The 228,666-nt window shown below is 66.8% G+C and carries 201 protein-coding genes, 1 tRNA gene, 3 pseudogenes and 1 riboswitch (1 of these 206 only partly in view); of the genes and pseudogenes, 102 read left to right on the top strand and 103 right to left on the bottom strand.

From position 1 onward, the window contains the following. The 4 genes from AC6CH2_RS19170 to AC6CH2_RS19185 all read left to right on the top strand — a co-directional run. Positions 1-486, top strand: a 486-nt coding sequence (locus AC6CH2_RS19170) for a hypothetical protein (RefSeq protein WP_498270591.1), incomplete at its 5' end; no start/stop codon positions are given. Positions 487-647: 161 nt separating this feature from the next. After that, complete coding sequence (locus tag AC6CH2_RS19175) at positions 648-1,130, top strand: GNAT family N-acetyltransferase (RefSeq protein ID WP_498270592.1); 483 nt, start codon at positions 648-650, stop codon at positions 1,128-1,130. A gap of 173 nt (positions 1,131-1,303) precedes the next feature. Beyond that, positions 1,304-2,194 carry a hypothetical protein gene (locus AC6CH2_RS19180; RefSeq protein ID WP_498270593.1) on the top strand — a complete coding sequence of 297 codons (891 nt, stop codon included), beginning with the start codon at positions 1,304-1,306 and terminating at the stop codon, positions 2,192-2,194. A 16-nt stretch (positions 2,195-2,210) separates the two neighbouring features. Beyond that, the gene (locus tag AC6CH2_RS19185; protein ID WP_498270594.1) at positions 2,211-2,684 is read left to right on the top strand and encodes a hypothetical protein; all 474 of its coding nucleotides are present in this window, start codon (positions 2,211-2,213) and stop codon (positions 2,682-2,684) included. Between the two features lie 30 nt (positions 2,685-2,714). Here AC6CH2_RS19185 and AC6CH2_RS19190 read toward each other — a convergent pair whose 3' ends face one another. Together AC6CH2_RS19190 and AC6CH2_RS19195 are read right to left on the bottom strand one after the other, a co-directional pair. Next, the gene (locus tag AC6CH2_RS19190) at positions 2,715-3,233 is read right to left on the bottom strand and encodes a DUF2938 domain-containing protein (protein WP_498270595.1); all 519 of its coding nucleotides are present in this window, start codon (positions 3,231-3,233) and stop codon (positions 2,715-2,717) included. Next, a complete protein-coding gene (locus AC6CH2_RS19195) occupies positions 3,226-4,095 on the bottom strand; it encodes a class I SAM-dependent methyltransferase (RefSeq protein ID WP_498270596.1) in 870 nt (289 codons plus the stop codon). The genes AC6CH2_RS19190 and AC6CH2_RS19195 overlap by 8 nt, the downstream gene beginning before the upstream one ends. Before the next feature lie 72 nt (positions 4,096-4,167). Here AC6CH2_RS19195 and AC6CH2_RS19200 point away from each other — a divergent pair, with 72 nt between their 5' ends. After that, positions 4,168-4,596: a helix-turn-helix domain-containing protein gene (locus AC6CH2_RS19200; protein WP_498270597.1), complete on the top strand. Its 429-nt coding sequence runs from the start codon at positions 4,168-4,170 to the stop codon at positions 4,594-4,596. 163 nt (positions 4,597-4,759) lie between these two features. Next, on the top strand, positions 4,760-5,713 hold the full coding sequence (locus AC6CH2_RS19205; protein WP_498270598.1) for a GAF domain-containing protein: 954 nt from the start codon (positions 4,760-4,762) through the stop codon (positions 5,711-5,713). A gap of 30 nt (positions 5,714-5,743) precedes the next feature. Here AC6CH2_RS19205 and AC6CH2_RS19210 read toward each other — a convergent pair whose 3' ends face one another. From AC6CH2_RS19210 to AC6CH2_RS19230, 5 genes are all read right to left on the bottom strand, one after another. Further along, entirely contained in the window at positions 5,744-6,397 is a 654-nt protein-coding gene (locus tag AC6CH2_RS19210) for a ferric reductase-like transmembrane domain-containing protein (protein WP_498270599.1), read from the bottom strand. Next, positions 6,394-7,194, bottom strand: a complete 801-nt coding sequence (locus AC6CH2_RS19215) for an HvfC family RiPP maturation protein (RefSeq protein ID WP_498270600.1) — start codon at positions 7,192-7,194, stop codon at positions 6,394-6,396. The genes AC6CH2_RS19210 and AC6CH2_RS19215 overlap by 4 nt, the downstream gene beginning before the upstream one ends. Then, a complete protein-coding gene (locus AC6CH2_RS19220; protein WP_498270601.1) occupies positions 7,187-8,044 on the bottom strand; it encodes an HvfB family MNIO-type RiPP peptide maturase in 858 nt (285 codons plus the stop codon). The genes AC6CH2_RS19215 and AC6CH2_RS19220 overlap by 8 nt, the downstream gene beginning before the upstream one ends. Positions 8,045-8,115: 71 nt before the next feature. Next, on the bottom strand, positions 8,116-8,571 hold the full coding sequence (locus AC6CH2_RS19225) for an HvfA family oxazolone/thioamide-modified RiPP metallophore (RefSeq protein ID WP_498270602.1): 456 nt from the start codon (positions 8,569-8,571) through the stop codon (positions 8,116-8,118). Between the two features lie 83 nt (positions 8,572-8,654). Further along, positions 8,655-9,317: an HvfX family Cu-binding RiPP maturation protein gene (locus AC6CH2_RS19230; protein ID WP_498270603.1), complete on the bottom strand. Its 663-nt coding sequence runs from the start codon at positions 9,315-9,317 to the stop codon at positions 8,655-8,657. A 339-nt stretch (positions 9,318-9,656) separates the two neighbouring features. Between AC6CH2_RS19230 and AC6CH2_RS19235 the strand changes: the two genes are divergently transcribed. The 5 genes from AC6CH2_RS19235 to AC6CH2_RS19255 are packed head-to-tail and all read left to right on the top strand — an operon-like array spanning position 9,657 to position 13,804. Continuing rightward, a complete protein-coding gene (locus AC6CH2_RS19235; RefSeq protein ID WP_498270604.1) occupies positions 9,657-10,451 on the top strand; it encodes an alpha/beta fold hydrolase in 795 nt (264 codons plus the stop codon). 1 nt (position 10,452) lies between these two features. Then, positions 10,453-11,145 (top strand): cytochrome c biogenesis CcdA family protein, encoded by a 693-nt coding sequence (locus AC6CH2_RS19240; RefSeq protein WP_498270605.1) that lies wholly within the window; start codon positions 10,453-10,455, stop codon positions 11,143-11,145. Between the two features lie 2 nt (positions 11,146-11,147). Then, on the top strand, positions 11,148-11,732 hold the full coding sequence (locus AC6CH2_RS19245; protein WP_498270606.1) for a thioredoxin family protein: 585 nt from the start codon (positions 11,148-11,150) through the stop codon (positions 11,730-11,732). A gap of 15 nt (positions 11,733-11,747) precedes the next feature. Beyond that, a complete protein-coding gene (locus tag AC6CH2_RS19250) occupies positions 11,748-12,488 on the top strand; it encodes a response regulator (RefSeq protein ID WP_498270607.1) in 741 nt (246 codons plus the stop codon). Further along, entirely contained in the window at positions 12,485-13,804 is a 1,320-nt protein-coding gene (locus AC6CH2_RS19255; protein WP_498270608.1) for an ATP-binding protein, read from the top strand. The genes AC6CH2_RS19250 and AC6CH2_RS19255 overlap by 4 nt, the downstream gene beginning before the upstream one ends. Positions 13,805-13,868: 64 nt before the next feature. Here the strand turns inward: AC6CH2_RS19255 and AC6CH2_RS19260 are convergent, their stop codons facing one another. Both AC6CH2_RS19260 and AC6CH2_RS19265 read right to left on the bottom strand, forming a co-directional pair. Further along, positions 13,869-14,144 carry a hypothetical protein gene (locus AC6CH2_RS19260; RefSeq protein WP_498270609.1) on the bottom strand — a complete coding sequence of 92 codons (276 nt, stop codon included), beginning with the start codon at positions 14,142-14,144 and terminating at the stop codon, positions 13,869-13,871. Positions 14,145-14,312: 168 nt separating this feature from the next. After that, positions 14,313-15,317, bottom strand: coding sequence for a M23 family metallopeptidase (locus AC6CH2_RS19265; protein WP_498270610.1), 1,005 nt, complete (start codon positions 15,315-15,317; stop codon positions 14,313-14,315). 352 nt (positions 15,318-15,669) lie between these two features. On the opposite strand from AC6CH2_RS19265, the gene AC6CH2_RS19270 reads away from it, so the two are divergent. From AC6CH2_RS19270 to AC6CH2_RS19280, 3 genes are all read left to right on the top strand, one after another. Continuing rightward, positions 15,670-16,290, top strand: coding sequence for a TonB family protein (locus AC6CH2_RS19270; RefSeq protein WP_498270611.1), 621 nt, complete (start codon positions 15,670-15,672; stop codon positions 16,288-16,290). 123 nt (positions 16,291-16,413) lie between these two features. Then, positions 16,414-16,881 carry a hypothetical protein gene (locus AC6CH2_RS19275; RefSeq protein WP_498270612.1) on the top strand — a complete coding sequence of 156 codons (468 nt, stop codon included), beginning with the start codon at positions 16,414-16,416 and terminating at the stop codon, positions 16,879-16,881. A 99-nt stretch (positions 16,882-16,980) separates the two neighbouring features. Further along, on the top strand, positions 16,981-17,652 hold the full coding sequence (locus AC6CH2_RS19280) for an energy transducer TonB (protein ID WP_498270613.1): 672 nt from the start codon (positions 16,981-16,983) through the stop codon (positions 17,650-17,652). 177 nt (positions 17,653-17,829) lie between these two features. On the opposite strand, the gene AC6CH2_RS19285 is transcribed toward AC6CH2_RS19280, so the two are convergent. Then, complete coding sequence (locus AC6CH2_RS19285) at positions 17,830-18,312, bottom strand: Cdi1I family immunity protein (protein WP_498270614.1); 483 nt, start codon at positions 18,310-18,312, stop codon at positions 17,830-17,832. 493 nt (positions 18,313-18,805) lie between these two features. Next, entirely contained in the window at positions 18,806-19,168 is a 363-nt protein-coding gene (locus AC6CH2_RS19290; protein WP_498270615.1) for a hypothetical protein, read from the bottom strand. Positions 19,169-19,920: 752 nt separating this feature from the next. On the opposite strand from AC6CH2_RS19290, the gene AC6CH2_RS19295 reads away from it, so the two are divergent. Beyond that, on the top strand, positions 19,921-20,829 hold the full coding sequence (locus AC6CH2_RS19295; RefSeq protein WP_498270616.1) for a sterol desaturase family protein: 909 nt from the start codon (positions 19,921-19,923) through the stop codon (positions 20,827-20,829). Here AC6CH2_RS19295 and AC6CH2_RS19300 read toward each other — a convergent pair. Next, complete coding sequence (locus AC6CH2_RS19300; protein ID WP_498270617.1) at positions 20,817-21,518, bottom strand: helix-turn-helix transcriptional regulator; 702 nt, start codon at positions 21,516-21,518, stop codon at positions 20,817-20,819. The two genes, AC6CH2_RS19295 and AC6CH2_RS19300, sit on opposite strands and share 13 nt — an antisense overlap. A 9-nt stretch (positions 21,519-21,527) precedes the next feature. Continuing rightward, entirely contained in the window at positions 21,528-21,974 is a 447-nt protein-coding gene (locus tag AC6CH2_RS19305; RefSeq protein ID WP_498270618.1) for a DUF6194 family protein, read from the bottom strand. Positions 21,975-22,151: 177 nt separating this feature from the next. Between AC6CH2_RS19305 and AC6CH2_RS19310 the strand changes: the two genes are divergently transcribed. Then, positions 22,152-22,457 carry a cupin domain-containing protein gene (locus AC6CH2_RS19310; RefSeq protein WP_498270619.1) on the top strand — a complete coding sequence of 102 codons (306 nt, stop codon included), beginning with the start codon at positions 22,152-22,154 and terminating at the stop codon, positions 22,455-22,457. Between the two features lie 10 nt (positions 22,458-22,467). On the opposite strand, the gene gcvA is transcribed toward AC6CH2_RS19310, so the two are convergent. Further along, on the bottom strand, positions 22,468-23,412 hold the full coding sequence (gene gcvA, locus AC6CH2_RS19315) for a transcriptional regulator GcvA (protein WP_498270620.1): 945 nt from the start codon (positions 23,410-23,412) through the stop codon (positions 22,468-22,470). 167 nt (positions 23,413-23,579) lie between these two features. On the opposite strand from gcvA, the gene AC6CH2_RS19320 reads away from it, so the two are divergent. The 4 genes from AC6CH2_RS19320 (at position 23,580) to AC6CH2_RS19335 (ending at position 26,698) form a co-directional block, all read left to right on the top strand. Continuing rightward, entirely contained in the window at positions 23,580-24,371 is a 792-nt protein-coding gene (locus tag AC6CH2_RS19320; protein ID WP_498270621.1) for an MBL fold metallo-hydrolase, read from the top strand. Further along, positions 24,368-25,234: an MBL fold metallo-hydrolase gene (locus AC6CH2_RS19325; protein WP_498270622.1), complete on the top strand. Its 867-nt coding sequence runs from the start codon at positions 24,368-24,370 to the stop codon at positions 25,232-25,234. The genes AC6CH2_RS19320 and AC6CH2_RS19325 overlap by 4 nt, the downstream gene beginning before the upstream one ends. Positions 25,235-25,295: 61 nt before the next feature. Further along, positions 25,296-25,835, top strand: a complete 540-nt coding sequence (locus AC6CH2_RS19330) for a hypothetical protein (protein WP_498270623.1) — start codon at positions 25,296-25,298, stop codon at positions 25,833-25,835. A 188-nt stretch (positions 25,836-26,023) separates the two neighbouring features. Continuing rightward, the gene (locus tag AC6CH2_RS19335) at positions 26,024-26,698 is read left to right on the top strand and encodes an SRPBCC family protein (RefSeq protein ID WP_498270624.1); all 675 of its coding nucleotides are present in this window, start codon (positions 26,024-26,026) and stop codon (positions 26,696-26,698) included. A 126-nt stretch (positions 26,699-26,824) separates the two neighbouring features. Here AC6CH2_RS19335 and AC6CH2_RS19340 read toward each other — a convergent pair whose 3' ends face one another. The 7 genes from AC6CH2_RS19340 to AC6CH2_RS19370 form a co-directional block, all read right to left on the bottom strand. After that, complete coding sequence (locus AC6CH2_RS19340) at positions 26,825-27,055, bottom strand: DUF6289 family protein (RefSeq protein WP_498270625.1); 231 nt, start codon at positions 27,053-27,055, stop codon at positions 26,825-26,827. 128 nt (positions 27,056-27,183) lie between these two features. Further along, positions 27,184-27,477, bottom strand: a complete 294-nt coding sequence (locus AC6CH2_RS19345) for a hypothetical protein (protein WP_498270626.1) — start codon at positions 27,475-27,477, stop codon at positions 27,184-27,186. A gap of 460 nt (positions 27,478-27,937) precedes the next feature. Then, positions 27,938-29,011, bottom strand: coding sequence for a terpene synthase family protein (locus AC6CH2_RS19350; protein ID WP_498270627.1), 1,074 nt, complete (start codon positions 29,009-29,011; stop codon positions 27,938-27,940). Positions 29,012-29,110: 99 nt separating this feature from the next. Continuing rightward, a complete protein-coding gene (locus AC6CH2_RS19355; RefSeq protein WP_498270628.1) occupies positions 29,111-30,049 on the bottom strand; it encodes an SAM-dependent methyltransferase in 939 nt (312 codons plus the stop codon). A 319-nt stretch (positions 30,050-30,368) separates the two neighbouring features. Further along, positions 30,369-31,139 carry a class I SAM-dependent methyltransferase gene (locus AC6CH2_RS19360; protein WP_498270629.1) on the bottom strand — a complete coding sequence of 257 codons (771 nt, stop codon included), beginning with the start codon at positions 31,137-31,139 and terminating at the stop codon, positions 30,369-30,371. An 81-nt stretch (positions 31,140-31,220) separates the two neighbouring features. Next, positions 31,221-32,018: a hypothetical protein gene (locus AC6CH2_RS19365; protein ID WP_498270630.1), complete on the bottom strand. Its 798-nt coding sequence runs from the start codon at positions 32,016-32,018 to the stop codon at positions 31,221-31,223. A gap of 25 nt (positions 32,019-32,043) precedes the next feature. Continuing rightward, the gene (locus AC6CH2_RS19370; RefSeq protein WP_498270631.1) at positions 32,044-34,164 is read right to left on the bottom strand and encodes a right-handed parallel beta-helix repeat-containing protein; all 2,121 of its coding nucleotides are present in this window, start codon (positions 34,162-34,164) and stop codon (positions 32,044-32,046) included. 657 nt (positions 34,165-34,821) lie between these two features. Between AC6CH2_RS19370 and AC6CH2_RS19375 the strand changes: the two genes are divergently transcribed. Beyond that, the gene (locus AC6CH2_RS19375) at positions 34,822-35,226 is read left to right on the top strand and encodes an Hsp20/alpha crystallin family protein (RefSeq protein ID WP_498270792.1); all 405 of its coding nucleotides are present in this window, start codon (positions 34,822-34,824) and stop codon (positions 35,224-35,226) included. Continuing rightward, complete coding sequence (locus AC6CH2_RS19380) at positions 35,223-35,546, top strand: hypothetical protein (protein WP_498270632.1); 324 nt, start codon at positions 35,223-35,225, stop codon at positions 35,544-35,546. The genes AC6CH2_RS19375 and AC6CH2_RS19380 overlap by 4 nt, the downstream gene beginning before the upstream one ends. A 164-nt stretch (positions 35,547-35,710) precedes the next feature. On the opposite strand, the gene AC6CH2_RS19385 is transcribed toward AC6CH2_RS19380, so the two are convergent. Beyond that, complete coding sequence (locus AC6CH2_RS19385; protein WP_498270633.1) at positions 35,711-37,903, bottom strand: prealbumin-like fold domain-containing protein; 2,193 nt, start codon at positions 37,901-37,903, stop codon at positions 35,711-35,713. 374 nt (positions 37,904-38,277) lie between these two features. Here AC6CH2_RS19385 and AC6CH2_RS19390 point away from each other — a divergent pair, with 374 nt between their 5' ends. The 3 genes from AC6CH2_RS19390 to AC6CH2_RS19400 all read left to right on the top strand — a co-directional run bounded on the left by AC6CH2_RS19390 (position 38,278) and on the right by AC6CH2_RS19400 (position 39,558). Continuing rightward, positions 38,278-38,532, top strand: a complete 255-nt coding sequence (locus AC6CH2_RS19390; RefSeq protein WP_498270634.1) for a hypothetical protein — start codon at positions 38,278-38,280, stop codon at positions 38,530-38,532. 67 nt (positions 38,533-38,599) lie between these two features. Further along, on the top strand, positions 38,600-39,043 hold the full coding sequence (locus AC6CH2_RS19395; RefSeq protein ID WP_498270635.1) for a hypothetical protein: 444 nt from the start codon (positions 38,600-38,602) through the stop codon (positions 39,041-39,043). Positions 39,044-39,336: 293 nt separating this feature from the next. Next, positions 39,337-39,558: a hypothetical protein gene (locus tag AC6CH2_RS19400; protein ID WP_498270636.1), complete on the top strand. Its 222-nt coding sequence runs from the start codon at positions 39,337-39,339 to the stop codon at positions 39,556-39,558. A gap of 711 nt (positions 39,559-40,269) precedes the next feature. On the opposite strand, the gene ligD is transcribed toward AC6CH2_RS19400, so the two are convergent. Beyond that, on the bottom strand, positions 40,270-42,810 hold the full coding sequence (gene ligD / locus AC6CH2_RS19405) for a DNA ligase D (RefSeq protein ID WP_498270637.1): 2,541 nt from the start codon (positions 42,808-42,810) through the stop codon (positions 40,270-40,272). A gap of 174 nt (positions 42,811-42,984) precedes the next feature. Beyond that, on the bottom strand, positions 42,985-43,212 hold the full coding sequence (locus AC6CH2_RS19410) for a hypothetical protein (RefSeq protein WP_498270638.1): 228 nt from the start codon (positions 43,210-43,212) through the stop codon (positions 42,985-42,987). 366 nt (positions 43,213-43,578) lie between these two features. On the opposite strand from AC6CH2_RS19410, the gene AC6CH2_RS19415 reads away from it, so the two are divergent. Both AC6CH2_RS19415 and AC6CH2_RS19420 read left to right on the top strand, forming a co-directional pair. Next, complete coding sequence (locus AC6CH2_RS19415) at positions 43,579-43,827, top strand: hypothetical protein (RefSeq protein WP_498270639.1); 249 nt, start codon at positions 43,579-43,581, stop codon at positions 43,825-43,827. Between the two features lie 178 nt (positions 43,828-44,005). Then, positions 44,006-45,385: an amidohydrolase family protein gene (locus AC6CH2_RS19420; protein WP_498270640.1), complete on the top strand. Its 1,380-nt coding sequence runs from the start codon at positions 44,006-44,008 to the stop codon at positions 45,383-45,385. A 322-nt stretch (positions 45,386-45,707) separates the two neighbouring features. Here AC6CH2_RS19420 and AC6CH2_RS19425 read toward each other — a convergent pair whose 3' ends face one another. Next, complete coding sequence (locus AC6CH2_RS19425) at positions 45,708-46,160, bottom strand: PA2169 family four-helix-bundle protein (protein WP_498270641.1); 453 nt, start codon at positions 46,158-46,160, stop codon at positions 45,708-45,710. Positions 46,161-47,022: 862 nt separating this feature from the next. Here AC6CH2_RS19425 and AC6CH2_RS19430 point away from each other — a divergent pair. Then, positions 47,023-48,822, top strand: a complete 1,800-nt coding sequence (locus AC6CH2_RS19430; RefSeq protein WP_498270642.1) for a S8 family serine peptidase — start codon at positions 47,023-47,025, stop codon at positions 48,820-48,822. Positions 48,823-49,162: 340 nt separating this feature from the next. Next, positions 49,163-51,019, top strand: coding sequence for a hypothetical protein (locus tag AC6CH2_RS19435; protein ID WP_498270643.1), 1,857 nt, complete (start codon positions 49,163-49,165; stop codon positions 51,017-51,019). Positions 51,020-51,160: 141 nt separating this feature from the next. Here the strand turns inward: AC6CH2_RS19435 and AC6CH2_RS19440 are convergent, their stop codons facing one another. Together AC6CH2_RS19440 and nhaA are read right to left on the bottom strand one after the other, a co-directional pair. After that, positions 51,161-51,583 (bottom strand): copper uptake system-associated protein, encoded by a 423-nt coding sequence (locus AC6CH2_RS19440; RefSeq protein ID WP_498270644.1) that lies wholly within the window; start codon positions 51,581-51,583, stop codon positions 51,161-51,163. Between the two features lie 167 nt (positions 51,584-51,750). Beyond that, positions 51,751-52,977 (bottom strand): Na+/H+ antiporter NhaA, encoded by a 1,227-nt coding sequence (gene nhaA / locus AC6CH2_RS19445; protein WP_498270645.1) that lies wholly within the window; start codon positions 52,975-52,977, stop codon positions 51,751-51,753. 570 nt (positions 52,978-53,547) lie between these two features. Here nhaA and AC6CH2_RS19450 point away from each other — a divergent pair. Continuing rightward, positions 53,548-54,420 carry an ion transporter gene (locus tag AC6CH2_RS19450; RefSeq protein ID WP_498270646.1) on the top strand — a complete coding sequence of 291 codons (873 nt, stop codon included), beginning with the start codon at positions 53,548-53,550 and terminating at the stop codon, positions 54,418-54,420. A 199-nt stretch (positions 54,421-54,619) separates the two neighbouring features. After that, positions 54,620-56,098, top strand: a complete 1,479-nt coding sequence (locus AC6CH2_RS19455) for a SulP family inorganic anion transporter (RefSeq protein WP_498270647.1) — start codon at positions 54,620-54,622, stop codon at positions 56,096-56,098. A gap of 172 nt (positions 56,099-56,270) precedes the next feature. Here the strand turns inward: AC6CH2_RS19455 and ggpS are convergent, their stop codons facing one another. Together ggpS and AC6CH2_RS19465 are read right to left on the bottom strand one after the other, a co-directional pair. After that, positions 56,271-58,646, bottom strand: coding sequence for a glucosylglycerol-phosphate synthase (gene ggpS / locus AC6CH2_RS19460; RefSeq protein ID WP_498270648.1), 2,376 nt, complete (start codon positions 58,644-58,646; stop codon positions 56,271-56,273). A 307-nt stretch (positions 58,647-58,953) separates the two neighbouring features. Continuing rightward, positions 58,954-60,825 carry a sodium:solute symporter family protein gene (locus AC6CH2_RS19465; protein WP_498270649.1) on the bottom strand — a complete coding sequence of 624 codons (1,872 nt, stop codon included), beginning with the start codon at positions 60,823-60,825 and terminating at the stop codon, positions 58,954-58,956. 435 nt (positions 60,826-61,260) lie between these two features. Between AC6CH2_RS19465 and AC6CH2_RS19470 the strand changes: the two are divergent. Further along, positions 61,261-61,353: pseudogene (locus tag AC6CH2_RS19470) on the top strand (endonuclease); the annotation flags it as partial. A 124-nt stretch (positions 61,354-61,477) separates the two neighbouring features. Here AC6CH2_RS19470 and AC6CH2_RS19475 read toward each other — a convergent pair. After that, positions 61,478-63,796, bottom strand: a complete 2,319-nt coding sequence (locus tag AC6CH2_RS19475; protein WP_498270650.1) for a S8 family serine peptidase — start codon at positions 63,794-63,796, stop codon at positions 61,478-61,480. A gap of 396 nt (positions 63,797-64,192) precedes the next feature. Between AC6CH2_RS19475 and AC6CH2_RS19480 the strand changes: the two genes are divergently transcribed. After that, positions 64,193-67,156: a winged helix-turn-helix domain-containing protein gene (locus tag AC6CH2_RS19480; RefSeq protein ID WP_498270651.1), complete on the top strand. Its 2,964-nt coding sequence runs from the start codon at positions 64,193-64,195 to the stop codon at positions 67,154-67,156. A gap of 44 nt (positions 67,157-67,200) precedes the next feature. On the opposite strand, the gene AC6CH2_RS19485 is transcribed toward AC6CH2_RS19480, so the two are convergent. Next, a complete protein-coding gene (locus AC6CH2_RS19485; RefSeq protein ID WP_498270652.1) occupies positions 67,201-67,734 on the bottom strand; it encodes a DUF3060 domain-containing protein in 534 nt (177 codons plus the stop codon). 760 nt (positions 67,735-68,494) lie between these two features. Here AC6CH2_RS19485 and AC6CH2_RS19490 point away from each other — a divergent pair. From AC6CH2_RS19490 to AC6CH2_RS19500, 3 genes are all read left to right on the top strand, one after another. After that, the gene (locus tag AC6CH2_RS19490) at positions 68,495-70,294 is read left to right on the top strand and encodes an Ig-like domain-containing protein (protein WP_498270653.1); all 1,800 of its coding nucleotides are present in this window, start codon (positions 68,495-68,497) and stop codon (positions 70,292-70,294) included. 404 nt (positions 70,295-70,698) lie between these two features. Next, positions 70,699-71,436 (top strand): DNA-formamidopyrimidine glycosylase family protein, encoded by a 738-nt coding sequence (locus AC6CH2_RS19495; protein ID WP_498270654.1) that lies wholly within the window; start codon positions 70,699-70,701, stop codon positions 71,434-71,436. Positions 71,437-71,955: 519 nt separating this feature from the next. Next, the gene (locus tag AC6CH2_RS19500) at positions 71,956-72,732 is read left to right on the top strand and encodes a hypothetical protein (RefSeq protein WP_498270655.1); all 777 of its coding nucleotides are present in this window, start codon (positions 71,956-71,958) and stop codon (positions 72,730-72,732) included. 778 nt (positions 72,733-73,510) lie between these two features. Here AC6CH2_RS19500 and AC6CH2_RS19505 read toward each other — a convergent pair. Next, entirely contained in the window at positions 73,511-74,170 is a 660-nt protein-coding gene (locus AC6CH2_RS19505) for a hypothetical protein (RefSeq protein ID WP_498270656.1), read from the bottom strand. A gap of 1,258 nt (positions 74,171-75,428) precedes the next feature. On the opposite strand from AC6CH2_RS19505, the gene AC6CH2_RS19510 reads away from it, so the two are divergent. After that, a complete protein-coding gene (locus AC6CH2_RS19510; RefSeq protein WP_498270657.1) occupies positions 75,429-75,710 on the top strand; it encodes a hypothetical protein in 282 nt (93 codons plus the stop codon). Between the two features lie 209 nt (positions 75,711-75,919). On the opposite strand, the gene AC6CH2_RS19515 is transcribed toward AC6CH2_RS19510, so the two are convergent. The 3 genes from AC6CH2_RS19515 to AC6CH2_RS19525 form a co-directional block, all read right to left on the bottom strand. Next, positions 75,920-76,300 (bottom strand): hypothetical protein, encoded by a 381-nt coding sequence (locus AC6CH2_RS19515; protein ID WP_498270658.1) that lies wholly within the window; start codon positions 76,298-76,300, stop codon positions 75,920-75,922. A 65-nt stretch (positions 76,301-76,365) separates the two neighbouring features. Continuing rightward, entirely contained in the window at positions 76,366-77,976 is a 1,611-nt protein-coding gene (locus AC6CH2_RS19520; protein ID WP_498270659.1) for a hypothetical protein, read from the bottom strand. A gap of 809 nt (positions 77,977-78,785) precedes the next feature. Beyond that, the gene (locus AC6CH2_RS19525) at positions 78,786-79,235 is read right to left on the bottom strand and encodes a hypothetical protein (protein ID WP_498270660.1); all 450 of its coding nucleotides are present in this window, start codon (positions 79,233-79,235) and stop codon (positions 78,786-78,788) included. Positions 79,236-79,407: 172 nt separating this feature from the next. Between AC6CH2_RS19525 and AC6CH2_RS19530 the strand changes: the two genes are divergently transcribed. The 3 genes from AC6CH2_RS19530 to AC6CH2_RS19540 all read left to right on the top strand — a co-directional run bounded on the left by AC6CH2_RS19530 (position 79,408) and on the right by AC6CH2_RS19540 (position 81,557). Continuing rightward, positions 79,408-79,953 carry a GNAT family N-acetyltransferase gene (locus AC6CH2_RS19530; RefSeq protein ID WP_498270661.1) on the top strand — a complete coding sequence of 182 codons (546 nt, stop codon included), beginning with the start codon at positions 79,408-79,410 and terminating at the stop codon, positions 79,951-79,953. Positions 79,954-80,114: 161 nt separating this feature from the next. Continuing rightward, positions 80,115-80,441, top strand: coding sequence for a hypothetical protein (locus AC6CH2_RS19535; RefSeq protein WP_498270662.1), 327 nt, complete (start codon positions 80,115-80,117; stop codon positions 80,439-80,441). Positions 80,442-81,098: 657 nt separating this feature from the next. Next, on the top strand, positions 81,099-81,557 hold the full coding sequence (locus tag AC6CH2_RS19540; protein WP_498270663.1) for an RcnB family protein: 459 nt from the start codon (positions 81,099-81,101) through the stop codon (positions 81,555-81,557). 199 nt (positions 81,558-81,756) lie between these two features. Here the strand turns inward: AC6CH2_RS19540 and AC6CH2_RS19545 are convergent, their stop codons facing one another. Further along, the gene (locus AC6CH2_RS19545) at positions 81,757-82,311 is read right to left on the bottom strand and encodes a hypothetical protein (protein ID WP_498270664.1); all 555 of its coding nucleotides are present in this window, start codon (positions 82,309-82,311) and stop codon (positions 81,757-81,759) included. 560 nt (positions 82,312-82,871) lie between these two features. Here AC6CH2_RS19545 and AC6CH2_RS19550 point away from each other — a divergent pair. The 4 genes from AC6CH2_RS19550 to AC6CH2_RS19565 all read left to right on the top strand — a co-directional run bounded on the left by AC6CH2_RS19550 (position 82,872) and on the right by AC6CH2_RS19565 (position 85,466). Next, on the top strand, positions 82,872-83,675 hold the full coding sequence (locus AC6CH2_RS19550; RefSeq protein ID WP_498270665.1) for an RHS repeat domain-containing protein: 804 nt from the start codon (positions 82,872-82,874) through the stop codon (positions 83,673-83,675). A 131-nt stretch (positions 83,676-83,806) separates the two neighbouring features. After that, a complete protein-coding gene (locus AC6CH2_RS19555; protein ID WP_498270666.1) occupies positions 83,807-84,169 on the top strand; it encodes a hypothetical protein in 363 nt (120 codons plus the stop codon). A 159-nt stretch (positions 84,170-84,328) separates the two neighbouring features. After that, positions 84,329-84,454, top strand: coding sequence for a hypothetical protein (locus AC6CH2_RS19560; RefSeq protein WP_498270667.1), 126 nt, complete (start codon positions 84,329-84,331; stop codon positions 84,452-84,454). Positions 84,455-85,070: 616 nt separating this feature from the next. Further along, on the top strand, positions 85,071-85,466 hold the full coding sequence (locus AC6CH2_RS19565) for a hypothetical protein (RefSeq protein ID WP_498270668.1): 396 nt from the start codon (positions 85,071-85,073) through the stop codon (positions 85,464-85,466). Between the two features lie 1,588 nt (positions 85,467-87,054). Here AC6CH2_RS19565 and AC6CH2_RS19570 read toward each other — a convergent pair. Then, positions 87,055-88,143, bottom strand: a complete 1,089-nt coding sequence (locus AC6CH2_RS19570; RefSeq protein WP_498270669.1) for a serine hydrolase domain-containing protein — start codon at positions 88,141-88,143, stop codon at positions 87,055-87,057. Between the two features lie 499 nt (positions 88,144-88,642). Here AC6CH2_RS19570 and AC6CH2_RS19575 point away from each other — a divergent pair, with 499 nt between their 5' ends. Next, on the top strand, positions 88,643-88,879 hold the full coding sequence (locus AC6CH2_RS19575) for a hypothetical protein (RefSeq protein ID WP_498270670.1): 237 nt from the start codon (positions 88,643-88,645) through the stop codon (positions 88,877-88,879). Positions 88,880-89,099: 220 nt separating this feature from the next. On the opposite strand, the gene AC6CH2_RS19580 is transcribed toward AC6CH2_RS19575, so the two are convergent. Continuing rightward, a complete protein-coding gene (locus AC6CH2_RS19580) occupies positions 89,100-90,008 on the bottom strand; it encodes a hypothetical protein (protein ID WP_498270671.1) in 909 nt (302 codons plus the stop codon). Between the two features lie 511 nt (positions 90,009-90,519). Further along, the gene (locus AC6CH2_RS19585; RefSeq protein WP_498270672.1) at positions 90,520-91,953 is read right to left on the bottom strand and encodes a hypothetical protein; all 1,434 of its coding nucleotides are present in this window, start codon (positions 91,951-91,953) and stop codon (positions 90,520-90,522) included. Positions 91,954-92,586: 633 nt separating this feature from the next. On the opposite strand from AC6CH2_RS19585, the gene AC6CH2_RS19590 reads away from it, so the two are divergent. Beyond that, positions 92,587-93,525 carry a hypothetical protein gene (locus AC6CH2_RS19590; RefSeq protein ID WP_498270673.1) on the top strand — a complete coding sequence of 313 codons (939 nt, stop codon included), beginning with the start codon at positions 92,587-92,589 and terminating at the stop codon, positions 93,523-93,525. Positions 93,526-93,903: 378 nt separating this feature from the next. On the opposite strand, the gene AC6CH2_RS19595 is transcribed toward AC6CH2_RS19590, so the two are convergent. From AC6CH2_RS19595 to AC6CH2_RS19610, 4 genes are all read right to left on the bottom strand, one after another. Then, complete coding sequence (locus AC6CH2_RS19595) at positions 93,904-94,371, bottom strand: cupin domain-containing protein (RefSeq protein WP_498270674.1); 468 nt, start codon at positions 94,369-94,371, stop codon at positions 93,904-93,906. A gap of 24 nt (positions 94,372-94,395) precedes the next feature. Then, positions 94,396-94,836 (bottom strand): nucleoside/nucleotide kinase family protein, encoded by a 441-nt coding sequence (locus AC6CH2_RS19600; protein WP_498270675.1) that lies wholly within the window; start codon positions 94,834-94,836, stop codon positions 94,396-94,398. A 99-nt stretch (positions 94,837-94,935) separates the two neighbouring features. After that, positions 94,936-96,108, bottom strand: coding sequence for a serine hydrolase domain-containing protein (locus AC6CH2_RS19605; protein ID WP_498270676.1), 1,173 nt, complete (start codon positions 96,106-96,108; stop codon positions 94,936-94,938). Between the two features lie 285 nt (positions 96,109-96,393). Beyond that, positions 96,394-96,588, bottom strand: coding sequence for a hypothetical protein (locus AC6CH2_RS19610; protein ID WP_498270677.1), 195 nt, complete (start codon positions 96,586-96,588; stop codon positions 96,394-96,396). A 710-nt stretch (positions 96,589-97,298) separates the two neighbouring features. On the opposite strand from AC6CH2_RS19610, the gene AC6CH2_RS19615 reads away from it, so the two are divergent. After that, complete coding sequence (locus AC6CH2_RS19615; RefSeq protein ID WP_498270678.1) at positions 97,299-98,465, top strand: choice-of-anchor P family protein; 1,167 nt, start codon at positions 97,299-97,301, stop codon at positions 98,463-98,465. 38 nt (positions 98,466-98,503) lie between these two features. Then, positions 98,504-98,929 carry a hypothetical protein gene (locus AC6CH2_RS19620; protein WP_498270679.1) on the top strand — a complete coding sequence of 142 codons (426 nt, stop codon included), beginning with the start codon at positions 98,504-98,506 and terminating at the stop codon, positions 98,927-98,929. Positions 98,930-99,344: 415 nt separating this feature from the next. On the opposite strand, the gene AC6CH2_RS19625 is transcribed toward AC6CH2_RS19620, so the two are convergent. Both AC6CH2_RS19625 and AC6CH2_RS19630 read right to left on the bottom strand, forming a co-directional pair. Continuing rightward, positions 99,345-99,722, bottom strand: coding sequence for a hypothetical protein (locus AC6CH2_RS19625; RefSeq protein WP_498270680.1), 378 nt, complete (start codon positions 99,720-99,722; stop codon positions 99,345-99,347). Beyond that, the gene (locus tag AC6CH2_RS19630) at positions 99,719-100,876 is read right to left on the bottom strand and encodes an RHS repeat-associated core domain-containing protein (RefSeq protein ID WP_498270681.1); all 1,158 of its coding nucleotides are present in this window, start codon (positions 100,874-100,876) and stop codon (positions 99,719-99,721) included. Before AC6CH2_RS19630 ends, AC6CH2_RS19625 begins: the two co-directional genes overlap by 4 nt. 254 nt (positions 100,877-101,130) lie before the next feature. Between AC6CH2_RS19630 and AC6CH2_RS19635 the strand changes: the two are divergent. From AC6CH2_RS19635 to AC6CH2_RS19655, 5 genes and pseudogenes are all read left to right on the top strand, one after another. Beyond that, positions 101,131-101,490, top strand: a pseudogene (locus AC6CH2_RS19635) (recombinase family protein); the annotation flags it as partial. A 160-nt stretch (positions 101,491-101,650) separates the two neighbouring features. Further along, positions 101,651-102,097, top strand: coding sequence for a recombinase family protein (locus AC6CH2_RS19640; protein ID WP_498270793.1), 447 nt, complete (start codon positions 101,651-101,653; stop codon positions 102,095-102,097). Between the two features lie 55 nt (positions 102,098-102,152). Further along, the gene (locus AC6CH2_RS19645; RefSeq protein WP_498270682.1) at positions 102,153-102,437 is read left to right on the top strand and encodes a hypothetical protein; all 285 of its coding nucleotides are present in this window, start codon (positions 102,153-102,155) and stop codon (positions 102,435-102,437) included. A gap of 62 nt (positions 102,438-102,499) precedes the next feature. Next, complete coding sequence (locus AC6CH2_RS19650; protein ID WP_498270683.1) at positions 102,500-102,859, top strand: hypothetical protein; 360 nt, start codon at positions 102,500-102,502, stop codon at positions 102,857-102,859. Between the two features lie 67 nt (positions 102,860-102,926). Continuing rightward, entirely contained in the window at positions 102,927-103,436 is a 510-nt protein-coding gene (locus AC6CH2_RS19655) for a helix-turn-helix domain-containing protein (RefSeq protein ID WP_498270684.1), read from the top strand. A 222-nt stretch (positions 103,437-103,658) separates the two neighbouring features. On the opposite strand, the gene AC6CH2_RS19660 is transcribed toward AC6CH2_RS19655, so the two are convergent. From AC6CH2_RS19660 to AC6CH2_RS19680, 5 genes are all read right to left on the bottom strand, one after another. Next, positions 103,659-104,162, bottom strand: coding sequence for a hypothetical protein (locus tag AC6CH2_RS19660; RefSeq protein ID WP_498270685.1), 504 nt, complete (start codon positions 104,160-104,162; stop codon positions 103,659-103,661). Between the two features lie 75 nt (positions 104,163-104,237). After that, positions 104,238-104,798: a hypothetical protein gene (locus AC6CH2_RS19665; protein ID WP_498270686.1), complete on the bottom strand. Its 561-nt coding sequence runs from the start codon at positions 104,796-104,798 to the stop codon at positions 104,238-104,240. After that, a complete protein-coding gene (locus AC6CH2_RS19670; RefSeq protein ID WP_498270687.1) occupies positions 104,795-105,421 on the bottom strand; it encodes a hypothetical protein in 627 nt (208 codons plus the stop codon). The genes AC6CH2_RS19665 and AC6CH2_RS19670 overlap by 4 nt, the downstream gene beginning before the upstream one ends. A 453-nt stretch (positions 105,422-105,874) precedes the next feature. After that, positions 105,875-106,693, bottom strand: coding sequence for a hypothetical protein (locus AC6CH2_RS19675; protein ID WP_498270688.1), 819 nt, complete (start codon positions 106,691-106,693; stop codon positions 105,875-105,877). 457 nt (positions 106,694-107,150) lie between these two features. Then, positions 107,151-107,227 (bottom strand) — tRNA-Arg (locus AC6CH2_RS19680). A gap of 245 nt (positions 107,228-107,472) precedes the next feature. Here AC6CH2_RS19680 and ubiA point away from each other — a divergent pair. The 4 genes and pseudogenes from ubiA (at position 107,473) to AC6CH2_RS19700 (ending at position 113,209) form a co-directional block, all read left to right on the top strand. Continuing rightward, positions 107,473-108,384, top strand: coding sequence for a 4-hydroxybenzoate octaprenyltransferase (gene ubiA / locus AC6CH2_RS19685; RefSeq protein ID WP_498270689.1), 912 nt, complete (start codon positions 107,473-107,475; stop codon positions 108,382-108,384). A 119-nt stretch (positions 108,385-108,503) separates the two neighbouring features. Next, on the top strand, positions 108,504-109,049 hold the full coding sequence (locus tag AC6CH2_RS19690) for a Rid family hydrolase (protein WP_498270690.1): 546 nt from the start codon (positions 108,504-108,506) through the stop codon (positions 109,047-109,049). Positions 109,050-109,172: 123 nt separating this feature from the next. After that, positions 109,173-110,600, top strand: coding sequence for a short-chain fatty acid transporter (locus AC6CH2_RS19695; protein WP_498270691.1), 1,428 nt, complete (start codon positions 109,173-109,175; stop codon positions 110,598-110,600). Between the two features lie 1,148 nt (positions 110,601-111,748). After that, a pseudogene (locus AC6CH2_RS19700) lies at positions 111,749-113,209 on the top strand (M64 family metallopeptidase). A gap of 58 nt (positions 113,210-113,267) precedes the next feature. Here the strand turns inward: AC6CH2_RS19700 and AC6CH2_RS19705 are convergent. Together AC6CH2_RS19705 and AC6CH2_RS19710 are read right to left on the bottom strand one after the other, a co-directional pair. Beyond that, positions 113,268-113,693 (bottom strand): hypothetical protein, encoded by a 426-nt coding sequence (locus AC6CH2_RS19705; protein ID WP_498270692.1) that lies wholly within the window; start codon positions 113,691-113,693, stop codon positions 113,268-113,270. 1,641 nt (positions 113,694-115,334) lie between these two features. Further along, complete coding sequence (locus AC6CH2_RS19710; RefSeq protein ID WP_498270794.1) at positions 115,335-116,210, bottom strand: ComFC family protein; 876 nt, start codon at positions 116,208-116,210, stop codon at positions 115,335-115,337. Between the two features lie 97 nt (positions 116,211-116,307). Here AC6CH2_RS19710 and bioB point away from each other — a divergent pair, with 97 nt between their 5' ends. The 6 genes from bioB (at position 116,308) to AC6CH2_RS19740 (ending at position 121,910) form a co-directional block, all read left to right on the top strand. After that, positions 116,308-117,339, top strand: a complete 1,032-nt coding sequence (gene bioB / locus AC6CH2_RS19715) for a biotin synthase BioB (protein ID WP_498270693.1) — start codon at positions 116,308-116,310, stop codon at positions 117,337-117,339. Between the two features lie 18 nt (positions 117,340-117,357). Continuing rightward, positions 117,358-118,593 carry an 8-amino-7-oxononanoate synthase gene (gene bioF, locus AC6CH2_RS19720; protein ID WP_498270694.1) on the top strand — a complete coding sequence of 412 codons (1,236 nt, stop codon included), beginning with the start codon at positions 117,358-117,360 and terminating at the stop codon, positions 118,591-118,593. Further along, positions 118,590-119,033, top strand: a complete 444-nt coding sequence (locus AC6CH2_RS19725; protein WP_498270695.1) for an ACT domain-containing protein — start codon at positions 118,590-118,592, stop codon at positions 119,031-119,033. Before bioF ends, AC6CH2_RS19725 begins: the two co-directional genes overlap by 4 nt. Positions 119,034-119,202: 169 nt before the next feature. After that, a complete protein-coding gene (gene bioH / locus AC6CH2_RS19730; protein ID WP_498270696.1) occupies positions 119,203-120,003 on the top strand; it encodes a pimeloyl-ACP methyl ester esterase BioH in 801 nt (266 codons plus the stop codon). 6 nt (positions 120,004-120,009) lie between these two features. Then, a complete protein-coding gene (gene bioC, locus AC6CH2_RS19735) occupies positions 120,010-120,921 on the top strand; it encodes a malonyl-ACP O-methyltransferase BioC (protein ID WP_498270697.1) in 912 nt (303 codons plus the stop codon). After that, entirely contained in the window at positions 120,918-121,910 is a 993-nt protein-coding gene (locus AC6CH2_RS19740; protein WP_498270698.1) for a multidrug resistance efflux transporter family protein, read from the top strand. Before bioC ends, AC6CH2_RS19740 begins: the two co-directional genes overlap by 4 nt. A gap of 88 nt (positions 121,911-121,998) precedes the next feature. On the opposite strand, the gene AC6CH2_RS19745 is transcribed toward AC6CH2_RS19740, so the two are convergent. From AC6CH2_RS19745 to AC6CH2_RS19785, 9 genes are all read right to left on the bottom strand, one after another. Beyond that, entirely contained in the window at positions 121,999-122,427 is a 429-nt protein-coding gene (locus tag AC6CH2_RS19745; protein ID WP_435397198.1) for a ketosteroid isomerase-related protein, read from the bottom strand. A gap of 202 nt (positions 122,428-122,629) precedes the next feature. After that, positions 122,630-123,379 carry an MHYT domain-containing protein gene (locus AC6CH2_RS19750; protein WP_498270699.1) on the bottom strand — a complete coding sequence of 250 codons (750 nt, stop codon included), beginning with the start codon at positions 123,377-123,379 and terminating at the stop codon, positions 122,630-122,632. Between the two features lie 116 nt (positions 123,380-123,495). Then, positions 123,496-124,296 carry a V4R domain-containing protein gene (locus AC6CH2_RS19755; protein WP_498270700.1) on the bottom strand — a complete coding sequence of 267 codons (801 nt, stop codon included), beginning with the start codon at positions 124,294-124,296 and terminating at the stop codon, positions 123,496-123,498. Between the two features lie 265 nt (positions 124,297-124,561). Beyond that, on the bottom strand, positions 124,562-125,551 hold the full coding sequence (locus AC6CH2_RS19760; protein ID WP_498270701.1) for a pyridoxal-phosphate dependent enzyme: 990 nt from the start codon (positions 125,549-125,551) through the stop codon (positions 124,562-124,564). Positions 125,552-125,635: 84 nt separating this feature from the next. After that, entirely contained in the window at positions 125,636-126,886 is a 1,251-nt protein-coding gene (locus AC6CH2_RS19765) for an ABC transporter permease (RefSeq protein WP_435397194.1), read from the bottom strand. Then, positions 126,883-128,208 carry an efflux RND transporter periplasmic adaptor subunit gene (locus AC6CH2_RS19770; protein ID WP_498270702.1) on the bottom strand — a complete coding sequence of 442 codons (1,326 nt, stop codon included), beginning with the start codon at positions 128,206-128,208 and terminating at the stop codon, positions 126,883-126,885. The genes AC6CH2_RS19765 and AC6CH2_RS19770 overlap by 4 nt, the downstream gene beginning before the upstream one ends. After that, complete coding sequence (locus AC6CH2_RS19775) at positions 128,205-129,221, bottom strand: HlyD family secretion protein (protein WP_498270703.1); 1,017 nt, start codon at positions 129,219-129,221, stop codon at positions 128,205-128,207. Before AC6CH2_RS19775 ends, AC6CH2_RS19770 begins: the two co-directional genes overlap by 4 nt. 8 nt (positions 129,222-129,229) lie before the next feature. Beyond that, positions 129,230-130,279 carry an HlyD family secretion protein gene (locus tag AC6CH2_RS19780; RefSeq protein ID WP_498270704.1) on the bottom strand — a complete coding sequence of 350 codons (1,050 nt, stop codon included), beginning with the start codon at positions 130,277-130,279 and terminating at the stop codon, positions 129,230-129,232. After that, positions 130,263-130,937, bottom strand: coding sequence for an ABC transporter ATP-binding protein (locus tag AC6CH2_RS19785; protein ID WP_498270705.1), 675 nt, complete (start codon positions 130,935-130,937; stop codon positions 130,263-130,265). Before AC6CH2_RS19785 ends, AC6CH2_RS19780 begins: the two co-directional genes overlap by 17 nt. Positions 130,938-131,482: 545 nt before the next feature. Here AC6CH2_RS19785 and AC6CH2_RS19790 point away from each other — a divergent pair. The 3 genes from AC6CH2_RS19790 to mnmG all read left to right on the top strand — a co-directional run bounded on the left by AC6CH2_RS19790 (position 131,483) and on the right by mnmG (position 134,712). Beyond that, positions 131,483-131,605, top strand: coding sequence for a hypothetical protein (locus AC6CH2_RS19790; RefSeq protein ID WP_498270706.1), 123 nt, complete (start codon positions 131,483-131,485; stop codon positions 131,603-131,605). An 82-nt stretch (positions 131,606-131,687) separates the two neighbouring features. Beyond that, complete coding sequence (locus AC6CH2_RS19795; RefSeq protein WP_498270707.1) at positions 131,688-132,209, top strand: hypothetical protein; 522 nt, start codon at positions 131,688-131,690, stop codon at positions 132,207-132,209. 613 nt (positions 132,210-132,822) lie between these two features. Continuing rightward, entirely contained in the window at positions 132,823-134,712 is a 1,890-nt protein-coding gene (gene mnmG / locus AC6CH2_RS19800) for a tRNA uridine-5-carboxymethylaminomethyl(34) synthesis enzyme MnmG (protein WP_498270708.1), read from the top strand. Between the two features lie 154 nt (positions 134,713-134,866). Here the strand turns inward: mnmG and AC6CH2_RS19805 are convergent, their stop codons facing one another. Next, positions 134,867-136,456 (bottom strand): OpgD/OpgG family glucan biosynthesis protein, encoded by a 1,590-nt coding sequence (locus AC6CH2_RS19805; RefSeq protein ID WP_498270709.1) that lies wholly within the window; start codon positions 136,454-136,456, stop codon positions 134,867-134,869. A gap of 233 nt (positions 136,457-136,689) precedes the next feature. On the opposite strand from AC6CH2_RS19805, the gene AC6CH2_RS19810 reads away from it, so the two are divergent. From AC6CH2_RS19810 to AC6CH2_RS19820, 3 genes are all read left to right on the top strand, one after another. After that, a complete protein-coding gene (locus AC6CH2_RS19810; protein WP_498270710.1) occupies positions 136,690-138,393 on the top strand; it encodes an NAD(P)/FAD-dependent oxidoreductase in 1,704 nt (567 codons plus the stop codon). A gap of 289 nt (positions 138,394-138,682) precedes the next feature. Next, complete coding sequence (locus tag AC6CH2_RS19815; protein ID WP_498270711.1) at positions 138,683-140,581, top strand: M61 family metallopeptidase; 1,899 nt, start codon at positions 138,683-138,685, stop codon at positions 140,579-140,581. A gap of 41 nt (positions 140,582-140,622) precedes the next feature. Beyond that, complete coding sequence (locus AC6CH2_RS19820) at positions 140,623-140,928, top strand: putative quinol monooxygenase (protein WP_498270712.1); 306 nt, start codon at positions 140,623-140,625, stop codon at positions 140,926-140,928. A gap of 11 nt (positions 140,929-140,939) precedes the next feature. On the opposite strand, the gene AC6CH2_RS19825 is transcribed toward AC6CH2_RS19820, so the two are convergent. Both AC6CH2_RS19825 and AC6CH2_RS19830 read right to left on the bottom strand, forming a co-directional pair. Continuing rightward, complete coding sequence (locus AC6CH2_RS19825) at positions 140,940-141,512, bottom strand: cytochrome b (protein ID WP_498270713.1); 573 nt, start codon at positions 141,510-141,512, stop codon at positions 140,940-140,942. After that, on the bottom strand, positions 141,509-142,651 hold the full coding sequence (locus AC6CH2_RS19830; RefSeq protein ID WP_498270714.1) for a catalase family peroxidase: 1,143 nt from the start codon (positions 142,649-142,651) through the stop codon (positions 141,509-141,511). The genes AC6CH2_RS19825 and AC6CH2_RS19830 overlap by 4 nt, the downstream gene beginning before the upstream one ends. Positions 142,652-142,780: 129 nt before the next feature. Here AC6CH2_RS19830 and AC6CH2_RS19835 point away from each other — a divergent pair, with 129 nt between their 5' ends. Genes AC6CH2_RS19835 through AC6CH2_RS19845 form a run of 3 tightly spaced genes read left to right on the top strand, consistent with a single transcriptional unit; the run spans position 142,781 to position 144,357 of the window. Beyond that, entirely contained in the window at positions 142,781-143,320 is a 540-nt protein-coding gene (locus AC6CH2_RS19835; RefSeq protein WP_498270715.1) for a sigma-70 family RNA polymerase sigma factor, read from the top strand. Further along, the gene (locus AC6CH2_RS19840; RefSeq protein ID WP_498270716.1) at positions 143,317-144,090 is read left to right on the top strand and encodes an anti-sigma factor family protein; all 774 of its coding nucleotides are present in this window, start codon (positions 143,317-143,319) and stop codon (positions 144,088-144,090) included. The genes AC6CH2_RS19835 and AC6CH2_RS19840 overlap by 4 nt, the downstream gene beginning before the upstream one ends. Positions 144,091-144,114: 24 nt before the next feature. Beyond that, a complete protein-coding gene (locus tag AC6CH2_RS19845; RefSeq protein ID WP_498270717.1) occupies positions 144,115-144,357 on the top strand; it encodes a hypothetical protein in 243 nt (80 codons plus the stop codon). Between the two features lie 87 nt (positions 144,358-144,444). Here the strand turns inward: AC6CH2_RS19845 and AC6CH2_RS19850 are convergent, their stop codons facing one another. Then, positions 144,445-148,137 carry an indolepyruvate ferredoxin oxidoreductase family protein gene (locus AC6CH2_RS19850; RefSeq protein ID WP_498270718.1) on the bottom strand — a complete coding sequence of 1,231 codons (3,693 nt, stop codon included), beginning with the start codon at positions 148,135-148,137 and terminating at the stop codon, positions 144,445-144,447. A gap of 338 nt (positions 148,138-148,475) precedes the next feature. On the opposite strand from AC6CH2_RS19850, the gene AC6CH2_RS19855 reads away from it, so the two are divergent. The 3 genes from AC6CH2_RS19855 to AC6CH2_RS19865 all read left to right on the top strand — a co-directional run bounded on the left by AC6CH2_RS19855 (position 148,476) and on the right by AC6CH2_RS19865 (position 151,016). Continuing rightward, positions 148,476-149,051: a GNAT family N-acetyltransferase gene (locus AC6CH2_RS19855; protein ID WP_498270719.1), complete on the top strand. Its 576-nt coding sequence runs from the start codon at positions 148,476-148,478 to the stop codon at positions 149,049-149,051. Positions 149,052-149,487: 436 nt separating this feature from the next. Then, on the top strand, positions 149,488-150,117 hold the full coding sequence (locus tag AC6CH2_RS19860) for a methyltransferase domain-containing protein (RefSeq protein WP_498270720.1): 630 nt from the start codon (positions 149,488-149,490) through the stop codon (positions 150,115-150,117). Then, positions 150,114-151,016 carry a DMT family transporter gene (locus tag AC6CH2_RS19865; RefSeq protein WP_498270721.1) on the top strand — a complete coding sequence of 301 codons (903 nt, stop codon included), beginning with the start codon at positions 150,114-150,116 and terminating at the stop codon, positions 151,014-151,016. The genes AC6CH2_RS19860 and AC6CH2_RS19865 overlap by 4 nt, the downstream gene beginning before the upstream one ends. Positions 151,017-151,091: 75 nt before the next feature. Here AC6CH2_RS19865 and nagA read toward each other — a convergent pair whose 3' ends face one another. Genes nagA through AC6CH2_RS19880 form a run of 3 tightly spaced genes read right to left on the bottom strand, consistent with a single transcriptional unit; the run spans position 151,092 to position 154,032 of the window. Then, positions 151,092-152,225, bottom strand: a complete 1,134-nt coding sequence (gene nagA / locus AC6CH2_RS19870; RefSeq protein WP_498270722.1) for an N-acetylglucosamine-6-phosphate deacetylase — start codon at positions 152,223-152,225, stop codon at positions 151,092-151,094. 8 nt (positions 152,226-152,233) lie between these two features. Next, on the bottom strand, positions 152,234-153,244 hold the full coding sequence (locus AC6CH2_RS19875) for an SIS domain-containing protein (protein WP_498270795.1): 1,011 nt from the start codon (positions 153,242-153,244) through the stop codon (positions 152,234-152,236). Between the two features lie 35 nt (positions 153,245-153,279). Further along, positions 153,280-154,032: a GntR family transcriptional regulator gene (locus AC6CH2_RS19880; protein WP_498270723.1), complete on the bottom strand. Its 753-nt coding sequence runs from the start codon at positions 154,030-154,032 to the stop codon at positions 153,280-153,282. 149 nt (positions 154,033-154,181) lie between these two features. On the opposite strand from AC6CH2_RS19880, the gene zwf reads away from it, so the two are divergent. From zwf to eda, 5 genes are all read left to right on the top strand, one after another. Further along, positions 154,182-155,699, top strand: a complete 1,518-nt coding sequence (gene zwf, locus AC6CH2_RS19885) for a glucose-6-phosphate dehydrogenase (protein WP_435395447.1) — start codon at positions 154,182-154,184, stop codon at positions 155,697-155,699. After that, the gene (gene pgl / locus AC6CH2_RS19890; RefSeq protein WP_498270724.1) at positions 155,683-156,438 is read left to right on the top strand and encodes a 6-phosphogluconolactonase; all 756 of its coding nucleotides are present in this window, start codon (positions 155,683-155,685) and stop codon (positions 156,436-156,438) included. The genes zwf and pgl overlap by 17 nt, the downstream gene beginning before the upstream one ends. A 457-nt stretch (positions 156,439-156,895) precedes the next feature. After that, positions 156,896-158,728: a phosphogluconate dehydratase gene (gene edd, locus AC6CH2_RS19895; RefSeq protein ID WP_498270725.1), complete on the top strand. Its 1,833-nt coding sequence runs from the start codon at positions 156,896-156,898 to the stop codon at positions 158,726-158,728. A gap of 38 nt (positions 158,729-158,766) precedes the next feature. Next, positions 158,767-159,447 carry an HAD family hydrolase gene (locus AC6CH2_RS19900; RefSeq protein WP_498270726.1) on the top strand — a complete coding sequence of 227 codons (681 nt, stop codon included), beginning with the start codon at positions 158,767-158,769 and terminating at the stop codon, positions 159,445-159,447. A gap of 31 nt (positions 159,448-159,478) precedes the next feature. Further along, positions 159,479-160,126: a bifunctional 4-hydroxy-2-oxoglutarate aldolase/2-dehydro-3-deoxy-phosphogluconate aldolase gene (gene eda / locus AC6CH2_RS19905; protein ID WP_498270727.1), complete on the top strand. Its 648-nt coding sequence runs from the start codon at positions 159,479-159,481 to the stop codon at positions 160,124-160,126. A 705-nt stretch (positions 160,127-160,831) separates the two neighbouring features. Here eda and AC6CH2_RS19910 read toward each other — a convergent pair. From AC6CH2_RS19910 to AC6CH2_RS19955, 10 genes are all read right to left on the bottom strand, one after another. Further along, complete coding sequence (locus AC6CH2_RS19910) at positions 160,832-161,878, bottom strand: LacI family DNA-binding transcriptional regulator (RefSeq protein ID WP_031373094.1); 1,047 nt, start codon at positions 161,876-161,878, stop codon at positions 160,832-160,834. A 68-nt stretch (positions 161,879-161,946) separates the two neighbouring features. After that, the gene (locus AC6CH2_RS19915) at positions 161,947-162,306 is read right to left on the bottom strand and encodes a hotdog fold thioesterase (protein ID WP_498270796.1); all 360 of its coding nucleotides are present in this window, start codon (positions 162,304-162,306) and stop codon (positions 161,947-161,949) included. Between the two features lie 354 nt (positions 162,307-162,660). Continuing rightward, positions 162,661-162,852: a hypothetical protein gene (locus tag AC6CH2_RS19920; RefSeq protein ID WP_408951401.1), complete on the bottom strand. Its 192-nt coding sequence runs from the start codon at positions 162,850-162,852 to the stop codon at positions 162,661-162,663. Between the two features lie 281 nt (positions 162,853-163,133). Further along, on the bottom strand, positions 163,134-163,472 hold the full coding sequence (locus AC6CH2_RS19925) for a hypothetical protein (protein ID WP_498270728.1): 339 nt from the start codon (positions 163,470-163,472) through the stop codon (positions 163,134-163,136). Then, positions 163,472-164,032: a hypothetical protein gene (locus AC6CH2_RS19930; RefSeq protein ID WP_498270729.1), complete on the bottom strand. Its 561-nt coding sequence runs from the start codon at positions 164,030-164,032 to the stop codon at positions 163,472-163,474. The genes AC6CH2_RS19925 and AC6CH2_RS19930 overlap by 1 nt, the downstream gene beginning before the upstream one ends. Before the next feature lie 122 nt (positions 164,033-164,154). Beyond that, positions 164,155-166,086 carry a phospholipase D family protein gene (locus AC6CH2_RS19935; protein WP_498270730.1) on the bottom strand — a complete coding sequence of 644 codons (1,932 nt, stop codon included), beginning with the start codon at positions 166,084-166,086 and terminating at the stop codon, positions 164,155-164,157. Positions 166,087-166,100: 14 nt separating this feature from the next. Then, positions 166,101-166,805 carry a YceI family protein gene (locus AC6CH2_RS19940; RefSeq protein WP_498270731.1) on the bottom strand — a complete coding sequence of 235 codons (705 nt, stop codon included), beginning with the start codon at positions 166,803-166,805 and terminating at the stop codon, positions 166,101-166,103. Then, complete coding sequence (locus tag AC6CH2_RS19945; protein ID WP_031373099.1) at positions 166,796-167,272, bottom strand: SixA phosphatase family protein; 477 nt, start codon at positions 167,270-167,272, stop codon at positions 166,796-166,798. The genes AC6CH2_RS19940 and AC6CH2_RS19945 overlap by 10 nt, the downstream gene beginning before the upstream one ends. Positions 167,273-167,432: 160 nt before the next feature. Further along, the gene (locus AC6CH2_RS19950; RefSeq protein ID WP_435395458.1) at positions 167,433-168,062 is read right to left on the bottom strand and encodes a nucleotide-binding protein; all 630 of its coding nucleotides are present in this window, start codon (positions 168,060-168,062) and stop codon (positions 167,433-167,435) included. 149 nt (positions 168,063-168,211) lie between these two features. Further along, positions 168,212-169,120, bottom strand: coding sequence for an AEC family transporter (locus AC6CH2_RS19955; RefSeq protein WP_498270732.1), 909 nt, complete (start codon positions 169,118-169,120; stop codon positions 168,212-168,214). 390 nt (positions 169,121-169,510) lie between these two features. On the opposite strand from AC6CH2_RS19955, the gene AC6CH2_RS19960 reads away from it, so the two are divergent. Beyond that, positions 169,511-171,001 carry an AAA family ATPase gene (locus AC6CH2_RS19960; protein ID WP_498270733.1) on the top strand — a complete coding sequence of 497 codons (1,491 nt, stop codon included), beginning with the start codon at positions 169,511-169,513 and terminating at the stop codon, positions 170,999-171,001. A 64-nt stretch (positions 171,002-171,065) separates the two neighbouring features. Here AC6CH2_RS19960 and AC6CH2_RS19965 read toward each other — a convergent pair whose 3' ends face one another. The 3 genes from AC6CH2_RS19965 to ggt form a co-directional block, all read right to left on the bottom strand. Continuing rightward, the gene (locus AC6CH2_RS19965; RefSeq protein WP_498270734.1) at positions 171,066-171,419 is read right to left on the bottom strand and encodes a gamma-glutamylcyclotransferase family protein; all 354 of its coding nucleotides are present in this window, start codon (positions 171,417-171,419) and stop codon (positions 171,066-171,068) included. 82 nt (positions 171,420-171,501) lie between these two features. Then, complete coding sequence (locus AC6CH2_RS19970) at positions 171,502-172,482, bottom strand: ATP-grasp domain-containing protein (RefSeq protein ID WP_498270735.1); 981 nt, start codon at positions 172,480-172,482, stop codon at positions 171,502-171,504. A 12-nt stretch (positions 172,483-172,494) separates the two neighbouring features. Then, positions 172,495-172,575, bottom strand: a riboswitch (S-adenosyl-L-homocysteine riboswitch). A 298-nt stretch (positions 172,576-172,873) separates the two neighbouring features. Continuing rightward, a complete protein-coding gene (gene ggt / locus AC6CH2_RS19975; protein ID WP_498270736.1) occupies positions 172,874-174,604 on the bottom strand; it encodes a gamma-glutamyltransferase in 1,731 nt (576 codons plus the stop codon). A 244-nt stretch (positions 174,605-174,848) separates the two neighbouring features. Between ggt and AC6CH2_RS19980 the strand changes: the two genes are divergently transcribed. Together AC6CH2_RS19980 and AC6CH2_RS19985 are read left to right on the top strand one after the other, a co-directional pair. Next, a complete protein-coding gene (locus AC6CH2_RS19980) occupies positions 174,849-176,354 on the top strand; it encodes a Tle-like phospholipase domain-containing protein (RefSeq protein ID WP_498270737.1) in 1,506 nt (501 codons plus the stop codon). A gap of 268 nt (positions 176,355-176,622) precedes the next feature. Continuing rightward, the gene (locus AC6CH2_RS19985) at positions 176,623-177,285 is read left to right on the top strand and encodes an ankyrin repeat domain-containing protein (RefSeq protein WP_435395465.1); all 663 of its coding nucleotides are present in this window, start codon (positions 176,623-176,625) and stop codon (positions 177,283-177,285) included. Between the two features lie 302 nt (positions 177,286-177,587). Here AC6CH2_RS19985 and AC6CH2_RS19990 read toward each other — a convergent pair whose 3' ends face one another. The 6 genes from AC6CH2_RS19990 to AC6CH2_RS20015 all read right to left on the bottom strand — a co-directional run bounded on the left by AC6CH2_RS19990 (position 177,588) and on the right by AC6CH2_RS20015 (position 189,304). Next, on the bottom strand, positions 177,588-180,428 hold the full coding sequence (locus AC6CH2_RS19990; protein WP_498270738.1) for an ATP-binding protein: 2,841 nt from the start codon (positions 180,426-180,428) through the stop codon (positions 177,588-177,590). Between the two features lie 8 nt (positions 180,429-180,436). Continuing rightward, complete coding sequence (locus AC6CH2_RS19995; protein ID WP_498270739.1) at positions 180,437-181,633, bottom strand: EAL domain-containing response regulator; 1,197 nt, start codon at positions 181,631-181,633, stop codon at positions 180,437-180,439. Positions 181,634-181,850: 217 nt separating this feature from the next. Continuing rightward, positions 181,851-182,489 (bottom strand): tetratricopeptide repeat protein, encoded by a 639-nt coding sequence (locus AC6CH2_RS20000; RefSeq protein WP_498270740.1) that lies wholly within the window; start codon positions 182,487-182,489, stop codon positions 181,851-181,853. 225 nt (positions 182,490-182,714) lie between these two features. Further along, positions 182,715-185,132, bottom strand: coding sequence for a family 20 glycosylhydrolase (locus AC6CH2_RS20005; RefSeq protein ID WP_498270741.1), 2,418 nt, complete (start codon positions 185,130-185,132; stop codon positions 182,715-182,717). 194 nt (positions 185,133-185,326) lie between these two features. Then, the gene (locus AC6CH2_RS20010; RefSeq protein ID WP_498270742.1) at positions 185,327-188,014 is read right to left on the bottom strand and encodes a TonB-dependent receptor; all 2,688 of its coding nucleotides are present in this window, start codon (positions 188,012-188,014) and stop codon (positions 185,327-185,329) included. A 201-nt stretch (positions 188,015-188,215) separates the two neighbouring features. Beyond that, positions 188,216-189,304, bottom strand: a complete 1,089-nt coding sequence (locus AC6CH2_RS20015; protein ID WP_498270743.1) for a glucokinase — start codon at positions 189,302-189,304, stop codon at positions 188,216-188,218. 407 nt (positions 189,305-189,711) lie between these two features. On the opposite strand from AC6CH2_RS20015, the gene AC6CH2_RS20020 reads away from it, so the two are divergent. From AC6CH2_RS20020 to AC6CH2_RS20045, 6 genes are all read left to right on the top strand, one after another. Next, on the top strand, positions 189,712-191,034 hold the full coding sequence (locus AC6CH2_RS20020; protein WP_498270744.1) for a sugar MFS transporter: 1,323 nt from the start codon (positions 189,712-189,714) through the stop codon (positions 191,032-191,034). Positions 191,035-191,397: 363 nt separating this feature from the next. Beyond that, on the top strand, positions 191,398-192,207 hold the full coding sequence (locus AC6CH2_RS20025) for a lysophospholipid acyltransferase family protein (protein ID WP_498270745.1): 810 nt from the start codon (positions 191,398-191,400) through the stop codon (positions 192,205-192,207). A 7-nt stretch (positions 192,208-192,214) separates the two neighbouring features. Continuing rightward, positions 192,215-193,204: a YheT family hydrolase gene (locus AC6CH2_RS20030; protein ID WP_498270797.1), complete on the top strand. Its 990-nt coding sequence runs from the start codon at positions 192,215-192,217 to the stop codon at positions 193,202-193,204. A 147-nt stretch (positions 193,205-193,351) separates the two neighbouring features. After that, positions 193,352-195,427, top strand: a complete 2,076-nt coding sequence (locus AC6CH2_RS20035; protein ID WP_498270746.1) for a tetratricopeptide repeat protein — start codon at positions 193,352-193,354, stop codon at positions 195,425-195,427. A 53-nt stretch (positions 195,428-195,480) separates the two neighbouring features. Next, positions 195,481-196,107, top strand: a complete 627-nt coding sequence (locus AC6CH2_RS20040; protein WP_498270747.1) for a YbhB/YbcL family Raf kinase inhibitor-like protein — start codon at positions 195,481-195,483, stop codon at positions 196,105-196,107. 120 nt (positions 196,108-196,227) lie between these two features. After that, the gene (locus AC6CH2_RS20045; RefSeq protein ID WP_498270748.1) at positions 196,228-196,701 is read left to right on the top strand and encodes an RDD family protein; all 474 of its coding nucleotides are present in this window, start codon (positions 196,228-196,230) and stop codon (positions 196,699-196,701) included. 21 nt (positions 196,702-196,722) lie between these two features. Here the strand turns inward: AC6CH2_RS20045 and AC6CH2_RS20050 are convergent, their stop codons facing one another. From AC6CH2_RS20050 to AC6CH2_RS20070, 5 genes are all read right to left on the bottom strand, one after another. Next, complete coding sequence (locus AC6CH2_RS20050) at positions 196,723-197,577, bottom strand: DUF4377 domain-containing protein (RefSeq protein ID WP_498270749.1); 855 nt, start codon at positions 197,575-197,577, stop codon at positions 196,723-196,725. An 88-nt stretch (positions 197,578-197,665) separates the two neighbouring features. Further along, positions 197,666-198,604, bottom strand: a complete 939-nt coding sequence (locus AC6CH2_RS20055; RefSeq protein WP_498270750.1) for a DUF4377 domain-containing protein — start codon at positions 198,602-198,604, stop codon at positions 197,666-197,668. Between the two features lie 121 nt (positions 198,605-198,725). Beyond that, positions 198,726-199,559, bottom strand: coding sequence for a hypothetical protein (locus AC6CH2_RS20060; RefSeq protein WP_498270751.1), 834 nt, complete (start codon positions 199,557-199,559; stop codon positions 198,726-198,728). 68 nt (positions 199,560-199,627) lie between these two features. After that, positions 199,628-200,116, bottom strand: a complete 489-nt coding sequence (locus AC6CH2_RS20065; RefSeq protein WP_498270752.1) for a DUF2750 domain-containing protein — start codon at positions 200,114-200,116, stop codon at positions 199,628-199,630. 49 nt (positions 200,117-200,165) lie between these two features. Then, on the bottom strand, positions 200,166-200,972 hold the full coding sequence (locus tag AC6CH2_RS20070; RefSeq protein WP_435395917.1) for an undecaprenyl-diphosphate phosphatase: 807 nt from the start codon (positions 200,970-200,972) through the stop codon (positions 200,166-200,168). Positions 200,973-201,266: 294 nt separating this feature from the next. Here AC6CH2_RS20070 and glnA point away from each other — a divergent pair, with 294 nt between their 5' ends. From glnA to AC6CH2_RS20115, 9 genes are all read left to right on the top strand, one after another. Further along, positions 201,267-202,676, top strand: a complete 1,410-nt coding sequence (glnA, locus tag AC6CH2_RS20075; RefSeq protein WP_498270753.1) for a type I glutamate--ammonia ligase — start codon at positions 201,267-201,269, stop codon at positions 202,674-202,676. A 535-nt stretch (positions 202,677-203,211) separates the two neighbouring features. Continuing rightward, positions 203,212-204,087, top strand: coding sequence for a TorF family putative porin (locus tag AC6CH2_RS20080; protein ID WP_498270754.1), 876 nt, complete (start codon positions 203,212-203,214; stop codon positions 204,085-204,087). Positions 204,088-204,133: 46 nt separating this feature from the next. Continuing rightward, on the top strand, positions 204,134-204,472 hold the full coding sequence (locus AC6CH2_RS20085; RefSeq protein WP_031373127.1) for a P-II family nitrogen regulator: 339 nt from the start codon (positions 204,134-204,136) through the stop codon (positions 204,470-204,472). A gap of 20 nt (positions 204,473-204,492) precedes the next feature. Next, on the top strand, positions 204,493-205,866 hold the full coding sequence (locus tag AC6CH2_RS20090) for an ammonium transporter (protein WP_498270755.1): 1,374 nt from the start codon (positions 204,493-204,495) through the stop codon (positions 205,864-205,866). A gap of 253 nt (positions 205,867-206,119) precedes the next feature. After that, a complete protein-coding gene (locus AC6CH2_RS20095; protein ID WP_498270756.1) occupies positions 206,120-206,971 on the top strand; it encodes a helix-turn-helix transcriptional regulator in 852 nt (283 codons plus the stop codon). 24 nt (positions 206,972-206,995) lie between these two features. Then, entirely contained in the window at positions 206,996-207,355 is a 360-nt protein-coding gene (locus tag AC6CH2_RS20100) for a VOC family protein (RefSeq protein ID WP_435395913.1), read from the top strand. 506 nt (positions 207,356-207,861) lie between these two features. After that, complete coding sequence (locus tag AC6CH2_RS20105; protein ID WP_498270757.1) at positions 207,862-209,244, top strand: S8 family peptidase; 1,383 nt, start codon at positions 207,862-207,864, stop codon at positions 209,242-209,244. A 496-nt stretch (positions 209,245-209,740) separates the two neighbouring features. Beyond that, on the top strand, positions 209,741-212,419 hold the full coding sequence (locus AC6CH2_RS20110) for a TonB-dependent receptor (RefSeq protein WP_498270758.1): 2,679 nt from the start codon (positions 209,741-209,743) through the stop codon (positions 212,417-212,419). A gap of 523 nt (positions 212,420-212,942) precedes the next feature. Continuing rightward, entirely contained in the window at positions 212,943-214,505 is a 1,563-nt protein-coding gene (locus AC6CH2_RS20115) for a sodium/sugar symporter (protein WP_435395910.1), read from the top strand. A gap of 98 nt (positions 214,506-214,603) precedes the next feature. On the opposite strand, the gene AC6CH2_RS20120 is transcribed toward AC6CH2_RS20115, so the two are convergent. Then, on the bottom strand, positions 214,604-215,629 hold the full coding sequence (locus AC6CH2_RS20120; RefSeq protein WP_057919500.1) for a LacI family DNA-binding transcriptional regulator: 1,026 nt from the start codon (positions 215,627-215,629) through the stop codon (positions 214,604-214,606). A 146-nt stretch (positions 215,630-215,775) separates the two neighbouring features. Between AC6CH2_RS20120 and AC6CH2_RS20125 the strand changes: the two genes are divergently transcribed. Both AC6CH2_RS20125 and AC6CH2_RS20130 read left to right on the top strand, forming a co-directional pair. Next, positions 215,776-218,364, top strand: a complete 2,589-nt coding sequence (locus AC6CH2_RS20125; protein ID WP_498270759.1) for a glycoside hydrolase family 3 protein — start codon at positions 215,776-215,778, stop codon at positions 218,362-218,364. Positions 218,365-218,530: 166 nt separating this feature from the next. Next, positions 218,531-219,100, top strand: a complete 570-nt coding sequence (locus AC6CH2_RS20130) for a response regulator transcription factor (RefSeq protein WP_498270798.1) — start codon at positions 218,531-218,533, stop codon at positions 219,098-219,100. A gap of 326 nt (positions 219,101-219,426) precedes the next feature. Here AC6CH2_RS20130 and AC6CH2_RS20135 read toward each other — a convergent pair whose 3' ends face one another. The 4 genes from AC6CH2_RS20135 to AC6CH2_RS20150 all read right to left on the bottom strand — a co-directional run bounded on the left by AC6CH2_RS20135 (position 219,427) and on the right by AC6CH2_RS20150 (position 221,700). Beyond that, complete coding sequence (locus AC6CH2_RS20135; protein ID WP_498270760.1) at positions 219,427-219,882, bottom strand: copper chaperone PCu(A)C; 456 nt, start codon at positions 219,880-219,882, stop codon at positions 219,427-219,429. Positions 219,883-219,889: 7 nt separating this feature from the next. Then, positions 219,890-220,513 (bottom strand): SCO family protein, encoded by a 624-nt coding sequence (locus AC6CH2_RS20140; RefSeq protein ID WP_498270761.1) that lies wholly within the window; start codon positions 220,511-220,513, stop codon positions 219,890-219,892. Between the two features lie 80 nt (positions 220,514-220,593). After that, positions 220,594-221,274, bottom strand: coding sequence for a hypothetical protein (locus AC6CH2_RS20145; RefSeq protein WP_435395906.1), 681 nt, complete (start codon positions 221,272-221,274; stop codon positions 220,594-220,596). A gap of 105 nt (positions 221,275-221,379) precedes the next feature. Next, positions 221,380-221,700 (bottom strand): hypothetical protein, encoded by a 321-nt coding sequence (locus AC6CH2_RS20150; RefSeq protein ID WP_498270762.1) that lies wholly within the window; start codon positions 221,698-221,700, stop codon positions 221,380-221,382. A 248-nt stretch (positions 221,701-221,948) separates the two neighbouring features. Between AC6CH2_RS20150 and sctU the strand changes: the two genes are divergently transcribed. Further along, a complete protein-coding gene (gene sctU / locus AC6CH2_RS20155) occupies positions 221,949-223,058 on the top strand; it encodes a type III secretion system export apparatus subunit SctU (protein ID WP_498270763.1) in 1,110 nt (369 codons plus the stop codon). 361 nt (positions 223,059-223,419) lie between these two features. On the opposite strand, the gene sctT is transcribed toward sctU, so the two are convergent. The 6 genes from sctT to AC6CH2_RS20185 form a co-directional block, all read right to left on the bottom strand. Further along, the gene (gene sctT / locus AC6CH2_RS20160; RefSeq protein ID WP_435395903.1) at positions 223,420-224,208 is read right to left on the bottom strand and encodes a type III secretion system export apparatus subunit SctT; all 789 of its coding nucleotides are present in this window, start codon (positions 224,206-224,208) and stop codon (positions 223,420-223,422) included. 31 nt (positions 224,209-224,239) lie between these two features. Further along, the gene (gene sctS, locus AC6CH2_RS20165; protein WP_031373468.1) at positions 224,240-224,506 is read right to left on the bottom strand and encodes a type III secretion system export apparatus subunit SctS; all 267 of its coding nucleotides are present in this window, start codon (positions 224,504-224,506) and stop codon (positions 224,240-224,242) included. Between the two features lie 137 nt (positions 224,507-224,643). Continuing rightward, positions 224,644-225,561 (bottom strand): hypothetical protein, encoded by a 918-nt coding sequence (locus tag AC6CH2_RS20170; protein ID WP_498270764.1) that lies wholly within the window; start codon positions 225,559-225,561, stop codon positions 224,644-224,646. 3 nt (positions 225,562-225,564) lie between these two features. After that, positions 225,565-226,638: a type III secretion system cytoplasmic ring protein SctQ gene (gene sctQ / locus AC6CH2_RS20175; RefSeq protein WP_435397216.1), complete on the bottom strand. Its 1,074-nt coding sequence runs from the start codon at positions 226,636-226,638 to the stop codon at positions 225,565-225,567. 13 nt (positions 226,639-226,651) lie between these two features. Next, on the bottom strand, positions 226,652-227,251 hold the full coding sequence (locus AC6CH2_RS20180; protein WP_498270765.1) for a response regulator transcription factor: 600 nt from the start codon (positions 227,249-227,251) through the stop codon (positions 226,652-226,654). 82 nt (positions 227,252-227,333) lie between these two features. Next, positions 227,334-228,428, bottom strand: coding sequence for a sensor histidine kinase (locus AC6CH2_RS20185; protein WP_498270766.1), 1,095 nt, complete (start codon positions 228,426-228,428; stop codon positions 227,334-227,336). Between the two features lie 141 nt (positions 228,429-228,569). Here AC6CH2_RS20185 and AC6CH2_RS20190 point away from each other — a divergent pair, with 141 nt between their 5' ends. Continuing rightward, positions 228,570-228,666, top strand: the beginning of a protein-coding gene (locus tag AC6CH2_RS20190; protein WP_498270767.1) for a flagellar biosynthetic protein FliO. Its footprint extends 368 nt past the window's final position; the window shows 97 of its 465 coding nt (coding positions 1-97); the start codon lies at positions 228,570-228,572; its stop codon lies beyond the right edge, outside the window.

Genomic DNA, 228,666 nt, shown 5'->3' on the forward strand with positions numbered 1-228,666 from the left:
GCCGAGGCGGGCGCGGCCGGCGCCAACCTGGCCAACTACACCACCGGCTATGCCTGCACCAACGCGCTCGCCGGCGGACAGGCGCCGAGCGGCAGCGGCGCGAGCTTCGCCCTCACCGCGGGGGCCGGCGACGATCTGACTTGCACCTTCTCCAACACCCGTGCGCCGCTGGCGGACCTGGTCATCAGCAAGACCAACACGCCCGGCTCCGGACCCGACGATCAGGCCGGCGACACCCTCACCCGCGGCGCCGCGACGACCTATTCGATCGTGGTCACCAACAACGGCCCGGACGCCGTCACCGGCGCGGTCCTGCGCGATCAGGCCGCCGGCCGCAGCGGGCTGACCTGCAGCGGGACGCCGACCTGCACCGGCAGCGCCTGTCCGGGTGGACTGACGATGGCGGCGCTCGAAACCGGCATTGCCCTCGGTCCGCTGGCGAACGGTGCGAGCATCACCGTCAGCCTGACCTGCACGGTCGACTGAGCCGGGCGGACCGGGGGGTGCGACGCGTGCCGGTTGGCGCCATCGGCGTTAATCTTCGCCTGCGCCGCTGGTCCGTGCAGGCGGCGCCATCGACGCGGTTCGACGCGCCGGCCGATCGCCGCCGGCGTCGCGAACCTCCGACTTCCGAGCCCGCGACCGCCATGACGATCGAGATCCGCCCCGCACGATGGCCGCAGGACCTGCCGGTGGTGCGCGGCCTGTTCCACGAATACGCCGAGAGCCTCGGCATCGACCTGAGCTTCCAGGACTTCGACCACGAAGTCGCCGCGCTGCCCGGCAAGTACGCGCCGCCCGGCGGACGCCTGTTGATCGCCTGGCGCGGCGACCAGGCCCTGGGTTGCATCGGCCTGCGCGCGTTGTCGACCGGCTCGGGCGAGATGAAACGCTTGTACGTGCGGCCGCAGGCGCGCGGCGAACAGCTCGGACGCCGGCTCGCCGAACGCATCTGCGCCGAAGCGCGCGCCGCCGGCTATTCGCGCATCTGCCTGGACACCTTGCCGAGCATGGCGCCGGCGCAGAAATTGTACGAGTCGCTCGGCTTTCGGCCGATCGCGCCCTATGTCTACAATCCGGTGGCGGGCACGCGCTTTCTCGCGCTCGACCTGCAGGCCGACTCGGCGTAATGGGGATCTTCGAGCGCTAGGGACGCGAGTACGCCCCAGGCAAGCGCAACCGCGCCGCGCCATCGCAAGCGCGCGAATACAGCGCCAACCCTGGCCGGATGCGCATCGGCATCGCGTAATTCCGGTGAGACCGCCGGCATCGGCGCCGCGGTCCGTCTCCAGGGGGAAAGGCCGTGCATCGAGCCAAGCGCTACGCGTCGTTGTTTGCATTGTTCGCCATCGTCTCGACGAGCATGGGGTGCGCCAACCTCGGCGCGGTCCGCAGCTTCGCCGCGACCTCCAGCCAGCTCACCGGCTATCGCGAAGTCACCGAGCGCTACGTCGGCAGCGCTGACCGGCAGCTCGCGAACCTGCCCGCGGGCAAGCACTACGACCCGGCCCGTAAAGAACTGCAGGCGCTGAAGCAGAGCAGTGCGCAGCAGAAAGACAGCCTGATCAAGTTGCATAACGCCGCCACCGGCTACATGAGCGCGCTGGCCGAGCTCGCCGGCGAGGACGCCTACAGCCTCAACGCCGAGATCGACAAGGTCTCCGGCGCGATCACCGCCGCGCCCGAGCTCGGCATCGGTGCCGAAGAGGTGGCCGCCTACAGCAAGATCGCCACCCTGGTCAGCAGTTGGCTCGTCGCGGCCAAGCAGGCGCGCGACGTCAAGGCCATGCTGAAGACTTACGGAAACGACATGGACCATCTGCTCGGCGCCATGCAACGCGCGGCGCGCTCCTACGAAGGCGTGCTGCGGCAGGAACAGGCCTCGGCGGACAGCATCCAGATGCTCAGGGTGGCGGTGTGGAAACAACCCAAGAGCGGCGACGGGCTGCTCGACGAGGCGCGCCGCGACGCCATCGTCGCCATGTCCAATCACTCCTATGCCGGTATCGCCGAACAGCAGGCCAAGGCGCTGCAGGCCGCGGCGGCCGCGTCGCAAGGCCTGGCACAGGTACGCAGCGGCCACGCCGCCATGCTCAAGGACGCCGACCACCTGAAATCCAAGCAGCTGCAGGCGCTGTTGAAACAGGCGGTCGCCGACATGAAAACCGTGCGTGCCCAGCTCGATGCACTCTGACCGACAGGGGAAGGACATGGCTCAGCAGATACTCGAAACCGCCGAAAGCGTCCAAACGGCGGCCGACCAGCTCGGCGCCAGCGCCGACGACATCAACCAGCGCGTCAAGGCCGGGCTCGCCGCCGGCGAGATCAGCGTCGAGGAGTTCATCGTTCAGATCGCCGACGAGCTGCGCCTGCGCGGCCAGGCCGCGGTGTTGTACAGCCAGGCGATCGATTACGTGCTGACCGATGCGCAACTGGCGCAGGCCGAGCTCGACCAGGCCATCGCCGAAGCGCGCGCCAAGATCGCGGCGGTCAAGCAGGTGCGCAAGGCGATCGAGATCTTCGCCGGCGTGGTGGTGCTGGCCGCCTCCATCGTCGCGCGCGACGCCAACGGCACGGTCAAGGCGACCAAGGCCCTGGCCAAGCTCGCGAAAAGCGCCGACGACAAACCGGCGGCGAAGGCGGTCGCCAAGAAGGCCAAGAAGGATCCGAAGACGGTGGTCTGAGGCCCGGCCCCTCTCGTTCGCCGACTCGGCTCAGCCCATGCGCGACGGGAATATCGCCAATGCATTGACGGCCACCGCCGCCAGGTACAGCCCCACGCCGAACACGGCGTGGGTGACCAGGCTGTGCAAACGCGCGACGCCAGGACGCGGCGTGCGCCGGGCGGCGAGGCCGGCGCCCATGCCCGGTTGCATCAGCAGGAACGGCGCGGCGACGCTGCCGATGCCGACGATCAGGGCCGGCGCGAGGCTCGGCCGGCGCGCCCAGTCGAGCCCCCACACCGCGAGCAGCAGCGCTGCGAAGACGACGCCGATCAGATAATGGGCGGTCCAGCCGATCGCGCGCTCGCCGCGCACCCGCGGTGTCGCGGCGATCGGGTCGTGGCGGAAGCGCCCGCGCGGCAGGTAGGCGATCCAGCGGCCGACCAGGCCGTAGTCGGCGGCCGGCATGCGCAGCAGCCGGGTTCGGGCCCAGCCCCAGGCGTCCATCGATGCGGTCGCGCCGATGCCGATGGCGGCGGCGCGCACCGACGCTTCGGCGAGCTCAGACATGGCCTGCGGCGGGCCGTGCCGAGGAGGCGCGCGCGTCGATCATCCAGCAGGCAGCGCGGTAGCGGACCTCGCTGCCGTGCACAAAGGGCTCGAACGCCGCGCGCACCGTGTCGACGACTTCGCTGCGCGTGCCCGCGTCGGCTTGCTGCAGGACCAGGCCGAGCGGCCCGAGCCGGCTCAGGTACCGCGCCAGCTCGCTTTCCGGAAAGCCACAGGTCAGCTCGATCGGTTGGATATCGATATCGCTCCAGCCGCTGTCGTCGAGAATCCGGCGCACGTGTTGCGCGTCGGCGAAGGCGAACTGGCCCGGCCCATCCGCGCGCCGCACGGGCAACTGGGGCAGCAGCGGGGCCGCGGCGCGTTCGGCCGTGGTCATGAACGGATTCTCGGCGGCGCCGCGCCAGGCGATCGCATGCAGTGCGGCACCGTCGCGCGCGGTGCGGCGCAGGTTGGCGAAGGCGGCGACCGGGTCGGCGAAGAACATCACGCCGAGGCGCGAGACGATCGCGTCGAAGCGGCCCGGTTCGAAATCGTAGGCCTGAGCATCGGCGCAGAGGAATTCGGCCGGCGCGCCCTCGGCGCCGGCGCGCGCCCGTGCCAGGGCGATCATCGGCGCGGAGATGTCGATGCCGACGCAGCGCCCGCCGGCGCCGAGCCGGCGCGCCAGCGCGAGGGTCACCGCGCCGGTGCCGCAGCCGATGTCGAGCACTTCGCGCGCCGTGCCGGAAACCGCGGCGACCAGCCGGTCTTCCAACGGTTGGAACATGCGGTCGAGCAGCGGCTGGGTGTCGACCCAGGCCTGTCCGGCCAGCCCGTTCCACAGTTGCGCCTGCTCGTTGCCGGCCTCGTATGCAGTGTTCATGCGTGTGTCCCGATTGTCTTCCAGGGGCGGAGACGGCACTGTGCCAATTCAAGTCGACTTGAGGTCAAGAGGATGAAGGAACTCGATATCGCCGAGGTGGCGCAGCGCGCCGGCGTGCCCGCTTCGACCCTGCGCTATTACGAGGAAAAGGGCCTGATCGCCTCGATCGGCCGGAACGGCCTGCGCCGGGTGTTCGCCGCCGGCGTGCTCGAACGGCTGGCCCTGATCGCGCTGGGGCGCGCCGCCGGCTACAGCCTCGACGAGATCGCCTCGATGTTCGCGCCCGACGGCCGGCCGCGCATCGACCGCGCCCAGTTGCTCGCCAAGGCCGACCAACTCGACCAGACCATCCGCCAACTCGGCGCGATGCGCGACGGACTGCGCCACGCCGCGGCCTGCAAGGCGCCGAGCCATATGGAATGCCCGACATTTCGCCGCATCGTCCGCGCTGCCGCCTCCGGCGCCATCGCTACGCCTAGGCGCAAACCTCCGCAACGATAGGACCGAGTTTCGTCGCCGCCAGGACGGCCGTCGCGCGTCGGATAACAGCGACCAGTAAATAACGTCCGCTACCGCGCGCAGTTGCGCGACTCGCGGGCTGCGAATTCACCACCTCCTAACGCGGCGGGCGTTGTAGTTTCGATCACGCCATCGGAGCCATGCCGTGAACCTCGTCGTCATGAAACCCGAAGCCGAGCGCCAGCGCGCGCTCGACAGCACACGCATCCTCGACAGCCTGCCGGAGCCGGTGTACCAGGATCTGGTGCTGTTGGCCGCGGCCATCTGCGACACCTCGATCGCATTGATCTCGCTGGTTGACCGCGACCGCCAATGGTTCAAGGCCCGGCTCGGCATCGACGAACAGGAAATGCCGCGCAGTATCGCCGTGTGCGATCACGCGATCCGCCAGCCCGACGAGGTGTTCGAGGTACGCGATCTGGCGAGCGACGCGCGGTTCGCCGATTTCCCGTATGTTCGGGACGGCACCGCGCGCTTCTACGCCGGGGCGCCGTTGCTGACCGAACAAGGCGCGCCGATAGGCACCGTGTGCCTGCTCGGTCGCGACCCGCGCGCGCTCGATGGGCAACAAAAGGACGCCCTGCGTTCGCTGTCGCGGGTGACCGCGGCGCTGATCGAAGCCCACCGCCGCAAGCACGTCGCCGAAGTGACCGCCTTGTTGCAGCCGCAGGCGAAGGCGCAGTCGAGGGAGGCGAGCCCGGAGCGCGCGCCGCAGGCGCCGACCATCGCGGTGATCCGCATTCAGCGCCATGCCGAACTCGTCGCCCGCCTCGGCGAGCGCGCGACCGAAAAGATGCTGCAGGCGCTCGACCAGGTGTTGGACCAAGGCCTGCGCCACGAGCTCGGCGACCATATCGACCGGGTCACCTCGACGCCGGAGTACGTGGCGATCCTGCGCGGCGACGGGGTCGGCGAGCGACTCGACGGCCTGCGCAAGGCGCTCGAGCGGCATCGCGCTTCGACCGGCGCGGCCTGGGCGATGGGCGTCGCCCAGGCGCGTGAACCCGGCGAAGCGATGCCGGCGGTGTACCTGCGTGCCGACGAGGATCTGAGCCGACAGTTGGACGCCGCGTCGGCGCGGGTCGACGCCGCCGCCTGAGCCGGCGCTGGCATTGTGCAGCGACATCCGCTACGACGGCGTAACCGCCGCGCGCGGGCTCGACGCCGCACGCGCGCCGCGCTTGATCGCCTGCGCCCGCTTGGCGATCAAGCGGATCACCACCGCGGTGAACAGCAGCGCCGACGGCACCGCGTACCAGAAATTGACCGGCACGCGCTTGAAGTACGAGTAGGCGAAGATCGAGGCGATGACCCACATGCCGGCCACGTGCAGGCGGTGCCAGGCGGTCGGCCCCACCCTGCGCGCCAGCGGCCGGTACGAGGTGACGGCGAGCAGCAGGATGAAGGCGTAGCCGAGACTGCCCGGCAGGTTGGTCAGGGCCGAACGGCCCGGCCAGAACTCCGGGTTGAGCTGGCCGTAGGCGTAGATCGCGAACGCGTGCAGCAGATGCGAGAACGCGAACGACAGGCCGACGACGCGCCGTTCCTTCACCAGTGCGCGGCTGAAATCGCCGGGCAGCAGGGTCGCGAACGAAGACGCGGTGAAGGCCGCCAGGAACAGCACGAACGAAGTGCGCGCGGTGACCCGGATCGCACGCCGGCTGCCTTCGACCGCGTCGGGGCCCAGCAGGAAGGCGGCGGCCGCTATCGCGCACAGGACCAGGGCCAGCAGCAGGAACAGCCGCCAGCCGGCGAGACGTTGCAGAACGGAAGTGGCGATCATGGCGAAGCTCTGGTGAGGGAAGACGCTGGGTAAGGGGAGGGTGCGGATATGCAGTGCGTCGCGAGGTCGGCCCCGACGATGCCGAGGGCTTGCAGTCGCGCGAGGACATCGAGGCCGTGTTCGAGGACGCAGCCGGCGGGCTCGCCGGCTTGCTCGGCCAAGGCCCGCAGGTGCTCGCGACTGCTGAGCCGCTGCGTCGACACCGCGCGCAACAGGCGGTAGCTGAAAACCGTCAGGCGCAGGATCCGCAACTCGTGGTCGTCGCCGCGCTGGACGATCAGCAGGTTCGGCGTATCGGGCGCAGCGTCGAGGCGGCTCAGCGCGGCTTCGTCGCCATCGACCGGCCAGCGGTAACCGCAGAGGCGGACCAGTGGCGACAGCGTCGGCACGCGGTCGGCGTCGATCGCCGTGACGCTCATCGCTGGCGCCGGCGCAGCCGCCAGCAACAGCGCCTGCTGGGTCCACTCGAAGTGGGCGAGTTCCGCGACCCAGGCCGGCAGGTCAGCGGCATCCGGGCCGCTCAGATAGTCGACGAGTTCGCCGCCGACTTCGGGAAACAGCGGGGTTTCGCAGCGGTGCCGCGCGTAGAAGCGGGCCACCAGCGCCTGCCAGCCCGGCGCCTGCAGCGCCCGGCGCAGCCGTGGGAAGCTGCCGGCCAAGAGGCCGTCGACCGCGCCCACGCACAAGGCCCGGTACAGCGCCATGCGCTGCGGCGCGATGTCCTGCGGCGGGGGCAGCGAAGGGTCGCGCAGATGCCTGGCCCAGGCCAGTTGCAGCGCCCTCAGGGACTCAGTCATGGGCCGGCTCCAACGGCGGCGCCGAGCCGACTGCGTCGGCCTGCAGCGCGCGGATCTGCGCGATCTCGGCGAGCAGTTCCTCCCAGGCCGGGAAATTGAAATCGCGTTCGAGCAGGGTCGGCCTCGGGCCGAAACGACGATGCGCCTGTTCGAGCAGGGCCCAGACCATCGCCTTGACCGGCGCACCGTGGGTGTCGACCTTGAAGCTGTCGTCCTGGTCGAGGTGTCCGGCGATGTGGTACGAGGCCACCCGTTCGCGCGGGATGCGGGCGATGAAATCCAGCGCGTCGTAGCCGTGATTGCAGGCGTTGACGAAGACGTTGTTGATGTCGAGCAGCAGATCGCAGTCGGCCTGGGCCAACACCGCATTGATGAAGTCGATTTCGCTCATCGCCGACTGCGGCGCGGCGTAATAGGAGATGTTCTCCACCGCGATGCGTCGGCCCAGCGCGTCCTGGACCTGGGCGATGCGCGCCGACACGTGCCGCACCGCTTCGTCGGTGAACGGCAACGGCAGCAGGTCGTAGAGGTGGCCGCCGACCGCGCAATAGCTCAGGTGTTCGCTGTACAGGCCCACCCGGTGGCGATCGAGAAAGCGGCGGGTGTCGGCGAGCAGCCTGGCGTCGAGCGGATCGGTGCCGCCGAGCGACAGGGACAGACCGTGGCAGCTGATCGGATAGCGCGCCGACAACTCGGTCAGCGCTTCGCCGAAATGGCCGCCCACGCCGATCCAGTTGTCGGGCGCGCATTCGAGGAAATCGATCCGGCCGGGCGCCAACCGCAGCAACTCGTCGATCAGGCCGCGGCGCAGGCCGAGGCCGGCCGAGGCCGCGGGCAATGTCTGGTGCATGGCGATACTCCGCGTGGATAAGCGCCGCCGGCGCAGGGCGATGGCGGCGCGGGGGTTTCAGTCGGCGATTTTCAGTCGGCGATCTGCGAGAACAGCCCCTTCGGCATCGGCTTGCCGTGGGCCTGGTAGGTCCGCTTGAGGAAGTCGTGCGCTTCGGCCTCGCTGATGTAGCCGTCGCGACCACGGTCGATGCGGTCGAAGTCGGCGGCCCGGCCGGCAGCGACGGCGAGGAACTCGGCGCGCGACACCTTGCCGTCGTGGTTGCTGTCGGTCTTGGCGAAGGACGCGTCGCCGCACTTGCCTTCGCCGCAGGCGCCCTCGGCCTGGGCCTGCTTCGCCGAGGCGCCGGCCGGCTGGCTGCCGCCGCATTTACCTTCGCCGCACTTGCCTTCGGCGGCGGCGATGCCGGCGAAGCCGGTCAGGGCCTGCGGTTGCGCGGCCAGCGCTTGGCCGCCGAGCAGTGCGCCGCCGGCCAGCACGATGCTCAAAGCGCCGACGAGAGAATTGCGAGAGTGGGAAGTGGACATCGGTGGTGCTCCTGTGACTTGCACGCCAGGCGTGCGGGATGGATGCCGCGGTCGCGGCAGGAAGGAAGAGGCAGGCGCGCGGCTTAGGCCGCGGCCGGGGCCGGCGTCGACCGGCGCGACCGGGCGACGTGCACGGCGATCGAAGCCAGGCCGGACAGCGCGCCGAGCGTCGCCGGCACGGGCAGCAGCGCAGTCAGCGGCAGGCACAGGGCGAAGACGACCGTGCCCCAGCTCAACAGGTCGCCGCGTGCGGCTTGGGGTGCGCCACGGCGCAACCATCGGTCCAGGCTCAGCGACCCGGCGCCGCCGAGCATCAGCGGCAGCAGCATCGCCAGATAGATCAAGGGCAGCTTGTAGTTGCCGTAGCCCTGGTCGCTGATCGCATACCCGCGCCACAGCTCGGCCAGGCTGCCCCAGTGCTCGGGCCAGTGCACCGCGGCGATGGCGACCACGGTCAGCACCCACAACAGGTAAGCGACGGCGCGCGTGCCGAGCCCGAGCAGCAGGGCCAGGCTGCAGCCGAGTTCCAGCCAGGTCGCCATGGTCCAGTTGAGGTCCGGGCTCAGGCGCGAGAACGGAAACGGAAAGCGCTGGGCGATGTCGGCGAACCAGTTCTGGCCGTGCAGTTTCTCGATGCCGGCTTCGTAGAACTCCCAGGCCAGCAGGACGCGCAGGCCGAGCGGAGACAGTGCGCGACCGACGCCGTCGAGACGGGGGGCGAGGCGGGTGAGAAAGGGCGGCGACATGCGAGGCTCCTGGCTGGGGCGAAAGACCGGGAGCCATTACGCGTTCGCGACGTATCCGCAGGGTGTCGCGCGCAGCGCGGTTTTGTGTACGAATGTGGCCGCGGGGGGGCCGGATACATTGCGATACGAATTCGTCGGACCGCGGGTCCAGGCCGCCGTCGCGAGAGACCGGGCTGCGCGCGGCGCCAGGCAACCGGGTCGCCGCGACGCCGCCGGTTTGTAAGCGAACGTATCCGGCGCCGCCTGCGAGGCCTTGCGATACAAGACCCCCCACCCGCGGAAACACCGGCGATACAGCCGCGGTCCGCAATGGCCACTCCCCAGCCCAGGAGTGACCGCATGATCCGCAACCTGTTATTCGCATCGATGCTCGTCGCGAGCGCCGGCTCGGCCGCCGCCGCCGAGCAGGTCCGCCCGATCGACCCGGCCGCACCCACCGTGATCCTCGTCCACGGCGCCTTCGCCGACGGCTCCAGCTGGAACCAGGTCATTCCCCGCCTGGCGTCCTGGGGCGTGCCCGCGGTGGCGGTGCAGAACCCGCTGACCTCGCTGGAGGACGACGTCGCCGCGACCCGGCGCGCGATCCGCGCGGCGCCCGGCAAGGTGGTGCTGGTCGGCCACTCCTGGGGCGGCACCGTCATCACCGAGGCCGGCAGCGACCCCAAGGTCTCGGCCCTGGTCTATGTCGCCGCGTTCGCGCCGGACGCCGGCGAGAATTCCGCGCAGCAGGGCCAGGGCTATCCGGCCGCCCCGGGGCTGAGCCGGCTGCTCGAACGCGAGGGGTTCCTGTCGCTGCCCGAAGCGGCGGTGCGCGAGGACTTCGCCCCGGACCTCAAGCCCGCGGCCGCGCGCCTGATCTATCGCACGCAAGGGCCGCTGAAGGCGAGCGCCTTGGCCGAGCCGGTGCGACAGGCGGCCTGGCGCGGCAAGCCGAGCTGGTACGTACTGTCGCGCCAAGACCGCATGCTGTCGCCGCAGTTGCAGGCCGCGACCGCGCGCCGTATCGGCGCGCAAGTGCATTCGCTGTCGGCCAGCCACGTGTCCTTGTTGTCGCAACCGGGCCCGGTGACCGACGCGATCCTCGAAGCCGCCGGCATCCAGGCCGCTTCGACCGCGGCCGACAACGGAGGCTGAGGTGATCGCCTTCGCTCTGGCCGCGCTCGCCGGCATGGCCACCGTCCTGTCGCCCTGCGTGTTGCCGGTGCTGCCGATCGTGCTCGCGCGCGGCAGCGGCGGCGGTCGCCGCGAGCCGCTGCTGATCGGCGCCGGCTTCATCGGCGCCTTCGCCAGCGGCGGCATCGCGCTGGGCTTGCTGGCCTCGTCCTCGGGCCGCTTCGAAGCGGCCGTGCGCGTCGCCGCGATAGCGGTGTTGCTGCTCGCGGGGCTGGCCTGCGTGTGGCCGCGGATGTTCGAACGCGTCCAGCGGCGTTGGCTGGCCGGATCGCGGCTGATGGCCTGGCAGCCGCGCGTCGCCGGGCCGGGCGGAGCGCTGCTGGTCGGGGTCTCGCTCGGCATCGCCTGGACGCCCTGCGCCGGCCCGATCCTCGCCTCGGTGCTGGCGCTCGCCGCCGGCGCCCAGGACCCGGCCCGGGCCACCGCACTGCTGGGCCTGTACGCACTCGGCGCGGCTGCGCCGCTGCTGGCGGTGATCTACGGCGGCCGCTGGGCCGCCGCCCGCGTCGCCTCGCTGCAACGGAATACCGGCTGGCTGCGCCGCGCCTTCGGCGTGTTGGCGGTGGCGATGGCCGTGCTGCAACTCATGCAACTGGACACCGCACTCATCGCCTGGCTGCTGCCGTGGCTCCCTTCGATCTCCACCGGACTGTGACCATGTCGAAATCCCTCATCGCATTGCTTGCCACCGCCGCCGTCGTCGTTGCTGCGGCTTTGGCCTGGCCGCAGGCCGGTGCCCACGGCAAAGACCCCGCGACTGCCACCGTCGCGCCCGGCTTCGCCAGCGGTGGCGCCTGGATCAACAGCGAGCCGCTGTCCTTGCCGCAACTGCGCGGCAAGGTGGTGCTGGTCGAGTTCTGGACTTACTCGTGCATCAACTGCCTGCGTGTGCTGCCGCGCGTCTCGCAATGGCATCGGCGTTACGCCGGACAGGGCCTGGTCGTGGTCGGCGTGCACACGCCCGAATACGGCTACGAGCGGGTCGGCGCCAATGTCCGGGCCGCGGTCAAGAGACTGGGCATCGCCTATCCGGTCGTGCAGGACAACGGCTACCGGATCTGGAACGCCTACGGCAACCAGTATTGGCCGGCGCTGTACCTGATCGACCGCCAGGGCCGGATCGTCTACCGCCACTACGGCGAAGGCGAGTACGCGGCCACCGAAGCGGCGATCCGCGCGCAACTGGCGTCCCCGCCCGCAGCGCCGGCGCCGCGCGTTACCATCGCCGATGCAGTGCGGTAAGCCCGGGACCACGCCATGACTCACGTAGACCACATCCTGATCGTCGACGACGACCGCGACATCCGCCAGATGGTCGCCGACTACCTGCACAAGAACGGTCTGCGCACCACCACCGCCGCCGACGGCCGCGAGATGCGCGCGGCGCTGGAGACCAGCGACGTCGACCTGATCGTGCTCGACGTGATGATGCCCGGCGAAGACGGACTGTCGTTGTGCCGCGGCCTGCGCGCCGGCCCCCACCGCGCGGTGCCGGTGGTGATGCTGACCGCGCGTGACGACGAGACCGACCGCATCGTCGGCCTGGAAATGGGCGCCGACGACTACGTGGTCAAGCCGTTCTCCTCGCGCGAACTGTTGGCCCGCATCAGCGCGGTGATCCGCCGCACCCGCATGCTGCCGCCCAATCTGCAGGTCAGCCAGGCCGGCCGCCTGATCGGCTTCGGCCAGTGGCGCCTGGACACGACCGCGCGCCATCTGCTCGATGCCGCAGGCACCGCCTATCCGCTCAGCGGCGCCGAGTTCCGCCTGCTGCGGGTGTTCCTCGACCATTCGCAGCGCGTGCTCAGCCGCGACCAGTTGTTGAACCTGACTCAGGGCCGCGACGCCAACCTGTTCGACCGTTCCATCGATCTGCTGGTCAGCCGCCTGCGCCAGCGCCTGCAGGACGACCCGCGCGAGCAGGCCTACATCAAGACCGTGCGCAGCGAAGGCTATGTGTTCTGCCAGGCCGTCACCCTGCTGGACCCGGCGCCATGAACGCGGCGCCGCGCTGGCGCTGGCTGCCGCGCACCATCGCCGCGCGCCTCACCCTGATCCTGTTCGCCGGCTTGTTGTTGGCGCACGGGCTGTCGTTCGCGCTGCTGTTCTACGAACGCTATGTCTCGGCGCGCTCGATGATGCTCGGCAACATGGAGCAGGACGTCGCCATCAGCGTGGCCTTGCTCGACCGCCTCACGCCGGCCGAGCGCAGGCAATGGGCGCCGCGCCTGGAACGGCGCACTTACCGCTATCTGCTGCAGCCGGCGCAAGCCGGCGCACCGCTGTCCAGCGAGCGTGCGCGCCAGGTGGCCGCCCTGATCGACCGCAGCCTGCAGCACCGCTATCCGCTGGTGGCCACCGCGGTGTCGCGGTCGCCGGAGCGTTTCCATGTGCAGCTGACATTGGCCGACGGACAGCCCTTGACCCTGGAGGTGACGCCGTCGGTGATGCCGATCGCGCGCTGGCTGCCGTGGGTGCTGGCGGCGCAACTCGCCGTCCTGCTGCTGTGCGCCTGGCTGGCGGTGCGCCAGGCGACCCGGCCGCTGGTGCGCCTGGCCGACGCCGCCGAACGGCTCGACCCCGCGCATCCCTCGGCGCCGCTGAGCGAATCCGGACCGGTCGAAGTGGCCAAGGCCGCGACTGCCTTCAATGCCCTGCAGGCGCGCATCGGCCACTACCTGGCCGAACGCCTGCAGATACTCGCGGCGATCTCGCACGACCTGCAGACCCCGATCACGCGCATGAAGCTGCGCGTCGAAGGCATGGACGCGAGCCCGGAACGCGCGCGCCTGGGCGAAGACCTGTCGCAACTGGAGCAACTGGTGCGCGAGGGCATCGCTTACGCGCGCAGCACCCACGGTGCCACCACCGCGCCGGTCCAGCTCAACCTGCACGCGCTGCTCGACAGCGTGGTCTGCGATTACCAGGACGCGGGCAAACCGGTGCGCCTCGACGGCCACAGCGATCTGTCGCTCACCACCCGCCCGCACGCCTTGCGCCGCGTGCTCGAAAACCTGATCGACAACGCGATCAAGTACGGCGGCCGCGCCGACGTCGGCGTTCGCCTCATCGCGGCGGACCGGGTCGCGATCGACGTCGACGACACCGGCCCCGGCATTCCCGAGGAGCACATGCAGGCGGTGCTGCAGCCCTTCCATCGCCTGGAGAGCTCGCGCAACCGCGACACCGGCGGCACCGGCCTGGGGTTGGCGATCGCCGAGCAGCTGGCAGCGCACCTGGGCGGCGAGCTGCGGCTGTCCAACCGCGTAGAAGGCGGACTGCGAGCGAGCCTGGTGTTGCCGATCGTTCACTGAACTCGCGCAACAGGCTTGCCTCGGCCTTAGCTGAACCAGTCAGCTTGCGCGTCGGCCGCTGCCATCAACCGGTGCTGGGACCAGTCGCGTCGCCGAACCAACACAACGCATCGAGTTCGGCCGGCGAGAGATAGCGCACGATGATCTCGGCTTCGTCCGGCGGATGGATCAGGCGCACCGCTGTGGTCGCCTGATGCGCCTGGTAGTGGCTCTTGGCGGCCTGGCAGGCGCCGGCGATCGCATCGGCGCGCGAGGAGTACGCCACCGGTGGCGCGTCCATCGCTTCCGCGCGCACGCACCAGGCACCAGGCTGTTCTTCGATGACGTCGTAAAACTGCACTGTGCTGGCGACTCGACCGTCGCGCCTCCCCTTGTTGCTCCTGGCGTGGAGAATAGCTTGCCGGAGCCGGGAAGACGCAAGTCGCTGCGCCGACTGTCACGGTTGTGAGGCTTGCGCCGAGCATGGGCGGGATCGAGTTTCGGGCGAACCGGGACGCATCGAGAAAACTCACTGCCGTCCCGATGGTCGGACACGCTGGCCCTTCGCAGGCTCGCCGCGCGCCACCGGCGCACCGTCGGCGAGGTAGCCGGTGAACTGCGCCGGCAGGGCGGTCGAGCCGTTGAACCTCGGGCCGTCCTGCAACTGATAGTGCAGGTGCGCTTGTGAGGAATTGCCGCTGTTGCCGCAATCGCCGAGGCGGTCGCCGGTGGCGACGCGGTCGCCCCGCCTGACCCGCAACGAACCCTTGCGCAGGTGCGCGAGCATCGAAAATTCGCCGTTGCCGTGGTCGATGACCACGCGATTGCCGGCCAGCTCGCGCAGATTCATCCGGCCGGGCGGGTTGTCGGCGATGCCGTCCACCGCCTCGACCACGGCGCCCGCTGCCGGCGCCAATACCGGCTTGCCGAAGCAGTAATAGTCTTCGTTGCGAAGCCCGTCGCCGGCATGCGTGGCGCTGCCGCGCACGATGGCCAGGTCGGCGGCGAAGCGCTGATCGGCGAACGCCGCATGGTAGTTCTGCTCGAGCGTGCGGCCGCCCCAGAACACCATGAACTCTTGGTCGATCGGCAACCGCAGCGCGGTCTTGGTCCGGTAATCGAAGCGTTCGCTCGGGGCGGCGCGCGGCCGCGGCTTCGGTTCGGCAAGTATCGAAAACAAGGCGACCTTGCCGTCCCGGGTGAACGACCAGGTCATCACGTGGATGTCGGGAGACTTCTCGAACCGGACCCGGCGCTTGTACACGCTCATGTGCGGATCCGAGCTGGTGGACTCTTCCAGGACGGCCTGCTCGTCGCCGAGGCGAGCGCCGAGCTGCTCGCGAAACTCCGCCAGGCCTTGACGGGACACGACCAGGTCCCGCATCCCGGCATCGAAGCGCTCCCATACGCTGTCGATGCGTTTCGAGTAGAACGCCGCCGTCAGTTCGGCGCCCTGCGGGTGCGCGTCCGATGCCTGTGCGTTCGGTGCATGAAGAAACGCGGACAGCAAAACCAGCAGGACAGAGCGCTTCATGACGCGGCTCCTGTGTCGCATCGGCGCTGCCGATGCCGTAGATCGCGATTCAGCGCGATCGCCCAGCGGCGACGGCGCTTCCCGTCTCACTTCGGTGCATGCACAGGAAAACGCAGAATGCGCGAGGCGAAGGCCGCGCTTGCGCCGGCGCGGCCATGGCTTCGACGCGCCGCGAAAACACGCGATGCCGGCACGCGCCGGCCTCGGCAGCGACTCGTTATTCGCGTGTTAGTCTTCGTGAGAAAAGTGAACGCTGCGCGTCCCGGCCGGGCGCCGACCGACGGAATGGACGATGAGACAGACAGGCAATTGGCTGGTATTCGGCACGCTTCTTTTCGGCACGCCGCTGGCTTTGGCCGCGGCCGACACCCGGGCTCAGGGCAGTTCGGACATCGGCGCCAGCATCGACATATCGTCGTACCGGTTGAACCCGCCGGGGTATCCGCCCGAGGGGGCGGACGCCTGCGTCGGCGGCACGGTCCTGGTGCTGGTCGATATCGACAAGGACGGCCAGCGCACCAAGGCCGTGGTGGAGCGCTCCAGCGGCTACGCCTATTTCGACCGGGCCGCCGTCGAGGCGACCAAACGCTGGAAATACAGTCCGGCGACGCAGAACGGCCAGCGAGCGCCCGGCAAGTTGCGCATGCCGGTGCACTTCGCCGAACACGACACCTGCTGGAGCGCCGTGCCGGAGGTCGAGGCCCGCCCCGACGAGGCCGCGATGCAGGCGCATCCGGTGCGGTGGCCGGCGACGGTCGAAGAGCAGAGTCTCAACGGGCTGGTCGTGCTGCTGATCAAGGTCGACCGGGACGGATCCAAAAGAGATATCGCGGTCGGCGTGTCCAGCGGCGATCAGGCCATCGACCAGGCGGCGACGCTTGCAGCGCGCGACTGGACCTTCCAGCCGGCGCGGCTGAAAGGCAAGCCGGTGCGGTCCCTGCTGCGACTGCCCTTGGCGTACGGCAAAGAGTAAGCGCGCCAACATTTGCGCCGTGCTTAATCATGTTGGATTGAGTTCACGAAGCTTGTGCCCGACGGTAGAGCGAAGTCTCCAGGCGCGGACAGGTACGGGTAGAAACGACATCATTGGAAGGTGATGGATAAGATGGCAACGAATGAGGCTTATCCGACTGGATCTGATTTGGTCTGGCTCGGGCGCGATAGGGACGGCCGTCTGGCGGCGTTTATTACAGCCGGCGCAGGGCAAATTCCGAAGAGGCTGTTAGCTGAGGACAATATGCCTTGCGACTTCGAAGGGGCCATTCTCGACCTCCCGAAGGTTTCAGACGTGATGCTTCATGTTGATGTTCCGAGGCCGGATAGTTTCATTGCGTTGGCGGAGCGCGGGCTCTTTGTGTTTGATTGGCGCGATATACACCGCGCGACAAAGGAAAGGAGTAGTTGCTACGAACTCGTCGCGACTCCGCTACAACCAACGAGACTCGTCGAGATCGCTCCAGAGAAAAGAATCCCCGACGTGTTGCTATACGATTTCGACTTTAGTGCTGTAACCAAGATCCGCTTGCGAAATGTGGATGGATTCGTTGACTCTTATCTCGATTGAGCAGGCCGGCCTGCTTGTCGAACCTCCGATGAGGAAGTTTGGCCGCGCTATGTTGATACAGCCATTTCTTAGATTGCGGACCAAGTCCATGATATCTACATGTCGGTCCGCTTTGGTCGGCGCGCTCGTCCTTTTCGCGAACGGTGCGCACGCACAAGACGTCCCCAGCGTCGACGCGAGCCTGGATCGAACCTCGAAGTTCCGCCATCCCCGGTCTATCCGGAGCAGGCGATCGGCGCCTGCGCTTCCGGCACCGTGGTCGCGATCGTCGACGTCGATGCCGACGGCCGCTTCGTCGATGTCGTCGTCGAGCGGTCCAGTCGCAACGCCCATCTCGACCGGGCCGCACTCGACGCCGCGCGGCACTGGACCTACACCCCCGCGAGCGACGAACAGGGTCGGAAGGTCGCGGACAAGATCCGCATTCCGGTGGAGTTCGCAGCCCACGAAAGCTGCTGGACCAAGCAGGTACCCGACACTCCGGCCCGGCCCGAGCCGTCCTCGGCAGAACGTTACCCGCCGCAATGGCCCGCCATCGTCGACGAGAACGGGCTCAGCGGTGAAGTCGTCTTGCTGGTGTTGCTCGAAGAAGACGGCTGGAAGCATGAGGTGAGGGTCGCAACCAGCAGCGGCGACCCCGCCATCGACTCCGCCGCGGTGCAGGCGGCGCAGAACTGGAGATACGAGCCGGCGCTGCTAAACGGCAAGCCGGTGCGCACGGTGCTGCGCTTGCCGATGTCCTACGGCGAGGGCGTGTCGGCGCCGCGTTGAAATAGCGCCCCGAGTTTCATTGAGCTGGATGAGGAGTTCGATCGGTTAGCGCCAGGTATGTAGGATTCGACATCCGTAGAGCGGTCCGCCTCAGCGCGGTTTATCTACTGACAGCGTATAAGGTTCGCGAGCGGATACGGCCAAGCCGATGAGCTGACGGCATAGGTCGGCTCCGAGTCAGCGCGATGCGTATGCATCCCAAAGCGGTCCTTCCGTCTTGTCATCAAAGATAAGACTGGAGCAATCGGAAACCGGTTCGTACCCACATGCAAAAGCGCCGACCCCATACTTCAGCGCCAACTGCTCCGCTCCATGTCTCAGCGAGCTCGCGATCTGTCCCGACTTGGAGGCCGTCCCGCGCCACTCAAAGACGACCAACACATCGATAGCTCCTTCTGCTCGGAGCAGCTGAACCAATGCCTGGAGAACTGATGCTTCGCCAATGAGAAGTTCCTTGGCTCTGAAGCTCAACATGCCGGAAGAATAGGGCTGTGCCGCATTGAAGACGGAGAGATAATCGGATAGCGAGGCGCCAGCTTGCATCTCGAACTCGCTCGCATAAACATCAAAAGCCCGCTCTGAGGAAAGGAGCTCCGCTACAAGCGAATTTAGCGCCTCTGTAGGAGTCCCTTCGAACACCAGCTCTATCAATTGTCCCATTGTGTCCGTGCTTCCTCTTGGAGCCTTGTCAAATTGTTCGATGATGCCATCTAGCGGGACGGTTAGCGGCGTTGTGTTCCGTGTTCCTTGTCCGGAGCTACCCAAAGCACATCGATTCGGTCCAGACTAAGAGAATCCACGACTTCGTCAATCGCCCCTTCTCGGCTACTCCCGGAATCACCACAAAGTGAACTGCCCTGCCTGATGATAAACATAGGTAATCAGCTAAATGACGGACCGAGACTTCAATTGCGCATCGACGGATTTCCACGGCCCAAGACCTTCCCTCATCACCCGCCAGCAACTCACGGCCAAAATAGTTGGTCAGCCTTGCCTCGCCCAGTTGCAAGACCGCCAGTGCGATATAGCTTCCGCTTGGCCATCGGCCATTCGGAGAATCATTCTTAGATCGCTCCGTCAGTCGCGCCTGCATGTGCGGCCAGTCTTCATTTCATCTGATTTAGACGCTGAGGCGCGTTAGTCATGGCCTGTATTAGTTTGAATAACCAACATGATCCCGGATCGCAGCTAACAACCGCTGCAAGGACAGTTCGCCGGGGTCATTACCCGGTCGCAGAAGAATGTCGGACAGCGTCTGGTGCAGGTGCACGATTTCGTACAGCGGCGGATCGAACTGGGCGATCTGGGGTGAATGAACCGGCTTGATAAAGCCAATCGTGGCGTTCTTCCCCAATAGAGAGCCAGGAGTCGTCCCTATGAAAATACAGAATGCCCCAACATGATGGGTTAGAGCACTCAAGGTGCTATCAGGTACCGAGTCCTTCGACTTGAAAACTACTTGTCCGTTTTCAATAAAGGCATAGAAATCAGCGAAAGCGGAGTAAAGCTTCTCCACGGAATGAATTTTGGATCCCTTCGAGTGGCAATAGTTGGTCAAATATGTAGGTGGCCTGTTCCTGGGTCTGTCTGACCCAGTTGTGCTCCGCGCCTATAATATGTGAATTTTCCACCTCGATCAGCGAGAGTGGCGTGACACCTTGATGCAAGGCAGTTTTAACCAGTTCCAATGTAATCGCTAGCGATGTCGAAACTCCTTCGGTCAGAAGAAGGTCTCGACGTTGCCTTATTAATTCAATCGATCTGTTTGTTTGCATAGAGCCTTCTCACGGGGCAACGCGCGGGTAGTCAGAAACTTGACCGCCTCCTCTAAGGGCATTGATTAGCCCGAACGCCATTGGAGGGACGTAAACTCTTGCGCCATTTTATAGCGCAGCTCACCCTGGGATATTGGTTGCAATCTAGCCCCAGCCGATTGAAGTTCGTCTGACGCTCCCTAAGCCGTTGCAGGCCCGACGACAGCGGCGAAGCGGCTCTCGCCTGGGGAAAGCCGGTCCGAGACCGCTTATAACCGGCAAAAAACTACGCCGCTATGTGTGCTTTTTCTGGGCGGCTTCTCGGCTCGGTACGACAACTGTTTCGGACGAGGTTCGGAAACTTCGGTTCGGCACAGGGTCCCTCCAGCTCGAGGTCGTTCCGAGCACTCGCGTCGCGACTTGCCTTCGCCGATCGCCCAACCATGCGCGGTTTATTCAAGCCGCCGGCGCCGCTTCGGGCCAGCATGCCGGCTTCTTCCACGCTGGAATGCAGATGAAAGACTGGCTGCTGCGCTGGTATGCGCCCTTGTTCCTGTTCGGTTTCGTCGGGTCGGCCGCGTGGTGGGTCGGTTATCGGCATGGCAGCGCCTTGTGGCTGCTGCCGCTGCTGTGTCTGGCGATAGTGGTGGCGTTCGTGGCCGAACGTCGCTGGCCGTACGACCCGCAGTTCAACGAGAGCCACGGGGACCGCGGGCGCGATGCGGCGCATGCGCTGGTCAACGAGGCGCTGAACCTGTCGTCGATCGCCTTGGTGCCGTTGCTGGCGGGCTGGCTGCCGTGGCGGGTATGGCCGGCGGATTGGCCGTTCGCATTGCAGCTACTGCTGGCCGTGGTCGGCGCCGACTTCGGCATCACGCTGATGCACTGCGCCAGCCATCGCGTCGGTTGGCTGTGGCGATTGCACGCGGTGCACCACAGCGTGACCCGCATGTACAGCTTCAACGGCCTGATGAAGCATCCGCTGCATCAGGCGATCGAAGCGTTGGGTGGGGTGTTGCCTTTGTTGTTGCTCGGTCTGCCGTATCCGGTGGCGGCGGTGCTGGCGTTCGCGATCGCGATCCAGCTGTTGCTGCAGCATTCCAACGTCGACATGCGGCCGGGCCGGCTTGGGCGGTGGATGGCCTGGGCGCCTTCGCATCGCTTCCATCATTTGCGCTACGGCAGCGCCGGCGACGTCAACTTCGGTTTGTTCTTCACCGTCTGGGATCGGTGGCTGGGCACCGCCTTCGATGCGCCCGGTTATCGCCTGGGCCACCGCGATCTGGGCATCGGCACTCAGCCGGACTATCCGCGCGATTATCTCGGCCAGTTGCTGGCGCCGTTCCGCGCGTTGCCGCAAGGCGATGCGCCGGAGCTGCCGGCGCAACTGCGGCGGCCACCCAGCCCGGTTCACCCGGAATAGGTCTGCACTCGCAGGCCGCGCAGTTGCGCCGCGCCGATGCCGAACATGCGGCGCAGGTTGCGCGACAGATGCGGCAGGTCGGCGAAGCCCGCGGCGTGCGCGCTCGCAGTGAGGTTGTCGCCGGCCAGCACGCGGGTCAGGGCGTGCTGCAGGCGTCGCCACAGCACCCAGCCGCGCAGGGTGATCGCCAGGTCGGACTGGAAGCGACGATGCAGCTGGCTCGGCGACAGATGCGCGGCCTCGGCGATGTCCGCAGCCGCCACGCCGTCCGGCAGGCGCGCGCCGATTTCGGCCATCGCCGCCTGCAGGCGCCGGTCGAGCGGCCGGGCCCGGCACAGCTCGGGCAACAGCGGCTGCAGTGCCGGCCATCGGGCCGGCAACCGCGGCAGCCGTTGCAGGATCGCTTCCAGGTCGGCGTGGCAAGGTTCGAGATATACCGTGCAGCCTTCGTCAGGCGCGGCCAGCACCGCATGCGGCTGGAACGAAGGCAGCCACAGGCGCTGGCCCGAATGCCGCTCGCCGTCGATCTCGACCCGCCACGGCGCGCCGTCGCTGAGCAGCAGCTGGTGCGCGTAATGCGCATGACGATCGCTGCCGCCGGCCTGGCCGAGCAGCACCGCGAAGTGCTCGCCGAGCAGCAGGGTGCCGGTCCAGACGCCATCGGCGGGCAGTGCGGGCAGGGCGGTCATGCGGTCGGCTCAGCCGATCGCCCGGCGAATCGCGACGTCAAGCAAATCCTTCAGCAGGCGGTCCGAACGCTCGCCGGGTTCGACGATCGAGACCCAGCCGTTGGCGCCATAGACCGGATGCGGAATCAAGGTGTCGACCGCGGCGAAGTCGAAGTCGTCGCGATGCTCGGCCAGGGCTCTCGGCGCGAAACCGAACAGCTCCTCGAACTTCGTCTTGCCCACGTCGAGGTTGACCCGGTACAGGCCGCGGTCGAGCCTGGACTCATCGTCGAAGCCGGCGTAGTCCTTGGTCACGATGGTCGCGAACGGCATCTTTTTCGGCTGCCCGTCGGCGTCCAGGGCGAAGCAGAAGCTGTCGCCCCAGGCCGTTTCCGGGCTGCCGTCTTCGCGCGCGGCGATCTGGATCCGGACCGAGCCGGTCGCGGCGAGATACTCGCGGATCTCGTCCTGGGTCATGGCCTGCCTCGTCGCGGTTCGGCTGCGGATTCTAGCAACGGCGCAGGTTCGGGTGATCGACGAATCCCGGGCGGTGCCCGGCGCCTCGGTTCCGCGTAGCGACCTGCCCGATACTTCGCTTCATGCAGGCTCTCGCACCGCGGCCAGCCGGCCTGGCGCCCTATCCGGAACGTCACCATGCGTATCGACAACTTGTTTGCGAATGCGTCCGCCCCGCCGAACGGCGAGCGCTTCGAAGCCCTGCTCAGCCACAAGAATCTGGTGATCGAGCGCATCGTGAGTTCTGCCGCGATCACGCCGACCGAGTACGTGCAGACTCAGGACGAGTGGGTGGCGATGCTGCAGGGCGAGGCGGCGCTCGAGGTCGCCGGCGAAACGGTCGAGCTGCGCTCCGGCGACTATCTGTTTCTGCCGGCCGGCACCCCGCACACGGTGCGGCGCGTTTCCGAAGGCGCGCTGTGGCTGGCCATCCATCTGCATTGAGCAGGGGCTGCTACCGCCTGTCGTCTTCTACCGATGGCGGCGGCGGCGCCATCGTATCGGCCTCCTTCCGCAGCCAGGCGCAGAACGCGTCGACCGCGGAGGTGGGCTCGACGCCCTGCCGGCGCACGATCCAGAACGCATAAGCGTTGGTCAGGGTGAGTTCGAACGGCGCGATCAGGCGGCCGCGTTGCAAATCTTCCTCGACCAACGGCGCGACGCCCAGGGCGAGGCCGTGGCCGGCGACGGCGGCCTCCTGGGCCAGGTACATGCTCGCGAACATCGGCCCGCGCGTCGCATCCACGCCGGTCGCGCCGGCGGCTTCCACCCAGGCGGCCCAATCCGGCACGCCGGCGCGTCCGGCCGAGCCTTCATCGTGCAGCAGGGTATGTGTGCGCAAGTCCTCGGGCGCGACCAGCGGCCGGCGCTGGTCGGTCGCCAGGGCGGGCGCGCACACCGGAAACACCGGCGCCTCCATCAGGCGCTCGGTCTGGACGCCGGCATAACCGCCTAGCCCGTAGCGAATGGCGACGTCGATGCCGTCGCGGCCGAAATCGGCTCGCTCGTTGCCGGTCTCGATCCGCAGTTGGATATCCGGATGGTCGCGGTGAAAGCGGTGCAGCCTCGGCGCGAGCCACTTCGCCGCGAACGACTCCACCGTGCTCACGCGCAGCTGCACGGCGGCAGGGGCGGCGACCCGGTCCAGGGCCCGGTCGAGCTGAGCGAACAACTCGCTCAACGATGCCGCCAGCGCTTTGCCTTCGGCGGTCAGCTCCACCGAGCGGTGGCCGCGTTCGAACAGCTTCACGCCGAGGTAGGCCTCCAAGCGCTTCACCTGGTGGCTGATCGCCGCAGGGGTGACGAACAGCTGCCCGGCCGCATCCTGGAAACTCAGGCGTCGCGCGGCTGCCTCGAAGGCCCGAAGAGCGTTGAGCGGGGCAGGGGGACGGGGCTTCAAGCTTGCCTCGGGTTCGTGGACCGGTGCGCGCATCCTATCAAGTTACTTTTTCTAATGCGGGACGCAAAACATCTCGTTTGTCGGCGCCCGGGGCGCTGGCAATCATGAGGTCATCGCAACGGTGAGTGTCGGTGATGAGATTCGAGGCCCTGGATTCGGATGTGCTCATGTTCGTCGGCGACGACTACGAGTCGGTCGCGACCGCCTTCGTCGACGGCGACGAGGTCCTGCTGGTCGACTCGTTGAGCGCCGCCGCCGATGCGAACCGGCTGCGCGACGTGCTGTGCGGAGACATGGGCAAGACGGTGCGCGTCATTGCCGCGACCCACTCCATGAGCGACCACATGGCCGGCGTGCCGCTGTTCCCCGATGCGCTCACGCTTGCGCATCGGCACCATCGCCATACCTTCCTGTCGCAGAACCGTCGCGTCGACGAGTTCTATCGCGAACCGAAGCTGGTCTTCGACAGTGAGATGACGTTGCGCTGGGGCCGGCACGAACTGCGTTTCGTCCACAACCCGGGCAAGACCATGGACCACGTCAGCGTAGACGTGCCGAGTGCCGACCTGGTCTGCGTCGGCGACAACATCGTCGGCCATATCGTTTATCTGTCCAAGGCCGATCCCGCGATGATCCGCGCCGCGATCGGCCGGATACGCCAGTTCGGCCGCAGCACGGTGGTCGGCGGCCACATGGGCCGGTTCCCGGCCGCCGTGCTCGACGACGCGATCCACTACCTCGACCGCCTGCGGGAAGAGGTCGTCCGCATTCGCAACGAAGCCGCCGGACCCGACCTCGAACCGCGCATCGCCGCGATCGCCATCGAGGCCTGCCTGGCGCCGCAGGTGGAACCCACGGCGTTCGAGCGCGACTGGCACCAGCGCAACCTGGAAGTCATCGTCGCGCAGTCGGTGTTCGCGCTCGACACGGCCTTGGCGTCGCGGGAGCATCGCGCATGAGCCGCCGCGACGAGACGCCCGGCCGCGGCCTGCGCCGCCGCGAGTTCCTGCTCGGCTGCGCCGGCCTCGCCGGTGCCGCCCTGATCCCGGGCACCGCCGCTTTCGCCGCGTACCGCGCCGACGGCCTGCGCATCCAACGGCTGGCTTGGGCCGGCATTCGCCTGCAGTTGCCGCAGGCGACCTTGTTCATCGATCCCTTGGTGAATTCGCAGGAATGGGGCGCCGCGCTCAAGGACCCGTTGATTCCGGTCGGCGACAGCGTCGGCGACGCTGCGGTCCTCATCACTCATGCGCACGGCGACCATTTCGACGCGAAGGCGGTCGCCGAAGCGCTCGGCCGGGGCGGCGTCCTCGCGCATCCGCTCGGCACCCAACCGTTGCCGCTGCCGCCCAAAGTCAGGGTGCGGCCGAGCGCGCCGTGGGAGCCGCAACTGATCGGCGACTTCACCGCCACACCGGTACCCGCGTCCGACGGCTACGGCGACCCGCAGGTGTCCTGGGTGGTGTCGGCGGGCGGCCGCCGCATTTTCCATGGCGGAGACACGCTGTGGCACGGGCATTGGTGGCGCATCGGCCGCCAGTTCGGGCCGTTCGACGCGGCCTTCCTGCCGGTCAACGGCGCGCGCTTCGGTTGGCGCAAACCGGTCAGCGGCCAACCCGGCGTGCTGACGCCGGAACAGGCGGTGGCGGCGGCGACCATCCTCGGCGCGAAACGCCTGGTTCCCATCCACTACGGCATATCCGGCATGGAGGAATACGTCGAGGTCGAGGACCCGATCGGGCAGTTGCAGAAGGCGGCTCACGGCAAGGCGATCGAGATACAGCCGCTGGCACCGGGCGCGTGGCTGGATTGGGGACGGTGACGATGAGTCCGCGAACCGGCACGTGATAGGCTGAAATCCGGATACAGGGAAGGTGTCGGCGGTGCGAAAGACGGTGCTGGTCGTTGCATTGATGATGGTGTCGGCAGAGGCGGTTTTCGCCGCCCGGCCTGGCGAAGATGCTTTCGTCATCAAGCTGGTGCCGGCCGAATTGACGGCCTGGCCGAGGATGAAGGCGACCGATTTCGGCTGCATGCTCGAAAAGCGCTTTGGAATACGGGATCCGCGATTCGGTTGCGCGGCCGACTTCGACCGCATGGACTGGGGCGATGCCTGTCTCGGCGCTACCGGCAACTACCATGCCGGGCCGGAGTTGCCGCCGGGCATCGCCAAGGCGTTGCCGTCGCCGATCAGTGCGGTCGAACTCGAGTGGGAGCACGGACAACTGCAGCAACTGTCCGTCGAATTCGATCGGAAAGTGAGCGAGCGCGAGGTCGAAGCCTTGTTCGGTCTGCGTATCGATGGCCCGAAGCCGGACAATCTCATGTCTGCGAATCTTCAGGATTGCGCGCCGGGAAAATCCTGTCTCGCGCTGCAGGGATTCGAGCACCTGGGCGCGGCGGATCTCGAATGCGGAACCTAATCGGTCGCAAGCCGGCCTGACCGCAGCGCGGTTCTGCCGCGCGCCCGATCCGCTCGATCCGACCGTTCGGCGGCTCGTCCGGACTGACCGGCGAGCGCGACGGCGCCGATCGTGTCGTCTTTGTCTTGCTCCTGTCATGGCCCTGGCATCGAATCCCCGGGACGGCTCAAGCGCCGGGGAGACGAGTCATGGTGTCGTTGCACAGTGCTGCCGCGGGTCGGATCGCGGCCGTCCTCGCCAGGTCGGCCCGGTATTGGGCCTGTCTGCTGTGGTTGCCGCTCGCATGGTCGGCGGCCGTCGATGCGCAAACCCCGCCCTGGCGCACGCTCAGCGACAAGGACGGCATCCGCCTGGAGGCGCGCAGCATCCCTGGCGAACGTTTCGACGAGCTTCGGGTGACCGCGTCTGTGAAGGTTTCGCCGCAGACGGTCGCGGACTACCTGCTGGGCAGATACCTCGACGAGAAAAACAAGAACATCGACCGCCGCTTCGTCCAGCGCGGACCCGACCGGGCGATCTGGTCCGACGTGCTCAGCACCCCGGTGACCAGCGATCGCTGCTACTCCATGCGTTTCGACCGGCACGCGCTCGCCGGCGGCGAGATACGGGTGAAATTCGTAGCGCTCGACTATATCGGCAAAACCCCGAAGCCCGATTGCGTGGCGCTGCGTTCGCGCGGTGAATGGACCCTCACCCCGACCACTGCCGGAACGCGATTGACCTACTCGTCGCTGACCGACATCGGCGGCAAGACGCCGGCGTTTCTGGCGCAGCGTTCGCTGGCGTCGGCCGCGGTATCCAGCGTAAGCAAGGTGGTCGCGGGCGCTTCGGGACGGCCGCTGCCGCGCGGGATCGGCGACTGAACGACCCGGCGAGCGGCCAGGCCGCCAGGCGTGGCCGCCGGCTCTTCCGGCGAAAGCAAGCCGCTGCGCACACGACTGCGCAGCGGTGCCCGCTCACGGGATCGCTCGGGCGGCTTATCTACTGCATCAGAAGCAAGGGCCTTGCTCGATCTCGACCCGGCCCTGGAACAAGCCGAAAGTCGAGACGATGCCGGTGCAGTCGATCAGGCGTGCACCGACCAGATTGTTGGAACTGTCGTAGTACTTGTACTCGATCCAGCCGGAACCGGTCGGCGGCGGGCGCGCCACCGAGGCGCCGAATGCCAGCGCGGACAACGAGGCTGCGATCAGCAGGGCAGTGCGGACGGGTCGTTTCATGAATCCTCCGAAGGCGGGATGGCTGGGGTCGAACGGCTAGCGTTAGAACGAACAGCGGGTCGAACGACTGAGCGCGACGGCGGCGCGGCAGTGGGGCGTGCCTGCCGCGCCGCCGATGCTCAGGCCGATCAGGCCGGATTCGGCTCGAGCGAAGGGCAAGGATCGAGGCAAGGCTTGCCCGGTATGCACGGCGGCGGCACGCACTCGCCGCCCGGGCCGGGTTCGCCCGGACCGGTGCCCGGATCGTTCGGGTCGATGCAGTAAGGCGGGTAATCCACCGCGATCTGCCATTCGGTGCAGAACGAGTGATTCGGGTCGCTCGGGCCGGTCGCCGCGCGCGCCTGGGCCTGACCGGCGCCCGCGGACCACGCCGCGGCCTGCATCACCGTGCCCAGCACCAGTACTTTCAAAAGCATCTTCATCGTGTTCCCTCGTAGGTTGAGACCGCTGACTGAGCGCCGACGCGGCGCGGCTACGCCCGTGACGATGGCGGGGACGTCGGTGCACGAGTGCCTGCGGAGCCTGTCGCGAGTGCGGACAGGTGAAAAAGCCCGCTTCATGCGAAGTCCGCCATGCGCGTCCAATGCGCCGGATCGATACTAGGCAGCGCCCGCCCCCGCTCAAGGCCGAAACCGGGCCAGGCCGGGAAGGTTTCGGGTGCGGCGCCACGCGCCCGAGCGTCGGCGGCCGCATTCAGGCCACTGCACGGCGCCTCGTAACCACGCGCCCTGCCTGAGTTATTTCGCCGATTCGTTCCCGCTCGAACCCGGGCTGCCTTGCCGGCCGAGAGACCGGCGCGGTTCGCGCGCAGCGACAGGCTTCCGCTGTACGGAACGGGCCTGAACGCTGGCCATGCGGAGCGGGCCTGAACGCCGCAGTCGATCAGTCGAGCCGGCGCGCTTGCGCGAGGTCCGCCGCGGCGATCTCGTCGGTGGACGGCAGCGGCTTGATGGTCACCTCGCCGCAGATGAATCGCTGTCCCTTGAAGTCCCGGCCGTGGTAGCGCGTGCTGATGGCGTGGAACTCGGCATTGCCCGAGGCCAGGTGCTCCAATTCGGTGAGGTACTCGCGCACGTCGCTGCGCGCCCCGAGCGGCCCGGCCAGCACCCGGTCGCGGGCGGCGATCAGCTTGCGCTCGTTGTCGGCCACCAGCAGCGCCAACTTGTCCAGCGCGCCCTGCAGCGTGAGCCCTTCCAGATGCATCAACAGCCACACCGAGTTCACCGAGTCGGCGATGTGTATTTCCTTGCGGAACGAATAGGGGTCGTTGACCAGGGTGATCGAGTCGATCGCCGCGGTCCTGACCGCCACGAGGGAGGCGTCGGCGGCCAAGGCGTCGGTCATGTCCACGTCGAGGGCGTACTCGGTCATCATCGCGGCCCACTCGCCGTAATTGTCGACCCGCCGTAGTTCCAGATAGCGCTCGAAGCTCAGGGTATCCATCTGCAGGGCCAGCGAATCGGTCTGCCGGACGATCATGGTGAGCAGCGATTCCTCGAGGCGTTTCCAGACCCGCGGCTTGGACGCCATCTGCCGCTTGATCGGCAGCAGCCCTTCGTACAACAACTGGGCGATGGGGGCCGAGTCGGGAGGGCGGATGCCCGCTATCGCATCGAAATAATGCCGACGCATCTCGGACTGCCGCCGCTCGTCCCCGAGTATCTGCGGGTTGGTGGTGGTGTCGTCGATCAAGGTGGTGATGCTCATCATCCGTTCGAGGTTGTAGATGCGATCCCGCTTGGTATGCGGATAGGCAAGGCCGCCGTAGGACGGCATGCTCATGGACAAATAATGATCGACCGCCTTCTGGCTTCCATAATGGGCCAGGATGTAGCGGCTATCGCTCAGCGCCACTTGCCGCTCGGCTTCCTCGTGGTCCGGGTGCCAGAGCGGCTTCAGGGTCAGGTGAAAATCGGGGTGATGTATCTTTTCCCCCAATGCCGGCAGGCCGGCCAAGTCGCGAACGAAGTTGGGCGCCTTGATCATCGTCGACTCTCTCGTTGAACGTTTCGGAGCGGTCCTTCGACCGCGGAACGTGGGATGCCGAAAACCGCCTCAACGAGGCTGCACGATGGCGCTGTAGATCGAGATCTGGTTCTTCACCAGCGCCACCGCCAGGCTTTCTGTCATGACATGCAGTTCCTCCAGCGCGCCGGCGACGCCGAGCGGAAAGTTCCGCTCGATGTTGGCCCTGATATCGAGCAGCCAACGGATCGCGTCGGCATTGCTGGGCAGCACCCGCAAATCCTCGATGCCGAATCCGCTGCGCTCCAGCACTTCGCAAAAGTACTTGGGCGTCTTGCGGTACTTGCAGGCCAGCCTGTCGACGATGTCGGGCGTGTCGGACCGGTAGTGGCCGAGATCGATGTTGTAAAGATTGTCGGAGACGATCACCACGCTTTGCGGATGCACCAACCGGCGCAATTTCCGCATGACGTCCTGGTACAGATCGTTGGGAAAATGCGAGATGACCCCGCGCATGACGACCAGGTCGTAGGGCCGGTCCGCCTCGGGCAGCAGGTCGATGTCCTTCGCATTGCCGTGATACAGGTGGATGCGGCCGGACAGGCCCCGTTCGGCATGCATCCGCGCGCCGTGCTCCAGCTGGCGGCGGCTGACATTGATGCCGTCCAGATGCCGGCATTCGGGAAAGCGATCGGCCAGATGCGCCAGGACCGAACCCCAGCCGCAGCCGATGTCGAGAACGCGTTCGACGGGGACGCGGCCCTGATCGAGGCCGGCCAGGCGCAGCTGCCGGTCGAAATATCGGGCGCCCGACTCGTCCAGGGACGCCGGTTGCGGCAAGCCCGGGTCGTCGTAGATGCCGAACTGGAACCACAGGCCGTGGCCGATGACCTTGCGCCAGTCTCCCGGGTCGTCCTGGTAGGTGTATTCGACCTTGGCCTGGTACTCGTCGATGGACGCGCCCTGGATCGCCGTGATCGGCGGTTGCCCGGCACGGACTTCGGATGTTTGGATGGCGAAGTGGTTCATGACTCCCCCTGGTCTGACCCAAGCATTCGCGCCGCCTGGCGCGATGCTGCAAGGACCTCGGTGCAACGCTTGTGCACAGTCACGCCTTGATGCGCGAAAACTCGCGGCCGAGGCCGCAAGCGGGGCGCTGGCGAATCGCCCGGGTTCCGCAGCGCAGCCTGCACGCGCATGCAGTCGCGCTCCGGCGATAAGGTGTCACGCCGCCGCGGATTTTCCTGTGATTCCTCGCACGCTGCGGCGGTGAGCGAGCGTGAGCGAGCGCGACCGGTCGGCGCCCGTCGCCACGACGTTCGCAAGCCGCATGCTTGGCGCAGGCAGATCAGCGCCGGCGCGCGTAGACGATCCAGGCGCGCGAATCGAGCCAGACGCCGTCGGTCCGTTGGTGCTCGGCGAACAGCCGGCGCAGACGATCGATCGCTTGCTCGCGTTGGCTGGAGTCGAGGCGGGCGAGTTGGTCCTGCACGGTCGAGAACCCGGAGACGAACTCGAACGCGGCATCGGCATCGCTGCCGTAGTAGACAGGCGCATGCACTTCGTCGAATGCCGGCGTCACGAAGCCGGCGGATTCGAGCATGCGCCGTGCGGTGTCCGGGTCGCCCAGGGAGAACGCGGGCGGGACGGCGGACGAGCCGGCGGCGTCCGCTCGGTCGAACCGGAACGCGTCGTCGATGGCGGTTGCCCATTCATTGCGATCGCGCGGCTGCCACACCATCATCAACAGACGCCCATCCGGTCGCAGTGCGCTGCGGATACGTTCGAAGGCCGCCAGCGGATGTTCGAAGAACATCGTGCCGAACCGGCTGATCGCCGCATCGAAACGCTCATGCGGCAGCGTCTGCCGTTCGAGGTCTGCGCACAGATACTCGACGTTGCCCAGACCGGCCGCACCCGTGAGCTGCCTCGCGCGCTCGATCATCTCTTCCGACCGGTCGACCCCGAGCACCGATCCTGCCGGCGCCAGTCGGGCCGCTTCGCGCGTGGTCTGTCCGGTCCCGCAGCCGATATCTAGAACCCGGTCGTCAGTGCGGATGTCGTAAGCGCGCCGCAATGCCTCGTTGTGGCGTTGCAATTCGAGGTCGTAATCGAGCATGGACCGGGCTCCTGGTTCGTTTTCGACTCAAGCGAGGACGGATAACAGCGATAAACGATATGACGCCCGGCAGGCCGGGCGCTACAAACGTTTCAAAATCGGATTCTGCCGTTCCCTGGCCAGTGCGCAGTTCTCGGTAGCGGCCTCCTGCTCCGCCCCAGGCAGAGCGGCCTTCTCGCCGGCTGGGGAGGCGCACGCGGATAGCGGAGAGAAAGGGCAGGCATCGAAGACCGGCAGACCAGTCTCTCGAGTTCGCCGCGGGCCTTTTTCGAGTTCATGGCTGCACCACGCGCCGGCAGGAGAGAACACCCAATCCAATGCGAGCGCCAGCGATACGAGTACGAGCAACACCAGGCCGGAGAACATCACGCCCAGGAACGACAGTGCCCAAAACATCATCGCGGCGGTCTTCCAGACATCGAACAGACCCGCGGCGAACATGCATACGAGCACCGGAACGAACTCGACGAACAGGTAGGCGAGCACGCCGCGACGCATCGCCTTGCAAAGCCGCGGCCGCCACGACGGGCGCAACCACCAAGCCGCCGACAGCGCGCCGACCAACACGACCCACGGGCCGAATACCCAATGCAACGGCAGATCGCTGGTCCCGCTCGCTCCGAACTGCGCCTGGGCCGAGCCGACAGCGCCCAGCAGCGCCAAGCCCAACGCCGCGGTCCGTGCACAGCGCCGATACCGGTCGTTCGAGCGGATTTGTTTCGATCTTGAAGACGCGATGATCGCATGAAGCTGCCAGGGTTCGTCGCCGCGGCCGGCCGCATTCGCCTGCCGCGGCCGCGGCGGCGTAATTTCGGCAACCCATCGTTTCCATCGGACAGGCGCAAGGTGATCGGCGCCGTCAACGGGCCGCGAACGCATCTTCGCGGCCCGCTGCGCGCGCCGCTTACTGCGGTGCGTCCTGCAACACGACGTCGTCGAGATAGAAGCTGGCGTTGTGGTGGGCCGAGCCGCCCGAACCGAGCAACTGCACCCACACGCTTGCCGTCAGCGCGGGCGGTTGCACATCGGCCACGATCTGGGTCCACTCATCGCCGACCGTCCCCATCGACACGTCGCTGAAGGAGGTGTCCTCGTCGCCGGTCGCCGGCTTGCCGTCTTCCTTGTGCCAGCGCAGGCGCACGCGCGCGTTGGCGGGCAACGGCGGGGTGCCGGCGACGTGCTTGACCCAGAAGCTCAGGCGCTTGCGGGCGTTGTCGGACAGGTAACCGGGATGGTTGGCGACTTCCAGACCCCAATAGCTGTCCTCGACCACCACTTGCAGGCTGTACGCGCCGCTGTGGGCGACATCGGCGCGGGCGGCGCTGCTGCCGTACCACGGCGTCCACAGGCCGGCCGAGGTCTCCAGGGTCGCGGTCGCGGTGTCGAGCAGGTTGAACAGCGAGCCATCGGTGGTGCTGCCCGCATCCTGCAGGTACGGCGCGGCCTGCCAGGACTTGAAGCTCATCGCCTCGCCGTAGCGCTTAGCGAAACGCCACGGGCCGTAGTAGTGGTTGTTGGCGAAGCGATTATTGTTGTTGAACATCACATCGTTCTGCACCTGCTGCACGGTGTACGGCGACCAGCTCAGGTTGTTGTCGCCGGTGGCGTACAGCGCCTGCGCGCCGCAGAAGCTGGAACTGCCGCAGGGCACCGCCGCCGGATCGAAGTAGAACTCGTTGCCGGTCACTTCGATGTTCCTGGCGTGCCAGCGGCAGTCGCGCTGCAGGGTCGGATCGCCGTTGATCTCGGTGTAGCACGGATGCAGGTGGCTGACCGGAGCGGGGTAGCTGCTCGGGTGCTCCGGGTCCGGCCGCACGATCAGCGCCGGATGCACGAAGGGCGTGCAATACACCTGGCTGGTATTGCCGTTGGAGTTGCAGAAGCGGTTGGCGCTCTCGTAGATCGACACGCCCGAGAAGTTGTTCTCGAAGTAGTTGTCGTAGATGCGCAGCCGGTCCGAACCGCTTACGTCCTTGGGCAGGCGGCTGTCGCCGCCGGACTCGGACAGGTAGATCGCCGGCGCCGGCGCGCCGCGGTCGGCGTTGCCCGAAGTCCAGCCGTTGTTAATGAAGGTGTTGGCGCGGATGGTGGCGTTGTAGCTGATCTCGTACCAGATGCCGACGCCGGCGTTGTCGCGGATGTAGTTGTTCTCGAACAGGAAGTCGATGTTGTTGGTGTCGGCCCACAGGCCGGTGCCGTGGTTGTCGTGGACGTAGTTGCCGACGATCCTGGCGCCGCGCACGTCCCAGAACTTGCCGCCGCCGGTGCAGCCGCACTTGGTGCTGGCCTCCCAATCGTCGACGTTGTTGCCGGCGATCTCGTTATGGCTCAGCTCGATGTCGACGATGGCCGAACGCCCCGGCGCCGGCTGCTCGGCGGTCGGCGGGCCCTCGCTCTGCAACGGCCGTTTGTACATGCTGAAGCCGTACTGGCCGTTGTTCTTCAGGCAGTTGTAGCTGACCTTGTTGTGGCTGCCGAGGAACACGCCCGCTCCGCGATTGTTCACGATGGTGTTGTACTCGATCGTCCAGTGGTCGCCGGCGTCGTGGTTGACCACGCCCTGGTCGAAGTTGCCGTAGTCCTCGAGGGGGTCGTCGCTGTAGCGGCCGAAGTTCCGGATGGTCAGGTAGCGTACGACCACGTTCTGCGCCGTGTTGGTGAAGGCGTAATGGTTGCGGTTCTGGCCGTCGATGATCGCGCCGGGCCCGCCCAGGTAGGTGTTGCCGTTCTGGGCGATGATCTGGCTGTACTTGTCCGTGCCGAGGGTGTGCACGCCCGGTTCGAACCAGAAGGTCACGCCCGCGCGCCGGAAATCGAAGCCGCTGTTGTCGCCGGCCGGGACCACGATCGCGCCTTCCGGCGGGGTCGCCGGGCCGCTCGGCATGACGCCGGCCTGGCAATAATTCGCCGGCGGCTCGCTCGGCCACATCAGGCCCGCATGGGCCTGGCCTTCGCCGCCCATGCGCGGCTCCGCCGCCATGGCCGGGGCCATGACCAGCCCGCCGAAGAACAGCGCCGGCAGCATGCGCAGGACGCGTCCGCACCGGGACGATGAATTACGAGAGTCGATAGGCACTGCGAAATCCCCTGGACGATGGCGATGAAAGTAATCGGCGGCGATCGCACCGAAAGCGACCGGCCCCGGCGGCGGCCGACGGACGCAACCCCGAGCGACCGTCCGATCCGGCAGCATTCCGGACCCGGCGTTGATGCCATGCGCGACCATGCCGGCCTAGTGGCCGCAGTCACGAAATATGCAAGTTGTGACTGAGTTGGCGATCGCTCCCGGCATCCCTGCCGAAACCGGCGGCCGCCGGGCGGGAGATTCTGCGTAGCACGGCGGCGGGCGCGAGCACATGGTCGTCATTCGCGCGCTCCGGGACGTCGGCGGTATCGCGCGGTGACGCGTCGCGTCGCGCCGCGGACCGGCACCGTCCGTCCGGCCTCGGCGCACACCGTTGAGAGCGCCGTTCCACCTGGCCGGTGGGCATCCTAAATAAAATTTAAACGGCGCAGAACGGTCCGGTCGCCGCCCTTGAAACCCGGATCGCAAACCCTATTCGTGCTGGCGGACGAGGAGCTCGTCCTTATGACCAATGGAGACCCTGCCATGAACGCTATGGTTCGAAATCCCCAATGGCCGACGCTGAATACGTCGAAGCAGGATTCGTTTCGCAACTTGATGGATCAGCTGTTCAACGACGTGTTCTTGCGCAGTACGACGGCGGACGAGTCGTCCGTCGTAACGAGCCAATGGGTACCGCTCGTTGACATCCAGGAACACAACGACAAATTCCTGCTCATCGCCGACCTGCCCGGCGTCGATCCGCAACAGATCGACATCCAGATGGAGAAGGGCATCCTGACGATCCGCGGCGAGCGGCGCATCGACAGCCGCCAGTCGCAGACCTTCGCGCGCACCGAACGCCAGCACGGCACCTTCCACCGCCGGTTCGCGCTGCCCGACAGCGCCGATCCCGATGGCATCTCGGCGTCCGGCAACAACGGCGTGCTGGAAATCGTGATTCCCAAGCGTCCGGAGACCACGCCGCGCCGCATTCCGGTGGGGCAGGTCCACAACGCATGACTTCGGCGGCCCGCCGTGCGCGGGCCGCTCTTTTCCGCGGGGTCGCCATGGACCGCATCACAGAGGAAATGTTGTCCTCGCTGCAGGCGCAGGTGGCGATGCAGCACCTGATGTTGCTCGCGCTCGTCAAGGCGCATCCGGATCCGGCCAAGGTCCTGGCCATGTGGCAGTCGGCGCTCGCCGACGCGGTGGACTGCAAGTCGGCCGTGCCGAGCACCTGCCGCCATAGCGATCTGATCCGCGAGCGATGCGCGGACTTCTCCGAACAGTGGACGGCCTTGCTCGTCGACGAAGCGGTTCTGCGGTCGTCGCGCCGTTGATCGAGCGGAGCAACAGCCGCCGGGACGCTGCAGATGAAGCGGGACAGGGCATGGCCGCGCTCGTGACGCATCGCCGGCTGGCGCTCGCCCGGTCGAGCGAGGCGAAGCCATGTACGGCGCGAACCTCGCCGACGCCACCGCCGTCGAAGCCGCCGTCGAGCGGCCTAGTTGACCACGCAGCTCAGGGTGACGGTGACGGTGCCGCCGTTGACCAGGTTGCCGAGTACTACGCCGGCATCCAGCGCCGCCAGGCTCAACGACGCGCTCGGACAGGCCGCGCCGGTACAGGTCGCCGGCGCCGTGCAAGTGAGATTGCTGCGACCGGAGGCGGGGTCGCGCAATACCGCGCCGTTCACCGCATCCGGACCGGTGTTGCTGACCACGATGGTGTAGGCCGTGGTTGCGCCACGGCCCAAGGTGTCGCCGGCCTGGTCGATGTCGCCGTTCACGCCCGGGGTGTTGGTCTTGGTGATCGACAAGTCGCCGATCGGCGCGCGCGTATTGCTGAAGGTGCAGGTCAGGTCGTCGCCGTCGGCGGCGGTGACATTGAAACTGATGCCGCTGCCGCTCGGGGTCTGCCCGCCGGCCAATGCGTTGGTGCAGGCGTAGGTCGTCGTATAGCTCGCCAGGTTGGCGCCGGCTGCGCCGGCCTCGGTCAGGGTGTAGGCGCCGCCGCTCGATCCCGGGTTGACGATCGCGACTTCGCTCGGCGCATTGCTGCTGCCGGTGGTGGTAACCGTGCTCGGTCCGCCCGGCCCGCCGATGGTCAAGGCGAACTGATCGGTCGCGACGAAGCGCCCCAGCGGCAAGGCCTTCTGCAAGCGCAGGATCGGCTGTCGGCTGTTGGTGAAGGTGCAAGTCAGGACCGCATCGAGCGCGGTAGCCGAAGCGGGAATCGTATACGTGGTGCCGCTCAGGCTGCCGACGGTGGCGCTGCCGGCATCGGTGCAGACCGCCGCGCTCAACGTCCAGCCGGCGGGCAACGAATTCTCGTCGATCGTCACCGCCTGTCCCGCGGTCGCCACGGTGAATACCTGGACACCGGCCGCGACCGTATCGCCGTCGACCTGGGTCGGGGTATTGAGCGCGGTGGTGGTGACCGCGCCCGTGGTCTGGAGCGTATTGGTCAATGCGAAGCCAAAGCTCCCCAGCGCACCCAGCGTGGTCTTGCGCAGGTCGATCGTCGGCAGACTCGCGATGGTCACCAGCGCATCCTCGACCTCGCCGCTGTCGGCGCGGCCCGCGGGCGTCGCGGTGGTGAGTTCGGTGCCGTAGTCCACCCGCAGTCGGGCGACGCGGTTGCCGGCCACGGCAGCGGCCGGGGTCGGAATGTTCAGAGTCACGCTGGTCGCGCCGATCGCGAAAGCCTGGCATACGCCTTCGGCCGCCGCGAACGTGCCGCCGTTGTTGAAGTCGACCCAGCCGCACAGGGTGCCCGACTTGCTCGCATTGGCGATCGGCACCACCAGGGCGGTCGTGGTGTTGCGCACCAAGGTGGGCCACACGAACTCGTCGCTGTCGAGGTTCGCCGCCGCGCTGGCATTCGGACTGGTGGTGGAAGCCTGCACCGCGGTGTTGTCGGCCGTGACCGTGGTGCCGATGACCAGGTCGCTGAGATTGTGTACCGCGGCCTGGGTGGGGTCGTAGGTCGCGGCCGCGTCGCCGAAGTCCTCGTCGACCGTCACCAAGGCCATGAAGGCGTCGGCGGTGGTCACATCGAAGGCGAGATTGCCGGAGTAATCCACGCCGACGTTCAGCACGAGCTGGGTGATGGTGCCGTTGACCTGCAAGGTGCCGCAGGCGGCCGGATTAGGCGTTACGCTGCAACTGGTGTTGCCGGCCAGCACGGTGCTGAAAGCGGTGGTCGTGGTGTTGCCGAGATTGCCGTTGCCGGCCAACTGGGTCCAGGTCGCGGCCACCGGCGTCGCACCGTTGGCGGCCGACGCGATCGTGAAGCGCGCACTCAGGTTGGTTCGCGTAGCAGCGTCCAGGATCACGTTGCCCCCCATTCCGCCGAGATGCAGGCGCGGGTTACGCACCGGCTGCGGGAAGGTCAAGGTGATCGTGCCGCGATTGGCGCAGGTCTGGCGGGTCGCCGACACGGCCGGGCAGCCGCCCAGGTTGGCCGTGCCCCCGATCGCCGGCGAGGCGATCGGAAACGACGGGCTGTAGAAGCCCGCGGCCGGCCCGCCGATGCTGTTGAAGTTGGTAAACGTGATATCGGAGGTGAGGTTGCTGCCGGCGATCGCCAAGGGCACGTTGAACGCGGTCGGCAACACGAAGGTGGCGCCGGCCGCGGTGCGGCCAGTGACCGACGTCGGTGCCAGATAGGCCCAGGCCGGCCGTATGTCGGCCACGGACACCATCAGGATCGCGAGCAGAAAACCCGCGGTAGCACAGGCCCAACGGGACTGGGCGGTAGGCGGGCCGGTTAAGGGGCCACGGTCGATTCTCAGGTGCCGAAACAGGCTTTGCCGACGCGAACCAGTGCTCATTGACGCCCCCGAACCCGACATCCTTGATAGCGGAAGGTGTGGCGTTGCCCGAAACCACCCACCAGGGTATTAGTGCGCCTTGTAGCACACTTATGGCGATCGCCCTAGCGGCGCCGCCGATCGGCCGTTCCGAACGAGCCGAGGGTCTGGATTCCGATCCGCTAGGTGCTCACCGGATGCGGTGCGGCCGCGCCGCGGTCGAACCCGGGCGCGCAAAGAACCGACGGCAGACATGCATGTCGCGACTGTGGAGCGCACGCCGGCGACGGCCGAGTCTTGCTCTGCCGTTTTGCGACACGAAGGTTCCGGCCTCTGGCGGATCTGCCGAAAGCGGCCGCCGCCAAGCACCGAATGTATGCAAGGCCTGCGACGCGGCCGGCATCCATGAGGTGCGCGACGAAGGCTGCGACGGCGATGCGGATACCGGCAGCGGCGGCAACGGGCTCAGCGGGATGCAGCTGATTCTCCGCGCGAAAAGCCGGTTTCTTTGACGGGCCGTTGACGCCGGGAAGCCTATTTTTTCGGCCCGCAGGGGCCGAACGTAGAGGGAAACGCGAGATGGCGACAGCCGCACCATGGACCGAATCGGATCGTCAGCGTTACGTCGATGCCGACGCGCAGCGACGGTACTGGATGAAACACGCAGAGCAACTTCCCGGCGCCGAACTGTTCGAAGAGGGCGAACTGCAGGCCGCGATCGCGCTGGGCATCGAGGCCATGCTGCGCCATAGCCGGCCGAGCACGATACAAGGCCAGTTGAAGGCGTGTTACCAACGTCTGGTCCGGGCTCCGCTGGTGGATTGGGCGCAGGTGCTGGAGGTCGCGGAGCATGTCTACCTGCACGCCGCCACGGGGAGCGCGCAGCAAATCCCCGCAAGTCGCGTCGCCGAATGGCCTTGGGCCCTGAACCGACCGGCGATGCGGCAGTGCGCGCTGCAGGCCGAAGGGACGCATCGCGAGCAGGCCGGCTGGGACCGGTTTGCCGCGCCGCTGCGGGAGTAGGACGGCGGCTGCGAGGCGGCGCGGAATCCGTTCAACCCGTCCCGCCGACGGAGCCGGCAGCGTGTTCGCGCAGACAGGCTCGCGCCGAGGCTGGCAGGGCCGCCGATGCGCCGCGATCGTCGCGCCGGTGCGGCGGCGAAGACCGCAAGGGCCTTCACCGGTGCGCTAATCGGCACGTATTCGCTCGCGATGACTTCAGCGCAAGCTCGCACGGTTCCCATGTGATCCCGACAACTCGGTTGTCAACTTCGTTTGCTAGGCTGCGCGCGTCGAAGCGTCGTGCAGGAAACCTGATGCCGAAGTTGATCGTCCGAAGAATATCGCCCGTCCGCAGTTCGATGGATTCGTTGCGCAAAGAGGCCTTGACCGCGGTACGCACTCTGCCGGGCGTAATCTCCGCCTCGCCGGTCCTGGAAAGCGAGGATGCGATGAGAATCGAGTTCTCCTGGCACCCGCCGCGCTACGACCTCGTCGAGAACCATCTCAACCGGCACGGCTTCACCTCCACCGGTTGAGCGCCATCGGCGACGCTCGCATGGGGCCCCGAAAAGCGACTGCCCCGGACGGCGGAAGACGCCGGGACCGCACCGACTTCCAATCGAGCGGCTTAAGCCCTCGGATGCCGAAGCTTTGCCGCCTGCCGGGCCGTCGGGAGAGTTCCACTACCGTCATACCGGTCGGTCGAGAGTCGACGACACCGTCCCAGGCCGCTTGCGATCGTCGCAGCCGGCCATGCACGCACTTATGCGCACGCGGTCGCAGGCGGCCATCCCATTGTCGACGCCCGAGTCGCACTCTGCGGACACGACGTCTCACACGATGCGTTCAAAACACTTCGAATGCAGCGGACTTACCGTGCCCGGCTAGCGTTCGTGCTTGTCGGTTAGCTTCGGTGATCCAGTCGAAGTCCGACTACGCCGTCTCGGAAACGGATCCGCAGCGGCGGTATATCGATTACACCTGCCCGTAAGCGCCATCGATTCAGGCGCGGACAATCGACTCGCGGCAACTGTCGAGCGGATTCACTCGTCATTGCGTTGCTGCCGGCTTCTCGGCGGCTCGTACGTGGCCGCTCGGTCCGCAGACGAGCCTGAGTCGATCGGTCGGTTGTCGTTGAGGCTGCCGGAGGGTTCCCCACCGTGGGTGACTCCATCGCGCTGTTCTGTCGCGCAACACCCTCGACCACCCGGGCGCTATCGGTTAAGGCATCGCCGAGGCGGCACCGATCATGGGTGCAACTTCTCCAGCAGCTTCGAGACCTTGTCGAGATCCTGTTCGATGGCGTCGATGCCATGCCAGGGGTGTTTCCTCAGCCGTTTGAGCCGGGCCTGCGCTGAGCGGATGTCGAAGGCCGCGCCGGATTTGACCTTGCCGAGTTCCTCCCAGCGCAGCGGCATGGCGACCGGCGCGCCCTCCCGTGCGCGCAGGGAGAACGAGGCGACGCTGGTGGCGCCGCGGCCGTTGCGCAGGTAGTCGACGAAGATCTTGTTGTTGCGGAACTTCTTCGACGAGGTGGCGACGAACTTCAACGGCTCCGTCGCCGCGAGGGTGTCGGCGAAACTGTGGGCAAAGGGCTTGACCAGGTCCCAATCGCATCCGGGGTTGACCGGCACCACGACATGCAGACCCTTGCCGCCCGAGGTGCGGACGAACGATTGCAGCTGCAGGGTTTCCAGCAGCTTGCGGATCTGCCGCGCCGCCTCGACGACCTCGTTCCAGGCGACGCCGGGCCCCGGGTCGAGATCGAACACGATCCGGTTGGCGCGGTCCGGGAATTCCGCGGTCGACCCCCAGGGGTGGAATTCCAGCGCATTGAACTGGACCAGGTCCATCAAGCCGCGCGCATCGCGCACCACCAGGTAGTCGGCCTGGTTGCCGGCTTCCTCCTTCAGCTTGACGCGGTCGACGTGTTCCAGGCCAGCGGTGTGGTGCTTCTGGAAAAAACATGGCCGGCCCACGCCCTGGGTGCATCGGATGATCGACAGCGGCCGGTCGGCGACTTCGGGCAGCAGCCAGTCCATGACGGCCAGATAGTAGGCCGCCACGTCCTGTTTGGTGATGCCCGTATCCGGAAAGACCACCCGGGTCGGACTGCTCAGATGAAAGTCGGACAGGTCCTGTCTGGTGCGCTTCGCCGTGGAGTTCTTCGCGCCGCGCTTGGGCTTGGGGCCTGGCGCGGCCCGGTCCGAGTCGCGCAGGTCGGACGGCGACTTGTCGGGCCGCAACCCTTTGAGCGAGGGCTGACGCAGCAGGCCATGTCCACCCACTCCGCGATAGAAGACCTCGACCACGGCGGCCGGCTCGAACCAGCGCGCGCTGCGCAGGTCGGTGTCGTGCGGCGGCACGTGCACCGTGGGCTGCTTGCCGCCCTCGCTCAGGCTGTCGGTGACCTCCTGGATCAGCGCGTCGGAAAAGCCCGAGCCCACTCGTCCGGCATAGACCCACCCGTGTTCGGCGTCGGGCCGGGCCAGCAACAGCGAGCCGAAACCGTGCCGTGAGCCCTTGGGCGCGGTGTAGCCGACGATCGCGAACTCGTCGCTGGCCAGGCTCTTGGACTTGCGCCAATCGTCGCTGCGGCCGCCGTGGTACGCCCGGTCGGCGCGCTTGGAGATGAGGCCCTCGAAATGCCGCTCGGTCGCCACCGCGAACGACCGTTCGCCGTCGTGGCCGTGCGAGCTGTAGCTCAGATGCGCTGGCGGATGCTGCAGGATCTCTTCCAGCAGCGCCTTGCGATCCGCCAGGGGCGCGCCCGATATATCGACGCCGTCGACGTGCAGCAGATCGAACAGCACGAGAGTCAGCGCGCCTTGCTTCTCGCCCGACAAGGTGGCCTGCAGGAGATTGAAGTCCTGCTTCGTGCCGGAGCCCGCGATGAGTTCGCCGTCGAACGCGGCGCTGGTCAGCCCTAGAGCTTCGACCGCCGCGGCGACCTCGGGCACCTTGCCGGTCCACTCCAGGGCATTGCGCGACCACAGCCGCGCTTTGCCCTTGACCACGGTAACGCCGAGACGATACCCGTCCCATTTGATCTCGTGGATCCATTCCTCGCCCTGCGGCGGAGCCTCGCCGAGCTTCGCCAGTTGCAGCTCGAAGGCCTCGCCCGACAAGGTCGCCTTTCTGGCGTTGGGAAGTTTCGCCGCCTTGGCGGCCAGTCCCCGTCGCGACGACTTCGCCACCGGCACTTCGACGAGTCTCTTCCGCCGAGCCTTGCCGCCGCCGGCGCGCTGTGCGTCTTCCTTCGGCGGGGCGGTCACGTCGGCCAACAGGTCGTCCGCCTCGAGCCGGCCGGCGTACGCGTCCTGGTCCTTGAACAGCAGCCACTGCGGTTGCCTCGCCTGACGGCCCGACCGCACCAGGTGCCAACCGCCCTTGAGCTTCCTGCCGAACAGCTCGAAGCGCAGATGCCCTTTCGCCAGTTGCGCCTCCGGGTCGCCTTCGGTCGCCCAGACTCCGTTGTCGAACTGGGCGACGTGGCCGCCGCCGTAATGACCCTTGGGTATCTCGCCTTCGAAGCTGGCGTAGTCGACCGGATGATCCTCGACCTCGACCGCCATCCGCTTCACCGAAGGATCGTAGGACGGCCCCTTGGGCACGGCCCAACTCTTCAAGGCGTCGCCGATCTGCAGCCTGAAGTCGTAGTGGCGCCGGCTGGCGTGATGCAGTTGCACCACGAAGATCGCGCGCTTTCCCTTCGGCAGCGCCTTGCCCGGCTCCGGTTCGCGGGTCTTGTCGAAACTGCGCTTGCGCCGATACTCGGTGAGCGACATGCCGACTCCTGACTGTTCGGTCGTGGCGGGCCGCCGGACCGCTTCGCGTCGCTTGAACCGCTTGCGCGACGGATCGCCGCGATCGTCCCGGCCGGCGTTCGCGGTCGGGCGCGCTCGGCAGGCTCGACTGCGGAGCAGCATGGGGCTACAGCGATCAAACTGCCCCGGCGGTCATTAAGCCTGCGCGAAGACGAGCGGGTTCCGTGTCGCGAGCATGCGGTCGTCGAGCCTCGCGGAATCTGCCCGGGCGCTGTCGCTGTCCGACGACGGCGGCGAGCCGGCCGGGCCGGCCTTGCGGTTGCTCACAGGCGCATGCAGGCATCCGGCCGTCGCCAGCACCATCAGCAGCCAGCCATGGCGTGCGGACCTGGCCAGGAGATTTGATCGGGTTTCGTCGCTCATGCGGTGAACTCGCCGTCCCTGGGTCATCCGTCGCGCCGTAGGCCGGGTCGGCCGAGCGTCGGCCTGATCGTCCTTGAACCTGACGGGGCGTCTGGTGTGCCCGACGTACGGCATTAGGGGGGGCGCAGGTTGTGCATTTCCAGCCAGCGGGAACATCAATGCCGCCGTCGACGGCGGCGACCCGGCGCCTTCCTGGCGTAGTCGGGGAACCTCGCAGCGAAAGATCCGGCCGCGTTCGAGACGACGCTTTCGAACCTGTAATGATGGGTTCTATGCCGATTCCGAGGGGATCGAGATTGCCCGTGTCTTCGATGGGTGTATCTGCGGAGCCTTGTCGGACGGGACCGGCCCGGGCCGGTCCGGGCCATGGGCATCGGGCTGAATGCGAATCGCGTGCGGCAATGGATATGTGCGGCCGGGCTGGCCGGCAGGCAAGTCGGGTCCCTCGAACTCCCGGACGTCCTGACCGATTCGAGCGAGAGAGGTCGAGCGAAAATCCAGATCTCGGGCATCAACATGGGCGCGCCGAAGCGTCAGGGCGCGGCTGGGGTTTTTCGGATCGTCTTCTCAACGAATCCGCCAACATCCGTGGTCGTCGACCAGTCGGGAAAATAAGCGATGCGGCAGGGGCGTGCAGCGAACGTCGCTGACTCCGCGGCGTGTAATACCCGGCCGCGGCGCAGGGTACGACTTGCCGCATGATCCGCGTTAGTCTTTCTGCGGTTCCTCGCGTCGACCGCGCCGAAGCGCTGGGCGTCGCGAGATCCGCCACGAAGGGCTATGAGGCCGATTCATGCTGAAAACCGCTGTCCTAGTTCTGTTCTTGGCGCTGTTGTGCGGCTGGGCCTTGCCTGCGAGCGCGGGAGCCGTTGCGGTCGAGCCGTCCGTGGTCGCTTTCGTTCGCGTCAATGTCGTGCCGATGGACCGCGAGCGCGTGTTGCGGAAACAGACCGTGATAGTGGAGAGCGGGCGCATCCGCGCGATCGGGCCGGACCTCGCCGTGCCCGCGCATGCCCGCATCGTCGACGGCGGCGGCACCGCGTGGCTATCGCCCGGTCTGGCGGATATGCACACGCACTCCGACACCCGCCAGGACATGGCCGTGTATCTGGCCAACGGCGTCACCACTGTCTTGCACATGGGCGAGGCGCCCAATGCCTTCATCGGCGGCACGCGCGCGGCGATCGAGCGCGGTGAAGTGCCCGGCCCGCGCGTGTACGCGGCCTTTGTGATCGACGGATCGCAAAGGTATGGCCATCTGGCAGTGCGCACGCCGCAGCAAGCGCGTGCCCTGGTCGAACTCGCCCAAACCAACGGCTTCGACTTCATCAAAGTCTACAACGACCTCGACGCACCGGCGTTCGACGCGCTGATCCAGGAGGGACGAGCGCGCAACATGCCGGTGGTTGGCCATGGCGTGAACGCGCTGGGATTGCGGCGGCAGATCGAAGCGGGGCAGGTCTTGGTCGCACATGCGGAGGAGTTCTTTTACACGGAGTTCTTCGAGCCCGGCGAAGACGCCGGCACCCGCGCGCCCGACCCGGGCCGGATCGCGACGACGATCCCGCTATTGAAGCGGAAGCGTCCCTATGTGACCGCCGATCTAGCGACCTATGGCGCCGTGGCTTCGCAATGGGGACGCCCCGGCGTCGGGCGCACTTACCTGCGGCGTCCTGAAGCGCGCCATCTGGCGCCCAGCGAGCGGCTGGACTGGATTCGTCGTGCCGACCAGTACGCCAAGCGTTCCGGCACGCTCGACGAGCGAATGAAGTTTCTGCAGGGCTTCGTCAAGGCGATGGCGGACGCGGATCTGAGACTGGTGACCGGCACCGATGCGCCGGTAGTGCCAGGCGTCTTTCCCGGTTACTCGCTGCACGAGAACCTGGCCGCATTGGAAGCCGCCGGGCTGAGCCGCTATCAGGCGCTGCAGGCCGCGACGCGCACGCCGGGAGCCCTCATTGGCGAATATCGGCCCGGCAGCGAGCCTGTCGGCATAGTAGCCGCCGGCTATCGGGCCGATCTGGTTCTCGCCGCGGGCAACCCGCTGGACGATCTGAGCACCTTGAAGCGACCGCTCGGCGTGATGGTGAATGGCCGTTGGTATTCGCGCAGTGCGCTGCAGGCGCTGACCGACCAAGTCGCGGCCGAGTACGTCGGATGCGCGGCGCCGTAACCGCACGATCTCGGGCCCTGTCCGTGGCGCCTGCCAGGCGGCAGCGTGATGCGGCAGAAACAGGCGCGATCTCGAAGAACCGAGCCAGTCCGTTCGGGCGAGCGGCCAAAACAGAAGCGCGCCCGGTTGGGGAACCGGGCGCGCGAGGCAGAGCAACTACAGGGGGGAAGCGGCTCTGCCGTATTCGGATGCTCGCTGACGTGCATCTCGGATGTTGAGATCGCAGGCCAGCCGACCCGAGTAGTGGGACCAATGTCCCGGAGCGCCGAAAGACGGTGCCTGAATCGATCCGGCCATTGGCTTCAGCAGTGCATGGCAGCGATCAGGCCGCGCCCTTCATCGAGTGCTTCAGCTGACTCATTTCGCGGTGCGTGCCGCGAACGATCGGGAGGAAGCGCTCGACGGCCGCACGGGCGGCCGGCGTCAGGCCGGAGTCGCCGGCTACCTCGTTGAACGCCTTGAGCAGACGATCTTCGGACTCCTCCAGCTCGGCGACATAGCCGTAGGCGGTATCGCCGAAGGCGGCGCGGACCTTGCCGTAGAGTTGCTGCATCGAACCTACGAAGGTTCCGTGTTCGGCCGGCGATCCGCCTGTCGCCGCGACTTCGGCGGTCAGCGCGGTAACGATCTCGGACTTCGTCGAGGCGATGCGGGAAAACAAGGCGGACAGCTCGGCGTTCTTCACCTGTCCGGAAGCCTCGGTATAAAAGTCCTTGCCGTCGCGGGCAATCTCGATGAGATCGTTGAGGTTATGCGTGGTTGCGCGATCCGACATGCGTGACTCCTAAGCTTCTTCGGGGGAGTGCGCACTATCTCGATCGCGGCATGAAGTGCCCGTGATCGGCGTCATTCGACAGCGCAATAATCGCGTGAAGACTGCGCTCGAAAACTCGGCTGGATCTGCGTGAAAGCTCGGATGAACGAACGACATCGCACGCACGCCCGGCACCCGTGCTCGATCTGCGTCGAATGCGTGACGGCCCGAATCATGCGGCCTCGGATCGTGGCCCAGATGTCATGAGTCGTGCCCCGGCCCCGCGATCTGGAGAGCGCGTTGGTCGGCGATGCGCCCACATCGTGTGAGCTGACCGATTGCCACGGAACACCACTCCCGCGACGCTCGGCCGCAGGCAGGTAGCCGATATTCCGCATCTGGGAACCAGGTTCTGCGACGATGCGCGCACGCCGACGTACGGTTTGCGATGCGCTTGCGGTGGCTTCCGTGGATATTTGGAAATGCGGTCGCGTTCACGATTTATGCGCGAGTAAACCGTTTTCAGTGCATGGACGCCGCTGGCTTGTATACCTAGGTTGGTCGCCACGGCCCTGCGAGCGCACCGGCCGTAGATGCCGTCGGGCCTTTCCCGTTTTTCGATATTGCCCTTAGCGGAAGCCAGGACGGTCGCCCGCCGCATACCGCGGCACTTTGGGGTTTCAATCGGGAACGCAACAACGGTCGGTGCCGTGAAGCGCTGGCGGCGGAGCCGCAGCGCGCTGCCCTAACCGGTGCGACGCCGGGCGCTCACCACGAGGTGGGGTGCCGGACTGCGTGGAGTGGGACGCCGCTCATCGCCAATGCACCGGACAGGCAGTCCACGGCCTCCGTTTTTGTCCCGTCCACACACGGAGAGACGTGCATGAATCGTCGAATTTTGTCGCTGGCCATCGGTGCTTCGCTGATGTCCGTCGCGCTGCCGGGCCTGACTGCGGAGCTGCTGACCGTCGACAGGCCGATCGAGGGACGCTACATCGTCGTACTGAAGGAGCGGGCCGCCCTGCTGTCGGCGGAGAGCCGCAATGGTGTAGCCAACGTGCCTGCGGTCGCGCAGGGCATCGCCCAGCAGTATCGCGTCAAACTGCAGCGCAGCTATCAACATGCGCTGCGCGGCTTCGTCGTCGACGCAGACGACGCTTCCCTGGCGCAGTTGCTCAAGGATCCGCGGATAGCCTTCGTGGAAGAAGACGGCTACATGTCGGTGGAGGCGACGCAGACCAACGCCACCTGGGGCCTGGATCGCATCGATCAGCGCGATCTGCCGCTCAGCACCACTTACACCTACGATACCGACGCGGCCGGCGTACACGCCTACGTCGTCGACACCGGCCTGCGCGCCGACCACACCGAGTTCACCGGCCGCATCGGCAACGGGTTCTCTTCGGTCCCCGGCGATTCCAGCACCACCGACTGCCACGGTCACGGCAGCCATGTTGCCGGCACGGTCGCCGGCACCACGTGGGGCGTGGCCAAGAAGGCCACCGTGCATCCGGTGCGCGTGTTCGGTTGCGGTTCCAGCGCGCCGAACTCGCAGATCATCGCCGGCATCGACTGGGTCACGGCGAATCACGTCAAACCCGCGGTGGCGAACATGAGCCTGGGCGGGCCGGCTTCAACGGCCACGGACACCGCGGTGAACAATCTGATCAACGCCGGCGTCGTGGCGGTGGTGGCGGCGGGCAACGGCAATATCGATGCGTGCACCGAGTCCCCGTCGCGGGTGCCGCGCGCGCTCACGGTCGGAGCCAGCGATCGCAACGACGCGCGCTCCATCTGGACCAGCGGCCAGGCCTCGAGCTGGGGCAGCTGCCTCGATCTGTTCGCACCGGGCACCTCGATCGTATCGGCCGGTATCGGCAGCGCCACCGCGTCGGCCGCCAACAGCGGCACCTCGATGGCCTCGCCCCACGTAGCCGGCGTCGCCGCGCTGTACCTGGCGGTAAACCCGGCGGCGACACCGGATCAGGTGTATACCGCCATCGTCAACAACGCCACCCCTGGCAAGATCACCGACCTGCGCGGCTCCCCGAACCGCCTGCTGTATTCCCTGTTCGGCCCCGGCCCGGGCAACAACCCGCCGGTGGCCAATTTCACTTCCAGCGTCAGCGGGCTGACGGTGAACTTCACCGACACCTCGACCGACAGCGACGGCACGATCGCTTCGCGCAGCTGGACCTTCGGCGACGGCACTACCTCGATCGCGGCCAACCCGAGCAAGACCTATAGCACCGCCGGCACCTACAACGTCAGCCTGACCGTCACCGACGACGATGGCGCCACTCACACGAAAAGCGGCACGGTGACCGTCGGCAGCGGCGGCGCCCAGACCTATACCAACGGCACCGACGTGGCCATACGCGACAATGCCACGGTGGAAAGCCCGATCGCGGTGTCCGGCCGCAGCGGCAACGGACCGACCAATGCCAGCGTCTCGGTGAACATCATCCACACCTACAAAGGCGATCTGAGAGTCGACCTGGTCGCGCCGGACGGCTCGCTGTACAACATCCACAACCGCACCGGCGGCAGCGCCGACAACGTCACCGGCACGTTCACCTTCGATCTGTCGAGCGAGCCGCTCAACGGTACCTGGAGGCTGCGCGTCAACGACAATGCCTGGTTCGATACCGGCCGGATCGACACCTGGAGCGTCACCTTCTGATCCTGCGGCACCGGTCCACCGCGCGTGCGCGCCGATGCGTGCGCGCGGTGGATGCTTCGGCCCTTTCCCGTGAGAGAGGAGTTGGCGCGAGGACGCATGCCGGACCAGGCCCCGGATCTGGTGGGCGCATTGGCCCAGCCGGCGCTGACCGAAGCGACGCGGCCGGGATCTGCCGACAGGCCTTCGGTGGTCCGCGCCGCGACGTGAATGTTGATCGGCATCTCAGTTCCGCTCCGGCAGCCACGACAGTCGTCTTGCGTCGGCAGGGTTATCCCTAGCTCCCCTGCCGGGTACGGCGTCGATACCCTCAAGGTCGCGAAGCAATCCGACAGGTGGGCCCATGAACGCTCCGATCAGCAATGTCAGCGCGCAACCGGTTCAGTGGCAGTCGCCCGATAGTTGTATGCCCTCCGACGGGCGCGACGAAGGCGCGCAGGCTGCCCGCACCTTCGCGGAAGCAGACCCGCCGTTCCAGGCGATCCCGCCGGGCGGCAGCGCGGAACTGGCCTTCGTCTATGCCGACCAGGCGGACGAACTCAACGCCGCCTTGCAGCGTGCGGCCGACGATCCGGAATTCGCTGCCGGGTTCTTCGGCGCGCTCGGGCCGGAGAAGACCGCCGAGATGATCTCGGCCTACGATTCCATCCCCCAGGCTGCCCGGGGCGAGGAGTTCCTGTCGAACGAGAAGACCCAGGACACGCTCAAGCTGTTCGGCGAAGCATTGGGCTCGGCTTCGCGCAACGCCGGCTGTCTCGACGCGTCGTTCTTTCAGCAGCTGACCGGTCGCGGAGGCGAGTCGCGCCTCGACCCGGAGTTGGCCGCGATCGTATTGAACCAGGGCGAATATGCGCCCGAGGCCGCCGCCGAACTCGCTGCCCACGTGATCCTCAACGACGACCCGCCGGCAGTCGAACCGGTGGAGCGTTATGCCGAGCACCGCGCCGAGCTGCTCGGCGAAGGTGCCTGGCCGACGGCGCTGTTGGCGACGATGCGCAACGCAGCGAGCTCCGAACTGCTCGCCATCCAGGGCACTCCGCCCGGGGACCCCAGCCAGAGTCCAGCCTCGCGACTGATGGACCCCGGCTTGATCACCAGTTCGCACGATCCCAGCCCGACCGGCGGGACCGCGCCGCGGGTGAACGAGATCCCGGCACTGGTCAGCGCCATCCTGGACACGCCGGTCGACAACCTGCGCGATAACCCGAACGACGCCGCGGCAATGCGCGCGGTGGAATCGTTGATGCTGGGCGCCAAGCACCACCACGGCCGGGTCAACACCGAGGCCGACGAGCCGCTCGCCGAGGTCTATCGCAGCTTCGCCGGCGAGATCCTCAATGCCGGCGAGGGCGACGACGCGTTCGCGGTGGCGCGCAACACGCCGCTCGGTCGCTATCTGGCGGACTCCGGGCCCCTGGAGGCCGGCGACGGCAGTTACCTCATGACCGCCGCGCTCAACGCCGACGGTACCGCCCCGAACAAGCCGCTCGCCGAAGGCGCGCCGCCGCCGCCGCTGGGCCCGGCCCCGGAGCGCTACGCGTCGTGGAGCGAAGCGGTCATGGACGCTACCGCTCAGTATCGTGATCGAGTGCAGCGTTACGGAGCTCCGGTCCTCGAGGGCGGCAGCCGCGACCTGCGCGCCTTCGCCGACGAAGTGGCCGATATCGACGGCGAGGTGCTGACCGGCGCGTTCGGCGCTCAGGCCAACCGGGCGGCCGACAGCGACGATGCCAACGCGGCCAAGCAGGCCATGTTCAACATCTTGAGCGACTACGCGGGATTCGCCGTTGGCATCGGTGGGGGCGGCGTGCCGCGCGCGGCCGTGGCGACGCTGTACAACACGCACGTGGAGTCGTCGATCTTGGAAAGCTGGTGGCCGACCGACAATGCCGAGCGAGTCTTCGAGGAGAGCGTGCCGCAGGAGATGCGCTCGTTGCTCGCCGCGCAGACCCTCAGCATCGTCGATGGCGCTGGCCGCAGCGGCGTGGTCGCGTTGCCCGACAACCTGCGCGACCCGGAGACCGGCGGTCTGCGCACGCCGCAGCCCGGCGCCGACGCGGATCGCTTCGCCGAGGACGTGGCGCAGTACCTGGAGAACCGCGAACCCGGCAGCGCATTGGACAAGGCCATCGACGGCGCGCAAGCCGGTCTGGAAGAGCGCATCAACGCGCTGAACATCGGCCAGTATCGCGGAGGCTGAGCGCAAGCGCGGCGCCGTACTGGCGCCGCGCTGCCTTGAACGGCAAGGTCCATGGGGCCGGATCCATCGGCGTGCCTGTATGGATCGCTCGGAACCTAAGTCCGCTGGCCTGCGAGAGCGGGCGGTCGGAAGGCCGTGCGGCTACCGCATAGGTACCACGCCCCTGAAGCGCGAGAGAGCCGCTCGAGTCCGCGCCGGCAACGACTGCTCCGCGCGATGGAGATCGGCCACGAGCGTTCGTGCCGCGACGGGATCTACCCCGGCTTCCTGCAAGAAGTCGGGGTCCTTCAAGGCATCGCCACTGCAAAGGATCATTTGCCAGGCGCCTTGCTGCCTTTCCAACAGCACCCGCCCCGCGTAGTGGCCCTGCGCCCAGGTTGCGATCGCATATTCGCCGGCGATCACGATGGGATCCACCTTCAGCGGCACATACGGCCGATTCCACGATGAAAGCAATTCGGATCGAATGGCTTGCGCATCGTCGGCCTCGCTTGGCGTGGAGCACGAGCTAGCCGCCACGGCGAAGGCCAGCGCGATCCATAAAACCGAGGATCGGTACTTCAATGCGAAGTCGTGTCCATGAAGGTACCTTTCGCCGAGCACAACCTCTGACTCCCTTGCCGCTCAAGCTCTGCGGGACAACTCAAAGAGCGGCCACGCAAATTCTTACCCTGGCACAAACAGCGTCTGGGCCGAATGAAGCCCTGCTGGCTCATGCGTAATCACGCCGATTATCGCTCGGATCGAACCGGCAGCGCGGCCCGCAGCCATGCATAGCCGGTGACCGCGGAAATCGCCGACGCCAACAGGATCCCGATCACCGACTCCTGATAGAGGGCCGGATCCGAGTAGGCAAGCGACGAAATGAACAGGCTCATGGTGAAGCCGATCCCACACATCAAGCCCAGGCCGATCATGGCCGAGACGTTCATGCCGTCGGGAAATCTCGCCAGGCCGGCGGCACGCAACAGCAGCGAGGCGCCGACGATGCCGATCGGCTTACCGATCACCAGGCCGAACACGACGCCCATCGGCAGCGGCGAGAGGATATGGCCCAGTTCGATGCCACGTAGGGACAGCCCGGCGTTGACGAAGGCGAACAAGGGGAGGATCGCATAGACGACCCAGGGATGGATCTCGCGTTCGAGCGCCTCCAGCGGCGAATGCTCAGTGTCGTCGGGGATGGCGTTCTTCCTGTTGACGTGAGGGATCATCAGCCCGGTGGCCACGCCGGCCAAGGTGGCGTGGACGCCGGACTTGAGCACGAAGAACCAGAGCACGACGCCCAGCAGCAGGTACGGACCCAGAGCGCTGACGCCTCGCAGGTTCAGAACCCACATGGCGGTCAGCGTGACGGCAGCTAGCGCCAGAGGCGTCAGCGCGAGCTCATGCGAATAGAAAACCGCGATAATGACGATCGCGATCAGGTCGTCGACGACGGCTATGGTCGACAATAGGAGCTTCAAGCCCGTCGGCACCCGGGATCCGAGCAGCGCCAGTACGCCCAGCGCGAACGCAATGTCGGTCGCGGTGGGCACGGCCCAGCCTCGCATCGCGCTAGCATCGGCGCTATTGAATGCTGTGAAGATCAGCGCGGGCACCGCGACACCTGCGGCCGCGCAGACCATGGGAAGCACCAACTGCGAGCGCTCCGAAAGCTGTCCGCTGACCGCTTCGCGCTTGATCTCCAAAGCGACCATCAGGAAGAAGATCGCCATCAGCCCATCGTTGACCCAAAGCGACAGGGGCTTGTCGATATTCAGGGCGCCGATCCGGAGTTGAACCGGCGTGGCGTTGAAGGCCAGGTACTCGGCGTGGAACGGCGAGTTGGCGATCATCAGCGCCGCACAGGCCGCGACGATGAGGACGATCCCGCCTGCGGCTTCGAGGCGGAAGAACTCAGCCAAGGCATCGAGGGCGCGCTGAGGAACGACTTTTCTCAGGGACTGCGGGCTCATTGCGATCTCGATGCGTCTGGAGATAGGAGGGTACTGGAGGAACCGCTAGCTATCGCGCCATGGTCCTAGGCATGCGGCGTTCTGACGAGACTCGTCAGAATAATTCCGCGGCAATCAGGCTTGCAATGCCACACGCGGCTCTTCATGTTAGCCTTCTGGTCTCGCTTCTGGGGGGCTGGAGGCAACCTTCCGCTGCAGCCGGGCGCATGTCCGACTACCCGCGGTGCGCTGCGCGCGACCGATCGCCCGGCCAGGATGTCCAACCTGATGAACACTCTTCGTAGCAGTTGGAAGATCGTAGCGATCGACGAACGGGGTCTCATTCGGCGCCTGCGCTGCGAGCGCACGCGTACCGACGATGGCCCCGAGATCATCGGTGTCTATAGGTTGTTTACCGGCGAGGAGCTAACCCGAACTGATCGCGGACGCTATGTAGACTCGCGTGGATGCACCTACCGTTCCGATGACCTGCTGGCTCCGTAAACTAGTTCTGAGACGTTCCAGGCCGCCAGGCCTGCACAGCGGGGGCATCATGATGCATTGGGCTTCAGTGGATTAGATGGAGGGCGCATGCGCTTGTTGCTGGACCCGCAACTCAACCCTGCGACGCAGGACGGCTGGCGCCGGCGTTGGTTCGACATCATTTATCGCCACGACACTGCGCCGTCGCGCAACTTCGATCTGCTGTTGATCGGGCTGATCCTCGCGAGCGTCCTTGTGATCATGTTCGACAGCGTGCCGCGCCTGCATGCGCGCTGGGCAGGATGGCTGTACGGGCTGGAATGGATGTTCACGGTGCTGTTCACCGTCGAGTACGCATTGCGGCTGGCCGTGGTGCGGCGCCCGTGGCGCTACGCGCTGAGTACCTGGGGGCTGATCGATCTGCTGTCGATCCTGCCGACTTACCTGTCGCTGCTCCTGCCGGGCAGTCAGAGCCTGTTGGTGGTGCGCGTGCTGCGCATCCTCAGATTGTTTCGGATTCTCAAGTTGACCCAGTACGTGGAGGAGGGCGGCTTGTTGGTCGGCGCGCTATGGCGCAGCCGGCGCAAGATCTTCGTGTTCATTTGCGCGGTGCTGACCGTCGTGGTGATCTTCGGTGCGTTGATGTACGTCGTCGAAGGACCCGAGCGCGGCTTTACCAGCATTCCCACCGGCATGTACTGGGCCATCGTCACCATGGCCACGGTCGGCTTCGGCGACATAGCGCCGACCACCACGCTCGGCCGCTTCGTTACCTCGATCCTGATTCTGATCGGTTACAGCGTGATCGCGGTGCCGACCGGCATTTATACCGCCGAACTGGCGAGCAGCCTGCGCGAGGCCAGCCACGAACGCGCTCATCTCGACAGACGCGGCTGTCCACAGTGCGGCCTGGAGGGGCACGATCCCGACGCGCTGTTCTGCCGGCACTGCGGGCATTCGCTGCCGGCGCCGATGGGATAAGCGCCGCGGCCGAGCGATCGAGGGGCCAACTTGAGTTGGCTGTTGCGAGGCAATACCATGCCCACAGCCACATTCGGCCCAGAAGACGCCGCCTCATGACTCCGCCCTGACACTTGGCATTCCAGGCCACGCGACATCGCGTCGGCGAGGACTTGCATTTCATCGTGTCATCAAGCGCCTGCGGGCGTGCGGAGTCTACATGACCGTCCATTATCCGCTGCGTGAGCAGTGGTTCGGCAATATTCGCGGCGATATTCTGTCGGGCCTGCTGGTCGCCCTCGCGCTGATTCCCGAAGCGATCGCCTTTTCCATCATCGCCGGCGTCGACCCTAAAGTCGGCCTCTATGCTTCGTTCTGTATCGCGGTGGTCACCGCATTCGCCGGCGGGCGGCCCGGCATGATTTCGGCGGCCACCGGCGCGATGGCGTTGGTGATGGTGGACCTGGTCAAGGCCCACGGCCTGCAATACCTGTTCGCGGCTACCATTCTGGCCGGCATTGTGCAGGTCCTCGCGGGTGCGTTGCGCCTCAATACCCTGATGCGCTTCGTCTCGCGCTCCGTCGTGATCGGCTTCGTCAACGCGCTGGCCATCCTCATCTTTCTCGCCCAGCTGCCCGAGCTGATCGGCGTGCGATGGCCCGTGTATGCGGTTTGCGCCGCCGGCCTGGCGATCATCTATTTACTGCCGCTGCTGACCCGGGCGGTGCCGTCGCCCCTCGTCGCGATCGTCGTGCTGACTGCGGTATGCATCGGGCTGGGCGTGGACATCCGGACCGTCGGCGACATGGGCGCACTGCCCAGCAGCCTGCCCGCTTTCCTGTTGCCCAACATTCCCTGGACGCTCGAGACCCTGGAGATTCTGCTGCCGGTCTCGGCGACACTGGCCGTCGTGGGTTTGCTCGAGTCCTTGATGACCGCGCAGATCGTAGAGGACATGACCGATACGCCGACCGATCGCCGCCGCGAGTGCGTCGGGCAGGGCGCGGCCAATATCGTCGCCGGACTGTTCGGCGGCATGGCCGGCTGCGCGATGATCGGACAATCGGTTATCAACGTGTCGTCCGGCGGGCGCGGACGCCTTTCCTGCTTCGTCGCGGGCTTCGTCCTGCTGCTGTTGGTCGTCTACGGGTCGGATTGGGTTTCGCGCATTCCGATGGCCGCGTTGGTGGCGGTGATGATCATGGTCAGCATCGGCACCTTTCATTGGCGGTCCTTCGCCAACATGCGAAACCACCCCAGGAGCGCCACGATCATCATGCTCGGTACCGTGGCGGTCACCGTGGCCACGCATGATCTGGCCAAGGGCGTGCTGACCGGGGTGCTGTTGACCGCGCTGTCGTTCACTCGTCGGGTGAGCGCTTTGCTTAAGGTCGAGGAGCGCGATCCCGGCGACGGTAGCCGTGTATACGAGGTCCGCGGCCAGGTGTTCTTCGCCTCGGCCAACCAGTTCGTCGCCAGCTTCGACTTCATCCACGCACCGCCGCGCGTGCAGATCGATGTCGCACATGCGCATTTCTGGGATTTAAGCGCGGTCGATGCGCTCGATCGGGTGGTCCTGAAGCTTCGCGCTCACGGGACGGCGGTCGAGGTGATCGGCCTCAATCGGGCGAGCGAGACGCTGATCGAGCGAGTCGGCAAGCATCGCGACGGCGACAGCTCGCTCAGCGGCGGACACTGACCCATGTCGATAGCCGAGCGGATCATGAAAAAGAAAAGCAACCGGGGTATCCTGGACGCCCGACCGCGCGCTCCCTCCAATAGCGTTCGGCCGGAGCGCCCGGTCCTCGCCCCGGGCGCTTTTTTTTTGCTCAATGCCTGGCCGCTGCAACTCCGGTGCTGTTCGACAGCTGTTAGACAACCTCGGAAACCGGTCCCTCATCGACCATGATCGACGTCGATGGCTGAAGGACTTCCTCGGCCTCATCGTTCGCCGCCGTCTCCTGCTGCATCTGAGTAACCGGCGAGAGCTCATCGGCATTTCGAACCGATCTGAGGAAATCCCTGCCCCAGCGAGCTAGATCGTAGTGCTTCACTATTTCGAACAATTGCCGCTGGCGGCCTTCGCGCTCGGGGCGCTCCATTTGCAGAGCCTGCCTTAACTTGGCGGCCAGGTCTGTTATGTCGTGAGGGTTGGTGAGCAACGCGCCTTTCATTTCAGCAGCGGCGCCAGCAAATTCAGACAAGACGAGGACGCCGGAACCCGACCTCAGCCCCTGCGTGGCTACGAATTCTTTCGCGACCAAATTCAGCCCGTCTCTCAGGGGCGTAATCCACATGACGTCTGCCGCGGCGTAATAGGAGACAACGCTCGAAAAAGGCAAAACGCGAGCGAAGAATCTAACGGGCGTCCAGTCCAATCGCGATAGTCGACCATTGATCCTGCCTACGGCCTGCTCGATCTGGCGCTGCAGCGATCGATAGATGGTCATTCCCGCTGCAGCGGGCACGCAAACCATGATCAGCGTGATTTTACCTTGCAGTTCGGGCGATTCATCCAGAAGGCGTTCAAAGGCCTGCAATTTCTCCAAAATCCCCTTCGTGTAGTCCAGGCGCTCTATGGAGAGCACAAGCTTACGATTGCCGATCTGCTCTCTGACGCTGCGTACGTCGTTCTCGAACTGCGGTGCGTTGAGGCAGTCTCGAATCCGGTCCAGGTCGGTGCCTATCGGGTGTGCCCCAACACGGACATGTCGTCCCGCGACCAGAAGTTCCGAGGCCATGTCCTCCACGCCGACGGCGCAACCGAACGTGAGAAATCGCGGCGCGCACGACGTGCGGCTTATCACCTCGACTGGAAACACGCTGCGAACGGCGTCCGTGAAATTTTCCGCATGGCGTGGAATGTGAAATCCGATGTAGTCGCATGCCAGCAGGCTGCCAAGGATTTCCCGACGCCACGGAAGGATGTTGAATATATCCGCGGCCGGGAACTGCGTGTGATGGAAGAAGGCGATCTTCAAGTCCGGGCGCAGTTCTCGAAGCACGACCGGGACCATCCACAGATTGTAGTCGTGAAGCCAGACCGTCGCTCCGTACGCCGCCTCGGCCGCGGCCGCGAGGGCGAACTGGCGATTTACGCGCTTGAATACGCCCCAATCGTCCTCATCGAAGCGAGCGCGCTCCCAGAAGGTATTAATCACCGGCCAGAAGGCTTCCTTCGAGAATCGTTTGTAAAAGGTATCGACATCTTGCCTGCTCAGCGCAACCGTCGCGGCATTGAGCCCGGGATATAGAACTGGATCGACGGGCGCACGACGAGGCTGGTCCGGCGGACTGGCTGAGTCGTCAACGGTCCATGCAACCCATGAACCTGGCTGCCCATCTGAGAAAAAGCTGAGCAGACTGGGAATGATGCCGTTGGGCGAGCTATGAGGGCGTTGAACGCGCTTGCCGCGCACGACCCGTTCTTCATAAGGAAGTCGGTGATACACCATCACGAGCTCGGCCTCGCCCACGCCTTGTGGCGAGGCGCCCGGTTCGATCGTATCCAGAAGCTGGAAATGCTCGAATGCTTCTAGTATTCCGCCGCAGCCTGGAGCCGCCGCATGCATCACATTAGTCATGGTTGCGGTGGCTTGAATCAGGGCGGGCTCAGAATGGCCTACGCAAACGCCTCTAAAGCCTTCGTCGTACATAGACAGATCATTGAGCGTATCGCCGGCCACCAGAACCCGGTCGGGCCTTACATGCATGGCGCCTATCAAAGCGGACAGCGTGCTTCCCTTCCCGGTATCTCCAGGAAGGATATCCAGATACCGATCCGCAGAGTACAGCACCCTGCAACCGATCGCTCCGGCCACGTACTCGATCTCTTTTCGGATTTCTCTGAGATGCAATGGATCGCAGTAATACGAGCAGCGCCGCTCCTGTGGAACTTCCTGTCGAACCAAGCCTGGAAATCGACGCATGGCCTGGTTTACAGCCTGCTCCCCGGGCCATCGCGCCTCTATGTCCGCTTGCAACGGCTGAATGGGCTGCATGTCCTCGGTGAGCAGAACCGTCGCCCCGACATCGCATATCAGGTACTTTGGCCGCGGCAGCATGGGGTCAGAAAGCAGTGGAAGAATTCCCTCGCGCCCGCGTCCTGTCACCCACGCCAAGTCGACCTCTGAGTGTGTCTCGATCAGACGATAGAGTTTCCTTCGGCTCTCAAGATCGCCGGCCAAAAAGGTTCCATCCAAGTCGGTCGCTAAAAGCAGGGTTCGATCCTGAAGTACAGCGCTCACAATGCCTCCTACGTTAGTCGTGCGCGGAGCTGTGCGCGCGCCACGCCGAGCAGCGCTCCCGAAGGAGCGCTGCAACAGAATTTGCGGATTGCATAGGTGTTTACGAAGCTCGCGCAGGGCGAACACACCGGAGAGCTGGCATCAGACCACATGCAAGCGATGCATGGCCCAGCCCCCAAAACATCAATCCCCAAATAGATGTTTGTCGCTTCATGTTGCGACGCAGCAGCTTAACGCATCTTTCACGCCTCGAGGTCAAGATTGCGTTAATCGATCGTCTGTAGCCCTGAAAGGCGTCGTTCGCCTGCTACTTCGCTGCCGCGTCTGGCACCTGCACGCTCGCAAGGTCAGTAGACCCCGCGCCCCGTGCAGCGGAGCAGTGACTGCCTATGCGCAAGGTCGCGATCAGGAGAAGAATGCCTACTACGCATAGCACTCCGCCCATCGCTGCGTCGCCCAGCAGAACTTGGCCGGTTCCGAAAAGCAAGGCGAAGACCCCCGCATTACCGGCGGCCCATGCGGCGAACAGCCATGCGGCTATCGCGCGCGGGGCTGAGCCGGCGAGCCCCGGCCAATAGCCCACGGGGCGAACGCGGTCGACAAACAGTTGCAGATGTCGCTTCGGCACAGGAGGAGTGGCGAACGTCGCAACTAAAGCGGTACATGTAGATGCGCCGACAACCACGAGCATCAAGTACTCGGCCCGCAGCTTCGGAAACATCGTGTACATGAGTACAGCGGTACATACAGCAGAAACAAGTCCGACAATCTCGGTCCATGCATTGGCTCGCCACCAGAACCAGCGCAGCATCGACGGCAGGCCCAAACCTGCACCCAGCGCGACAAAGAAGCGCCAGGCTTGCTCAATACTGTTGATCTGAGAGGCGACCAGAATTCCCATGACAGCCAGGGCAACCACGCTGAAGCGACTGATCCGCACCAGTTGCACCTCACTCGCCTTCGGGTTCAGAAAGCGGCGATAGAAGTCATTTGTGAGGTAGCTGGCGCCCCAATTAAGGTGGGTGTCGACCGTGCTCATGAATGCGGCCAAGAGCGACACGAACAGCAGGCCCAGTAGGCCGGATGGAAGAAGCTCCGCCATTAAAACGGGATACGCCATCTCCCGATCCGCGGCTACGATCGCGGCACCGCCGGTAAGCGCAACCGTTTGATCCAGCGGATAGACAACTAGGGCGACCAGGGCGACCAATACCCAAGGCCAGGTGCGTACGGCGTAATTCAACACTACGAACCACAAGGCGCCGCCAGCCGCATGACGTTCATTGCGGGCGGCAAACAGGCGCTGGGCGAGATATCCACTGCCGTCGGCGTAATACTGTGCCCACCACTGCACGGCAACATAGATCAGGAAAACATGCAGCGGTAACCAAGCCGAGTCCAGCGGCGGAATGAACGCCAAGACCTGGTCCGCGTCATAGCGTTGGGCTATCTCACTCCGTAAACCTGCCAGCCCCCCGACGCTGTCTACTGCGTACCAGGCGAATGCCACGCCGCCCAACAGAGCGAGAACGAACTGGACCAAGTCCGTCAAAATCACTCCGCGGATACCGCCCATAGTGGAATACAGTCCGACGAGACCGAACAAGACGAGAACGGTCAGCGTGTCTTCGTTACTTCCGCCAATCAGCAGGGAGTGTGGCCAGAAGCGCCCGAAGGCTGCCACTGCGTCGGGTCCTATCCACCCGTCCCAATCGGTGAATGGCGAGGCGATCTTCACCATGGCGCGAACTACCCAACCGAGAATGATCGCGTTCAGGAGTAGGGCGAAGAATCCGGCCTTAAATGCTCGCAGCATGGCGGCACTGCGGCCGCTATATCTGAGCTCGATCAGCTCGGCATCGGTTAACACACCCGCTCGCCGCCATAAGCTGGCGAATACCACTGCAACGGACACGTGTGAAATCGCCCATGACCACCACAGCCAGTTGCCTGCGACTCCGTGCTCTGCGACCAATCCGGCAACCACCAGCGGAGTATCGGCGGCAAAGGTGGTTGCGGCCATCGACGTTCCGATCCACCACCACGGCAACGACCGCCCGGCGACGAAGTAAGACTCAATGGAGCGGCCAGCAGATCGGGATGCCCATAGGCCGACCACCAGCGTGAAAAGCAAATACGCTGCGACGATCGTCCAGTCAATAGGTGACAGTGCCCCCATCAGCTGCGCTCATAAGGCGTCAGCTTGTTCATGTATCGAGGGTAACATCGTCGAATGACTGATGGTACCTGGCCTGCGATGACTCACGATCGAGGATGTCATCTAACGATCGCGCACGTCCGGGCACGGGGCATGTCCGGCGATGTTCGTCGTGCGATGTTCGTCGTGTCCTGCCACAGGTCTCCCACGGCATCCGGGCCGTTTTGTCGAAGCATGGCTATTGCTGTGCACCGGCTCGCACAGCGTTCATTGTCGCGGATATGAACTCAGCCGGCGAATCAGATCGAGCATCTTTGTGGAGGCGGTCAGTTCCCGGCGAAGAGAGCATGGGGCCGGTCGGCGTCGCAACGGAGATCTTGGCGCCGCGGGCATGCTCGAAGGTTCTACGATCGTGATCCTCATAGAAGAGGCAGCGCTGTCCGAGGGCCGCGCCGTGACGCTTTGATCGACCAGCATGTATTCGCCGATGTCGGCAATATCATCAAGAACGAGGTCCTGCACCGGGTCCGCGTACGTCCCGAGGGCACGGGACGCAAACCCTAGTTCTTTCGTGCTCGGCGCAGACAAAGAGGCCCCGGACTCCTTCCGGGGCCGAATGGAACCAACCTGTTCGTCCGGCCGGCGAAGCCCGGGGCTGCGCCGGCCGTTGGCGTCAGAAGGTAATGCTCCAGCTGTTGATATAGCCGGTGTCGTTGACGTAGTTGTCGGTCGCGCGCAGCTTCCAGTTGCCGTTGAGCGTTTCGGTGCTCAGGTTCACGGTGTAGGTCGCATTGATGTTGTCGGCGCTGTCGTTGGTGCTGTGGTTCTTCAGCAGATAGGTCGAGCCGTCCGGCGCGACCAGGTCGAGGCGAACGTCGCCGCGGAAGGAGTGGACCACGTTCACCGCCACCGACGAGTTGGACGGCGCATTTCCGCTGCGGCCGCTGACCGCGATCGGGCTTTCGACCGAGGCGTTGTCGTTGATGGTGTAGTCGGCCGTGTTGGTATAGGTCTGCGTGCCCGTGCCGCCGGCGGTGTAGCTGCCGGTGAGACTGACGCCGCTGAACTGCGCGTAGCCGGAAACGAGCACGTGGTAGGTGCCGGCCTGGGCGGTGGCGATCGTGCAGGTTTCGGCGGTGGCGGGGTTGTCGGACTTGCAGTCGTAGCTGGTGGTGGTCGGGGCGCTGCCGAGCTTCGCGTACAGGTCCGGGTCGCCGCTGCCGCCGCTGGTGACGAACTTCAGGTTGGTGGCGCCGGCGGGCACGGCCATCGTGTAGCGCAGCGCGGCCCCGGTCGCGCCGGACAGGCCGGTCACCGGCGTGCCGTTGGTGAGGACGTTGCTGGCGGTGCCCACGGTCACCGACTTGGTTTCGTCATCGGTGTTGCCCTCGTTGTCGGTGACGGTCAGCTTGACGGTGTAGGTGCCCGCCGCCGAGTAGGTCTTGCTGGGATTAGTCTCGGTCGAGGTGGTGCCGTCGCCGAAATCCCAACTGCGCGAGGCGATGCTGCCGCCAGTGTCGGTGGACTGGTCGGTGAAGCTGACGGTAAGGCCGTTGATCGACGAGTTGAATGCCGCCGTCGGCGCACCGCCGGTCCCGCCGCCCACCGCGTTCACCGCGGCCAACGCATCAACGATGCCTGCTCCGATCGCCCGGTCCGGGGTCGATGGAAAAGCGCGAGCGGTCTGCTTCAGAATCTGTTCGATCTGTGCCGGCGTCTTCGGGCTGGACCCGGCGGCCGACTGCATGAGCGCCACGATGCCCGCCACGTGCGGCGTGGCCATCGAAGTGCCCTCGTAATAAGCGTAGCCGTTGTTGGCCACCGTCGACAGCACGCCGTTCTGGTCGCTCTGCCTCATGTCGCCGCCAGGAGCGGCCACGTCGACGGCGGTGCCGTAGTTGGAGGATCCGCCGTACTTGAACGCGGACCGGGCGCCGCTGCGGCCCGTCGCGCCGACGGTGATGATGTTGCTGCAGCTGGCAGGATTGAAGTTGGACGCGTCCTGCCCGTTGTTGCCGGCGGCCACCACCACAGCAGCCCCGCGTTGTACCGCAGCGTTGATGGCGTTCTGGTAGGTGCTGGAACACGCGCCCGGGCCACCCAGGCTGAGGTTGATCACATCGGCCGGGTACTGGTTGGCCGGCACGCCGTTCACGGTGCCGCCGGCGGCCCAGACGATGCCGTCGGCAATGTCGGAGATGGAGCCGTAGCCCTCGTTGCCCAGCACGCGGACCGGCACGAACTTGGCGCCATACGCCACGCCAGCCACACCGATGTTGTTGTTGGTGACCGCGGCAATCGTGCCGGCCACGTGGTTGCCGTGCTGGACGTTGGACACGTCGGTCGGATCGCTGTCGCGGCCGTTGCCGTCACCGGACTGGCCCTGGCCGGAGCCGGCCTGGCTGATGAAGTCGTAGCCGCCGATCCGGTTGCCATTGAGATCGTTGTGCGAGATGTGGCCCGAATCCACGACGGCGACCACCATGCCTTCGCCGGTGGACTTGTCCCAGGCTTGTGGCAGGTTCGCACCACCGGCGGCCTCGAAGTAGTGCCACTGCTTGTTGGTGTTGCCGTTGTAATTCGGGTCGTTGGGCACGGCGGCGATGCGGTGCAGGGCGTCGACCTCGACGTACTCCACATTCGGATCGGCCGCCAGCTGGCGCATCAGGGTTTCGGCGTCGACGCGGTCCAGTTTGCGCCCGACCTGCACGACTTCGGCGCCTACGGCCATCCGGCGCAGGTGCTTGATGCCGGCGCGTACCCCGCCCCGGATCGGCAGTACGCGGACTGCGGCGTCGAGCGATGCCTGCATGCTGGCGTTGCTGGCGGCGGCGGCGCTGCTGCTGTCGCGGTATTTCACGATGAAGCGGTCGTGCGTATCCGCGGTGGCGAGTCCGGACAGGTCGACCCGGCCCTGCGCATAAGCCGGTCCAGCCAATATGAATAGGGTGGCCGCGGCGAGCGCGGACTGACGGATGTGCGAATTTTTCACTGCATGTGACCTCATGAGGAAATGGAATAACGGCCGCAATGAAGCCGGCCGCGATCGAGCGACGTCCGTATCTTTTGGCGGGGCGTGGGGGAGGCCGCCAGTCCAGTGCCCCAGCCCCCGACCTCTCAGGGGTCGGACGCCTTCCGCGGGCCACGGAAGGCATGGCGGTCATTTGGATTACTGCAGCGTGAAAAGACTTATCCGGTCCTCTCTCGTTTCGCTTAAGTTTTCTCAAAACAATCTCTCGTACGCATTGCCGGCCCCGCGGGACGTGCACGGCGAGGGAGGCGCGTGGTATCTGTTTAGCCCAGGGCGACGCCGGCAAGGTGGGGAACGCCCGTAGCGGGGCGGCTCGCTCCGCGAGGCCGGGACGGCTCCTATCAAGAGGTTCGCGCTATGACCGAATCGCCCACGCCCTGGCCTGCGCGCACGCAGGCTCTGCGCATCGGCCCGCTCGTGGTCGACCTGCGCTACCGGCTGCTGCGTCGCCCCGACGGCGAGGTGGAGCTGCCGCACCGCATCTTCGAGTTGTTGCTGCTGCTGGTCGCCGAGCCGCACGTCCTGCATACGCGACAGGCCCTGCTGAGCCGGGTCTGGCCGGGGCTGGTGGTGGAGGACCCCAACCTTTCCCAAAGCGTTTGGGCCCTGCGCAAGGCGCTGGGCGGGGCGCACAAGGACTGGATCCGCACCGTGTCCAAGAAGGGCTACGTGTTCGAGCCGCCGGTGCAGGTCGAACCGGTGCTCGCCGAGGAACCGGCGCTGGCGGCGTCCGGATCCGGCGCGTCGGCGACCGCACCGGTGGACTGTGCCGGAGTCCCGCCCGTCTCGGCTGTGGCGCCGGAGCCGGCCCCGGTTGCGCCCGCCGAACCGGTCAATCTCGCGCGCTGGAGACCCGGCTCGCGCTGGCCGTTGCTGGCCATCGCCGTGGGCCTGGCCGTTCTGGTCGTCATCAGCCTGCGGCTGCAGGCCGAGCCAACGCCTGTCTCACCCAGGGCGGTGGCGCTGGTGGAAGTGGACGATCCCGGTTCGGCCGCCGCCGATCGGATGCCCGCGGCGCTGCTGCATGCCTGGCTGGAATGGAAGCTTGGGGCGCTGCCCGAGTTGAGCCTGTTGTCGCAAGCCGAATTGGCCGTGCGGCCGCCCGCGTCCACCGTGGTGGTGCTGCTCAGCAGCGGACCATTGCCTGGCGACCCGGCGCGGATGTTCGTCCAGGCCCGGATCGACACCCCCGATGGGCCGCGCCGCATCCAGCACGAGGGAATGCGCTCGCAGGTGGCCGCGCTGGTGGATCGCACCAGCGAGGACGTCCTGCACGCCCTGGTTCCGGGCCGCGACGGCCAGGCTTGGCCGCGGCTCGAGGTGGAGCCGCGCGCCGCAATGCGCTATATCGAACTGCGGCGTGCCCGGCAGGCCCGCGAATGGATCCGCGCCACCCGCATCGGCGAAGACTTGGTCCGGCAGGCACCGAACTTCGCACTGGGGCGGCTGAACATGGCGCAGACCCTGGCCACGCTCGGCCAGTTGCCGCCCGCGCTGGAGCATCTGGGCGCTGCGCGTCGCCTGCTGCACCCGGTGCCGGCGGACGTGGGGCAGATTCTCGACGCCGAGCGGCTGGGCCTGTCGCCGGACCACGCGCGCGCCGCACGCGCTTACGAGGCGCTGGCCGAGCGCTATCCCCACCAGCCGATGTTCGCCATTCAACAGGCCCGGGCGCTGGGTCGCATCGGACGTTACGGAGACGCCAAGGCCGTCCTCATGGCCCAGGCCGATCCCGAGGCCTGGTCCTTGGCCACGCGGCTGTACTGGATAACGGCGCGTGCGCGCACCGAAATTTCATTGGGCGACTATGCCGCCGCGCGCGCCACCGCGGCCGACGCGGTGCGAATCGGCGAGGCGGCCGGCGAAGGCTGGGCTTACGAGCGTGGGCAATCGCTGCTGACCTTGGCCGATGCGCAGAACGCCGCAGGCGTGGACGCCACCGGCACTTACGAGCGCGCCGCCGCGCGATTCGCCGCCGCCGGCGATACCTTCTGGGCGCTCAGTGCCCGCTTCGCCGGGGAGGCCGCCGGGCCTTACCGCGGCGAGTTGCGCCAGTTGGACGCGTGGTTGGCGCAGACCCGTGCCGCCGGCCAGCGCCAGCTCGAACTGGGGGCTTTGCGGTCGGCCGCGTTTCACTACTACCGCGCGGGCGATCTGGGCCGTTACCGCGATCGATTAGTCCAGGCCACCGCCGTGGCCCATGACATCAACGACCGCCTGGGGCTGATCTGGCTGGGCGTGGACGCGTTGAACGACGACTTCTTCCGCGGTCGCCACGACCGGGTCGAACAACAGCTCGATGCCATGCTGCGCAGCGGCGTGCAGGGCGCACAGTTGCTCTGGGCGCGGCAATTCCAGGCCTTGCTCGCCAGCGATCGCGGGCAATACGCGCAGTCGCTGGCCGTGCTCGATGCGGCTACGGCGCAGGCGCGCGCGGGCCGCAAGCCGGGAGACCCGCCGCCGGCCATCGAAAAGATGTTCGCCTGCACCAAGGGCGGCATCTTCCTCAGCCAGGCGCGCGCCATGGAAGCGCGCAGCGCCTATGCGCTGTGCGGCAGGGGGCCCGGGTCGCAAGCCCAGTCTGGCCAGATCGGTCTGGCAGAGACCGAATTGATGGCAGGGGACCTCCAGGGCGCGCTGCGTCATCTGAGTGCGGTCGCGGACGAAGTCCCGCGGATCGCGACGGCGCCCGATCGCTGGGCGCTCCAGGTCGACCTGGCCGCGTTGCTCGTGCGGGCCGGAGAGACCCGCGAGGCGCAGGCCCAGCTCGACGCCGTGCTGCCCGAACTGGAGCGGCAGGGCCTCAATCGCGCGGCCATGTTCGGGCGGTTGGCGCTGGCCGAGATCGCCATGGCAAGCGGCGAGGTTGCCCAGGCGCGCATCGAACTGGCGGCCACCCGTCGCCTCATGTCGCGCGGGCTGTGGATCCCGCGGCTGGAGCAACTCGAGATTGCCATCGCCCGCGCCGAAGGCGATGAAGTCCGCGCCGGACGAATCCTGGCCGCGCTGGATTACCAGGCGCACCAGCGGCAGGACACGCTGGCGCAGTTGCTGGCGCACAGCCTCATGGCCGCCGACCTGCATTTGCCGGGCTGTACGCGCGCGCAGCGTGCCGCCTTGGTCGCGCGCACGGGTTTCCATGCGGCGCGGCTGGACTGGTTGGACGGACGCAAGCCCGGGGACGATGATTCCGGCTCTGATAGGTACCGGCAGTGGCCTCGAGGCGCAGCCGCTCCACGAGACCGTATCGTGGCCGCACGCGCTGGAGGACACGGCCAGCTCGCCGCGTGGCCCGGGCGTCCGGACAACGGGGCGCTGTAGATCGCCGGCTTGGCCATGTTCTTTCCAACGAGTTGTTTCGCCGCTCAGATGACCTTGTTGCCGGTCCCCTGGTCGTCCAGTTGGGGATCGTTGTCGGTGTTGACTGCGTTGTCCTTGCCCTTGAACGTCACCTGCCGGTAGTCCCGGCCCAGCAGTGTGTTCCGATCGCCGGCGACGATCGCGTGGCCCACCTCGGTCATGTTGAAAATGTTGTCCGAGCCGATGGCTTCGAGTGTCTCGACCTTTTCGTTGAGCACGGTGACTTTCTGTCCCTCGACGCGAATCGACCGAGCGTGATCCACGTTAACGGAACCGTTCGATCCGGTAACGATCACATTGCCGCACTGGCCGTCGAGCACGGTCGAAAAACCGCTTCGGGTGATCCGCACGTCGGCACCCTGGCCGCACGTCGCGCCACTGGCGGGATCGACGAGCGCGGAGGATCCAATCGGGCCTCCGGCACCGCCCTCCCCGCAAGCAGTCGCTGCGACACACAGGAGCAGCGGCGCGAGCCGGCGGGCACTGCCTCGCGCGGAGAAGGAGCGGGGAAGGTCGAACCTCTGGAGGAGATTGGGCATGGGTGTGCATCCTGGTTGTTTGGAAACGGCGGATCGTCTGTCGACCTGCGTGGCTCGCGGCGCCTAGGCACGCCAGCCTCAACGGAGCGGAGGGCGAACACGGTGGTTCTGCGACGGGTGAACTCCCCCGGTCGCTTCCACGTCGTCGTCCATCAAGACGAAGGAATCACGAAAATCCCCCATGACCTACTGTCAGGGTCGGAACGGAGCGATATACGGCGGTGCCGGACCGCAATGACAGCGCGGGCTCGGCCGTCGACCGCATCTGCAGCCAGGTCGAGTACGAGCTTGAGAGTGGTTCTAAGAAGCTCATGCACTTTCTTCCCGGCGCGCTTGGCGTCTGAACTGAGCCGGCTGCGCAGCGGCTGCGGCTAGAAGCCCTCGTCCGCTATGACGGGCGCTCGAGGCTCGGGCATTTGAAAGTCCAGTCTCGTTCCTGCTTGTCCGATGAGCGACGCGATGGCAGGCGCATGCGCACATTGCTGCATGACAGCATAGTTCGCGGCGTGACGATCGCCGCAATATTCGGAAACGGACAACTTGACACGCGGACCGTCGCGCACCACAGTCGGCAGCGCCCGATAGCGCTGCACATGCATGCAGCGCACTGTGCGGATCAGCCAAGACCGCACAACCGTTGTCATTGTTCTCTGGGGGGAACAGCCGCGCCGCAGCAGGTCTGCCGCGCGTGGCTTGAAAAGGTCGGCGCATTCGCGCTCGCCTCCTTCCCTATCCACCAGGCACCTGGAGAACACACCTAATGAGCATCCGATTGACAGGAATCTTGCTGTCCGGCTTTTTGCTGACGGCCTGGCTGTCGCCCGCGCACGCGCAAAGCGTCAGCTGCACGGGGATCGCCGAATGGAACGCGGCCACCATCTACAACGCGGGCAGCAAGCTCGTCTATCAGGGGCGGCTGTATCAGGCGACCATGTCGATCTGGAATACACCGCCCACGCACTGTCCCAGCTGCGGCTACTACCAGGATCTGGGCACCTGCAGCACTGGCGGCAATCAGCCGCCTACGGTCGCGTTGACCGCACCGGCGAACGGAGCGAGCTTCACCGCCGGCGCCACCATCACCGCTACCGCGAACGCGGCCGATGCCAACGGCACCATCGCCCAGGTGCAGTTCTTCCGCGGCAGCGTCTCGCTGGGCGTCGATACGACGGCCCCCTACAGCGCGACCTGGGCCAATGCGGCCGCAGGCAACTACGCAATCACGGCAGTCGCCACCGACAACGAGGGCGCCACCACGACGTCCGCAACGGCCAACATCACCATCAGTCCCGTGACCACGCCCGACACCACCGCACCCAGCGTGCCGGCCGGTCTGGTTGCTACGTCGGTGACGTCGTCCAGCGTCAACCTGAGCTGGAACGCCTCCACCGACAACGCGGGCGGCAGCGGCGTCGCCGGCTACGACGTCTACCGTAATGGAACGCTGGTCGGCTCGCCTGCCGGGACATCCTTCAGCAGCACCGGCTTGGCCGCGTCCACGACCTATACCTTCCGCGTGCGCGCCCGCGACAACGCCGGCAACGCCTCGGCGCAAGGCGCGCAGGTCAGCGCGACCACCAGCGCCGGCGGCGACGGCGGCGCCCTGCCGCGCCATGCGCTGGTGGGGTACTGGCACAACTTCACCAATCCATCCGGGCCCACTTTCCCGATCAGCCAGATCTCCAACGACTTCGACGTCATCGTGGTCGCCTTCGGCGACGATGCGGGCAACGGCGCGGTCAGCTTCACGGTCGACCCCGGCGCAGGCACGGAAGCGCAGTTCAGGGCCGACGTGGCCGCGGCGCGCGCGCGGGGCAAGAAGGTCGTGCTGTCGCTGGGCGGCCAGAACGGCACGGTGACCCTGAACAACGCGACGCAGGTCGCCAACTTCGTCGACAGCATGGAGGACCTGATCCGCTACTACGGTTTCGACGGCGTGGACATCGACCTGGAAAGCGGCGCCGGCGTCTACCACGGCGCGGCCGTGCAGACCAACCTGGTCACGGCCATCAAGCAGCTCAACACGCGCATCGGCCCGTCGTTCTACCTGTCGATGGCGCCCGAGCACCCGTATGTCCAGGGCGGCTTTGCCGCGTACAGCGGGATATGGGGCGCCTATCTGCCGATCATCGACGGACTGCGCCAGGAGCTGGACCTGATCCATGTGCAGTACTACAACAACGGCGCGCTGTATTCCCCGTACAGCCAGAACGGCTTGCCCGAGGGTTCGGTCGACATGTTGGTCGGGGCCAGCCTGATGCTGATCGAGGGGTTCAGGACCAACAACAACACCGGCGTCGTCTTCAACGGCCTGCGGCCGGATCAGGTAGCGTTCGGACTGCCCTCGGGTCCCTCCTCGGCCAACAGCGGACTGGCGTCGTCGACCACGATCGCCAATGCCCTGAACTGTCTGACGCGGCTGCAGAGTTGCGGCTCCATCCGGCCCCAGCAGGCTTATCCCACCTTCCGCGGCGTCATGACCTGGTCGATCAACTGGGACCGGCACGATGGTTTCATCTTCTCAAGGCCGGTGCGGGCGACGTTGAACGCCTTGCCCTGACCGGCAGCGAGTAAACGCGGGCGGGCAAGGCTACGCCTGCCCGGCCCCGACTCTTCCTGTTCGGCGCCCCTGGCGGGCGCCGATTTCTTGTCGCTGCTTCATAAACTCACCCCCTGTTAGTGAGGCGAGCCCGAAGGGTGGTCCTTCGCGGTCGCCGCCCCCGATGCGCCGCCAGATATCTCCGCTGAGTGGCGATCGAACGCCCGAATTAGCGCACATACCGCGGTGACTCTTCAGTGCCTGAGAGTCGATGCAGCGGCGCCTCCGGAAATGATCGGGACCGATCGCTACGACGATGACGGCGCCGGGTCGCCGCGCACGCCGCAGTCGTGGTGCCGGAGCGTGGGCGCGGAGGAGGGGAGGTCTTTGACGCCGGTCTAACGGCAGCGCCCCATACTGCCGGCATGCCCGAAGGTCCTACGATTGTCATCCTCAAAGAAGAGGCGGCGCTGTTCGAGGGCCGCACCGTGCGGCATGTCGCAGGTAACAGCAAGCAGCCCATAGAGCGCATGCGGGGAAAGCGAATCCAGGCATTGCGCAGCTGGGGCAAGCACTTCCTCGTGGAATTCGACGACTTCAGCCTGCGCATCCATTTCATGTTGTTCGGCAGTTACCGGATCAACGAGGAGCGCCCGGCGCCGCCGCGGCTGAGCCTACAGTTCGACGGCGGCGATGCCCTGAATTTCTACTCATGCTCGGTGAAATTCATCGAGGAGCCTCTCGACGATGTCTACGACTGGTCGGGCGATGTGATGAACCCGGACTGGGATCCCAAGGCGGCACGCGCGAAACTGCGCGCGTCGCCGACCCAATTGGTCGCGGACGCCTTGCTCGACCAGAATGTATTCGCCGGTGTCGGCAATATCATCAAGAACGAAGTCCTGCACCGGGTTCGCGTGCACCCCGAGAGTACGGTCGGCGCGCTTTCGCCACGTAAGTTGAACGAGATGGTAGGCCAGGCGCGCGAGTACAGCTTCGACTTCTATCATTGGAAGAAGGCTTTCGAGCTCAAAAAGCACTATCAAGTCCACACCAAGATGTATTGCCCGCGCGACGGGGAGCGGTTGAGCTTCCGCAAGCATCTCGGCCGATTCAAGCGTCGTGCATTCTTTTGCCCCGTGTGCCAGCGCCTCTACCAGTAGGCCAGTCCGAATCAAGTGGCGGAACGGTTTCCGCCGCCTGGGCTGGGTGAGCGAGGCGACCAACATTGCCTGCACGGGCCTCATGAAGGAGCGGGTAGCCAGTCGTGCTGATGTCGGGGCCGGCTACGGCGCGCTGGCGGATTGATACGTCAGCAAGTCCAGGCAAGGGCGCGTGGCGAACCACGCGCCGTTTCTCTTTCGCGCTGGCCGCAAACAAGGGCCCCGGAGTTTAGGAATGGGCGGACCAGGTTCACCGCCATCGACGGCCGGGGTTGCTGAACTAATCGGTGAAGCCCGCGGACGGCGCGCGACCGGTTGGCGGTGACGCATCGTCGTCGACGATGCCGGTGGATGAACTAGCCGGGCGGTGAATGGTTCATGTTGATGGACATTGACTAGAGGCCCGCCATAGCACACGAACTGTTAACCCGCTCATCGCGCGCCGACGACGCGGTGTACATGAGCGGCAGCCGATGCTCGGGTGAAGTGTGGACATCGCGTCCGCTCAGGGAGTGCACCATGACAAGCAGCAATGAAAGGCGTGACCTCAATCGCGATCCCATCTCCGGCGCGCCGGGCTCTCATCCGGTCGGAGTGGGTGTCGGTGGCGTCGGTGGCGCCGCAGCGGGCATGATCATCGGCGCGCTCGGCGGCCCGATCGGCATGTTGATCGGTGGCGGCATCGGCGCCATCGCAGGCGCCTCGGCAGGCAAGGGCGTAGCCGAGCGACTCGACCCGACCGGCGAAACCGAGTACTGGCGCGATGAACACACCCGGCGCCCTTATTACGACTCGAAGTACGATTACGACACCGATTACGGGCCGGCCTATTCGTACGGTGCCGATGCCCGTTCGCGACTGGGAAGCCGCCCTTGGGACGACAAGACGGATGCCGAGTTGGAGCGCGACTGGGCCAGTGCGCGCGGCGAATCCAGGCTGGACTGGCAGGATGCGCGCTCGGCCGTGCAAGACTCCTGGACACGGGCGGACCGCACGTACCAGGCGTACGAGGCGACCGATCGCTACCATCAGGCAAAGTTCGATCAGGCCCCCTATCGAGAGGCCGACGCCTCATATAGGGACTACCAACCCGCCTATCGCCTCGGTACCTACGCTCGCCAGCATCGAAGCGACCGGGACTGGGACGACAAGCTCGAAGCGGAGCTTGGGCAGCGCTGGGACAGCGTAAGAGGCGAGTCCCGGTTGGGCTGGGAAAAGGCCAAGGTAGCCGCCAAGGATGCTTGGCACAGCGTCGAACGCGTCCTCCCAGGCGATGCCGACAAAGACGGTCGGTAACAAAAGGCGGCGCGAAAGCGCCGCTTTTTCTGTCGCGAGTTCTTGTCGCGAGTCTTGATCCGTTGCAAATGCACGATCGCCTCCCGGACTGGATCCGGGCCGGATCGACCGAAAGTTTGAGTAGCGCCCGTCGCCAATGACGGGAAGACCCTGCAAGACACTGAAGAATCTTCCCCGCTCGCTGCCAACGAGCGACGCCAGGGCTTCCTGAAGAGGCCGCAGCGTCGGGCATGGACCTTGCGAGGGCAGTCGGTGTGGACGATTGATGCTCGAGTCGCCGTTCGGGCGCACCCGGCCATCCCAGACGTGGGCCCCTGCATGGCTAAGCGATCTACATGCGTCTGCGGCCGGGACGTAAGCCGGAACATGAGCGCCGTGCCAATCATTCGCCGAAGATTCATGGCGCTTCTTTCGCATGCTCTCGGCTTCCGACTTTCCTGCGCTTGGTGAGGTACGAATCAGCACCCGTTGGCCGCACGATCAGCCGGGCGATCTTCGACAGCATCCGGCTGTCTCCCCAGGCCAAGCGAAGGTCAACTTTGACCCGATGGGGCGCGGGCAAGCCCGAATCGGGCGATATAGGCGTTCGATATGGCCGGTAGTCCGTACCCGGCCCACAAGAACGAAACGGCGATGCTTCCGTCCGAGCACGAGCCGATACGGACGTCGCTGACCCCAATCACCGCGCCGCCGATCACCCCGCGAACAAGTTCCCGCAGCGGCACGAAGTCATACGGTGTGCCCGGAAAGCGGTACAGCAGTAGCGAAACCGAGTGCACTATTCGGATCTTTGGCTTCGGTCGCCGTACAAGGAGTCTGCGCGCAAGCGCAGATCGGCGTGCGCGTAGACGTACTCGGCTATGTCCAGCACGTGTTCCCAGGATGCGAACGACTCAGCGATCAGTCGGTCGTAGCATGCCTTGAGTTCGACCTGGATCGCGGAAGGCCGGGAGTTTCGCAGAACGGCTTCGACTCCGATGGCGATGGCCGACGAAAGCTCCGCGTGGTTCAGAAGATGGGCGTTGGGCAGAATGTGTATGTGGTCCGCCCAGAACAATCGAACCGCCTCCACGTCGACGAATCGCTGCCGCTGTCCGTCCCTCGCACTGGCGTCGGCGGCCTCGGTCGGCTGTGGCCGACTCTTTTGCGGAGCGGCTGCCGAACTAGGTCGGGGTGGTCCGTCCTGAAGCAGGCCGCCCGCTGCTGTCGGTATGCGGACCAACCCGTAGCGGGCGAACTCTTCGTCGGTCAGGAGCGACGGCTCGTGTCCCGTTTTCCATGCATAACTGATCACTATGTATGCCGGGGTCTCGTCGAGGACTCGGACCTTTTGTGCAAGCGGCATAAGTTCAAACGCGGCTAAAGCGATGTCGCTCAGTGAGATGAACTCGAACACCGAGCCGGGCTTGTGCCGCAAAGTCACCAGGTATCGTTTCATGGCATTCCTGTGTCACTTGAGTGGACGCAGGCGCCAATGACGTTGGGCGGTTGCGGAAAGCCGGGCGGCTACTTACGCATTCTTCTTTCATCACCATACTCTCCTCGGGTGAGGGGGCCGTGTTTGCGATCTTCGCCGGACGAACTGCCGGGGCCGATTACGCCGGACCGCCAAGAATCGCTCCTAACCTGGGGATTAAGGGCCAGCGTTGTCGGTGGCGCGACCGCGGTTCCAAAGGAGGCGACCTGATGAAACCGGTTCGAGCCGACTTTTCGCCAGCCAGGGATACTTGCGCTTGGAAGGCTTTCATCCGGCGCGTCGGATCACAGCGATCAAGCAGAAGGCGCTTGGCGAATTCAAGCGTTTATCCACAAGAACGAACCTGACCGGTTCATTGCGAGGCCTCACGCACTTTCAGCAGATCGAGGCTTTTGAAGACGTCGGGGGACTTGGAGCGCGACCTTCACGGGCTGGGCCTTGCGATCGTCGAAATGTCCGGGCGGACGGGAGACGTGTTCTTGATGGACATGCGTGTTTACACGCCCCTTCCGTTAACTCGACCAAGAACCTTCGGATGATGGCCACGGCTCGTTGTTTCCCGACTTCATGACGGCGCCGAATTAGGGGCGCGGCTGCAAGAGTGATGCGGCATGGAAGACAGACTGCGCGGCCAATGCATCGCAGTGGGTCCTCGCATTCCGGACATACGGATTAGGGAAGCGGTTTCGCGAAGGCTGTTCAAGGCGTCGGACGACAGCGCATGTTCCCGGAACGAAAAACCGCGCACAGCATCTGGGCGCCCCTTCGGGACCAAGGGATTATGCTGGCTCAGGCCAGCCCGTCTGCCTGCGGGTTGAATCGGAGCCCGACGCCCGAGCGCATGGGCGTTGCGCCCCCCGTTAGCTGCCCGTCGCGTAGGCAGGTCGATATCGATTGCTCGGTCGGCCGTCAGGCCACGGCTTATGAAGTAGCTTCGCAATTCGTTGTCGCCCGCTGCGTTGTTGTGAGCTCGTCCTCGACGAAGGAGAGCAGGACGGGTGGCAGGTCGGCGAGCAGGAGGCCGGCGTGCATGCTAGGGTTCCGGGGCCGGGAACGCATGAGCGCTCTCTCCGATAAAGCAAACGGAGCGGAGTTCACCACGTTCGCATCGCGACAGTAGATGGCGGTCCGGTCCTGGTTTGGCAATCTACAGCGTCTGGATTCACACAGGCGTCACGATCATTCCGCAGCCTTCAAACTTCACTCGCAAGGAGCATGTATGAAGATGACCAAGTATCGCGCCGTCGGCGCTGCCTTCCTGATGTCGATCCTGTTCAGCGGCGCCGCCCTTGCGGACCGGCACCACTATCAGGTTATCGGCGAGGGCTACGGCCACGACCGCGACCAGGCGTACGAAGCCGCATCGTACTACGCGTACCAGGCTTGTTACCTGGGTTGGGGCGAATCCACTCAGGAGGAGACGATCCTCGTCGAAGAGTTTCAGCCGACGTCGGGCTATTGGTACGTCAAGCTGTCGCAAGGCTGCTTTTCGGACGACTGAGCCGGGTGCGGCCAGCGCGATGCAAACGGCGAGCCGGGCACCGCCCGGCTTGCCATCGGCGTACTCCGCGGCATTGCCGTCGGCGCCGGGTTACCTGGCCTCGGGCTGGATGCGGTAGACCCGCTCCCGCCTTCCTTTCTCAGTAGAGCTCAGCGGGTAGCCCTTCTCCCGGACGGTGCCAGCGAAGACCCGCGCAGCGAACGTTGCTGCTATCCCTGCGGCGGGCCGACCCAGGCGAGCGGATCGAGCATCAGCCAGAAGCCCTCGGCGCCTTTTTCCGCCAGCACCATCTGCGCGCCCAGGTCGCTGGCGCGCTCGCGGAACTCCAGCTCCAGCCCGGTCCAGGCTTCGACTTCGTCGTCGCCATCGTCGTAGAGCTGGCGCACCAGCAAATGCCCCGGCGCCTGCATCCGCCATTCGAACGGCAGCGCTTCCTGGCCGAACGCCGGCGACCAGCTGTGCAGCACGCCGCGGCCGCCGTCGTGGAATTCGATGCGGTCGCCGGTCACGCCGGCGGCGGTGCCCAGCGCCGATTGCCAGCGCCCGACCGGGCCGCGCAGCAGGATGTGCGATCGATGTTCTGCGTTCATGGCCTGCATTTTGCCGCAATCGGGTCGGTGACGGATCGGGGGCGGGCCGCTGTCGGCCCGCGCCGTCAGCCGCCGACCTCGATCGGTTTGCCTTCCACCACCAACTCATAGATGGTCTTGGTGATTTCCGAGCCGGCCATGTAGCCGACCGCGCCGGACGCGAGCGTGCCGACGCCGTACGCGGCCCAGCCCCACGGGCCGGTGGCGTTGACCGGCGCGGCGACGGTAGCGAACGCGCCGCCGGCGGCGGCCGCGCCGGCCCAGCCGCCGGCCACTTCGACCACGGTCTTGACCTTGTCCTCGGCGGTATAGATCCGGTAAGCGTCGGCGGCCACGCCGACCACGATCAGCACTCGTCCGCCGACCCGGAACGCGCCTTCGACTTTTCCAGCCCAGCCTTCGCGCGCGGCCAGGTCGTTGGCCGACTTGAGCACTTCCGGGTCGGCCTTCACGCCGTGGTTTTTGATCACGTCGAGCAGGCCTTGCGCGCCGCCCTGGATGCGTACGTTCTCAGGGCGGCTGGTCAGGGTGAACTCGCCGTTGGCCGAGCGCGAGAACATGCTGTCTTGCAGGCTGACCTTGCCGACGCCGCTTTCGGACTTGGCCACGGTTTCGCCGACCTCGGTCCACATCTGCCGCTCGGCCATCTTGCTGGCGCTGCGGTCGATGGTGTGCTGGTTGCGCTTGGACAGGGGCTCGCCGGGGCCCTTGCCGGCCTTCTCGCGCACCTGCTGCTCCACCGCTTCGGCGGCGGCTGCGTACTTGCGGTCGTAGATCTCCAGCAGTTCGCGCTCGCCGAACTGCAGCGGCGGCTTGCCGCTGGTGTTGGCGACTTCCACCGGCACCACCACGCTCTTGTCGTTGCCGACGCCGACGTGCGGATTGCCTTCGGTGACGAACCACGACACCGGGCCGACTTTGCCCAGGTCGGGGCGGAACGGCGGTTTGCCTTCGGAGACGTTGCGCAGCATTTCGGCGGCGACTTCCGGCGTGACCGCGCCGTTGCCCGGCGCGCCGGCGCGGTTGCCGTCGGCCATGAACGGAATGCCGGCGGCGGCGCCGGTCGGCGCGTTCGGATCCAGGCCGGCGCGGTCCTGTGCGGCCAGCAGCCTGAGCAGGCCCGACTGCGCCGAGGTCGGCGCCAGTTCGATCTTGCCGTCGCGCGCGGCCGACAAATCGATGGCCGGGCCCTGTTTTTGCGGATCGCCGGAGGGTGCGTGCAGGGTGCCGTCGTCCAGCGCCGGCGCGCGGCGCGCGAACTCGGCGGCGGCCTGCGGCGACAGCCCGGCGTCGGCGGCCATCTGCCGGTAGCCCTTGTCGAGCACGCTGCGCTCGCTGTCGCCGGGGGCGACGTCGACGGCGACCCCGTGCTGGGTGCCGATCGGCTTGGCCTGATCCAGGCGCTGCACGGTCTGCACCGCATTCGTCAGGGCGACCTGGTCCATCGGCAGCAGGCGCGAGCCGATCGCGTCCTGCAACTGCTGGCCCTGTTCGGGATGCTGGCGCGTGTAGTCGGCGACCGCGTAGGCCATGCCTTCCACGTCGGTACGGCCGCAGTACTGGTGGGTCGAGACGATGCGGTCGGCTTCGGCCAGCACCGCAGCGTTGTAGCTGGAACCGGTGGTGGGCAGCGGGAAGATCGGCGGAGGCGCGACGGGACGGGTGGGGTCGGTCATGGGAGCGAATACGAGTGCGAGGGGGAGGCTGCCGGAAACCTTAATGGGGGTTCGGGCGCTCGCAAGCTAGGAACGACCCTAGCGACGCGATGACGCCCGCACGGCCGCAGCTTCGAGCCCGGCCGTCGCCGCGACACGGCGTTTTTCACCGTGACCGCGATCACGCCGATGCGTCGCAAACAATCCCGCGTCGTGCTTGTGCGGCCGCCGGGCAACGTTGCGACTCAGCCTGGCTGGCAGCGGCGAGGGGGGCCGGCTACACCGGCGAGGCATCTTGATCCAGGATGTCCGTGGTGTTCGGGCGATAATTTCGCCGCCGAATCTCTCTTCCGCCTAACGGTGATCTCGAAACCAAAGGCCTGTTTCATGTGGCCTTGTAATCAATAGGCCAGCCATAGACCCTTTGGGCTTTTGGATCGCCGACGGGTCGACGAGAACTCTTAACGTGAAAGCCACCGCGCAGATGTAGTCGCGATAAGTGAGCGTCGGCCATTGATTGGAAGTTTCGATCTCGTTGGGTGCGCCGAGTGTTGCCTTCAAGCGCGGCGCCCGAGTCGAGCCGCGAAGCGGCTTCGGCCTCAGTGAACTGCAGGCCACTGGCGAGGACTATCAGTTGGCGAGCCATCCGTAACGACCGGGCCAGTCCAAGCAAACCCGTTCAGCTCTCTGGCAAGGGATACGAGCTGCTCGTCCAAGAGTGCCTGCAGTATCCAATAGCGTACCTCTCAAGAATCAAAACCAGAGCCCGGCAGCGGCGAGATTGCCTATTCTTAAAGCGCCCGACTTCGAAGCTCCTGCGCATTGTTCTGTTACGGCGACTCCTTGGGAATATCGGGATGTAACTCAGCCTCACTGTGGCCTACCAAGGCTCGAATAAAATCGCATAGTTGTTGCGGTGTCGCAGCCTTCGCTTCGACGAGATTATGGGCGACGATCGATGCGGAGTACCACGCAGGATAGGACGTGGTCGAGGGCATCAATGCCCAGATAACCGCACTGCAAGGGGAACTGGAATGCTCCTCGGATAAATACAACTGAAGTTGGTCCTGAAACAGCCTGGACCGGATAAGGCGATCCGGGTCGGAATCCATGTTCTGCGCATATTCGAGAGCCGTCTTGGCCGGTTGCGGCAGATCGTCAAACACAAGCCGTGCGAATTCGCAGGCGATGCGTCGTTGCGACCGCGTAGAACAGGCGGCGCCGACATGTTGCAGCATCCGATGGAAATCATCGGCTTCCTGCCAATCGACATCGGACATCAACTCGGTTGGCATTGATTCGACATGCGCGCTTGAGTTAGGCCGGCCCGAAGCGGGACGGCGATTGCTGTTAGCCTATCGTAGGCACGAAGACGTTGCCACGACTTGGACTCGATTCAAATGACTTGTCGGACGATGGCCAACTCGATTACGTCCCCTGCCGAACTCAAACATGACCGGAATGCTGCACACAGCTCGCCTCATTCTCCGCCCCACCACGCAGGCGGACAGGCTCGACCTCCACAGCCTGGAGCAGGACGGCGAAGTGATGCGTTATCTCAATGGGGGCGCGCCGACACCCTTGGTAACCGACTCGGTGGTGGACACTGCCTTTTTGATGCCCAGGGGTGGCGACCCTGGAGTGTGGGCGGTCCACCATGCCGTTGGTGGTCAGTTCATAGGCTGGGTGTCACTCGACGTCGATGGAGACAGCGCAGCGTTGGGATATCGTTTTCATCGCGAATTCTGGGGGCACGGCTACGCCGCTGAGGCCGCGAGCGCGTTAGTCGCACATGGATTCCTGGATTTAGGCTTGAAGCGAATATCGGCCGAAACAATGGCCGTGAACTTCGCCTCACGCCGCCTGATGGAGCGACTCGGCATGCGGCATCTGAGAACCTTTTTTGCAGCCTATGCCGATCCGTTGCCTGGCAGTGAAGTCGGAGACGTCGAGTACGTCATTACCCGTCAGGACTGGGACCGCTCTCGAAGTACGTAGGCGCTTTTCACGATATGGCCTGCATCAGGCGCTCGACCGAACATGAGGCGCGTCTATGCGCAGTCGCCGGTGTCCGCTGGCGCCCTGCCGGCCGCCGCCTGGAGCATCCGGCCTAGCGGCGTCTCGTCAGGGGAGACGGATAACCATTAGCGTCCGCGATCATGGACGCCCACTCGCCCCCGCACCCCCTGCCGCCCGGCTTTCACTGGGAAGCCCCCTTCGCGGGTTCACCGCTCGCCCACCACTTGGTTGCGGTCCCGGACAGCGACCCGGACGCGTGGCTGGCGTCAGTGCGGCCGGCCCTGGGCGAGCGCGGCGCCGTCGCCACCATCCGACGCCACCTCGGCCTCAGGGACCAGGTGAGCCGCCCCTTCCGCACCGACGCCGCCGCGTTGGGCTGGGTCGAGCGCTGGCTCGCCGGCCACGGCGCGACGGTGCGGGCCGAGTTGGCGGACGAGCGCCCATCGCGGCGGCTTTCCACCGCATGATGGCCTTCGCTGCTGCGCCACCCGCGTCAGACCTGCCTGCACCGTCCATGCAGACGTGTGTCTGCCGATACCCTTGCTGGCTGCGCACCCGCAGTGAGCCGCCCATCTACGACCCCGAAATATCGGTGGCAGTGATCGAAGAGGAGCGCGAGCCGGACGAATGGGGCGAGCCTGGCCGGTTGGTACGTCGCAAACTGCTGCGGGTCGAGGGGCCGTTCGGCGGAACCTGGGCCGATCACCATCGTTCCAAACATTCCTTGTGGCGCCTCGAACTGGGCCCGCGAATCGGACCCCTGCATTGGGCCCACGGCGTCCCGGAGCGCAGTGCATGACGCCCGGCGATGGCGGCCGGTGAGCTGCCGCACCGGGCGCGCAGCGTGGCCTGTGCGCTTGCGTCGGCCCGGGCTTGGCGGGATGTCGAATCGTCTTGCCCGCATTCGCGGGTGTGGCCAAGCGCTGCCCTCTTCGCAGTACTCGATTGTCCTTAAGCGAGCCGGTTCCAGGCTGTAGCTGGCTTGGGCCACGGCAGACGGGGCCGCGGGCCGTGGGAGCCGGCTGAACGATGTCTTCAGGCGCGGAACCGAGGCTCATTCGCCCTTCCTGCATGGTTCAGATCGGGCGCCGCAGCATGGGCGCGTCCCACCTGGGAGACCGACCATGAAAGGTATTTTGCTCGCCACCGCCGTGATGTTGACGGCCTGTGGTTTCGCCCATGCCGATGACCGCTGGAAGGATCGTCACGAGGCCGACAGGGACCGTTACGAGGCCCAGCGTGAGTACGAGAAAGACCGCCGCGAGGCTTGGCGCGAAGCGGCGAAAGATCACCGTGAGGCCGAGCGGGAGTACTGGAAGGATCGTCGTGAGGCGGACCGCGAGTACGAGAAGGATCGCCGCGAATACAGAAAGGAGCAGGCCAAGGCCGAGCGCCGTTGGGCACGAGGCGAATACATCCCCAGGCACTACTTAGCCGAACCGTATTATGTGCGCGACTACCGCGCTTACGATCTCGCGCCGCCGCCGCGCGGCTATACATGGGTGCGTCCTGATCCCCGCGATGACAACTACTACATGGTGCAGTTGGCCACCGGTGTGATTGCGCAGATCCTAGACAGGTAATGATGCGTAAGTTGGATCAAAAAAGGGCTGCTCCGGCAGCCCTTGCTTTTTTGTCCGACAAAAGCGCCGGACTCATGAGGCGAAACCGACGAAGGACTCTACGTGCGGATGAGCCCGACCTGTCTCCCGATGCCCTTGCAGGCTAAGCAGCCGCGAAGCGGCTTCGGCTGAATGAATTGCAGGCCTTCTCAGCACGCGCTTATCTGTCCTTCACTTCGGCTAGACGTGCGTTTACGCCAGGGCCCCAGCCGGTTGCGCCCAATTCCTTTGCGAGCCACTGAAGTAATCGCCTCTCGGCATCCGGAGCGTCTATGCGATCGAAAGTGCCTTTATCCCGACGGAACAGGCCTCCCTTCGCCAGGTTGAGCTTGTAACTGCCTGCATAAGCTACCCGGCCGGGCTCGATCAAAAAGGTGTTATTTCGGAGGCTCTTTTCAAGCGCGAAGAACTTGTTGCCAGAGAAGAAACCATTCACGGTGTAGAGCCCTGGACTCAAATTGGGCGAGAGAAATTCGCCATTGGTGTAGGTCACCGTATTCTTCTCCCCAGACGAACCCATATACATCTTCGTGGGTTTGATCCGCAGAAGCACCACATGGCTCACCGCCAGATCGGATTCAGTGATGTCGAACGCACCGAATGCCAGTCCTGTACCCGGCTCGGCTTTGATGTCCTGAGTGGCCGCGAGAGCCTGCCCGCCTACAACCAACAGAATGCCGAGCAAGAAGATCCAGCCGTTGTGCGATCGTTTCATGGTGTTCCCCCATTGGTCTTTAGTGGCGCTGGTCACGAGACCCAACGCCTGAATTAAGCCGAGCCGCGAGGCGGCTTCGGCTTGGATGAATCGTTCGCAGCTATTGGCAAGTTGCTTAAGGGCGAACGCGAGGCCTAATAGCTCCTCAGGATGATAACGATAGCCCGCCTCCGAAGTGCGTGCGCGGCTGCAATGCGGCCGGTTGCGGGCCGTACTATGAGGTCAAGTTCATTACGATCGATCTTCCGCCTGCGACACCGACCCTCACCTTGGCGGATTGGCTGCGCAATACCCTGAGTGGTCGGATTGTCAACGACACCTGCACCGTACGCTGCACCGCCGCCGCCAAGACGACAGCTTACGAGTTGCAGTCCTCGGACAACGGCGCGCTGCTATATCGCGGGACAGCGACTCAGATCGCATCCAGTACCAAGGGGCAGTACTGCACATTGAACTACGCAGTGCGTGCGTGTGGATCGGGAGGCTGCTCGGCCTGGTCGACGCCGCCGTACCCGGCCACCCGTCGCACCGTGCCAATGGACTGATTGGAGCATAACGACATGAAATGGATATCCAAGCTTCTAGCCACAGCGATCTTCGCCGTGGCCACCTTCGCGGTACAAGCGCAGACCGTCGTGGAATACATCCATACCGATGCGCTTGGCAGCCCGGTCGCGGTGACCGATGCCAATCAAAATGTGGTTGAGCGCAGCGAGTACGAGCCCTTTGGGCAGCTAGTCGGTCGCCCTCTCGGTGACGGTCCAGGCTACACTGGCCACGTTAGCGATGCTGTTACTGGCCTAATCTACATGCAACAACGCTATTACGACCCGACCATCGGAAGGTTCTTGAGCGTCGATCCGGTTACTGCTTACGGCAACAAAGATTGGCGGTACTTCAATCGGTTCTGGTACGCAGCCGGCAATCCGTACAAGTTCACTGATCCTGATGGTCGAAGAGTAGCGGGAGGCTGCACGCAGGACTGCACATATGTACAGATGAACTACGCCCAGATTCCGGGAGCGCCACGTTACGTGCACGCATACATTGTCGTGATTCCAAAAGATGGTTCTGAATCGAAAGTAGTGCGAGCTGGACCAGCGGGCGGGCGCACCATGACTGGCGACATTCAAGCAGCCTCGCCCGAACTGGCGAAATCTCTCGGTATAAAGCCAGACTCTAGAAAATTGCAGGCGACAACGTCTTCTCTGGTGATCTCCCAGGATGCGAAGGTTCCCCAAGCCGGTTCTCAAACGATCGTATCGACCTCAGCCTCTGGCGGCGAAGTAATGAGACAACTTAATCGCTTTAAGGATGCTGTGAATGCCGCAAAAATTAACTGCGATGCGCGCGGCGTAAACTAAAATTCATTTGCATTTGACGCTGCGCAAGGTCTTACTGGAACTAGACCTGTTGCCACGCCTGACCCTAACAACAACGCCTTGGGAAACAACCTTACAACTGGAGTGCCGTTCGAACCAAAGGGGCCTAATCAGTGAAACGCGCTATCAATGGATTGCTGTTGGCATTTTTCAGTATCTACTCGGCCTCTTGCCAGAGGCATGGACCTGCCGAGGCTGCGACTGAAGGAATTAGAGTCGGAGAAACTCGTGCCAACGTCGAACTTCTACTGAAAGGCCGCGGCATAAAGTTCGAGTTCAGACCTCCGCTGGCCGACACCTCGACATTCCCGACTGAAATGATTCAAGAGGAGGCGCTCGAATCGCCTACCCTCATTTTTTTCGTTTTCGAGCCGCCAGTGGATGCGATCACGAAAATTACGAGAATAATCGTCGTGTTCGATCAAAATGGTCGCGTTGATCGAATCATAACCCAAGAAAGTAACCTCGGCTTGTAGGGAAACAAAGGGGCCGCAATTAAGTCGATCCCATCACGCAACAAGCCCGCCACTCGGCGGGCTTGTTTCCCGCGATCTGCCGAATCGGCGACACCTGCACTTCCGCGCGGCCCGACAGCGCGACAATCTGGCAGCGAATCCACTGCCCGGAGCAGCAAAATGGCCCACCGCAGCCGCCTGGCCGGTTTCATCGTCTATTGCGAGATCGGCGACCTCGATGTCGCCGCCGATTTCTGGAGCGGCGCGCTCGGTCAAGTCGCGGGGTCGAGGGTAGAACAACAGTAGCGCAGCGATATGGTCAAACTTGTTCAGTTCTGGAACAAGAATGATGGGGCCGCCGGAGGAGGAGGTGTCACATGCAGTTCAAAAGTTTGCTAATCATTACAGCTCTTTGCACAAGCTGCTCTTCTCAAATTCTCCACACTCCAACGTGAGGGAGCAGGCTAAAAACGCGGACATCTTAGAAGGGAGGTTGAGCATACTTACTGACGGAAGAGGAGCCGGCTCGCTTACAGGGAAGGACGGCAAATGCCATGATCTAGCGCTTCCTGCGTCCGTTCTCGGCAACGTTAAGGGCTGGGAGGGATATACGGTCATAGTCCATGGTGAATCAATAGCTAGGCCCAGCGTTGACGGTGCACTTCACTACAAAATCTTAGGTCGTCAAGTTGAAGCCGGCGGTTGCGGCGACGAGACTTTCTATGCTCGTTAGGTAGAGAAAAAGTGATTTTTGTCCGGAATTTAGCTAATTGAACTTCGGATGCCGAGCGCCGCGAGGTCAGTTTTTCTCATTTCGTGAATGCGGACCCTTAGGGGCTCGGTAGTTTCTACGCTCGGAAAGGGCGATGCGGCGTGTGCCTGATTCCGCCAGCGAGCTTTTAATGAATCAGGGAGCAAGTGTATGAAGTTCCTCAACGCAGTCTTGATGACCATCGTGCTTACGTCTTGCGTGGCGGCCCCAACCAAGCCTGATGGCGCCGTAACGCCGGCCACACTAAATGCCGCGAGGTCAGAGCATCATGGGCAACGCGTCAAGGTGTTCGGATGGATGACTTCTAGGTTTGAGCGGTATGGCATTTGGGAGAGCAGAGCCGCTTTTGATCGCGGTGACTATGCTGACAATTGCGTCAGTTTGCTGGTTCCTGCAGCTATGGATACCGCACGCTATGATATGCGCTACGTTGAGCTGGAAGGTAAGTTTATCCAGCGTCCCGAAGAGAATGCTGTCAATCTCGGGGCTTGCAATTCAACCACGATCATATTGACCGAAGAATCTCCACCAAAGCTTGTCAAGTAGCTGCTATCGTCGAGGAAGCACAGTTGTCGCCTCGCGCACGAACCTAAGAAGTTTGAACTGAGGGCGCTACGGCGCCCTTTTTCACTGGCAAAAACAGTCGGCAAAGAACGAGACCCCATCGAGGGATAGCCAACCGATTACTTCGGCGCCCGGCTGCGAAACGAGAATTCCCCATTGGCTTTGACATGGATGCGCGCCGGAGCGCTCGAATCGCTGACGGCCGTAAAGATTTGTTGTGCTGGAGGCCGGAACCCCGCGGGAAGCACGAAAATTGCGACCGATCAAACGACGCTATCGGCCAGAAGCGGACATCAGCAAACGGCCTGAGTTGGCCGAGCCGCGAAGCGGCTTAGGCTTGAATGAATTTTTAAGAGGTCTACGTGCCTTGGGGCGGCCTGGAGAGCTCTTGAGGCGCCGGGAAGTGACGTGTGTTCTCCAGTAGCGCAGACCGGGAGCAAGTGCTGAGGAAAAAGGCTGTGTCCCGCCCGAATAGATAAGCGCATTGAGGCCCTGGCGGGGGACAAAGCCATCACTGACAAAGCTGACTGTATCTTCCGCCGTGGTCGAAACGACATCCGCTGGCTTCAGGCTGCCCTTCCGACCGGCAGAATTCTTAGCCGTGCGAAGTGAAAGTCATCTCGTCTGAAGCCCGGGGCTATGTAAATCTCACCGACGTAAACCGAGAAGACGTTTTCCGCTGCCGAGTAGGCTTGCTCTACCGATTGCTGCCCGCCACATGACACGGCCGCAGCCGGCATTGAAATAAGCAGAGCTTCAATGAATGCGAGAAGTTTCAACATGGCTGCCTAGCGCTGGAATTGAGCCGAGCCGCAAGCGGCTTCGGCTTGCATGAATTGTCAGGTCTCATTCCTGGATTTGTACCAGTAGGCTGGGTACCTGGAGAACAAAGCGTAATACATGGCCTCAGACCATGAGCATTTGCCGCGTCCAACCAAAAACAAACCGAACATGCCTGCAACCAGAACGCAGCCGATATAGATAAAAACGGGGATGCCGACCATGAAGGCGAGCAGTAGCCAGCCAGCAGTCGCGTTGAAAGGGACGGACCTAGTGACTGGAACGCCAAGAACGGCGGTATACAAGCAGCTGAAGGATATGAAGAGAAGCCCGAAGCCGACCGCTACCCCGGCGAAGCCCACGCAAGTGGTGAGAAGGTAGTAACGAGGCTGAAGCTTATAAGTCGCGGATTTTCTGCCGGAAAGTTCTCGCGAAAGCTTCATAAAGGACCTACGGCCTGGAGTAGGCCGAGCCGCGAAGCGGCTTCGGCTTGAACGGACTGTTAGGCCTCGGGCCAGTGATGGTGGATCGCGGCTCTATCGTGGGGTCTATCGGAGCCACGGTAACCATATACGTCTTCCATCTCCCACTTGCCATCCACGGTCGGCAGTCGAGAGCCGAGCAACTCTCTGCGCTGACCAGCCCCAAATTCGGCCAGACGATTACCTGGACGACCCTACATTCATCTTCCAACGTCAGTAACGTGGTGCCGTGACCGTCCGGCTGCTGGCGCAAAGTCAGTAAACCGACGACCTCCAGGTACCCATAGCTCGTGTAACCCAAGTGGCGCTTATGAACTCGCCAGTAGAGTCTCGGCGAAAACGTCGATATCCCTCTGGCTCAGATCGGTATTGTTGAGTACTACGAGCGTGCAGCGGCCGTCGAGGCGGTGGGCCAGTAGGGATCGATACCCCTCCAGACGGCCAGTCAGCCATGCGAACGCAGTGGGCTTGCCCGCGATCGCAACGGCTTTGACGCGTCCACCGAGCGCATAGGACTCGGCAGGAGCGAGTACGGTGCTCAAGGCAGCACGGGAACCCTCGCCGAGGAAGCCCGGCGCGTAAACGGCGCGCGCGAGGCGAACGAGATCGCCGGCCCGCCCGCAGTAGCCGCCAGCGGCCAAGGTGTACACGCTCTGCGGAAACATTTTTCGAATGGGCGGATGAGTCGATGCGTAGCCCGACGCCACGCGCCTGATTGCATCCTCGGTATAGCGCGGAACGATCCCAGCTAGGCCCAGCGGTTGCAAGGTGTAGGTCTTGACAGCGTCGGCGAAGGTGCGCCCTGTTGTGGTCTCCACGATCCCTTGCACGATGACCCAGTTGGTGAAGTCGTAGGCGAACTGGCTGCCGGGCTCGAACTTCAGGTCCCCCGAGCAGAACGCGCTGATGGCTTCGGCTGTGGTGAAAGACCGTTTCCACAATCCAGGGTCGGCCTTCGCGTCGAAACGATTGGGGATGCCGCTGGTGTTCGACAGCAGATGCTTAAGCTTCACTCTCTTCCCGGTATCGGGACGGGATTCGCTCAGGTAGTCCGCGATGCGCCCCTCCAGGGCTAGAACGCCTCTGTCTACCAATCGCATCACCGTCACGCTGGCCAGCCATTTTGTGATCGATGCCAGGGGATACAACGTCCGGGTCGATGCTGCACGGCCGGCTTCGATGTCGGCCATGCCGTATGCACGGCGAAACACGGTCCGCCCGTCGTGTTCCAGCCAAACGACCCCGTAGAATCCGTGCGCTTGGGCAAAGGACTCCAGTACCGGCCGCCAAACGGGCTCAGGCACGGGTGCCGCTCCCAAGCCGAGCGGCAACGCCTGCGCGACCCCGGCGACTGACGCGCCGAGAAACGCTCGCCGTGTCCATCCCATTCGCGTCATCCGTTGCGCTTCCTATACCGGGCCGATGGTTACGCTATCCCGTCACCGAGGCGATGGCAGATGCCGATCGTCATGCCCGCGTGCCTCCCGCCGCATATATGCAGGCCGACGGCAAACTTGGGTTTCTCAACAATCACCTGGCTATTCAGATACTTTCGGCCCAGTCAAATATCGGGGCGCTCCTACGCCCTGCACGGCCGCCGTTGACGTGCGCCAGGCTAACCCCGATCCGCCCCCACGCCCCTACCGCCGCAGGTGCCCCGGGCCTGACCGCGCTGGACCGGCTACACGCCGCGGCCGCAACGCGCCCGCTGGCCGTTGCGCGTCCGGCCACCACGCGGCGTCATAGGGATAATCGCTACCGGGGCTGCATCTTTCCGCCGAGATATCCCCTTGCCGCACTGCCGCCGACACCCGATTTCCGCCGACGCCGGTGCAAAACGCGACTGGGGCCGCTACCGCACCCCTGTTCCTCGACGGCGCACGGATGTCGGTGGCGATGGACTCCAAAATCGGCAGCAGCATCATGGGCATGAGCAGCGAGGAGCTGATTACCCAGACCGGGAGCGCGACGCCGCATCGGTTTCACGAGATCCCGTTGGTCACACGCATCGAGCAACAGGGTCTGCCGGCCTCGGTGACAAGTAACTTCGAGATTCGTCTGCGCCGCAGCGACAAGCAACCGCTGATGCGTGGCTTGAACCATTTTCAACTGCTCAGCGATGGCGAGCGCTGATGGATAGTGTCCAACGTGGGCGTCAAATTTCGCGGTCAACTGCAGCGCCTAGGCCGAGCCGCAAAGCGGCTTCGGCTTGATGAACCGCCAGCAGAAAGTCGCGGATCCTCGGCCTCTGGAAATCTGATCTTCACGGGTAGCTGATTGATGCACGGTTGAACCTGGGGTAGGTAACGCCATTGCGCCACTGCATCAACAATCGAGTGTGGGCTGATGTCGATCAGTTGACGTTCGGCTGTTTCGGCATTTTCCAGTAGGTGACGTTGCCTCGAACTTCGACCACTGGGATCTGATCGTAGCCGCGCGCCTGGTCGACCACGTAGATGCCATATCCCGGCGCGCGCTGGGGCAGCGAGGGGTAGTAGCGCACCTTTAGTTCCTGGTGCTGTCCCGGCGTGGGACGTTGGCCGTCGAACACATGCCATGGCAGCACGAACCAGTCCGAGGCCGGCTGCGGCATGTGATCGACCCATTTCAGCTTGCGCACTTTAAGGCAGCTGCCAGGCATCGGCGCGCGCATCGCGCGAACGCAGTCCTGCGGCTTCGGCGCCACCTCCAAGCTCAACGACTCGCCCTTGACGCCGTAGGCCGCATCAATGGTGTGCAGGATCAGGTGGGTACGATCGGCTCCGATCAGATGCAGGCGCTGGACTGCGCCGCTGCCTTCCAGCCAGTACTCGAATGGGGGGCGCAGGTGGTCGCGCAGTGTATCGTCGGTGACAGCGCTGCGCTCGTGCGGGGTGCCGATGAGGGTCATCGCCATGCCCTCGCCTTTGGCGACGATGCGGTTGCCGATGATGCGGTAAACCATCGAATGCGAATTCAGGCCGCCGCGGACCGTCATCTGGTCGCGTTCGAAACTGACCTCGATCTGATTGATCGCATCGGATTGCAGCAATGGCAAGGCGGCGCCGTCGGCGCGCGTGGCCAACTGCACGATCCATTGATACTCGGCGAGTTCGCGCGCGCTGGCCGCGCGGCGCGGCAGCTCGCGCGGACCCTCGTTGGATGCGGGCGGCGCGCTGCAACCCGACATCGCGACCATCAGCGCAAGCCACCCGCCGATGGGAAAGATCGAAAGCACCAGCGTAAGTCCGAGTTGTGCGAAACAGCTACGCGTCTCCGACATGAGACCCCCGATTTCGGCAGAGCATCCAGCCTGCATGGTGCACGAGTGACAGCGCTACCGACCAAAGTTGGAGAACGCGTGGCCCGTCACGCTTTTTACGGCGTCTACACCGTCCACGCCGATGCGCCGGGTGCAGCGCTCATCCATGACGCATGGCCTCTTTCTCCCGGGGTGCACCGTGGCCGGATCGGCCCGTGCCGTCAACTCGGTCGCCCGTTCAGGGCATAAGTCTCCCGCTTGGGGCCGACCGTGTGCGGTTCGATCGGCGGGCTCAACAACATCGGCTGCTCTTCCTGATGAAGAAGCCGCGTCGGGCAACGAACGCAAAACATGTCGAGGCAACGCCCATCTCGTGCCGGCCTCCTCACGGATGTCGGGAGAGCGGCGCACCGATTGTGCGGAGCCTCTCGTTATGTTCGCCCGCATACCCACCCTGTTGGTTGGCGGCGGCCGTCACAGCACGTTGCGCTTCCCGAACCGATATCGACGATTACTCATCGACGTATCGAGATCAGTTAAACATTTGGCTCCATTCGCGCCTGAGGTCACTCAAATGCGACTGCCCCCAACCTCTACCGCCCCAACTGCCACGGTATCCGCCGCCCCAACCGCCACCGCCCCAACCACCGCCGCCCCAGCCGCCGCCCCAACCACCACCCCAGCCGCCGCCCCAGCCGCCCAGTGCTTTTAATGGAGCAGCCGCTCTTCTAACCGGGTCGATCGAGTACGCGTGCATATGGCCAGAGACCACTTGGCTGATACCCACCTCCCATAGCCCGTTGTCGCTCAATGCAACCGCCCGACTGGAAAACCCGCCCAGCGTGCCCAGGTCTTCAATCCCATCGGTTGGTGTCCATCGAAAGGCGTGGCTCCGCCCAACTGCAGTCTGACCGACACCGACGATATGGCCGTTGTCGGCGATATCCACGGCGCGAACCCAGAACCCGCCCAACGACCCGATATCCAAGCCCTCTTCCAGCGCGGGGATTCCGTTCGGTGCCCATACGAAGGCACGGCTCAGTCCATCGTCGGTGACGTAGTTGCCGACGATGATGCCCGCCTCGTTCATATCCTCGACCGTCAGCTGCTGCCGTGACTCGCCTGAGACGTCCAAGTAGTCGAGATAGGTCAGCTGGCTCCCATTGGGCGTCCAGCGCACGGCAACAACGTCCCCATCCACGTCTTCGCATGTGCCAGCGACGAACTCATCGTCGTTGATCGCAGTGGCAACGCAGTTCGAACCGCCTTCCAGCCGCGGCAGCTCACTGGCGGCGTAGCCGCCCAGCAATCCACGCTGCCAGCGAACCGCCACCGATCCACCATCGCGCAACTCACAGGTTCCGATCACGACGGGTTCGATCGCATCGGTCATGTCGGCCACACTGCACTCCGTGCTACTGGGAAGCAAAGGCGGCAACAGGCCCAGCTCCGGCAAGTTGGTTGGATTGACCTGGCCCGCCCGCCAGATCACTGCGCGCGCGCCACCGCCGGCCTCAATGCTGGTGCCCGCAACCACACCGGAATGGTTGATCAACCATGCTTCGGCTTTCGCATGGCCTGCCAACGGGTTGAGGCGTTGCGGGCCGCTGCCGGGCAGCGAGGTAATCCAACGGGCCGGGAAATGCTCCCCCTTTACGCCTTGCTCGCAATTGCCGGCTGCGATATTGCCATTATTGATGTCGTACACGTCGCAGGGGCCCTCCATTTCGAGCGCCGCCAGCGGCATCGGTACCGCAGTGCCTGGGGCCCAGTACGTTGCGACGATGTCGCCGTCCGCATCTCGACAGGTGCCGATGACTGCGCCGTTGTCGTTGGCGTTCTTTGCCGAGCATGCATTTCCACCCAATGTGCCGAGCTCGGTCATCTGCGCGATAGACGACGGAGCGTAAAAGAGTGCTGAGGATCCCAAGATGGTTGCGGCGAGATACCACGGCATGTATGACATGCGAGCCTCTGATTCGGGTTGGCGATCAAGATTGATCGCCCATAAATCTTGGTCCCCGTTGCACTCGAAATCTGCAGTACCGGATGGCACTTATTGGCTCACGCTTTCTCACCATTCGGATTTGTGGCAAGAAACACGCCCCATCTCAATCATCGTCGAGCCAGTACCGGTGCTTGGGACCGAAGTGCCTCTACCCGGAATCGACGATTCCGCTTGCGTGTTGTCCGGCGTCGCCACGGCCGCACGAGGCACACCGCGCAGTGATCCAGCGAGGTGGCTCGCCCGACATCGCGAGCGAAAGCGGTCGACGGACTCGTTTGCCCATCGTCGGGAGGAAGTCGGCCGCCGATCGAGGACGCGCTTCTACTTCCTGGTCGGGCGCCGCGCCCCTTCCGGCGGGGCTGGCATCCAACCCACGATTATCGCGAACGAGGACTGCTGCTTTGCAGGCGACCGGTTTTAGGCGCGTAAGGGGCGCGGTGGTAAACACGGCCGAATCGAGGGAACCGGGAGACCGCGAATACCCGATGATCCATCTGATATTGTATTGCCCTTCTCCCTGTGTCATAGGCGGCTGCGCGTCCGTCGTGAGACTGGGCACGCATAGCGCAACGCGATGACCGCGTCACGGGGTTGGCCGACATTCTGCTCGGGCGAATGAGCCGCCACGCTCGCCAGCATATTTCGAAACCACTCGTGATGCATACCGCTCATTGCAATTACAAGCACGGCCGCCGACCGAAGTTCCTTCAAGACTGCTTCTACTGGAAAGGGCGCGGGTACCGATATTCAGGCCTCGCGCCTGAAGCAGTCATGTCGCCGGCGGGATGGCTGAGTGACGATCCTTGGATCGCATTGGCGTCGATCCTGGAAAGCGCGAAGCGCGCGGACTACAGCCATGTATCCAGGCTGAAAAAGTGGATTCTGGAAAAGGACTGCGATCCGACGCTGGTCTCGGCCTGCCTGGGTCTGACGGCGGACGCCGGGCTCGATACGGACCTGGAGTTCCTCGCCGAACTCATGATCGAAGGGCCGAACTATCTGCGCATCGAGGCCAGTCTGGCGGCCCAGTGGTCCGGCATTCTTTGGCTGATGCCGTTCATGCTTGAAGCTTGGCGTGCGCTACCTCGTCGAGCCGACCGGGCAGCGATAGAGGCAAACATATCGAATCTGCTCGATCCGATCGAAGCCGAGCCCGAGTTTTACGACAGCGGTCTGAGCGAGATCGAGTACTCGGAAGCTGTCGAATCGCGGATTGCCGAATTGAAGTGTGGTTCTGGCGGCGACGGAGTTTCGATTTCGGGAGGCATGCCTGTCGATATGAATCGACAAGTTCGATCCATGAGGGAGTATCTGCTGTCCGAACGCGCGGGCGAATGGACAGACTGGGGAGGTTTTCTGATTTGGAGACGTAAATTCGAAGTCTATTCGGGAGTCGACTGCTCCAGCTTCTATGGCGGCAACGGCGTATTTCAGCCCCGTAGCGCGGCAGCCGTACTCGATCGCTACCTGGCGTCTCCCATGCACTTCGAAGCAGGCCGACGCTATTTCTTCGGCCAGTTGGTGCCATGACAGGCGGCTAGCGGTCCAGGCGATCCATTCGGCCCCAATCAAGATTGTTTCATTTCTCGAGCTTAAGTTCCGCACCGACGCATGCACTAGACGTTCCGCTCTCAAGCTGTCCGACGCTAGCAAACGAGCGCTCCACTTGATACGCCCTGGCTGTATAGAGTGAATGGCAGGCGGGTTAGGCCAAATCTGGTCGGCTAGGGGCTGGCTAGATAGCCTGCGTCTATATCTCTCTGTGTATGCCAAGGTGTCGAGACTGGTTCGAAGCCGGTAGCCGTGGGCGCATCAGACTTGGCCATCAACCGCGGCGGCTAAGCCGAGCCGCGAAGCGGCTTCGGCTTGGGTGAATTGCTAAGCGCCGCATGGAATACGACAGGCATTCTATTGACCATATGGATTGTTTGCGGGGTTGCCGTTGAGATCTGTCCAGATATCGTCAGGCAGCGAGCGATCCCGGATACAAACCCTATCGTGATCAGGGTATGTGATGTGGTCTATAGGAACCCGCGTACCAACGACCAAGCAGCGAGTCGGTGCGTTGCTGCGGTTCTCAAGAAAGTGACCGACCGATACTCCAGCTTTGAAAGTTGCGGCGTCGCCGGCGCGGAGCTGCGAGACCTCATCGCCTTCGATCAAGGTGATTTCGCCGTCAAGAATGTAGACCAACTCGTCTTCAGAGCTATGCCAATGCTTGATGGAAGAACGGGAGCCGGGTTGAAGCACCTCGATGAAGGCGCCGAACTGGGTGAGCGCACCTGCTTCACTAATCCACAGTACGCGGTTCGGCTCTGATGAACCTTCAGCAGGGCATTCTTCAGAAATGAAGCGGTCAGGAGTGATGACTGGCATGAGTGAAATGAATTGTTAGCCGTCTTAGTGGGAAAGCTCAACGATCAGATCTGAAGTTTCATTTGGACGGTACTTGAACTCATAGGCAGCGACATGGTCGAACGGCGAATTGCCGCTGGTTGGACCGCAATTGACACAGCAGATCGTAAATTCTGGACGGAGGTCCATTGAATCAAGCAGCCAGCGAATGGCGACTCCCTCGACAATTACTGGGCGTGGCTGCTCGATGAGCTGAACAATCATTCTCGTTAGGTGATCAAGGTGGTAGGTGAATCCCTGGCCGCCCATCAGGAACAGATCCGTTTCCAAGAGAGACACATTGAAGTGCCAGGCGAGATAGCGACCAGGAGTTGTTTTGCCCGACCCGGTGCGGCCATCGATTGCGACAATCTTGCCGGGAAATCCAGCAAGAACCGGCGTGAGCGCCGCCGTCGCAAGATTGTAGGAGTGCGAGGAAAGTGACATTTATGATTCGCACCTGAGTAAGCGGAACCCCGAAGCAGCTTCGACTTGAATGAACTGCCGGGCGATTCTATCGGATGCTCGCGTTCGCACCGATGCCGCTCAACTCGCGATATTGTCCCGTGTCGCGATTTCCTCGACGATCGTATCGATCGCCGCTTCCATGGCGTCGGCGGTCTGGTCGCCGCTCTGGTTGGTGATGATGAATATGCCAAGATCATATTTCGGCACGATGTAGATGTAGCACTGCGACCGCGGCACGCCGCCGTGGTGCACGTAATAAACACCCTTCAAGCGGTCGCCAGCGACAATGCTCCAAAAATAGCCGATGCTGAACTCGGAATCGAATTTGACCAAGGTTCGGTGCGATTCCTTCACGACTGGGCCATTGGCCAACTGGTACTTCAGGTACTTCATCATGTCCGGGACGGTTGCTTTCACATTCCCGGATGCGCCCCAGGGCAACTGCGGCATCGGTGTGGTCGGAACCGGGTTGTCGCTGTGGTAGCCGATCGCCAGCCGGTTCGCTTCGGCATCGCCGAGCCTGATACGGATGTCCGTCATCGCCGCCGAATCGCGGAGAAATTCGCGCAGCAGCAACTCGTAGTCGCGCTTGTAGACCGTCTCGAGGATATGCGCCGTCAGTTCTGTGCCGGAGCTGGAGTAGGCGTACTTGTTTCCGGGTATCCGCGGAATCTCGACAGCGTGCAGATCCTTGAAGAAGTCCGCCTTGCCGTAGCGCGCATAGATGACATTGAGTTCGGTAGGCGTGCGCCGGTCGGTGAAGCTGGCGAGTACCGTATTCGCGCGCTGGGGCAACATGTTCGGCAGGCCGCTTGTGTGCGACAGCAAGTGGCGGATGCGGATGGGCTCGCCCTTGTACTGCAGATTTGGATAGGGCTCGCTCAGATACATCTGGACGTCGTCGTCGAGACTCAGTCTGCCTTGCAGGACGGCATTGGCCATCAGGGTTCCGGCAAGGGTCTTGCTCAACGAGCCGATTTCGTAAAGGGTCGCGTCGGTCGGAGGGTTCGGCTTCCCGGCATGCATATCGCCGCGATGGCGGATGATTTCCTTTCCTCTGTACACGACCCCGATCGAGGTCGAGTGAAGCAGAGGCTGCTTGATCAGGTTAGCGGCGACTTCATCAATTACGGTTCCCAGGTCTTTCACCGGGGTGTCCGCGCGGCTGCAGCCCGCGATCGAGAAGGCTGCGGACAGTATTAAGCAGCCAAGCCACAATCTGTTTTGAACCATCATCGAATTCGCTTGCATGCGCTGGCGCCGTGAGGAGATATCAATAAGGCGCTCAATATACCCGAGTGTCAGAAAGATGACCGGACCGGCGAGTCTTCCCTGCACGGCTCTATGTCCATGACGAGCAAGTGGCACTTTGGTGAGAAAATTCTGCTTCGCTCGTGCAAGGCCGGAACCAAGTGAGCGGACCGGCTCAGCGTCTTTCGACACTTTTGATTGCTTAAGTCCGACGGTGGCATCGCCCGTACGTATACGGCGAGTACTTCCTCTGCCGCACCGCCAAGGTGCAGGGCCGAGTAGCCTCTAGGAAAAGTTGCTTCCGGCTCGTAGTTTGGTGATGTAATCCGAGCATGACCGACTGCGCTTACGGCCGATCGCGACCACGCGCATCACCTCGCCCTCGATCATCGCGGCGGTGCCCGCGGCGACCTGATCCAGCCCGCGGCCCGACGCCAGTTGCACGATGAGCATCGTAGCGACCATCGAATCGACCAGCATCGCGGTCGGGTAAACGTCGCACTCACCAGATCGTTGTCATTTTTCGCCAAAAGAGCGGCGCATCGCTTCGAGTGCATTGAAGAACCAGCAAGCTTTAAATTTGCCACTCGTGAGACTGCGTGAGCAACGGCGGAAGGAGAATGGCCGTCACGATTTCACAGTCAACGGAGTGCAATGCTCATGTCAGCAGGCGACCAGAGCATTGGCAGGACGACGAAATTTCCGAAACTCGCCTCAACTTTAAAGCCGAAGCGGTGCACGAGAACCTCTGCCGCGCGGATCAATCCACAGATAGGTCGCACCCGTTACATGTTATCCAGTGACATCTGGATAAATCTTCGTCCCAAGGGGGGGCAGCCGTAAGCGGAATGTCCGTGCCCGATTCAGCTTTTTGCTGACATTTCCCGGTCTATGTCCATATTCGTCGGGCTACTCGCCGTCGACGACAGTCGATGGAACGCATCATTTGCACGAATTTGCATCCCGGAGCAAATTTTCAGCGATGGAACAGCTGGTAAGAACAACTGCTTGAGAGGAAAGGAATGCAGGTCGCACGGATCCACATCGAGAACTTTCGAGGGGTTAAGGACGCTACGTTCGACTTCGTCAAGCACTCCAAATCGCCGTGCTACTCAAAACCGGGGGGCGTCGCCCGTAAGTTTCGCTGCGTATAGCAACTACCGTTCGCTAGTCTGCGAGGAGAAGATGCCGTGGCCAGTTCTCGATTTCGCGTGTTCTGTTACTTGCTCCCCCTTTCGGCCTGCATTGCCATGGTGGGGATCTCGCATGCGGCGCCTGTTTGGACGGTGACTGGCGAGGCAAACACCGGCAGCGTAGACGTCAGTCTGGAAGTGAAGCTTCCTCTCTTGGGATGGCAGAAGGTACCCATCTCCGTCCCTCCAATTGCACAGGCGGTACAGCCCCCGACGGGCGGCTCCGATGAAGAAGGGCTGCCCGAAGTCGACGTTCCCTTGGGAACCTTGGATATTCTGAGTGCGGAAGGGCTAAGGAATAGCGCTGAGAGCGCCACAACCAGCAGTTCGGGGGCGGGCGTAGCCGACGCCTCTGTTAATGAGGTGGTCTTGCTGGACGGACTGATCTTGGTTCGAAATTTGGTGGCGTTCGCAGAAGTATCTGGTAGCCGCGCCAACAACGGAACGCACACGTTCAGCCAAGAAGGTAAAACGTACGCGCAGGAGATTCTGATCAACGGAAGCCCAACGTTGAGCGGAGAAATACCACCGAATACGGAGGTGCCGCTGCTGTCGACGCTGCCCATCACTATCAGCGTTCTCGGCATTCCCATTTCCCTCCAGTTGCCCTTCTCAGGAAACGTGATTGTCAACGAACAGATTCACGATGGTGATTTCGGGTTAATCGTTAATGGTCTACGGGTGAAGGGCGCAGGAGAGCTGCCAAACTTGGCGAGGTTAAGCGTTGATGTTCTTGTGGCAGGTCCATCGGAAGAACCGAACCCAGGCCTTCCAAACTTTCAGTACCTCCTTACAGAAAAGCCAGCAGCTGAGAAGCAGCAGCTCTGCGACACCAACAAGAATTTTTGCCAGACCACCTGCGGAGGACCCGCCAAGGTGGCCGAGAATTTCTGCTCAGCGACGACGCAGGGATGGGGCTGCGGTTGCACCGACAAAGTACCCGATCTCGTGGCCTATCAGTGGCCAATCAATCAGGAGCACTGCACCGGATCAGGCGCAGCTTGCCAAACGGCTTGCCAGAGTTTGCCAGCGAATCAGCAGGCGCAGTGCGTTCAGACGTGCGCGGAGGTATACACACAGACGTGCGGGACGTCAGAGCAGCCGCCGGCGTACTACGCCGTGCCAGAGCCAGGTCAGTCGCCAAAATACGTAGGTATTCAATAGGACACATTAGCAATGCCATTCATCCCACGAGGGGGCCAATGAACAAGGAACGCTGGGTTCGTGCTGCGCTTGCGATGTTCATCGCTCCTTGGGCAGGAGCGATCGTCGTCCTGGTCACTGGCGTAATGGCGCCCCTGTGGTCGGGCGAAAGCTCCGACTTGCTTGGCAAGCAGGTGCTGGCATTGGTGAAGATCGAGCTCGTACTCTCCTATATTGCGATTTCTATTCTGGGTTTGCCGCTGCATGGGTTGCTGATTGCGGTCAACGAACGAAGAGCTGTGAGCTACGTGGGCGGCGGCATAGTTTTGTTCGGCGGTGTATTCTCCGCCGTGATAGCTGTAAGCAGTGGCTGGGCTGGCCTCCTATCCCTGTATGCCAGCCCAGGATTCTGGATTCTCTTTATGGTGCCTGCTGCTGCTGTCAGTTGGACGGCTTGGTATGTAGCGGTGGGGGCGGGTTCCTAGTGGCTACGTACCAGAGAATGGAGCCACTCAAGCGCACGGCCGCAGCTCGGGCGCCATTGAAACGTATGGTAGATCTTTGCGGCTTTCTCGTCCGCAGTCAGCCCCATCGCGCATCGAGCCAATTACCGCGCATACCCGATGCGCGCCCTTGAGCGGCAAGATGTGACTGCCGGTGATAGGCGCCGGGCAGCTGACGCAGCTGCGCGTGATGTTGCGGGATCAGCTATCGCTTCGCCCAGCTAGCTTCTCTGGCGTTGCACGGGCAATCGGCGACCTCAGAGTCAGCGTCCTGGGTCAGTAGCTAGCGGAAAAGCAGGGGCCGTACTGGCTGACGTGCTCAAGCAATGGAAATTGCATAAAGAAAGGCCCCGTCTCCGGGGCCTGCTTGGTTATTGGTGGCGTCCATCAGGGAGCACTATGGAAGGGTGCTCGCTCTGGCCCAGTTCTTCACAGAGAAAGCTCGCAGCTTCTCGATGTGTACGAGCAATCCATGATCATTATCGACCATCGCATCGCATTCCACCGGTATAGATCCCACGAACAAGTCCACCAGTTGCTCACCCTTGTACTCAACTAAGAACATAACAGGATCCCCAAGCAGCCGTATCAGAACTTCTCGTTCTTCTTCATCGAAATCATGAATGAGCTTATTATCCTGCAAGATGGAAAGCCAATCGCCACCTTCTTCAATAGTTACTTGAGTGCTGGCTAACTTAGCCCCTCCTCGACTGATCATCCATTCCACTGGCGACCAAGGGCAGTCATGGCCTAACGCAAGAATCAATGAATTCATGGTTTGACAACCTCAATTATAAGAGTCTCACAGTTTGTGGCCGCACAGCTTCTAAGTATGGACGGCTTAAGGTCGGGACCATATCCGAGCGTCGGAAGGCCCGTAGCATTTTCAGTTCGCTGCAATTGCGAGGTAAGCCCTTTTCCTCCGCCAGATTTTACCTGTATTACGCCATTGGCGAGAAGGATGTCAGCATCTGTAACAAGTTTGCCAAGATCATCATAAATAGGCACGTTTACACCCTTGACGTGGCCTGGGTATGCAGCCTCAATCTTGTTCGCTAACGCACCGACGAGCGGATCCGCCGAACTGAATGTTCTTGTGTTCGCAGTGGTCTTGCATATTGCTAGAGCTGCGGCCCCAGCTGTTGCGCTCGCCGCATTTAACGATGTGCCGCTTGCGAACTCACCTAATGCGATCGCTGCTGAGTTTATTCGCGGTGAGTAAGGGAGCAGCGCGAGACTCGCCGAGGACCCCAGTAGGCCGAGGATCGAGGCGCCACCGAGTATTGCAAGTCCACCTACCGCATACCCTTGTCCGGCGCTCGGGGTTTCCCACCACACCTTGTAGCCGCCGTTGTTGCCGGAGAACGGGGCCTCCAACCCGAAGCGGTCAGACAGCGTCAGCGGTCGGCCGCCTACATAACCGTAGGTACTGATGCCACCCCGAAGACCGATGGGGTCGCTCTGGATATATCGGCCTGTAGCGGGATCATAATCACGGAAATAGTTGTAGACGAACCCGCTGCCGGCGTCGAACCGTTGCCCAGGGAAGCGCATGTTAAACACGAATGGCATGCCGTCCAGGTCCGGATCCTGGTTCGGAACATCCTTGCCGAACGCTTCGCCCCTGGCATCCCACGTCCATATGGCGACATTGCGGACCGGGTCGATGACCGCGCGGGGCGTGCCCAGAACGTCGGTTTCAACGTACTTCGTAGACTGGGTACTGCCACTGCCGGCCAGCACGCCGATCGGCACTCCGTCCAGCCATACCGCTTGTTGCTTGGCGACGCCGGTAGCTGCGTAGTCGCCGTTCCAATTGCCGAACTCGTCGTACAGGGTGTAGGTCGTGGTTGTGCCGACCGTTGCCGCGATCCGCTCGCCCAGGGCGTTGTAGCGATAAGTTGCCCTGACCGCTCCATTCAGCTTCACCTCGGGCAGCCGGTCGTTGGCGTCGTAAGCAAGCTGCTTGGCAGTGGTTCCGATGCTGAGGGTGTTGCCGACTGCGTCGTACGCGCGATTTACGGTACCGACCCGGGTGAGGCGATGATTGCCGGTCGGGACAAGTACGAAGGGAGAGAAACATGAGCCATGAGGCGAGGACAGGAAATGTCGTGATCTACGCGCGGTCGGACGTGCCGGATCCCGGCTCCATCCTGCAGCAGTAAGCGCAGGCCCAACGCGCGGCCGAGGAAGTCTTCGGCGAATCGGCGACGGTCACCTACTGCGACGACGGCATGGTGGGCTCAACCGTCCGGCGCCCCGGTCTGCAATCGATGCTCCGGCACATGGATGCAGGGTTCGTTCGCGCCATCGTGGTGGCGTCCGACGACCGGCTGACGCGATCGTACATGGACGATCTGCGCCTGAGGGTTCGATTTGAACTCTCAGGTGTGCCGCTCATCGTTGCGAAAGGGGCGCCAGTCGACGTCTCGCAGAAAGCTGAGGCCGTTCCGGACCGGAGCACTACTCGCGACAGCTTTAGAGCCGGCGCTTCACTGTGGCTGGCACGCGCGCTGACGGCGCTGCGAATCAAGAGAACTTAAGGAGTCCCCATGTCGAGCGTTAGCAAACCCGTTCGAGTTGCCGTCTACTGCTACTCCGAAGCCGTCGACTCCGACTTTATCGCGTATCAGCGCTACGTGGTCCAGCAGGAGCTCGCCGCGAGGCTCGACCGCGCGCCGGTGATCTCTCGCTACGTCGACGCTGGCGTCTGCAGTCGGACCGAGGTCAGGCCAGAATTCAACCGATCAAGCGGTAGTCCGTGGCGCGAACGGTATGGGCTACAAGAGCAAGGCTTGGACTACGCGAGAAGGGCGTGTCCGTACGCCCCAACCGCACGACAAGAGCACCATCCACAAGATTCTGCACAACCGAACCTATCTGGGTGAGCTGAAGCATCGGGACCAGTACTTCACCGGTTGCCATCCGCCCATCATTGATACGGCGGTCTGGGAGAAGGTCCAGGCTATTCTGGCCAGCAACGCAACGGCCAGGGGAAACTCCAGCCGAGCCAAGGTCCCCTTTCTGCTGAAGGGACTGGTGGTCGGCCCAGATCGCCGAGCGATGACGCCTTATCACACGGTCAAGGGCAAGGGACGTTTGTATCGGTACTACATAAGCACCGCGCAGAAGCACCGCGCAGATTCATGAGGGTACGGCGGCGGCGCCCTTCCCGAGGCTCCCGGCCGACGAGTTGGAAGGCATCGTGGCTGGCTATATTCGCCAAATGCTGAATACACCGGAGATGCTTGCGGCGATCGTTGCGCAGTCGGAGGCCTCTAAGGCTGGACTGGATGAGGCGGTAATCGTGGTGGCGATGCGGCGGTTCGATCAGGTTTGGGAGGCGCTGTTTCCCCCAGAGCAGCAAAGGCTAGTGCGGCTGTTGATCGAACGGGTCGTGGTCAACCACGAGTCGATGGAGATCAGATTTCATCCCAATGGTGTGCTCTCGCTGGCCGACGAGCTGGGCCGCGAAGGGCTGGCGGCATGAGGCCGGTAGTCGGTACCGCCGGAGCGCCACGCGTCGTGCGAAGTAGCGACGGCGCGTTAACCGTGATCGTGCCGCTGAGCATCAGCCGGCGGGCTGGCCGGCGGCGCTACGGCCAAGCCCAGGACAGCGATGCCGCGACCAACGGGTCCCAGCTGACGTCGCTGCAGCGCGCGCTGGCCAAGGGCTACCGTTGGCGTGGAATGCTGGAAGGTGGCGAGATCGCCTCAATGAAGGAACTGGCGGAGACTGAGGCCACCGATAACAGCTATGTCGGACGCATCATTAACCTGACGCTATTGGCCCCCGAGATCATCGCAGGAATCTTGGATGACACCATTCCGGATGTGCAGATCGATCGACTTGGCATCAGCCCCCCGTTGCTCTGGTCCGAGCAGCGGCGACTCGTTGGGCTGGGGTCATAAACCCACAATAACTGGTCGCCAAAGCGGTGATCGATTAGTCTGAATATTCAAACATAAGGAAGATTACATGCCGAACATCGCTTCGCTACTTAAGGACGAGATCATTCGCCTGACCCGTAAGGAGTTCCGGCAACAGGTCGAGCCGCTGAAGAAGCAGATACTGGCGCAACGCAAGCAGCTGGCTGCGGTGAAGCAGGAGGTCGAAGCACTGCGGCGTGGTGCCAAGGCGGCGTCCAAGAGGCCCAAAGAGGCAGGCTTGGTTCAGAAGAATCCCGATGCTCCGGCAGTGGCAATCCGATACTCAGCCGCTGGACTTCGGAAACTACGCGAACGCCTCGGGCTGAGCCGGGACGCGTTCGCCCCGCTATTGGGAGCTAGCTCGCAGGCGATCTATAACTGGGAGCAGACGGATACTCGGCCACGGCAGGAATTTCTGGAGAAGATTGCTGCGCTGAGAGGCCTGAGCAAGAAGCAAGTCGAAGCGCTTCTCGAACAGCACGCGCCCAAGAAGGCGGCTCTGACAAAAACGGCCACCCGCAAACCGGCGGCCAGGAAGAAATCCGCCGCCACCCCCTGAAACTATTCGCTTGATCTACCCGGAGTTACTCCGCGTGGAGGGGCCGTTCGCGGAGGTGTCGGCGGATATGCATCGATCGAAGCAATCCGAATGGCAACTTGTCCTTGGCCCTAGGATTGGCGGCCTGAGTTGGGATCGGACTGGAACCAGTCGTTAAGCAAAGCTGACGCAGACTCCTTCGTCCAGGCTGACCCGCGAAGCGGCCTCGGCTTGAACGGACTGTTAGGCCTTGGACCAGTGATGGTGGACCGCGGCTCTATCGTGGGGTCTATGGGAGCCATGGTAACCACATACGGAGCGATCAAGCCAAGAATCGAGACGTTGGCCGGCTAGAAAATTTTCCAGATCAAAGCCAGGATGCCAAAGCCCTTGGGGCGAAATCTTTTTCACGTAGATGTGCAGATCAACAGATGCCCTAATAGCGGCAAGCGCTTCCAGCAGGCATACGCCATCTATGACCACGACAGGGAAACGGGTACGAAGATTTTCGAGGTCTCGCTTGAGATGATCTAGGCGCAACAGCCCAACATAGCTGTCCGCGTCTCTGTCATTTTCTACATAACTATCAAGGCCGACTCGGATTCCATCCATTTGCCGTGCTAGCTCAAACGCCAGCGTCGTTTTGCCGGAGCCGTCAAAACCATCGATGCCGACAAAACAGCCGGAGTCCTGTTTGACGGCTCTCACTCGGTGGACGACCTCATCGACGGTCCTTGTAATGTCCATGAAGTGTCCTCCGAGGCCTAACGTCTGAGTTAAGTCGAGCCGCGAAGGGGCTTCGGCTTGGATGAATTTTGGCGCTTACGCGACGTGAATGCCGTCTGATGCTGCGCTAGACAAGATATGATCCAAGTAGAAGTCTATAGAAGAGCACCATGCGGTAGCGTCGAGCTCCAGATGCCAGGGCTTACTGGCCTTTTCACCGTAGAGGTTTACTGCGCCCGACCAATGCGTGTAGGCGCTTTGAGTCTTTCGGTTGCGAGTAACCCAGTGCAGTTCAACACGCGTGGCATGGATAATCTTGTTGCATGATTCCCGGACGCTTAGTTTGAAATTGCCCGAATGCACTTTACCGAGTGGAATGTCCTCTAGCGCATACTTGTCGGCCCTTTCGAATACTAAAGAACGGATCTGGCCCGACATAGAGTCCTGAAAGATTCTTACCTTGGATGCGATCTCAATCATGTAGCCACTCACAATCGGCTTTATCTTGTGCTCGTAGTCGTTCCAGTCATCGTGGCCATATGGGTATGAGCCTTGGCAAATACCTGCGTTTCGGCAGTAGTTGCGACTGGCCGCCTGAAGCTGCTGCAGCAAAAATAGCTTTTCGATCACGCCTTCAAAGCCGAAGCTGTGTGTCATGAGTCCTGATGCCTAAGGTAAGCCGAGCCGCGAAGCGACTTCGGCTTGAAGGAATTGTTAGCGGCCGTACCGGAATCTACAAACCCGAGATCACCGTACAACACCTTCTGAGCTTGAGTAGCCTCAACGGAGACGAGGTCGTAAAGGCTCGCTGCACGTATCTCGCTTGCCGGAGTGTCACCCGCCAGCCACAGCTCAACGTTGTAGCCCTGGCCTAACACAGCGAAAAGATTCTCAAACTGCGCGCGCGCCGCAGTTGATAGGAACAGCTCATACTCATCTAATGTGCGGCGCAGACGCTCACCGTGCAGCAACAGGGAGAGATTTTCTTCCGGCCCGAGGGCCTCGGTTGTCGGCTCAAATTCTGACTGGGGCTCTAGTTCCGCGCTCCGCGCGTCTACATATCGGCGCAAACGGACCAAGTTGCCGGAAATGACCTTGAAGGCTGCGAGGCGCTCCGCATACAAGAGCTCACGGCGCTTTTGCTCTGCAGCCAAATTCGCCAGTAAACGGTCATACTCATGCTTGATAGAAGCTTCAAGACGGCCTTTTAGCCACCAGCCGAGCACGGCCGCTATGGCAGCCACCGCTGTTGAAACTTGGAGAAGTTCAGATAACTGCATAGGGCGCTAACGCCTGAATTAGGCCGAGCGGCGAAGCGGCTTCGGCTTGAATGGGCTGTCAGATCTTATCGCAAGCATGTCCTTTTCGATCTCACGATAGACAGCTTTCCATTGGGTGATGGTTACTGCCAGCGCCGTCCTTTTGCCCTCAAATTATGAGACTTTCAAGTCGAATCCAACAAAAAGCCCCGCAGTGCGAGGCTTTAATATGAGTTTGAAATCACTTGAATTTACGGAGCAACGCGGATTCGCAATGAAAAACAAGTGTTTCCTCACGGTAGACTCCATGATAGGCCCGGTGCCTATACTGGCTCTCTTTCACTATGCCAACTAAGCGCCGGATCTGTTCACTCGTGAGTTGTTTGACAGACTGCACAGTGTCGCTTCTGACCTTTGAGGAGTTAACGTGCTCGCTCTTGTAATTTTCGCGTTTGAACTCGTTCATTGAAGACCTCATTTGTTCAACTCGGCGGAGTAATAGAGCTTGCGGGTGATCCACTTGAATCCGTTGTACTTCGTGATGGCAGCCAAATCTATCGGTTTAGCGACCGTCATCGGGCCTGGCGCAAATCTTACGTAACCGCACGTTACGCCAATGAGATAATCCACGAAGTCGATTGCATCCTGGATAGGCATGCCGCCGTGAATCAAAGGCTCCATGCTTGCGAGTAGCTGTTCAGCTACCTCTGGTTCGACGCCGGCGTCTAGCAGCCTTTGCATGATCTGGTCAGAGTAACCATAGAGGACACGCTGGATAGGTTCTCTGGCCCCTTCCCAAACGCAGTCCCAAGGTGCGTCGGCGTCGATTACTTTGACGACATTGCAGCCATGTTGTGTCAACACGATTCGCCACACCTCAGCGCTGTCGTTTCCTGAACCGAATCCGCCGACGAAGAACCCCATCACTGCGCCGAGATCTTCTTCAGCACTCTCTGCGGCTGCTCCAAATTGCGTCACGTAAAGCTCATCGTAGTAAAAGCGCTTGAAACGGTCGACGACCTCATCAATCGTAAAATTCCTCGGGTCGATGGCCCAGCTTGGATCGTTCCCTTGAATTCGAAGCTTTAGGTCGTTCGCCAAGCTTGAGACCGATCGATTTTTTAGCGCCCCCAGTCCAAACGTGAGCGCCCCAACCGGAAGGCCATTTACGCGAATCAGTTTTTCTGTATTGAAGTAAGAGTTGTGGTAGGCGGTACCTGTGAAGAGCGTAGACGCGCTATCGGCCCCCAGTACCAACCCGTCGCCAACTTTGAGTGCGACAACGATCGTCATTCCGGTCCCCCGCCGCCAACCAAAAGGCCGCCCCGCTTGCAGCGTAGGCAATTCGCCACGGGCGCGCTAGCTCCCCGGTCAGTCTCCCCCCACCTTTTACGGTCGGCCACGGCCTGACTGCGAGCCACGGCACGTCGCCACTCGGGACGTCAGGAGAGGTCGGGCAGCCCCAGCCATATATCCCAAGCCGCGTCATTGGTCGGATCAAGCGGTTTGATGTCGCCTTGGGCCTCAAAAGAGCGAAAAAACCGGCCTTCGTAAGTGACTGAATTTTAAGGACCGAGCAATGGTCGGCCGACCACAGGCTTGGAGAAAACGGCCCGGAGAGAGGCGAAAAAATCGCCAAACTAGCTCCCTGTGGATAACTCGCCGACCAAAGGAAAACGCCGAAAGCCTCGAAAATAAGGCCTTTTTTCGTCGGTGCGACGAGGCGTAGAAAAAGTTGAGGCTGGGAGTTTGGCGCGCCTGGAGGGATTCGAACCCCCGACCAATGGCTTCGGAAGCCACTACTCTATCCGGCTGAGCTACAGGCGCGTGGTAGACACGCACGAAGCGATCGTGCGGCCGTGCATTCTAGCGGAAACCGCGGCTTAGGGGATGGGTCGGGAATCGGCTGCGTGGTCCGGTCGCGTCGGGGCCCGTGGGACGCGGTCCAGTGGCGGCCGTCGCGGGGCTCGGCCATGGTCAGCCGCGCCTCCAAACCCGGCTCCGCTACGATCCGTGGCCCAACGCCGCCGCCCTCGGCGAAGCCCCGGGGCGCCCGCGTTACTCTATGCGCCATGGATCACGCTCACCCCGAAACCCCTGCGCCGGCTTGGCGGCGCAAGCTTGCGCTGTACTGGAAACTGACCCGTGGCGACCGTCCGATCGGGTGGTTGCTGTTGCTGTGGCCGACCTGGTGGGGGCTGTGGATCGCCGCCGAGGGCGTGCCGCCGCTGTGGACCTGGTTCGTGTTCAGCGCCGGGGTGTGGCTGACCCGGGCGGCCGGCTGCGTGATCAACGATTACGCCGACCGCTGGCTCGACCCGCACGTCGAGCGCACCAAGCACCGGCCCCTGGCGACCGGCGAGGTGCGCGGGCGCGAGGCGCTGGCGGTGTTCGCCGCCCTGATGCTGGCGGCGTTCGCGCTGGTGCTTACCTTGAACCGGCTGACCGTCCTGATGAGTTTCGTCGGCGTGGTGCTGGCGGCGAGCTATCCGTATCTGAAGCGCTACACCTATCTGCCGCAGGTCTACCTCGGCATGGCCTTCGGCTGGGGCATCCCGATGGCGTTCGCGGCGGTGCAGGGCGAGGTGCCGGCGGTGGGCTGGCTGTTGTACGCGGCTAACATCCTGTGGTCGACCGCCTACGACACTTGGTACGCGATGGTCGACCGCGAGGACGACCTCAAGATGGGCTCCAAATCGACGGCGATCCTGTTCGGCGAGATGGATCTGGTCGCGATCGGCGTTCTGTATGCGCTGATGTTCACCGCGCTGTTCCTGGTCGGGCAGCGCGCCGGCCTTGGGACCTATTACTTCGGCGGCCTGGCGGTGGCGGCGGCCTTGGTGGTGTACGAGTTCGTGATCGCGCGGCACCGCGAGCGCGAGCCCTGCTTCCGCGCCTTCCTGCACAACCATTGGGTCGGGCTGACGATCTTCGCCGGCCTGGCCCTGGACTACGCCTTGCGCGCGCCCAACGCCGCGGCCTGAGCGCGGGCACTCCCTGGCGGGGTGGATCGCCCGCTCGGGCGGCGAATGCGCGATCGCGGCTAATGACGCGGGCGCCCGGCTGGCGTGCAATGGCAAATCGTCCCGGGTGGAGTGCCGTCATGTCGAAGTCGTCGAGTGGCCTGCTGTTGCGAGGCCCGCTGTCGCAGAGTCTGGTCCTGGCCGTACTGGCGGCCTGCAGCGGAGCGGCCTGCGCGCAATCGGCGGCGGCGCCGAGCCGCGAACATTTCGCGCCGAAGGGCTGGGAGGGTTCCTACCACGGGCTGCATTACTCGCCGGTGGTGAAGATCGGCGACCGGGTCATCGTCTCCGGCATCCCGGCGCTCGAAGGCGCCGACGACGAGGCCCAGGCGCGTTGGGTGTTCCAGCAGCTCGAAGCGCATCTGCGCAGCGCCGGGGCCAGCTTGGCCGACGTGGTCGAACTGCAGAGTTTTCATGTCGCCGCCGATCACGCCGAGTTTCGTCGCCGCGTCGATCCGGTATTGAAGGTGCACCGCGAGTTCTTCAAGGATCACTACCCGGCTTGGACCGCGGTGGCGACGCCGGGGCTGTTCTCGAAGGACGCGAGTTTCGAATTGCGTGCCGAGGCGGTGATCGGTTCGGGAAGCCGGCCCAAGGCGGAGATCGCGAAGCCGGCGAAGCCTTGACCCAGGGTGGGGCGGTCGGGATAACGGCCACCGTCGCCACGCCTGTTGCCTGCGACTAAAGTGCAAGTGGTCGCGGCCGTGACCGCCTCGACAATGCCTTGCTCTCGTCGAAGGACAGCCGTCATGACCGCAGTTTCCGCCGCTCCGGCCGATGGGCCGCTCGCTCGTTTCGCCCTGCGCAGCGCCGCCTGGGCCGAGCGCTGGTTTCCCGATGCCTACGTGTTCGCCGCGCTCGGCGTGGTCATCGTCGCGGTGTTCGCGCTCGTTTTCGGCGCCACCCCGGCGGCTACTGCCACGGCCTTCGGCGACGGGTTCTGGAGCCTGATCCCCTTCACCATGCAGATGGCCTTCGTGGTCATCGGCGGTTACGTGGTCGCCACCGCGCCGGCGGTGGCGCGGGTGATCGACGCGCTGGCGCGGGTGCCGCGCAGCGGCCGCGGGGCGATCTGCTACGTCGGCCTGATCAGCATGGTGACTTCGTTGTTGAGCTGGGGTTTCTCCCTGGTGTTCGGCGGCTTGCTGGTGCGGGCGCTCGCGCGCCGCGAGGACCTCGACATGGACTACCGCGCCGCCGGCGCCGCGGCGTACCTCGGCCTCGGCGCGGTGTGGGCGATGGGCTTGAGCTCGTCGGCGGCGCAACTGCAGGCCAACCCGGCCAGCATGCCGCCGGCGCTGTTGGCGATCACCGGGGTGATCCCTTTCAGCGAGACCATCCTGCTGTGGCAGTCGATCGTGTTGACCGCGGCGCTGATCGCGGTCTCGCTGGTCGTGTGTTTCGTGACCGCGCCACGCGGCGCCTCGGTGCGGCGCGCCGCGGATTTCGAGGTCGCCGACGAGCGTGCGGCCTCGGTGCTGCCGCCGCGTTCGCGGCCGGGCGAATGGCTGGAATACAGCCCCTTGATCACGATCCTGCTGGCGGCGATGAGCCTGGGCTGGCTCGCCTACGAGTTCGCGCACAAGCCGCTGGTCACCGCGATCGCCAACCTCAACACTTATAACTTCGCGTTCCTGACCGCCGGCCTGTTGCTGCATTGGCGGCCGCGCAGCTTCCTCAACGCGGTCACCCGCGCGGTGCCGAGCACGACCGGCGTGCTGATCCAGTTCCCGCTGTACGGCGGCATCGCCAGCCTGCTGACCGCGGCCAAGGGCAGCGATGGCCAGACCCTGGCTCATCATCTTTCCAGCGTGTTCGTGCAGATCGCCACCACTGAGACGTTCTCGCTGGTGATGGGCGTGTACTCGGCGGTGCTCGGCTTCTTCGTGCCGTCCGGCGGCGGCAAGTGGATCATCGAGGCGCCGTACGTGATGCAGGCCGCCAACGACCTGCAGGTGCACCTGGGCTGGGCGGTGCAGGTCTACAACGCCGCCGAGGCCCTGCCGAACCTGATCAATCCGTTCTGGATGCTGCCGCTGCTCGGGGTGTTGGGGCTGAAGGCGCGCGATATCGTCGGCTTCACTTTCATCCAGTTGCTGGTGCATATTCCGCTGGTGCTGGGCCTGCTGTGGCTGCTCGGCACGACCCTGACCTATCACCCGCCCGTGATGCCCTGAGGCCGCGGGCGCGTCCGACGGCGCCCGGCAAAATCCTACCCGCGCCTGCGCCGATGCCCGACTGACCCGGGCCGCGGCGCGGGCGATGCTATGTCCGTGGGCAGCGCCTTGGTCGGTACGGAGCCAGGTCGCTCGGCACGGATGCCGCAGCCGCTCACGATGGTCGAAAACCCGCATGGAAGCAGGAGGAAAAAGCAAGCGAAATAACCCAAAAAAACCACAGTAAAACCGCAGGAAAAACTTGCAGGAAAAGGCTCGTTCGAAGGCGTCACTTCTCAGCCTGTGCGACGCCCGAAAGCGACAATGACTCACGCGAAAGGGAACGGACTCCCACGCAGTCGGATCGGGGTTCGAGCAACGGAATGCGGCATCGCGTCCTCGTCGGCGGATCGCGTTCCGGCCGAGGCCCCGACCGACACGGCGCAGGAAGCGCCGGCCTGAAAAACCCGCTCGATTCGACCTGGCGCGCCCGGAAGCGGCGTGAAAGGAAGCGACCGCCAGGGAACGGCGGCCGGTCGGAATCGGGGACGCGCCCGGGATGGCGCGCGTGGCGGAAAGGACTCCGCCATCGGGTCGCAAAGGGGGGAGGCGCGGGCCGGTTATCCGGCCCTGCATAGCCCCACATCGCGTGCCGATGCGCCGGCTGGGCCATGACGTATGCGCATTCGTACAAACAGGTCACAGATCGAAGGGCCGCGAGCGCCCGAATAGTGTGATCGACACGATGATCCTGGTGCGGCGACTGCGTTAGCGTGCGGTCGTCGTCGACTGCTGCTCGAAGACGGTCCAGTGCCGTCGTCCGTACAAGTTCCTGTGAAACACGTCGGCGAGAATCGGCCGCGCCCGCTGCGCGGCTGCCCGTCGCGTCGTGCTTCCGGAACGTTGCCATGACTCTGTCTTCGCTGTTGCGCATCGCCGGCCTGTGGCTGCTGGCGAGTTCCTGCGCCGTCGCCGCCGTGCCGGCCCACTACATCGTGTTCGAACGCGATGCCCACGGCCGCGCCGAGCCGGTGTTCTACACCCGGGTGCAACTGGCCGATGGCCAGAGCGACCAGCAGGGCGCACGCCGGGCCGAGCGCGGCGTCGAGCGCGTGGCCTATCGGGCGTCGCGCAACGGCGCCAAGAGTGGGGTCCTTTACGAAGCGCAGATGCCCAACTTTATCCGTGCCGAGTACGCGCGCGACCCCGAGCACGGCGACGGCACGATCCAGCTGAATCCCTTGGTGCGCGACCCGCATCGCGCCTTCGTCGTGCGGCTGCCGCTGTCCGAGGCCGATGAGATCGAGCTGATCGGCAACGCCGGCAATGCCAGGTCGGCGCAACGCATCGACCTGCGCGAGCTGGCGATCCGTTCCTCGCAATTGCCGTTGGCGCAGATGCTGCGGCAGCCGGTCGCGATGGTCGGCACGCAGCAGGGCCAGGACGCCAAGGCGGCGAACTCGGCCAATCGCCTGGACATCCTGGTGTTGGGCGACGGCTACACCGCGGCCGAGCAAAGCGCGTTCACGAGCCAGGCCGCGGCCTTGAAGACGGCGATGTTCAACGTCAGCCCGTACAAGGAGTACCTGAGCTTCGTGAACTGGTAGGCCGGCTTCATCGCATCGCAGCAGTCCGGCGCCGACCATCCGCCGTACCAGGCCGGCTGCACCGGCGCCCATTGCTGCGCGGATGCCGCCTCGCGCACCGATCCGCGCGCCGGCCAGTTCGTCGCCACCGCGCTCGACTCGACCTTCTGCACCAGCCAGATCCATCGCCTGCTGACCGCGCGTTCCTCGAAGGTGATGGCGGCGGCGGCGAGCTTCCCCAACTGGGACAAGATCATCGTCACCGTCAACGACCCGGTCTACGGCGGCGCCGGCGGCTCGTATGCGGTGATCTCGGCGCACAGCAGCGCCGCGCTGATCGCGATCCACGAGTTCGGCCACAGCTTCCACGGCCTCGCCGACGAGTACGAAAGCCCTTATCCCGGGTTCCCGGCCTGCAGCGACCTCGGCGGCAGCGCGGCCTGCGAAGCCAACGTCACCAACCAGAGCAACGCCAGCCTGGTGAAGTGGCGCAGCTGGTTCACCCCGGGTCTGCCGATCCCGACGCCGGACGGCACCGCCGGCACCGGCCTGTTCGAGGGTGCGCGCTACCGCAGCACCGGCATGTTCCGGCCGGTCGACAGCAGCTGCCTGATGCGCAGCCTCGGCACCAGCTTCTGCGCGGTGTGCCGGCAGGAGTACGTGCGCATGCTCTACCGCGGCGGCTTCGGCTCGCCCGCGGCGGGCATCGACCTGATCGAGCCGGGCACCGAGATCCCGTCGCCGGCCACCGCGGTCGGTTACGCGCGCGGCACCACGCGGCGATTCAGCGCGAGCGTGCTGCGCCCGAGCGTGGGCACGGTCGCGGTGCAGTGGTATCTGGACGGGGTCGCGATCCCGGGTGCGACCGCGGCGAGTTACGACTTCCGCCAGGACGCGGCCACGCCGGCGACGCGCACCCTGGAACTGCGGGTCACCGACCGGACCGCATTCGTGCAGCCGAGCATGGCCGGCACCCTGCTGGCGCATGCGCGCAAATGGACGATCCGGGTCGGCGCGGCACCGGCGGTGGCGCGGGTGGATTGAGGTTCTGATTGCGTTGCGAGTTGAGAACCGCGTGTCGTCGCGCGCATCGATCCGCTGCTTAACGAGACCGTTCTGAGGGGTTGTTCGCTATAGCGCGGTTGCGGTTGCCGTTGCCGTTGTTGTTGCCTTTGCCCTTGTTGTTGCTCTGCGTAGCCTCGCATTCGCGACGGCTAAAGAAGACCCGGAGGGCGGCCCGCAGGGATGCGGGCCGTTTTTCATCGGGATAGGGATGTCCCGTATGAAAAATCACCGCGAAAGCACCGCTCGTGCGGGCCTGTGATTCAAAAAGAAGCACTTTTCTTTGGTTACCTTTCTTTTGTTGCTTTAGACAAAAGAAAGTAACCCGCCGCTTTAGTGGCGGAAGCTCTGGGTTTGATCTTGATCTTGATCTTCCAAGAGGAATGCGCCGCAAGACCGAACCGACGATGTCGCGGCTTGCGCCGCTCCTACCCCAGCGAAAGCACGCCGCGTCGATGGATGCCATCGGCATTGTCGCTTCGGCGCGTCCCGCGGTCGCGACTCACGTCGCTCCTACATGGGATGGCGTCGCGGAACCAGGATTCTCATGGGATTTGGCACTGCGTGGCCACGCACTCGCGAAGGCCATGGAAGACCCGAAGGGCGGCCCGCAGGGATGCGGGCCGTTTTTTATCGGGACAGGATGTCCCGTATGAAAAATCACCGCGGACGCATCGAACGCGCGGGCCCGTGATTCAAAGAGAAGCATTTTTCTTTGGTTACCTTTCTTTTGTTGCTTTAGACAAAAGAAAGTAACCCGCCGCTTTAGTGGCGGAAGCTCTAGATTTGATCCTGATCTTGATCTTCCAAAAGGAATGCGCCGCAAGACCGAACCGACGATGTCGCGGCTTGCGCCGCTCCTACCCCAGCGAAAGCATGCCGCGTCGATGGATGCCATCGGCATCGTTGCTTCGGCGCGTCCCGCGGTCGCGACTCACGTCGCTCCTACATGGGATGGCGTCGCGGAACCAGGATTCTCATGGGATTTGGCACTGCGTGGCCACGCACTCGCGAAGGCCATGGAGACCCGAAGGGCGGCCCGCAGGGATCGGGCCGTTTTTCATCGGGACAGGGATGTACCGTATGAAAAATCACCGCGGATGCATCGAACGCGCGGGCCTGTGATTCAAAACAAAGCACTTTTCTTTGGTTACCTTTCTTTTGTTGCTTTAGACAAAAGAAAGTAACCCGCCGCTTTAGTGGCGGAAGCTCTAGATTTGCTCCTGCTCCTGCTCCTGCTCCTGATCTTGATCTTGATCTTGATCTTCCAAGAGGAATGCGCCGCAAGACCGAACCGACGATGTCGTGGCTTGCGCCGCTCCTACCCCAGCGAAAGCACGCCGCGTCGATGGATGCCATCGGCATTGTTGCTTCGGCGCATCCTGCGGTCGCGACTCACGTCGCTCCTACATGGGATGGCGTCGCGGAACCAGGATTCTCATGGGATTTGGCACTGCGTGGCCACGCACTCGCGAAGGCCATGGAGACCCGAAGGGCGGCCCGCAGGGATGCGTGCCGTTTTTCATCGGGACAGGGAGGTCCCGCATGAAAAATCACCGCGGATGCATCGAACGCGCGGGCCCTTGATTCAAAGAAAAGCACTTTTCTTTGGTTACCTTTCTTTTGTTGCTTTAGACAAAAGAAAGTAACCCGCCGCTTTAGTGGCGGAAGCTCTAGATTTGCTCCTGCTCCTGCTCCTGCTCCTGCTCCTGCTCCTGATCTTGATCTTGATCTTGATCTTCCAAGAGGAATGCGCCGCAAGACCGAACCGACGATGTCGCGGCTTGCGCCGCTCCTACCCCAGCGAAAGCACGCCGCGTCGATGGATGCCATCGGCATTGTCGCTTCGGCGCGTCCCGCGGTCGCGACTTACGTCGCTCCTACAAAAGCCTGGACCTGCAATGCAACGCTGCGAATCCACCCGGGTAGGAGCGACGTAAGTCGCGACCGCGATCTCTCGATCTCGCGCCGGCGGCGGCCGGCATCCTCAGGGGGTAGGAGCGGCGCAAGCCGCGACCGCGTAGTCCGGGATCGCGACGGCACCACCAGCAAGCGAGCCACGAACGACGCCGAAAGCCTGCCCGCCGAAACGGCCACCCGCCGCGGCTCAGGCCGCCGTCACCCGGGCGCATACCCAGGCGTCGACCCGCTGGGCGCCGGCTCGTCGCAGTGCGGCCGCGGCGGAGTGGAGGGTGGCGCCGGTGGTCATGACGTCGTCGATCAGGACGATGTGGGCGGGCAGGGGCAGGCCGTGACGCCAGGCGAAGGCACCGCGCAGGTTGCGGCGGCGTTGCCTGGCGTCCAGCAAGGATTGCGCCGCGGTGTCGCGCAGGCGGATCAGGCCATGATCGAGCAAGGGCAGGCGCAGTTGGCGCGACAGCGGTCGGGCCAGTTCCAGGGCTTGATCGTAGCCGCGCTCGCGCAGTCGCCGGCGATGCAGGGGGATCGGCACCAGGCATGGTCGAGGCGATTCGATGGCGGTACCCGATGCCTCGGGTGCTGCGAGCGTCGGCGCGGTGGTCGCCAAGCTGTGTCCAAGCAGCGGCTCGAAGGCTTGCGCCATCATCGTCGCAAGCAGGCGCCCGGCGGCCAGGTCGCGATGGAACTTGAAACGCGGCAGCAGTCGATCGAGCGGTGGGCGATACAGGCAGGCTGCGTGGACCTGGGTCAGCGGCGGCGGCCGGCGCAGGCAATGGCCGCAGATCAGGGGCCGGGCGAACGAGCCGGCCGTCCTGCCTGCGCCAATACCGGTTTCGCTGCTGCTCCCGCCCCTGCCAACCGCCACTCCCGCCAACGGCAGGGCGCACCGCAGACACGCGGCTCCGAGCCGCGGCCATTCGGCTTCGCAGGCCGGGCACAGATCGCGTCCGGGCAGGCCCGGTTCGGTGCAGATCAGGCAGCGCGGCGGCCACAGGGCCCAGCCGAGGCGCCGCCAGACGCTGTCAACCCGGAGCGGCCGATCCTGGTTGACAGTTGTCGACATGCTTCCCAGACTGCCCGCTCCGAACGGCCCGCGCTGTCGGTATCCCCCGTTGCCCGCCGTCAGTGAATTCCCCGCTGTGGAGCCAGCTCTAGTGTCCATGCCCCTTCTTCGCAACGATTGGTCCCGCGCCGAGGTCCGTGCGCTGTTCGATTTGCCCTTCCCCGAGTTGCTGCACCGCGCCGGCAGCGTGCACCGGGAGCATTTCGACCCGACCGAAGTCCAGGTCAGCACCCTGTTGTCGGTCAAGACCGGCGGTTGTCCCGAAGATTGCGCGTACTGCCCGCAGGCGCAGCGCTATCACACCGGGGTCGACGCGACCAAGCTGATGAGCACTGAGGCGGTGATCGAAAAGGCCCGCCAGGCCAAGGCCGCCGGCGCCTCGCGCTTCTGCATGGGCGCGGCCTGGCGCTCGCCGAAGGACCGCGACATCCCGAAGGTCGCGGCGATGATCCGCGAGGTGAAGGCCCTGGGCCTGGAGACCTGCGCGACTCTGGGCATGCTCTCGGGCGAGCAGGCCACCGCGCTGAAGTCGGCGGGCCTGGACTACTACAACCACAACCTCGACACCGCGCCCGAGTTCTACAACGAGATCATCCACACCCGCGAGTACCAGGACCGCCTGGACACCCTCGCGCACGTGCGCGATGTCGGCATGAAGACCTGCTGCGGCGGCATCGTCGGCATGGGCGAGTCGCGCGAGCAGCGCGCCGGCCTGTTGCAGACCCTGGCCAACCTGCCGGCGCATCCGGACTCGGTGCCGATCAACCGGCTGGTCCAGGTCGAGGGCACCCCCCTGGCCGGCACCGCCGAGCTCGACCCCTTCGAATTCGTGCGCACCATCGCGGTCGCGCGCCTGCTGATGCCCAAGTCGATGGTCCGCCTGTCGGCCGGCCGCGAGGCCATGAGCGACGAACTGCAGGCCCTGTGCTTCCTGGCCGGCGCCAACTCGATCTTTTACGGCGAGAAGCTGCTGACCACCGGCAACCCCGACACCGAGCGCGACCTGGCCCTGTTCGCCCGTCTCGGCCTGCGCCCGATGCAGATCGTCGAGACCGCGGGCACCGTCCATGCGAGTATTGAAGAGCACGTTGAGGCAACCACCGACCCCGCCCACTCCTGCGCCGCCTGACGCGGCGGAGCTACCGCGATGAGCAGCCAGCGAACCCTTTGGCGCGACCGGATCCAGACCGCCCACGCCGAGCGCGTGGCGACCGCCCGTACCCGCACCCACCGCGCGGTCGCTCACCGCGACGGCGCGCGCTGCGAGGTCGACGGGCGCTCGCTGGTGAATTTCTGCGGCAACGACTACCTCGGCCTGTCGCAGCACTTCGCGGTGATCAACGCCTTCCAGGACGCCGCCGCCCGCGAGGGCACCGGCGGGCTCGCTTCGCATCTGGTCTGCGGCCACCACGCCCAGCATGAAGCGCTCGAACGCGAACTGGCCGACTGGCTCGGTTCGCCGCGCGCGCTGCTGTTCGGCAGCGGGTTCCTGGCCAACATCGCCGCGGTGCAGGGCCTGCTCGGCGAAGACGATGTCTGCGTGCAGGACCGGCTCAACCACGCCAGCCTGATCGACGCCGCGCGCCTGGCCGGCTGCCGTCTGCGCCGGTACCCGCATGCCGACCCGGAAGGCGCGATCCGGCAGCTGCGCAACGTGCCCGACGGCCTGGCGATGCTCGCCACCGACGGCGTGTTCAGCATGGACGGCGACCTGGCGCCGTTGCGCGACCTCGCCCTGGTCGCGCGCGCGCAGAAGGCCGTGCTGTATGTCGACGACGCCCACGGCGTCGGCGTGCTCGGCCCGGATGGGCGCGGCACCGTCGCGGCGGCGCGCTTGTCGGTGCAGGAAGTGCCGCTGCAGTTGGCGACTTTCGGCAAGGCGCTCGGCAGCTACGGCGCGGCGCTGCACGGCGACGCCGACCTGATCGGCCATCTCGCCGAAACCGCGCGCAGCCATCTCTACACCACCGCCTTGCCGCCGGCGCAGGCCGCGGCGACGCGGGCGGCGCTCAAGCTGGCCCGCAACGACCATTGGCGGCGCGAGAAGCTGGCCGAGCTCACCGCGCATTTCCGCGAACGCGCCGGCAAGCTCGGCCTCGAACTGCTGGCCTCGGGCACGCCGATCCAGCCGGTGATGTGCGGCGACGACCGCCGTGCGCTGGCGATGGCGCAGGCCCTGGAACAACAGGGGTACTGGGTCGCGGCGATCCGTCCGCCGACCGTGCCGGAAGGTCGCGCGCGTCTGCGCGTGACGTTCTCGGCGCTGCACACGCGCGAGCAGGTCGACGGCCTGATCGAGGCGCTGGCGCGCGCGGCCGAGCGCGTGGCGATCGAAGGCAGCGACGGCGCCCGCGCCGCCGCGCCCGCCATCGTGGCGCGATGAGTCGCGCCGCCGAGCCGCCACCGACCCGGCCGCCCGAAACCGATCTGGCCCGCATGTTGGCGACACTCGAGGTCGAAGCCCGCGCCGGCGAGTACGTCTTCGTCACCGCCGTGCAGCCCGAGCGTCTGCCGCGCGCGCTGGCGCTGGCGACGATCGAGGAAGCCGAAGGCCTGACCTGCGTGTTGCGCCGCGAAGACGCCGACGCGCACGGGCTGAGCTACGACTTCGTCGCCGCCTGGCTGAGCCTGAGCGTGCATTCGGGGCTGCAGGCGGTCGGCCTGACCGCGGCGGTGTCGCAGGCGCTGGCCGCGCGCGGCATCGCCTGCAACGTGCTGGCCGGCTTCCATCACGATCATTTGCTGGTGCCCTCGGAGCGGCGCGAGGAGGCGCTGGCGGCCCTGCATGCGCTGCGCCGGCCGCACCCCGCCGGCGAGGCTTGAACCCGACACGCCCGAAGGCCCGGCGAGCCATCGCCTTCGACGGGGTCTTCGCGGCAACCCTCCGGCGTGGCCATGCGCGCGCCATGACGGCGCCCGCAGCGCCCAGACCCGACGCAACCCCCGCCTGACGCAACACCCGACGCACCATCGCAGTACGGACCCGCTTCCCATGTACATCGAAACCACCGGCGCGGCCGCGGACCCCGCCCGCCCGGTCATCGCACTGATCCACGGCTGGGCCATGCACGGCGGCCTGTTCGCGCCGCTGGTCGAACGGCTCGGCGCGCATTGCACCCTGCATCTGATCGACCTGCCGGGCCACGGCCATGCGCGCGAAAACGAATCGCCGCTCGATCCGCGCACGCTCGCCGCCGAACTGGTGGCGCGCATTCCCGACGCCTATTGGCTGGGCTGGTCGCTCGGCGGCCAGGTCGCGCTGCGCGCCGCGCTCGATCATCCGCAACGAGTGCGCGGCTTGATCATGATCGCCTCGTCGCCGCGGTTCGTGGTCGGCGAGGATTGGCCCCACGGCGTTTCGCCGGATCTGTTCCGTAATTTCGGCGAGGCCTTGCGCCGCGATTTCCGCGGCACCCTGGAAGGCTTTCTCGCGCTCGAAGCGCTGGGCTCGGCCAGCGCCCAGGAAGAACTGCGCAGCCTGAGGAACGCAGCCTTCGCCCGCGGCGAACCGGCCGAGCGCGCGCTGCACGAAGGGCTGGCCCTGCTCGACGGATTCGACGTGCGTGGCGAGCTGCCGCAGCTGCAGGTGCCGAGCCTGTGGATTTCGGGCCGCCGCGACCGCCTGGTCCCGGCCGGGGCGATGCCGGCCGCGGCCGAGCTCGCGCCGCAAAGCCGCAGCGTGGTCATCGGCAACGCCGGCCATGCGCCGTTTCTCGGCGCGACCGCCCAGGTCGCGCAACTCATCGAGGGCTTCGTCGCCCAGGCGACCGCCCCGACCGCTGTGGATGGCTGAGGTTTCATGAACGATCTTTTCGACCACCGCCAGGTTCGCCGCTCGTTCTCGCGCGCCGCGCACGGTTACGACGGTGCCGCCGCGCTGCAGCGCGAAGTCGGCGCGCGCCTGTCGGAAACCCTGGACTACCTCGACGACCGCGCGCCCGAAGTGGTGGTCGACATCGGCTGCGGCCCCGGCCATCTGAGCGCGGCGATGCAGAAGCGGTGGCCGCGCGCGCAGGTGATCGCGCTCGACCTGGCCCTGCCGATGCTGCGCGAGGCGCGCACGCATTTCGGCGACGGCGGCTGGCGGCCGCGCCTGCTCGGCGGCGCGCGCCGTCCCGACGCGGTCTGCGCCGATGCGCGCGCCCTGCCGCTGCGCGACGGCAGCGTCGACGTGCTGTTCTCGAACCTGTGCCTGCAGTGGTGCGAAGACCTGCCGGCGGTGTTCGCCGGATTTCGCCGGGTACTCAAGCCCGGCGGGTTGCTGCTGGTCTCGACCTTCGGCCCGGACACCTTGTACGAGCTGCGCGGCGCTTTCGCCGAAGCCGATGCCGCACCGCACGTCAGCCTGTTCCCGTCGATCGCCCAGTTCGGCGATGCCCTGATCGCTTCGGGTTTCCAGAACCCGGTGCTGGATCGCGACGAGTTCGTCCTGGGGCACCCCGACCTCGGCCATCTGATGCGCGAGTTGCGCACGCTCGGCGCGACCAATGCAATGAACGACCGCCGCCGCAGCCTGACCGGCCGCGCGCGTTTCGCCCGCGCAGCCCAGGCCTACGAGGCGCTGCGCGGCGAAGACGGCCGCCTGCCGGCGACCTGGGAAGTGATCTACGCCCACGCCTGGGGCCCGCCGCCGGGCGCGCCGATCCGGGTCGGCGGTTTCGATGAAGTGCAGGTGCCGGTGTCGAGCATCCGCGTGCGGCAGCGCCCGTGAGCGCGCGCCGCCAGGCCCTGTGGGCAGTGCTGATCGCGCTGGTGTCGGCGCTGTTCTTCACCTGCACCTACGTGCTCAACCGCGCCGCCGCCAACGACGGCGGCCATTGGGCCTGGACCGCGGCGCTGCGCTATCTGTTCACCCTGCCGATGTTGCTGGTGGCGATGCCGATGCTCGGCGGCGTGGCGCCGGTGTGGCGGGCGATCCGCCGTCACCCCGGGCCGTGGCTGTGGTGGAGCGGCATAGGGTTCGTGCTGTTCTACGTGTGCCTGAGCTATGCCGCGGCCAGCGGCCCGTCGTGGCTGATCGCCGGCACTTTCCAGCTGACCGTGATCGCCGGAATGCTGTGCGCGCCGTTCCTGTACCGGGATGCGCGCGCGCGGATTCCGCGTCCGGCGCTGGCGGTCGGCGCGGTCATCGTGGCCGGGGTGTTGCTGTTGCAGTTCGGCCATGGCGGCGGCCGCCTCGACCGCGCCGGCTGGATCGCCCTGATCTGCGTGGCGGTGTCGGCCTTCGCTTATCCGCTCGGCAACCGCGGCCTGTTGCTGCATTTGGAGAAGGCCGGGATCGAACTCAACGCGACCCAGCGCGTGTTCGGCATGACCCTGGCGAGCCAGCCCCTGTGGTGGGCGGTCGCGGCGTATGCCGGGGTCGAGGCCGGCGCGCCGCCGTTGGGCCAGGTCTGGCTGGCGGCCGGCGTCGCGCTGAGCGCGGGCGTGATCGCCACGGTGCTGTTCTTCCAGGCCACCGGCATGGTCCGCAACGATCCGACCGCGCTGGCCGCGGCCGAGGCGATGCAGGCCGCGGAGATATTGTTCGCGACGGTGATCGGCGCGTTGTGGCTCGGCGAAGCCTGGCCGCAGGGCCGCGCGCTGGCCGGCGCCTGCGTGGTCGGTGTCGGCATCGTCTTGTTCAGCATCGTCGCGGCGCGGGCCGCGGCCGGCAACGAACGCAGGGTCAAGCAATTGCGCAGCGATCGCGGCGGTTGAGCTTTGCGGCTGCGCTGGCGCACGCGGGTCGGCTCAAGCGCCGTGAGGCGCGCAGATCGGTTCACCGCCGTGAGGCGCACAGGCCGGCTCAGCCGCCGACCATGAGCATCCACTGTTCCAGGTTGTAGTAGTTGGTGACGCGCTGGATCTTGTTGTCGCGGATCTCGAAGAAGGCGCCGCCCGGCAGCGCATAACGCTGGCCGCGCGCTTCCGGCAAACCCGGGTCGGTGAGCAGATACTCGCCATGCACCACGTACTCGGCGCCGGCGCGCGCGCCGTCCGGCGAGGCCATCACCACGATGTCGCGAAGCTGCTCGCGGTAGTGGCGCGCCATGCGCTGCAGGAAGGCGGCGAAGGCGTCGCGGCCGACTTCGCGCGCGCCCTGGTTGAGGTCGTGGACGACGTCGGCGCCGAGCAGGCCCAGCATGGCGTCCCAGTCGGCACGATTGAATGCGGCGTAGTAGGACAGGACCAATTCGGTGGCGCGGTCGTGGATGCGGGTGCCGTCTATCTTCATCGGAGTTCCTGCGGGCAATGCGGGGCGGGGCCATGATCGCTCATTCCCGCGCCGTGCCGCAGCCGCGGCCGGCCATGCCTGGCGCTCGGGACTCGCAAGGTTTAATAGAGCACACTAAAAAAGGCCCGCGCGTGGCGGGCCTTTCCGGTAGGCGGGGTCGCGCCGGGCGAGGCCGGCGCCTGGTCTTATCCAGTGCCCGGGTTCAAATCCGCACCGTCGCGCGCTGGCGTTGGCGCACCAGGCTCAGAGTCAGCACCGCGGCCAACAACGCCGTGGTCACCACGAAGATGCCGACGCCGAGGTAGCCGCCGCTGATCCCGCGCGCCACCGCGGCGCCGGCTTCCTGCGGCACGAAGCTGGCCGCGAGCATGCCGGTGTAGTGCATGCCGCAGACCGCCACGCCCATGACCAGGGCGCTGCCGAGCATCTGGCCCCAGCCGCGCAGGTTGAAGGCCAGCCACAGCGCCACGATCGAGGCGACGATCGCGATCGCCGCCGAGGCGATCACCAGGTTGCTGTTGTAGACGGTGTCGGCGGGCATCAGCATCGCCGCCATGCCGGCGTAGTGCATGCCGGTGACGCCGAGCCCCATCAGCACGCCGGCGATGACGAGCTTGCCCCAATTGAAGATGCCGGTGCCGGCGATGGCCAGGCCGGCCATGCACGAGACCACCGCGACCAGCGCCGAACCGATCGTGATCGGCAGGTCGTAGGTCACTTCCACGTTCATGCGGCAGGCCAGCATGGCGATGAAATGCATCGCCCAGATCGCGCCGCCGCCCATGGCGATGCCGGCGGCGGTGATGGCGCGCCAGCGCTGTCCCGGACCGACCGCGGTCGGAATGGCGATGGCCAGTTGCAGGGCGGTGAACGACCCCAGCACCGACACCACGTAGGACAAGATCGCGAGCACCGGGTCATGGATGCACTGAATGGCGTGATCGATCGGCATGACGAATCCCCTGTGGATGGGTTGGTATAGCTAGGGGCCGAACCGGCGCCATCCCCGCCCCGGTGCGGCATCGCAAGCCCGGCCGGCTCCCTGTCTGCCGGGCGAATGGGAAACGCTCAGGCTTCGAATTCGAAACGGCAGGCCTCGGCGCCGGTGTTGCGGCATTGGCTTTCGACTACCCGTACGCCATCGGCGCCGTGCTGGCCTTCGAGCAGGCCGCCGAGCATGCCGCGCAGGAAATGGCAGCACTCGCCGCTGTCGCCGCGATGGCAGAAGGGGCTGTTGCGGATCTTCAGGATGTCGTCGTGCAGTTCGGCCTGGACCAGCTGGCGCATCGCCGGCAGGGCGATGCGGCGCACCGAGTCGGCCAGCGGCAGTTGCCCGCCGAGGGCGAAGTCGCGCTTGTAGACCCAGGCGCCGACGCGCTGGCCGATGTAGCGCAAGGTCGCCTCGCGCTGGGCCGGCGGCAGTTCGCGTTCGAGCGCGACCAACTGCAGCAGAATGTTGGGGTAGTTGCGGGCGAGCTGCGGCAGCAGGGTCTCGACGCGCTGGGTGTCGATCGGCGGCGCGCTCGACGGCGAGGCGGCGGGCGCAGGCGCGGCCGAAGCCGGCACCGAGGTGGGCGCGGTCGCCGAGCCGTTGTGGCGCGGCACCGGCGTGGGCGCCGGCGCGGGGCTGCCGCCTTCGTACGGCGAGGCCTCGAAGCTCTGCACCAGGTGGTGGGTACCCAGTCGCTCCTCGAGCATCAGCAGCGATTCGGACGGGCCGCGCACGACCATGCTCAGCACCACGCCTTCTTCGCTGTTGAGCATGCGTTGGCGCAGCAGCGTGAAGCCGTTGGCGATCACCACCTGCCCGAGGGCGAGCAGCAGCCCGTCGCGACGGTCGGACACCACGCGAAACTCGACATCCACCATGTAGTACTCCCTGGCTTGCGCTGGTCCGTGGTCCCGGCTCGCGAAGAGACCGACTCTTCTGGAGCGAACTGGCGAGAGCCCCCGCTCGTCGACAGTCGCGCGGCATGACTAGGGACGGGCGCGCGATGGCGCAGCGTGGCAGCTGTGTTCATAAAAAACACAAACCAGGATCACAGAAAAAGCGAGTTTTCCTGGGGTTTATGCGGCCAATGACGAGCGTTGAGAAACGTGCCGCATAACAAACGCAATGCGATTGCGGAACCGGTCAATCTGGCTTAAAGGCGAACAGATCGGCGACCAGATCCAGGTCGACGTTGCCGCCGGACACGACCAGGCCGACGCGGCGGCCGGCGAAGCGTTCGCGATGCGCCAGCACCACCGCCAGCGGCACCGCACCGGAGGGTTCGACCACCAGCTTCATGCGTTCCCAGACCAGCCGCATCGCGGCGACGACCTGGGCGTCGTCGACCAGCAGGATGTCGCGCAGGTGCTCGCTCAGGATAGGAAAGGTGAGCGTGCCCAGTTCGGCGCGCAGGCCGTCGCAGATGGTGTCGGCCTTGCGGCCGGTGATGCGCTGGCCGGCGCGCAGCGAATCGTGGGCGTCGCGGGCGCCTTCGGGTTCGGCGCCGAACACCTCGATGGCCGGGCTCAGCCCGTGCGCGGCGATGGCCGTGCCCGAAAGCAGGCCGCCGCCGCTGACCGGGGCGATCACCGCGTCCAGGCCGGGGGCGCTGCCGAGCAGTTCCAGGGTCGCGGTGCCCTGGCCGGCGATCACCCGCGGGTCGTTGAAAGGATGCACCAGCACGCCGCCGGTCTGCGCCAGGACCTGCGCGGTCATGGCGTCGCGCGAGGCCTGGTCGGGTTCGCAGGCGACGATCTGTCCGCCGTAGGCGCGGATCGCGGCGAGCTTGATCCTGGGGGTGTTGTGCGGGGCGACCACGGTCGCGCGCGCGCCGCGCAGGCTCGCCGCCAGCGCGATCGCACCGCCGTGGTTGCCCGAGCTTTGGGTGACGATGCCGCGCGCGACCTCGTCCTCGCTCAAGGAGAACACCGCGTTGCAGGCGCCGCGGAACTTGAACGCGCCGGCGCGCTGCAGGTTTTCGCATTTGAAGTGCAGCTCGCAGCCGGCCAGCGCGTCGATCGCGCGCGAACGCAGCACCGGGGTGGCGTGCGCATGCGGCGCGATGCGCGCGGCGGCGGCCAGGATGTCGGTGAACAGGGGGGCCAGGCTGGGCGGTGCGGAGAGATCGTTCATGCCTCAAGCGTAGCCCAGGCCCGGTCGTCCTGGCATGCGCCGGATGGCGGATTGGCGTCGTGCGGCGCCGGCGACAGGACGAGTTCAGTCGTGGCGCAGCGCCGCGATCGGGTCGAGCCGCGCCGCCTGCCGCGCCGGATACACGCCGAAGGCCAGGCCGACCGCGGCGCAGAACACGGCCGAGCCCAGCACCGGCAGCGGCGCCCAGGCGACCTGCCAGCCGGCGAAGGCGGCGATCAGATAGGCCAGGGCCACGCCGAACAGCAGGCCCAGCGCCGCGCCGGCGACGCAAATGACCATGGCCTCGCGCAGGAACTGCGCGATCACGTCGCGCCGGCGCGCGCCGAGCGCGCGCAGCAGGCCGATCTCGCGGCGCCGTTCGAGCACGTTGGCGAGCATGATGTTCATGATGCCGATGCCGCCGACCAGCAGGCTGACGCCGGCGATCGCGCCCATCACCACGCGGAAGATGCGCTGGGTCTTCTGGTGCTGCTGGAACAACTGCTGCGGCACCACCAGGCGGAAGTCGGGCATGCCGGCATGGCGCTGGCCGAGCACGGTCGACAGCACCCGCGCGCCGGCGGCGAGTTGCGAGGGATCGCGCAGGCGCAGCAGGAAGCGGTCGATCTCGTCCTCCTGCGGCTGGAAGCGGAAGCGCGCGCGGGCGCTGGCCAGCGGCAGGTAGACGCGGTTGCTCTCCAGTCCGAGCTGCACGCCTTCGAACTGGTCCTTGCTGAGGTCGCGGTCGGCGAGCACGCCGACCACTTCCAGCCAGACGTGGTTGACCTTCAGATACTGGCCGATCGGGTCGACCCCGGGAAACAGATCGGCGGCGGCCTGATGGCCGAGCACCGCGACCGCGGCGAGGGCGCGGTCGTCGTCGTCGCTCAGGCTGCGGCCCTTGGCGATGCGCAGCGAGGACAGGGCGAAATAGTCCGGACTCACGCCGCTGGCCTGGGCGTCGCTGTGGCCGCTGTCGCTGAACACTGAATGGGTGCGGATCGGTTTCTCGGCGGCGTAGCGCTCGGCGCCGGGCACCACCGCGAGTGCGGCGTCGGCATCGGCCAGGCTCAGGCCGAGGCTGCGCGCGCGGGTTTCGCGCAGGCTGTTTTCGTCCTGAGGCTTGGCTTCGGCGATCAGGTTGTTGAGGCCGAGACTCTCGACCAGGCGCAGCGCTTCGCGCCGGCTGCCCTCGCCGACCGCCTGCATGGCGACGATCGCGCCGACCCCGAAGATCAGGCCGAGCAGGGTCAGCAAGGTGCGCAGGCGGCGGCGCCACAGCTCTTCGATCGCCTCGCGCCAGATCGACGGCAGCAGGCCGGCGAAACGGTTCAAGGACGCACCTGATGCGCGTTCCGGCCCTTGCGCGCCGGTGCCGCGGCGGCCGGGGCGCCTTCGTCGGGCGCGGCCTGGCCCGCGGCGTCGCTCTCGGCCGGGGGCTCGATGGTTCGGCTGGCGGTGTCGACGGCGCCGGCTTCGACCAGCAGCACCTCGTCGCCCTCGCGCAGGCCCGAGCGCACCTGGGAACGCGCCGGCCCGCGCACGCCGAGCTGGATTTCGCGGCGCAGGAAATCGCCGCCCCGGCGAACCCGCACGTAGTCCTTGCCGGCGTCGCTGTCGATGGCGACGTTGGCGACGCTGAGCGCCTTGGGCGCATCGAACAAAATCACCCGCGCTTCGAGCCGCTGGCCCGGCACCAGCCGGTAGCGCGCGATCGCTTCGGCCGGAATCGGCGCTTTCATGGTCAGGTATTTCACCGGGCTGTCCTGGCTGCGCACCTTGGCCGCGCTGGCGACCCACGACAGCTTGCTGCGGATGCGCTGCTCGGGCCGCCCGACCGGGAACATCTCGACCGCCTGGCCGACCTGCAGGCCCTGCGCCTCGATCTGCGGCAGGCTCAGTTCGAGTTCCATCGCCGAAGCGTCGGGCAGGCTGCCGTAGTCGAAGCCGGCGCGCAGGGTCGCGCCGACGTTGGGTTTGTCGCCGGACCAGTTGCTCGCGAGCATCAGCACGCCGTCGTTCGGCGCGCGCAGTTCCAGCGCATCGAGGTCGGACTGGCGCGCCTGGGCGGTGAGCTCGAAGGTCGCGCGCTGCGCATCCAGCACCGCCAGTTCGGCGCTGCCGCGCACGCCGGCCTGGCCGCGCTGCCATTCCAGGGTGTCGCGCTTGGCTTTCAGATAACTCGCGTCCTGCACCGCGTCGAGCACTTCGTTGCGGGCCAGGGTACTGAGGTCGGCGCTGGCGTAGCGCTCGGCGATGCCGAGCTGCACCGCGACCTCGGCCAGGTCGACCGCGACCTTGCTGTGCGCGGTCGCCAGTTCGCCCTGCTTGGCCGCGCGCGCGAGCAGATTGCGCTGCAGGTCGATCAAGGTCTGGCTGAGTTCCTGCCGGCCCTGCGCGGCCGAGAAGCGCGCGATCAGGTCGCCCTTCTTCACCGCGCTGCCTTCCGGCAGCATCCATTCGAGCTGGCGCGAGGCCCAGTTACGGCCGGGCACGTTGAGCGGTGTGGCCTTGGCCGACTTCAGTTCGCCCTCGCCGCGCACGCTCAGGCGCAAGGGCGCGGCGGCGATGGTCTCGACGGTGGCCGGCGCGGTGTCGGCCGCGCAGGCCGACAGCCAGGCCAGGGCGAAGATCGCAATGGCGCCGGCGCGCATCATCGGGCCGGGCTCCGTGCGGCCGCAGGCGCGGCCGGCTGGGCCGAGGCGATCTCGACCCGCACCGCCTGGCCCGGACGCAGCGGCGCGCGCGGGTCGTCGAGGCGCACGTCCAGGTCCAGCACCGGCACCGGTTGCACCTGCGATTTGCTGCGGATGGCGTTGCCGATCGAGGCGATGCGCCCGCGCAGCACGCTGCCGGCGCCGCCCTCGACCACGATCCGCACCGGCGCGCCGACCGCGACCCGGCGCAGGTCGCGCTCGGGCAATTCGGCGCGCACCGCCAGAGTACTCATGTCGGGAATCTCGGCGACGGTCTGGCCGACCCAGACCTGCGAGCCGACATCGTATTTTTCGCCTTCCCAATTGCTCCGGTGCATCATCAGGCCGTCGCGCGGCGCGCTCACCTCGAGCGCCGCCAACGAGCGCTGCAGGCGTTCGACGTCGGCCTGCAACTGCGCGCGCTCGGCGGCGAGCAGGCGCCGCTCCTGGCGGCGTTGTTCGGCCGACAGGTTTTCGCGGCGCTGGGCCAGGATCATCTTGCGTTCCATCTGCGCGCGCGCGACCAACAGCTTGCGGTATTCGATGCCGGCGATCAGCTCGGCCGGCTGCTGGGTCTTGCGCTGCGCCTTGTCGAGTTCGGCGCGCGCTTCGGCGGTGGCCAGGCGCTCGCTGTGCTCGCGTTCGGCCAGCTCCAGCTCGAGCTTGTCGAGTTCGCTCTGCTTTTCCTTCAGCTGGCTGCGCTTCTCGCCGAGTTGCTTGACCACGTCGTTGCTGTCGAACGAGATCACCGGCTGGCCCCGCTTGACCGGGGCGCCGTCGGCCGCGAGTCGGGTGATGTTGAACTGCCACATGCGCTCGACGTTCGGCGGCGTCAGCGCCGAGCTGCGCCGCGCGTAGACCTCGCCGTCGATGCGCAGGGTCGCCGCGCCCGCCGGTTGCGCCGCGGCGAGCGATATCGCAACGAACGATATCGCAATGAGCGATATCGGGGCGAACGATGTCGAAGCCGGCACCGCCCGCGTCATCGCGACGCCCCCGCCGAGGCCTTCGGCACCGCGGTCGATACGCGCACGCTCATCCCCGGCAGCAGCTTGAGCGCGTGCCCGCGCGGCAGTTCGATGTCGAGGCTGAAGTAGCGGCCTTCGCCCCATTCCGGCTTGCGGTCGGGAGCGCCGGCGATGGCCTTGATCCGGCCCTGCACGCGTTGCCGCGGCAGCGCGTCGAACGCCAACTGCACCGGCTGGCCGACGGCGAGGCCGCGCCGGTCCGGTTCCAGCGCCCAGGCGCGGATTTCCATGCCGCCGCCGCGGCCGACCACTTCGCCGGCCTTGCTGCCGGGCATGGTCGAGCTGCCCTCGTCGATGCGCCCGCCGATCCAATTGTTGTTGAACCCGTGCAGGACGATGCCGTCGCGTTCGGCGCGCACTTCCGACTGGCGCAGCAGCGCGGCGTAGTACTCGCGCTGCACGATCAGTTTGTCGACTTCGAGCTTGGCGTCCTGCTGGCGGCGCGCGACTGCGGCGCGCGCGGCGGCTAACTGCTCGCGCTTGAGGGTGAGCTCGCGGGTGGTCTTGTCGAGTTCGCCCTGGTGGCGGTCGTAGTCGAGCTGCGAGATCAGGCCGCGCGGAATCGCCGCCTCGATCCTGGCCGTGGCCAGCGCGGCCTCGGCATCGGCGAGCGCGACTTCGGCATCGACCGCCTTGACCTCGAGTTCGGCCAGTTCCTTGGCGGCCTTGGCGCGGGCCTGTTCGATCTTGGCGTCGAGGTCGGGAATCTGGGTGCCGGCCTGGCCCGGGTCGATGCGCAGCACGACCTCGCCGGCCTTGACCGCCCGGCCTTCGGCGACGAAGTAGCGGATCGCCACCGGCGCGGTATTCGACTGCGGGGTGTAGATCGGCTGCGCGCCGACCGAGCGCACCTCGCCGGTCAACACCACCGCGGACGCCGGCGGCGCAGCCAGCGACAGCGCGATCAGCGCCGGCGCCAGCCGCGACAGGCGCGGGCGGGTCCGGCGAAGGATCTGGCGAAAGACCCGGCGAAGAGCGTGGCCCAACTCAGGCGGCCGAGTCATGGTCGACCTTGCCGTCGTGCAGGCGCACCTCGCGCGGCGCGCGCGCGGCGAGGTCGCGGTCGTGGGTCACCAGCACCACGGTCTGGCCGCCGCCGTGCACTTCCTCGATCAGGTCGAGCACGTCGGCGGCGCTTTTCGAATCCAGGTTGCCGGTGGGTTCGTCGGCCAGCAGCAGGGCCGGGCGCAGCAACAGCGCACGCGCGATCGCCGCGCGTTGCTGCTGGCCGCCGGACAGCTCGCTCGGCCGGTGCTCGCTGCGCTCGCCCAGGCCGACGCGCGCGAGCAGCTCGCGCGCGCGTTCGGCGCTGTCGGGCGGCGGCTGGCGATGGAAGCGCAGCGGCAGCAGGACGTTCTCCATCACGCTCAGGCGCGGCAGCAGATGGAAGCTCTGGAACACGAAGCCGATGCGGCGGTTGCGGATGTCGCTGGCGGCCTCGTCGTCGAGCGCGGCGACGTCGCGGCCTTCGATCAGATAACGCCCGCGGGTCGGCCGGTCGAGACAGCCGAGGATGTTGAGCAGGCTGGACTTGCCCGAGCCCGAGGCGCCGGTGATGGCGACGAATTCGCCCGCCGCGATGCTCAGGTCCACGCCGGCCAGGGCATCGACCGCTTGTCCATTCATCTCGTAGCGACGATGGACCGCATCCAGTTCGATCATCGGGACTGCTTAGGCCAGAAGGGGAAAGACGAGGCGTGGGCGAGCGCGCGAACGCAGGCCCGGGCGACCGGGAACGACCCGGCGCCCGCCGGCGAAGTTCCGCGACGCGGCGACCGGGGCGGGCAGGCCGCATGCGCGGCGTAGACCGATCCCTGGCCGTATTCCATCGCGGTCAATCTACCTTAACCCGGAGGCGGCGCGACATGCCGCGATGCGCGGCCCCGCGTCCGAATGCGATGCAGCATGGTTTTCTGTGAACCCGTGCAGCAAACGCCGCCCGCGCGAAGACTAGCTTAGGCGTGTCGCCACCGCTCGGACGCAGGCGTGAGCGCCGCGTGCCGACGCGGCGCCGTCCAGGCCCGTCGTCTGCGCGCGCCGGCATCACCCGGACTCGGACCTGGATATTCCCTGATGGAAACGCCAGGATAGGGCCGAAGCCGACTCCAACCGGTCGCCGCAATCGCGACCGGCTTCGTTCACGGCCGGCTCGATTACGGCCGGCTTCGCTCAGGCGCTTTCGTCCACGCTCACCACAGGGAATCCACATGCTCCGCAAACTCACGGTATGCCTGCTCCTCGTCCTGTTGGTGGGTTGCCTGCCGCCGCGCATCGACCCGACCATGGTCTCGGCGCCGCAAGGCGATGCCTCGGCCGACAGCAAGGGCTGAACCGTACAGCAGCGCGCGGGTCGAATTAAGCCCGAGTTCAACGCCTCGGGCCGAAGCTGAAACCCTCACCAGGGGGTCTGCCATGATCCGCAAGCTCATCGTTCCGCTCATCGCCGCCGGCCTGCTGGCCGGTTGCGTGTCCGACTACGCCTATCGCGGCGGCGGGGGTGCCGGTTCGTATTACTACGGCCGTCCCAGCGTCGACTACGGCTATTACGGCCAAAACTACGGGTACGGCTACTACCCGTACGGCGACGCCTATCGCTATCGCAACTACGGCTACCCCGGTTACTACGGCGGCGGTTACGGCTACCCGGGCTATTACCCGTATCCGTACCCGCGCTACTACTACCCGAACCGGCCGCATCGTCCGCCGACCCATCGTCCGCCGCAGACCAGCCAGCCTTCGCGCGGCATTCCGTGGCGCGACACGCGTCCGGTCGGCGGCGGCGCCTGGGCGCCGACGAACCCCGGTGCGGTCTCGCAGCCGCGCAGCATGCCGCAGCCGCGGGCCATGCAGCAGCAGCCGATGCAGCCGCGCATGCCGTCCACTCCTTCGACCCGTCGCGACGGCGGCCGGGCCTGGAAGGACGTCGAACGCTGAACGGAGTCTGGCCGGATGTTAAGGCCGGCCAGCCAGGACGCTGGATTTGGAATGGCGAGCACTTGCGTTCAGGCGGAAGTGACAGCAATCTACCGCTACTGACCGCTTACGTCGTATTTGGACGTTTTCGGTAAGCAAGGCTTCTATGTCGGCGCCTGGCGAGGAATCACGGATCCCCCCTGTTCCGTCCTTGTCAGGCGTCGGCGCCCATTCCCCCGGACTCCGGGGAAACACCCAAAGGCGCGCGTATCCACGCGCGCCTTTGCGTTTTTGATCAATGGCTTAGCTCGCCCTGCCGGCGCATGCCGCGGCGATTCGACCCAGTCGCCGGTCGTGCCGGCGCCGGGATGGCCCCGTTCGGGGACCCGAACGACAGGCAATAAAAAGGGGCCGAATGTCCCCCGACATTCGGCCCCCCAGCTTCCCCCGCGAGCGCTTGGCCAGCCCCTGTTCCAATTCCAGCCGGCGTCGAGCGCCTGCCCCGCAAGGTGCACTAAGTACCCAAGCATGAAGTGTGCCAAGCGCGGGTGAAGGCGGTCCGCCCCGGTCTGGCCTAAAATCCGCGTCCTGAGCGTCGCTTCCGACGACGGTGCGACCGTGGTGCCTTGAACCGATGAACGAATCCTTCTTCCAATACGACGTGATCGTGGTCGGCGGCGGCCATGCCGGCACCGAGGCCGCGCTGGCCTCGGCGCGCGCCGGCGCGCGCACCCTGCTGCTGACCCACTCGGTCGAGACGGTCGGCGCGATGAGCTGCAACCCGGCCATCGGCGGCATCGGCAAGGGCCACCTGGTCAAGGAGATCGACGCGCTCGGCGGGATCATGGCGCGCGCCGCCGACGCCGCCGGCATCCAGTGGCGCCGGCTCAACGCCAGCAAGGGCCCGGCGGTGCGGGCCACCCGCTGCCAGGCCGACCGCTCGCTGTACCGCAGCTTCATCCGCCGAGCGGTCGAGGCGCAGTCGAACCTGACCTTGTTCCAGGCCGCGGTCGACGATATCCAGTTCGACGCCGGCCGGGTCACCGGCGTGCTCACCCAGACCGGCCTGCGCTTCGCTGCGCCGGCGGTGGTGCTGACCGCCGGTACGTTCCTCGCCGGCAAGGTTCATGTCGGCCAGACCACCTATGCCGCCGGCCGCGCCGGCGACCCGCCGGCGATCGCCCTGGCCGCGCGCCTGCGTGAGGGCCCGTTCGTGGTCGACCGGCTCAAGACCGGCACGCCGCCGCGCATCGACGGCCGCAGCCTCGATTACTCGGTCATGGAAGAGCAGCCGGGCGACGATCCGCGTCCGGTGATGTCCTTCCTGGGCAGGCCGGCCGACCATCCGCGTCAGGTGTCGTGCTGGATCACCCACACCTCCGAGCGCGCCCACGAAATCATCCGCGGCGCGCTCGACCGCTCGCCGCTGTACACCGGGCAGATCGAAGGCATCGGCCCACGCTACTGCCCCTCGATCGAGGACAAGGTGGTGCGTTTCGCCGAGAAGGCCAGTCACCAGATATTCGTCGAGCCCGAAGGCCTGGACGTGGCCGAGATCTACCCGAACGGCATCTCGACCTCGCTGCCGTTCGACGTGCAGCTCGACCTGGTGCGCAGCATCCGCGGCTTCGAGCGCGCCCACATCACCCGCGCCGGCTATGCGATCGAGTACGACTTCTTCGATCCGCGCGGGCTGCAGTCGACCCTGGAGACCAAGGCCGTCGCCGGCCTGTTCTTCGCCGGCCAGATCAACGGCACCACCGGTTACGAGGAGGCCGCCGCGCAGGGCCTGCTGGCCGGCGTCAACGCAGCGCGTTTCGTCGCCGGCGCCGAGGGCTGGAGCCCGCGCCGCGACGAGGCCTACATCGGCGTGCTGGTCGACGACCTGATCACCCACGGCACCAGCGAGCCCTATCGCATGTTCACCTCGCGCGCCGAGTACCGGCTGCAGTTGCGCGAGGACAACGCCGACCTGCGCCTGACCGAGACCGGGCGCGGGCTCGGCCTGGTCGGCGAATCGCGCTGGGCCGCGTTCGCGCGCAAGCGCGAGGCGATCGAGCGCGAGAGCGCGCGCCTGGCCGCGGTGTGGGCGGCGCCGAACAACCCGCTCGGCCGCGAGATCGCCCAGACCCTCGGCATCGAGGTCAGCCGCGAAAGCAGCGCATGCGATCTGCTCAAGCGGCCCGAGATCAACTACGCCCAGCTGATGAGCGTGCCCTCGCTGGGTCCGGCGGTGGCCGAGCCCGAGGTCGCCGAGCAAGTCGAGATCGGGGTCAAGTACGCCGGTTACCTGGACCGCCAGCGCGGCGAGATCGAGCGCCAGCAGCGCAACGAGAGCACGCCGATCCCGGGCGAATTCGATTACGCCACGGTGCGCGGCCTGTCGGCGGAAGCGCAGCAGAAGCTGGAGCGAGTGCGCCCGCAGACCGTGGGCCAGGCCCAGCGCATCCCCGGCATGACCCCGGCGGCGATCTCGCTGCTGTTGGTGCATTTGACCCGGGCGCGGCGGGCCAGGGTGGCTTGAGGCTCTCTCGGGTCTCGGGTCTCGGGTCTCGGGACTCGCGACCGCAGAGGTTCCAGATACCGGAAGATCGGCTCTCGCTGTCCCCCGTTTGTAGAGGGGGCAGGGGGATTTGCCGTTGACGTTGCCGCTTTTGCTCTGCCTTCGTAGCAAGCGTTCAATACAGCTTGCGCTCGCTCTTCTCCGGCGGCGACCACTGATACAACCAGGTCTCGCTCAGCGCGCCGCTGGCATCCTTGAGGAACAGGCGCAGGTCGATCTGCTCGGTCGAGTCGCCCTGCGGCACCGCATCGAACATCACCCGGTAACCGCCGATCTCGTGCAGCGGTCGACACGACACGGTTTCCAGGCGGCCCCGGCCGATCTGCAGCACCGGTTCCACCGTCGCATTGCGCTTGGCCAGTTCGGCCAGCGGGCCGCCGGCGAAATCGACCGCGAAGCGCCAGGAAAAATAGTCGCGCTTGAAGCCGATGCGACCGCCCAGGCCGGTGCGCGTGGCCACGCAATGGGCGAGCTTCGGCGTCGCCGGCGGCATCGCGCCCCAGTACAGGCGGTAGCCGAACAGCAACTCCTGCCCGGGCTGCGGCTTGGCGCGCGGGTTCCAGAACGCGACGATGTTGTCGAAGGACTCGTCGACGGTAGGGATCTCGACCAACTGCACCGAACCCGCGCCCCAACCCTGCTTGGGTTCGACCCACAGGCAGGGGCGTTTCTCGTAGAACACGCCGTCGTCCTGGTAATGGTCGAAGTTGCGGTCGCGCTGCAGCAGGCCGAAGCCGCGCGGGTTGTCGTCGGCGAACATGTTGAAGCGCAGCTGCGTCGGATTGCACAGCGGGCGCCAGATCCACTCGCCGCTGCCGGTCCACATCGCCAGGCCGTCGGTGTCGTGGATCTCAGGGCGCCAGTCCCAGTCCATGCGGCGATCGTTCTCGCCGACCTGGTACATGCTGGTGCACGGGCCCAGGCCCATGCGCTCGATGGTCTTGCGCGGGTACAGCGCGCAATCGATGTCCATCAGCAGCACCTGGCCCGGCGTGATCGCGAAGCGGTAGGCGCCGGCGATGCTCGGCGAATCGAGCAGGGCGTAGATCACCAAGGTGTCCGATTGCGGACTCGGGCGTTCCAGCCAGTACGCGGTGAAATCGGGAAACTCTTCGGGGCGGCCGGTGCCGGTGTCGATCGCCAGGCCGCGCGCCGACTGGCCGTACTGGCCTTCGCCGCCGACCGCACGGAAATAGCTCGCGCCGAGGAAGGCGGCGAAGTCGCGCTCGGGGTCCTTGCGGGTGTTGAGGCGGAAGCCGGCGAAGCCCAGGTCGGCCGGCAGCGGCTTGCCGTCCAGGCCGCTGCGGGCGCGGTCGAACATCGCCGGGTCGTAGACGATCTCGCGCGCCTGGCCGCCGTCGACTTCGTACATGCGCACGGCCGACTTGAAGAACAGGCCGAGGTGGAAGAACTGGCCCAGGAAGCGGGTGTCGTCCTGCGCCCACAGGGCATGGTCGCGGCGGAAGCGGATCGACTGGTATTGGTCCCAGTTCATCGCCTCGACCGCGGGCGGCAGAGTGGTGCTGCGCGGCGCGTAGGCGCGTTCGGCCAGGGCGCGGGCCTGGCCCTTGAGCCCGGCGAAATCGAAGGGCCGGGCCGGGCCGAGCTGGGTCGTGCCGGGCGCGGCCCAGGCGAGCGCCGGCAACGGCAGACCGAGGGTGGCCAGGGTGCCGGCCGCGGATTTGAGGAATTGGCGTCGGATCATTGGGGAAGGCGACGTCGTGGCAACAGGACCGGGCATGCTAGCCAATCCCGATTGGACGTTGGTTATGGCGGCGTTGAGGCGGCGGTCGCGATGCCCGGCTTCCTCATCCGCCCGCGCGTCCGGCGCTGTTTCCGGCGTGCGGGAGCGGGTGGGGCGAGGGTTCCGGGGCCGTTGTTCCTGCACCAGCGGCGCACGAAAAGCCGCCCACCGCCGAAGCCTCTTAGAATATCGCCATGCTTCGACTCACCGACCTGCGATTGCCGCTGGACCACCCGGCCAGCGCCCTCACCGACGCCATCCTCGCCCGCCTCGGCATCGCCGCGGACGAACTGACCGGCTACACCATCGCCAAGCGCAGCTACGACGCGCGCAAGCGCGGCGGCATCGTGCTGATCTATTCGATCGACGTGGACACGCCGCGCGAGGCGGAGATCCTGCGGCGTTTCCAAGCCGCCGAGGCCGCCGAGGCCGCGGCGCCGGCGCACGCCAAGGGCAAGCCGGGCGCGGCCGACGCCGGCAAGGTGCTGCCGACCCCCGATACCGACTACAAGTTCGTCGCCCGCGCGCCCGAGGCGCTGCCGTTGCGGCCGATCGTGATCGGCATGGGTCCCTGCGGCCTGTTCGCCGGCCTGGTGCTGGCGCAGATGGGCTTCCGCCCGATCATCCTCGAGCGCGGCAAGGCGGTGCGCGAACGCACCGTCGACACCTTCGGCCTGTGGCGCAAGCGCGTGCTCAATCCGGAGTCGAACGTGCAGTTCGGCGAAGGCGGCGCCGGCACGTTTTCCGACGGCAAGCTCTACAGCCAGATCAGCGACAAGCTGCATCACGGCCGCAAGGTGCTGACCGAGTTCGTCAAGGCCGGCGCGCCGGAGGAAATCCTCTACGTCAGCAAGCCGCACATCGGCACCTTCCGCCTGGTCTCGATGGTCGAGAACATGCGCGAGACGATCGAGTCGCTCGGCGGCGAAATCCGTTTCTCGCAGCGGGTCGAGGACGTGCTGATCGAGGACGGGCGACTGCGCGGGTTGACCCTCGCCGACGGCGGCGAACTGCGCGCCGACCACGTCGTGTTCGCGGTCGGCCACAGCGCCCGCGACACGTTCGCGATGCTGCATTCGCGCGGCGTGTTCATGGAGGCCAAGCCGTTCTCGATCGGCTTCCGCATCGAACACCCGCAATCGCTGATCGACCGCGCCCGCTTCGGGCCGCAGGCCGGTCACGAGATACTCGGCGCCGCCGACTACAAGCTGGTGCATCACTGCCGCAACGGCCGTTCGGTCTACAGCTTCTGCATGTGCCCCGGTGGCACCGTGGTCGCGGCGGCGAGCGAACCCGGGCGCGTGGTCACCAACGGCATGAGCCAGTATTCGCGCAACGAACGCAACGCCAACGCCGCGATCGTGGTCGGCATCACCCCCGAGGACTACCGGGCCTACGACGACACCGCCGATAAAGGCCCCGGCAGCCCGCTGGCCGGCATCGCCCTGCAGCGGCATTGGGAGGCGCAGGCCTTCGTCCTGGGCGGCGGCGAATACGAAGCGCCGGGCCAGACCGTCGGCGATTTCCTGGCCGGGCGGCCCTCGACCGCGCTCGGCGCGGTGCAGCCCTCGTACACGCCCGGCGTGCGCCTGAGCGACCTCAGCGCCTCGCTGCCCGACTACGCGATCGCGGCGATACGCGAAGCCTTGCCGGCCTTCGACAGGCAGCTCAAGGGTTTCGCCATGCCCGACGCGATGCTGACCGGCGTCGAGACGCGCACCTCCTCGCCGGTGCGCATCACCCGCGGCCCCGACGGCCACAGCCTCAACACCCGCGGCCTGTTCCCGGCGGGCGAAGGCGCCGGCTATGCCGGTGGCATCCTGTCGGCGGCGGTGGACGGCATCAAGACCGCCGAAGCGGTGGCGATGAGCATCATGGCGGGCCTGGGGCGGGGCTGAGGCGGGCGTAGCTTCCAGCCGCAAGCCGTCGGCTAGAAGCCCTGAGCGCCCTGCCTGGGTCAAGCCTCGGGTGTTCGGCCGCGCCGAAGTAAAGCGGAGTCCGCCTGCGCGGGAACGGCGGCAGGTGCGCAGCGGGCACCCACCACCTATCCCACGATTGCTCATGCCTTGTGCGCAATCGGTCGACCGCGCCCCGCCGCCGGCGGCCATGCCGAATGGCAGGGGGCAGGGCGGGCGCGATGGGTAGGATGCGGGATCCCGTCCCGTGTTCGCGCCGCCGGAGTTCTCCATGGTCCGTCCGATCCACGCCGTCCTGCCTTTGCTGATCGCCGCGGCGCTGCCGTTCTCGAATGCGGGCGCCCAGACCGCCGCGCCGCGCGATGTGCCGTATCCCGGCCTGGTGCAGCTCGAGGTCGATGCGACCGACCTGGCGCGGCGCGTCATGCATGTGCGCCAGCGCCTGCCGGTCCAGGCCGGCGCGCTGACCTTGCTGTTTCCGCAGTGGATTCAGGGCAATCATTCGCCGACCGGCCCGATCGACAAGCTCGCCGGCCTGCGCATCCGCGGCAACGGCCAGGCCATCGCCTGGCAGCGCGACCCGTTCGACGTCTATGCCTTCAAGCTGGTCGTGCCCGAAGGCGTTGCCGAGCTGGAGTTGAGCTTCGACATGCTCACGCCCACCGGCGGCACGCCGGGCCGGGTGGTGATGACCGCCGACATGCTCAACGTGCAGTGGAACCAGGTCGCGCTGTACCCGGCCGGGTATTACGCGCGCGGCATCCAGATCGCGCCGACTCTGAAGCTGCCGCCCGGCTGGCAGGCCGGCACCGCGCTGGAACTCGAGGCGCGCGAGGGCGACCGACTGCGCTATCGCGCGGTGCCGTTCGACACCTTGCTCGACTCGCCGGTGTTCGCCGGCCGCCATTTCAAGCAGATCGATCTCGACCCGGGGGCGAAGACCCCGGTGCGGCTCAACCTGGTCGCCGACGCCGCCAAGTACCTGGAAGCCAAGCCCGAGCAGATCGAGTTGCATCGCCGGTTGGTCGGCCAGGCCTACAAGCTGTTCGGCTCGCGTCCGTTCGACCGCTACGAGTTCCTGCTCTCGCTGTCGGGCCAGATGAGCGGCATCGGCCTGGAGCATCACCGCTCCAGCGAGAACGGCGTCGACGTCGACTACTTCACCGGCTGGGACGGCGGCAGCGCGATCGGCCGCGATCTGCTCGCGCACGAGTTCACCCATTCCTGGAACGGCAAGTACCGGCGGCCGGCCGGGATCGCCGCGCCGAACTTCAACCAGCCGCTCAGCGACGGCCTGCTCTGGGTTTATGAAGGCCAGACCCAGTACTGGGGCTATGTACTGACCGTGCGCTCGGGCCTGTGGAAACCGGAGCTGGCGCGCGAGGCCTTGGCGCAAGTGGCGGCGCGCTACAGCAACGATCGCCCGGGCCTGGCCTGGCGCAGCCTGCAGGACACTACCTACGACCCGGTCATCGCCCAGCGCAAGCCGAAGTCGTATACGAGCTACCAGCTCAGCGAGGACTACTACAACGGCGGCCAGCTGGTGTGGCTGGCGGTCGACGCCAAGCTGCGCGCGCTCAGCGGCGACAAGCGCTCGCTCGACGATTTCGCCCGCGCCTTCTTCGCCGGCGAGAACGGCGACTACCGGGTCAGGCCCTACGAATTCGAAGACGTGGTCGCCGCGCTCGACGGCGTCGCCGCGTTCGACTGGGCCGGCTTCCTGCGCGAGCGCATCGACGGCCACGCGCCGCCGACCGACGGCCTGGCCGCGAGCGGTTGGAAGCTGGTGTTCACCGAGACGCCGGGCGAGTTCCAGAAGCTCGCCGAGGGCGAACGCAAGGCGGTCGATCTTACTTATTCGCTCGGCATGAGCGTGTCGAACGGCGACTCCTCGGTGGCCAGCGTGCGCTGGGACGGGCCGGCCTTCGACGCCGGCATCGCCCCGGGCAACGTCGTGCTCGCGGTCAACGGCTATGCGAGCAACGGCGAGCGGCTCAAGGACGCGGTCACCGCGGCCAAGGACGGTCGGCACCCGATCGAACTGCTGATCAAGAACGGCGACGCGATCAAGACCGTGCGCATCGACTACCGCGAGGGCCTCAAGTACCCGAAGCTCGAACGCATCGAAGGCACGCCCGACCGCCTGTCGAAGATCTACGCGCCGAAGTAAACCGGTATTTCAACCTCGCCGAACCTCAAGAGACCCGGACCATGTACGGATTGATCGGAAAGATGACCGCCGCCGCCGGCCAGCGCGATGCCCTGATCGCGATCCTGCTCGACGGCATCGACGCCATGCCCGGCTGTCTGAGCTACGTCGTCGCGCGCGACCCCAAGGACGCCGACGCGATCTGGATCAGCGAAGTCTGGGACAGCCGGGACAGCCATCGCGCCTCGCTGGCCTTGCCGTCGGTCCAGGCCGCGATCGCCAAGGCGAAGCCGATCATCGCCGGCTTCGACGAGCATCACGAGACCGAACCGGTCGGCGGGCACGGCCTGCGCGGCCTGCGCGGCTGAAGCCGGTCCGCTCACTCCTCGGGCGATGACGGAGTGTCCACCGTTGCGCGCCGCCGCCACAGCATGCTGCGCAATACCCCGTCGCGGCGGATCAGGCCGTGGTACAGCGCGGCGGCGCCGTGCAGCAGGATCAGGCCGAACAGCGAGTACGCCAGCAGCCGATGCAGCCCGCGCAGAACCGCGAACCAGTCGGCGTCGAACGGTGCGATCGCGGGCAGGCGCAGGGTTTCGCCGAGCATGACCGGGTAGCCGCCGGCCGAGAGCATCGCCCAGCCGACCAGCGGTAAGGCCAGCATCAGCGCGTACAACAGCCAGTGCGAAACCTGCGCGGCGATACGCTGCAGCGCGGGCAGGTCGGCCGGCAACGGCGGAGGCCTGCGCCACAGACGCAGGATCAAGCGCAACACCGCCAGAACCAGGATCGCCGCGCCGAGCGGCTTGTGCAGCGCGAGCAGCCAGCTGTGCCGCGCCGAGACGCTGGCGACCATGCCGACGCCGACGAACAGCATGCTCAGCACCATCGCCGCCATCAGCCAGTGCAGCACGCGCGCCGGCCACCAGAACAGTTCGGGATCGCGCTTCATCGGTGTGGCTCCTGTGAGCCAGCGGCGGCGCCGCCGGCGTGTTCTGCGGTGCGGCGGCGATAGGATTCGGCGTACGCCGACGAGCGCGCCGGCAGCAGCGGGTCGTCGGACGCAGCGATGCCCGCGGGCAGGATCAGCGGGTCGAAATTGAGGTCGCGGCAGGCGCCTTGTGCCTGCGGCTCGCTGCGTTCGAGCACCACGCGGCCGGCGTCGATCTCGCGCCGGTCCGGCGGCCAGACCCGGGTCGCGTCGGCGGTCGGGTCGCCGGGTGCGGCGAGAGTCACCAGCAAGCGCCACTGCAGCGGCCCGTGCGCGAGCCGCCGCTGCAGTTCGCCCTCGAGATAGTCCTCGGACGGCGTCGCCGGTACGGCGCCGTCGGGGCCGTTGTCGGCGGCGACGCGCCAGCGCACCGCATGACGCGCGCCGGCGGCGTCGACGAAGTAGAACGCGTTGAGGCCGTAATAGGTTTCGGTGGCGTAGCTCGGCGAGGGTTTGTGGTTCTTGGCCCAGGCGCGGAACGCTGCGGTTTCCGGGTGCGCGGCGAAGAACGCGGCCTGTCTGGCCGGATCGGGCTTGCCGGTCGCGGGGTCGGGCCGACCGGCCTGCAATTGCTGAAAGAACGCCTGCGGCGTGGCCACCGGAAACACCGGCATGCTGTTCATGCCGGTGCGCCATTGCTGGCCGTCGGCCTGGGTCAGGCTCAAGGCCAGGCTGCGGACCGGCACGCCGAAATCCGGTGCGTGCGGGTTGCCGCCGGGAATCGCGAAGCGGCCGACCAGGGGCGTGCGGCCGGGCGCGAACACGGCCGCTTTCGAGTACTTCGCGGCGGCGCCGTTGCTGTCGAAGTGGCCGATCACGCACACGCCCTTGGCGTGGTTGCGGCGATAGCCCGGGTGCAGACCGCCGTTGAGCTGCAGGCGGTCGACCAGGCCGCGCGAGGTGAGGCGCTGCGGACTCAGCCAGCCGCCGACATAGGCGAACGCGACGGCGGTGCCGGCCACGGCGGCGACGATCAGGGCCCAGCGCGCGAGCGCATGGGGCGGCCTGGCGGGGCGATGGACGGAGTCGGGGTTGGGGTCGGGGTTTGGGTTTGGGTTGGGGTTGGGCGGCGGTGCGGCGGGCGGGTGGGACGGAGACATGGCGGCGCTCGGGTCGGGAATCTTGGGGTACGACGCACCGCGGCGAGGTTTATTCCCCAGACCGGGGAATAAACTGCGGCCAGCGGCGTCTTGCTTAGCGATTCCCCGACCCGCGTTCCCGGACCGCTCATGCCCGCCAGCGACCTCGACAGCGCCCTGCGCGAACAACTGCCGTCCCTGCGACGGTTCGCGCGCTGGCTCGCGCGCGATCCGCACGCCGCCGACGACCTGGTCCAGGCGGCGATGGAACGGGCGATCCTCGGCTGGGGCCGGCGCCGCGACGAGCAGGCGCTGCGGCCGTGGCTGTTCGCGATCGTGTACCGCCAGTTCCTCGACGGCCAACGCCGCGCACAACGCTATGCCGGCGTGTTGTCGAGGCTCGGCCTCTCCCACGACAGCCAACCTTCGGCCGAGCGCGAAGTCCTCGCGCGTTCGACCCTGGAAGCGATGCAACGCCTGTCGGTCGAGCAACGCAGCTTGTTGTTGTGGGTCTCGGTCGAGGGGCTCAGCTATCAGGAGGTCGCCGACATTCTGCAGGTGCCGATCGGCACGGTGATGTCGCGTCTGTCGCGCGCTCGCGAAGCCTTGCGCCGGCTCAGCGACGGCGAAACCCCGGCCGCGCCGCTGAGATTGTTGAAGCCCGCCACCGCAACCAAGTCTTCCCCATGAACACGACGCCGAGCGAACACGACCTCCATGCCTACGTCGATGGGCGCCTCGGCGGCGAACGCCGCGCCGTGGTCGAGGACTGGCTTGCGCGCCATCCCGAACGCGCGGCCGAGGTCCAGGCTTGGCAGCGCGACGCACAGCTGCTGCGCGCGGCCCTGCACGGGGAGGCGGAAACGGTGCCGGCCGCGCTCGACCCGACGCGCCTGCGCGCCGGTCTCGCGCGTCGGCGCCGCGCGCGCTATGCGATGGCGGCGACGGTGCTGTTGAGCCTCGGGGTCGGCGGCATCGGCGGCTGGCAGATGCGCGCATGGCGCAGCCAGGAATTCGCCGCCGCCGCGCCGGCGGCGTACGCCACGGCGAAGCCGATGGGCGATGCGCTCGAAGCGCACCGTCTGTTCGCCGCGCGTTTCGATCTGCGCCCCGACCAGCCGGCGCACGGCGACGACCTGCAGGGCTGGCTGGACGCCCGTTTCCGCGAGCCGATGCGCCTGCCCGACCTGAGCGGCGCCGGTTTCCGCCAGGTCGGCGCGCGCCTGCTCGCGACTGAACAGGGCGCCGCGGCCCTGGTCGTCTACCAGGACGCCGGCGGTAACGCGATCAGCTTCTATATCCGGCCGCCGGGCCCCCGCCGCCACCTGCTGCCGCGCGGCGACCGCCGCGACGGCGACCTGCTCGCGCAGTACTGGTCGCGCGGGGGGTACAACTATGCGATGGTGAGCCGTGGGGAATCGGCGGATGTCGTCAGGCGCGCGCTGGATGGCGCGATCTGACAGAACTCAGGAAAGGCGATGACGATGAGCTCTACGGACATGCAGGACACGCGCAACGAGTTCGGAACCTTTTTGCGCTCGTTGGCGGAAGGCATGGCGACGCAGCAGGACTGGCGCCGCTTCATGATCGCCCAGTATCACGACCCGGCCCTGGAAGCGGCGCGCGTCGAACTGGTGCGGGCCGCGCAGCACGGCTCGGAGATGCCGACCGAGTCGGCCAAGGTGCAGGACCTGGCGAGCGAGATCGATCGCCGCCTCAGCAGTTGAAACAGCGCAGGCCTCGATCGGCGCGATGAAGTTCGCGCGCAACGAAAAGCCCCGCATGCGGGGCTTTTCGTTTCATGCCGGCGGCGCTCAGGCCGCCTGCACGATCCGCAAGGGGTTGCGGTATTCCTTGAGCAACTCGGCCTCGCGTTCCTTCGCCTTGTGCAGGTGCGCTTCCTTGACGTGACCATAGCCGCGGATGTGCTCGGGGATGCTGGCGATCTCGGCGGCGAGGTCGACGTTGCCGCCGTCCAGGGTCGCCAGCAGGCCGGTCACGGTCTGCTCGTAGTCGGCGATCAGCCGGCGCTCCATCTTGCGCTCTTCGGTGTAGCCGAAGATGTCGAGCTTGCTGCCGCGCAGCTTGCGCAACTTCGCCATCCACTTGAATGCGGTGAACACCCAGGGGCCGAATTCCTGCTTGATCAATCGGCCTTGCTCGTCCTTCTTGGCGAGCAGCGGCGGCGCGAGGTGGAACTTGAGCTTGTAGTCGCCGTCGAACTGCTGCTCCAGCTTGCGCTGGAAATCGCCGCTGGTGTACAGGCGCGCCACTTCGTACTCGTCCTTGTAGGCCATCAGCTTGAACGAGTACCGCGCCACCGCCTCGGCCAGGTCGGTCGAACCCGGCGCTTTGGCCTGCTCGGCCGCGCGCACCTTGGCGACGAAGTCGGCGTAGCGCCTGGCGTAGGCGGCGTCCTGATACTCGGTCAGGAAAGCGACGCGGCGCGAGATCAACTCGTCGAGCGAACGCGACAGGCGCAGATCGTCGAGCGGCAGGAAGGCGACGTTGTCGCTGTCGGCCTGCGCCGGCACGTGACGCAGCTCGTCGCCGTTGCGGGTCGCGCGCGGCGCCGAAGTCGCGCCCCATTCCTTGCCTTCCCACTGGCCCGGAGCCAGATGCGGCAGATCGTGCGGCGTCGCTTCGGCGACGGTCGGCGCATTGCGCACCAGGCCGGCGGCTTCGGCGACCGTTTTCGGGTCGATCGCGGCCAGGCGACCCCAGGCGAAGGCGGTCTTGTTCATCTCGATCGCGGCGCCGTTGAGTTCGATCGCGCGCATCAGCGCCGCGAACGAAATCGGCACCAGCGCGCGTTGCCAGGCGTAGCCGAGGATGAACAGGTTGGTGGCGATGGCGTCGCCGAGCAGGGCGGTGGCGAGCTGGGTCGCGTCGACCAGCAAAGGCTCGGCGCCGCCCAGGGCCTGGCGCACCGCGGCGACGATGTCGGTGGCCGGGAACTGCATGTCCGGGCGGGTGGTGAAGGTGCCCGGCATCGCCTCGTAGGTGTTGAGCACGACCGCGCTGCGGCCGGCGCGCACCTTCGACAGCGCCCAGTAGTCGTTGACCACGACCATGTCGCAGCCGAGCACCAGGTCGGCCTCGCCGGCGGCGATGCGCACGGCGTGGATGTCGGCCGGGGTCTTGGCGATGCGGATGTGGGTGGTGACCGCGCCGCCCTTCTGCGCCAGGCCGGTCTGGTCGAGCACGCTCGCACCCTTTCCTTCCAGATGGCCGGCCATGCCGAGCAGGGCGCCGATGGTGACCACGCCGGTGCCGCCGACGCCGGTGATGAGGATGTTCCAGGGCGTGTCGAGCGCCGGCAACTGCGGCGCCGGCAGGTCCTGCAGGCGGTCCTTGGCCGAAGAACCCTTCTTCTTTTTCAGCCCGCCGCCTTCGACGGTGACGAAGCTCGGGCAGAAGCCGTTGACGCAGCTGTAGTCCTTGTTGCAGTTGGACTGGTCGATCTCGCGCTTGCGCCCGAACTCGGTTTCCTTCGGCAGCACCGACACGCAGAACGACTTCTTGCCGCAGTCGCCGCAGCCTTCGCAGACCAGGGTGTTGACCATGACCCGCTTCTGCGGATCGACCATCTTGCCGCGCTTGCGGCGACGGCGCTTCTCGGTCGCGCAGGTCTGGTCGAAGATCAGCACGCTGGTGCCCTTGACCTCGCGCAGGCGCTTTTGTACCGCGTCGAGCTCCTTGCGGTCGTAGAACTCGACCTCGCTCGGGAACAGCTCGCGCTTGTTCCACTTGGCGATGTCGTCCGACAGCAGGACGATGGTCTGCACGCCTTCCGAGCGCACCTGGTGGGCGATCTGCGGCACCGACAGGGTGCCGTCGACCGGCTGGCCGCCGGTCATCGCGACCGCGTCGTTGTAGAGGATCTTGTAGGTGATGTTGACGCCGGCCGCGACCGACTGGCGGATCGCCAGCGAACCGCTGTGGAAATAGGTGCCGTCGCCGAGGTTCTGGAACACGTGCTCGGTGTCGGTGAAGGCCGACTGGCCGCACCAGGTCACGCCTTCGCCGCCCATCTGGGTGAAGGTGTTGGTCTCGCGGTCCATCCACGTGACCATGTAGTGGCAGCCGATGCCGCCGAGCGCGCGCGAGCCTTCCGGCACCACCGTCGAGGTGTTGTGCGGGCAGCCCGAGCAGTAATGCGGCACGCGCGGGAACGAGGCGCGCGGCAGGGCCAGCTCGCTTTCCTTCTCGTCCATCCAGCGCAGCACGTTCTCCATGTGCTCGGAGTTGTGGAAGCGCTGGATGCGGCGCGCGATCACGCCGGCGATGCGCGCCGGGGTCAGCTCGCCGGTCGAGGGCAGGATCCACTCGCCGTTCTCGTCGTACTTGCCGACGATCGACGGACGGCGTTCGCCGTCCCAGTTGTACATCGACTCCTTCATCTGGCTTTCGATGAAGGCGTGCTTCTCCTCGACCACCAGGATGTCGTCGAGGCCGCGCGCGAACGCGCGCAGGCCGACCGGCTCCAGCGGCCAGGTCATGCCGACCTTGTACACGCGGATGCCGAGTTCGGAGCAGGCGCGCGCGTCCAGGCCGAGGTATTCCAGGGCCTGCAGGACGTCGAGATAACTCTTGCCGGTGGTGATGATGCCCAGGCGCGCGTTCGGCGAGTCGATCACCGTGCGGTCGATGCCGTTGGCGCGGGCGAAGGCCTGCGCGGCCTTGACCGCGTACTGGTGCAGGCGCATTTCCTGGTCCATCGGCGGGTCGGGCCAGCGGATGCTCAGGCCGCCCGGCGGCATCACGAAGTCGTCCGGGGTGACGATGTTCAGCGCCAGCGGATTGACGTCGACCGAGGCCGAGGACTCGACCGTCTCGGCGATGGTCTTGAAGCCGACCCAGCGCCCGGTGAAGCGCGACATGGCCCAGCCGATCAGGCCCATGTCGAGGATGTCCTGTACGCCGGCCGGGTTCAGGATCGGCATCATCGCGCTGGTGAACTCGCCTTCCGAGCCGTGCGGCAGGGTCGAGGAGCGGCAGGCGTGGTCGTCCGCGGCCAGGGCCAGGACGCCGCCGTACTTGCTGGTGCCGGCGGCGTTGGCGTGCTTGAACACGTCGCCGGTGCGGTCCACGCCCGGGCCCTTGCCGTACCACATGCCGTAGACGCCCTCGACCTTAGCGCCGGGGAACAGATTGGTCTGCTGGGTGCCCCAGACCATGGTCGCGCCGAGGTCCTCGTTGAGGCCCGGAGTGAACTTCACCCCCGAGGCTTCCAGGTACTTGCGCGCGCGCCACAGTTCCAGGTCGAAACCGCCCAGCGGCGAGCCGCGGTAGCCGGAGATGAAGCCGGCGGTGTTGAGGCCGGCGGCCTGGTCGCGCAAACGCTGCATCAGCGGCAGGCGCACCAGCGCCTGCACGCCGCTCAGGTAGATGCGGCCTTCCTGACGGGTGTACTTGTGATCGAGCGAATAGTCTGGGTCGAGGACGCTGTTGGTCAGGTCTGTATTCGCCGACGAAGGCGAGCTGAGTTCTGCGGTGCTGGTCATGGGCGGGCTCTCGCGGCGGTGCCGCGGGTTGGCTGGCGGGGCGGGACGGCATCCCGGCCGGGACGGCGGCGGCGCGCCGGGGCCCGAGCAAAGACTCGGAATTATAGCCTTTGGGCGGAATCGGGCCGGCAGATGCGCCAGTCATCACGCAGGAAGCCGGCGCCAGCGGCTGAATACGCGCGCCCGTACCGCGGCGGATCGTGCCCGCGCCGGGCGGTGGGGGCCGGCAGATGCGCAGCATTCGCCGTTTTGTTCACGCGGCCGGCCAAGGCCGGACGGCGCTCTGGCCGCCGCGTGCCGTGCGGTCGAGCCGCGCGTCGCGCAGGTAGAGTGCGCGCATGACCGCCTTCGACCAAGTCGTCCTGACCACGCAGCGTCTGTCGTTGCGGCCGCTCGTCGACGCCGACGCCGGCGCTCTGATGGCGATCTACGGCGATCCCGAAGTGATGCGTTACGGCAGTTCGCCGCCCTGGGACTCGATCGAGAAAGCCGAGGCCCGGATCGCCCGCGACCGCGAGGCGATGGCCGCCGGCCGCTACCTCTGCCTCGGCTTGCAGCGCCGCGACGACGGCGCCCTGATCGGCACCTGCACCCTGTTCAATCTCGACCCGCCGTGCCGCCGCGCCGAAATCGGCTACGCCTTGGCCGTGTCGGCCTGGTCGCGCGGCTACATCAGCGAAGCCCTGCCGGCGCTGATCGACTACGGTTTCGAGGCGATGGACCTCAACCGCATCGAAGCCGACATTGACCCGCGCAACACCGCCTCCATCCACAGCATCGAGCGCCAGGGCTTCGTCCGCGAAGGCTACCTGCGCGAACGCTGGATCGTGGAAGGCGTGGTGTCGGACACCGCCTTATATGCGCTGTTGCGCAGCGATTGGCGGGCGCATCGGCGCAAGACCGCCCCAGAGTAGGAGCGACGCAAGTCGCGACCGCTGAACTTCGGCTCGCTGCGCTGCTTGGGCCAAACCCTGGTTGTTGCTGTTGTCGTGCGCAGCCCCGCAGACGCCGCAAGATCGTCATGACGCGGTCGCGGCTTGCGCCGCTCCTACCCTGGCGCAAGCACGTCGCTCCGATGATGACGACAGCCTCGTCATACTGCGCATCCAGCATCGCGACTCACCTCGCTCCTGCAGGGGTAGATTGGTAGCGACACACGGATGCGGTAGCCCCCAGGGCAAGCCGCGACCGCGCCGATTCGGTCTCGCGACGTACCCAGCCCGACCGATCTAGAAGCGAGGCAAACCACGACCCATCGCGTCGCCGTGCGCCGCATCCGGCATTCCATGGAACCTGCATCCATCCCGCCCCCGCCTATGTTTAGATGGCGGTCTCGGCGGCAATGCATGAATGCAGGAGATCGTCCCGATGGCACCGTCTCAGTCCAGCAACCGGCGCACTGTCGCCGCCTACGAAAAATGCGCGCACGACTATGCCGCCTCGGTGTCGTCGCAGCCGTCGGCCGCGGCGGCGGAGGCGTTGCGGCGGTTCGCCGAGGCCTTGCCGTCCGGCGAGGGGGTGCTGGAGATCGGGTCGGGGCCCGGCTGGGATGCGGATTTCCTCGAGGCGCTTGCGGTACCGGTGCGCCGCACCGACGTGACCCAGGCCTTCTGCGACTTCCAGGCCCTGCGCGGTCGGCGGGCCGAGGTCTTCGATCTGCTCACCGACGAGATCGAGGGCCGCCATGCGGGCATCGCGATGCTGTGCGTGCTGCAGCATTTCGAACGCGCCGACATCGACGGCGTGTTGCGCAAGCTGGCCCAGGCCCTGGTTGCGGACGGAGCCTTGCTGCTGTCGTACCCGATGGGCGAAGACGAGTTCTGGGAGCACGGCGACTCGGGCGACTATCGGGTGGTGCGCTGGTCGGCAGCAGGACTGGACCAGCGTCTGCGGCAGGCAGGTTTCATGGTCGGCTGGGAGTCGCGCTTCGACGGCCGGGACGGTCCCTGGCGCAGCGTGCTCGCGCGGAGGACGGCATGAGCCGGCGCGCCTGGTGGCTGTTCCTCGCCTTGGGAGTGATCTGGGGCGTGCCCTACCTGCTGATCCGGGTCGCGGTGGCCGACGTGTCGCCGGTCACGGTCGCGTTCGGACGCACGCTCATCGGCGCGGCGCTGTTGCTGCCGATCGCGGCCGCGCGCGGCGAGTTGCGGCCGCTGCTGTCCCATTGGCGGCCCTTACTCGCGTTCACCCTGGTCGAGATCAGCATCCCGTGGTGGCTGCTCGGCTATGCCGAGACCCGCATCAACAGTTCGACCGCCGGTCTGTTGATCGCCACGGTTCCGGTGATGACCGCCGGCCTGATGGCCATCGGCGGGCACGAGAAGCTGGACGGGCGCCGGCTGCTGGGCCTCGGCGTCGGCCTGGCGGGCGTGGCGGCCCTGGTGGGCCTGGACATCGACGTTTCCAACCGCTGGGCGATGGCTGCCGCATTGGCGACCGCACTGGGCTACGCGCTCGGCCCGATCATCATCAGCCGTTACCTATCGAACGTGCCGCCCCTGGGCGTCATCGCCGCATCGCTGGCGTTGGCGGCGCTGGCTTATACGCCGTTCGCGCTCGGCGCCTGGCCGGCGCAGATCACGGTGCGGGCGGCCGGGTCGATAGCGATCCTGGGCGTGATCTGCACCGCGCTGGCGTTCCTGCTGTTCTTCGCACTGATCGCCGAAGCGGGCCCGGCCCGCGCCACCGTCATCACCTATCTCAATCCGCTGGTGGCCTTGCTGTTGGGCGTGACCTTGCTGGACGAGCCGCTCACCTACGGCATGTGCGCCGGCTTCGTGCTGGTGCTGCTGGGTTCGTTCCTGGCGACGACGCGCAGCTCGCCGGCCGAGCCGGCGCGCGCCGATCCGTCCGGCAGCGCGACCAAACAGTGCGATTGAGAGACGTCATCGTCGAACGCACCGCCGACACGCCGCGCCGCAGCCCGCATTCGCAATCGTGCGGGCGGGCCGGGCTCAGGCCAATCCGCCGATCCAGCTGCCCGTGACCCGCAACTCGTCGTTCAAGGTGACCAAATCGGCGCGATACCCCGGCGCGATGCGTCCCAACTCATGGCCCAGGCCGAGGAACTCGGCCGGATAAGTCGAGGCCATGCGGCAGGCTTCGTCGAGCGGCAGGCCCAGGCGCCGCACGGTGTTGCGCACCGCGCTGGCCATGTCGAGCGCGGAGCCGGCGAGGGTGCCGGCGGCGGTGGTGCATTTGCCGTCGCGGCAGGTCATGGTTTCGCCGTAGAGGACGAAATCTTCCTGCGTGCCGCCGACCGGCGGCATCGCGTCGGTCACCAGCATGATCTTGCCGCGCGGTTTGGCGGCGATGGCGATGCGCAGCGAGGCGTCGTGGACGTGTTCGCCGTCGACGATCACGCCGCACCAGCTGTTCGGGTCCTCGATGCAGGCGCCGACGCCGCCGGGTTCGCGGCTGCCGAGCGGGGTCATCGCGTTGAACAGATGGGTCACGCCGCGCACGCCATGGGCGAAGGCGTCGCGCAGGCGCTCGTAGTCGGCGGCGGTGTGGCCGGCGCAGACCAGCACGCCGCGCGCGGCGAGCGCTTCCAGGCCGGCGTTGCTGAAGCGTTCGGGCGCGAGCGTAAGCATGGTCTTGCCGACGCCGAGCGAGGCGATCCGGTCGAGTTCGCCCTCGCTCGGGGTGTGGAATTTGTCCGGGTTGTGCACGCCCTTGCGCGCCGGCGCCAGGTAGGGGCCCTCGAGGTGGATGCCGAGGATGCCCAGCACGCCTTGCTGGATCGCTTCGCGCACCGCGTCGATCGCCGCGACCATCACCTCGACGTCGTCGCTGATCAGGGTCGGCATCATTCCGGTGGTGCCGTACTGGCGGTGGGCCTGGGCGATGCGGCGGATGCCGTCGACGGTGGGCGTGTCGTTGAGCAGCACGTCGCCGCCGCCGTTGACCTGGGTGTCGATGAAGCCCGGCACCAAATATTGGCCGTGCAGGTCCACCGCTTGCGCGCCGCTCGGCGCCGGCCCCGGCACCACCGCGACGATGTGGCCTTCCTCGACGATGACGCTCAGGTCGGACTCGAAGCCGCGCTCGCTGAGCACGCGGCCATTGACGAAGGCGGTGACGGACATGCGGGGCCTCAGACGGTTTCGGTGACTTTGTTCAGATGCGGCGGCAGGTCCGGGTTATGCCCGCGCGCCACCGACAAGGCGTTGACCGCCTTGTAGAAACTCGCGACGGTCAGCAGCGGCGTCAACGCCGGATGCACCGAGCGTGCGGTCGGCAACACATCGCCGCCGGGCACGCCCGGCGCGGCGAGCCACACCGGCGCGCCGCGGGCGCGGAACTCGCGCGCCACCGCGACGGTGCCGTCGCCGGTGCCGTCGTCCTGGGCGAAGGCCAGCACCGGAAAGCCGGGGCCGACGATCGCCATCGGGCCGTGTCGCACTTCCGCGCTGCTGAAGGCTTCGGCGTGCAGGCTGCAGGTTTCCTTGAACTTGAGCGCGGCTTCCTGCGCTGCGCCGAGACCGAGGCCGCGACCGACCACGAACAGGTTGTGCGCGTCGACCAGGCCGTCGACCAGCGGCGACCAATCCTGGCGCCAGGCCTCGCCCAGCGCATCGGGCAGGGCATGCACGGCATTGAACAGGGCGGCGTCGCTGCTCCAGCGCGCGGTCAGCTGCAGCAAGGCGGCCAGCGAGCACAGATAGCTCTTGGTCGCCGCGACGCTGGTTTCCGGGCCGGCGTGCAGGCCGAGCACGGTGTCGGCGATCCGCGCCAGCGGCGAGTCGGTCACGTTGACCAGGGCGACGACGTGGGCGCCGGCGGCCTTGGCGATCTCGGCGTTGCGCACCAGGTCCGGGCTCTTGCCCGATTGCGAGACGGTCACGAACAGGGCGCCGTCGAGCTTGGGCTGGATCGCGTAGACCGAGCCGACCGAGGGCGAGGCCGAGGCGGTCACCAGGCCGAGCTGGGTCTCGAACAAATACTTGCCGTAAGTGGCGGCGTGATCGGAGCTGCCGCGCGCGCAGGTGACGATGAAGCGCGGCGGCTGTTTCTGCAGGCGTTCGGCGAGGTCGTCGACGATGTCGGCGTTGGCGGCGAACTGGCGGGCGACGGCCTCGCCGGCTTCCTGCGCTTCGGCGTACATGCGCGTACTGGTGGCGTCGAGCAGGGTGTCTGTGGTCACGGCGTGGGTTCGCTCTGCAGTTCGGCGACGAAGTCGTAGGCGTCGCCGCGGTAGAAGGATCGGGTGAACTCGACGACGCGGCCGTCGTCGAGGAAGGTGCGGCGTTCGATGAACAAGCCGGGGGCGCCTTCGGGCAGGTTCATCAGGCGCGCCTGTTCGGCGTCGAAGGCGATAGCGCGCAGGCGCTGCAGGGCGCGGGCCGGCCGGATGCCGAGCTTGGCGAAGGCCTCGTACAGCGAGTTCTCGACGAAATCGGGATGCGCGATCACCGAGGCCGGCACCACCGTGCGTTCGAGCGCAAGCGCCACGCCGTCGGCGGTGCGCAGGCGGTAGTAGCGAATCACCCCGGCGCCCGGCGACAGGTTCAGGGCCATCGCTTCTTCCGGGGTGACCTCGCCGAGGCCGCGTTCGAGGAAGGTCGAGCGCGGGTCGAGCCCGCGCGCGCGCAGGTCGTCGGTGAAGCTGGTCAGGCGCGAGAACGATTTGACGATGCGTTCGGCGACGAAGGTGCCGGCGCCCTGGCGCTGCACCAGCAAGCCGTCGGCGACCAGGCCGGCGATGGCCTTGCGCACGGTCACCCGCGACAGGTCGAGCAGCTTGCCGAGTTCGCGCTCGCCCGGCAGGGCCTGGCCGGCGGTCAGTTCGCCGTTTTCGATCGCGTGCTGCAGCGACCGGCGCAGGTGCTGATAGGCCGGCGCGCGTCGGGCGTCGCTCTGGCGGCGGAACTCGCTGACCAAATAGGGCTGCATGGCAAAAAGATACCAGTCGCAGACCACTGGCGGCAACAAGTGTCTGATATGCCTGCGTAAATGATTGAAAATTGGCTAATTTGTCGAAGTGGTATCTTACTGGTATCTTTACTGGTATGGTTCCTTACGAGACCTGTCCGAGCCCGCCCATGAGTGTCTACTCCGTGCCGACCCCCTCCCACGCCCCGCATCTGGCGCCGCTGGCCCCGTTCGACCTGGTGATCTTCGGCGGTACCGGCGACCTCGCGCTGCGCAAACTCCTGCCCGCCTTGTTCCACCGCTATGTCGACGGCCAGATCGTCGCCGGCACCCGCATCGTCGCGATCGCCCGCGACGAGCGCAGCGACGAGGACTATCGCGGCAAGATCCGCGAGGCGCTGCTCGACTTCGCCGGCGAGCAGGCGCGCGACGGCGAGGCGCTGGCGGGCTTCCTGGCGCTGTTGTCCTACCGCCGCCTCGATCTCAGCTCCGATGCCGGCTGGCCCGAGTTCGCCGCCGAGTTCCCCGACCAGGAGCGCGTCCGCGTGTTCTACCTCGCGGTCGGCCCGGACTTGTTCGGCGTGGTCGGCGACCGCCTGCACTCGCACGGCCTGGTCGGGCCGAAGACCCGCGTGGTGGTCGAGAAGCCGCTCGGCAAGGACGGCGTCAGCGCCGACGCGATCAACGACGCGCTCGGCCGGGTGTTCGCCGAAACCCAGATTTTCCGCATCGACCATTACCTCGGTAAGGAAACGGTGCAGAACCTGACCGCGTTGCGCTTCGGCAACGCCTTGTTCGAGCCGCTGTGGAAGGCCGAACACATCGATCACGTGCAGATCACCGTCGCCGAGACCGTCGGCGTGGAATCGCGCGCGCCGTACTACGACAAGTCCGGCGCACTGCGCGACATGGTCCAGAACCATCTGCTGCAGCTGCTGTGCCTGGTCGCGATGGAGCCGCCGTCCTCGCTCGCCGCCGACGCGATCCGCGACGAAAAGCTCAAAGTGCTGCGTGCCCTGCGTCCGATCGAGAACGGCAACGCCGCGCAGTCCACCGTGCGCGGCCAGTACAAGGCCGGCGCGGTCGAAGGCCGCGCGGTGCCGGGATATGCGCAGGAACTCGGCGCGCAGTCGCTCACCGAGACCTTCGTCGCGATCAAGGCCGAAGTGAAGAACTGGCGCTGGGCCGGGGTGCCGTTCTACCTGCGCACCGGCAAGCGCCTGGCCGAGCGTTCGTCCGAGATCGTGGTGACCTTCCGCCAGGTGCCGCACTCGATCTTCGAAGACCTCACCGAGCAGGACCCGTCCAGCCGCCTGGCGCCGAACAAGCTGGTGCTGCGCCTGCAGCCCGACGAGGGCGTGAAGCTGTGGCTGATGAACAAGGTGCCGGGCCCGGGCGGCCTGCGCCTGCGCCACGTGCCGCTGGACATGAGTTTCGCCGCGGCCTTCGGCGGGCGCCAGGCCGATGCCTACGAGCGCCTGTTGATGGACGTGGTGCGCGGCAATCCGATGCTGTTCATGCGCCGCGACGAAGTCGACGCGGCCTGGAAGTGGATCGATCCGATCCGCGCCGCCTGGGCCGCGAGCGCCGACGCGCCGCGCCCGTACACCGCCGGCAGCTGGGGCCCGAGCGCCGCAGTGGCCTTGATCGAACGCGATGGGAGGACCTGGCATGAAGATGCAGGCTGAGCGACTGAAAGTGATCGAACCCTTGCCCCTGCCGTTGCACGAGCGCTTGTTCGACGATGGCGAACAGTTGGCGCAAGCCCTGGCGAAACAGGTCGCCGCGGATCTGCGCGGCGCGCTCGCGCGCCACGGCGAGGCCTGCATCGCGCTGTCCGGCGGCAATACCCCGAAGCGCTTCTTCCAGGCCCTGTCGACCCAGACCCTGGACTGGGCGCGGGTGACGGTGCTGCCGATCGACGAGCGCTGGCTGCCGCCGGAGCATCCGCGTTCGAACGAGCGCCTGCTGCGCGAATATCTGTTGCGGCACAACGCCGCGGTCGCGCGCCTGTTGCCGCTGTACCGCCCGACCGAAACGCCGGAGGCGGCGCTGATGCCGGTGCTGACCAAGATCGCCAATGAAGGCCTGCCGCTCGACGTCGCGGTGCTCGGCATGGGCGACGACGGCCACGTGGCCTCGTTGTTCCCCGATCTGGGCTACGACAACCCGGCCCTGCGCGAAATCGGCCTGCAGCCGCGCGGCCGCGCGCCGGTGATGTCGATCCGCACCGCGGCGATGCCGGAACCGCGCATGACCCTGACCCTGAGCGCGATCTTCACCGCGCCGGCGCTGTACCTGCACATCGAAGGCGAGAAGAAGCGCGCGGTGCTCGACGGCGCCCAGCGCGACCCGCGCAGCACCCTGCCGATCCGCTCGGTGCTGACCGGCGCACCGGCGACGCCGACCCTGTACTGGAGCCCGTGAGCCTTCGCGTGCCATCGATCGTTACGAACTACGATTCTTGGTTCCTAGTTCCTAGTTCCTAGTTCCGAGCCCTGAGCCCTGAGCCCCGAGCCCCGAATCCCGAATCCCGAATCCCGAATCCCGAATCCCGAATCCCGAATCCCGAATCCCGAATCCCGAGTCCCGAGTCCCGAGTCCCGGACCCGCCCGAACCCGCACGATCTCTCCCGCTCCACCCTTGGAGTCCGCAGCATTCTTGGACTCCGCAGACAGCCAGGCCCAGGCTCCCTCCCCTCCCAAGCTCAGGCCTTTGCTGTCGCCCCCTTCCACGGGGGCCGCGTCGCATCGCGACGCTGGGGGATTTGCTTTTGCCTCGTCTTCTCGGGAAGGTGTAGGCGGAGCGAATCCCCCTCACCCTCTTTTCGAAGGGGGGACTGTTCGGCCTCTTTCGCCAGTGCCCCGCACTCATCGAGTACCCGTGAATACCCATCTACATCCCGTCGTCGCGCAAGTCACGCACCGCATCCAGGAACGCAGCCGCGCGCGCCGCAATGCTTATCTCGCCCGCATCGACGCGGCGTTGAGCAGCGGCCCGCAACGCCGGCGCCTGTCCTGCGGCAATCTCGCCCACGGTTTCGCCGCCTGCGCGCCCGGCGACAAGAGCGCGCTGCGCTCGGGCTACGCGCCCAACCTGGGCATCGTCACCTCGTTCAACGACATGCTGTCGGCGCACCAGCCGCTGGAGCGGTTTCCGGACCTGCTCAAGGCCGCCGCGCGCGAAGCCGGCGCGACCGCGCAGGTCGCCGGCGGCGTGCCGGCGATGTGCGACGGCGTCACCCAGGGCCGCGAAGGCATGGAGCTGTCGCTGTTCTCGCGCGACGTCATCGCCATGTCGACCGCGATCGCGCTCTCGCACGACATGTTCGACGCCGCGCTGTACCTGGGCGTGTGCGACAAGATCGTGCCGGGGCTGCTGATCGGCGCGTTGCACTTCGGCCACCTGCCGGGCATCTTCGTGCCGGCCGGGCCGATGACCTCGGGCCTGCCGAACGACGAGAAGTCGCGGGTGCGCCAGCGCTATGCCACCGGCGAGGCCTCGCGCGAGGAACTGCTCGAAGCCGAAGCGCGCAGCTACCACGGTCCCGGCACCTGCACCTTCTACGGCACCGCCAACTCCAACCAGATGCTGATGGAGCTGATGGGCCTGCATCTGCCGGGCTCGAGTTTCGTCCATCCGAACACGCCGCTGCGCGATGCGCTGACCGCGCAGGCCGCGCACCGCGCCGCGCAAATTACCGCGCTCGGCGACGACTACCGGCCGATCGGCCGCATCGTCGACGAACGCGCGATCGTCAACGGCGTGATCGGCCTGCACGCCACCGGCGGTTCGACCAATCACCTGCTGCATTTGATCGCGATGGCGGCCGCGGCCGGCATCGAACTGCGGCTGGAGGATTTCGATGCGCTGTCCTCGGCGATCCCGCTGCTGGCGCGGGTGTATCCGAACGGCAGCGCCGACGTGAACCACTTCCACGCTGCCGGCGGCCTGGCCTACCTGATCGGCGAACTGCTCGATCACGGCCTGCTGCACGGCGATGTCGAAACCGTCGCCGGCCCGGGCCTGGCGCGTTACCGCATCGAGGCGCGGCTCGACGACGCCGGCCAGGTCGTGCACGTGCCGTCGGCGCCGATCAGCGCCGACACCGCGGTGCTGCGCCCGGTCGACGAACCGTTCCGCGTCGACGGCGGCTTGCGCGTGCTCGACGGCAATCTCGGCACCGCCGCGATCAAAGTGTCGGCCGTGCCCGAGGACCGCTGGATCGTCGAGGCGCCGTGCCGCGTGTTCACCGAGCAGCATCAGGTCAAGCAGGCCTTCGAGCGGGGCGAACTCGACCGCGACGTGATCGTGGTCGTGCGCTTCCAGGGCCCGCGCGCCAACGGCATGCCGGAACTGCACCAGCTCACCCCGACCCTGAGCGTGCTGCAAAAGCGCGGCCACCGCGTCGCCCTGGTCACCGACGGCCGCATGTCGGGCGCGTCCGGACAGGTGCCGGCGGCGATCCACGTGACTCCGGAAGCCGCCTGCGGCGGCCCGCTGGCGAAGTTGCGCGACGGCGACGTGCTGCGCGTCGACGCGATCGCCGGCACCCTCGGCGTGCTGGCGCCGGCGGACTGGAGCGAGCGCGAGAACGCGGTCGTCGACCTGTCCTCGCACCACGTCGGCCTCGGCCGCGAACTGTTCGCCGCGTTCCGCGACTATGCCGCGCCCGCGGACAAGGGCGCCGGCGTGTTCGGCGCGTCGCCGCTGTGATCGCACGACCGAATCCCTGATCCCCAGCCTGGTCCCCCATGCCCGCTCCCGTACGCACCACCTTCTTGTTCGACCTCGACGGCACCCTCGTCGACAGCGTCTACCAGCACGTGCTCGCCTGGAAGCAGGCGCTCGACGCCGACGGCATCCCGCTGTCGGTGTGGCGCATCCATCGCAAGATCGGCATGAGCGGAGGCTTGTTCACCAACATTCTGCTGCGCGAGACCGGGATCGACATCACCCCCGAGCGCATCGAGCGATTGCACCGTCTGCATGCCGAGGCCTATGGCCGGCAGGCGACCCAGATCCGGCCGCTGCCGGGTTCGGTGGAGTTGCTCGCCTACCTGACCGAGAACCGGATCCCGTGGGCGATCGCCACCAGCGGACGCATGGAAACCGCGCGTCATAATCTGGTCGCGCTGGGCGTCGACCCCGACGTCACCCCGGTGATCACCCGCGACATGGTCAGGCACGCCAAGCCCGATCCCGACCTGTTCCTGGCCGCCGCCGACAAGCTCGGCGCCGACATCGAGAACTCGGTCGTGGTCGGCGACAGCATCTGGGACCTGCTCGCCGCGCGGCGCGCGCGGGCGCTCGGCGTGGGCCTGCTTTCGGGCGGCTACGGCCAGGACGAACTCGAACGTGCCGGCGCTTTCCGCGTCTACGAAGACCCGGCCGATCTGCTCAAACATATCGACGAAGTGGCTGCGCGCGATTGAGCGCGACGCCGCGAACCACAGGAGTGAGGCAATGAGTTCGATGCAGGATCTGCAGGCGCGCGTCGCCGCGGTGCTGGCCTTGGCGCCGGTGGTGCCGGTGCTGGTGATCGACGACCTGAAGGACGCCGTGCCGTTGGCGCGTGCCCTGGTCGCCGGCGGCTTGCCGGCGATCGAAGTGACCCTGCGCACCGCGGTGGCGCTCGATGCGGTGCGCGCGATCGCGGGCGAAGTCGAAGGCGCCGCGGTCGGCGTCGGCAGCGTGCGCAAGCCGTCCGACTTCAGCGATGCGCTCAAGGCCGGCGCGACCTTCGCGGTGTCGCCGGGCAGCGCCCCGGGCCTGATCGCCGCGGCGCGCGACATCGACCTGGCGTGGCTGCCGGGCGTGGCGACCGCGTCGGAAGCGATGGCCTTGTTCGAGCACGGCTACACCCAGCTCAAGTTCTTCCCGGCCGAATCGATCGGCGGCGCCACCGCCCTGAAAGCGATCGGCGGCCCGCTGCCGGAACTGCGCTTCTGCGCGACCGGCGGCATCGGCGCGCACAACGCGCACGAATACCTGGCGTTGAAGAACGTGCCCTGCGTGGGCGGTTCGTGGGTGGCGCCCGCGGCGGCGGTCAAGGCCGGCGATTGGGGCAAGGTGGAGGCGCTTGCGCGCGAGGCGGTCGCGTTACGCGGTTGATCGCTCGGCGATAGTGTGGTTGCCGTTGCCGTTGCCGTTGCCGTTGCCGTTGCCGTTGTCGTTGCCGTTGTGCTTGGCGTAACAACGATCTAGCGATGCGATTGTAGACCCGGAGGGCGGCGCACAGGACGTGCGCCGTTTTTCGATAAGACAGGGACGTCTTATCGAAAAATCCCGGCGTTGGCTGCGAACTCGTGGCCTGTGCCCTTGCAAGGAGAGCCCTTTTCTTTGGTTACCTTTCTTTTGGGCTTAGCAAAAGAAAGTAACCCGGCCGCTTTAGCGGACGGAAGCTCTGCACTTGCTTGAAGCTTCTAAGGAAACAAGATCAAACGCCTAAAGCTTCCGCCACTAAAGCGGCGGGTAACTTTCTTTTGTCTAAAGCAACAAAAGAAAGTCACCAAAGAAAAATGCTTTTGCTTTGAATCACAGGCCCGCACGATCGATGCAAACGCGGGGATTTTTCATACGGGACATCCCTGTCCCGATGAAAAACGGCGCGCATCCCTGCGCGCCGCCCTCCGGGTCTTCAATTGCCTTCGCTAGTGCCAAGCGACGCACAGCAACCGCAACTGCAAAATCTTCACGGCAACGGCAACGGCAACGGCAACGGCAACGGCAACGGCAACGGCAACGGCAAATTCCCCCTAACCCCCCTTTTCCAACGGGGGGAACAGCAAAGGCGCGTCGTCGTGGTCGTGCGGCGGCTTACGGCGTCTGTAACGGACGCGGCGGGGCGGTCGAACCGCGCACCACCAGGATCGGGCTGAAGCCTTCGTTCGGGGGGACTTCCAGCGGTTGGTCGACTTCGCGGCGCAGTTCGGCGATCAGGCGATACGCGGCGTGACGGGCGATCTCTTCGGTGGCCTGGCGTGCGGTGGTCAGGGTCGGCCAGGATTGCTTGGAGAACGGGCTGTCCTCGAAACCGGCGATCGACAGGTCGTAGGGCACGTGCATGCCGCTCGACTTCGCCGCGGCCAGCACGCCAGCGGCGATTTCGTCGTTGCTGCCGAAGATCGCGGTCGGGCGGTCGGGCAGGGCGAACAATCGCCGCGCGCCGCGGAAGCCGTCGTCGAAGGAATAGTCGCCCGGCAGCACCAGGTTCTCGTCTTCGGCGATGCCGTAGTCGTTGAGCGCCTGGGCATAGCCCTTGTAGCGTTCCCAGCTGGAACGGTGCGATTTGCCGCCCCACAGGAACCCGATGCGCTGGTGGCCGAGCTGGATGAGGTGCTCGGTGATGTCGTAGGCGGCGTCGCGGTCGTCGACCCAGACGCAGGGCGAGCCGTCCTTCGGGTCTTCGGCGGCCGAGACGATGCGCACCAGGCGAATGCCGTGGGCGACCAGTTCGCTGACCAGTTCCATGCGCTCGGACATCGGCGGCGCCAGCACCAGGCCGGCCAGGCGCGCGCCCTGGACCAGGTCGATCAGGTCGGCGGCGAGCAGCGGCGAAGACGAATCGCAGGGATGGATCTGCAGGCCGTAGCCGGTTTCGCGGCAGGCGGCGAGGACGCCGTTCTGCACGCTGATGATGTAGTAAGGGTTCGGGTTGTCGTAGACCACGCCGAGCGCGTACGGCTGCGCGCTGCGCAGGCTGCGCGCGGACGGGTCGGGGCGGTAGTCGAGTTCGGCGATCGCCTCGTGGACCCGGGCGCGGGTTCGGGCGCGGACGCCGGACTCGTCGTTGATCACTCGCGAGACGGTCTTCAGCGAGACCTGGGCCAGTTCGGCGACGTCTTTGATGGTGGGTCGGCGCACGGGATTCTCGCGAGTCAGCGCAAAACCGGCGCTGCTGCGCCGGACGAGGTCCTAGCCTACTCGCCGGGTCAGGGCTTGGGTACCACGGCCAGGGTCAGGCGCGAGATGCAGGCCAGTTTGCCGGCCTCGTCCTCGATGCGGATTTCCCAGACCTGGGTGCTGGCGCCGATGTGCAGCGGCCGTGCGGTGCCGGTGACGGTGCCGCTGCGCACGCCGCGGACGTGGTTGGCGTTGATCTCGATGCCGACGCACATCTTGCCTTCGGGCGCGCTGAGGTTGCCCGCGCTGCTGCCCAGGGTCTCGGCGAGCAGGACCGAGGCACCGCCGTGGAGCAGGCCATAAGGTTGGTGGGTACGCGCGTCGACCGGCATGGTGCCGCGGACGTAGTCCGGGCCGATTTCGGTGAAGACGATGCCGAGCGGCTCCATCGCGGTGTTGCGCGAGAGCCGGTTGAGGTCGGCGACGGTGTCGGTGCCGCGGAACAGGGAACGCGCGGCGGGGTGAGCGGTGTCGGAGGCATTCATCGCCTCACGATAGCGGCGATGCCGCGGCCGGGCCAGTCGCGCGTCGGCTCGCAGGCGTTGAGGGCGTGCATCGGATGCTGCGGTGAGGCGATGGAGCGACGCTTGGGCGTTGGCGCGGGGCGGTCGGGCGGCCCCGGCGTCCTCTAAAAAGCCCGGAACGGCGCGCGTCGAACAGTGGGGACTGTACGCGCCGGTCCGGGTCGGAAAGAGGGGAAGATCATCACCGCGTTCGGCCGGCCCATGGACGGACGTCTGCGATCAGGCGAAGCGGAAGCGCGGCTGGACCCAGTTGCTGGCGTAGCTGCGATTGCTGGCGTAGCCGCTGCTGTTGCCGTAGCCGACGCCGAAATCGCGCTGGCGGTGCTGGTGGCGGACGGTCGGGGCGGCCTGGACGGTGGCGGTAGCGGTCGTGGCGGTCGGGGAAACGGTGCGGGCGTTCTGGGCGTTCATGGCGGTCTTCCTGTGTCGTGGGGTTGTAGTGACTCGGTGTGTTGGTAAAGTACAACACCTAAGCAATCTTGCCTATGTGCTGGAAGTCATGCCCCGGTGTTTCGGGGGGGCCCCGGTGGGGGTTCCGGGCCCCGGCGGCTGGGTTGCAAGCGCCGGGATTGTGGATAGAGATGTGGCGAGGGGCGCGGAGGTTGCAATCGCGCACCTATGACTGAAGACCTATGCCGGGCGACGGATGTGACCAACCGAAGGGGAAGAGAGCCGGATAGGCTGCGTGCGCATCACGAAGACGAGAGCGCGCGGCCATGGTCCATGGCATGGCCGCTCCCGGTACGACCGGGGCAGAGCGCAGATTGCGGAGCCCCATACTCGGGGCGATACCGGAGCGCTCGGCCGAAGCAGGCCACGAGGTTGAACGCCACGCCGACCGCTGCGCCGGCGCCGTTGATCGTCGCGGTGGTCAGGCGCGCATGATTGAGCGAGATGTCGCTCAGCCAAACGCCCGCCAATCCCAGGTAAAGAAAATAGGCCAAACCCAGGTAGTCGCCGAACACGACAGTGCGCAGCCAGTCCTGCTGGAACAGATAGAAATAGGCGGTGATGGCCGCCGCACCCAGCATCACCGGGGTTTGGCAGCAACAAATGCAGACCGGCGCGAGGCCGGGTCTGCGCCACCACGCCGAGCATTCCGAACACCAGCAGATTCGCAGTGCTGAAGATGCGGAATTCGCCGATCAAGGCGTCGGCGACTTGCATGTACCTGGCGCGAATCGCGCGGGTCAGGCGCGTGTCCGAATCCAGCAGTCGCTCGCGTTGCATCTGCAGCGCCGCGGTAGCGCCGGCTTCGATCCGATCGCGGCAGGCGCAGTCGGGATCGCATCTGCGTCGCGATCTCGGCGACCCGGCGCGGCAAGCCGGCTTGCAATTGCTGGCCGATCTGCGCGATCCGCGCACGGCCGCGTTCGGACATCCGCGTGGCGATCCGCGACACTGCGGTGTCGTCCAGGGGGATGCAGGGTTTGCCGACGCGCTGCTCTACCTCGGTCCGGATCAGGTCGCGGGCCAACGATTCGATCGCAGTGGGTCGCACGAACGAATAAACGAGCGCGCTGCCGAATGCCAGCACGCCCAATATGCTCGCAAGCAACGCGACGATGCGGATCGAAAGGCTCCGGTCCATGGGCTTGAATCGCACCCGCTCAGACACGTACCGGCCGGACGAGTTCAATCCGGTGCCGATGCGGCCGACCGCAGCGGATCAGTGCCGCGCCGCCGCCCCATGGCGCGCAAGCAGCGCCTGGATCAAAGAATCGGCGCCAGCCCCGCGCCGAAGGCGGTGAACATACGCGTGGTCAGGCTCTTCACGCCGAGGTTGACCTCGGGGAAATCGCCGACCGGCTTGTAGCAGGCGCGGAAGCCCGGGTCGGTACGGTACAGCGGGCTCGGGCAGTTCGGGCCGGGCACGAACTCGTAGCTGGTCGCATAACGCACCGGCCACAGGTCGAACAGCGGCAGGTGTTCGGAAATCTTCGCGATCGAATACTCCAGCCCGGAGAACACCGGCGGCTTGTCGCGGCGCGCGATCACCCAGGAATTGGCCGGGGCGATGTCGCGGCGGATGCTGTCGCCGAGGGCGCGGGCGAAGGCCTCGTCCTCGATCACCACCGCGCTCTCGGTGTTGTAGTGATCGCCGCGCGGGTCGAAGTTGTGGGTGCCGATCACGCTGATGCGGTCGTCGATGACCATCGACTTGGCGTGCATGCCGATGCGCACGCCGGCGCGCTTGAGCGGCACCGGTTCGTTGCTGCGGCGGCGCGCGTAGCGGGTGGCGGCGTATTCGCGCGACAGCGGCCGCCGGTATTGGTAGGGATAGGCGACGCTGCTGCGGTCCTGCCGGCGCCAGCGCGCCGGCGGCGCCGGCTCGGACAGTCCCGGCAGGCCGAGCGCGGGCAGAGTCGCGCCGGTCGCGGCGATGTCGATCGGCGCATCGGCCGGGAACGGCTTGTACTCGTAGATGTTGAAGCCGAACTCGCGCAGGTAGCGGCGTTTGTATTTGTACGACAGGGCGTAGGCGATGAAGGCGTCGGTCGCCGCGAGGCTGTTGGTGGAGACGATCACGCGCGGCGCGTCGGGGCGTTCGTGCAGGTCGCTGAACAATTTCTGCGCGGCCTTCGACAGCACCAGGTACGGCGTCTGCAGCATCACTTCCTTGCGCGAATTCGCAATCAGATTGCGCAGCGAGTCGGACGCCAGCGCGCTGACGTCGCTGTTCTCGCGATGCTTGTCGGGGGTGTCGGAGATGTAGCGCACCTGCCCGACTTCGATCGCGTGCGCGGCGACGCGCTCGCGCACGGTCTCGGCGTCGGCGGCATCGTCGAGCATGGCCTGGGCGCGCTTGGGACGCTCGAACTCGGTCTTCGGCAGGGCCGGCACGCCGTCGGCGAGCAGGCGCCGGCCGACGTCGCTGAGGCGTTCGACCGGGACGCTGCGGCGGTCGCTCCAGAACAGGTCGAAGTCGGTGCCCATGACCTCGGCGACCGGGCCGGCGACCAGTACGTCGCGGTCGCGGAAGTTGTACTCGTCGTCCCAGTCGTAATAGTCGTCCTGGTAGTTGCGGCCGCCGGCGATGCCGACCCGGCCGTCGGCGAGCAGCAACTTGGTGTGCATGCGCTGGTTGAGCCGGCGCCAGCAGCAGGCCGCGGCCAGCACGTACTGCGGATAGGTGATGCGGGCGCGCTGCAACACCGGGTTGTACAGCCGCACTTCCAGGTTGACGTGGGCGCCGGACAGCGCGGCCAGGGTGTCGATGTGGCGCAGCGCGGCGAGCTGGTCCATCAGCAGGCGCACGCGCACGCCGCGGCGGGCGGCGGCGAGCAGTTCGTCGAGCACGAGCTTGCCGGCGTCGTCCTCGTCGTAGATGTAGGTCTGCAGGTCGAGGGTGCGGGTAGCGCCGCGGATCAGGTCGATGCGCGCGAGCAGGGCGTCGGGGCCCCGGTCGAGGATGACCGCGTAGTGGCGCGGCTGCTCCGGGGTCGAGGCGGCCAGGGCCTTGCTGCCCAGTTCGCGCAGCGGCGAGGGCTGGGCGCAGGCGTCGGCGGCGGCGCAGTCGATCCGGTTGGAGCGCGCCTGGGCGGCGATTTCACTGGCGCGGTCGCGCTGCGCCGGGCTCAGCGTCGCGCAGGCCGACAGCGACAGGACGAGCAGGGCGGCGAGGCCGCGGGGTACCGCATTCAACGGAAACACTCCTTTCATTCCGAAACCCGGCCGGACTCGGCCGGCCGGCTGTCGCCAGAGCGGCCGTCGCTGGACCGCGGGTCCGCCGGCCTGGATTCGGGGTGCTTGAGCACGCCCGGCTTGAGCCGGACCTGCATGGTGAAACGAACACGGTCGCCGAGTGCGAACTGCCAACCGTCCAGACCGTAGTCGTAACGGCTGACGCTGCCGTGGGCGACCGCGTCGCAATCCTCGCCGGGGCGGGCGCAGGCCGGCGCGCCGAGCACGAAGGTCTCCATCCGGCTGACCCCGTGCAGGGTCAGCTTGCCGCGTAGCGCGCCGCCGGTGCGGACCAGGTCGGGCGCATGCGGTTCGGACAGGAACTCGATGTAGGGATGCAGCGGGGCATTGAAGAAGCGCTCGCCGCGGGCGAGGCGGGTGTAGCGCTCGGAGTCGCCGAGTTGCACCGCGCCGGTGGCCAGGCGGATGCGCACCTGGCGGCGGCCGTCGGCGAGGGTGGTGACCTCGCCGTCGTAACGCGGAAATACCCCGGCGACCTTCTGGCCCCAGCGCGTGCGCAACTCGAAGCTGAAACGGGTGTGGTCGGGGTCGAACGCCTGGAATGTCGGCTGCGCCCAGGCCGGACAGGCGAACGCCGCCGCCAGGGCGGCTGCGGCGGCGACCCGACCGCGGAGGCGCCGCCAGCGCGACGGCGCCGGCCGCGCCGGGTTCACGGCCACCAAAAAGCGCTGAGCTGGGCCACTCCCGGTTCCAGTCCGGTGCCGACCGGCACGCTCAATACCGCGATCCCGCCCGGCGGCATGCCGCGGTAGTCGCCCGACTGGCCGCTGTGCAGCAGCGCGGCGAGGCGTTCCAGGCCGGGGTTGTGGCCGACCAGCATCAGCCGCTCGGCCTCGATGTGGGTGTCGGCCAGGCCGATCAGGGTGCCCGGGGTGGCGTCGTAGACCGAGGGCTCGATGCGCTGTTCGACATAGCCGATCGCGCCGAGCACGGCCTCCAGGGTCTCGCGCGTCCGTCGCGAGGGCGAACACAGCACGCAGTCCGGGACCAGCTTGTTCTCGGCGAGCCAGCGGCCGGCGGCCTCGGCCTCGGCCAGGCCTTCGGCGGACAGCGGGCGGTCGAGGTCGGCCTGGCCTTGGGCGGCCGGCTCGGCGTGGGCGTGGCGGAGCAGGATCAATTCGCGCATGGAGTGGGCAGTTCTGGCGGCGGAGGAAAGCGGGGTCGGGAACGACAAGCGCGCGAAGGCTGGACCAATCGTTGCGACGTGCGAAGAGCGACCGTAGGAGGATGCCTGTCGGATCGGAATAAGGGTAGCGCCGGCGCCGAACGCGGCCGGGGCGCCTGCCTTACTTGCGGATCCACTTCAGCAGCGGCTGCCAGTCGGCCTGGTGTTCGCGGATCTGTGCGGAGTGGTAGTCGAACAGGCTCTTGCCGAGCGCGGTCATCACCACATAGGCCTGGCTGTCGCGGATCTGCCCGACCACCGGGTAGGGCCATTCGCGCAGCAGCTCGATGGCCTGCTGCGAGGCGTTGGTCCAGGGCTTGAGCTTGTTGCCGACCAGGCCGACGCGGAGCTGGCCGCGGCGCACCCGCGGGTGCTGGGCCAGGGTGTCGAGGAAGGGCACGGTGGCTTCGATGTCGAGGGTCGAGGGCTGGATCGGCACCACCACGGCGTCGGCGATCTCCAGGAAACTTTCCAGATCCTCGGCCATCGCGCCGGCCGGCGCGTCGATCACGGTGCGCTGGGCGTCGTCGGGCAGGCTTTTGCGCCAGGTCTTGCGGCGGGTGCCGTCGAGCGGCAGCACCGCGCTCTCCAGGACCGAGCGGCGCTGCGCCCAGCGGGTCGAGGACCCCTGGGGATCGGCGTCGATCAAGGCCGTGCGCAGGCCATCGAGGGCCGCCTGGGCGGCAAGGTGGGTGGCGATCGTGGTCTTGCCGACGCCGCCCTTCGAACTGGCCACCAGCACGGTCTTCATGCGAGCTCCCTCCGGATGGAAACCGCAGCGTACACCGGGGGTGTGGCGGCGGCCATCACGGGCTGGGGCGAGGCGGGCCATGGGAGGATTCGCCGCCGGGTGCCGGAGCGCGGCGGGCGGGCATCACAGCCTGTCGTCGGGCCGACTCGTCACCCCAGGGCCACCCTCGCCCACAACGGCAAGGTCAGCAGCGACAGCAGCAGACCGTAGCCGACCATCGCCGCGGCCAGGCGCGGGGCGAGCTGGTGGGCGATCGCCAGGGCGCCGGCGGTGACCATCGACGGCATCGCCGATTCGAGCACGGTGGCGCGCGCCATCTCGCCGTGCAGGCCGAGCAGCGGCACCAGCAGCCAGGCCAGGGCCGGCATCAGCGCCAGTTTCAGGGCCAGGCCCGACAGCAGCGGTTTGAGCTCGTCGCGCGGCAGCGCCAGCTTCACCGACAGGCCGATGGTCAGCATCGCCAACGGCAGCAAGGCGTCGGACAGGCGTTGCAGGCCGCCGGCGATCCAGTCCGGCGGCTCGGCCGGCATCAGCGTGAACCCGATCGACAGCGCCCACAGCGGCGGGAAGCGCAGGACCCGGCGCAGCATGTCGGGGGCGCTGGGCGGACGATCGCCGCCGTAGCGCGCCAGCACCCACAGGCCGAAGGTCGACAGGATCAGGAAGGCGCCGAACTGATCGTAGATCACCGCGTACGGCAGGGCGTGCTCGCCGATCAGCGCGCGGGTCAGCGGGTAGCCGAGAAAGCTGGTGTTGCCGTGGGCGACGGTCAGCAGCAGCACCGCGTGTTCGTCGCGGCGGAACTTCAGCCAGCGCGACAGCGCGCCGACGCACACGACGGTCGCGATCAGCAGCAGCCACGGCACCGCGGCGACGCCGATCAGGGCCGGCTCCAGATGCAGGCGCGGCGCGTAGCGCAGCACCGCGGCCGGCAGGCAGACGTAGAGCACCACCAGGTTCAAGGTCTGCGCGGCGTTGTCGGGCAGCACGCGCAAGCGTTGGAACAGGTAGCCCAGCCCCAGCATGGCCAGGACCAGGGCGAAGGCGTCGAAAGCCATGGGCGGGATCGCGAACGTCGGACGATGGGGCATGGTCGCGGTTGCGCGGCGTGGCCTCAAGGCGGCTTTAGGATTAGCTGCGGTTGGGGGGCGGGTCGGAAGCGAGAGGGGCCAAGGGCAAGAGCCAAAGCAAATTCCCCTGCCTGCCTCTTTCAAAGGCGGAGGGGATTTGCCCCAGCGTTTTGGGATTTGCTGTTGCCGTAGCCTTTGTGATCGTCTGCGATCGACGTGCACCCCAGAACCATCGCGGCTCCGGCGGTCGTCCCCTTCGACGGGGCGAACGACCCGCAAGGGCGTAGGGATCTGCGGTTGCCCATGCTCTTGCCCGCGCGCTCCGAAGCGCACCCGTCCGCGCGCCGTATCATGTCGCGTCCACGCAAGAGCGGTGCCATGAGCGAACTGCAAGACCTGACGGCGCTGATCCGCGCCAACACCGCATTGATCGTGATCGAGACCCGCGACGAGTCGCGGGTGATCGAGTTGTTCCGGCAGGTATTGATGAACGTCTGGCGGGCGCTGTACCGCTGGTCGATCACCGAAGGCCTGCGCCGGGTCGATTTCGACCGCGACGACGAGGAAACCGAGGTCGCGCCGGACATCTCCAATACCTTGCAGTCGGTCCGCGACGCCGACCAGCGCGGCATCTACCTGATGTTCGATGCGCACCCCTACCTGGGGTATGCCAGCACCCAGCGCCAGCTGCGCGAGATCGTCCAGCGCCGCGGTTGCGAGCCGCACGTGCTGGTGCTGATCGGGCACAAGGTCGAGCTGCCGCCGGACCTGGAGTCGCTGGCGGTGCGCCACCGGCCGAGCCTGCCGGACGCCAATGCGTTGCTCAAGCTGGTGCGCGAGGAAGCCGAGAACTACATGCGCGAGCATGGCGGGCGGCGGGTCGAGAGCGACGCCGAGGTGGTCAGGCAGATCGTGCGCAACCTGCAGGGCCTCGACCCGGTCGATGCGCGCCGGATCGCGCGCCACCTGATCTTCCGCGACGGCGCGATCGGGCTGGACGACCTGCCGGAACTGGCCAAGCTGAAGTTCGAGCTGCTCAACCGCTCCGGCCACCTGCATTACGAATACGACAGCGCGCGCATGAGCGAGGTCGCCGGCGCGCGCCGGATCAAGCGCTGGATCGAACAGCGCCGCGGCGTGTTCGTCGGCGGCGATGCGCCGCCCGGGCTGGACCCGCCCAAGGGCATCCTGCTGCTCGGCGTGCAGGGCTGCGGCAAGTCGATGATCGCCAAGGCGGTCGCGGCCGGCTTCGGCGTGCCGCTGGTGCGCCTGGACTTCGGCACCCTGTACGACAAGTTCCACGGCGAGACCGAGAAGAACCTGCGCGCGGCCTTGAGTTCGGCCGAGCAGTTGGCGCCGGCGGTGCTGTGGATCGACGAGATCGAGAAGGGCCTGTCCGGCGACGGCGGCGACAGCGACGGCGGGGTGTCGCGGCGCGTGCTCGGTTATCTGCTGACCTGGATGGCCGAGCGCAAGTCGCGGCTGTTCCTGGTCGCGACCGCCAACCAGATCGAGGCCTTGCCGCCGGAGCTGCTGCGCAAGGGCCGCTTCGACGAGATCTTCTTCGTCGACCTGCCGGTCGCCGAGGTGCGCGAGGAATTGTTCGCCGGCCACCTGCGCAAACGCGCGCTGAACCCGGAAGGCTTCGATCTGGCCGGGCTGGCCTTGGCGAGCGACGGGTTTTCCGGCGCCGAGATCGAGCAGGCCATCGTCGCGGCGATGTACGCCGCGCATGCGGCCAACACGCCGCTGTCGGATTTCCAGTTGCGCGCCGAGCTGAAGCAGACCCGGCCCTTGTCGGTGCTGATGGGCGAGCAGGTCGCCGCCCTGCGCGAATGGGCGCGCGGGCGCACGGTCGCGGCGGACTGAAGTTCGGAGCGAGGGCCGGGCTCGCGGCAATGGTGGGGGCTGCCGATCGAGTGCCGGCAGGGCCTCAGCCGGGTCGCTTCACGTACACCCACGCGCGCCGGCCCGACACCAGTTCGGCCTGCACACGTTGATAGTCGTCGACTTCGTAGGCGTCGGCATGGGCCAGTTCGTCGGCGCTGACCGCGAACACCGTGCCTTCGACGCGGTCGTGCGGGTCGCCGCTGGCTTCGACGATGGGATGGTAAGCCTCGCCGCTGGTGGCGAGGACCCGTGCGTCTTCGATCTTCACCATCGTGCGGCGGTAGCCGACCAGCGCATCGGCCTGGCCGGCGAGCAGGCGGCCGAAAGTGGCCTGCTGCACGCCGGCCTGTTGCAGGGTGCCGTAGGAAAACAGGGATTCGCTGAGTTCGGCTTGCATGCGGGCTCCGTTGCGCCGCCTCGGCGGCGCGTGCACAGGTTGGTCCAGAGTCTGAGCTATGGGGATTCAGCCAACGCCGGAATCATCCAGCGTCGAGTGCGGTCGATTCGCGCACGCTCGGCCAGCGCCGCGCCAGTTGCGCGGCGAACAGGGCCGCGGCCGGCGGATACGCGGCGAAGTGCAGGAAGGGTTCGATGAACTCCAGCTCCATCAGGCGGAAGCCGTCGGCGGTCATCACCCCGTCCACGCGCACATAGGCCTGGTCGCGGTAGCCGAGCGCGGCGACGGCCTCGAGCGCGTGCCGGGCGGCGGCCAGGATCGCCGGACCGGGTTCGGTCAGGCTCGCGCTGCCGCCGAAATCGGTCTGCACGCGGTAGTCGCCGGCGCTCGGTTTCTTGAGCACGGCGTGGCTGTAACGGCCGTCGAAGAACATCAGCGACCACTCGCCCTCGGCGACGATCTCGGGCATGAACGGCTGCACCAGATAGTCGAGATCGCGCGGCAGCGCCGCCAGCAATTCGGCGAAGGCGGCCTCGCCGACGCGGCCGCGCATGGTATGCCAGGCGCCGCCGCTGACCGTGGGCTTGATCACCACGTCCTGGCCGGTCATCGCCGCGACCGCCTCGGCGAGCGCATCGCCGCGCGCCGACACGGTCGGGATGATGGCGACGCCGTGGGCGGCGAGCTCGAGCAGGTAGCGCTTGTTGCTGTTCCAGCGCAGCAAGGGCAGCTCGTTGGCGATCGGCAGGCCGAGCCCCTCGATATGGTCGTACCAGGCGAGAAACTCGTCGTAGTGGCGGAAGTAGTCCCAGGTGGTGCGGACCAGGACCGCGTCGAAGCGGGTCCAGTCCACGTCGGGGTCGTTCCAGACGCAGGCGACCGGCTCGATGCCGTGGCCGCGCAGGGCGTCGACCAGGCCGGCATCGTCGGGGTGGAAGCCGGCGTAGACGGTCGAGGTGACCACGGCGAGCCGGAAGCCGTTCGAGGCAGCCTGGGCGGCGCCGAGCGTGGCGCCGGGATTGAGGTTCGCATCGTCGGACGCGGTATGGGAAACAACGGGCATGACGCCTCCTGGATCGGGAGGGCGCCCTTGTCTCGGCATCGCGGATCGAGCGTGGCGGAACGCATCGGTTCCGTCGCAGCACCCCTCGGTCCGGACTGCGGATCGGCCATCGGGGCGATCCGCAACTGGTGCGCGGCGTCGTGGCGACGCCGCGCGATTAGTGTTCGACAGCGATGTCGGTGCTGTCAATCGCGCGGCGATGCTTTTCGGGTAGGGGCGGCGCGAGCCGCGACCTGCGCTGCCGCGTGCGCCGGCGCGGTCGCGACTTGCGTCGCTCCTACCCCCAGACCGCGGGGTTTTGTAGGCGGCGCGAGCCGCGACGGCGCCGCTTCATGTCGCTGCGCATGTCGCGACTCACCTCGCTCCTGCATTACGAGCCCGACGGGTTCGCTCAGTACCCCGCGGCCTGGCCGTCCTTGCGCGATTCGCTGGCGCCGACGTAGCCGCCGTGCGGGTTGACCATGATCGCCTGGTAGCCGCCGTAGGGGCCGTGGGCGAAGCGCACACTGTGGCCGCGGCGCATCAGTTCGCGCACGGTCTCGTAGGCGAAGCCGCTTTCCAGGTCGAGCTCGCCGCCGTCGCTCATTACCGTGGCCTGGCCGGCCGGGTCGGTCGAGCCGTCGTGCTGCAGGCGCGGGGCGTCGCCGGCTTCCTGCAGGTTCATGCCGAAGTCGATCAGGTTGATGACGATCTGGGCGTGGCCCTGCGGCTGCATCGCCCCGCCCATCACCCCGAACGACAGCCAGGGCTTGCCGTCCTTGGTCACGAACGCGGGAATGATGGTGTGGAAGGGGCGCTTGCCCGGCGCGAACGAATTCGGGTGGCCTTCCTTGAGCACGAACTGCTCGCCGCGGTCCTGGAAGATGAAGCCCAGGCCCGGCGGCGCCATGCCGCTGCCCATGCCGCGGTAATTCGACTGGATCAGCGAGACCATCATGCCGTCGGCATCGGCCACGGTCAGGTAGATGGTGTCGCCTTCGTCGAGTTCCTTCGGCGTGGCCGGCTGCACCTCGCGCAGGGCCTTGTCCATCGAAATCAGCTTGCGCCGCTGCGCTGCGTACTCCTTGGAAATCAGTTTGGCGACCGGCGACTTCGAGAACGCCGGGTCGGCGTACCAGCGCGCGCGGTCGGCGAAGGCGAGCTTCTTGGCCTCGGTGAACAGGTGCAGGTGCTCGACGCTGCCGAAGCCATAGGCCTTCAGGTCGTAGGGTTCGAGCAGGTTGAGGATCTGCAGCGCGGCGATGCCCTGGCCGTTCGGCGGCAGCTCCCAGACGTCGTAGCCGCGGTAGTTGGTGCTGACCGGCTCGACCCATTCGCCGCGGTGGGCGGCGAGGTCTTCGTAGCTCAGGAAACCGTCGTTGGCCTTGAAGTAGGCGTCGATGGTGCGGGCGATCTCGCCCTTGTAGAACGCGTCGCGTCCGTCCCGGGCGATCTTCTCCAGGGTGTTGGCCAGGTTCGGGTTCTTCCAGGTCTCGCCGGTGCGCGGGGCGCGGCCGTCGACGGTGAACTGCTCCTTGAAGCCGGGCCACTTCGACAGGCGCGGCACCGAGGCGTTCCAGTAATAGGCGATGACCTCGTGCACCGGATGACCGTCGCGCGCATAGCGGATCGCCGGCGCCAGGTTCTCGGCCATCGGCTTGCGGCCGAAGCGTTCGTGCAGGGCGAACCAGCCGTCGACGGTGCCGGGCACGGTCACCGGCAGCGGGCCGTGCGGCGGAATGTCCTTGAGCCCGCGCTTGTGGAACTCGGCCAGGCTCAGCGACTTCGGCGAACGGCCCGAGCCGTTGTAGCCGTGGAGCCTCTTGGTCTTCGGGTCCCACACGATCGCGAACAGATCGCCGCCGATGCCGTTGCCGGTCGGTTCCATCAGGCCGAGCGCGGCGTTGGCGGCGATGGCCGCATCGACCGCGCTGCCGCCGGCCTTCATCACGTCGAGCGCGATCTGGGTGGCCAGCGGATGCGAGGTCGCGGCGATCGCGTGCGGGGCATAGACCTCGCTGCGGGTGGCGAAGGCCTTGCCGCTGATGCGGTCGGCGGCCGGTGCGGACAGCGGCAGGGCGAGCGCGCAGGCCAGGGCGAGCAACGCCAGGCCGCGGCGGGGCGCGGTGATCGGTCGGGACATGCGGAGCCTCTCCAGGTGAACCCCGACCATAACGCAGCCCGGCGACCGCGCGCCTGGGCCGAAGGTTGATCCCGGCCGCTACGGCCGTGCTCCCGCCCCCCCGAATCCCGAGTCCCGAGTCCCGAGTCCCAACGCCCCCGACGCCCCCGACGCCCCTAGGGTCGACCCTAGCTCGGGCACGCACCAGCTGTTTCTGCACAACCCACCTCCATACGCTGCGTTCAAGTCTCCAGGGGTGGCCGCGATGAGCTTTCCAGAGTTCGACAGTGCGTTCCGTTTTGCCCAGTTGCCGAATCTGATCGATCACCTGCTGCACCCGCAGCCGGCCTCGCAGCCGCTGCCGCAGGAGCCGGCGCCGCCGGTGTCCCTGGCGAGCGCGCCGGTCGAGCTGCCGTACTCGCCCCATGCGCCGGTCGACACCACCGCGCAGGAGCCCTTCAGCGAGCAGCTCTACGGCCAGCAGCCGCAGAAGGCCATCGACACCTCGCTGGCCGAGCTGTCCAGCGACGTCTACAAGACCGACGGCGCCGGTACCGCCGGCTGGACCCGGCTCACCCCGGAACAACTGCTCGACCTCAAGGGCCCCGACGGCAAGCCGGCCGGCATCGACCCGGCCTCGCTGGAAACCGAGGGCACCGGCTTCCGCGCCGCGGTCTATACCAACAACAACGGCCAGTACGTGGTCGCCTTCGCCGGCACCAACGGCTTCAGCCCGTTCGGCGACGGCGACATCGCCAACGACGTCGGCCAGGGCCTGGGCTTCGACACCAGCCAGTACAAACAGGCGGTCGCGCTGGCCAAGGAAGCCGAGGCCGCGTTCGGCGACAACGTCGTGTTCACCGGTCACTCGCTCGGCGGCGGCCTGGCCTCGACCGCAGCGCTGGCCACCGGCAACACCGCGGTGACCTTCAACGCCGCCGGCCTGAGCAACGACACCTTGCGCGACCTGGGCTTCAGCCCGCACGACGCGCGCTCGCAGGCCGAAGACGGCCAGATCCGCCGCTACAACGTCGACGGCGATCCGCTGACCGGCGTGCAGCAGAGCGTGGAGATCCTCAACGGCACGCCCGACGCGGTCGGTTACGAGCTCAACCTGAAGCATCCGGAAGGCTGGCCGAACGTGCTCAGCGCGCACGGCGCGGCGACCGTGATCGAGGCGATGAAGACCCAGACGCCGACGCCGACCGAGAGCATCGAAGGCGACGACCTCGGACTGCTCGACCGCACGGCCGAGACGGTTTCGGAAACCGCGATCGATCTGCTCGGCGACGGCGCCCAGGAACTGATCGACGTCGGCGTCGACGCCTTCAACGTCGGCTACGACTTCGGCGGCGATATCGACGGCGTGATCAACAACGAATTCGCCGAAGGCCGCTACATCGACGGCACCTTCAAGCTCACCGGCGACCTGGCCGAGGGCACCTTGAACCTGGCCGGCGACGTCGGCCGCGGCGGCTTCAACCTGGTCGGCGACGTGGCCGAGGGCAGCGGCGAACTCGCCGGCGGCCTGATCCGCGATCTCGGCGAGTACGCCGGCCTCAAGGATGCCGGCGACACCCTCGCCGGCTGGATCGAGGACGGCGGGCAGATCCTGGGCGACGTGTCCGAAGGCGCCGGCGAGCTGACCGAGATCGTGTTCGACGGCGTGGGCACCGCGACCGAGGCCACCCTGGACTTCGCCGGCGATGTCGCCGAAGGCACGGCCAAGGTCATCGACGACGTCGGCAGTTTCCTCAATCCCTTCGACTGAGGTCCGGACCCGGCCACCGTGACGACGTGAGCGCGCTCCAGCGTGCCGCGTCGTCGCGCGCGTCCGCGAACGGCACCGGTTCGGCTTACGCGCCGGCGCGACTGCGCTACGATCCGGGCATCCGACCACGGTCGTCTTCCCTAGCAGGCGCCTCGTCATGAATTTTCCGCATCCGAACCCGCGTGGCGCGGCCTCGCGCGTGATGGCCGCCGCCATCCTGCTTATGCTGTCGGTCTGCACGGCGTGTGCAGGCCCGGGAAACCGATCGATGCAAGCCAGCGAAGTCTTCCCCGACGTGCGTAGCGCCGAATTGGCCGAAGCCGCCGCCGACGGCAATGCCGCGCGCGTGCGCGAGCTCGCCGCGGCCGGCGCCAACCCGAACGCGCGCGGCGCCAAGGGCACCACGCCGCTGCAATGGGCGCTCTACCACCGCAGCAGCGACGGCATGGAGGCCTTGCTGGGGGTCGGCGCCGACCCGACGGTCGGCAGCGATGACGGCATGACCGTGATGCACCTGGCGGCGATGGCCAGCGACCCGCGCTACCTGCGGGTGCTGCTGGATCGCGGCGCGAATCCGGACACCCCAAACACCGTCACCAAGGCCACCCCGCTCGCGGCGGCCTTGATGGGCGAGCGCGCCGACAACTTCAAGGCCCTGCTCGCCGCCGGCGCCAAGCCCGATCTGGCCGACCGCATGGGCAACACGCCCTTGCACCAGGCCGCCAAGGTCAACGAATTCGGCCATGCCCTGGCGCTGCTGCAGGCCGGCGCGAGCCCGAACGCCCGCAACGTGCAGGGCGCGAGTTTCCAGCGTTTCATGTTCATGACCCCCGAGAGCGTGCTCAGCGCCCAGGCCCGCCGCGAACGCGAAGCGGTGCTCGAATGGCTGCGCGAGCACCAGATTCCGATCGAGGACGCGCAGGCGAAGTAACCGCGCTGGGGCGGCAAGCGGCCACAGCCACGGCAAGGGTAAGTCCCGGCGCTGCGGATACCTGCCTCGGCGTTGCGCCGGGCGCCGACCCCGTTGTCAGAGGGGTAACTCGACACGCTTGTCTGGATGCTCGTGAGGCGATCGCCGCCACGGCGGAGGTTGCCCGGCCGTGGCCGAGCCGCCGTGACCGAGCCCGCATCCAAGCCATCGCCAGCGTTGCGCCCGCCACGGCTGCAGGCCCTTCTTTGAGAAGGGGCAGGGGCATTTGCTATTCGCCCCCCACCGCGCTCGCTCAAACCGATTCACCGCAACCGCCGCAAACGCTCCAGCGCGGTTTCCAGGTCGCTCAGCACCGCGAGCAACGCGGTCCAGTCCTGATCGTGCGCGGTCTGCTCGACCGCCTGCGCGGCGGCGCCGAGTTCGTGGGCGCCGATCAGGGCCGCGGCGCCCTTGATGCGATGGGCCTGGCGGCGCACACCGGCCAGGTCGCCCTGCGCGCGCGCGCTCTGCAATTCGGCCAGGTCCTGGCGGGTGACGGCAAGGAAGTCGTCGAGCACGTCGGCGGCGTCGCCGCCGCTGTCGCTCAGCAGCTCTTGCAGCACCTCGCCGTCGAGCACGCGTGCGCGCTCGTCGTTCGCCAGGGTCGCAGCGGTGCCTGGCGGCGGCACGGTGTGCGGCAGCCAGCGCTGCAAGGTGGCGGCCAGGCGCGCGACCGCGACCGGCTTGACCAGGTAATCGTCCATGCCCGCGGCCTGGCAGGCCTCGGCTTCGCCCTTCAGCGCCGAGGCGGTCAGGGCGACGATCGGGGTGCGCGGCAGGCCGTCGCGCGCTTCCTCTTCGCGCACCGCGCGGGCCAGCCCGTAGCCGTCCAGGCCGGGCATGTGCACATCCGACAGCAGCAACGCGTAACGCCCGCTACGCCAGCGTTGCAGGCCTTCCTGGCCGCTGCCCGCGGACTCGCTGGCATACCCGGCGAGGGCGAGCTGGCGTGCGATCACCAGCCGGTTGGTCGGATGGTCGTCGATCAGCAGGATCAGGCTGCGTTCGCGCTCGGCGGTGGCTAGGTCGGGCAGGGGGCGCGCGACCAGCGCGGTCGCGTCGGCATCGCCGGCGTTCGCGGCGCGCAGTTCCGAGGCCGGCGCGCGCGCCAGGTCGACGCGCAAGCGCATGGTCGTGCCGACGCCGGGCGCGCTTTCCATCGTGACTTCGCCGTCCATCAGCGCCGCCAGGCGCCGGCAGATCGCCAGGCCCAGGCCGGTGCCGCCGTAACGGCGGGTGGTGTCGCTGTCGGCCTGGCTGAAAGGCTCGAACAAACGCCGTTGCTGTTCGGCGCCGACGCCGATGCCGGTGTCGCTGACGCGCAGGCACAGCGCATCGCGCGGCTCGCCGCCGTCGGCGGTCGCCGCACCGAGGTATTCCAGCGCGACCTGGATGCTGCCGCGCTCGGTGAACTTGACCGCGTTGGAGAGGAAGTTGCCGAGGATCTGGCGCAGGCGCAGGGCGTCGGCGCGGTGCGCCGGGGCGATGCCGGCGTCGATCCGGCAGCTCAGGGTCACGCCGCGGCTGGCGGCGGCGCCGACGAAGCCGGCCATCGTGCCGCGCACCAGCGCGGCCAGATCGACCGCCTCGGTGACGATCTCCAGGCGTCCGGCCTCGATCTTCGAAAAATCGAGGATGCCGCCGATGATCTGCAGCAGCGACCGCGCCGATTGTTCGATCACGTCGAGGGCGCGGCGTTGCTCGGGGTCCAGGCGCGAATGCGCGAGCACCTCGATCATGCCGGTGACGCCGATCATCGGGGTGCGGATCTCGTGGCTCATCGCCGCCAGGAACGAGGACTTGGCGCGGTTGGCGTCCTGCGCCCGCGCTTCGCTGGCGCGCAGTTCGCGCTCCAGCCGCTTGAGCGGACTCAGGTCGGCGGCGATCAGCAGCAGGCCGGGTGAGCCCTCGTCCTCGTGAGTGGCCGAGACCGCCATCAACGCCGGCACCCAGGTGCCGTCGCGGTGGCGCAGGCGGGTCTCGCGCGGCGCGGCGTTGGCCAGGGCGAGTTCGCGCAGCGCGGTCCAGTCGGCGCGCACGGCCTGGCCGGTCTGTGCGCTCAATTCGTCGGCCAGCGCCTGCAGCGCGCGCGGCTCGAACACGGTGTGCAGGCGTTCGTGGCCGATCACCTGCTCGGCGCTGATCCCGAGCAGGCGTTCGGCGAAGGCGTTGACCAGAGTCAGGCAGCCGTCCCCGTCGACGGCGAGGATGGCGATCTGCGCCGAATCCAGCAGCGAGCGCTGGAAGCGCTCGCGCTGCTCGAGTTCGGCGCGGGTGCGTTCGTTGCGGATCAGCTGCCCGGTCAGTTCGGTCTCGAAGCCGAGCACGTCGCGGCGCATGTCGATGAAGGCCTGCATGACCGCGCCGAGCTCGCCGGACGGCAGCTCGCCGGGCTCGGCGGTGTAGTCGTGCTCGCGCATCCGCCGCGCCAGCCAGGTCAGGCGGTCGATGCCGCGCGAGGCGTTGCGCAGGATGCGCCGGCCGATCAGCGCCGCGGTCGCCAGCGCGAACAGCGACAGGGCGATGCGGACCAGGCTGACCCGTTCGCTGCGGACGATGTCGGCGCGCACCACGCTGTCGGCCTGGACCAGCTTGAGGTCGGACAAGGACTGCAGGCGTTGGGTCAGCGGGTCGATCGCCGGGTACAGGCGCTTGTCGGCGAACTGGCCCAGGGCGCGGATGTCGCGATGGCGCAGGATCGCGCGCAGTTCGGCCGCGGCCGCGTCGGCGGTGCGGCGGGCCTGGGCGGCGGCATGCAGCTGCGCGCGTTCCTCGGCCGAATGCGGCAAGGCCTGCAGGCGCGGCCAGGCCTGGTCGACGCGGCGCCGGGCGTCGTCGACGCGCTGCAGGCCCTCGTCCCAGTCGACCAGGTAGTTGCGCACCCGGAAGGTGGTGTCGACCACGTCCAGGCCGTAAGCGTCGGACACGGTCTTGATCAGGCGCAGGCCGAGCAGGGCGTCGTCCTGAAGGGTCTGCAGCGAGCGGCGCGCGCGGTATTGCTCGATCTCGTCGATCACCAGCACGCTGGCGCCGGTCAGCAGGAACAGCCCGAACAGTCCCCACAGTTGGCGGCGGATGCTGAAGCGGTCGAGCCAGGCGAACACCGCGCGCCTCAATGCTCGGGCCGGCGCCAGCGGCCGAGCAGGGCCGGCAGCTCTTCGCCGGGCACCGCATCGCCGATCAGCCGGCCCTGGGCGATCGCGCAACCCAGCTCGGCCAGCATCTGCCAGTCCTCGACGGTTTCCACGCCCTCGGCGACCGCGTCCAGGCCGAGCTTGCGGGCCAGGTCCAGGCTGGCCTCGACCACCGCGCGCTTGCGCGGTTGCTGGCTGGCGCCGGCGACGAATTCCTGGTCGATCTTCAATTCGGTGAACGGCACCTGCGAAAGTTGCGACAGCGACGACCAGCCGGTGCCGAAGTCGTCGATCGACAGGCCGAAGCCCTTCAGGCGCAGCCGCGCGAGCACGCCCAGGCCGCGCGCGGCATCGGCGATCAGCGAGCTTTCGGTCAGTTCGAGCACAACCTCGGCCGGATCGACCCCGGCTTCGCGGACGATGCGCTGGTAGCGGTCGGCGGCGCCGGCGTCGTCGAGGGTCGAGGCGGACACGTTGACCGACAGTTTCAGGCGCAGCCCGCTGCGGTCCCACTGGCGTTTCCAGCGGCAGGCCTGGGCCAGCATCTGTTCGGTCAGCTCGTCGACCAGGTCGGCGCTCTCCAGCAAGGGCAGGAAATGCTGCGGCAGGATCAGCCGGCCGTCGCCTCGGCGCCAGCGCGCCAGCGCCTCCACGCCGATGACCCGGCCGTTGCCGAGTTCGACCTGCGGCTGGAACCACGGGACGATGTCGCCGGCCGCCAGCGCCGCGCGCAGGCTGTCGAGGTGGATCTCGCCGGGGTCGTCGTCGTCGACCGCCGCCGCGACCAGCTCCAGGCCGGCCAGGGCCTGGGCGAGCTTGCTCCGGGTCAGCGGCTTGGGCACCGCCTCGAGTACGCGCAGGCCGCAGGCCCGGGCCATGGTCTGGACGGTGTGCAGCAGGGCCGCGTCGAGCGCGCTGACCACCAGGATCGCGCGGGCCAGGTGCTCTTGGGCGAGGTGGTCGATGAATTCGATGCCGTCCATGCCCGGCATGTCCAGATCGACCAGGACCACGTCCGGCACCTGCGACAGCGAGCGCAGCAGGACCAGGGCGGAAACGCCGTCGCCGGCCTCGTGCAGGCGGGCGACGCCGAGTTCGGACAGCAGGCGCAGCGCCATGCGGCGTTGGAAGCCGTGGTCTTCGACCACCACAACGCTCAGTAGCGAAAGGGACATCCGATCCTCGGCTGCGACGGCGCATCGACAGACCGACGTCGTCGAGCGAACGCGCGGCTGCGGACGGCCGACTGTAGCCGTGTACCGAGTCCAACGGAAACAACGGCGACGAACGGTCGCCGACTTGCGTCGGGCCACGAAAAAGCGGCGCGGCATCACGCCGCGCCGCTGCGTTCGCGCACGCCGGGCGAGGCGCCCGGTTCGGCCTTGCGCGGCCTTACGGCCAGCGCGGCGGGTTCGCGGCCCAGGCCTTCTGCACTTCGGCCAGGGTGGCGCGGTCGGCGTCGCGCCACGCCGGCAGCAGCTCGGCGTAACGCGAGCTGTCGCGCCACAGGTCCGGCTCGCTGCGCACCGCGGCGGCATACCACTCCACCGCCTCGTCCTTGCGTCCCAACGACCACAGCGCGATGGCGTAGGTCGGCGGCATCCATGCGGCGCTGACGTTGCGCGCGCCGTGCAGGGTCACCCAGTACTTGAAGGCTTCGGCGTGGGCGCCGCTGCGATACAGGTCCCAGGCGTAGTTCCACATGATCGCGCGCCAGTAGGTGCTGCCGCTGTCGATCTCGCGCAACGCCCGCGCATACAGCTGGCGCGCCAGCTCGGTGCGGCCGCTTTGCATCGCCAGATGGGCGAGTTGCGCGGCCTCGTTCGGCGCGTGCGCCTTGCGTTCGACGATCTTGGCCAGCCGTTCCATGGCAGCGTCGCCGGTCTCCTTGATCACGACCACCGGCTTGGTGGTCTGAGCGTCGGCGTCGAAGTAGAACTCGCCCGGCTTCGACAGGGCCTGGGCGCCGGCGGAGCCGGATACGACCGCCGCGGCGAGCGCCGCGGCCAACAACAACTTGCGAATAGGCATGTTTGTAGATCCCCCTGGAACCCCTACATGCTAACCGCTGCGATGCACAATCCATGAATTCGCGCACATAATTATTTGGCCCAAGGTGGCGGATCGCCTGTTGCGAACGGGCCGGATCGTGCTGGTGCGGCCGGTTCGGCCATGGCGAGCGGGCAGGGGCGGGCCGCGGCGAAAGCTGAACGAGCGCTCCGCCGCGTCGCTGCGGCGGAGCGCAGGGCCGGCGGCTCAGTCCGCGGCCGGGCGCAGGGTCACGCGATCCAGCGCCCACAGCGGGTCGTGGCCGCCGCTGGCGAACACGAAACACAGGTCGTGACGGCCGGCGAGCTTCGGCAGGTCCGCCTGCAGCGTGGTCAGGCCGTCCGAACGCTTGGCCTCGGCCAGCGGCAGGCGCGCGATCGGTGCGCTCTTGCAGTCGTCGACGCGCACTTCCAGGGCGCCGCCGAGCTCGGCCTTGCGGGTCACGATGTTCTTGGTGTCGTGCCAGAGCTGGAAGTTGTACGGCACCTGGCCGACCCGGACCTCGATCCGGCCGACTCCGTCGAGGCGGGCGCCTTCGTAGATCCAGCACGGATCGATCAGGTTCGTGGTCAGCGAGGCGCGGGCGCCGTCGCCCTTGCCCTCGATCGCGGCGTCGTCCTCCAGGCGCAGGTTGTAGCCCTCGCGGCAGGGCCGCAGGCCGGCGCTGGTGCGGGTGCTCAGGTCGGCCAGCTCGCGCGCGTTGAAGCGGCGCGGCGCCGAAATCGGCTTGCCGTCGACGAAGGTGGTCGCGACCACGTCGAGCGGCAGGGTCGCGGCGATCGGCTGCCGGTAGATCGGGGCGTCGGCGCCGGGGTCCTGGCCGTCGGTGCGGTAGCGGATCTCGCCGAAGCCGGTCTGGTTGCTCAGCGCCAGCTTCGGCGCCGCGCCGTCGGCGCCGTCCTCGACCTTGAACTTGACTGCGAACGCGACGTCGGAGGCCTTCACGTCCTGGGCGCGGTAGCGCGCCATCTGCGCGGCCAGGCGTTGTTGGAAGTCGTTCCAGTCGATCCGCGCCTGCGGCGACCACACCACTTCCGACAGCGCATCCAGGCGAGGGTACAGCGCGCCTTGAACGCGTTCGAAGCTGCGGCGGTGCTCGCTCCACAGATTGGCCTGGGCGCCGAGCACATGCTTGCTCTGCGCCGCATCGAGCTCGGCCGGTATCACCGAGAACTGATAGAAGTCGCGCAGGGTGCTGATCGGGAAGCGTCCGCTCGGCTCGTCGTCGCGATCGCTCTGGACGTAGTCGAGGTAGAGCTGGCGGTCCGGCGCGACGATCACGTCGTGGCCTTCGCGCGCGGCCTCGACCGCGCCCTTGGTGCCGCGCCAGGACATCACCGTCGCGCTCGCCGGCAGCTTGCCGCCTTCGAGGATCTCGTCCCAGCCGAGCAGGATGCGGTCGTGCTTCTGCAGGTGGCCGGCGATGCGGCCGACGAACCAGCTCTGCAGCGCCATCTCGTCCTTGAGGCCGAGCGACTTGATCTTGGCCTGTACGCTCGGCGAGGCGATCCACTGGTCCTTGGCCGCCTCGTCGCCGCCGATGTGGATGTAGCGCGAGGGGAACAGCCCGGCGACTTCGTCGAGCACGTTCTCAAGGAAACCGAAGGTGGCGTCGTCGACGCCGTACAGATAGGTGTGCACGCCCCAGTCCGGCGACACCGGCGGCGCCTTGCGCACCACGTCGGTAACGCCGAGTTCGGGATAGGCGGCGATCGCCGCCTGCGCATGGCCGGGCATTTCGATCTCCGGCACCACGGTGATGTGGCGCTCGGCGGCGTAGCGTACGACGTCGCGGATCTGCTCCTGGGTGTAGTAGCCGCAATAGGGCTTGGGCTTGCCCTCGGCGTCGCGGCCGGCGGCGCCGGCGAGGATGCGGCAACCGCCGACCTCGGTCAGGCGCGGGTACTTCTTGATCTCCACCCGCCAGCCCTGGTCGTCGGTCAGATGCCAGTGGAAGGTGTTGAGCTTGTGCAGCGCCATCTGGTCGAGCACCGACTTGACCTCGTCGACGCTGCGGAAATGGCGGGCGACATCGAGCATCAGGCCGCGCCAGACGAAACGCGGGGCGTCGTCGATGCGCTGCGCGGCGATGCTGGCCGCGCCCCGGCCGCCGTCGGCGGTGGCCAGCTGCCACAGGCTGACCGCGCCGTAGAACAGGCCGGCGGCGGCACGCGCCTGCACGCGCACCCCGTCGCGGCCGATCTCCAGCGTGTAGGCCTCGTCGCCGCTGGCGGCGGACTTGGGATCGAGTGCGAACACGATCGCATCGGCCCCGGGCTTGCCGCCGCTGTCCAGGCGCGGCGCGAAGCCGCGCAGCTGCTGCACGCGCGCGGCGAAATCCTCGGCGACGCGGCGGGCGGCCGCATCGTCGTCGGCGACGACCAGGCGCGTCTGCGGCCCGAACACGAAGCGCCCCTCGCCGGCGACGACCTGCGCCGGGCGCGGAATCACCGCGGTGGCGTGCGCGGCGATCGCCGGCTCGGCGCCGTTTGCGGCGGCGGGGGCATCGGTCGAGCTGGAGCCGGCCGAGTCAGAGCCGGCCGGCGCGGCCGGGTTGTGGCAGGCGGCCAGTCCGATCGCCGCGGCGCTGGCCAGGGCCAGGTTCCAGGCGGTACGCGTTTTCATCGTTGCGCTGCTCCGTTCGTGGCCGGCGCGCGCGGAGGCGCGCCGGCGGTGTCAGTGTGCGTTGCTCAATGCGGCGAAGCCCGGCAGGGTGAGTGCCGGGCTCCGGGTACGACGCGCCGGCGGGATCGAGGCGATCCCGGCGGAGCGGCCACGCGTCCGGCCAGGCGGCCGGCGCGTGCGGGTTGCGCTGCGGATCAGAAGTTGAACCGGAATGCGGCCATGTAGCGGCGGCCGCTGTGGTAGGTGCCGACCGGCTTGCTCTTGGTGCCGGAGTACTGCACGTATTCCTCGTCGAGGATGTTCATCGCGTCGAAAGACACGCCCATGTTCTCGTTGAACTTCCAGCCCACGCTGGCGCCGAGTTCCGAGTAGGCGTCCACGCTCGCCGGCGCCGCGCCGGCCACGTAGCCGCCGGCCAGGTAATGGCTGCGCCAGTTGTACGACAGGCGCACCGTCAGCGGGCCGTTCTCGTAGTACGGGCTGATCGCGACGCTGTCGCGCGACTGGTACGGCAACGGATCGCCGGTGTTGTTCTCGCCGTCGGCGTAGGTGTAGTTCGCGGTCAGGCCGAAGCCGGTGTCGGCGAACGGCTGCTGGTAGCTGACGTTGAAGCCCTTGACCTTGCCCTTGCCGGCATTGCGCGGACGCTGGATGTCGTAGTCGCAATAGCCGTCGCTGGTGCAGCCGTGGAAACCGACCAGGGTGGTGTCGAACACGACCCGGTTGGTGTCGCGGATCGAGTTGTACTGGCGCTCGATCCGGGCCGCGCTGTCGATGTAGTTGGAGATGTCCTTGTAGAACACCGACGCCGCCAGCACCGACTGCTCGGCGAAATACCACTCGGCCGACAGGTTGAAGTTGGTCGACTCGTACGGCGACAGGTCGGCGTTGCCGCCGCTGCCGTTATAGGTGGTGTCGTTGAGGAAGGTGTTGTTGACCATCTGGTTGTACGGCGCCCAGGCGATCACCTTGGCCGCGGCGAAACGCAGCAGCACGTCGTTGCCGGTGTCGTAGACCACGTTCAGCGACGGCAGCACGAAGTCTTCCTTCTTCGACTTGGTCTGCCACTTGCTGGCCAGGTTGTCGAGGGTCGGCGCGCCGCCGTAGACGAAGCCGCTCGCGTCGGTCTTGGACTCGACGTAACGCAGGCCGAAGTTGCCGCGCCAGGCGCCGCTGGAGAAGTCGGCCTGCACGTAGGCCGCGGTGTTGGTCTGTTCCAGCGCCCAGGTATTGTTGAGGAAGCCGGCCGGGTCGGGGTTGGCGAAGTTCAGCGGGCTGCCCTTGACCCAGTCAAGCACGTTGCCGCGGCCGACCTGGATGTGGCGTCCATGGTCGTTGGTGAAGCCGCGGATGTCGGTCAGGCCGACGGTGCCGACATCGGCCAGGGTGCCGCGGTTGACCGGGCCGTAGATGTTGAGCTCGAAGGCTTCCTCGTGCTTGGCGCGACGCACGCCGAACTGCAGGTTGTTGAACACGCTGTCGAATTCGACGTTGAAGTCGATCTGGCCGTAGGTGTCCTTGCTCTCGGTCGAGAACACGCCGTTGTTGCCCATCCAACCGTTGGTCAGGCCGCCCGACGGACCCCAGTTGGCCGGGTTGCGCGCGGCGTCGGGATTGTCGAAGGTGATGCCGCGGTCGATGTCCCAGCTGAAGCCGCCGTTGTAGACCGGCTCGATGAAGTACTGGGCCAGGTGCTTGTTCTCGGACTTGCTGCGGCCGATCTGGCCCTTGAAGCCCCAGCCTTCGCCGTCGAACGCGGTGCGCAGGTCGATACCCTTGGTCTCGACTTCCGACTCGCGCACGTTGTTGTCGTACAGCACCGTGCCGCCGGTGGGATCGGCGTTGGCGTTGGAGTGGCCGCTGGTGACCACGCCGTTCTTGGCGTCGCCGAGCCGGTCGACCGCGGCGACGGTGCCGTCGTTCCAGGTCAGGAAGCTGTACAGCGACTGGTTGTAGTTGTCGAAGTTTTCCTTGATGTACAGGCCGCTGAGGTTGAACTCCCACTCGTCGCTCGGCTTGAACTGCAGGTTGACCACGGCGCTGTCGCGCTTGCGGTGCTGCTGGAACCAGGCGGCGTTGATCGAGTTGGGCACTTCCGCGTTCGGGTCGAGGCCTGCGCGCGCGGCGTTGGCGAAGGTCGAGGCCTTGGCGTAGCCGAAGATTTCCAGGCCCTGGCGGTCGACCTGCTCTTCGTAGTGCTGCGCGGCGACCGAGACGCCGAAGGTTTCTTCCGGGTTCTTCCAGCTGTACAGCAGCGAGCCGCTCGGGCGGCCCTTGCTGCCCTGGTCGCTGTAGTTGTAGCTGACCGAGCCGGCGACCGAGTTGGCCTCCAGGTCGAGCGGCTGGCGGGTGTGCATCAGCACGGTGCCGCCGAGGCTGCCTTCGGTGATGCGCGCTTCCGACGACTTGATGATTTCCAGCCGGCCGAGGATTTCCGGCGCGAGCAGGGTGTAGTCGAAGCCTCGGTTGGGCTGCTCGCCGTACAGCCAGATCGCCTGCGCGACCGGATGGCCGTCCAGGAAGGTCAGGTTGAGGCTCGGGTCGGTGCCGTCGATGCTGACCCGCTCGCCCTGGCCGAAGCGGCGATCGAGGGCCACGCCGGGAATCTGCGACATCGCTTCGGCGACGTTGGTGTTGGCGAACTTGCCGATGTCCTCGGCGGTGATCGCTTCCGACACGGTCACGTTGGCCCGCTTGGTATCCAGCGATTTTTCCAGGCTCGCGCGGATGCCGGTGACGACGACGGTGTCGAGTTCGGTGGCTTGCGACGATGCGGACGGGCTGGTGGCTGCCTGGGTGTCCTGGGCGGCCGCCAGGCCCGGACCGATACAGGTCAGGACCGCGACGATGCTGGCTGACAGGATGCTCTTGCGCGCTTTCATTACTGTTCCTCCCTCGGGCGGTGATGGCTCGGCGATCGACCGGGGAAAGCCGGTTCGTCGCGAAGTCCGGTTTGTCTTGTCTGGTTTTTCTTGATGCAGCCGGTCGCGGCGACGCCGTTTCCGGTTTCGGTGTTGCCGCCTTCGATGCGAGGCCGCGGTTTCGCGCACGCGCCTTGCGCGCGTGCGCCTGAGGCCTTGCGCCTACTGCGTTTTCTGCTGGCGATTCGCCGGCGCCGTCGCGCCATCGCCGGATTCGCTTTCCTGCTGGCCCTGCTCGTACCGGCCCGGCTCGTATTGACCGTGCTCCAGATACCAACTCGCCGCACCGATCACGCCGAGGCGTTCGTTCTCGATCAGCCGCACCGGCACGCGTTCGAGCACCGGGCGCATCGCGCCCTTGTCGAGCATGCGGGCATGGAACTCGCTCTCGGGCACGAAGTCCTTGAGCTGGGGCAGGATGCCGCCGGCGATGAACACCGACTTGGCGCCGCTGATCACGGCCAGATCGCCGATCACGCTGCCGAGCAGCGCGCAGAACGTCAGCACCGCTTCGCGCGCGATCGCTTCGCCGCGACGCGCCGCTTCGGTGATCCCAGCCGGCGCGCGCAGCGAGGGTTCGGCCCCGTTGAGCGTGCACAGCGCGCCGTACAGATTGACCAGGCCGGGACCGGAGACGAAGTGCTCGGTCGGCACGTGGGTCTGGCCGCGCTGCTGGGCCAGGCTCAGCATTTCGACTTCGCGCGCATTGCCCGGCGCGAACGCGGTATGGCCGGCTTCGGTCGGCAACACCACGGTGGCCTTGCCGTGCGGAATGCGCACCGCCGCGCCGAGGCCGGTGCCGGGGCCGATCACCAGCACCGGGCCGGGCGTCGACTCGCTGACGCCGGGCGTGAGCAGGGTCGAATCGTCCGGCGCCATGCACTGGGCGGCGTTGGCGTTGGCCTGGAAATCGTTGATGAACAACACCTGGCGCAGGCCGAGCTCGCGGCGCAGTTCCGACAGCGAGATCCGCCACGGCAGGTTGGAATTGATGACCTGATCGTCGAGCACCACGCCGGCGCAGGCGATCACCAGGTGATCGATGCCGACTGCGTTGCTGGCGATGAACTCGGCCAGGATCGCGGCCAGGCTCGGGTAGTCGGCGCAGACGTACTTGCGGTGGGCGAGCACGGTCACGGTGGACTCGCCGCCGCTGCCGGGACGGACCAGGCCGACCCGGGTATGGGTGCCGCCGACGTCGGCGGCGATGAACTGGGAGGTGGCCGGATTCAGCCGTGCCGCCGCGCTCATGCGCACGCTCCGGCGACGGCCGTCGCCATGCCGGCGCGTGTGTTCACGATGCGTCCCCGCAAGGACATCGACGACGTCCCGTTCCATTCCCACTGCATGCGCCCTCCGCGGCTGCCGGTGTGTTTCCCCTTGGCGGCGCCGAGAGTGCTCTGGGTTTGACAACGTTGTCAACAAGTTCCCGCCAATGTGTCAGCCAGGCCACAAAACCGGGTTTCGGCGCCCGGATTATTGATGCGCCGCAACATAGCGGCGCGCGCGCAAGATCACGGTTTGGCGGGCTTCTTGGCCTGGCGGCTGGTATGCGGCAGCGACTTGTGACAACGTTGGGCCGACGCTTGTCGTGCCGGTCATCCGGATGGCCAGCGGGACGTGGCGGGCGGTACCCGCCGCTCTGGGAGGGGAGTCACATGTCGGTTTCCAACGCCAGCGCTCGGCCGCGTCACCTGGGTTCGATCGCGATCATCGGCGCGCTGTTCTTCGTGTTCGGTTTCGTCACCTGGCTCAACGGGCCGCTGATCACCTTCGTCAAATACCGGTTCGAGTTGAACGACTTCAACGCGTTCCTGGTGCTGACGGTGTTCTACCTGTCCTACCTGTTCCTGGCCTTGCCGGCGTCGAGCATCCTCAAGCGCACCGGCATGAAGAAAGGCATGTCGCTGGGTCTGTTCGTGATGGCGATCGGCGCCTTCGCCTTCGGCGAGTTCGTCCTGCGCGGGTCCTACCCGGGCGCGCTGGCCGGGCTGTTCACCATCGGCGCGGGCCTGGCGATCCTGCAGACTGCGGCGAACCCCTACATCAGCATTCTCGGCCCGATCGAGGGCGCGGCGCAGCGCATCGCGGTGATGGGCATCTGCAACAAGATCGCCGGCGCGCTGGCGCCGTTCGCGTTCGCTACCCTGGTCCTGGCCGGCATCAACAAGTTCGATGCGCAGCTCGCCGCGGCCACGCCGGCCGGGCGCCAGACCCTGCTCGACGAATTCGCCGCGAAAGTGCATGTGCCCTATGTCGCGATGGCCGGCGTGCTGGCCCTGCTGGCGGTGTTGCTGCTGCGCTCGCCGCTGCCGGAAATCCGCGCCGAGGACGTCAACGCGACGCCGGCCGACAGCGGCAGCGGCGGCGACGGCAAGGGCCTGATGCATTACCCGCACGTCTGGCTCGGCGCCATCTGCATCTTCGTCTACGTCGGCGCCGAGGTGATGGCCGGCGACGCGATCGGTACCTACGGCGCGGCCCTGGGCCTGCCGCCGAGCGAAACCAGTTTCTTCACCACCTTCACCCTGATCGCGATGCTGGTCGGCTACCTGGTCGGGCTCGTGGTGATTCCGCGTTTCGTCAGCCAGCAGAAGTACCTCGCGATCTCGGCCGCGCTCGGCATCGCCTTTACCGTCGGCGCGTTCTTTACCAAGGGCTATGTCTCGGTCGGCTTCGTCGCCGCGCTGGGCTTCGCCAACGCGATGATGTGGCCGGCGATCTTCCCGCTCGCGATCGAGGGGCTGGGGCGCCTGACCGAACGCGGTTCGGCCTTGCTGGTGATGGGCATCGCCGGCGGCGCGGTGATTCCGCAGCTGTTCGCCGCGCTCAAGCAGCACTTCGACTTCCAGCTGGTGTTCCTGCTGCTGATGGTGCCCTGCTACCTGTACATCCTGTACTTCGCCAAGGCCGGGCATAAGGTCGGCCTGGCCCATCGGGCGGCGGCCGCGGGCGCCGCCCCGGCCGCGGTCTCGAACTGAGGGCGACGGCGGCCCCGCCTGCGCCCCCTCGTACTGCCGCAAGCGCAGTGCGAGGGGCGAGCGGCCCGGCCGGCGCGGCCGACGCGGCGTGGAGCGCTCGCGCGGCCGCATCGCTCGTTTCCGAGTCGTTGCACTAATCCGGCTCGGGCCGAGCCCTCGTCGAAGCCCCGTTCAAGCGCCGCATTCGGGGCGATCGCCTGGCCCGCGCGCCCGTGGCGATCCGGCGGCCCGGCCGAGCCGGCGACCGGCACGCTCGCCTTGCTTGTCCGAACGAGCGGTTATTTTTCACCGCCGGATCGAAAACCCGGCTTCAGTCGCAATCGCCGCTGGCCGCTGCGGCGACGCTTCGGTATCGTGCACACAATGAATGCGCCGCCTCCCCACGCCGGCGCGGTCGCGCCTCCGGGTGCGTCGACCGCGCGCGCGCTGCGTTACCTGATCCGTGTACCCGCGCTCCTGTGGCATGTGCTCGTGCACCTGCCGCTCGTGTTGCTGCTGACCACGCCCTTGACCGCCGCCATCCGCGTCGGCAGCGGCGAAACCCTGGGCCATCGCGCGATCCGGGCCTGGTCGGCCGGGCTCTTGCACGTGTTCGGCTTCCGCCTGCGCCGCATCGGCACGCCGCTGCCGGGTGCGACCTTGTTCGTCGCCAACCACGTCAGCTGGATCGACATCGAGACCCTGCACAGCCAGCGCATGATGGGCTTCGTGGCCAAGCGCGAGATCGAGAGCTGGCCGGTGGTCGGCTGGCTGGCGGCGCGCGGCGAGACCATCTTCCATCACCGCGGCAATACCGAATCGCTCGGCGGCGTGCTGCACGAGATGCTCGCGCGCCTGCGCGCCGGGCGCTCGGTCGGCGTGTTTCCCGAAGGCGGCACGCGGGGCGGCGGCGAAATCGGTCCCTTCCATGCGCGCATCTTCCTGGCCGCGGTCGAGGCCAACGTGCCGGTGCAACCGGTCGCGCTGCGCTACGGCGAGCGCGGCAGCGCCCAGTCGGTAGTCGCGTTCCAGGGCAAGGAAAGTTTCTTCGCCAATTTCCTGCGCTTGCTCGGCGAGCCCGGCTGCGTCGCCGAGATCCATTTCCTGACCCCGATCGGTCCCGGCGAAGCCGATGGCCGCCGCCGCATCGCCGACCTGGCGCGGCAGCGCATCGTCGAGGCGATGGCGAGCTGAGCCCATGCTGACCGCAGCCGACTACGCGCCTCCACGTTGGCTGAGGAACGCGCACGTCCAGTCGGCGCTGGGTTCCAGCCCGCTGCGCCGGCGCCGCGCCGAGCAGCGCTTCGCCCGGATCGGCGCGCACACCAGCGAACACCTGATCGACGCCGGCGACGGCGTGCGCCTGCACGGCCTGCACAGCGCGGTGCCCGGCACCGAGCCGCGCGGCCTGGTGATGCTGCTGCACGGCTGGGAAGGCAGCGCCGATTCCAACTACATGCGGCTGACCGCGGCGCAGTTGCTGGCGCGCGGCTTCGAGGTGTTCCGGCTCAACTTCCGCGATCACGGCGACACCCACCACCTCAACGAAGGCCTGTTCCACTCCAACCGCATTGACGAGGTGGTGCAGGCCACCGCCGAGATCGCGCGCCGGTTTCCGCTGCGGCCGCTGTCGGTCGCCGGCTATTCGCTCGGCGGCAACTTCGCCCTGCGCCTGGCCCTGTGCGCGACCGAGGCCGGCCTGCCGCTGAGCCACGTCGCCGCGGTGTGCCCGGTGCTCGATCCGGCCCGGACCATGGACTCGATGGAGTCCGGCCTGCCGCTGTACCTGTGGTACTTCGAGCGCAAATGGCGCGATTCGCTGGCGCGCAAGCGCGCGTTGTTCCCGGCCCTGCACGACTTCGACGACCGCACCCTGGGCCTGAGCATGCGCCCGCTGACCCAGTGGATGGTCGAGCGGCATACCGACTTCGGCACCCTCGACCGCTACTTCGACGGTTACTCGATCGCCGGCCAGCGCATGGCCCGGCTGGAAATCCCGGTCAGCATCCTGATGGCCGCCGACGATCCGGTGATCCCGGTCGCCGGCTTCCACGAACTGGTCCTGCCCGAGCACGCGCGCTTGGAGATCGCGCCCTGGGGCGGGCATTGCGGCTTCCTCGAGAACGCCCAGCTCGACGGCTTCGCCGAGCGCTGGATCGCCGACCGCCTGAGTGCCTGCGCTTCGGCCTGAGCCCGGCGGCGCGGCCCGCGCCGCGCCGCTGCGGCGACCGATCGAACCGGCCGCGCGCGCGCATTCCGGCGCCCGCGCCGGCCCAGGCCGGGAAAACCGGCGCGGCCCGCCTACAATTGCGGTTCTCATCCCATCCGAAGCACACGAATGTACGAACCCATCCTCGACGCCCTGCGCCGCGGCGCCGCCGCGGAGGCGTTGTCCGCCGCCGAGCAGGCCGTGGCCGCCGACCCGCAAGACGCCGGCGCGCATCGCCTGCACGCCGCCGCGCTGCGCCTGAGCGGCGACCGCGAGGGCGCCGTCGCCGCGCTCGACCGCGCGCTGGGCCTGACCCCCGAGGACGCGCAGCTGCACCTGGAACGCGCCGGCGCGCTGCTCGACGGCCGCCAGCTCGACGAGGCCCAGGCCGCGCTCGCCACCGCGATCGGGCTCGACCCCAATCAGTTTCCGGCTTACATCGTCAAAGCCCACCTCGCGATCGCGCGCGGCGACCTCGACGAAGCCGAGCGGCTCGGCCGCACCGCCTCGCGCATCGCCCCGGGCCACCCGCAGGTCGCCGCCGTCGAAGGTTCTCTGGCGCTGCGCCGCGGCGACACCGACCGCGCCCTGGCGGTGCTCAGCCACGCCGCCTCGCTGGCGCCGGACGACGCCCAGATCGTGCACGCGCTGGCCTTCGCCTACCTCGCCAAGGGCCATCTGGCCTTCGCCGAGCAGGCCTTCCTGACCCTCGCCGAGCGTCACCCCGATCAGCCCACCCTGCAGTTGATGATCGCCGACCTGATGCGCCGCCAGCAGCGCTTCGGCGAAGCCGCCGACCGGGTCGCCGCGGTGGCCGAGCGCGAAGACGCCGGCTTCGGCGTGCAGCGTTGGCTCGGCGAGCTGGAACTCGACGCCGGCCGTCCGGAGCGCGCGCTGCCGGCGCTGCGTTCGGCGCTGGCCATCGTTCCCGACGACCCGCGCACGCTCAACGCGATCATGGAAGCCTGGCGTCGCCTCGACGACATCGACGATGCGCGCCGCACGCTCGAGTCCGCGCTCGCCACCCACGCCGACCTGCCCAACCTGTGGCGCGCGCGCCTGGCCCTGGAACCGTTCGCCGAAGCCGGCGCGGTCGAGGTCATCGAACGCTGGCAGCAGGCCATGCCCGGGCACCTCGGCGCGCTGGAGGCGCGCGCGGCGGTGCACGATCAGGTCGGCGAACACGCCGAGGCCGAGGCCATCGCCCATCGCATCGTCGAGCTGCACCCGGGCGACGTGCGCGCCGAAATGCGCATCGTCCAGGGCCTGGCCGAGACCGATCCGGACGCCGCCGCCGAACGCATCGAACGCCTGATCGGCCTGGCGCCGGATCCGCTGGTCAAGCGCGAACTGCGCCAGTTGCTCGGCCGCGCCTTCGACCTGGCCGGCCAGCCCGAGGCCGCCGCCGCGACCTGGGCCGAACTGCACGCCGAGGTCGTCGACCAGCGCCTGCCGCGCAACACCATCAGCCGCCGCAACGGCGCCGAATGGCCGGCGTTGGCGCCGATCGCCGACGGCGCCCAGGGCGTGCTGCTGCTGTGGGGCGCGCCGGGTTCGCGGGTCGAACGCTTCGCCCGGATGCTGACCGCGGTCGGCGCGCCGCTGCTGGTCGATCGCTACGGCGAACAGCCGCCGACCGATCCGCTGCAGCGCTACGGCACGGTCGAAGAATTGCTCGCCGGCACCCTCGACCCGGCCTTCCTGGTCAAGATGTACCGCGCCGCCTTGCCGGCGCGCGGCGCCGCCGAGGGCCCGGTGTTCGACTGGCTGCTGTGGTGGGACAACGCCCTGTTGCGCGCGCTGCGTCCGTATCTGCCGCAGGCGATGATGCTGATCGCGGTGCGCGACCCGCGCGACATGCTGCTCGACTGGCTGGCCTTCGGCAGCACCACGCCGTACGCGCTGGAAACGCCCGAGGCCGGCGCGCGCTGGCTGGCCCAGACCCTGGACCAGGTCGCCGACCTGCACGAGCACGATCTGTTCCCGCACAACCTGGTCAAGCTCGACGAGATCCTCGACGACCCGGGCGCGCTCGCCCAGGCGATCGCCGACACCTTGCGCATCCAGGTGTCGCTGCCGAACGATCTGTCGCTCGGCGGCGCGCGCCTGGCGCCGGGCCGCTGGCGCCAGTACACCGGCCCGCTCGGCGAGGCCTTCGCCCTGCTCAAGCCGGTCGCGCGCCGCCTGGGTTATCCGGAAAACTGAGCCGCCTATCCACGCACCGACGGCGCGCCGCGCCGTCGCTCCAGGAGCCCGACATGCGTATCCACAGCAACAGTTTCGAGCACGGTAAGCGTCTGCCGGCCGAGTTCGCCGCCGGCCAGGCCACCGCCGAGGGTTTCGGCTTCGCCGCCAACCGCAATCCGCACCTGGCCTGGGACGGCGTGCCGGCCGGCACGCGCTCGTTCGCGCTGTTGTGCATCGACCCGGATGCGCCGACCGTGCCGGAGATGGTCGACCGCGACGACGTGCAGATCCCGGTCGACCAGGTGCGTTGCGATTTCTTCCATTGGGCGATGATCGATATTCCCGCCGCGGTCACCGAGATCGCCGCCGGCAGCTGCAGCGACGGGGTGACCGCGCACGGCAAGCAGAGCCCGGCCGGTCCGGCCGGATCGCGCCAGGGCATCAACGACTACACCGGCTGGTTCGCCGCCAATCCGGACATGGCCGGCGACTGGTACGGCTACGACGGCGCCTTTCCGCCGCCGAACGACCTGCGCCTGCACCGCTATTTCTTCCGCGTCTTCGCTCTCGACGTCGAGCGTCTCGAGGTCGGTCCGCGCTTCACCGCCGGCGAAGTGCTGTACGCGATGCAGGGCCATGTGCTCGGCCAGGCCACGACCTATGCGACGTATGCGCTGAATCCGGCGGTTGCCGGCTGATCGACGGCGGTGCACGGCGTCGCCGTTGCGAGCGCGCACCGCGATTGCGGGCGCGCTGTCGGTTGCCCTAGAGTCCGCCGAGGGATCCCGCTTCGGGACCGACAGGGGAGCACGATCGGCATGGACGACAACCCGTATCACGCACCGCAGACCGCGGTGCAGTTGGACGAGCGCATGGCGAAGTTGGAGGCGGCGAGCTTCCTCCGGCGCTTCTTCAACTACCTCATCGATTTCGTCGCCTGCTATGCGATCGGCTTCGTGATCGCCTTCGCGTTCGCCTTGTTCGGCGGGGAAGGCGCGCTGGCCGCGATGGACGAACCGAACCTCCTGCGCGACTACGCCATCGGCATCGGCCTGATGTTGGCCTACTACATCTTGCTCGAAGGCATGTTCGGCGTCACCGTCGGCAAGCTCATCACCGGCACCCGCGTGGTCGACGAGCAGGGACGCCCGCCTAGTTGGGGCCAAGTCATCGGGCGCTCGTTCGCGCGGCTGATTCCGTTCGATGCGTTGTCGCTGTTCTTCTCGGACAGTCGTCGCCCGACCGGCTGGCACGACCGCCTGCCGAAAACCCTGGTGGTGCGGACGCGCTGAGCGGCGCGTCCGCGACGGCGCTTACGACTTCGGCGGCGGCACCAGTTCGCTCTCGACCACCATGTCGAGCACGTAGGCCACCGACGAGGCGTCGGCCGGCGGGTTCTTGATGTCGAACTTCTTGACCCGCACGACGTTGCGCACGCCGGCTTCGTGCTTGTAGCCCTCGATGTCCTGGTACAGGAACTGCCACTCGCCCGGCGCCTGCGAGACGCCGTTGGCGTCGTAGCTGCGTTCGCGCACCCACAGGCACTGGTGCTTGGGCATCAGCGGATGCGGGCAGGTGCGGCGCTGCGCGTCGACTTCGAAGAACATCGTGGTGCCGGCGCTGCCGTAACGGGTTTCCGCGGTCGGCTGGCCGCTCAGGCCGAGCTTGCTGCCCGAAGCGGTGGTCAACAGCAGGCGCGGCTGCGGCGCCTCGCCTTCGATGGCGAATTTCGCATTGCCTTCGAGCTGCTTGGCGATCTCGTCGTCCATCTGCATCAGGCGCTGGTCCTGGCAGGCCATCAAGGTGGTCTGGAACTGCTTGACCTCGATGCGGTCGCCCTTGAGCGCGTACGCCGCACCCACGTGGTTGCAGCCGCCGGACACGCCGAGGCGGTCCTTGACGAAGCTCAGCTGCAGGCCGTACTTGCCTTCGCGCTGGAGGGCCGCGATCGGCTTGCCGGCGCTGTCGGTGGCCGAGTCGAGATTCCACTTGTAGCCGCCCAGGTCGATCGCGGAAGTCGCCGGCGCGGCATCGGCCGGCGCGGCGCTGTCCTGGGTGGGCTTGGCGGTGTCGCCGTTGCCGGTGCTGTGGGAAGGCGCGGCGCAGGCGGCGAGCAGGGCGAGCGACAGCGCGGCGGCGGACAAAACGAGGGGGCGGGTGATAGTCATGGGGCGCGATGATCCAATGTTGGCTGCGAAGACAGGATCAACGGCCCCACGCGGGCCATGGGGTTGGCTGCGTTCAGCCGCGGGTCGGCTAGGGCCGGTCGTGAGCGACCGCTCCGCCTACGGTGCCGTTCACGTGGGTCGGCTCCGGGGCCGACGGCGTGGCGTAGTCCAGCGCATACGAGCTTACGAGCCGGCCGCGCAGCATCAGTGGGTAATGGCGTACACGGACGAGTTCGTGCGCTCCGGGTGAGTGGCGATAGCCCTCGATCGGGCCGTAGAAGCGATGCCAATCCGAAGCCGACACCCGTCGGCCGAGGACGTAATGCAGCTCGCGCACCCACAGGCAACGGGATGCGGCGACCAGCAGGCCCTCGCAATCGACTTCTTTCGCCGCGACCTCGAGCGTCATCTCGACCGGCTTGCTGCCCCAGGCCGCATCCTCGGTCTGCAAGACCAACTGGGTGCCGTTGCGGCTGGTCAAGCGCAGGCGCTGCCGCACGCCCTGGCCCTCCAGGCGGTAGCGGTAAGGCGAGAGCAGGTGTTCGTCGACCGCGATCGAAGTCGCCTGGGCGAGATGGTTGGTGCAACCGACGGCCTGTTGGACCTGATCGGACACCTCGAGGACATCGCCGCGCAGGCGATAATCGCCGGACATTTCGCCGCAGTGCCCGTCGATCGTCAGGCGTCCGTCGTCGCCGAACTCGAAATGGATCCGCGAGAACTCGTTCGGCTGCAGCTCCGGCAGCGCGCGGCCGTCGGCGGCGGTGGCGAGCAGGATTTGCCAGCGGTAACCGCCCAGGCCTTGCGGGCCCGGATCCGGTTTCGGCGGTGGTGGGCGCTGCGTCACCGCGGCCGGGCGCGCGTCGCCCGGTATGGCGGTGGGTTCGGGTTCGGTCGCCGCAGCAGCCTCGGTGTGACCGGGCCGGTCGTCGCCGCCGCAGGCGGTCAGCGCGAACAGCAGTGCGGCGAGGAGCGGCGCGTAGGCGTACCCGCCCGGCGACTCGGTCCGGCGGACGACGGAAGGCATTTGCGGCATGGTCGGCCCCGCTACGGTAAATGCCGAGCTTGGACCCGGCCGGGGCAGCTCGCCACCGACCAAAGGCGGGGACGAGAAGCGAGCCGGTTGGGCCGCAAGGCGGATGCGATCGTCAATCGCCGCGTGGATCGACCGACGCGCAAGCCGGGGTCTCGGGTTGGATGCGGGCCTGGGCGTCGCGATACTCCTTGACGTAGACCACGCCGTGCGCGCCGTGCGCATCGACGATGTCGAAGCGCCGCACCCGCAAGATCGCGCGGAAGCAGGCTTCATGGCGATAGCCTTCGATCGGTTCGCGCTGCCAGTGCCAGTCGCCGACCGGAATGCGGTTCGCGCCTTCGCTGCGAACCTGCCGCACATGCAGGCAGCGCTCGCGACGCCTCGACGGCGGCGGACAGCGGCGCTCGTCGTCGATCTCCAATTCGAGCGGGCTGCCGGGGCTGCCGTAGCGCGTCTGCGCGGTCGGCACGCCGATCAGGCTGATGCGCGCGCCGTCGTCGTGGGTGATCAGCAGCTTGTGCGTGTCGCCCTCGGCGACGATCGCGAATTGCGTCTCGACGGTGGCTAGACGGAAGAAGGCAGTGTCCATCGCGGCGTCGCGCCTGCAACCGGCGGTGGTCTGGATTGCGCCCTGGTCGTCGCGCAGCAGTCGCTTGCCATCCAGCTTGTAGCGGCCGCCGACCGTGTTGCAGGCTCCTTTCAATTCGAATACGCCGTCTTGGTAGCGCGCATGCAAGCCACGATGACGCGCTCCGCGCAGCGCGCCGATGCGGCGGCCCCGCGCATCGGTGGCCTCCAACGGGTACCAGTCGAAGGCGCCGAGCAAACCGGCCTGGGTCTGAGGCAGCGAATAAGCCGGTGCGGGTTGCCGGCTGGCGGCAACCGAGGCCGGCGAGATCGTCGTCAGCAATGCGGCGAGCGATGCGAGGCAGAACAATCGATTCATGGTGCGACACTCCTTGTCGATCAGCGATGGGCGTTCCAGTCGCAACGCGCCGGCGCGCGGCTCGGGGTTCAGCCTTTGGGCTTGGCGAACTTCTGCGCCAGTTCGCGCTGGGCGCGCTCCAGGTCGAGGCCGCCGTCGCTGTCTTCTTGCTCGCTTTCGTCGGCGAGCACGGCGTCGATATGCCCCAGCAGTTCCGCCGGGGTGACTACCGCGCACTGCATCGTGGTGTTCGGGAACACGCCGACGCCGAGGCCGGCCTCGGTCAGCGCCGGCGCGGCCTTCGCGCGCCAGGCTTCCAGCTCGCGCAGTACCGGCGCATAGCCCTTGAGCTTCGGCGCCGCCGCCAGCGCGGCGCGCGCGGTGCTGGTCGAAGGCCACACCGGCAACAGCTCCTGGCCGTCGTCGTCGAACAGGGTCAGCACGAACTCGCCGGACTCGGCGACCCACAGCTGCCCGGTGCGCGCGACCGCCGCGACGAAGGCGGCGTAGCGCTCGGGTCCGGACAACTGGGCGTAGTCGAGCAATTCCTGTTCGGCGGCGCGATCGGCTTCGTTCATGGCGGCGGCTCCTGCCGGTGGGGCGATGCGATCAGCTGGGCGTTCTCATTCAACTGCCGGACGGCATCAGCAGCAACAGCGCCGCGCCGAACACGAAGCGGTAGATCGCGAACGCGGTGAAACGGTGGGTCTGGATATAGCGCAACAGCCACTTCACCGCGATGAAGGCGGTCACGGCCGAAGCGACGAAGGCCACCCCGAGCGCGTTCCAGTCTTCGTTGGCGGCGGCCGGGGTGCCGAGCACGCCGAGCAGCTCGTAGCCGCTGGCCGCGAACATGGTCGGGATGCCGACCAGGAAGGTGAACTCGGTCGCTGCGGCGCGGCTGGTGGTGCCGGCTAGCAGGGCGATGAAGATCGTCGCGCCCGAACGCGAGGTGCCCGGGAACACGCCGGCGACCACCTGGGCGATGCCGACCAGGGTCGCGACGGTCCAGGTGATCTCGCTGCGTTCGCCGAGCGCGGCGGCGCGCTTGGCGGCGAAATGCTCGGCCGCGATCATCCATACGCCGCCGAGCACCAGCGCCCAGGCGATCGGCAGGACCTGGTCGGGCAGGCTGAAGCCGGCCTTCTTGACCGCGATGCCCAGCACCGCGGTCACTCCGAAGGCGACGGCGAGCTTGTACAGGTAGTCGCGGTTGTCGCGCTCGGCGAAGCCGGTCGCGAGCGTCCACAGCCGGCGCCAGTAGATGACCACCACGGCGAGAATCGCGCCGGCCTGGATCGAGATGTTGAACAGGTCGGAGCGGTGTCCGAGCCAGTGTTGCGCGATCAGCAGATGTCCGGTGCTGGAGATCGGCAGGAATTCGGTGATGCCTTCGATGATGCCGAGGAGCAGGGCGGCGAGCAGGTCGGTCATTAGGGGCGGGGGTCTTGGTCGGGGGCGGAGAGGCGGAGCGCGCCGTCGCGATCGGGGGTTCGCGGCGGCGCGCCAGAATAACGGAAAGCGTATTGCACTAACTTGGTGCGAATGCCCGGTTTCGCGCCTTCATATGGTGCGTCCCGATCGTGACAGATCCACGATTCTGTTTTATTTCATGGACTTAGAGGGTGCTGAAAGTTGGCACGACGCTTGCTTCCCTGTCAGGCAGGCGGCTTCAATGCCCTCGCGTTGCACGACTTTTACTCCCGACTCCCCTTTCCCGGAACGAACATGTCTCTCGAACAGGTCGAAAAGCTCATCAAGGATCACAAGGTCGAATTCGTCGACCTGCGTTTCACCGACATGCGTGGCGTGCAGCACCACGTGACCTTCCCGAAGTCGATCGTCGAGCCCTCGTTGTTCGAAGACGGCAAAATGTTCGACGGCTCCTCGATCAGCGGCTGGAAGGGCATCAACGAGTCGGACATGATCCTGCTGCCGGATCCCTCGACCGCGTTCCTGGACCCGTTCACCGCCGATCCGACCGTCGTGCTGACCTGCGACATCCTCGACCCGGCGACCATGCAGGCCTACTCGCGCGATCCGCGCGGCGTCGCCAAGCGCGCCGAGGCCTACCTGAAGTCCAGCGGCGTCGCCGACCAGGCCTTCTTCGGTCCGGAACCCGAATTCTTCATCTTCGACTCGGTCCGTTACGCCAATGAGATGGGCCACACCTTCTTCCACGTCGATTCGGAAGAAGCCGCCTGGAACTCGGGCAAGGAATACGAAGGCGGCAACAGCGGTTACCGTCCGGGCGTGAAGGGCGGCTATTTCCCGGTCGCGCCGCTCGACTCGCTGCACGACATCCGCGCCGAGATGTGCAAGACCCTTGAGCAGGTCGGCATCGAAGTCGAAGTGCACCACCACGAAGTCGCCAACGCCGGCCAGTGCGAGATCGGCACCAAGTTCAACTCGCTGGTGGCCAAGGCCGACGAACTGTTGACGATGAAGTACATCATCAAGAACGTCGCCCACCGCAACGGCAAGACCGCGACCTTCATGCCCAAGCCGATCGTCGGCGACAACGGCAGCGGCATGCACGTGCACCAGTCCTTCGCCAAGGGCGGCGTCAACCTGTTCAGCGGCGACGGCTACGGCGGCCTGTCGCAGATGGCGCTGTGGTACATCGGCGGCGTGTTCAAGCACGCACGCGCGATCAACGCCTTCACCAACTCGGGCACCAACAGCTACAAGCGCCTGGTGCCGGGCTTCGAGGCGCCGGTGATGCTGGCCTATTCGGCCCGCAACCGTTCGGCCAGCTGCCGCATTCCCTACGTGGCCAACCCGAAGGCGCGCCGCATCGAAATGCGCTTCCCCGACCCGATCCAGTCGGGCTATCTGACCTTCGCCGCGCTGATGATGGCCGGCCTGGACGGCATCAAGAACCAGATCGACCCGGGCGCGCCGAGCGACAAGGACCTCTACGACCTGCCGCCGGAAGAGGAGAAGGGCATCCCGACCGTGTGCCACTCGCTCGACCAGGCGCTCGAAGCGCTCGACAAGGACCGCGACTTCCTCAAGGCCGGCGGCGTGTTCACCGACGACTTCATCGACAGCTACATCGCGCTGAAGATGCAGGAAGTGACCAAGTTCCGCGCGGCGACACACCCCTTGGAATACCAGATGTACTACGCCGTCTGATCGCCATGAACGCATCCATCCTCGCACCAGCCAAGCGTCATCCAGATCGCCCGCGCCGCTTCGATGCGGCGCGGCGGGATGCCGCGCGGCGGCGCGCGCAGGCGATGCGCGAGATGCAGTAAACCACCACACGGCCCGGGGCTAACGCTCCGGGCCGTGTCGCTTTCAGGGAAGAGCACCCACCCGGGCGACGCCACTCGCCTCCATCCGTCCGATATCGGCCATGGCCGACGTCGCGGGAGCGGCTTGCCGCAACAAACGCAGGACACGAAACGCAAAGCCCCTTACCACCGAAACCCTCGACCGCGGCATCGCACACAGCACGACGAGTACGCAGCCATCGAGCCGCGACCGATCGATGCGCGCCGCCGCGGACCCGACCGACCACAGGAGGACAGCCATTCGACGCAGGCGCGGACCGCAGAGTCCGACCGCGCGTCCATCTCCGGCCCGAGCACGACGAAGGCGTCGACGCGGCCGGAACGCAACGAAGCAATGACCGGGGAGGGGCCACCGCTTATGAGGAGCCTGCGTCATGTCGTTAGATAGCAAAACCGAAAGCGCCGGCGCCACCGGCAAGACCGCGCGAACCAGGTTCGCGCGAGCCACGACCGCACCAGCCACGACCGCACCAGCCAGGACCGCACGAGCCAGGACCGCACGAGTCAAAGCTGCGCTCGCCACCGCGCTCGCGTTCGCCGCGCTCGCGGCCACGACTGCACACGCCGGAACCTCGGGCTCGATGAGCCTGACCAGCGACTACCTGTTCCGTGGGGTGTCGCAGACCAACCAGAACCCCGCCTTGCAGGGCGGCATCGAATACGCGCACGACAGCGGTTTCTACGCCGGCGCCTGGGGCAGCAACGTCAGTTGGCTGTCCGACACCGTCGTGATCGGCGACGACATCTCCAACAGCCTCGAACTCGACGGCTACATGGGCTACCGCGGCAAGGCCGGCGAGCTGTTCTCCTACGACGTCGGCGTGCTGACCTATTACTACCCCGGCGACTACCCGAGTGGCTTCAACAGCCCCGACACCACCGAGATCTACCTCGGCGGCACTCTGGCGCCGTCGGAGACGGTCTCGGTCGGGCTCAAGTATTCGTATGCCGTGACCGACCTGTTCGGCTATGCCGATTCCGACGGCAGCGGCTACCTCGACGCCAACCTCAACTGGACCTTCCAGCCGAGTTGGACGCTCAACGTCCACGGCGGCAAGCAGTGGATCGAGCACAACAAGGATTTCGAGTACGCCGACTGGAAAGTGGGCGTGACCAAGAGCTTCGACAGCGGTTTCTCGGTCGCCGCCGCCTACAGCGACACCGATGCCGGAGAGGCTTTCTATACCAACGCTCACGGCAACTTCCTCGCCGACGACGCTTTCACCCTGACCGTGACCAAGGCGTTCTGAGCACGCCCGGCGCACGACCGCACACGAACCATCACGGAGCCGCGAGATGAAACTGATCATTGCCATCATCCGCCCGTTCAAGCTCGACGAGGTGCGCGAAGCGCTGACCGAAGTCGGCGTGTCGGGCATCACCGTCACCGAAGTCAAAGGCTTCGGACGCCAGAAGGGCCACACCGAGCTGTACCGCGGCGCCGAGTACGTCGTCGATTTCCTGCCCAAGCTCAAGATCGAGTGCGCCGTCCCCGACAGTCTGCTCGACGCGGCTCTGGAATCGATCCAGAACGCCGCCCGCACCGGCAAGGTCGGCGACGGAAAAATCATCGTCCTGCCGGTCGAGAACACGGTGCGCATCCGCACCGGCGAACTCGACGACGACGCCCTGTGACCCTCCACGCGAGAAACGAAATGAACCACACGATGATCGAATCCCGCTCGCGCGAGCGGATCGCAGGCCCCCTGGCCCTGGCCGCCGCACCGGTGTTGGCGTTGTTGTCGGCCGGCGCCGCGCGGGCGCAGGAAACCGCCGCAGCGGCCGCGCCGGTGGTCGACAAGGGCGACGTCGCCTGGATGCTGACCTCGACCCTGCTGGTGCTGCTGATGACGGTGCCGGGCCTGGCCCTGTTCTACGGCGGCCTGGTGCGCTCCAAGAACGTCCTGTCGGTGTTGATGCAGGTGTTGGCGGTGTTCTCGCTGATCGTACTGCTGTGGGTGACTTACGGTTACTCGCTGGCGTTCGGCGGCGGCAACGCCTTCATCGGCACCTTCGACAAGCTGTTCCTCAAGGGCGTCGACAAGGCCTCGCTCGCGGCCACCTTCACCGCCGGTGTGTCCCTGCCGGAGTACGTCTTCATCGCCTTCCAGTCGACCTTCGCCGGCATCACCGGCGCGCTGATCGTCGGCGCCTTCGCCGAGCGCATCAAGTTCTCGGCGGTGCTGCTGTTCTCGGCGATCTGGTTCACCTTCGCCTACCTGCCGATCGCGCACATGGTCTGGTACGGGCCCGACGGTTATCTGTTCGCCAAAGGCGCGATCGACTTCGCCGGCGGCACGGTGGTGCACATCAACGCCGGCATCGCCGGCCTGGTCGGCGCCTATTTCGTCGGCAAGCGGGTGGGCTACGGACGCGAGGCGATCAAGCCGCACAACGTCACCTTCACCATGATCGGCGCGTCGCTGTTGTGGGTGGGCTGGTTCGGCTTCAATGCCGGCTCCAACCTGGAAGCCACCGCCGGCGCGGCGCTGGCCTTCCTCAACACCCTGCTGGCGACGGCCGCGGCGGCGCTGGCCTGGAGCCTGGTGGAGAAGGTGATCAAGGGCAAGCCGTCGATGCTCGGCGGCGCTTCGGGCGTGGTCGCCGGCCTGGTCGCGATCACCCCGGCCTGCGGCACGGTCGGTCCGTTCGGCGCGATCGCGATCGGCGCGATCGCCGGCGCCTTGTGCGTGTGGGGCGTGCACGGTCTCAAGCGTCTGCTGCGCGCCGACGACGCCCTCGACGTGTTCGGCGTGCACGGCCTCGGCGGCATCATCGGCGCCTTGTTGACCGGCGTGTTCAGCTCGCCCGCGCTCGGCGGCTTCGGCCTCGGCGCCGGCAACGACAGCATCGCCGAGCAGCTGGGCGTGCAGGCCCTGAGCGTCGGCATCACCGTGATCTGGTCGGGCGTGGTCTCGGTGGTCGCCTTCGCGATCGTCAAGTTCGTGGTCGGCCTGCGCGTGCCGGAGGAATCCGAACGCGAAGGCCTGGATATCACCACTCATGGCGAGTCGGCTTACGAGAGTTGAGGGTTGGGTGAGGAAGTAAACAGGAGTGAGTGGGGAGGAGTGAGTAGGCAGGAGCGGGCAAAGAGTAGGCAGGAACCAGGAACGAGTGGGCTGCTGGTCTAGACGACGCCCCGAAGCGATACGGTATTGGCGCCGACCCCGCCCGACCCCTCGAGCCCTCATTCTCACTCCTCGCTTCTCACTCCTCTCCACACTGCCAAAGCGCGCAACCCGGTCATTGCCAGCGCTGCCGCCCGGGCCTAGCATCGGCGGCATGCAGATCATTCCGCTCAGCGAAGGCGCATCGCTCCACGCGGTCGACTACCGCTGCGGGGCGGGGCCGCGGGATGCGCCCTTCGTCGAGCGCCACCGCAGCCACTGCATTTCCTACGTGCGCCGCGGCAGCTTCGGTTATCGCGTGCGCGGCGAGGCCTACGAACTGGTCGCCGGCAGCGTGTTGGTCGGCCGTGCCGGCGACGAGTTCCTGTGCACCCATGAACACCACGGCTGCGGCGACGAATGCCTGTCGTTCCATCTGTCGCCGGCGCTCGTCGACGAACTCGGCGCCAGCAGCGCGTTGTGGCGCGCCGGCGGCGTGCCGCCGTTGCCGGAACTGATGGTCTGGGGCGAACTCGCCCAGGCCGCGGCGGAGGGGCGCAGCGATCTCGGCGTCGATGAGGTCGGCCTGCTGTTGGCGCGGCGTTGCGTCGACACCGTCGATGGTGCGGCTGGCAAACGCCTGCGGCCGCGCGCCGCCGATCGCCGCCGCGCGGTCGAGGCGGCGATGTGGCTGGACGCGAACGCACATCGCTCGGTCGGCCTGGACGACGGCGCGCGCATCGCCGGGGTCAGCGCCTTCCATTTCCTGCGCCTGTTCGCCGATGCGCTCGGGGTCACTCCGCATCAATACCTGCTGCGTGCGCGCCTGCGCCGGGCCGCTTCCTTGCTGGCCGACCCGAAGCGGCCGATTACCGAGGTCGCTTACGACAGCGGCTTCGCCGACTTGTCCAACTTCAGCCGCAGCTTCCATCGGGCGGCCGGGGTCTCGCCGCGCCGCTTCCGCCAGGCTGCGCACGGCGACCGCAAGATTTTCCAAGAACGCATCGGCCGCGGCGCGGCAAGCTGACCTCCCTTTCGAGGAGGTTCCCTCATGTACGACCACGTCGGTTTGAAGGTGCGCGATCTCGCCGCCAGCCTGAAGTTCTACCGTGCCGCATTGAAGCCGCTCGGCCACGTCGTCGGCTCCAGCGACGACAGCGGCGCCGGGCTCGGCCCGAAGGACGCGCCGGCACTGTGGCTGTATCCCGACGGCGATGCGCGCGGCGGTGCGCATGTCGCATTCCGCGCCGGCAGCCGCGCCGCCGTCGACGGCTTCCATCGCGAAGGCGTCAAGGCCGGCGGCCGCGACAACGGCGGCGCCGGTCTGCGCGAGGATTACGGCGCCGGCTATTACGCCGCGTTCCTGCTCGACCCAGACGGCCATAACGTCGAAGCGGTCTACATGGAGTAAGCCGACGAGGCATCGGCCGCTGCCGTGGCCGCGCCGCCGGCGCCGCGAGCGGGCCGGCGGCGCGACCGCGGCTGCCTGGGCGATGCGTCGTAAGCGGCGAACTTCTGCCGGCGCATCGGCCGGCGGGCCTTGGCGCGCCACTCTCGGTTGCAATTTTCCAATGGCGAAAAAATAGCCGGCCAGAATTTTCGCGCCTGCCGTCGCAGTTCGAGCGTAGGCGCGCGAACGGCGCAAGTGCAGAGCATTCGTTCAGTCTCCGCGCGACATCGCGGTCGAATCCCATATCCATCCCGCACGTTCTCGAATGCGCTGTGATGCAGATGCGTTTGCGTATTGCGCGTCCGGCGTCAGTGCCTAGGCTGCCTAGCGCGGACATAGCGCTGTGTCCGCGCCACGTCCGGACGCGCTCGCGCAAGACCGCAGTCCTCGAAACAGTCGATCGCGAGAGAGAACCAGGACGGTTCCGCCGCATACCGCGGCCTACGAAGCCTCACGGGAGTTTCGCAATGTCTCAGCCATCAATCTCCACCCTGCGCCGGCACGCGCTGGCGGTCGCCACCGTTTCCATCCTCCTTGCCGCGCCGGCGTTCGCCGCCGACCGCGTCAACCTCAGCAGTCTCGATCCCGACCGGCCGGTCGCCGGTTTCGTCGTCGCCTACAAGTCGGGCACGCCGAAAGCGCTCGACTTCCAGCGCGAACTCAGCACCGCCGTCGCCGTGCTCGGCCGCAAGGACCTGAGCGTCAAGCACGCCGGCCCGGTCTCGACCGGCGCCGAACTGATCGAAGTCAGCCGTCCGCTCGACGTGGTCGAAGCGACCACGCTGATGCAGCGGATCGCGGCCAATCCGGACATCGAATACGTCGAGCCCAACTCGATCTTCCAGCCGATCCTGACCCCGAACGACCCGAGCTATCCCTCGCAATACGGCCTGCACGGCGTCGCCGGCGGCATTCGCGCCAACACCGCCTGGGACAACGGCTATCAGGGCCAGGGCAAGATCATCGCGGTGATCGACACCGGCATCACCGCGCATCCCGATCTCGCCGCCAACCTGACCTCGCCGGCCGGCTACGACTTCATCACCAACGTCGCCACCGCCAACGACGGCAACGCCCGCGACAGCAACCCGGCCGACCCCGGCGACTGGTGCGGCGCCAATCCGTCGAGCTGGCACGGCACCCACGTCACCGGCATCGCCGCGGCGGTCACCAACAACGCGGTCGGCGTCGCCGGCACCGCGTTCCGTTCCAAGGTGCTGACCGCGCGCGCGCTCGGCAAGTGCGGCGGCACCCTGGTCGACATCGCCGATGCGATCACCTGGGCTTCGGGCGGCACCGTCGCCGGCGTGCCCGCGGTCGGCGCCAACAAGGCGGTGGTGATCAACCTCAGCCTCGGCGGCAGCGGCGCCTGCAGCTCGACCTTCCAGAACGCGATCAACGGCGCGGTGTCGCGCGGGGTGACCGTGGTGGTCGCGGCCGGCAACAGCAACGCCAACGCGGCGAACTTCCAGCCGGCCAGCTGCCTCAACGTGATCACCGTCGGCGCCAGCACTTCGGCCGGCGGCAAGGCCAGCTTCTCCAACTGGGGCACCACATCGGTGGTCGACGTGGCGGCGCCGGGCGTGGGCATCCTGTCCACGCTCAACAACGGCAGCACTACTCCGGGCGCAGCCAGCTACGCCAACTACAACGGCACCTCGATGGCGGCGCCGTTCGTGGCCGGGGTGGTGGCGCTGATGCAGTCCAAGCCCGCGCCGGACGAATCGCCGGCGGTGATCGAACGCCTGATCAAGTCCACCGCGCGTCCGTTCCCGGTGCCGCCGGTGCCGCCGCAGTTGATCGGCACCGGCATCGTCAATGCCGATGCCGCGACCGACGCGATGCCGTAGTCGGGTCTCTCGTTCGCAAGGCACGCCCGGAACCCCGGCTTCGGCCGGGGTTCTTCATTGGCGCGCCTCGGCGCCGAGGGGATCGGCGAGAACATCGACGCGGTGGGCGCGAACGCGTGACGCATTGCGCAAACCGGCGCGCACCCGGCGACGCGCAACGAACGTCGAGTTCCATCGGCGTCGGCGCCTGCGCCCCCGACTTTGGTCGCAGGCCGGCAACGGCCGCACGCGCATTGAAACCGCTTACGTGCCGGTGAATGCGCGTTGCGCGTGATCCGCATCACGCTCCCGCGAGACAGTCGTCCCGGCACCTACACGAGCATCGGTCGAGCGACGCGACCATGTTGCATCGCCGCATTCTGTCCTTAAGTTGACAGCGCTGTCATGGCCGCGCTACAAGCTTTCCGCACTGCCGCCGGTCCGACTTCGCGGCGCGCGCTCACACCACACACAACAACGATCGGCTCGCAGCCGGCCCCGGGGAGGGGATGTCCTGATGAACCTGCCTATGCACCAGCGTGTCCGCGGTTCGACCTTGAGTTTTGCGATCTTCGCCGCGCTGATGGCCGGCCACGCCGCCGCCCAGGACACCGCGTCGTCGCCCGCCGAGGCGCCCGCCGCATCGGGCAAGGAAGCCACCGACCTGGATTCGGTGATCGTCACCGTCGAACGCCGCGAGCAAAGCCTGCAGAAGTACGCCGGCACCGCGCAGGCCTTGTCGCAGGACGATCTGCGCGGGCTCGGCATCAATAACGAGCTGCGCCAGATGCAGGTCGCGGTGCCCGGCCTGAGCATCGCCAACCAGGAAGGCGCGACCGAAGTCTTCATTCGCGGCGTCGGCTCGTCCAACAACACCGAGCTCGGCGACCCGGGCGCGGCGCCGCACGTCAACGGCGCCTACATCCCGCGTCCGCGCGGCCTCGGCGGCATGTTCTACGACCTGGAACGGGTCGAGATCAACAAGGGTCCGCAAGGCACCTTGCGCGGCCGCAACGCACTCGCCGGCACCCTCAACATCGTCACCAAGAAGCCCGAACTCGGCGGGCAGTTCAGCGGCTATGTGCAGGGCGAGGTCGGCAACCGCGACCAGAAGGGTTACGAGACCGCGCTCAACTTCCCGCTCGGCGAATACGCTGCGCTGCGTTTCGCCGGCTATCACATCGAGAAGAACGCCGGCTTCAAGAACGTAGGCCTGTGGCAGCACCTCGACCCGGCCGGCATCCAGGACGACAGCGCCGGACGCCTGTCGTTCCTGTACGAGCCCGACGACAAGCTGTCGGTGTTCGCGATGCTCGATGTCGGCCGCGAGCTCGGCACCGGCTATCCCGGCGCCGGCCTGTTCCGAGCCGCCGAGGAGGGCTATACCTCCGAAGACATCGACATGCGCGAGGTGATCTACCGCGGCGTGCAGGGCAAGGTCGACAACAAGCTGTGGGGCTTCCAGGGCACGGTGCGCTACGACTTCGGCGGCGTCGCCCTGGAGTACAACGGCAGCTACCGCGACGTCGACTACTTCCAGATCAACGCCGCCGCCGACGGCAACACCTGGCCGGGGCGCGACCTGCGCGCGCGTCCGCCGGGCGAGCCGGCGACCTGGGGCGGCATCGACTACGACAACTTCGGCACCAACTACCTGCAGGCGCGTTCGCAGTCGCAGACCCACGAACTGCGCCTGTCGTCCGACGACGACGCGCGCTTCCGCTGGACCACCGGCGGCTTCTACTTCCACGAAAAGCAGCAGGTCGGCTTCTTCGCTCTCGCCGACAAGGGCGCGTTCTACTCGGGCACCGAATTCACCATGCCCGACGTGGACGGCAAGTCCTGGGCGGCCTTCGGCGACGGCACCTTCGACGTCAACGAACGCCTGCGCGTCAAGGGCGGCGTGCGCTACACCGACGAGCGCAAGTCGCGCGACGGCATCGGCGGCAACTGGACCATCGGCCTGGGCGGCGACGGCGGCGTGTTCCAGACCCGCCTCGGCACCGAAGGCTTCAAGCCGACCCTGCTCGACCGGCCGTCGTTCGACGTGACCGGCTTGACCAGCAATGCCGACCTCGCCCGCTTCCTGCTGCAGGGCGTGCTGCAGGCCGGCGCGCGCGACACCATGCAGCAGCAACTGGCCGGAATCGTCGACGGCAGCCGCCCGAACGGCACCTGCGTCGACCGGCCCGACACCGGCGGCAACACCGTCAACTGCCCGGCCGACGGCCAGCACAGCTTCATCGCGCTCGGCGTGCCGTCGGCGCAGCACGGCTCCAGCGCCTTCGACTTCATCGACTGGCGCCTGGGCTTCGAGTACGACCTCAGCGAACGCAACCTGCTGTACGCGACCGTCTCCACCGGACACAAGGCCGGCGGCTTCAACGACAGCTTCGACGTCAACGTGATTCCGGAAACCTACAAGCCGGAGAAACTGACCGCGTTCGAGATCGGCTCGAAGAACTCGTTCGAGTTCCTCGGCCGCACCTCGACCTTCAACGTCAGCGGTTTCTACTACGACTACGACGACCAGGTCTTCCAGGACCTCAGCGTGATCGCTTTCAATCCGGACGGCGAAGCCACCGGTTTCGCCCTGGTCAACCGCAACGTCGGCAAGTCCGAGCTGTACGGCATCGAGGCCGAGAGCCGGCTCCGCTTCGGCGGCGGCTTCACCCTCGACCTCAACGCGCTGTACCTGGAGACCGAGATCAAGGAGGGCATGGTCGCCGACGTGCGCAGCCAGGACTTCGGCAACGGCGGCATCACCTCGCAGATCGACCTGTCCGGCAACGACCTGCCGCTGTCCTCGAAGTACACCTTCAACGCGCGTCTGCAACAGGCCATCGAGTTCTCGCGCGGCACCTTCGACTGGCAGGTGCTGGCCGCGTATCGCTCCTCGTTCTTCCTGACCCAGTACAACGACCGCGAGGTGGTGTTCCTGCGCGACACCGCCGGCACCGTCGACCGCATCGAGGACTCGGCGACCGCGGGCTTCCCGGACGAGCAGAAGGGCTTCACCCAGATCAACGCCGGCGCCGGCTTCACCACGCTCGACGGGGCCTGGCGCGTCGAAGTCTGGGGCAGCAACCTGACCAACAAGGACGTGTCGCAGAAGGCTCTGGTCGGTTCCGGCGTCAACACCCGCTTCCTCAACGATGCGCGCAGCTACGGCGTGCGAGTGCGCTGGAACTTCTGATGGCGGCAGCGCCCTGTCCCAAGCCCCGCGCTCCGTCCCGCACGAACCCCCACGTCGTGCGGGCGGGGCGCTGGGTGCCGGCGGCGGGTGCAGGCGAAGGCCGGACGGTGCTGACGTCGTCGCTCATCCGTCATTCCCGCAAAGGCGGAACTCGCTCGTATTCGGCGGCAGCCGGACATCCAGAGCCCTATGCAGGTGCGGCACCGAAGTCTCTGGATGCTTGGCTGTCGCCGAAGAAAGCCAGAGCCCGCCTTCGCGGCAACGAGGCCTGGTGGGCTTCGCGGGCAGATATCGGCTCGGGCCGGCGTGTAGAGATCGATGCGATGGACGCATCCGGCCTCGTAGCTGGTCCGGCGTCGGCACCGCCGCTTCAATGCCACGCCCGTTCCCGGCACGCCTCCTCCCCGATACGCCCAATCGCCACTGCAATCGAATTCATGCACCCACAGCGGCCGCAGCCGTGGCCGCGCCCTGCGGCAGCGGGTAGAACGGCGAAGACACCGCCCCGGACAGACAGGACCGCATGAAACTCTCCCTGCTCGACACCCTCATCGTTCTGGTCTACCTGGCCGGCGTTTTCGCTCTCGCGCAGTGGGTCTCGCGCGAAAAAGCCGGGCACGAGAAGACCGCGAAGGATTACTTCCTCGCCAGCAAGGCGCTGCCGTGGTGGGCGATCGGCGCTTCGCTGATCGCCGCCAACATCTCGGCCGAACAGATCATCGGCATGTCGGGCTCCGGTTACGCGCTGGGCCTGGCGATCGCCTCCTACGAATGGATGGCCGCCGCGACCCTGCTCGTGGTCGGCAAGTTCTTTCTGCCGATCTTCCTGCGCAACGGCATCTACACCATGCCGCAGTTCCTGGAAGAACGTTACGGCAACCGCATCCGCACCCTGATGGCGGTGTTCTGGCTCGGCCTGTACGTGTTCGTCAATCTGACCTCGATCCTGTGGCTGGGGTCGCTGGCGATCGTGCAGGTGACCGGCATGGACCAGATGCTGGCGTTGAGCCTGCTCGGCGGTTTCGCCCTGGCCTATCAGCTCTACGGCGGGCTCAAGGCGGTCGCGCTGACCGACATCGTGCAGGTCTCGCTGCTGGTGCTCGGCGGCCTGCTGGTGGCCGGGCTGACCTTGAGCAAGATCGGAGACGGCGCCGGCATCGTCGCCGGCTTCAAGACGCTGTGGGCGACGCATCCGGAACACTTCAAGATGATCCTGCCGCCGGACAGCCCGTTCTACAAAGACCTGCCGGGCATCGGCGTGCTGGTCGGCGGCCTGTGGGTGGCGCACGTCAGCTACTGGGGCTTCAACCAATACATCATCCAGCGCGCCCTGGCCGCCAAGGACCTGCGCGAGGCGCAGAAGGGCATCGTGTTCGCGGCGATCCTCAAGCTGGTGCTGCCGGTCATCGTGGTGCTGCCGGGCATCGCCGCGGTGATGCTGGCGCCGGGCCTGGAGCGCAACGACGACGCCTATCCGGCGATGATGGCGCTGCTGCCGACCGGCGCGCTGGGCCTGGTGTTCGCGGCGCTGATCGCGGCGATCGTGGCCTCGCTGGCGTCGAAGATCAATTCGGTCGCGACCATTTTCACCCTGGATTTCTATGCCAAGCATCGTCCCGATGCGTCCGAGCGCAAGCTGGTGCGGATCGGCCGCATCGCCGCGGCGGTGTCGATCGTGATCGGCATCCTGACCGCGCGCCCCCTGCTCGGCAGCTTCGACCAGGGCTTCCAGTACATCCAGGAATACACCGGTTTCTTCACTCCGGGCATCGTGGTGATCTTCGTGCTGGGCCTGTTCTGGAAGCGCGCCAACGAAGCCGGCGCGCTTGCCGCGGCGGTAGGCTCGCTGGCGCTGTCGATCCTGCTCAAGCAGGTCTGGCCCGAGTTGCCTTTCGTCAACCGGGTCGGCGTGGTGTTCGTGCTGGCGGCGATCCTGGCCGTCGCGGTGTCGCTGTCGACGCCGTCCGGCGCCGGTCGCGACCGCATCGCCACCGACGGCGTCAGCTATGCCACCGCGCCTTCGTTCAACATCGCCGCGGTCGCCGTGCTGGCGATCCTGGTCGCGCTGTACACCTTGTTCTGGTGAGTGCGGTTGTTCCGGTGAGCGCGGCGGTTCTGGCGAGGGCGCGTACGCGAGTCCCGCGCTCCGCGGCGGTCCTCTCCTCGCACCGCTTGCGCGCCGGCTCAACGCCGGCGCGTGCGGCCCTTGCCGATCGGCCCGGTCGACTGGCGCAGCTGCAGCTCGTAGCCGGCAGTGATCATCTGGCCGCCGTCGGGCGCCTTGATGCGCTTGAACAGCTCGTGGGTCGCCAGGCGGCCCATCTCGCGGGTCGGCTGGCGCACCGTGGTCAGCGGCGGATAGATCTGGCGCGCGATCGGCGTGTCGTCGAAGCCGCACACCGAGACGTCGCCCGGAATCGACAAGCCCATCTCGCTGGCGGTGCGGATGGTGCCCGCGGCCATGTCGTCGTTGGCGGCGAAGATCGCGGTCGGCCGGTCGGCCATCAACAGCAGGCGCTGGGCGCAGATCGCGCCGGTGTCGTAATGGAAGTCGCCGTCGATCACCAACTCGGGATCGTAGGCGATGCCGGCCGCGGCGAGCCCGTCGCGGTAACCGTTCAAGCGCCACTGGCTGGCGCCGTGCTCGGGATGGCCCTTGATGTGGGCGATGCGGCGATGGCCGAGCGAAACCAAGTGGGCCATCATCTCGCGCACCGCGCGTTCCTCGTCGAGCACCACGCCGATGCGGCCGCCGCGCAGCTTCGGCGAAATATTGGCGTAGGGAATCCCGAGCTGGCCGAGACGCTTCATCAGGCCGGGGTGATCGGTCAGCGGCGGGGTCAGCACCAGGCCGTCGGCGCGCGAGTGCTGGATGATCTCGTCGACGTGGGCGAGGAACTTGCGTTCGCCGTAGGTCACCGGCGCCAGCATCAGGTTGTAGTGATGAGCGATGCAGGCATCGAGCATGCCGGCCTGCACTTCCATCAGATAGTTGCTCGAGGGATTGTCGTAGAGCAGCGCGACCAGGAACGAACGCTGGCCGGCGAGGCTGCGCGCGGATGGATTGGGGCGGTACTGCAACTTGCGCGCGGCGGCTTCGACGCGCTTGCGCGTCTCCTCGCTGACGTTCGGTTCCTGGTTGAGTACGCGCGAGACGGTCTTCATCGACACGCCCGCCGCTTCCGCTACATCTTCGATGCGTACTCGCATGACCGGTCGTTTCCCTTGCCGCGTGTTCCGCGCATTTTGCCAGAATACGCGCCGAATACTCATCTATCGCGCGCGACGACGACGAACGGATTCGCAGATCGCGTCCCGTTTCGCGCCCCAACGCATCGCCCCAACAGGAGTGAACCATGAATGCATCGACGAGCGAACGCGTTCGCGCCGCGGTTCCATCGATCCAGGCGCGCCGGCCGCGGCGCGGCTGGCGGCTGTGCGCGCTCGCCCTGGCCTTGCTGCCGGCCCTGGCCGCCGCGGCGGACGTCGCGGCGACGATCGACCCGGCCCACTGGCCGGCGCTGAAGGCGCCGATTCCGCGCGACGAGGCGCTGGAGCGGCGCATCGTCGAGCTGATGGCGAAGATGAGCGTGGAGGAGAAGGTCGGCCAGATCGTCCAGGCCGACATCAACAGCGCCTCGCCCGAGGACGTGCGCAAATACCACCTGGGCTCGATCTTGGCCGGCGGCAACTCCGAACCCGGCGGCATTTCCGAGCCCGGCGGGCGCTACGACGCGCCGCCGCAGGAGTGGCTCGACATCGCCGACCGCTTCTATGCGGCCTCGATGGACGTCAGCGACGGCAAGGTCGCGATACCGATCCTGTTCGGCATCGACGCGGTGCACGGCCACAATAATCTGATCGGCGCGACCCTGTTCCCGCACAACATCGGTCTGGGCGCGACGCGCAACCCCGAGCTGATCCGGCGCATCGGCGAGGTCACCGCGGCGGAAGTGCGTGCGACCGGCATGGAATGGACCTTCGCGCCGACCCTGACGGTCCCGCGCGACGACCGCTGGGGCCGCACCTACGAAGGCTATTCGGAAGACCCGCGGGTAGTGGCCAGTTACGCCGCCGCGGCGATCGAAGGCCTGCAGGGCAAGCTGGGCACCAAGCAGTTCCTCGACGGCGCGCACGTGATCGCCACCGCCAAGCATTTCCTCGCCGACGGCGGCACCCTGGAGGGCCGCGATCAGGGCGACGCGCGCATCGGCGAGGCCGAACTGCGCGACGTTCACGGCGCCGGTTACCCGCCCGCGCTGGACGCCGGCGCACAGACGGTGATGGCTTCGTTCTCGAGCTGGCAGGGCCAGAAGATGCACGGCAACCAGGCGTTGCTGACCCAGGTGCTGAAGCAGCGGATGGGCTTCGACGGCTTCGTGGTCGGCGACTGGAACGCGCATGGCCAACTGACCGGGTGCAGCAACGACAATTGCGCGGCGGCGTTCAACGCCGGCGTCGACATGCTGATGGCGCCCGACAGTTGGCGCGGCTATTACGACAACGCGCTCAAGCAAGTGCGCAGCGGCGAGATCCCGATGGCGCGGCTCGACGACGCGGTCGCGCGGATTCTGCGGGTCAAGCTGCGCTTGGGTCTGTTCGAAGCCGGCGCGCCGTCCAAGCGCCCGCTCGGCGGCAAGTTCGAACTGCTCGGCAGCCCCGAGCACCGCGCGGTCGCGCGCCAGGCGGTGCGCGAATCGCTGGTGCTGCTGAAGAATCAGCGCGGCCTGCTGCCGTTGCGGCCGCAGCAGCGCATCCTGGTCGCCGGCGACGGCGCCGACGACATCGCCAAGCAGTCCGGCGGCTGGACCTTGAACTGGCAGGGCACCGGCCTGAAGCCGGCCGACTTCCCGAATGCGCAATCGATCTGGTCGGGCCTGCGCGAGCGCATCCAGGCCGCCGGCGGCCAGGCCGAACTCGCCGTGGACGGCCAGTACAAGAACAAGCCCGACGTCGCCATCGTCGTCTACGGCGAGGACCCGTACGCCGAATTCCAGGGCGACCTGCGCACGCTCGCGTTCCGGCCGACCCGCAACCCCGAACTCGAGCTGATCCAGCGTTTGAAGGCGCAGGGTATCGCGGTGGTCAGCGTGTTGCTGTCGGGCCGGCCGCTGTGGGTCAATCGCGAGATCAACGCGTCCGATGCCTTCGTCGCCGCGTGGTTGCCGGGCTCGGAAGGCGGCGGCGTCGCCGATGTGCTGTTGCGCGACGCCAAGGGCGGCATCGCCTACGACTTCAAGGGCAAGCTGCCTTACTCGTGGCCGAAGACTGCGGTGCAAGTGGCCAACGTCGGCGACAAGAACTACGCGCCGCAGTTCGCCTTCGGCTATGGCCTCAGTTATGCCCGCGGCGGCGAGGTCGCGGCCTTGCCGGAAGACCCGGGCACGACCGATCTCGACCAGCGTTCGATGCAGTTCCTCGGCCGCGGCGCCTTGCCGCGCGGCTGGCGTCTGCGCGTGGCTTCGCAAGGCCGGCACAGCGAAGCGAGCAAGCCGCCGTTGGCGACCGCGAATCGCGCGCTGGCGATCACCGCGGTCGACCATCAGGCGCAGGAGGACGCCTGGCGCGTGCAATGGAACGGCGATGCGACGGTGGAGTGGGTCGCCGACACGCCGGTCGAACTGGTGCGCGAGACCAACGGCGACGTGCAGTTGCTGATCGGCCTCAAGGTCGATGCGGTCGGCGCCGGCGAAACCAATCTGATCGCCGCCTGCGGCCCGAAATGCGAGTCCAAGGTGCCGTTCGGCGATACCTTGCGCGGCTTGCCGCGCGGCCAGTGGCTGCGGATCGGCGTGCCGCTGAAGTGCGTGCGTGCCGGCGGCGCCGACATGGCCAAGCTCGAGGTGCCGTTCGGCCTGCAGGCTTCGGCCGGCACCACCATCACCCTGCACGAAGTGGCCTACGGCACCGACGCCGACCGGGTCGTCGACTGCAAGCGCCAGTAAGCGGCCGGTTCGAAGCGGCTGAGGTCCGGGTCGTCGCTCGAGCCCCTCTCCCGTCCGCGGGAGAGGGGTTGGGGCGAGGGCCACCACAGCCTGGACATTCTGTCCTGTGGCAGTTTGCCGCAGGACCGCCGCGCGGCCATCGACTAGGATGCCGCGCATGAACGCAATGAGCAGTGGACGCCCGCTCCTCAGCGGCCTGATCGTCGACGACGACCCGGCCTATGCCGCGACCCTGCAGCGCAGCCTCGGTCGTCGCGGCGTCGACACCCGCATCGCGGCGAGCGTCGCCGAAACCCTGGACCTCGCCCTGCGTCAGATGCCGGCCTTCGCCCTGCTCGACCTCAAGCTGGGCCACGAGTCCGGCCTGCAGCTGATCCGGCCCCTGCGCGAATTGCGTGCCGACATGCGCATCGTGCTGGTGACCGGTTACGCCAGCGTCGCCACCGCGGTCGACGCGATCAAGCGCGGCGCCGACGATTACCTGCCCAAGCCGGCGAGCATCTCGAACATCCTCGCCGTGCTCGGCCTGGAGTCGCAGGACACGCCCCTGGTGCTGCCCGCTCCGGAGACGATGATGCCGTTGCGGCGGATGGAGTGGGAGCACATCCAGCAGGCCCTCAACGATACCGGCGGCAACATCTCCGCCACCGCCCGTCTGCTCGGCATGCATCGGCGTTCCCTGCAGCGCAAGCTGGGCAAACGACCGGGGCCAGAGCGTGGGTTGATCGGGTTTTGAGGTTTGGGCTTGAGGTTGGGGGACTCGGGACTCGGGACTCGGGACTCGGGATGCGGGATGCGGGATGCGGGATGCGGTTCGCGACGAATCGGTAAGGCACTGTAGGGGCGACGTAAGTCGCGACCCAGGGACGCGCAGAGACAACAACGCCGATGCCGACCATCGAAGCGGCGTATCTTCGCGGGAGTAGGAGCGGCGCAAGCCGCGACCGCGAATCTGCCCTTGCCGGCGCGGGCGATCGGGGTTGCACGGTCGCGGCTTACGCCGCTCCTAAAAAGGACTTAAGCCCGCATCGGTCCTATCCTTGCTGCGCCGCACGCCGCCGGTCACGGCGCGCCCGCGCCCAGCGCACGCACGGCCGCCCGCACGCGGGTCTCGCTGCGCCGCCCCGCGGCATCCTCGAACACCAAGGTGATCGGCACTTGCTCGCCGGCCGCCAGCGGCCGCTTCAGGCCGATCAACATGATGTGGTACCCGCCCGGCGCCAGCGCCACGCTGCGGCCGCGCGGCAGCGCCACCGCGGACACTTCGCGCATGCGCATCATCTGGCCCTGCATCGCCATCTCGTGCACTTCGGTGGCGTCCGCGACGTCCGAGCGCGCCGCGACCAGGCGCAGGTCGGTGCGCGCGGTCAGGCGCATGAAGGCGCCGGTCGCCTGTTGCTGCGGCACGCTCGCGCGCACCCACGGCGATTCGACCGCGACCGGCGGCGGTTGCGCCACGGCGTTCGCGCTCAGCAGCAGGGCTGCGGCGAGGGCGGCAAGCGGACGGATCGAGGTCATGGCGTTCTCACATTAGCTGGCGGAGATCGTGCACGCAGTCCTGCGCGCTCTGTTCGTGGCGCAGGGCCAGGCGGATCGCGCCGGTGGCGTCGAAGACGTAGCTCAGCGCGGAATGATCGATGGTGTAGGACCGGCCGGTCGGTACCTTCGCGTAGACCACGCGGAAGGCCTTGGCGGTCTGCGCGGTGCGCTCAAGGTCCCCGTACAGGCCGAGGAAGCTCGGGTCGAAGGCCCGGGTGTAGGCCTCCAGCACTTTCGGCGTGTCGCGCTCGGGGTCGACGGTGATGAAGATCACTTGCAGGCGTTCGGCCTCGGCGCCGAGCCGTTTGCGGATCTGCACCGCGCGGGTCAGCGCGGTCGGACACACGTCGGGGCACTGGGTGAACCCGAAGAACACCATCGCCAGCTTGCCGCGGAAGTCGGCGAGCGAGCGTTCGCGGCCCTGCGGGTCGAACAGGCGGAAGTCGTCGGCGAAATCGCGGCCGCTCAGGTCGATGCCGTGCACGGACAGCGGCTTGGGACCGCCGCAGGCCGACAGCAGTCCGGTGGCGGCGAAGCCGGCGAGCAGGCGCCGGCGCGCGGCCGAATGCGGTGTCGGCGCGATGGGGGATGGCAACTGGCGTCGGGACACGGCCCACCTCGTCTGAGCGAAGGCGGGCATTGCAGCATCGCCGCGGAGCGGGCGGATGTGGTCGAGTGTCGCAGCGCCGGCTACAGGTCGCGCACCACCCAGCCGCTCGGATGCGAGGACTCGTCGGCGGCGAGCGCGGCCTGGGCGACGGCGTCGGGCGACTGGCCGGCGCGCCAGGCCGAGGCGATCGCGGCGAGACGGTCGCGGGTGGCGCGGGTGTAGGCGCCTTCGAGCTCGTTCTGGGCGTCGGCGGCGAGCTTCTGCGGATACAGGGTGCGGGCGTCTTCGCTGCGGTTGAGCAGGGCGATCAGGCGCGACAGCGCGGTGCGGAAGGTCGCCGCGCCGAGCGCGGTGCGCTGGGTACGCTGCAGATGCCAGACGGTGAGGTATTCGACCGGGCCGAGCAGGCGCCGCGGCGTGGCGCCGAAGAAATGCCCGGACAGCGAGCTGACCGCGACGGGGCCGGTCGAGTCGGGCAAGCGGGTGGCGCCCCAGGAGCTCAATGCGCCGCCGGGCAGGTCCATGCGCCGCAGGGCGGTGCCGAAGGTGTCGGCGATCAGGCGCTGGGCGCGCGCGTCGTCGCTCTCGGCGATGACGCCGAGCAAACGGATGAACAAGGGATAGCGGTCCTCGCCGAGGCGGCGCACGACGCGCTTGAGCACGGTCAGGCGGTACTCGGGGTCGCTGTGCGCGGCGAGCGCGGACACCAGGCGGTCGGCACCGGCGCGCAGGGCTTCGGGAGTGGGGCTGGCTTCGGTCACGGCAAGTCGGTCGCGGCGTGCCGCGGCGGGCGCGGCGATCGGACGGGAAGGAGGACTAGCCTAGCCCAGGCCGGTGCGCTGCGGCGTCGAGCGCGCCGGCGCAGTTCAGCTCAGCGAATCGAGGACGGCGTCGGCGCCGTGGTCGGCGGCCGAGGACAGGTCCATCTGGCCGAGCTGGTGTTCGAAGCCGGGGTCGCCGGCGAGCAGGCGTTCGCCGGCCGGGACGTCGCTCCAGGCGTCGGCGTTGAGCACGTCCTCGCCCTGGTCGACCGCGGGCGGTGCATAGGCGGGGACGGTCTCGGCGACCTGGGGAGCGTGCTGGATCTGCTCTTGCGGGGTCGGCTCGCGTCCGCGCAGGTTCTCGAGCGCAGCTTGCCCGTCGAGGCTGCTGCGGTCGATTCGCGGGTCGTTGCCGATCGTGCTCATGCGGGGCAGGTTACGGGTGAAGTCGGGGGGATGGGCGAAATGTAGCGCCGGGGGCCGAAGCGGCCAACTCGGGATGACCCTAGGTCGTCGAGGACCCGTTCATCCCCGTTATGTCCGGTCCGCCGCAGCGGGCCCGGACGGCGGGGCCGGCCCGCGCACTGTATCGAGTTCGCATTTGGCGTGTGCCGGCACGACCGTTTTCGCAGGCCCGTGCTAGCCTCGACCCCCTCTCGCTGGAAGGGCCGCGCATGGCGAAGGACCAGGGCGCCGACAAGACCGAACCGCCTACCCAAAAACGGATCCGGGACGCCCGCAAGCAGGGCAACGTCGCCAAGAGCAAGGAGCTGACCAGCACCGTGCTGGTGCTCGGCTGGGTGGTGTGCGGCTGGATGATGCTCGACTTCATGCGGATGAAGCTGATCCGCCTGTTCGAGACCAGCCTGAAGGCGATCAACCAGCCCTTCGGCGACGCCCTGCGCGAGGTCGGCTCGACCGCCTTCGACACTTTGCTGTGGCTGTCGCTGCCGTTGCTGGCGACCGCGGTGTTCCTGGGCGTGATCATCGAGTTCCTGCAGATCGGCCCGATCCTGACCCTGGACAAGCTCAAGCCCAACCTGGAGAAGCTGAACCCGGCCGACGGCGTGAAGAAGATGTTCTCGATGGACAACCTCGTCGAGCTGGTCAAGTCGGTGATCAAGAGCGCGGCGCTGATCGGCATCGGCGTGTTCGTGCTCTACAAGATGCTGGCCCAGCTGATGCTGCTGCCGTACGCGCCGCCGGCGGCGATGGGCGCGGGCATCTGGCACGGCCTGATCCGGATCGGCATCTGGACCATCTTCGTGTTCTTCTTCGTCTCCGCCATCGACGTGTGGTACCAGAAGTTCGCCTACACCAAGCAACTGCGCATGAGCCGCCGCGACATCCAGCAGGAGGTCAAGGAGAACGAGGGCGACCCGCACGTGAAGAACCGGCGGCGGCAGTTGCATCAGGAGTGGTCGCAGCAGAACATGCTCAATGCCGTCCGCCAATCGAATGTCGTCGTGACCAACCCCACCCATATCGCCATCGCCCTGCAGTACGAACACGGCGTCACCGACCTGCCGGTGGTGGTGGCCAAGGGCGAGGGCTACATGGCCGAGCAGATCAAGCGCACCGCGGCCGAGGCCGGCGTGCCGATCCTGCAGAACGTCGAGCTGGCGCGCGGCCTCAACGAGCACGTGGCCCTGGACGACTACATCGGCAACGAGTTCTTCGAGGCCGTGGCCGAAGTGCTGCATTGGGCCGAAAGCGTGCGCCGCCTGCGCGACGGCGACGACAGCGAAATGGAACTGCCGCCGCCGCTCGACGAGCCGCGCTGAGGCGCAAGCGGTTCGCGCCCGTCCGCGGTGACGGTTCGTCGTTGTGTGAGCCGACGACGCGAAGCAGGGCGAAGCAAGGGCGTCCCCCGCGCCCGCTGCGCGGCCGTTCGTCCCTTTTTCCAAGGGGGCGCAGCATGCGCCGGGGAAGCCGAGGTTCGCTGCGAGCTTGCGCAACGTTGCGGTCGGCTGCTCAACATGTACGCCCCGCTTGCCGAAGCGGTCGCACATCCCGATGCCGTTTCCCGGGTCCCGGACCGTTCCCCGTTTGAAAAAGGGGCAGGGGAGACTTGCGCTTGCCTTGCCTTGCCTTGGCTTGCTTTGCTTTTCCCCGGTCGCGCAAAGACAACCGCAGCCACTCCGCCTACGCAGTGAACACGCGGTTCAAGGCGTCCAGCAGACCGCGGTTGTCGTTGAGGCGGTCGAGCACGATCTCGACGTAGACGCCGAGCATCAGCAGGATGATCCAGGTCGCCAGCCAGGCCTTGATCGGCATGGTGATGGTGAACACGTTGAGCTGCGGGGCGAAACGGTTGACCAGGCCGAAGGTCAGGTCGATCAGCAGCAGCACCACCATCGCCGGCGCGGCCAGCACCAGCAGGGCGGTCATCAAATAACTGAACTGGCCGACGAACAGCTCCATGCCGACCGCATGCAGGGTCGGGAAGTAGGACGTCACCGGCCACATCGCATAGCTCGACAGCAACAGATCGAGGAACACCAGGAACGCGCCGCTGGCCATGAACAGCCAGGCCGCGAACTGCGACAGAAAGCTGCCGTGCAGCGAGGCCTGGTGGCCCTGGATCGGGTCGAACACCTGGGCCAGGGTCATGCCGACCTGGGTGTCGATGATGTTGCCGGCGGCGCTGATCGCCCAGAACACCATGCCGAAGCAGAAGCCGATCGAGATGCCGATGAACAGCTCCTTGAGGATGATCGGCGCCCAGTCGAGCGTGCCCAGCGAGTGCAGGGGCACGCCGTTCACCGCCACCGGAATCGCGATGATGGCCAGGCTGACCATGAAGCTGTTGCGCACCAGCGGCGGCATGTTCTCCGAGGTCAGCAGCGGCAGCATCATGAACGCGCCGATCACGCGCGGCAGCACCAGGCCCAGCGCGAGCATCAGGTTGGTGACGGAATCGAAGTTGATCATGCGCCGGTCGCGCGGGGCTCACCGGCGCGCATCAATGCCGGACCATGCCCGGGAAGTCGATGAAGATGCGGTCGGCGAAGGTGTACAGGGTGCCGCCGATCATCGACGCGGTCACGAACAAGGTCACCACGATCACGGTGAACTTGATCGCGTAGGCGAAGGTCTGTTCCTGCAACTGGGTGGCGGCCTGGATGAAGGCCACCACCAGGCCGACCACGGCCGCGGCGACCACCGGCGGACCCGACAGCAGCAGGGTCAGCCACAGTGCCTGCTTGGTCAGTTCGAGCATGTCACCCATGGTTCGGGACTCGGGACTTGGGACTGGGGACTCGGAAGCCGGCGCGGACAGATGAGGTTCCGGTGGGCACCCGCAAGTGCGGTTCGACCGCTCCGGCGAGTCCCGAGTCCCGAGCCCCGAGTCCCGCTGGACGAAGTTCAGCCGCCATAAGTAAGCACCAACCCATGCACCAGCTTGGCCCAGCCGCCGATCAGCACGAACAGCAGCAGCTTGAACGGCAGCGACACGGTGGTCGGCGACAGCATCATCATGCCGAGCGACAGCAGGATGTTGGACACGACCAGGTCGATGATCAGGAACGGCAGGAAGATCAGGAAGCCGATCTGGAACGCGGCGGTGAGTTCGCTGACGGTGAACGCCGGGATCACCACGATGAAGTCGTTGACCGAGATGTCGCCGCGCGAGGCCGGCGGCAGCAGGCGCTGCGCGCTGCGCAGGAAGAACGCGCGCTCGGCGTCGCTGGAGTGCTTGATCAGGAAGCCGCGCAGCGGTTCCTTGCCGGCATCCATCATCGCCAGCAGGCGTGCGGTGTCCATCTTGCCGCCGCCGCCGAGCAGAGGCGTGGCCGGTTTTTTCGCCGCCGCGGTCGCGGCCGGCGCTGCCGCTGCGGGTGCCGCAGCGGCAGGCGCCGGGCTGGCCGCGGGTGTCGCCGCAGCGGCGGTCGGGGTGGCCGCGCCCGCGACCGGCGCGGTGCCCGCGGCCGGTGCGGCTGCCGTCGCCGCTGCCGTCGTTCCCGCCGCGGCTGCGGCCGCCACCGCGGTGCCGGGCGGCTGGCCCTGGGTCGCGGTCGCGGCGGTGCCGCCGCCGACGCGGGCGTTGATCGCGTCGTGGGTCTCCAGGATCACCGGATACATCACGTAGATCGACAGCACGATCGCCAGGCCGTTGATGACCACGTTCGGCGGCACCTGCTGCAGGCCCAGCGCGTTGCGCAGCAGGCTCAGCACGACCACGATCTTGGTGAACGAGGTCACCATGACCGCGACGAACGGAGCCAGCGCGAGGCTGACCACCGTGATCAGCACCAAGGCCGGCGAGAACGAACTGAAATCCATGGTTCAGCTCCAGGCGATCAGGCGCACGCCGAGGGTGTCGCCGACCGCGACGATCTCGCCGCGCCCGGCGTCGCGGCCGTTGGCGCGGATCACCACGTTGGCGCCTTCCAGGCGCGAGGGCAGGGCGAACACGTAACCGGGCTGGAAGCCGGACAGTTCGTCGTACCGGCATTCGAGCCGGCCCAGGTCGAACTCCAGGCGGACCGGAACGTCCGGTGCGGTGGGTTCCGCGGACTCGGGGGCAGCGGACTCGGTGTCGCTCATCGCGGAGGTCTCCTGGTGCGTAGAAAGGGTCAAGGGCGCGCCGTCGATGCGCCAGCCGTCGGCGGCCGGCGCCAACGGCCAGGCGAAGCCGGGCACCTGCGCCTGGATCGGCGGCGGGCGTTGTGAGTTGCCGATCACGAGCACGTCGCCGGGGCGCAACTGGCGCCATTGCGCATGGCGCAACGACGGGCCGGCCCAGCGGATCGCGATCGGCACCGGCAGGTCGGCCCAGCGCGCGCGCGGGTCCTCGCCGTAGCCGGGTTCGGGGGTTTCGGCGCGCGCGAGCAGCTGGCCGACCCAGTTGACCGGCATGCGCAGGGTGCCGCGGCTCAGCACCTGCGCGCCGCTGCCGTCGGTGATCACGAACGACAGCCACAGGCCGTCGAGCTCGGCTTCGGCCTCGGCGTGGGCGGCGCGGATCGGGTCGCCGGCGCCGTCGTCGACGATCGGGATCAGGGCGACGTCGATGCCCTGGCTCAGCCGCACCAACTGGGTCTCGTGGGCGAGGCTCCAGGCCAGCAGGCGTGAGCGGCCCTGGTAGTCGCTCCAGTGCAGGCCGGTGTCGCCGGCGTTGGCCAGGCTGCTGTCGAAGCGCAGCTTGACCCGCGCGCCGTCGCCTTCCAGCGTGACCAGTTCGCCGTGCGCCGGCTCGGCCGGCACGAAGCTGAGCCAGCCGCCGTCGCGGGTCGGCCAGCGCTGGCGCAGCGCGAACACGTCGCGCAGGGCCTCGGCCTGCCAGGGATGCAGGGAGGGCAGGCGGCCGCGCGGCGAAGCGGCAAGGCCGGCGGCGCCGGCCGAATGCGTCGGCGTCATCGTTTCGCTCGTCTCACCCATGGCCCAGCGCCACCTTCATCAATTCGGGCAGCGAGCGTACCCCGAGTTTGTTCATCATGTTCGATCGATGCAGTTCCACGGTCTTGACGCTGATGCCGAGCACGTCGGCGATGATCTTGTTCGGTTTGCTCGCCACCACCAGGTCCATGACCTGGCGTTCGCGCGGGCTGAGCCGGGCCAGGCGGTCGTCGCCGGCTTCGGCGGCATGGTTGCGCGCATTGGCGATGGCGGCCCGGATCGCATCGATCAGGGCGTCGTCGCTGAAGGGTTTTTCGAGGAAGTTGGACGCGCCCTTGCGCATCGCCTCGACCGCCAGCGGCACGTCGCCGTGGGCGGTGACGAACACCAGCGGCAGGCCGATGCCGCGCCGGCGCAATTCTTCCTGCAGTTGCAGGCCGCTCATCAGCGGCATGCGGATGTCCGAAACCATGCAGTGGGCGCCGCCGCCGTGGCGCTCGCCGGCATAGGCCTCCAGGAACGCCGGCCCGGAAGCGTAGGCCTGGACTTCGAAGCCGGCGGTTTCCAGCAGCCACGCGGTCGAATCGCGGAAGCCGTCGTTGTCGTCGACCAGATAGATGCGTGCTTCGCTCATGGGCGGGCGTTCCCCGGGGCGGCGGGCGAGAGGCGGGCGGCGGGCACGGCGCGGGCGGCGCGGAAGCGTTCGGGCATCGTGCTCAGGTCCTGGCTTCGTAACGCGGCAGGGTGAAGCCGAACACGCTGCCGCCGCCCTCGCGCGGCTCGAAGAACAGCCGGCCCTCGTGGTACTCGATGATCGACCGGCAGATCGCCAGGCCGATGCCGAGGCCGTCGGTCTTGGTGGTGAAGAACGGCGAGAACAGCTGGTCCTGCTCGGCCGGGCTGAGGCCGGCGCCGCGGTCGGACACGCGCACCTCGATCTGGTCGTCGAGGTTCATGCGCGCGTCGATGCGCAGCTCGCGGCGCGCGGTCGGGATCTCGCGCATCGCCTCGATGGCGTTCTTGACCAGGTTCAGCAGCACCTGCTCGATCATCACCCGGTCGGCGAACACCGGCGCCAGCCGCGCCGGCAGGCCGAGGTCGATGCGCAGTTGCAGGCGCTCGGCTTCCAGGCGCAGCAGCTCGAGCACGGTCGCGGCGATCTGGCTGAGGTCGTGGGCGTCGCGGCGCGGTTCGCGCGCGCGCACGAACTCGCGCACCCGCGAGATCACCGCGCTGGCGTGTTCGGCCTGGGTGCGCGCGGCCTGCAGGGCGCGTTCGACCTGGACCGGGCCGCCGGCCTGTTCGACCAGGCGCAGGCTGCCGTTGAGATAATTCATGATCGCCGCGAGCGGCTGGTTCAATTCGTGGGCCAGGGTCGCGGCCATCTCGCCGACCGACATCAGGCGCGAGGTGAACAGCAGTTTTTCCTGGCGGGTCTTGTGCGAGTCCAGGGTCTCGATGCGCTCGCTGATGTCGACCGCGGTCAGCACGTCGACCGCCCCGCCGCCGTGCTCGGCACGGCCCCAGTGCAGCGCGTACCAGCGGCCGCTGTGCGGGGCCAGCACTTCGCGCGGACGCTCGCCGTCGCCGGCCTCGCCTTGCAGGCGGGCGAGCAAGGCCTCGCGTTCACCATGTTCAGCCAGTTCGCCGAATTCCTCGCGGTAACGCGCGTTGCCGGCGATCAGGGCGCCGTTCCCGGCGAACATCGCGCAGGCGAACGGGACCGCGCCCAACAGGCCGGCGTCGTGGTCCGGGGCGCTGGCCGCGCCCGATTCATCGCTGGGTTTGCTACGACGTTTCGCTGTGACCATGCTCACATCAATGCCATGCGCGACGACTCGTCGACGTGAAGCGACGATCCGCCGCCGTTGCGGGGCGGCCGGGCTGCTACGGTATGTCGGCGCGGCCTCGCCGCTCCTCTCGCCCCGTTACCGGTTCCGCACAGACCCACCATGCCGATACTGCTCCCCCTGCGCTCGCTGCTTAAACGCTCCCCGCTGCCGGCCCTGACCGCGCTGCTGTCGCCGGCGCCCGCGCTGGCCTTCGCGG

The sequence above is a fragment of the Lysobacter sp. GQ73 genome (genome assembly GCF_059758755.1).

Coding starts and splice junctions, on each gene's coding strand:
- AC6CH2_RS19450 (WP_498270646.1), top strand. CDS start 53,548: ATGCGCTTGTTGCTGGACCCGCAACTCAACCCTGCGACGCAGGACGGC.
- AC6CH2_RS19380 (WP_498270632.1), top strand. CDS start 35,223: ATGACTTCGGCGGCCCGCCGTGCGCGGGCCGCTCTTTTCCGCGGGGTC.
- AC6CH2_RS19545 (WP_498270664.1), bottom strand. CDS start 82,311: ATGAAACGATCGCACAACGGCTGGATCTTCTTGCTCGGCATTCTGTTG.
- AC6CH2_RS20120 (WP_057919500.1), bottom strand. CDS start 215,629: ATGCGAGTACGCATCGAAGATGTAGCGGAAGCGGCGGGCGTGTCGATG.
- AC6CH2_RS19660 (WP_498270685.1), bottom strand. CDS start 104,162: ATGGACATTACAAGGACCGTCGATGAGGTCGTCCACCGAGTGAGAGCC.
- AC6CH2_RS20105 (WP_498270757.1), top strand. CDS start 207,862: ATGTCTCAGCCATCAATCTCCACCCTGCGCCGGCACGCGCTGGCGGTC.
- AC6CH2_RS19245 (WP_498270606.1), top strand. CDS start 11,148: ATGTCGAAATCCCTCATCGCATTGCTTGCCACCGCCGCCGTCGTCGTT.
- AC6CH2_RS19785 (WP_498270705.1), bottom strand. CDS start 130,937: ATGATCGAACTGGATGCGGTCCATCGTCGCTACGAGATGAATGGACAA.
- AC6CH2_RS20045 (WP_498270748.1), top strand. CDS start 196,228: ATGGACGACAACCCGTATCACGCACCGCAGACCGCGGTGCAGTTGGAC.
- AC6CH2_RS20180 (WP_498270765.1), bottom strand. CDS start 227,251: ATGAGCGAAGCACGCATCTATCTGGTCGACGACAACGACGGCTTCCGC.
- AC6CH2_RS20090 (WP_498270755.1), top strand. CDS start 204,493: ATGAACCACACGATGATCGAATCCCGCTCGCGCGAGCGGATCGCAGGC.
- AC6CH2_RS19850 (WP_498270718.1), bottom strand. CDS start 148,137: ATGACCAGCACCGCAGAACTCAGCTCGCCTTCGTCGGCGAATACAGAC.
- AC6CH2_RS19195 (WP_498270596.1), bottom strand. CDS start 4,095: ATGAACACTGCATACGAGGCCGGCAACGAGCAGGCGCAACTGTGGAAC.
- AC6CH2_RS19755 (WP_498270700.1), bottom strand. CDS start 124,296: ATGGTGGATGTCGAGTTTCGCGTGGTGTCCGACCGTCGCGACGGGCTG.
- AC6CH2_RS20150 (WP_498270762.1), bottom strand. CDS start 221,700: ATGAGCACGATCGGCAACGACCCGCGAATCGACCGCAGCAGCCTCGAC.
- AC6CH2_RS19565 (WP_498270668.1), top strand. CDS start 85,071: ATGAAGTTCCTCAACGCAGTCTTGATGACCATCGTGCTTACGTCTTGC.
- AC6CH2_RS19610 (WP_498270677.1), bottom strand. CDS start 96,588: ATGCTGGTCGATTCGATGGTCGCTACGATGCTCATCGTGCAACTGGCG.
- AC6CH2_RS19285 (WP_498270614.1), bottom strand. CDS start 18,312: ATGGGACAATTGATAGAGCTGGTGTTCGAAGGGACTCCTACAGAGGCG.
- AC6CH2_RS19570 (WP_498270669.1), bottom strand. CDS start 88,143: ATGACGCGAATGGGATGGACACGGCGAGCGTTTCTCGGCGCGTCAGTC.
- AC6CH2_RS19465 (WP_498270649.1), bottom strand. CDS start 60,825: ATGGGGGCACTGTCACCTATTGACTGGACGATCGTCGCAGCGTATTTG.
- AC6CH2_RS20035 (WP_498270746.1), top strand. CDS start 193,352: ATGTACGAACCCATCCTCGACGCCCTGCGCCGCGGCGCCGCCGCGGAG.
- AC6CH2_RS19535 (WP_498270662.1), top strand. CDS start 80,115: ATGGACGCCCACTCGCCCCCGCACCCCCTGCCGCCCGGCTTTCACTGG.
- AC6CH2_RS19745 (WP_435397198.1), bottom strand. CDS start 122,427: ATGAAGATAGACGGCACCCGCATCCACGACCGCGCCACCGAATTGGTC.
- AC6CH2_RS19795 (WP_498270707.1), top strand. CDS start 131,688: ATGATCCGCAAGCTCATCGTTCCGCTCATCGCCGCCGGCCTGCTGGCC.
- AC6CH2_RS19815 (WP_498270711.1), top strand. CDS start 138,683: ATGGTCCGTCCGATCCACGCCGTCCTGCCTTTGCTGATCGCCGCGGCG.
- AC6CH2_RS20125 (WP_498270759.1), top strand. CDS start 215,776: ATGAATGCATCGACGAGCGAACGCGTTCGCGCCGCGGTTCCATCGATC.
- AC6CH2_RS19190 (WP_498270595.1), bottom strand. CDS start 3,233: ATGTCTGAGCTCGCCGAAGCGTCGGTGCGCGCCGCCGCCATCGGCATC.
- AC6CH2_RS19490 (WP_498270653.1), top strand. CDS start 68,495: ATGAGCATCCGATTGACAGGAATCTTGCTGTCCGGCTTTTTGCTGACG.
- AC6CH2_RS20065 (WP_498270752.1), bottom strand. CDS start 200,116: ATGAACGAAGCCGATCGCGCCGCCGAACAGGAATTGCTCGACTACGCC.
- AC6CH2_RS19220 (WP_498270601.1), bottom strand. CDS start 8,044: ATGCACCAGACATTGCCCGCGGCCTCGGCCGGCCTCGGCCTGCGCCGC.
- AC6CH2_RS19370 (WP_498270631.1), bottom strand. CDS start 34,164: ATGCTGCCGGCGCTGTTCTTCGGCGGGCTGGTCATGGCCCCGGCCATG.
- AC6CH2_RS19530 (WP_498270661.1), top strand. CDS start 79,408: ATGACCGGAATGCTGCACACAGCTCGCCTCATTCTCCGCCCCACCACG.
- AC6CH2_RS20170 (WP_498270764.1), bottom strand. CDS start 225,561: ATGGATTTCAGTTCGTTCTCGCCGGCCTTGGTGCTGATCACGGTGGTC.
- AC6CH2_RS19250 (WP_498270607.1), top strand. CDS start 11,748: ATGACTCACGTAGACCACATCCTGATCGTCGACGACGACCGCGACATC.
- AC6CH2_RS19790 (WP_498270706.1), top strand. CDS start 131,483: ATGCTCCGCAAACTCACGGTATGCCTGCTCCTCGTCCTGTTGGTGGGT.
- AC6CH2_RS19845 (WP_498270717.1), top strand. CDS start 144,115: ATGAGCTCTACGGACATGCAGGACACGCGCAACGAGTTCGGAACCTTT.
- AC6CH2_RS19360 (WP_498270629.1), bottom strand. CDS start 31,139: ATGCTCGATTACGACCTCGAATTGCAACGCCACAACGAGGCATTGCGG.
- AC6CH2_RS19215 (WP_498270600.1), bottom strand. CDS start 7,194: ATGACTGAGTCCCTGAGGGCGCTGCAACTGGCCTGGGCCAGGCATCTG.
- bioH (WP_498270696.1), top strand. CDS start 119,203: ATGTACATCGAAACCACCGGCGCGGCCGCGGACCCCGCCCGCCCGGTC.
- AC6CH2_RS19980 (WP_498270737.1), top strand. CDS start 174,849: ATGAGCTTTCCAGAGTTCGACAGTGCGTTCCGTTTTGCCCAGTTGCCG.
- AC6CH2_RS19655 (WP_498270684.1), top strand. CDS start 102,927: ATGCCGAACATCGCTTCGCTACTTAAGGACGAGATCATTCGCCTGACC.
- AC6CH2_RS20005 (WP_498270741.1), bottom strand. CDS start 185,132: ATGAAAACGCGTACCGCCTGGAACCTGGCCCTGGCCAGCGCCGCGGCG.
- eda (WP_498270727.1), top strand. CDS start 159,479: ATGAGTTCGATGCAGGATCTGCAGGCGCGCGTCGCCGCGGTGCTGGCC.
- sctT (WP_435395903.1), bottom strand. CDS start 224,208: ATGATCAACTTCGATTCCGTCACCAACCTGATGCTCGCGCTGGGCCTG.
- AC6CH2_RS20070 (WP_435395917.1), bottom strand. CDS start 200,972: ATGACCGACCTGCTCGCCGCCCTGCTCCTCGGCATCATCGAAGGCATC.
- AC6CH2_RS19810 (WP_498270710.1), top strand. CDS start 136,690: ATGCTTCGACTCACCGACCTGCGATTGCCGCTGGACCACCCGGCCAGC.
- AC6CH2_RS20055 (WP_498270750.1), bottom strand. CDS start 198,604: ATGCCTTCCGTCGTCCGCCGGACCGAGTCGCCGGGCGGGTACGCCTAC.
- AC6CH2_RS19580 (WP_498270671.1), bottom strand. CDS start 90,008: ATGTCGGAGACGCGTAGCTGTTTCGCACAACTCGGACTTACGCTGGTG.
- AC6CH2_RS20010 (WP_498270742.1), bottom strand. CDS start 188,014: ATGAAAGCGCGCAAGAGCATCCTGTCAGCCAGCATCGTCGCGGTCCTG.
- AC6CH2_RS20060 (WP_498270751.1), bottom strand. CDS start 199,559: ATGAATCGATTGTTCTGCCTCGCATCGCTCGCCGCATTGCTGACGACG.
- AC6CH2_RS19880 (WP_498270723.1), bottom strand. CDS start 154,032: ATGCAGCCCTATTTGGTCAGCGAGTTCCGCCGCCAGAGCGACGCCCGA.
- AC6CH2_RS19595 (WP_498270674.1), bottom strand. CDS start 94,371: ATGCCAGTCATCACTCCTGACCGCTTCATTTCTGAAGAATGCCCTGCT.
- AC6CH2_RS19900 (WP_498270726.1), top strand. CDS start 158,767: ATGCCCGCTCCCGTACGCACCACCTTCTTGTTCGACCTCGACGGCACC.
- AC6CH2_RS19710 (WP_498270794.1), bottom strand. CDS start 116,210: ATGTCGACAACTGTCAACCAGGATCGGCCGCTCCGGGTTGACAGCGTC.
- AC6CH2_RS19840 (WP_498270716.1), top strand. CDS start 143,317: ATGAACACGACGCCGAGCGAACACGACCTCCATGCCTACGTCGATGGG.
- AC6CH2_RS19600 (WP_498270675.1), bottom strand. CDS start 94,836: ATGTCACTTTCCTCGCACTCCTACAATCTTGCGACGGCGGCGCTCACG.
- AC6CH2_RS19835 (WP_498270715.1), top strand. CDS start 142,781: ATGCCCGCCAGCGACCTCGACAGCGCCCTGCGCGAACAACTGCCGTCC.
- AC6CH2_RS20085 (WP_031373127.1), top strand. CDS start 204,134: ATGAAACTGATCATTGCCATCATCCGCCCGTTCAAGCTCGACGAGGTG.
- AC6CH2_RS20100 (WP_435395913.1), top strand. CDS start 206,996: ATGTACGACCACGTCGGTTTGAAGGTGCGCGATCTCGCCGCCAGCCTG.
- AC6CH2_RS19575 (WP_498270670.1), top strand. CDS start 88,643: ATGGACTCCAAAATCGGCAGCAGCATCATGGGCATGAGCAGCGAGGAG.
- AC6CH2_RS20185 (WP_498270766.1), bottom strand. CDS start 228,428: ATGGTCACAGCGAAACGTCGTAGCAAACCCAGCGATGAATCGGGCGCG.
- AC6CH2_RS19780 (WP_498270704.1), bottom strand. CDS start 130,279: ATGACTCGGCCGCCTGAGTTGGGCCACGCTCTTCGCCGGGTCTTTCGC.
- AC6CH2_RS19675 (WP_498270688.1), bottom strand. CDS start 106,693: ATGACGATCGTTGTCGCACTCAAAGTTGGCGACGGGTTGGTACTGGGG.
- AC6CH2_RS20115 (WP_435395910.1), top strand. CDS start 212,943: ATGAAACTCTCCCTGCTCGACACCCTCATCGTTCTGGTCTACCTGGCC.
- AC6CH2_RS19480 (WP_498270651.1), top strand. CDS start 64,193: ATGACCGAATCGCCCACGCCCTGGCCTGCGCGCACGCAGGCTCTGCGC.
- AC6CH2_RS19495 (WP_498270654.1), top strand. CDS start 70,699: ATGCCCGAAGGTCCTACGATTGTCATCCTCAAAGAAGAGGCGGCGCTG.
- AC6CH2_RS19960 (WP_498270733.1), top strand. CDS start 169,511: ATGAGCGAACTGCAAGACCTGACGGCGCTGATCCGCGCCAACACCGCA.
- nhaA (WP_498270645.1), bottom strand. CDS start 52,977: ATGAGCCCGCAGTCCCTGAGAAAAGTCGTTCCTCAGCGCGCCCTCGAT.
- AC6CH2_RS19300 (WP_498270617.1), bottom strand. CDS start 21,518: ATGACCGCCCTGCCCGCACTGCCCGCCGATGGCGTCTGGACCGGCACC.
- AC6CH2_RS19770 (WP_498270702.1), bottom strand. CDS start 128,208: ATGATGCGCGCCGGCGCCATTGCGATCTTCGCCCTGGCCTGGCTGTCG.
- AC6CH2_RS19725 (WP_498270695.1), top strand. CDS start 118,590: ATGAGTCGCGCCGCCGAGCCGCCACCGACCCGGCCGCCCGAAACCGAT.
- sctS (WP_031373468.1), bottom strand. CDS start 224,506: ATGGGTGACATGCTCGAACTGACCAAGCAGGCACTGTGGCTGACCCTG.
- AC6CH2_RS19175 (WP_498270592.1), top strand. CDS start 648: ATGACGATCGAGATCCGCCCCGCACGATGGCCGCAGGACCTGCCGGTG.
- AC6CH2_RS20095 (WP_498270756.1), top strand. CDS start 206,120: ATGCAGATCATTCCGCTCAGCGAAGGCGCATCGCTCCACGCGGTCGAC.
- bioF (WP_498270694.1), top strand. CDS start 117,358: ATGAGCAGCCAGCGAACCCTTTGGCGCGACCGGATCCAGACCGCCCAC.
- AC6CH2_RS19860 (WP_498270720.1), top strand. CDS start 149,488: ATGCAGGAGATCGTCCCGATGGCACCGTCTCAGTCCAGCAACCGGCGC.
- sctU (WP_498270763.1), top strand. CDS start 221,949: ATGGCGAAGGACCAGGGCGCCGACAAGACCGAACCGCCTACCCAAAAA.
- AC6CH2_RS19515 (WP_498270658.1), bottom strand. CDS start 76,300: ATGAACGCAGAACATCGATCGCACATCCTGCTGCGCGGCCCGGTCGGG.
- AC6CH2_RS19865 (WP_498270721.1), top strand. CDS start 150,114: ATGAGCCGGCGCGCCTGGTGGCTGTTCCTCGCCTTGGGAGTGATCTGG.
- AC6CH2_RS19320 (WP_498270621.1), top strand. CDS start 23,580: ATGTTCGTCGGCGACGACTACGAGTCGGTCGCGACCGCCTTCGTCGAC.
- ggt (WP_498270736.1), bottom strand. CDS start 174,604: ATGTCCCGACCGATCACCGCGCCCCGCCGCGGCCTGGCGTTGCTCGCC.
- mnmG (WP_498270708.1), top strand. CDS start 132,823: ATGAACGAATCCTTCTTCCAATACGACGTGATCGTGGTCGGCGGCGGC.
- AC6CH2_RS19805 (WP_498270709.1), bottom strand. CDS start 136,456: ATGATCCGACGCCAATTCCTCAAATCCGCGGCCGGCACCCTGGCCACC.
- AC6CH2_RS19525 (WP_498270660.1), bottom strand. CDS start 79,235: ATGTCCGATGTCGATTGGCAGGAAGCCGATGATTTCCATCGGATGCTG.
- AC6CH2_RS19820 (WP_498270712.1), top strand. CDS start 140,623: ATGTACGGATTGATCGGAAAGATGACCGCCGCCGCCGGCCAGCGCGAT.
- AC6CH2_RS19705 (WP_498270692.1), bottom strand. CDS start 113,693: ATGGCATCCATCGACGCGGCGTGCTTTCGCTGGGGTAGGAGCGGCGCA.
- AC6CH2_RS19430 (WP_498270642.1), top strand. CDS start 47,023: ATGAATCGTCGAATTTTGTCGCTGGCCATCGGTGCTTCGCTGATGTCC.
- AC6CH2_RS19605 (WP_498270676.1), bottom strand. CDS start 96,108: ATGCAAGCGAATTCGATGATGGTTCAAAACAGATTGTGGCTTGGCTGC.
- AC6CH2_RS19325 (WP_498270622.1), top strand. CDS start 24,368: ATGAGCCGCCGCGACGAGACGCCCGGCCGCGGCCTGCGCCGCCGCGAG.
- AC6CH2_RS19695 (WP_498270691.1), top strand. CDS start 109,173: ATGACCGCAGTTTCCGCCGCTCCGGCCGATGGGCCGCTCGCTCGTTTC.
- AC6CH2_RS19925 (WP_498270728.1), bottom strand. CDS start 163,472: ATGCTGGGTGCGGCGGCCATCACCGCCTATTTCTATCTGTTCCAGCAG.
- AC6CH2_RS19505 (WP_498270656.1), bottom strand. CDS start 74,170: ATGAAACGATACCTGGTGACTTTGCGGCACAAGCCCGGCTCGGTGTTC.
- AC6CH2_RS19255 (WP_498270608.1), top strand. CDS start 12,485: ATGAACGCGGCGCCGCGCTGGCGCTGGCTGCCGCGCACCATCGCCGCG.
- AC6CH2_RS20040 (WP_498270747.1), top strand. CDS start 195,481: ATGCGTATCCACAGCAACAGTTTCGAGCACGGTAAGCGTCTGCCGGCC.
- glnA (WP_498270753.1), top strand. CDS start 201,267: ATGTCTCTCGAACAGGTCGAAAAGCTCATCAAGGATCACAAGGTCGAA.
- AC6CH2_RS19200 (WP_498270597.1), top strand. CDS start 4,168: ATGAAGGAACTCGATATCGCCGAGGTGGCGCAGCGCGCCGGCGTGCCC.
- AC6CH2_RS19355 (WP_498270628.1), bottom strand. CDS start 30,049: ATGAACCACTTCGCCATCCAAACATCCGAAGTCCGTGCCGGGCAACCG.
- AC6CH2_RS19305 (WP_498270618.1), bottom strand. CDS start 21,974: ATGACCCAGGACGAGATCCGCGAGTATCTCGCCGCGACCGGCTCGGTC.
- AC6CH2_RS19230 (WP_498270603.1), bottom strand. CDS start 9,317: ATGTCGCCGCCCTTTCTCACCCGCCTCGCCCCCCGTCTCGACGGCGTC.
- AC6CH2_RS20135 (WP_498270760.1), bottom strand. CDS start 219,882: ATGACCTCGATCCGTCCGCTTGCCGCCCTCGCCGCAGCCCTGCTGCTG.
- AC6CH2_RS19345 (WP_498270626.1), bottom strand. CDS start 27,477: ATGAAGATGCTTTTGAAAGTACTGGTGCTGGGCACGGTGATGCAGGCC.
- AC6CH2_RS19265 (WP_498270610.1), bottom strand. CDS start 15,317: ATGAAGCGCTCTGTCCTGCTGGTTTTGCTGTCCGCGTTTCTTCATGCA.
- AC6CH2_RS20025 (WP_498270745.1), top strand. CDS start 191,398: ATGAATGCGCCGCCTCCCCACGCCGGCGCGGTCGCGCCTCCGGGTGCG.
- AC6CH2_RS19965 (WP_498270734.1), bottom strand. CDS start 171,419: ATGCAAGCCGAACTCAGCGAATCCCTGTTTTCCTACGGCACCCTGCAA.
- AC6CH2_RS19310 (WP_498270619.1), top strand. CDS start 22,152: ATGCGTATCGACAACTTGTTTGCGAATGCGTCCGCCCCGCCGAACGGC.
- AC6CH2_RS19950 (WP_435395458.1), bottom strand. CDS start 168,062: ATGAAGACCGTGCTGGTGGCCAGTTCGAAGGGCGGCGTCGGCAAGACC.
- nagA (WP_498270722.1), bottom strand. CDS start 152,225: ATGTCCGTCACCGCCTTCGTCAATGGCCGCGTGCTCAGCGAGCGCGGC.
- AC6CH2_RS19585 (WP_498270672.1), bottom strand. CDS start 91,953: ATGTCATACATGCCGTGGTATCTCGCCGCAACCATCTTGGGATCCTCA.
- AC6CH2_RS19295 (WP_498270616.1), top strand. CDS start 19,921: ATGAAAGACTGGCTGCTGCGCTGGTATGCGCCCTTGTTCCTGTTCGGT.
- AC6CH2_RS19930 (WP_498270729.1), bottom strand. CDS start 164,032: ATGGACCGGAGCCTTTCGATCCGCATCGTCGCGTTGCTTGCGAGCATA.
- AC6CH2_RS19825 (WP_498270713.1), bottom strand. CDS start 141,512: ATGAAGCGCGATCCCGAACTGTTCTGGTGGCCGGCGCGCGTGCTGCAC.
- AC6CH2_RS20080 (WP_498270754.1), top strand. CDS start 203,212: ATGTCGTTAGATAGCAAAACCGAAAGCGCCGGCGCCACCGGCAAGACC.
- AC6CH2_RS20015 (WP_498270743.1), bottom strand. CDS start 189,304: ATGAGCGCGGCGGCACGGCTGAATCCGGCCACCTCCCAGTTCATCGCC.
- AC6CH2_RS19210 (WP_498270599.1), bottom strand. CDS start 6,397: ATGATCGCCACTTCCGTTCTGCAACGTCTCGCCGGCTGGCGGCTGTTC.
- AC6CH2_RS19855 (WP_498270719.1), top strand. CDS start 148,476: ATGACCGCCTTCGACCAAGTCGTCCTGACCACGCAGCGTCTGTCGTTG.
- AC6CH2_RS19275 (WP_498270612.1), top strand. CDS start 16,414: ATGGATAAGATGGCAACGAATGAGGCTTATCCGACTGGATCTGATTTG.
- AC6CH2_RS20000 (WP_498270740.1), bottom strand. CDS start 182,489: ATGCCTATTCGCAAGTTGTTGTTGGCCGCGGCGCTCGCCGCGGCGGTC.
- AC6CH2_RS19455 (WP_498270647.1), top strand. CDS start 54,620: ATGACCGTCCATTATCCGCTGCGTGAGCAGTGGTTCGGCAATATTCGC.
- AC6CH2_RS19390 (WP_498270634.1), top strand. CDS start 38,278: ATGTCGCGACTGTGGAGCGCACGCCGGCGACGGCCGAGTCTTGCTCTG.
- bioC (WP_498270697.1), top strand. CDS start 120,010: ATGAACGATCTTTTCGACCACCGCCAGGTTCGCCGCTCGTTCTCGCGC.
- AC6CH2_RS19185 (WP_498270594.1), top strand. CDS start 2,211: ATGGCTCAGCAGATACTCGAAACCGCCGAAAGCGTCCAAACGGCGGCC.
- AC6CH2_RS19540 (WP_498270663.1), top strand. CDS start 81,099: ATGAAAGGTATTTTGCTCGCCACCGCCGTGATGTTGACGGCCTGTGGT.
- AC6CH2_RS19690 (WP_498270690.1), top strand. CDS start 108,504: ATGTCGAAGTCGTCGAGTGGCCTGCTGTTGCGAGGCCCGCTGTCGCAG.
- AC6CH2_RS19750 (WP_498270699.1), bottom strand. CDS start 123,379: ATGCCGATCGATCACGCCATTCAGTGCATCCATGACCCGGTGCTCGCG.
- pgl (WP_498270724.1), top strand. CDS start 155,683: ATGAAGATGCAGGCTGAGCGACTGAAAGTGATCGAACCCTTGCCCCTG.
- AC6CH2_RS20110 (WP_498270758.1), top strand. CDS start 209,741: ATGAACCTGCCTATGCACCAGCGTGTCCGCGGTTCGACCTTGAGTTTT.
- AC6CH2_RS19995 (WP_498270739.1), bottom strand. CDS start 181,633: ATGTCCCTTTCGCTACTGAGCGTTGTGGTGGTCGAAGACCACGGCTTC.
- zwf (WP_435395447.1), top strand. CDS start 154,182: ATGAGTGTCTACTCCGTGCCGACCCCCTCCCACGCCCCGCATCTGGCG.
- bioB (WP_498270693.1), top strand. CDS start 116,308: ATGCCCCTTCTTCGCAACGATTGGTCCCGCGCCGAGGTCCGTGCGCTG.
- AC6CH2_RS19520 (WP_498270659.1), bottom strand. CDS start 77,976: ATGACCGACCCCACCCGTCCCGTCGCGCCTCCGCCGATCTTCCCGCTG.
- ligD (WP_498270637.1), bottom strand. CDS start 42,810: ATGTCGCTCACCGAGTATCGGCGCAAGCGCAGTTTCGACAAGACCCGC.
- AC6CH2_RS19550 (WP_498270665.1), top strand. CDS start 82,872: ATGAAATGGATATCCAAGCTTCTAGCCACAGCGATCTTCGCCGTGGCC.
- AC6CH2_RS19485 (WP_498270652.1), bottom strand. CDS start 67,734: ATGCCCAATCTCCTCCAGAGGTTCGACCTTCCCCGCTCCTTCTCCGCG.
- AC6CH2_RS20050 (WP_498270749.1), bottom strand. CDS start 197,577: ATGACTATCACCCGCCCCCTCGTTTTGTCCGCCGCCGCGCTGTCGCTC.
- AC6CH2_RS19280 (WP_498270613.1), top strand. CDS start 16,981: ATGTCGGTCCGCTTTGGTCGGCGCGCTCGTCCTTTTCGCGAACGGTGC.
- AC6CH2_RS19560 (WP_498270667.1), top strand. CDS start 84,329: ATGGCCCACCGCAGCCGCCTGGCCGGTTTCATCGTCTATTGCGAGATC.
- AC6CH2_RS19375 (WP_498270792.1), top strand. CDS start 34,822: ATGGATCAGCTGTTCAACGACGTGTTCTTGCGCAGTACGACGGCGGAC.
- AC6CH2_RS19510 (WP_498270657.1), top strand. CDS start 75,429: ATGAAGATGACCAAGTATCGCGCCGTCGGCGCTGCCTTCCTGATGTCG.
- AC6CH2_RS19985 (WP_435395465.1), top strand. CDS start 176,623: ATGCAAGCCAGCGAAGTCTTCCCCGACGTGCGTAGCGCCGAATTGGCC.
- AC6CH2_RS19620 (WP_498270679.1), top strand. CDS start 98,504: ATGAACAAGGAACGCTGGGTTCGTGCTGCGCTTGCGATGTTCATCGCT.
- AC6CH2_RS19235 (WP_498270604.1), top strand. CDS start 9,657: ATGATCCGCAACCTGTTATTCGCATCGATGCTCGTCGCGAGCGCCGGC.
- AC6CH2_RS19670 (WP_498270687.1), bottom strand. CDS start 105,421: ATGCAGTTATCTGAACTTCTCCAAGTTTCAACAGCGGTGGCTGCCATA.
- AC6CH2_RS19395 (WP_498270635.1), top strand. CDS start 38,600: ATGGCGACAGCCGCACCATGGACCGAATCGGATCGTCAGCGTTACGTC.
- AC6CH2_RS19875 (WP_498270795.1), bottom strand. CDS start 153,244: ATGTACGCCGAAGCGCAGGAAGCCGGCGAGGCCGTCGCCCGCCAGTTC.
- AC6CH2_RS20020 (WP_498270744.1), top strand. CDS start 189,712: ATGTCGGTTTCCAACGCCAGCGCTCGGCCGCGTCACCTGGGTTCGATC.
- AC6CH2_RS19435 (WP_498270643.1), top strand. CDS start 49,163: ATGAACGCTCCGATCAGCAATGTCAGCGCGCAACCGGTTCAGTGGCAG.
- AC6CH2_RS19420 (WP_498270640.1), top strand. CDS start 44,006: ATGCTGAAAACCGCTGTCCTAGTTCTGTTCTTGGCGCTGTTGTGCGGC.
- AC6CH2_RS19955 (WP_498270732.1), bottom strand. CDS start 169,120: ATGGCTTTCGACGCCTTCGCCCTGGTCCTGGCCATGCTGGGGCTGGGC.
- AC6CH2_RS19365 (WP_498270630.1), bottom strand. CDS start 32,018: ATGCGTTCGCGGCCCGTTGACGGCGCCGATCACCTTGCGCCTGTCCGA.
- AC6CH2_RS19945 (WP_031373099.1), bottom strand. CDS start 167,272: ATGCGCGAATTGATCCTGCTCCGCCACGCCCACGCCGAGCCGGCCGCC.
- AC6CH2_RS19400 (WP_498270636.1), top strand. CDS start 39,337: ATGCCGAAGTTGATCGTCCGAAGAATATCGCCCGTCCGCAGTTCGATG.
- AC6CH2_RS19500 (WP_498270655.1), top strand. CDS start 71,956: ATGACAAGCAGCAATGAAAGGCGTGACCTCAATCGCGATCCCATCTCC.
- AC6CH2_RS19760 (WP_498270701.1), bottom strand. CDS start 125,551: ATGAACGATCTCTCCGCACCGCCCAGCCTGGCCCCCCTGTTCACCGAC.
- AC6CH2_RS19410 (WP_498270638.1), bottom strand. CDS start 43,212: ATGAGCGACGAAACCCGATCAAATCTCCTGGCCAGGTCCGCACGCCAT.
- sctQ (WP_435397216.1), bottom strand. CDS start 226,638: ATGACGCCGACGCATTCGGCCGGCGCCGCCGGCCTTGCCGCTTCGCCG.
- ubiA (WP_498270689.1), top strand. CDS start 107,473: ATGGATCACGCTCACCCCGAAACCCCTGCGCCGGCTTGGCGGCGCAAG.
- AC6CH2_RS20130 (WP_498270798.1), top strand. CDS start 218,531: ATGAGCAGTGGACGCCCGCTCCTCAGCGGCCTGATCGTCGACGACGAC.
- AC6CH2_RS19915 (WP_498270796.1), bottom strand. CDS start 162,306: ATGGAGCCGCTCGGCATCGTCTTCACCGAAATCGGCCCGGACTACGTC.
- AC6CH2_RS19415 (WP_498270639.1), top strand. CDS start 43,579: ATGGGCATCGGGCTGAATGCGAATCGCGTGCGGCAATGGATATGTGCG.
- AC6CH2_RS19340 (WP_498270625.1), bottom strand. CDS start 27,055: ATGAAACGACCCGTCCGCACTGCCCTGCTGATCGCAGCCTCGTTGTCC.
- AC6CH2_RS19830 (WP_498270714.1), bottom strand. CDS start 142,651: ATGTCTCCGTCCCACCCGCCCGCCGCACCGCCGCCCAACCCCAACCCA.
- AC6CH2_RS19970 (WP_498270735.1), bottom strand. CDS start 172,482: ATGCCCGTTGTTTCCCATACCGCGTCCGACGATGCGAACCTCAATCCC.
- AC6CH2_RS19225 (WP_498270602.1), bottom strand. CDS start 8,571: ATGTCCACTTCCCACTCTCGCAATTCTCTCGTCGGCGCTTTGAGCATC.
- AC6CH2_RS19625 (WP_498270680.1), bottom strand. CDS start 99,722: ATGAATTCATTGATTCTTGCGTTAGGCCATGACTGCCCTTGGTCGCCA.
- AC6CH2_RS19665 (WP_498270686.1), bottom strand. CDS start 104,798: ATGACACACAGCTTCGGCTTTGAAGGCGTGATCGAAAAGCTATTTTTG.
- AC6CH2_RS19425 (WP_498270641.1), bottom strand. CDS start 46,160: ATGTCGGATCGCGCAACCACGCATAACCTCAACGATCTCATCGAGATT.
- AC6CH2_RS19920 (WP_408951401.1), bottom strand. CDS start 162,852: ATGAACGCCCAGAACGCCCGCACCGTTTCCCCGACCGCCACGACCGCT.
- AC6CH2_RS19335 (WP_498270624.1), top strand. CDS start 26,024: ATGGTGTCGTTGCACAGTGCTGCCGCGGGTCGGATCGCGGCCGTCCTC.